General features: G+C 41.7%; 166 protein-coding genes, 2 tRNA genes and 6 pseudogenes (2 of these 174 running past the window's edge). 80 read left to right on the top strand and 94 right to left on the bottom strand.

Annotated elements, in window-relative coordinates:
- Positions 1-102, top strand: partial view of a choice-of-anchor J domain-containing protein gene (locus tag IPM47_06770; protein QQS30627.1) — the final stretch only. The gene continues 3996 nt to the left of window position 1, outside the view; only the last 102 of its 4098 coding nucleotides appear in the window; its start codon lies beyond the left edge, outside the window; its stop codon occupies positions 100-102.
- A gap of 20 nt (positions 103-122) precedes the next feature.
- Here the strand turns inward: IPM47_06770 and galE are convergent, their stop codons facing one another.
- The 5 genes from galE to IPM47_06745 form a co-directional block, all read right to left on the bottom strand.
- A complete protein-coding gene (galE, locus tag IPM47_06765; GenBank protein ID QQS30626.1) occupies positions 123-1139 on the bottom strand; it encodes a UDP-glucose 4-epimerase GalE in 1017 nt (338 codons plus the stop codon).
- A gap of 99 nt (positions 1140-1238) precedes the next feature.
- Positions 1239-2207, bottom strand: a complete 969-nt coding sequence (locus tag IPM47_06760; protein QQS30625.1) for an NAD-dependent epimerase/dehydratase family protein — start codon at positions 2205-2207, stop codon at positions 1239-1241.
- 321 nt (positions 2208-2528) lie between these two features.
- Complete coding sequence (locus IPM47_06755; GenBank protein ID QQS31408.1) at positions 2529-3944, bottom strand: sugar transferase; 1416 nt, start codon at positions 3942-3944, stop codon at positions 2529-2531.
- A gap of 90 nt (positions 3945-4034) precedes the next feature.
- Positions 4035-4820, bottom strand: a complete 786-nt coding sequence (locus IPM47_06750; GenBank protein ID QQS30624.1) for a hypothetical protein — start codon at positions 4818-4820, stop codon at positions 4035-4037.
- 224 nt (positions 4821-5044) lie between these two features.
- Positions 5045-6010, bottom strand: coding sequence for a Gfo/Idh/MocA family oxidoreductase (locus tag IPM47_06745; protein ID QQS30623.1), 966 nt, complete (start codon positions 6008-6010; stop codon positions 5045-5047).
- A gap of 163 nt (positions 6011-6173) precedes the next feature.
- Between IPM47_06745 and mtaB the strand changes: the two genes are divergently transcribed.
- The 6 genes from mtaB (at position 6174) to IPM47_06715 (ending at position 12928) form a co-directional block, all read left to right on the top strand.
- Positions 6174-7493: a tRNA (N(6)-L-threonylcarbamoyladenosine(37)-C(2))-methylthiotransferase MtaB gene (mtaB, locus tag IPM47_06740; GenBank protein ID QQS30622.1), complete on the top strand. Its 1320-nt coding sequence runs from the start codon at positions 6174-6176 to the stop codon at positions 7491-7493.
- A 466-nt stretch (positions 7494-7959) separates the two neighbouring features.
- The gene (locus IPM47_06735; protein ID QQS30621.1) at positions 7960-8766 is read left to right on the top strand and encodes an ABC transporter substrate-binding protein; all 807 of its coding nucleotides are present in this window, start codon (positions 7960-7962) and stop codon (positions 8764-8766) included.
- Between the two features lie 133 nt (positions 8767-8899).
- On the top strand, positions 8900-10558 hold the full coding sequence (locus tag IPM47_06730) for a L,D-transpeptidase family protein (protein QQS30620.1): 1659 nt from the start codon (positions 8900-8902) through the stop codon (positions 10556-10558).
- 278 nt (positions 10559-10836) lie between these two features.
- Positions 10837-12060 (top strand): IscS subfamily cysteine desulfurase, encoded by a 1224-nt coding sequence (locus tag IPM47_06725; protein ID QQS30619.1) that lies wholly within the window; start codon positions 10837-10839, stop codon positions 12058-12060.
- Between the two features lie 46 nt (positions 12061-12106).
- The gene (gene iscU, locus IPM47_06720) at positions 12107-12526 is read left to right on the top strand and encodes a Fe-S cluster assembly scaffold IscU (protein ID QQS30618.1); all 420 of its coding nucleotides are present in this window, start codon (positions 12107-12109) and stop codon (positions 12524-12526) included.
- Positions 12527-12601: 75 nt separating this feature from the next.
- Positions 12602-12928 carry an iron-sulfur cluster assembly accessory protein gene (locus IPM47_06715; protein ID QQS30617.1) on the top strand — a complete coding sequence of 109 codons (327 nt, stop codon included), beginning with the start codon at positions 12602-12604 and terminating at the stop codon, positions 12926-12928.
- 176 nt (positions 12929-13104) lie between these two features.
- Here the strand turns inward: IPM47_06715 and IPM47_06710 are convergent, their stop codons facing one another.
- Positions 13105-14433: a hypothetical protein gene (locus tag IPM47_06710; GenBank protein QQS30616.1), complete on the bottom strand. Its 1329-nt coding sequence runs from the start codon at positions 14431-14433 to the stop codon at positions 13105-13107.
- A gap of 262 nt (positions 14434-14695) precedes the next feature.
- A tRNA-Ile gene (locus tag IPM47_06705) sits at positions 14696-14769 on the bottom strand.
- A 708-nt stretch (positions 14770-15477) separates the two neighbouring features.
- On the opposite strand from IPM47_06705, the gene frr reads away from it, so the two are divergent.
- Positions 15478-16041, top strand: coding sequence for a ribosome recycling factor (gene frr / locus IPM47_06700; protein ID QQS30615.1), 564 nt, complete (start codon positions 15478-15480; stop codon positions 16039-16041).
- Positions 16042-16160: 119 nt separating this feature from the next.
- On the opposite strand, the gene IPM47_06695 is transcribed toward frr, so the two are convergent.
- Complete coding sequence (locus IPM47_06695) at positions 16161-17156, bottom strand: aspartate-semialdehyde dehydrogenase (GenBank protein QQS30614.1); 996 nt, start codon at positions 17154-17156, stop codon at positions 16161-16163.
- A gap of 209 nt (positions 17157-17365) precedes the next feature.
- On the bottom strand, positions 17366-19375 hold the full coding sequence (locus IPM47_06690) for a WD40 repeat domain-containing protein (protein ID QQS30613.1): 2010 nt from the start codon (positions 19373-19375) through the stop codon (positions 17366-17368).
- 632 nt (positions 19376-20007) lie between these two features.
- On the opposite strand from IPM47_06690, the gene IPM47_06685 reads away from it, so the two are divergent.
- On the top strand, positions 20008-20871 hold the full coding sequence (locus tag IPM47_06685) for a DUF3108 domain-containing protein (GenBank protein QQS30612.1): 864 nt from the start codon (positions 20008-20010) through the stop codon (positions 20869-20871).
- A gap of 159 nt (positions 20872-21030) precedes the next feature.
- Positions 21031-21477 (top strand): ribose 5-phosphate isomerase B, encoded by a 447-nt coding sequence (gene rpiB / locus IPM47_06680; protein QQS30611.1) that lies wholly within the window; start codon positions 21031-21033, stop codon positions 21475-21477.
- A 129-nt stretch (positions 21478-21606) separates the two neighbouring features.
- On the opposite strand, the gene IPM47_06675 is transcribed toward rpiB, so the two are convergent.
- The 4 genes from IPM47_06675 to IPM47_06660 form a co-directional block, all read right to left on the bottom strand.
- The gene (locus tag IPM47_06675; GenBank protein QQS30610.1) at positions 21607-23403 is read right to left on the bottom strand and encodes a T9SS type A sorting domain-containing protein; all 1797 of its coding nucleotides are present in this window, start codon (positions 23401-23403) and stop codon (positions 21607-21609) included.
- A gap of 125 nt (positions 23404-23528) precedes the next feature.
- Positions 23529-24152: a rhomboid family intramembrane serine protease gene (locus tag IPM47_06670; GenBank protein ID QQS31407.1), complete on the bottom strand. Its 624-nt coding sequence runs from the start codon at positions 24150-24152 to the stop codon at positions 23529-23531.
- Positions 24153-24455: 303 nt separating this feature from the next.
- Positions 24456-26348, bottom strand: a complete 1893-nt coding sequence (gene mutL, locus IPM47_06665; protein QQS30609.1) for a DNA mismatch repair endonuclease MutL — start codon at positions 26346-26348, stop codon at positions 24456-24458.
- 88 nt (positions 26349-26436) lie between these two features.
- Positions 26437-26817: a hypothetical protein gene (locus IPM47_06660; GenBank protein QQS30608.1), complete on the bottom strand. Its 381-nt coding sequence runs from the start codon at positions 26815-26817 to the stop codon at positions 26437-26439.
- Between the two features lie 324 nt (positions 26818-27141).
- On the opposite strand from IPM47_06660, the gene IPM47_06655 reads away from it, so the two are divergent.
- Positions 27142-29271, top strand: coding sequence for a PP2C family protein-serine/threonine phosphatase (locus IPM47_06655; protein QQS30607.1), 2130 nt, complete (start codon positions 27142-27144; stop codon positions 29269-29271).
- A gap of 299 nt (positions 29272-29570) precedes the next feature.
- Here the strand turns inward: IPM47_06655 and IPM47_06650 are convergent.
- From IPM47_06650 to IPM47_06625, 6 genes and pseudogenes are all read right to left on the bottom strand, one after another.
- Positions 29571-29831 (bottom strand): annotated as a pseudogene (locus IPM47_06650) (T9SS type A sorting domain-containing protein).
- A gap of 1606 nt (positions 29832-31437) precedes the next feature.
- Positions 31438-33105, bottom strand: coding sequence for a T9SS type A sorting domain-containing protein (locus IPM47_06645; protein ID QQS30606.1), 1668 nt, complete (start codon positions 33103-33105; stop codon positions 31438-31440).
- 110 nt (positions 33106-33215) lie between these two features.
- The gene (locus tag IPM47_06640; protein ID QQS30605.1) at positions 33216-33731 is read right to left on the bottom strand and encodes a hypothetical protein; all 516 of its coding nucleotides are present in this window, start codon (positions 33729-33731) and stop codon (positions 33216-33218) included.
- Between the two features lie 291 nt (positions 33732-34022).
- Positions 34023-34529: a hypothetical protein gene (locus tag IPM47_06635; protein QQS30604.1), complete on the bottom strand. Its 507-nt coding sequence runs from the start codon at positions 34527-34529 to the stop codon at positions 34023-34025.
- 563 nt (positions 34530-35092) lie between these two features.
- Complete coding sequence (locus IPM47_06630) at positions 35093-36937, bottom strand: T9SS type A sorting domain-containing protein (protein QQS30603.1); 1845 nt, start codon at positions 36935-36937, stop codon at positions 35093-35095.
- An 89-nt stretch (positions 36938-37026) separates the two neighbouring features.
- Positions 37027-40353 carry a T9SS type A sorting domain-containing protein gene (locus IPM47_06625; GenBank protein ID QQS30602.1) on the bottom strand — a complete coding sequence of 1109 codons (3327 nt, stop codon included), beginning with the start codon at positions 40351-40353 and terminating at the stop codon, positions 37027-37029.
- Positions 40354-41547: 1194 nt separating this feature from the next.
- On the opposite strand from IPM47_06625, the gene IPM47_06620 reads away from it, so the two are divergent.
- The 3 genes from IPM47_06620 to serS all read left to right on the top strand — a co-directional run bounded on the left by IPM47_06620 (position 41548) and on the right by serS (position 44787).
- A complete protein-coding gene (locus IPM47_06620) occupies positions 41548-43059 on the top strand; it encodes a F0F1 ATP synthase subunit beta (protein ID QQS30601.1) in 1512 nt (503 codons plus the stop codon).
- A 41-nt stretch (positions 43060-43100) separates the two neighbouring features.
- The gene (gene atpC / locus IPM47_06615; GenBank protein ID QQS30600.1) at positions 43101-43349 is read left to right on the top strand and encodes an ATP synthase F1 subunit epsilon; all 249 of its coding nucleotides are present in this window, start codon (positions 43101-43103) and stop codon (positions 43347-43349) included.
- A gap of 160 nt (positions 43350-43509) precedes the next feature.
- Complete coding sequence (gene serS / locus IPM47_06610; GenBank protein ID QQS30599.1) at positions 43510-44787, top strand: serine--tRNA ligase; 1278 nt, start codon at positions 43510-43512, stop codon at positions 44785-44787.
- Between the two features lie 94 nt (positions 44788-44881).
- On the opposite strand, the gene paaC is transcribed toward serS, so the two are convergent.
- The 5 genes from paaC to IPM47_06585 form a co-directional block, all read right to left on the bottom strand.
- A complete protein-coding gene (paaC, locus tag IPM47_06605; protein ID QQS30598.1) occupies positions 44882-45640 on the bottom strand; it encodes a phenylacetate-CoA oxygenase subunit PaaC in 759 nt (252 codons plus the stop codon).
- Between the two features lie 24 nt (positions 45641-45664).
- Positions 45665-46054, bottom strand: a complete 390-nt coding sequence (gene paaH, locus IPM47_06600; protein ID QQS30597.1) for a 1,2-phenylacetyl-CoA epoxidase subunit B — start codon at positions 46052-46054, stop codon at positions 45665-45667.
- A 160-nt stretch (positions 46055-46214) separates the two neighbouring features.
- On the bottom strand, positions 46215-47204 hold the full coding sequence (paaA, locus tag IPM47_06595) for a 1,2-phenylacetyl-CoA epoxidase subunit A (protein ID QQS30596.1): 990 nt from the start codon (positions 47202-47204) through the stop codon (positions 46215-46217).
- A 30-nt stretch (positions 47205-47234) separates the two neighbouring features.
- A complete protein-coding gene (locus tag IPM47_06590; GenBank protein ID QQS30595.1) occupies positions 47235-48698 on the bottom strand; it encodes a Fic family protein in 1464 nt (487 codons plus the stop codon).
- Positions 48699-48711: 13 nt separating this feature from the next.
- Entirely contained in the window at positions 48712-49275 is a 564-nt protein-coding gene (locus IPM47_06585; GenBank protein QQS30594.1) for a TetR family transcriptional regulator, read from the bottom strand.
- A 248-nt stretch (positions 49276-49523) separates the two neighbouring features.
- Here IPM47_06585 and IPM47_06580 point away from each other — a divergent pair, with 248 nt between their 5' ends.
- Positions 49524-51110 carry an FAD-dependent oxidoreductase gene (locus tag IPM47_06580; GenBank protein ID QQS30593.1) on the top strand — a complete coding sequence of 529 codons (1587 nt, stop codon included), beginning with the start codon at positions 49524-49526 and terminating at the stop codon, positions 51108-51110.
- A 20-nt stretch (positions 51111-51130) separates the two neighbouring features.
- Here IPM47_06580 and recN read toward each other — a convergent pair whose 3' ends face one another.
- A complete protein-coding gene (gene recN, locus IPM47_06575) occupies positions 51131-52786 on the bottom strand; it encodes a DNA repair protein RecN (GenBank protein ID QQS30592.1) in 1656 nt (551 codons plus the stop codon).
- A gap of 231 nt (positions 52787-53017) precedes the next feature.
- On the opposite strand from recN, the gene IPM47_06570 reads away from it, so the two are divergent.
- Complete coding sequence (locus tag IPM47_06570; GenBank protein ID QQS30591.1) at positions 53018-53356, top strand: MGMT family protein; 339 nt, start codon at positions 53018-53020, stop codon at positions 53354-53356.
- A 132-nt stretch (positions 53357-53488) separates the two neighbouring features.
- Positions 53489-59413 carry a hypothetical protein gene (locus tag IPM47_06565; GenBank protein ID QQS30590.1) on the top strand — a complete coding sequence of 1975 codons (5925 nt, stop codon included), beginning with the start codon at positions 53489-53491 and terminating at the stop codon, positions 59411-59413.
- A gap of 259 nt (positions 59414-59672) precedes the next feature.
- Here the strand turns inward: IPM47_06565 and IPM47_06560 are convergent, their stop codons facing one another.
- The 13 genes and pseudogenes from IPM47_06560 to IPM47_06500 form a co-directional block, all read right to left on the bottom strand.
- A complete protein-coding gene (locus IPM47_06560) occupies positions 59673-59867 on the bottom strand; it encodes a T9SS type A sorting domain-containing protein (protein QQS30589.1) in 195 nt (64 codons plus the stop codon).
- Positions 59868-60042: 175 nt separating this feature from the next.
- Positions 60043-61518, bottom strand: a pseudogene (locus tag IPM47_06555) (IS1182 family transposase).
- A 6-nt stretch (positions 61519-61524) separates the two neighbouring features.
- Positions 61525-61752, bottom strand: a complete 228-nt coding sequence (locus tag IPM47_06550; protein QQS31406.1) for a transposase — start codon at positions 61750-61752, stop codon at positions 61525-61527.
- Between the two features lie 36 nt (positions 61753-61788).
- Positions 61789-62592 carry a helix-turn-helix domain containing protein gene (locus IPM47_06545; GenBank protein ID QQS30588.1) on the bottom strand — a complete coding sequence of 268 codons (804 nt, stop codon included), beginning with the start codon at positions 62590-62592 and terminating at the stop codon, positions 61789-61791.
- Between the two features lie 223 nt (positions 62593-62815).
- The gene (locus IPM47_06540) at positions 62816-64393 is read right to left on the bottom strand and encodes a PKD domain-containing protein (GenBank protein QQS30587.1); all 1578 of its coding nucleotides are present in this window, start codon (positions 64391-64393) and stop codon (positions 62816-62818) included.
- Positions 64394-64570: 177 nt separating this feature from the next.
- Positions 64571-66085 (bottom strand): T9SS type A sorting domain-containing protein, encoded by a 1515-nt coding sequence (locus IPM47_06535; GenBank protein ID QQS30586.1) that lies wholly within the window; start codon positions 66083-66085, stop codon positions 64571-64573.
- Positions 66086-66091: 6 nt separating this feature from the next.
- Complete coding sequence (locus IPM47_06530; GenBank protein ID QQS30585.1) at positions 66092-66682, bottom strand: T9SS type A sorting domain-containing protein; 591 nt, start codon at positions 66680-66682, stop codon at positions 66092-66094.
- A gap of 75 nt (positions 66683-66757) precedes the next feature.
- Entirely contained in the window at positions 66758-68545 is a 1788-nt protein-coding gene (locus IPM47_06525) for a PKD domain-containing protein (protein ID QQS30584.1), read from the bottom strand.
- Between the two features lie 78 nt (positions 68546-68623).
- Positions 68624-72202: a T9SS type A sorting domain-containing protein gene (locus IPM47_06520; protein ID QQS30583.1), complete on the bottom strand. Its 3579-nt coding sequence runs from the start codon at positions 72200-72202 to the stop codon at positions 68624-68626.
- 415 nt (positions 72203-72617) lie between these two features.
- Complete coding sequence (locus IPM47_06515; protein QQS30582.1) at positions 72618-74186, bottom strand: T9SS type A sorting domain-containing protein; 1569 nt, start codon at positions 74184-74186, stop codon at positions 72618-72620.
- A gap of 77 nt (positions 74187-74263) precedes the next feature.
- On the bottom strand, positions 74264-77905 hold the full coding sequence (locus IPM47_06510; GenBank protein QQS30581.1) for a T9SS type A sorting domain-containing protein: 3642 nt from the start codon (positions 77903-77905) through the stop codon (positions 74264-74266).
- Between the two features lie 917 nt (positions 77906-78822).
- Complete coding sequence (uvrB, locus tag IPM47_06505) at positions 78823-80850, bottom strand: excinuclease ABC subunit UvrB (GenBank protein ID QQS30580.1); 2028 nt, start codon at positions 80848-80850, stop codon at positions 78823-78825.
- A 449-nt stretch (positions 80851-81299) separates the two neighbouring features.
- Positions 81300-83645, bottom strand: coding sequence for a UvrD-helicase domain-containing protein (locus IPM47_06500; GenBank protein ID QQS30579.1), 2346 nt, complete (start codon positions 83643-83645; stop codon positions 81300-81302).
- A gap of 169 nt (positions 83646-83814) precedes the next feature.
- Between IPM47_06500 and IPM47_06495 the strand changes: the two genes are divergently transcribed.
- The 6 genes from IPM47_06495 to IPM47_06470 all read left to right on the top strand — a co-directional run bounded on the left by IPM47_06495 (position 83815) and on the right by IPM47_06470 (position 88077).
- Positions 83815-84945: a glycosyltransferase family 4 protein gene (locus IPM47_06495; protein QQS30578.1), complete on the top strand. Its 1131-nt coding sequence runs from the start codon at positions 83815-83817 to the stop codon at positions 84943-84945.
- Positions 84946-85134: 189 nt separating this feature from the next.
- Positions 85135-85587 carry a GatB/YqeY domain-containing protein gene (locus IPM47_06490; GenBank protein ID QQS30577.1) on the top strand — a complete coding sequence of 151 codons (453 nt, stop codon included), beginning with the start codon at positions 85135-85137 and terminating at the stop codon, positions 85585-85587.
- A 48-nt stretch (positions 85588-85635) separates the two neighbouring features.
- Positions 85636-86247, top strand: coding sequence for a CvpA family protein (locus IPM47_06485; protein QQS30576.1), 612 nt, complete (start codon positions 85636-85638; stop codon positions 86245-86247).
- A 178-nt stretch (positions 86248-86425) separates the two neighbouring features.
- Positions 86426-86728 (top strand): hypothetical protein, encoded by a 303-nt coding sequence (locus IPM47_06480; GenBank protein ID QQS30575.1) that lies wholly within the window; start codon positions 86426-86428, stop codon positions 86726-86728.
- Positions 86729-86846: 118 nt separating this feature from the next.
- Positions 86847-87029: a hypothetical protein gene (locus IPM47_06475; GenBank protein QQS30574.1), complete on the top strand. Its 183-nt coding sequence runs from the start codon at positions 86847-86849 to the stop codon at positions 87027-87029.
- A 214-nt stretch (positions 87030-87243) separates the two neighbouring features.
- Positions 87244-88077, top strand: a complete 834-nt coding sequence (locus IPM47_06470; protein QQS30573.1) for a CoA transferase — start codon at positions 87244-87246, stop codon at positions 88075-88077.
- A gap of 439 nt (positions 88078-88516) precedes the next feature.
- Here IPM47_06470 and IPM47_06465 read toward each other — a convergent pair whose 3' ends face one another.
- From IPM47_06465 to IPM47_06450, 4 genes are all read right to left on the bottom strand, one after another.
- Positions 88517-89578 (bottom strand): hypothetical protein, encoded by a 1062-nt coding sequence (locus IPM47_06465; GenBank protein QQS30572.1) that lies wholly within the window; start codon positions 89576-89578, stop codon positions 88517-88519.
- 238 nt (positions 89579-89816) lie between these two features.
- Positions 89817-102431, bottom strand: a complete 12615-nt coding sequence (locus tag IPM47_06460) for a right-handed parallel beta-helix repeat-containing protein (protein QQS30571.1) — start codon at positions 102429-102431, stop codon at positions 89817-89819.
- Positions 102432-102694: 263 nt separating this feature from the next.
- A complete protein-coding gene (locus tag IPM47_06455; GenBank protein QQS30570.1) occupies positions 102695-104269 on the bottom strand; it encodes a hypothetical protein in 1575 nt (524 codons plus the stop codon).
- 396 nt (positions 104270-104665) lie between these two features.
- Positions 104666-106333, bottom strand: coding sequence for a hypothetical protein (locus tag IPM47_06450; GenBank protein ID QQS30569.1), 1668 nt, complete (start codon positions 106331-106333; stop codon positions 104666-104668).
- 258 nt (positions 106334-106591) lie between these two features.
- Here IPM47_06450 and IPM47_06445 point away from each other — a divergent pair, with 258 nt between their 5' ends.
- The 6 genes from IPM47_06445 to IPM47_06420 all read left to right on the top strand — a co-directional run bounded on the left by IPM47_06445 (position 106592) and on the right by IPM47_06420 (position 113185).
- On the top strand, positions 106592-107659 hold the full coding sequence (locus tag IPM47_06445) for a CoA transferase (GenBank protein ID QQS30568.1): 1068 nt from the start codon (positions 106592-106594) through the stop codon (positions 107657-107659).
- A gap of 151 nt (positions 107660-107810) precedes the next feature.
- On the top strand, positions 107811-109175 hold the full coding sequence (locus IPM47_06440) for a POT family MFS transporter (GenBank protein ID QQS30567.1): 1365 nt from the start codon (positions 107811-107813) through the stop codon (positions 109173-109175).
- A 433-nt stretch (positions 109176-109608) separates the two neighbouring features.
- Positions 109609-111651: a hypothetical protein gene (locus IPM47_06435; protein ID QQS30566.1), complete on the top strand. Its 2043-nt coding sequence runs from the start codon at positions 109609-109611 to the stop codon at positions 111649-111651.
- Between the two features lie 600 nt (positions 111652-112251).
- Positions 112252-112327: transfer RNA gene (locus IPM47_06430), tRNA-Pro, on the top strand.
- Positions 112328-112577: 250 nt separating this feature from the next.
- Positions 112578-112775, top strand: coding sequence for a type II toxin-antitoxin system HicA family toxin (locus IPM47_06425; GenBank protein ID QQS30565.1), 198 nt, complete (start codon positions 112578-112580; stop codon positions 112773-112775).
- A 5-nt stretch (positions 112776-112780) separates the two neighbouring features.
- Positions 112781-113185 (top strand): helix-turn-helix transcriptional regulator, encoded by a 405-nt coding sequence (locus IPM47_06420; protein ID QQS30564.1) that lies wholly within the window; start codon positions 112781-112783, stop codon positions 113183-113185.
- A gap of 63 nt (positions 113186-113248) precedes the next feature.
- Here IPM47_06420 and IPM47_06415 read toward each other — a convergent pair whose 3' ends face one another.
- Entirely contained in the window at positions 113249-113518 is a 270-nt protein-coding gene (locus tag IPM47_06415) for a hypothetical protein (protein QQS30563.1), read from the bottom strand.
- Between the two features lie 77 nt (positions 113519-113595).
- Here IPM47_06415 and IPM47_06410 point away from each other — a divergent pair, with 77 nt between their 5' ends.
- The 4 genes from IPM47_06410 to IPM47_06395 all read left to right on the top strand — a co-directional run bounded on the left by IPM47_06410 (position 113596) and on the right by IPM47_06395 (position 116153).
- Complete coding sequence (locus tag IPM47_06410) at positions 113596-114072, top strand: hypothetical protein (GenBank protein QQS30562.1); 477 nt, start codon at positions 113596-113598, stop codon at positions 114070-114072.
- 93 nt (positions 114073-114165) lie between these two features.
- Positions 114166-115281, top strand: a complete 1116-nt coding sequence (locus IPM47_06405) for an IS1634 family transposase (GenBank protein QQS30561.1) — start codon at positions 114166-114168, stop codon at positions 115279-115281.
- Positions 115282-115545: 264 nt separating this feature from the next.
- Positions 115546-115743, top strand: a complete 198-nt coding sequence (locus IPM47_06400; protein QQS30560.1) for a type II toxin-antitoxin system HicA family toxin — start codon at positions 115546-115548, stop codon at positions 115741-115743.
- Positions 115744-115748: 5 nt separating this feature from the next.
- The gene (locus IPM47_06395; protein ID QQS30559.1) at positions 115749-116153 is read left to right on the top strand and encodes a helix-turn-helix transcriptional regulator; all 405 of its coding nucleotides are present in this window, start codon (positions 115749-115751) and stop codon (positions 116151-116153) included.
- A gap of 63 nt (positions 116154-116216) precedes the next feature.
- Here IPM47_06395 and IPM47_06390 read toward each other — a convergent pair whose 3' ends face one another.
- Together IPM47_06390 and IPM47_06385 are read right to left on the bottom strand one after the other, a co-directional pair.
- Positions 116217-117587 (bottom strand): histidine--tRNA ligase, encoded by a 1371-nt coding sequence (locus tag IPM47_06390; GenBank protein QQS30558.1) that lies wholly within the window; start codon positions 117585-117587, stop codon positions 116217-116219.
- A gap of 68 nt (positions 117588-117655) precedes the next feature.
- Entirely contained in the window at positions 117656-118132 is a 477-nt protein-coding gene (locus tag IPM47_06385; GenBank protein ID QQS30557.1) for a low molecular weight phosphotyrosine protein phosphatase, read from the bottom strand.
- 138 nt (positions 118133-118270) lie between these two features.
- Between IPM47_06385 and IPM47_06380 the strand changes: the two genes are divergently transcribed.
- Both IPM47_06380 and smpB read left to right on the top strand, forming a co-directional pair.
- Positions 118271-119128, top strand: a complete 858-nt coding sequence (locus IPM47_06380; protein QQS30556.1) for a dienelactone hydrolase family protein — start codon at positions 118271-118273, stop codon at positions 119126-119128.
- Positions 119129-119517: 389 nt separating this feature from the next.
- On the top strand, positions 119518-119985 hold the full coding sequence (smpB, locus tag IPM47_06375; protein QQS30555.1) for an SsrA-binding protein SmpB: 468 nt from the start codon (positions 119518-119520) through the stop codon (positions 119983-119985).
- 2 nt (positions 119986-119987) lie between these two features.
- On the opposite strand, the gene IPM47_06370 is transcribed toward smpB, so the two are convergent.
- Positions 119988-120458, bottom strand: coding sequence for a hypothetical protein (locus IPM47_06370; protein ID QQS30554.1), 471 nt, complete (start codon positions 120456-120458; stop codon positions 119988-119990).
- A gap of 455 nt (positions 120459-120913) precedes the next feature.
- On the opposite strand from IPM47_06370, the gene IPM47_06365 reads away from it, so the two are divergent.
- From IPM47_06365 to IPM47_06350, 4 genes are all read left to right on the top strand, one after another.
- Complete coding sequence (locus IPM47_06365; protein ID QQS30553.1) at positions 120914-121969, top strand: sensor histidine kinase; 1056 nt, start codon at positions 120914-120916, stop codon at positions 121967-121969.
- Positions 121970-122326: 357 nt separating this feature from the next.
- The gene (locus IPM47_06360) at positions 122327-127201 is read left to right on the top strand and encodes a DUF4347 domain-containing protein (GenBank protein ID QQS30552.1); all 4875 of its coding nucleotides are present in this window, start codon (positions 122327-122329) and stop codon (positions 127199-127201) included.
- A gap of 376 nt (positions 127202-127577) precedes the next feature.
- Positions 127578-129332 carry a T9SS type A sorting domain-containing protein gene (locus tag IPM47_06355; GenBank protein QQS30551.1) on the top strand — a complete coding sequence of 585 codons (1755 nt, stop codon included), beginning with the start codon at positions 127578-127580 and terminating at the stop codon, positions 129330-129332.
- A 106-nt stretch (positions 129333-129438) separates the two neighbouring features.
- Complete coding sequence (locus tag IPM47_06350; GenBank protein ID QQS30550.1) at positions 129439-132486, top strand: CotH kinase family protein; 3048 nt, start codon at positions 129439-129441, stop codon at positions 132484-132486.
- A 484-nt stretch (positions 132487-132970) separates the two neighbouring features.
- On the opposite strand, the gene IPM47_06345 is transcribed toward IPM47_06350, so the two are convergent.
- The 5 genes from IPM47_06345 to IPM47_06325 all read right to left on the bottom strand — a co-directional run bounded on the left by IPM47_06345 (position 132971) and on the right by IPM47_06325 (position 134620).
- On the bottom strand, positions 132971-133171 hold the full coding sequence (locus IPM47_06345) for a hypothetical protein (protein ID QQS30549.1): 201 nt from the start codon (positions 133169-133171) through the stop codon (positions 132971-132973).
- 12 nt (positions 133172-133183) lie between these two features.
- Entirely contained in the window at positions 133184-133360 is a 177-nt protein-coding gene (locus tag IPM47_06340) for a hypothetical protein (GenBank protein QQS30548.1), read from the bottom strand.
- 371 nt (positions 133361-133731) lie between these two features.
- Positions 133732-134091 (bottom strand): putative toxin-antitoxin system toxin component, PIN family, encoded by a 360-nt coding sequence (locus IPM47_06335; protein ID QQS30547.1) that lies wholly within the window; start codon positions 134089-134091, stop codon positions 133732-133734.
- Positions 134066-134302 (bottom strand): hypothetical protein, encoded by a 237-nt coding sequence (locus IPM47_06330; GenBank protein ID QQS30546.1) that lies wholly within the window; start codon positions 134300-134302, stop codon positions 134066-134068. Before IPM47_06330 ends, IPM47_06335 begins: the two co-directional genes overlap by 26 nt.
- A gap of 51 nt (positions 134303-134353) precedes the next feature.
- Positions 134354-134620, bottom strand: coding sequence for a hypothetical protein (locus IPM47_06325; GenBank protein QQS30545.1), 267 nt, complete (start codon positions 134618-134620; stop codon positions 134354-134356).
- Between the two features lie 178 nt (positions 134621-134798).
- Between IPM47_06325 and IPM47_06320 the strand changes: the two genes are divergently transcribed.
- The 3 genes from IPM47_06320 (at position 134799) to IPM47_06310 (ending at position 137329) form a co-directional block, all read left to right on the top strand.
- Positions 134799-135344, top strand: coding sequence for a hypothetical protein (locus tag IPM47_06320; protein ID QQS30544.1), 546 nt, complete (start codon positions 134799-134801; stop codon positions 135342-135344).
- 288 nt (positions 135345-135632) lie between these two features.
- Complete coding sequence (locus IPM47_06315) at positions 135633-136262, top strand: hypothetical protein (protein QQS30543.1); 630 nt, start codon at positions 135633-135635, stop codon at positions 136260-136262.
- A gap of 584 nt (positions 136263-136846) precedes the next feature.
- Positions 136847-137329, top strand: a complete 483-nt coding sequence (locus IPM47_06310) for a GyrI-like domain-containing protein (GenBank protein ID QQS30542.1) — start codon at positions 136847-136849, stop codon at positions 137327-137329.
- Between the two features lie 668 nt (positions 137330-137997).
- On the opposite strand, the gene IPM47_06305 is transcribed toward IPM47_06310, so the two are convergent.
- From IPM47_06305 to IPM47_06295, 3 genes and pseudogenes are all read right to left on the bottom strand, one after another.
- Entirely contained in the window at positions 137998-138591 is a 594-nt protein-coding gene (locus tag IPM47_06305; protein ID QQS30541.1) for an IS1634 family transposase, read from the bottom strand.
- Positions 138519-139097 (bottom strand): annotated as a pseudogene (locus IPM47_06300) (IS1634 family transposase). Before IPM47_06300 ends, IPM47_06305 begins: the two are co-directional and overlap by 73 nt.
- A gap of 105 nt (positions 139098-139202) precedes the next feature.
- Positions 139203-139679, bottom strand: coding sequence for a hypothetical protein (locus IPM47_06295; GenBank protein ID QQS30540.1), 477 nt, complete (start codon positions 139677-139679; stop codon positions 139203-139205).
- A gap of 116 nt (positions 139680-139795) precedes the next feature.
- On the opposite strand from IPM47_06295, the gene IPM47_06290 reads away from it, so the two are divergent.
- From IPM47_06290 to IPM47_06260, 7 genes are all read left to right on the top strand, one after another.
- Positions 139796-140203: a hypothetical protein gene (locus IPM47_06290; protein QQS30539.1), complete on the top strand. Its 408-nt coding sequence runs from the start codon at positions 139796-139798 to the stop codon at positions 140201-140203.
- Between the two features lie 398 nt (positions 140204-140601).
- Positions 140602-145344: an AAA family ATPase gene (locus IPM47_06285; protein ID QQS30538.1), complete on the top strand. Its 4743-nt coding sequence runs from the start codon at positions 140602-140604 to the stop codon at positions 145342-145344.
- A 126-nt stretch (positions 145345-145470) separates the two neighbouring features.
- Complete coding sequence (locus tag IPM47_06280; protein QQS31405.1) at positions 145471-145791, top strand: type II toxin-antitoxin system RelE/ParE family toxin; 321 nt, start codon at positions 145471-145473, stop codon at positions 145789-145791.
- Positions 145788-146114, top strand: a complete 327-nt coding sequence (locus IPM47_06275) for a helix-turn-helix transcriptional regulator (GenBank protein ID QQS30537.1) — start codon at positions 145788-145790, stop codon at positions 146112-146114. Before IPM47_06280 ends, IPM47_06275 begins: the two co-directional genes overlap by 4 nt.
- 492 nt (positions 146115-146606) lie before the next feature.
- A complete protein-coding gene (locus IPM47_06270; GenBank protein QQS30536.1) occupies positions 146607-147140 on the top strand; it encodes a hypothetical protein in 534 nt (177 codons plus the stop codon).
- 51 nt (positions 147141-147191) lie between these two features.
- Positions 147192-147440, top strand: a complete 249-nt coding sequence (locus IPM47_06265; GenBank protein QQS30535.1) for a cytochrome b5 — start codon at positions 147192-147194, stop codon at positions 147438-147440.
- A gap of 44 nt (positions 147441-147484) precedes the next feature.
- Positions 147485-148450 carry an endonuclease/exonuclease/phosphatase family protein gene (locus IPM47_06260; GenBank protein ID QQS30534.1) on the top strand — a complete coding sequence of 322 codons (966 nt, stop codon included), beginning with the start codon at positions 147485-147487 and terminating at the stop codon, positions 148448-148450.
- A 16-nt stretch (positions 148451-148466) separates the two neighbouring features.
- Here IPM47_06260 and IPM47_06255 read toward each other — a convergent pair whose 3' ends face one another.
- From IPM47_06255 to IPM47_06240, 4 genes are all read right to left on the bottom strand, one after another.
- On the bottom strand, positions 148467-148883 hold the full coding sequence (locus tag IPM47_06255; protein QQS30533.1) for a hypothetical protein: 417 nt from the start codon (positions 148881-148883) through the stop codon (positions 148467-148469).
- Between the two features lie 10 nt (positions 148884-148893).
- Positions 148894-150381, bottom strand: coding sequence for a L,D-transpeptidase family protein (locus IPM47_06250; protein ID QQS30532.1), 1488 nt, complete (start codon positions 150379-150381; stop codon positions 148894-148896).
- A gap of 119 nt (positions 150382-150500) precedes the next feature.
- Entirely contained in the window at positions 150501-151178 is a 678-nt protein-coding gene (locus IPM47_06245; protein ID QQS30531.1) for an HAD-IA family hydrolase, read from the bottom strand.
- Positions 151171-152328, bottom strand: coding sequence for a TIGR03364 family FAD-dependent oxidoreductase (locus IPM47_06240; GenBank protein QQS30530.1), 1158 nt, complete (start codon positions 152326-152328; stop codon positions 151171-151173). Before IPM47_06240 ends, IPM47_06245 begins: the two co-directional genes overlap by 8 nt.
- Positions 152329-152682: 354 nt before the next feature.
- Here IPM47_06240 and IPM47_06235 point away from each other — a divergent pair, with 354 nt between their 5' ends.
- From IPM47_06235 to IPM47_06225, 3 genes and pseudogenes are all read left to right on the top strand, one after another.
- Positions 152683-154104: a GHKL domain-containing protein gene (locus IPM47_06235; GenBank protein QQS30529.1), complete on the top strand. Its 1422-nt coding sequence runs from the start codon at positions 152683-152685 to the stop codon at positions 154102-154104.
- Positions 154105-154128: 24 nt separating this feature from the next.
- Positions 154129-155788, top strand: a pseudogene (locus tag IPM47_06230) (FAD-dependent oxidoreductase).
- 196 nt (positions 155789-155984) lie between these two features.
- A complete protein-coding gene (locus IPM47_06225) occupies positions 155985-156425 on the top strand; it encodes a ribonuclease P protein component (GenBank protein QQS30528.1) in 441 nt (146 codons plus the stop codon).
- A gap of 41 nt (positions 156426-156466) precedes the next feature.
- Here the strand turns inward: IPM47_06225 and IPM47_06220 are convergent, their stop codons facing one another.
- Positions 156467-156976: a DinB family protein gene (locus IPM47_06220; GenBank protein ID QQS30527.1), complete on the bottom strand. Its 510-nt coding sequence runs from the start codon at positions 156974-156976 to the stop codon at positions 156467-156469.
- A gap of 347 nt (positions 156977-157323) precedes the next feature.
- On the opposite strand from IPM47_06220, the gene IPM47_06215 reads away from it, so the two are divergent.
- The 3 genes from IPM47_06215 to IPM47_06205 all read left to right on the top strand — a co-directional run bounded on the left by IPM47_06215 (position 157324) and on the right by IPM47_06205 (position 160230).
- Entirely contained in the window at positions 157324-158463 is a 1140-nt protein-coding gene (locus tag IPM47_06215) for a Smr/MutS family protein (GenBank protein QQS30526.1), read from the top strand.
- Between the two features lie 42 nt (positions 158464-158505).
- Positions 158506-159417 carry an SDR family oxidoreductase gene (locus IPM47_06210; protein QQS30525.1) on the top strand — a complete coding sequence of 304 codons (912 nt, stop codon included), beginning with the start codon at positions 158506-158508 and terminating at the stop codon, positions 159415-159417.
- Positions 159418-159480: 63 nt separating this feature from the next.
- Positions 159481-160230 carry a 1-acyl-sn-glycerol-3-phosphate acyltransferase gene (locus tag IPM47_06205; GenBank protein ID QQS30524.1) on the top strand — a complete coding sequence of 250 codons (750 nt, stop codon included), beginning with the start codon at positions 159481-159483 and terminating at the stop codon, positions 160228-160230.
- A 232-nt stretch (positions 160231-160462) separates the two neighbouring features.
- On the opposite strand, the gene IPM47_06200 is transcribed toward IPM47_06205, so the two are convergent.
- Together IPM47_06200 and IPM47_06195 are read right to left on the bottom strand one after the other, a co-directional pair.
- Entirely contained in the window at positions 160463-161800 is a 1338-nt protein-coding gene (locus IPM47_06200) for an amidohydrolase family protein (protein QQS30523.1), read from the bottom strand.
- Positions 161801-161822: 22 nt separating this feature from the next.
- Positions 161823-164990: an amidohydrolase family protein gene (locus IPM47_06195; GenBank protein QQS30522.1), complete on the bottom strand. Its 3168-nt coding sequence runs from the start codon at positions 164988-164990 to the stop codon at positions 161823-161825.
- Between the two features lie 552 nt (positions 164991-165542).
- Here IPM47_06195 and IPM47_06190 point away from each other — a divergent pair.
- Complete coding sequence (locus IPM47_06190) at positions 165543-166439, top strand: flavin reductase (GenBank protein QQS30521.1); 897 nt, start codon at positions 165543-165545, stop codon at positions 166437-166439.
- A gap of 56 nt (positions 166440-166495) precedes the next feature.
- Here IPM47_06190 and mreD read toward each other — a convergent pair whose 3' ends face one another.
- The 3 genes from mreD to IPM47_06175 all read right to left on the bottom strand — a co-directional run bounded on the left by mreD (position 166496) and on the right by IPM47_06175 (position 169116).
- Positions 166496-167011 carry a rod shape-determining protein MreD gene (gene mreD, locus IPM47_06185; GenBank protein QQS30520.1) on the bottom strand — a complete coding sequence of 172 codons (516 nt, stop codon included), beginning with the start codon at positions 167009-167011 and terminating at the stop codon, positions 166496-166498.
- 119 nt (positions 167012-167130) lie between these two features.
- On the bottom strand, positions 167131-167994 hold the full coding sequence (mreC, locus tag IPM47_06180) for a rod shape-determining protein MreC (GenBank protein ID QQS30519.1): 864 nt from the start codon (positions 167992-167994) through the stop codon (positions 167131-167133).
- Between the two features lie 90 nt (positions 167995-168084).
- Positions 168085-169116 (bottom strand): rod shape-determining protein, encoded by a 1032-nt coding sequence (locus IPM47_06175; protein ID QQS31404.1) that lies wholly within the window; start codon positions 169114-169116, stop codon positions 168085-168087.
- Between the two features lie 279 nt (positions 169117-169395).
- On the opposite strand from IPM47_06175, the gene IPM47_06170 reads away from it, so the two are divergent.
- From IPM47_06170 to IPM47_06160, 3 genes are all read left to right on the top strand, one after another.
- Positions 169396-170649 (top strand): glycosyltransferase, encoded by a 1254-nt coding sequence (locus IPM47_06170; protein QQS30518.1) that lies wholly within the window; start codon positions 169396-169398, stop codon positions 170647-170649.
- Positions 170646-171761 (top strand): glycosyltransferase, encoded by a 1116-nt coding sequence (locus tag IPM47_06165; protein QQS30517.1) that lies wholly within the window; start codon positions 170646-170648, stop codon positions 171759-171761. The genes IPM47_06170 and IPM47_06165 overlap by 4 nt, the downstream gene beginning before the upstream one ends.
- Positions 171762-171866: 105 nt before the next feature.
- Entirely contained in the window at positions 171867-172418 is a 552-nt protein-coding gene (locus IPM47_06160) for a CoA pyrophosphatase (GenBank protein QQS31403.1), read from the top strand.
- Between the two features lie 182 nt (positions 172419-172600).
- Here the strand turns inward: IPM47_06160 and IPM47_06155 are convergent.
- The 5 genes and pseudogenes from IPM47_06155 to IPM47_06135 all read right to left on the bottom strand — a co-directional run bounded on the left by IPM47_06155 (position 172601) and on the right by IPM47_06135 (position 175787).
- Positions 172601-172825, bottom strand: a pseudogene (locus IPM47_06155) (transposase).
- A 138-nt stretch (positions 172826-172963) separates the two neighbouring features.
- Positions 172964-173266: pseudogene (locus IPM47_06150) on the bottom strand (transposase).
- A 59-nt stretch (positions 173267-173325) separates the two neighbouring features.
- A complete protein-coding gene (locus IPM47_06145; protein ID QQS30516.1) occupies positions 173326-173934 on the bottom strand; it encodes a transposase in 609 nt (202 codons plus the stop codon).
- Between the two features lie 147 nt (positions 173935-174081).
- A complete protein-coding gene (locus IPM47_06140; GenBank protein ID QQS30515.1) occupies positions 174082-175116 on the bottom strand; it encodes a formylglycine-generating enzyme family protein in 1035 nt (344 codons plus the stop codon).
- A gap of 62 nt (positions 175117-175178) precedes the next feature.
- On the bottom strand, positions 175179-175787 hold the full coding sequence (locus IPM47_06135; protein QQS30514.1) for a serine/threonine protein kinase: 609 nt from the start codon (positions 175785-175787) through the stop codon (positions 175179-175181).
- Positions 175788-176111: 324 nt separating this feature from the next.
- On the opposite strand from IPM47_06135, the gene IPM47_06130 reads away from it, so the two are divergent.
- Entirely contained in the window at positions 176112-176768 is a 657-nt protein-coding gene (locus IPM47_06130) for a transglutaminase domain-containing protein (GenBank protein QQS30513.1), read from the top strand.
- Positions 176769-176941: 173 nt separating this feature from the next.
- Here IPM47_06130 and IPM47_06125 read toward each other — a convergent pair whose 3' ends face one another.
- On the bottom strand, positions 176942-177487 hold the full coding sequence (locus IPM47_06125; protein QQS30512.1) for a hypothetical protein: 546 nt from the start codon (positions 177485-177487) through the stop codon (positions 176942-176944).
- Between the two features lie 135 nt (positions 177488-177622).
- On the opposite strand from IPM47_06125, the gene IPM47_06120 reads away from it, so the two are divergent.
- Positions 177623-179071: a hypothetical protein gene (locus tag IPM47_06120; protein ID QQS30511.1), complete on the top strand. Its 1449-nt coding sequence runs from the start codon at positions 177623-177625 to the stop codon at positions 179069-179071.
- 165 nt (positions 179072-179236) lie between these two features.
- On the opposite strand, the gene IPM47_06115 is transcribed toward IPM47_06120, so the two are convergent.
- From IPM47_06115 to IPM47_06100, 4 genes are all read right to left on the bottom strand, one after another.
- The gene (locus tag IPM47_06115) at positions 179237-179461 is read right to left on the bottom strand and encodes a hypothetical protein (GenBank protein QQS30510.1); all 225 of its coding nucleotides are present in this window, start codon (positions 179459-179461) and stop codon (positions 179237-179239) included.
- A gap of 263 nt (positions 179462-179724) precedes the next feature.
- Positions 179725-180552 (bottom strand): polysaccharide deacetylase family protein, encoded by an 828-nt coding sequence (locus IPM47_06110; protein QQS30509.1) that lies wholly within the window; start codon positions 180550-180552, stop codon positions 179725-179727.
- A complete protein-coding gene (locus IPM47_06105; protein QQS30508.1) occupies positions 180539-181060 on the bottom strand; it encodes a hypothetical protein in 522 nt (173 codons plus the stop codon). Before IPM47_06105 ends, IPM47_06110 begins: the two co-directional genes overlap by 14 nt.
- 9 nt (positions 181061-181069) lie before the next feature.
- Complete coding sequence (locus tag IPM47_06100) at positions 181070-181534, bottom strand: hypothetical protein (protein ID QQS31402.1); 465 nt, start codon at positions 181532-181534, stop codon at positions 181070-181072.
- Positions 181535-181946: 412 nt separating this feature from the next.
- Between IPM47_06100 and IPM47_06095 the strand changes: the two genes are divergently transcribed.
- From IPM47_06095 to IPM47_06065, 7 genes are all read left to right on the top strand, one after another.
- Positions 181947-182336, top strand: a complete 390-nt coding sequence (locus tag IPM47_06095) for a RidA family protein (protein ID QQS30507.1) — start codon at positions 181947-181949, stop codon at positions 182334-182336.
- Positions 182337-182812: 476 nt separating this feature from the next.
- A complete protein-coding gene (locus IPM47_06090; GenBank protein QQS30506.1) occupies positions 182813-185977 on the top strand; it encodes a hypothetical protein in 3165 nt (1054 codons plus the stop codon).
- 80 nt (positions 185978-186057) lie between these two features.
- Positions 186058-186753, top strand: coding sequence for a hypothetical protein (locus tag IPM47_06085; GenBank protein QQS30505.1), 696 nt, complete (start codon positions 186058-186060; stop codon positions 186751-186753).
- A 158-nt stretch (positions 186754-186911) separates the two neighbouring features.
- Positions 186912-187562: a hypothetical protein gene (locus IPM47_06080; protein ID QQS30504.1), complete on the top strand. Its 651-nt coding sequence runs from the start codon at positions 186912-186914 to the stop codon at positions 187560-187562.
- A 105-nt stretch (positions 187563-187667) separates the two neighbouring features.
- Complete coding sequence (gene lysS, locus IPM47_06075; protein ID QQS30503.1) at positions 187668-189188, top strand: lysine--tRNA ligase; 1521 nt, start codon at positions 187668-187670, stop codon at positions 189186-189188.
- 37 nt (positions 189189-189225) lie between these two features.
- The gene (apaG, locus tag IPM47_06070) at positions 189226-189612 is read left to right on the top strand and encodes a Co2+/Mg2+ efflux protein ApaG (protein ID QQS31401.1); all 387 of its coding nucleotides are present in this window, start codon (positions 189226-189228) and stop codon (positions 189610-189612) included.
- Between the two features lie 134 nt (positions 189613-189746).
- Positions 189747-190307 (top strand): DUF255 domain-containing protein, encoded by a 561-nt coding sequence (locus tag IPM47_06065; protein QQS30502.1) that lies wholly within the window; start codon positions 189747-189749, stop codon positions 190305-190307.
- A gap of 92 nt (positions 190308-190399) precedes the next feature.
- On the opposite strand, the gene IPM47_06060 is transcribed toward IPM47_06065, so the two are convergent.
- Positions 190400-192169: an alkaline phosphatase family protein gene (locus IPM47_06060; GenBank protein QQS30501.1), complete on the bottom strand. Its 1770-nt coding sequence runs from the start codon at positions 192167-192169 to the stop codon at positions 190400-190402.
- A 257-nt stretch (positions 192170-192426) separates the two neighbouring features.
- A complete protein-coding gene (gene trxA, locus IPM47_06055; GenBank protein QQS31400.1) occupies positions 192427-192732 on the bottom strand; it encodes a thioredoxin in 306 nt (101 codons plus the stop codon).
- A gap of 346 nt (positions 192733-193078) precedes the next feature.
- Here trxA and IPM47_06050 point away from each other — a divergent pair, with 346 nt between their 5' ends.
- The 4 genes from IPM47_06050 to IPM47_06035 all read left to right on the top strand — a co-directional run bounded on the left by IPM47_06050 (position 193079) and on the right by IPM47_06035 (position 196302).
- Positions 193079-195232, top strand: coding sequence for a helix-hairpin-helix domain-containing protein (locus IPM47_06050; GenBank protein QQS30500.1), 2154 nt, complete (start codon positions 193079-193081; stop codon positions 195230-195232).
- Between the two features lie 100 nt (positions 195233-195332).
- A complete protein-coding gene (locus tag IPM47_06045; GenBank protein ID QQS30499.1) occupies positions 195333-195560 on the top strand; it encodes a hypothetical protein in 228 nt (75 codons plus the stop codon).
- A 91-nt stretch (positions 195561-195651) separates the two neighbouring features.
- Positions 195652-196011 (top strand): hypothetical protein, encoded by a 360-nt coding sequence (locus IPM47_06040; protein QQS30498.1) that lies wholly within the window; start codon positions 195652-195654, stop codon positions 196009-196011.
- A gap of 123 nt (positions 196012-196134) precedes the next feature.
- On the top strand, positions 196135-196302 hold the full coding sequence (locus IPM47_06035; GenBank protein QQS30497.1) for a hypothetical protein: 168 nt from the start codon (positions 196135-196137) through the stop codon (positions 196300-196302).
- Positions 196303-196635: 333 nt separating this feature from the next.
- Here the strand turns inward: IPM47_06035 and IPM47_06030 are convergent, their stop codons facing one another.
- The 4 genes from IPM47_06030 to IPM47_06015 all read right to left on the bottom strand — a co-directional run bounded on the left by IPM47_06030 (position 196636) and on the right by IPM47_06015 (position 201006).
- Positions 196636-198432, bottom strand: coding sequence for an alkaline phosphatase D family protein (locus tag IPM47_06030; protein QQS30496.1), 1797 nt, complete (start codon positions 198430-198432; stop codon positions 196636-196638).
- Positions 198433-198627: 195 nt separating this feature from the next.
- On the bottom strand, positions 198628-199233 hold the full coding sequence (locus IPM47_06025) for an IS630 family transposase (protein ID QQS31399.1): 606 nt from the start codon (positions 199231-199233) through the stop codon (positions 198628-198630).
- Positions 199230-199649, bottom strand: a complete 420-nt coding sequence (locus IPM47_06020) for a helix-turn-helix domain containing protein (GenBank protein ID QQS30495.1) — start codon at positions 199647-199649, stop codon at positions 199230-199232. The genes IPM47_06025 and IPM47_06020 overlap by 4 nt, the downstream gene beginning before the upstream one ends.
- 367 nt (positions 199650-200016) lie before the next feature.
- A complete protein-coding gene (locus IPM47_06015; GenBank protein ID QQS30494.1) occupies positions 200017-201006 on the bottom strand; it encodes an acyl transferase in 990 nt (329 codons plus the stop codon).
- A gap of 220 nt (positions 201007-201226) precedes the next feature.
- Here IPM47_06015 and IPM47_06010 point away from each other — a divergent pair, with 220 nt between their 5' ends.
- Positions 201227-201745, top strand: coding sequence for a hypothetical protein (locus IPM47_06010; protein QQS30493.1), 519 nt, complete (start codon positions 201227-201229; stop codon positions 201743-201745).
- Positions 201746-201811: 66 nt separating this feature from the next.
- On the opposite strand, the gene IPM47_06005 is transcribed toward IPM47_06010, so the two are convergent.
- Both IPM47_06005 and IPM47_06000 read right to left on the bottom strand, forming a co-directional pair.
- Positions 201812-202651 carry a hypothetical protein gene (locus tag IPM47_06005; GenBank protein QQS30492.1) on the bottom strand — a complete coding sequence of 280 codons (840 nt, stop codon included), beginning with the start codon at positions 202649-202651 and terminating at the stop codon, positions 201812-201814.
- Positions 202652-202741: 90 nt separating this feature from the next.
- Positions 202742-203221, bottom strand: coding sequence for an acetyl-CoA carboxylase biotin carboxyl carrier protein subunit (locus IPM47_06000; GenBank protein QQS30491.1), 480 nt, complete (start codon positions 203219-203221; stop codon positions 202742-202744).
- Positions 203222-203683: 462 nt separating this feature from the next.
- Here IPM47_06000 and uvrA point away from each other — a divergent pair, with 462 nt between their 5' ends.
- The gene (gene uvrA / locus IPM47_05995; GenBank protein QQS30490.1) at positions 203684-206572 is read left to right on the top strand and encodes an excinuclease ABC subunit UvrA; all 2889 of its coding nucleotides are present in this window, start codon (positions 203684-203686) and stop codon (positions 206570-206572) included.
- Between the two features lie 77 nt (positions 206573-206649).
- Here the strand turns inward: uvrA and IPM47_05990 are convergent, their stop codons facing one another.
- From IPM47_05990 to IPM47_05935, 12 genes are all read right to left on the bottom strand, one after another.
- Positions 206650-208026, bottom strand: a complete 1377-nt coding sequence (locus IPM47_05990; GenBank protein QQS30489.1) for an SPOR domain-containing protein — start codon at positions 208024-208026, stop codon at positions 206650-206652.
- Between the two features lie 61 nt (positions 208027-208087).
- Positions 208088-208768, bottom strand: coding sequence for an SPOR domain-containing protein (locus tag IPM47_05985; GenBank protein QQS30488.1), 681 nt, complete (start codon positions 208766-208768; stop codon positions 208088-208090).
- Positions 208769-209029: 261 nt separating this feature from the next.
- Entirely contained in the window at positions 209030-210079 is a 1050-nt protein-coding gene (gene ruvB, locus IPM47_05980; protein QQS30487.1) for a Holliday junction branch migration DNA helicase RuvB, read from the bottom strand.
- Between the two features lie 130 nt (positions 210080-210209).
- Positions 210210-211265: a 23S rRNA (adenine(2503)-C(2))-methyltransferase RlmN gene (rlmN, locus tag IPM47_05975; protein ID QQS31398.1), complete on the bottom strand. Its 1056-nt coding sequence runs from the start codon at positions 211263-211265 to the stop codon at positions 210210-210212.
- A 52-nt stretch (positions 211266-211317) separates the two neighbouring features.
- Complete coding sequence (locus tag IPM47_05970; GenBank protein QQS30486.1) at positions 211318-212181, bottom strand: UbiA family prenyltransferase; 864 nt, start codon at positions 212179-212181, stop codon at positions 211318-211320.
- Positions 212182-212773: 592 nt separating this feature from the next.
- Positions 212774-213970, bottom strand: coding sequence for an ADP-forming succinate--CoA ligase subunit beta (gene sucC, locus IPM47_05965; protein QQS30485.1), 1197 nt, complete (start codon positions 213968-213970; stop codon positions 212774-212776).
- Between the two features lie 231 nt (positions 213971-214201).
- Entirely contained in the window at positions 214202-214570 is a 369-nt protein-coding gene (locus IPM47_05960; GenBank protein ID QQS30484.1) for a hypothetical protein, read from the bottom strand.
- A gap of 101 nt (positions 214571-214671) precedes the next feature.
- Positions 214672-215676 carry a hypothetical protein gene (locus IPM47_05955; GenBank protein QQS30483.1) on the bottom strand — a complete coding sequence of 335 codons (1005 nt, stop codon included), beginning with the start codon at positions 215674-215676 and terminating at the stop codon, positions 214672-214674.
- 108 nt (positions 215677-215784) lie between these two features.
- Positions 215785-216525 carry a hypothetical protein gene (locus IPM47_05950; GenBank protein QQS30482.1) on the bottom strand — a complete coding sequence of 247 codons (741 nt, stop codon included), beginning with the start codon at positions 216523-216525 and terminating at the stop codon, positions 215785-215787.
- Between the two features lie 201 nt (positions 216526-216726).
- A complete protein-coding gene (locus tag IPM47_05945) occupies positions 216727-217329 on the bottom strand; it encodes a hypothetical protein (protein QQS30481.1) in 603 nt (200 codons plus the stop codon).
- A 123-nt stretch (positions 217330-217452) separates the two neighbouring features.
- A complete protein-coding gene (locus IPM47_05940) occupies positions 217453-217959 on the bottom strand; it encodes a protease complex subunit PrcB family protein (protein QQS30480.1) in 507 nt (168 codons plus the stop codon).
- A gap of 124 nt (positions 217960-218083) precedes the next feature.
- Positions 218084-219304, bottom strand: a complete 1221-nt coding sequence (locus IPM47_05935; GenBank protein QQS30479.1) for a S8 family serine peptidase — start codon at positions 219302-219304, stop codon at positions 218084-218086.
- 258 nt (positions 219305-219562) lie between these two features.
- Here IPM47_05935 and IPM47_05930 point away from each other — a divergent pair, with 258 nt between their 5' ends.
- The 6 genes from IPM47_05930 to IPM47_05905 all read left to right on the top strand — a co-directional run.
- A complete protein-coding gene (locus IPM47_05930; GenBank protein QQS30478.1) occupies positions 219563-222859 on the top strand; it encodes a CHAT domain-containing protein in 3297 nt (1098 codons plus the stop codon).
- Between the two features lie 565 nt (positions 222860-223424).
- A complete protein-coding gene (locus tag IPM47_05925; protein ID QQS30477.1) occupies positions 223425-223586 on the top strand; it encodes a hypothetical protein in 162 nt (53 codons plus the stop codon).
- A 237-nt stretch (positions 223587-223823) separates the two neighbouring features.
- Entirely contained in the window at positions 223824-225284 is a 1461-nt protein-coding gene (locus tag IPM47_05920) for a serine hydrolase (GenBank protein ID QQS30476.1), read from the top strand.
- Between the two features lie 76 nt (positions 225285-225360).
- The gene (locus IPM47_05915) at positions 225361-225879 is read left to right on the top strand and encodes a GNAT family N-acetyltransferase (GenBank protein ID QQS30475.1); all 519 of its coding nucleotides are present in this window, start codon (positions 225361-225363) and stop codon (positions 225877-225879) included.
- 528 nt (positions 225880-226407) lie between these two features.
- The gene (locus IPM47_05910) at positions 226408-229188 is read left to right on the top strand and encodes a hypothetical protein (protein QQS30474.1); all 2781 of its coding nucleotides are present in this window, start codon (positions 226408-226410) and stop codon (positions 229186-229188) included.
- Between the two features lie 21 nt (positions 229189-229209).
- On the top strand, positions 229210-230686 hold the 5' portion of the coding sequence (locus IPM47_05905) for a T9SS type A sorting domain-containing protein (GenBank protein ID QQS30473.1). It continues 818 nt past the right edge of the window; only the first 1477 of its 2295 coding nucleotides appear in the window; it begins with the start codon at positions 229210-229212; the stop codon falls past the right edge of the window.

The following is a 230686-nucleotide window of genomic DNA, read 5'->3' as shown; positions in this document are numbered from 1 at the left end:
TATGACGGCGACTTCAATTTAGATGGTCAGGTAAACATAACAGACTTCAACCTCTATCGCCAAAATGCAGGAGCAATAGGAGTTTGGCAGGTTCGTTATTAGGTAAACAGCCTCGTTTTGTCCTATTTTTGATTCATCACCTGTTGCCATTTCCAGGCTGAAAGCATCATTTCGGCAAGCGAGTAGCGAGGTTGCCATCCAAGCAGACGGGTTGCTTTTTGGTTGTCGGAATATATGCTTACCACATCGCCGTCACGCCGCGGACCTATCTGATAGGGAAGTGATTGTCCGCTCACTTGCTCAAATGCTTTAATGGCTTCGAGAACAGTTACCCCGTTTCCGCTGCCGAGGTTAAAGACTTCATAGTTCTGCTCGTTTTTTTGTGCAATCAGGTATTGCAGGGCTTTGGTATGGGCATTGGCTATGTCTGAAACATGAACATAATCGCGCACACAGCTCCCATCTCTGGTTGGATAATCGTTTCCAAAAACTGTCATCGTTTTGCGAATACCCATGGCGGTTTGTGTGATGATGGGCACCAGATTTTCCGCCGATTCCTGCAATTCACCGATAAAGGCCGAAGGATGTGCCCCCACGGGATTAAAGTAACGCAAAGAAATAAAACTGCTCATTGGATTTACTTTGGCCACATCGGCCATAATTTGTTCCCCGATTTGTTTGGTATTTCCGTAAGGAGATTCAGCTTTTTGCAACGGCGATTCTTCAGTTACCGGTAGTTGCTCGGTGTTGCCATAAACCGAACAGGAAGAAGAAAAAATAAAATGAGGGATCTTGAATTTTTCAACAGCCCGAAGAATGTTAACCAATGAAGCAAGGTTGTTGTGATAATACAACAATGGGTTTGCAACCGATTCCGGCACAGATTTATAGGCAGCAAAATGAATAATACCGGTCAAATCGGGATGTTGATTGAACAATGAATCCGTTTCAACAGCATCGCACAGGTCAATGGGGTAATTCTGCAATCTTTGTCCGGTAATTTTAAAAACACCCTCCAGTAACCGCGTATCGGACCGGGAAAGGTTGTCAACAGTTATGACCTCAAATCCATTTTCTATCAGGTCAACTAAGGTATGAGCACCTATATAGCCACATCCGCCGGTTACTAAAATTTTCATTTAAATGCAGGAAAGTATTGTTATATGAGTTTAAAGTTCCGTCTTTAAACCAAAGACCTGAAGAATTAAAAATTTATGGCATCGCTGCTTTTTACCACCTTATACTTTTACCTTTTCGGGGGTAAGATTGTTGAGCAGATGGAAAACATCCGATTCTACAATTTTTCGCAACCCTTCAGTCAGAGTAGTATGGGGGCGATGCAGCAATTGAATCATCCGGCTCAGGTTGGGTTGCCGCCGACTCATATCGCCTTCTTTCAGAGGGGACAGGTGTACGATTTCAGAAGTGGTATCACAAACCTCCAGAATGGTATGTGCCAGATCTAAAATGGTTGTTTCCACATCATTGCCGATATTGATGACATCATTGGTGAACCGGTTGTTGTAAAAAGTATCTAAAACCGAATCGACATTATCGTCTATATAACAAAAAGTGCGGCTTTGCAATCCGTCTCCGTAAATGGTGATTGGCTGATTTTGAAGGGCGGCTCTCAAAAATTTAGAAATAACAAAATCAGCGCTTTGTTTAGGCCCATAGGTGTTGAAAAAACGCAAAATGGTGTAGTCTAACCCATATTCGCGATGATATGAGGTGCAAAATGCTTCCCCCACATTTTTTACCACCGCATAAGGCAAGCGAGAGTTGAGCGGAGTACTGATTTCATCCTGTGGAAACCTTACCGACTCTCCATACACTTCAGAAGAGGATGCATAAAAAACACGCTTTACCCCGGTATTTTTTGACAAGTGCAGGATGTTTTTAATGCCCTGAATATCTTCCAACACCTGTGTGGGATTGTTGAGGGTTCGTTGTACACCTACTACTGCGGCATAATGAAACACATAATCAAAGCTATGTGAAAACATAAGTGCCGATATATCGGCATAGTCGTTGGCGTTGCATTTTACAAACTTCCAGTTGTCCAGCTTTGCAGAAGGAAGTTTATACAAAGATCCGGTGAGCAGATTGTCAACCAACACCACCTTATTCTCGGGGTTTTGCACCAATCTGTCTGCCAGTGAACTTCCGATGAACCCTGCTCCGCCGGTAATTAGTATTTTATTCATACAATTATATTATAGCTTGTATCATAGAGGGCGTAAATATAAACATTCGTCTAAAAAAGTGGGGGCAAATTCTAAACATTCCACCCCTGACCGTTCAACTTGATTGGTAATGATTGGGGTCAGTGTTTCGAAAGCGGATAATAAACCCCAAAAATCCGGCAATTTTTACCGGAAAGTCAAATGAATTTGGTGGATTGGGTTGGACATTTGCTCAATGAAAAGGGAGTTGCAGTTTGAAAATCTGCTTCGAACAGCAATGCCTGTATAAGAGCGTGGCAGTACGATTGTTGAAAAAAACCAAATCATGCTGAACAATTACAGTTACTTACCTCTGCCTTGAAGCAATACCAAAATTGTGTAAATCATTACCTTGAAATCCAATGCCAATGACATATTTTCGATATACAGCAGGTCATGTTGCATGCGTTCAATCATCTCTTCAACGTTTTCTGCATAGCCGAACTTTACCATCCCCAGTGAAGTAATACCGGGCTGCACTTTTAACAAATGCCGGTAGGCAGGGGATTCGACAACAATTTTGTCTATATAGTAGCGACGTTCCGGACGCGGGCCTACCAGCGACATATCGCCTCTCAACACGTTGTAAAACTGTGGAATTTCATCTAACCGCCATTTTCGCATAAACCTGCCAAAAGGAGTAATCCGGTAATCGTGCTTGCTTGACAATTGTGGTCCTGACTTTTCGGCATCTATATACATAGACCTGTACTTATAGATGGTGAATGGCTTCCCGCCCTTGCCAACACGTTGTTGGGAATAGAAAATGGGACCGGGTGACGACATTCTGACCCTGACAGCAAGCAAGAGGTAAAGCGGGCTTAACAACATCAGAACAACACCCGAAGCAAGAATATCAATACCTCTTTTGATGATGCGTTGCCATTCGGGCATTAAATCGGGATAAATTTCGATGAGCGCTGTATCCAGTACATTGTTCATTCTAACTGACCCTGCAAGGATATCGTACATATCAGGGATGATTTTGATTACAATTTTCTGTTCAGCCAACTGATTGATGATGTCGTTAATGCGGTGATGTTCAGAGGTTTCAATGGCAATGATAACTTCATCAATGTGGTATTTTTCGATGATTTGGGGCAGCCCTTCTACAGTTCCCAAACTGGGGATAAGTTTTTCAAGATTATTAGACCGTTTGCCGTTGGCCTCAATAAATCCTAAAAACCGGTAGCCCAACGATCTCTTGCGACTTGAAATTTCTTTAAAAAGTTTGACCGCTTTGCCGTTTCCGCCAACGATAATGGTGTTATAGCCTACGGCATTTATACGCAACCGGTGATTGGCAATTGTAAGAATAATCATCCGAACAGTCAGGGTCGAAAGCAATTGAAGTCCAAACAATACAGCAAACAGTTTTTGATACCCCACCTGATCAGTAACTACATCATCAATCAACACCAGAAAAAACAAAGCAACTGCACCTAAAAAGGTGGTAACAAGACTGCGATACAACTCTGTCATTCGCGATTTCCGGTAAATATCGGAGTAGCTGCCCGAAACAAAATGTAAAAACAACCAGCTTAACGGGATGATCAAAATTCCTGAGTAAAACCGAGGAGTATCCAAAATATCCCAACCAAAAGCATAGCCTTCAACGGCAACTTTGCGGTAGGTGAAAAAGAGCGTCCAGGTGATCACTGCAGCAAGATAGTCGAACAGGATGTATAAAGCAACGCCCACAACTTTAGCCCTCCGCATCACAGTTAGCCTGTCAAACGGCACTTCTGCAACTGTAGGAGGAATTTGGTCATTATAGATGGTGTAGCTGACAGACAAAATGGCTAAGTTTTAAAGTTGATACAAAATTTTTACATTATCCCAAAAAAATACCGCCTGTTCGAGGTCTTCTTCAAGCTCACTTTTAAAAATCAACTGAATTTGATTTAACCCCTGTAAATTAAAAGCCGAAACGGTTTCGGTCAGGTCTATATATATTTTGTTCCAGGTTTCCTTTTTGTTGACATATAGTTGTGGCAACACAGCTCCGTCGCCGGTTTCATTGGTGCCCTTCAATGCAACCAAAAAAGGTTGATCGCATTTGTAGTTCATTTCTAAATAAACGGCAACTTTGTTTCCGGGAAGCTGGAACTTATCGAGGGTGCCGATTTCAAATCCGGAATTAACCGCATTAAGCGTCAGCATTGCAGAGCGGGAACCTTCAAACACATTGTTGGGATGATTGGTCAAGGTCAGTAAGTTGGTTTCGGGGTTCAGGTCAGTAAAACTATTGCCAACTTCAAAGTCTGCATTCAAAGCAAAAGCAGTATTGCCGGTATATCTGATTAAACTCGACCGGTTTACGGTTTGTAGGGGAGTGAGTTGTACACTAAAAGTATCCGGAGCATAAAACGGGTAAATAGTTCGGGTACTCGAAATTCCGTTGTTCATCACTCCCGCCCTCAATACAATCTGAGTAAGCCCTTCTTCCAAAACAGGAACAGATGCCGGCAGTTCATAAACCCCCAAAGATTGAGAATTGGCAAAAACCCATACGTTTCTGATATTTGCCGAAGCGCTGCCTTGTTCACTAAGGGCCAATACTTGCATCCCGTTAATCTGAATATAAGCAGGCATGCTTTCAGATTTTGAACATCCATAAACCAGCATCATTGCCCAACAAGCACAGCACAGCATTGCAAAACCCGTTATGTTTCGGAAAATTGAATGATGTTGTTGGGTACTCAATGTGTTAGATCGTTTAGGTTTAAAATTGGAGGGCGTTGTCTGTAACCCGGTAACAGCAACCCCTTGTTATCTCATTTCACCGATAAAAAACGGCTTAATTATTCTTTTGCCTGCTATCGGTTCATTTCTTCCATTACCCGGTAAGCTAATTGCATAGACCGCAATCCATCTTCAATCGGCACTTCTTCCTGAGTATTGTTTAAAATGCTCTGTGCAAATAATGTCAATTCCATTTGAATAGCATTGACCGGCTCTATCGCAGGTTTATCAAAGAGCAAATATTTAGGTGTATCGGTTGCATTGGGATAAACTTCAAGTGAAAGAAATTTTTCTTCCGGTTGGTCGGCTAAACTGACAATCTCAGTTTGCTTTTCTAAAAAGTCTATACTGATATAGGCATTGGGTTGAAAGATGCGGGTTTTGCGCATATTTTTTACCGATAACCGGCTTGCGGTTAAATTGGCAACACATCCACCCGCAAATTCTATACGCGCATTGGCAATATCGGGTGTGTTGGAAACCACAGCTACCCCACTTGCGCGAACTTCAGCAACTTCATCCTTTACCATTGTGAGCAGTATATCAATATCGTGAATCATTAAATCCAGCACTACCGACACATCAGTTCCGCGTGGGTTGAATTGCGCCAGTCGGTGGGTTTCGATAAATTTGGGCTGAAGATCCATTTTGCTGATGGCTAAAAATGCCGGATTAAAGCGTTCCACATGTCCAACCTGTGCCTTCACTCCGGCTCTCCGTGCCAGACGCACCATTTCTTCTGCCTCGGCTACCGTACTTGTCAAAGGTTTTTCTATAAAAATGTGTTTGTTCAGTGAGAGCGCTAAACAGGCGGTAGGAAAATGTTCCGGAGTTGGAGTTACGATGTCGGCTACATCAATCGCCATCATCAGAGATGTAGCATCCGTGAACCTGTGAACTTCAAATTCAGCGGCTGTGCGGAGCGCATTGTCTTCATCCGGGTCATAAAATCCGACAACATGGAATTGCGGGATTGATTTAAGCAGTTTCAGGTGGATTTTTCCAAGGTGTCCGGCACCAAAAACGCCAACATTAAGCATTCCGTTCTACTTGATTGGTAAAAGAGGCGCAAAGTTAGCATTTTATGGGCTGATTTTAACAGGTTGACCTTTAAAAACAAGCGTAACTTGCCCGTATCCGTTGTTTATTTTCATATTATCAGAACAGTTTAGTAATTTTGCATCCGTTTTCAGAACCTGCTGCATGAAAAAAGTCGCTTTTTATACCTTAGGATGCAAATTAAACTACTCCGAAACATCGGCAATGGGAAGACTCATGCAGGAACATGGCTTTAATACTGTAGCCTTTCACGAACAGCCCGATGTATATGTTATCAATACCTGTTCAGTTACCGACAATGCTGACAAAAAATGCCGTAAGGTCATAAAAGAAGCACTAAAATACTCGCCCGATGCCCGAATCGTAGTGGTAGGTTGTTATGCACAGCTAAAACCGGCCGAAATTTCTGAAATACCGGGAGTAGATTTAGTGTTAGGTGCATCCGAGAAATTTAATATCCCGCAACATCTTCTGAAGCTAACCGGCGAACAAAAAGGCACATACATTGTCAGTGATATTAAATCGGTTGATTTTTTTGTCAATGCTTATTCTTCGGGAGAGCGTACCCGCTCGTTTTTAAAAGTACAGGACGGTTGTGATTATAAATGTGCTTTTTGCACTATTCCGCTTGCACGCGGCAGCAGCCGCAGCGATTCCATTGAAAACATAGTGCGCAGTGCTCATGAAATAGTTCAGTTTGGTGTAAAGGAAATCGTGCTGACCGGAGTAAACATCGGCGACTATGGCCGGCAATTGAACACCGAAAAGCCGGAAGAAAAAACATTTCTCGACCTCATCAAAGCATTAGACAAAACTCCGGTCCCCCGTATCCGGATTTCATCCATAGAACCCAATCTTTTAACAAATGAGATCATTGAATTTGTTTCAAAATCTGAGCGGTTCATGCCCCATTTTCATATCCCGCTTCAATCCGGCAACAACCGGGTCCTGCGGTTAATGCGCCGTAGATATGTGCGGGAATTATATGCCGAAAGAGTTGCTAAAATCAAACAGCTTATGCCACATTGCTGCATAGGGGCAGATGTGATTGTAGGATTCCCTTCTGAAACAAACGAAGAATTTTTAGACACCTATAATTTCCTCAATCAACTCGATGTCTCTTATTTACATGTGTTCACATATTCCGAGCGCCCCAACACCCATGCTTTGAATATTAATCCCCCTGTACCTCTTTCCGTTAGGCAGGAAAGAAGCAAAATGTTACACATCTTGTCGGATAAAAAGCGCCGGTTTTTTTATCAGCAACACCTGAAAACTACACGCCCTGTTTTGTTCGAAGCCGAAACCAACGGGCAATCTATGTATGGTTTTACCGACAACTATATAAAAGTTGTTACCCCTTACGACCCTTTGCTCGTCAACGAAACCTGCCCGGTTTCCCTTGAAAGCATCAACTCTGAAAACTTGATGGAAGTTGCTTTTATGTCTGTTGAGGCTTATTGAAGTCCCTATTAAAATCTCATACTTGGTTTCGACACGGTATCAATTCAGTTTTAGCCTGATATTTACTCAATTTACGTGAGGTTGGAAATAGAATCCTTATTTTATCGGGTTTTTGGTATTGTTAAGCGGCAAATCTGACGGCGTAAAAGATTGAACCCTTATTATCTTATTTCTGATTAAATTTTTAATATCACCCTTTCAGGGTTCTTTGTCGCCAGGCGTTTGTTTGTTACAATCATTTCACCTCTTCGAGGTTTTATATTTTAACGGGCTTTCCGACTATTCACCACTCCACAAGTGCACTCTTTTCTTATAGAACCCCCAATAATTACCCAAATTTAATTCCAACCTCACGTTCAATTTGTGAGTTTCCTGCCAACACTCAAAAACATTTTGCATAATTGCAATTTGTAGATTTTATCAAATTAGACGTAACTTTGACCGCCAATCAATATTTACCGGGTAAATGCAAACTTTTGTTGCCGATCAAATGGGCAGAGAGGTATTTTTCAACATCCCTCCCCGAAGAATAGTTTCTTTAGTGCCTTCACAGACAGAACTGCTCAATTACCTTGGCTTAGATGAAGAGGTTGTGGGAATTACCAAATTTTGCATTCACCCCGGCAGTTGGTTAAAAACCAAAACTAAAGTTGGAGGCACAAAAAATTTTTCTTTAGAAAAAATCATACAACTCAATCCCGATTTGGTAATCGGCAATAAAGAGGAAAATATCCTTGAGGGTATTTCGATTCTTGAAAAGAAAGTACCGGTTTGGATGAGTGATATTAGCAATTTGTCCGAAGCGTTATGGATGATTCGAACAATAGGCAATATCACTTGCCAATCTGAAAAAGCAAATGAGCTGGCCACTAAAATAGAAGCTGAAGCATCAGTTTTGTCAAAGTCTGAAAAAAAATTCAGGGTACTGTATCTGATTTGGCAAAACCCTTTTATGGCTGCCGGACATCAGACATTTATTAACGACCTCCTTACCAACGTTTGCGGATTTGAAAATGCTTTGCCTCCTGAACTAACCCGCTATCCTCAACTTTCAGAAAACGACATGAAAACATGCCGGCCGGATTTGGTGTTGTTATCATCTGAACCCTATCCTTTTAAACAAAAACATATTCCTGCAATTCAAATGATTTTACCTCATACCCGAATTTTACCGGTTAATGGAGAAATGTTTTCGTGGTATGGGAGTCGGTTGCTTTTAGCTATACCCTTTTTTCATCAACTGATTGCTGACATAAACTCAGATTATAACTAAATCTTCAACTTAGCATTGTCAGTATGGTTATTTTGATATTGATTTTTTTTGAATGCTTTTTTACTATCTGACCAACAATTATTGCTCGTTTAAATAGAAATTTCATTCTTCTTCAAGATTCTTTTAAAATAAAATGACCCTAAAACCAATCCTTGTTGCTCTAATTTTTGGTTTGTCCTTGTTTGTACAACCTAAAGCCAATTCACAAAATTTGCAGGATTATCAGGACTTACCGGGCATATTGGTCAAGACAATAGCTCAGTTTCAAGATTCAACCCGGAGAATTTTTAACAACGGAGAACAGGTATTTAAAGCCGAGCTCATCCGTAATTTTTATGTTCAACGGGGCTATTCGCCGATATGGATTGTGGGGCGTTATGTGCCTGAACGCACCCTTGATTTTACCGGCTGTTTTTTCAACATCTGCGAAGAAAATGGCTTAGCTCCCGTCAATTATCATCAAATTGCCATTAAAGATCAGTTGGCAAAATTGACCGCAAACAAAGAAAATAGTCCGGTAGAGACACTTATTACTCTGGAACTTTTACTGACAGACAGCTTTTTGCAACTCGGAACTCATTTGCAAAACGGTGCCGTTCGTCCTGATAGCATTGGGCTTGTATGGAAACCTATGAGAATTGAATTAGATATAGTAGCTCAACTTTTACAGGTTATTCAAACTCAAGGCTCCGTTTGCGAGATACTACATTCTTTTGAACCCCAGCAAAATGAATACAAACAGTTAAAACAGCTGCTAAAAGACTATCAGAATCAACCCGATTGGGGAAAACTGTCTGCAAAATGGAATCTATTGCTTCAAAAAGGAGACTATAGTCCGCTGGTGATTGACCTTCGCAAAAGATTGCAATTGAGCGGAGAACTGAGCCTAAATACATCAATAACCGACTATTTTGACAAAGAATTAGAAACAGCAGTGATGCTGTTTCAACGCAGACACGGTCTTTATTACGATGGATTGGTACGTATCAACGTAATCAACGAGTTGAATATCAGTCCTCAACACCGTATTATGCAAATTAAAGCGAACATGGAGCGTTGGCGTTGGGCACCTGAAACATGGGGCAATACCTATGTAATGGTCAATTTGCCCGATTATCGTCTGAACATGTTTGAAAACGGAGAAAAAACATATAGTGAACTCATAATCGTTGGGCGAGAAAACTATCCTACACCAATTTTTGCCGATACAATTACTTATTTAGTGTTCAATCCCTTTTGGTATATGCCGGCCAGTATCGCAAAAAACGAATTGATGAAAGAGGTTGACTATGATGCCAACTTTTTCATAAACAACGATATTAAGGTATTTAAGGGCAACAAACTCATCAATCCGACCTCCGTTAACTGGCAAAATGTTGACCTGAGTCAATACTATTTCAGGCAGGGTGCCAGCGCATTTAACCCGATGGGAGTGGTTAAGTTCATGTTTCCCAATGCGTTTGATATATATATTCACGACACCCCCTCCAAAGAATTGTTCAACAACAGCCGTCGCTCTTATAGTCATGGTTGCATCAGGGTAAACAACCCGCTTGAACTGGCAAAACATCTGCTCAAATCAGACCCTAAATGGAATGATAAGAAAATTGAGGAGGTCATCCATAGCCAAAAAGAGACTACTGTTAAGCTCAAATCCCATATCCCTATTTTTCTGGTCTATCAATCTGCTTTTATTGACCCCTATACCAATGAAGTAAATTTCAGAGAAGACCTATACAGCTGGGATAAGAAAATTTTTAACCTTTTAACCGGGCAGGCAGTAATTGAATAAACTCTTGCCTCTAACCGGAGTTTTCTATATAATTCCTCTGCTCATCCTATTTATAGGATATTCAATTGATTACTTAACAGGCTTAATGCAACTTTTTTAATTGATGTAGGACAAAAACATCTGTTGGCTGAAAACAAGGAACGAAAGTCAAATGATTTAAAAGTATCTTTTGATCAACAAATTACTCCTATTTTCGCATCTTTATTTAGAAAAAATCTAAACAACCTGAACTATATCAAAAAACATGCGTTATCTTTGTACTAAAATTTAACTTTTGTATGCAAACACTAAAATTGCCGATATATCTCGACAATAGCGCAACTACCCCGATGGATCCGCGTGTTCTGGAAGCCATGTTACCGTATTTTACCGAGCAGTTTGGCAATGCTGCAAGTAGAAATCATCCATTTGGTTGGTCTGCCGAAGAAGCAGTTGACTATGGGCGCGGGCAAATTGCTCAACTCATCAACGCCAATCCCAAAGAAATCATCTTTACTTCCGGTGCCACCGAAGCAATCAATTTAGCCATAAAAGGGGTTGCTGATATGTATTCGCGACAAGGCAACCATATCATTACCGTTAAGACTGAGCATAAAGCCGTTTTAGATACGTGTAAAAACCTTCAGAAAAAAGGAATAGATGTAACTTATCTGGATGTTCAGGAAGATGGATTAATCAGTCTCGAAGTTCTGGAAAAAGCTTTTACCCCAAAAACTATTTTAGTTTCGGTGATGTTTGCCAACAACGAAATTGGTGTTCTTCAACCTATCGAAGAAATCGCACGGATTACCCATAAACACGGCGCATTGTTTATGACAGATGCCACTCAGGCAGTTGGAAAAGTGCCGGTTGATGTTCAAAAGTTAGGAATTGACCTGATGAGTTTTACCGCACACAAAATGTATGGACCTAAAGGAGTAGGTGCGTTATTTGTTCGGCGTAAAAACCCAAGGGTCAAACTAACAGCCCAATTAGATGGAGGCGGGCACGAAAGGGGTATGCGTTCCGGTACGTTAAATGTGCCCGGAATTGTAGGCTTTGGCAAAGCTGCCGAACTTTGCCGTCTCGAAATGTCCACAGAATCTGAAAGGCTTTCTAACCTGAGAAACAAACTGGAATCCGGTCTCATAAAATTAGAAGAAAGCTATATTAATGGTAACACGCAACACCGTTTGCCCCATATCACCAATATCTCCTTTAAATATGTGGAAGGCGAAGGACTGATGATGGGTTTCAACAAAAACATCGGAGTTTCGTCAGGTTCTGCCTGTACTTCTGCATCGCTGGAGCCTTCTTATGTTTTAGTCGCTTTGGGGTTAGATGATGAGCTTGCTCATTCGTCAATCCGCTTCAGCCTTGGCCGATTCAACACCGAAGAACAAATTGATTACACCATTGAGCAGGTTACCAAAGCCGTAAACCGGATGAGGGAACTTAGTCCTTTATGGGAAATGTTTAAAGAAGGAATAGACCTTAAAACAATTCAATGGGCTGACCATTGATTTTAACTATTATACAATTCAATCCACCTTTAAAATCATACACACCATGGCATACTCAGATAAAGTGTTAGACCACTATAACAATCCCCGCAATGTGGGAACAATTGATAAAAGTAAAAAAAATGTTGGAACAGGTTTGGTAGGCGCTCCCGAATGTGGCGATGTTATGCGCTTACAAATTGAAGTTGAAGAAGAAACCGGTCTTATCACCGATGCTAAATTCAAAACCTTCGGTTGCGGTTCTGCTATTGCTTCTTCTTCCTTAGCTACAGAATGGCTCAAAGGTAAAACCATTGACGAAGCCCTCGAAATTGACAATATGGACATCGTGGAAGAGTTGAATTTACCTCCGGTTAAAATACACTGCTCTGTATTGGCTGAAGATGCAATCAAAGCAGCTATTAACGACTACCGCATTAAAAACGGATTAGAGCCGGTTAAATTTGAAGAAAGCATTGTTCACTAAGAACGACCGCTATAAAAAACACGGCAACCAAAAATAACACCAATCATAGCTATCGCCTTCTAAACAGAAATTGATATGATTTACATCAGTGAAGATGCAAAAAGCAAAATCTGCGAATTAAAAGAACAGGCACATCTGAATGAAGACTACTTCCTTCGGGTTGGCGTGGTAGGAGGAGGCTGTTCGGGACTGTCTTATAAAATGGATTTTGACAACCAAACCCATCCAAGTGATCAGATTTTTGAAGACAAAGGCATTAAGATAGTTACCGACCTAAAAAGTTTTCTCTATCTTTTTGATACTGAACTCAATTTTTCGCGCGGACTTGATGGTAAAGGGTTTTATTTCGTAAACCCTAATGCTGCCCGCACTTGTGGATGTGGGGAAAGTTTTGCGGTATAAGCTTCTATCGTTGAATACGAGGCGAAAGACATTATTCATTCACAACTAAAAGCCGCCCTTGTTTTTATAAACTGGGCGGCTTTTAGTTTTTGGTTCTCTATATTGAGGATTAACTGCACAGAAATGAATAAGACAAGTTATTGGGATATAATTTGTACTTCGACACAAACAGCAATTTAATGCTCGTTTGCCGGCAAAGGCCATCCCTTTGATTCATAAAATAGCTGCATAAATGTCCTCGCAACTTCTTCATGCTTAAACAGTGAAGTGGGATCTTCAGGATTAAAACAAATAGATAAAGAAGTGTCGAAAGGTGTAGATGCCGTAAAAACATTGGCATTAACCAAATTGCGCTCAATCAGTTTAAAAGTAGAAAGCGGTTCGAACGGGAGTTTGAACTGTCCGATTAACTTTAATAAGAAAGGGCGTGTTGCGGCTATTGGGTAACTTTCGACTAAACTATTCCATGCAAACATGGGATTTTCGATATAAGATAATTCAGACAGATAGTTTCTAAAGGAATTGATCAGCCTCGGATTCCCCGCTTCAATAAAATGGACCGCAAAAGCAATATGGCTCAGTGTATATGCATTTCGGGAGATATGGAAAGCAACTTCTGAGGTATGTGGAACTAATGTTTTAACCTGAAAACGGAAAACATTGAGGAAAAATCCGAGTAATGGAACATCTTCGGCTTGAGTGCGTGTCCGGCTGTTTTCGTAGCGGCGTTTAAACACATAATTAGCTAAAGCACGGGACAGATGAAAATCAACATGGTAAAAAACCCATAACAACCGGAATAGTGCGTCTTTGTTGACTTCTCGTTTGATTTTTTCTAACCAAACGGCAGATTCTACGCTATGAATCCAGTTTTTTAACCCATCGGGGTCAAGTTGCAGCAATTCCCATAACACCCGGTTGAGTTCAATATTATTGTACCGTTCTAAAAAATCAGCAACAGGAATTTGAAAAACCAAAGAGGTAATTTCGTTGGCAATGATGTCGAACTGCTCATTTTTTTGTTCTATGGCCAATCGCTTGATTTGTTTGATGAACGGCAGGAAACCACGACTGAGCGGAACCTGAATTTGTGCAGGCAAATCAACCTCAGCTATAATTTTATTGACCAACAATTTATGGGCTGCCGGTGCTAAAGTCGCCAAATTATGAGATAAAAGCGATAAATCAGTCAGTTTCTCTTTTTGAACAACCACAGACTCAGCCATATATTTGGCTATAGTTTGGAGCTGAAGTTTTTGTAGTTCGGTGGTAAATACTTTGCTAAAACCCGAAAGTAGTCTTCCAAATAACGATACAGCGGGTTTGTATTGGGCATACAACTCTTCGATTTTTGCTTTTGTTAAAAACTGAATAAAAGAAGCAACACCTTTTGCCGAATTCGGGTTTTTAAATCTGCAACTATATAAAAGATTTGGAAGTTGGTTGATGTCCTGATAATGGTTTAGGTCGGTTGAATTTGGGTCGTATTGTTGAATTGTTGACATAGGTTGAGTGGTGGTTGGTTAATTGGGTTAAATTAAATTAGATGCAACAATATGCTTTTAGATAACGATATAAAAACAAATTAAGTGTTTCTAAGTTAAAGAAATTTTGATTTTTTTACCGCAAGATAAAAACTTCACTTAAAATCTTCAAATAAACACAAAAAATAGTTTAGAACTGCCCGTTTATGCAATTATACAATCATATACAAAACAAAAACCTTGACTATTGAAAAGCCAATAATCAAGGTTTGTGTTGTTAAAGTGGGCCCTCAGGGGCTCGAACCCCGGACCTACGGATTATGAGTCCGCTGCTCTAACCGACTGAGCTAAGAGCCCTGCTTTTTAAAACTACCGCACAAAAATAAACATTTTTCCGGTTACAACTAACTAAAGGTTAAAATAATTCAACCGGTCAATATTTTTTCCCCTTTTCTATCTGTTTGAACAGATAGTAAGTTTAGCTCGATACATCCACACTGCATTGAAAAACGGTTATTCACAATGTTAACTATCACTAAATGCCTGCAAAGTTCTACAGTCCGGAAGTTACATTTATATCAGTTGGTCTTGGTAAATTCGCATTTATAAAAAGCAATTCATAATACCCCCCCTTTAGTAGATGTAGAAGTTTGGAAGATTGATTTAACTCTATGGTGTCTATAATTATTTGATTTGAAGCTATTTGTGGAAAATAAAATATTTGATTCTGTAGCGAATGGGTTTTGAAGGAATATTCTTCAAGGCTAAATCTGACATTGTTTCTGAAACAACCAAACAATTATTAATAATTTTAAAACCCGGATGAATATATATCGGGGCTTCGTTCAATAAGTGTTAAAAAAAGAACTTTTCCAAGTATTCCTGACTATCTATACATCAAACCCTTATAAATTGCTTTATACTCTTAACTGTTCATTTGAGAAGATTGTAAAAAGGACAAAAAACTAAGAATAATTGTTAGAATTTGATGGTTTGTGTAATTTTGCCTCATTATCCGGTAACAAAACCGATTTTAATAAGTCTAATGTACTAAATTGCCTGAATATGATAGAAGATTCAAAATTAGAAATTGAAGCTGCCGAAGAGTTAATGACGCATGCTTTGGAACATTTACAAAAAGAACTGCAGGGCGTGAGAGCAGGTAAAGCCACTCCCGCCATGCTGCAAAATGTTTTTGTAGATTACTACGGAGCACATACCCCCGTCAGTCAGGTTGCAAATATCAACTCATTAGATGCCCGAACTTTGAGCATACAACCTTATGAAAAAAATATGGTAGCCCCTATAGAAAAGGCAATTTTTGCAGCTAATCTGGGAGTTACACCACAAAATGATGGACAAATTATCAGAATTACAATTCCGCCTATGACCCAGGAACGCAGGCTTCTCTTAGTGAAGCAGGTAAAGGATATGGGTGAACATACGCGGGTCAGTATTCGCAATGCCCGACGCGAAGCCATCCATAATATTAAAAAATTGGTGAAGGATGGTTTGTCAGAGGATATGGGAAAAAATTCAGAACACGAAATTCAAGAATTAACCGATAAATTCATCGAGAAAACAGATAAGGTGGTTCATGCTAAAGAAACTGAAATTATGACCGTTTAAGTAAAAACGGTTTTAATTGACTTTCTTTTGAAGTAATTAGTAAAAAAGAGGGGGATAGTTTGACTGCTATCCCCCTCTTTTTTATTTAATATTTTAAAGTTGTCTTAACTTCGGCTGAATTACCCCAATAAGTTTTTAGCAATCAGATACTCGGCAATTTGGATGGCGTTGGTTGCTGCTCCCTTTCTAAGATTATCTGAAACAATCCACATATTTAAGGTATTGGGCTGTGATTCATCCCTGCGGATACGGCCGACAAAAACCTCATCTTTGTTTTGCTGATATAACGGCATAGGGTAGATATTCTGGCTGATATTGTCCATCACAACAACACCCGGCATTTCGTTCAACATTCGGCGGACTTCGTCAATGCTTCCATAATCGCGTTCAAACTCCACATTGACCGATTCGGAATGACCCCCTAAAACGGGCACACGAACTGCTGTTGCTGTTACCTGAATACTGTAATCATTCAGAATTTTGCGGGTTTCATTGACTAGTTTCATTTCTTCTTTTGTATAGCCGTTTTCGGTAAACACATCGCAATGCGGAAGACAATTTAGGTCAATATTGTAAGGGTAAACCTTTTCCTCCTCAATTCCGCTGCGCTCATTTTTCAGTTGAACAACTGCCTCTTTACCCGTTCCGGTTACTGCCTGATAAGTACTGACTACAATGCGTTTGATTTTAAATGCCTGATGGAGCGGGCTGAGCGCCATCACCATTTGAATAGTGGAACAATTGGGATTTGCAATTATTTTATCTTCACGGGTCAGCACTTCTCCATTTACTTCGGGCACCACCAACTTAATGTTCTCGTGCATTCGCCATGCTGATGAATTGTCAATCACCGTTGTTCCAATCTCTGCAAAACGCGGTGCCATATTAAGTGATACCCCTGCACCGGCAGAAAACAATGCTACTTCGGGTTTGTTAAACAATCCGTCTTCCATACTCACTACCGCAGCTTCTTTACCGTTAAACACCACTTTATTCCCTACAGAAGCCTCCGAAGCAATGGGAATAATTTGCGTTACCGGAAAATTGCGTTCCTGCAAAACCTTTAGCATCACTTTACCCACTAACCCCGTTGCACCAACAACTGCTACTTTCATTTTTAAAAATACTTGTTTGAAGTTTTAATAAAATTAAAAATTTTACCTTTTTGCAATCATTTATTTGACTGTTTCCGGATTTGAAGGCGCAAAGGTAACATAATTGACACTAAAAAAAGCATAGATGTTTCCAACATAATGCGCTGTTGAAAAACCGGCTTTGGCATTCTTTTATAGATTTGAAAGAAAGTAAAATTCATTGCTCGGGCTCAATCATTGTCCGATTCGTACCATTTAAGTTCAGATTCGGTAAAAGGTTCGATTCCCCTTTTTTCTGCCGATTCTAAAAGTGCCTCGGGATTTATAGGCCATCTTAAAGGAGCCATTTTTGGAGCAACCGTCGCAAGAAATCTGCCATCGGGTGAAAATCTAATCTGTTGTAGTTTTTGCGAAGGCAAGGCAGCTTTCAGGTTGACAATGGGTTGCCCTTTTTTGTTCCACAAAGAAGCGGTTCCGGATTGGGCTGCTATTGCCAAATACCCGCCATCGGGTGAAAATGCTGCGTCAAACAACTCTCCGCTAAAAGGGGCAAAAATAGTCTCAGGTGTAGCTTTGGCAGATTGATTCAAGTTCCAGAGAATTGCCTTTTCGTTTTTTGAAGTAGTGAGAAGCTGAAGCCCGTTTGGTGAAAAGCGAACAGAGTTCACTGTTTTACCATGACCGTCAAGCGTGGCAATATGTTCTCCGGCAAAGTTCCAGACTTTGGCAGTATGGTCAAATGATGCAGTAGCAAAATACTTGTTGTTTGCTGAAAATGTGGCATCGGTCAGCCAATCTGTATGTGCATTTACATTAGCCAAGCGCTTGCCATTTTGATCCCAGATTTGAACATTTCCGTTTTTATCGGCAGTAACAAAATGAGCTTCGTCCGGCGAAAACCACACGTTAAAACCTTTGGCAGAATTTCCGGATAATGTAACGAGTTGTTCGTTTTTAAGATTGTTGATGATGGTTTCGTAATCTTTTTGAGTTGCGGTAGCCAGTCTATTTGGTGGGTAAAAGGCATAGGCAATGGTATTCACGGGAACCTGAACATCTTCGGACAGGTTGCCTTGCCAGTTCCAAACTTTGACATTATAATTGGGTCCAACGGTAATGATATGTTCCCCATCGGGCGAGAAATAGGTGGTTAGTTCTTTATTTTGAGGTAGTGGTAGTATTTGACCCGATTTCCAATTCCATAACCGCGCTGTGCCATCTTCAGCAGTTGTTAAAATGTATAGACCGTCTTCAGAAAACGTTGCCCGATATAAGGGTGCAGAATGTCCCCGCAGAACTACTTTCGCTGTCCAGCTGGCATCCCAAATGATCGCAGTTTTGTCGGCAGATGCAGTAACCATGTATTTTCCGTCAGAAGAAAAAGCAACCTTTCTAACCGATGCAGAATGTCCGTAAAGCGTAGTCAGATATTTACCGGTTATTTCATAAATATCAATTGCACCATAGACCGTACTTGAGGCAAATATATTGCGCGATTTAGATAGTGCAATATCGGTATAAGTATCATTCTTTTGTGAAATAGTGTAGATTGGTTTAGCGGCATTGTTGAGGTCGAAAACTGCAATTTGAAAGCCGTCGGAAGTAATGAGATAGTTTCCTTCGGGAGAAAATCGTGCAATAGTCAAAAGTTCCATTTTGTTTCCCGGAACTAATGAATTGATTTCTTCTCCATTCCAGTTCCAAAGCTTAACAGTGCCATCCCAACCTGCTGTTGCAATCGTATTACCATCGGCAGAAACATCAAGATCATAAACAGGAGCACGGTGTCCTTTAAGTGAAACCAAAATATTGCCACTATGGTCATAAATAAGTGCACTAAAATCCTGTGATGTGGTAAAAGGATAACGGCCGGTAGGAGTAAAACCTACTGAATAAATTGTGGACTTGTGGGCAGACAACTCTGAAACCACTCTGTTTGTATTTTTGATAAGGATAGCTTTTTGGCCGGCATCAGCAATCAGGTATTGCCCATCCTGTGAGAAAGCCGCATTGTAAACTGTTTGAGAAAAGGAATGCACCGTTTGGTAAAAAGGGGTGGTGTAAAAAGCTCCTTCCAACTCAAACACATCTGAGAAATAGGCTTTGAGAAGTGCTTCGTGTGCATTGTGATTCGGATAAAGTTTCCATGATTGCGCTGCAATTCTAAAGCTTTCTGTTGGATTGTTCAGCCGGTAGAGGGTTTCCAGAGCATCAGAATTAAGATGTTCGGCCCTGTTCATTGTTCTTAGACGTAGTAACTCCGAATCCTCCTGAATTTTACTGCTGCTTGTACAGGCATTAACGAAAAGTATAAGCAACAAGAAAGATTGATGTTTTAAACAACGCCGGCATTGAAGAATAGCCAAAAAATTTAAGTGCGGGAAATGAACAGGGCAAATGATTTTGAACATATCAAACAACCGGATCAGTTGATTAAGGTTTTTAGATAGCATAAAGTACAACTTTTGTTGATGAAGACTGTTAGTTTAGCTATTCAAGGGGGTTTGTTGTATGCAAGGTACAACAGTTTGTACAATATTGACTAATTGGTGTAGAAGTTTCATAGATGAATGATTGGTATTTTTGTATTAAAATTAAAGCTAATCAACTTGAATTAAATCTCGTTAACTTGTAATTATTTCAGCAGTTTAGAGAGAGCAACAAGCGGAAAGCAGCTATACGGAATAATATTATTCAAGTTATTTTGTAGATTTGTAATTTACAAGAAATGAAGGAGGGGTATTATACCATAGGGCTATTCAAATACGTTTAAACTATGAATGGTTTTTATGGTCTATCATTACCAAAACACAATAAGAAATACTAATTTTATACCCCTAATGTTTTACATCAAAAAAAGAGAAAAGACACAATGAATTTTTATATTCTTCTAATCGCAGGATGGCTGTCCTTTTTAAACACTCCATCTGCTTCAAGGCTTAGTGATATTAATGAACAAAAAGATGAGCAAGATAGTCAATTAGTTTGCGATTTATCTAACGGCACTTTTCAAGCTGGCGAAAAAGCAACTTTCAACGTTTATTACAACTGGACTGCCGTTTGGATGAATGCCGGAAAGGCTACCTTTGAAATTAAGTCGGAAAATTTATATGGAAAACCGGTCTATCACATCATTAGCGAAGGTAAAACCCATCGCACTTTTGACTGGTTTTACAAAGTAAGGGACAGATATGAAACATATATGGACCCGGCTACTCTTAAACCGTTAAAGTTTGTTCGGGATGTAAATGAAGGGGGATTTACCATCAATCACCTCTATAGTTTTGACCACAAGAAAAAAGAGGCCTTTATTCATTATCACAAACGCAAAGGCAAAACCCAACTCGAAAACAAAACGGTTTCCATCACCAACTGCACCCAAGACCTGCTTTCAGCAGTTTATGCCGCCCGTTGTATTGATTACAGCAATATGAACAAAGGCGATGTGTTTAATGTGGAGTTGTTTTTAGACGGGGCCATCTATCCGGTTCATGCCCGCTATTTGGGTAAAGAAACGCTTAAAACCGAATTCGGTAAGTTTCGTTGCGTAAAATTTGCCCCTTTGTTGTTGGAAGGAGATGTGTTTAAAGGAGGTGAAATGATGACGGTTTGGGTAACAGACGATGCCAACAGGTTGCCTTTGTATGTTGAGTCACCTTTGAGTGTGGGCTATGTAAAGGTCTATCTTACCGATTTTAGCGGGCTTCGCAATCCGATGGATGCCAAGGTAAAATAACGCATACTAAGAAACTGGAAACCACGAATAATTTTGAAACCTTTAAAATACACCACTTATTTCCATTTATCTGAAAGACTCGTTCCAAAAGATTAATGGATGAGCGGTGAATTTTGTATTTTTACCCTCTCAAATATTGAGAGTTAAATACAAACCAATATGTTACAAGAGAAGCCAGCAATTGCAATAGGTGCCGATCATGCCGGATTTGAATACAAAGAAGCCATTCTCAACCACCTGAAACAACAAGGGTATTTGGTTGAAGATATGGGTACTTATAGTGCTGATTCAGTAGATTATCCTGATTTTTCACACCCTGTTGCCGAAGCGGTGGAAAAAGGAACCGCTGATTTGGGCATCTTGATTTGTGGCAGTGCGAATGGTGTTGCTATGGCTGCCAACAAACATGCCGGAGTTCGGGCGGCAATATGTTGGCAATTAGAGATTGCAAGGCTTGCCCGAACCCATAACGATGCCAACATTATCTGTCTTCCTGCCCGTTTTGTCGCTCTGCCTTATGCCATCCAAATGACCGAATTATTTTTACAAACCTCTTTTGAGGGAGGGCGGCATCAACAACGGGTGAACAAAATAGCTTGCCGGTGAAAATGAAAACTGATAGTAATTTCTTATTGTAAAAACAGACAATACACAAATATGCTTAAAAGCGGATGCCTCAAAAGAAGCATCCGCTTTTGTTTTAACTAAAACTTCTATGGTTGAAATTTCCGAAAACTATCTGACTATCAGCTTTTCAACAATTTGAGTATGTTCAGATTGCAATTGCAGGTAGTATAATCCAGCCGGGAAATCGGTCAGATGAAGCGGTAAATTTGTATTGCCTGAAGAATTAAAATGCCTGGTGAGTATCAACTGACCATTGGTGTTGAAAACAGATGCAGTCAACTCTGAATGAGCGAATGTTTCATTTAATAACAGGGTAAATTGACCATTGCTTGCCGGATTGGGATAGATATTAACGAATTCAGACTTGATAGTTGGGTCTATTCCTGTGCAGTCTTCAACAGTAATCAATACTTCTGCCGAAGAAGTACACCCACTTGCATTGGTAACCACAACAACATAATTGGTGGTTTCATTGGGACTTGCAAAAGGAGCGTTGGTGGTAGCACTGCTCAGCCCTGTTACCGGTATCCATGAAAATGAGCTTGCTCCGCCAGACACCATTGCAACCAACTGTGTGCTTTCTCCCTGACAAATTGTATTGTCCCAGGCATTGATGGTCAATTCCGGGGCACTATTTACATTTATGGTGAAAGCCGCAGTAGAAATACAACCGGCATCAGAGGTGATTTCTACCAGATAAGTAGTAGTTTGGTCAACTGTTGCTGTTGGAGACGGGCTATTGGGATTGTCCAATCCTGAAGAAGGAGACCAAACATAAGAACTTGCGCCAAAAGTGGTGGAAAGTTGTACAGATTGATTAGGGCAAACAGGGGCTGTGGGACCAATAATAGTTGCCGGCAGCATATTTTCAGCAATCGTGATAGTTTGGGAAAAGCCGCAACCATTGCCATCGGTCATACTAAATTCATAAGTTCCCGGAGCTAACCCTGTTAAAGAAACTCCGCCCGGGCTTCCGGTAATGGGCATATTGTTCCAGTAATAGGTCAGTGGGAAAGTGGCTGAGCCATCTACTAAGATATTAACTGACCCATTATCAGCACCAAAACATGCGTCCTGAATGGCAGTTTCAAGGGGAATTTCACTGAAATTTTCAACAGTGGCAGTTGTTTCGTATTCACAACCATTAGCATCGGTAACCCAAACGGTATAATCACCTGCGGGCAGATTTTCTGCTTGTTGATAAGGACATTCTGCTGAATCGTTCCATAAGTAGGTAAAGGGAGGGCTACCGCCGATTATCATTACCTCGGCAGAACCTGAATTGCTGCCGGCACATGATTTTTGAACGACCACATCCAACTGAGGAGCCAAAGGATCTTCTATGTTTATTTCTCTGACAATCCTGCACCCTATAAAATTGGTAACCGTAACCAGATATGTTCCGGCACCAACTCCGGAAATGAGGTCAGTTGTATCTCCGTTTGTCCATTCATAGGTAAGAGGGCCGGCTGTAGCGGTCGGTATGATTTGCGCGCTTCCATCCGAACCGCCCGGACAAAGCGGATTGACAGCTATTGCTTCACTGATAAATGATTCGGGTTGGTTAACCACTACAAAAGTATCCATGATGCAACCGTTGGGGTGTGTGATGGTAACCTCATAGACCCCTGCGGTGAGGTTGATTGCGGTATGGGTTTGCTGACCATCTTCCCATAAAAACAAACAGCCGCTGAACACACAATTGCAACCAGAACTTGCAACAGTTGCAGTTCCGTTATTAGCGCCATAGCAGGTAACATCGGTTGAGGTTGTGGATAAAAAATAACCTCCCGTAACACAAGGGTCTTCTGTTTGTGCCTGAATGGAAACAGATGAAACTAACAGTAAAAACAGGGTTATGATAAGACAACAAGCAGAGAAAAAGCAGGTGTATAAAGTTTTCATTGTTTAAGCGGATTGATTTAAACTATAAAGTTAGGCAAACATTTAAAAAGTGCAAAAAACAAGCCAATATTTATTGAGTTTGTGGTTTTGTTGCGAAAAATAACAGCTTTTTTTTTGAGATTAGGTTAATAAATTCTCCGTTGTTTCCAAAATCGAAGCAAGATAAATCCAAACAACATACCCCCTAAATGTGCATAATGCGCCACATTATCGCCCGGGCTGTTTCTCATGCCTAAAAACAGTTCTGCTAATCCAAGAATAATCACTAAATATTTGGCTTTGATGGGAATCAGGAAATAAACATAGAGCAATTGATTGGGGAACATGATGCCATAGGCCATCAACAATCCATAGACGGCTCCCGATGCCCCTACTGCCACGCGAAGATTAAGGAAATATTCTTTATAGTCGTGGATAAACCGAACCATATCATTGAGCAGGAGTTTGTTGTCGGGGGCATTGGCAAACTTTGAAAAGTTTTCTTCAAAACCAAGGTATTGTTTATAGATGTCATAATTAAAACCTTCGCTGACCACAAAGCGGTGGTTTTGGGTTAAATTGAGTAAGGAGTCGCTACCGGGATTATTGAGAAAAGCATTCATCAGGTTGATATCGGGGAGCAATTCAAAATATGAAGTAAGGGAGTAAAGAAAGGCTGCGCCGAGCCCGGTCAGGAGGTAAAAAGTCAAAAAACGTTTACCCCCCCAGATATTTTCCAATACCGAACCAAACATCCAAAGGGTGAACATATTAAACAGTAAATGTCCGAAATTACCATGGACAAACATGGTTGTAATAAACTGCCAGGGTCTGAACTCTGAGGCATTCCAAACATGAAGTCCGAGTAAGCGCGACACATCAATGCCTAAACCACTTTGAAGAGCAGGTACGGCCAACATGACCAAGACATTGATGATGAGCAGGTTTTTCACCACTTCGGGCATCACACTGAAGCCACCGGGTTGCTGGAATTGTTGCATAGGAAATTTAGGTATATAAGTTGAGATTTGTGCTTTTAAACCGGAATACTGCTTCCGGTGAACATTGTTACACTAACTCTTTTTTCGCTCAAATTGTTTTTCGACCTCTTCGAGTGAATACCTCACTAAGGTAGGTTTTCCGTTGGGAGTAAAATAGGGCATTTCGCAGGCAAATAACTGGTCAACTAACATTTGAAGTTGTTCGAAGGGCAATTTCTCCCCTTTTTTAATTGAATTGCTTCGCGCCATCGTAAAAGCCAGTACATCTCGGTTGCCGGTTTTCAGGTCTGACAAATGAAGTTTAAACTGTTCGAGCAGTTGTTCGATAATTTGTTGTTCTTTTCCTGCCTGTCGGGTATCGGAAGGGATGCCCCGCAACACAAAGTTATGAGGGCCAAAAGCCGCAATATCATAGCCAAGTGTGTTAATGTCGGGCAGAATTTGCTTTAACAATTCAGCATCAGGTCTTGAAAGGTCAATATTTTGAGGAAACAATAACTGTTGAGTATGGTTTGGTTTTTCTTTTGACAAGGCTTTTTGATAGCGTTCGTACAAGATACGTTCGGAGGCCGCTTGTTGGTCTATCAGGATAAACCCCGATTTTATGGAACTAAGCACGTAGGTATTGTGAAGTTGAACAGGCGCTACCTGTTCGTGCAATTCCTGGTTAGCATGGTCGGTTCCGGGTAAAATGATGCTTTGCTGAGAGTTCTGCTGCTGATTGCCGTTTTCGGGCAGCAGTGAAATATTTTCATTTTGTTCTGTGTCAATAGTATGGGTACGATATAGTTCTTCCCAATTGGCAGGGATGTTTTTTTTGTTATGCTGATAGCCGGGCACCTCTTTTTTTTCAGTGTTTTTATAGCCGTTATCTGTTCTTAAATTGTTTTTTAACGCTCTTTCGGGGTTTTCGTTTGTTTGCAGATTAAAAATAGCCGGATTGATTTCATTTTCAAAATCCAGCGTTGGGGAAATATTATTCATCCCCAAAGCTCGTGAAACTGTAGTTTTGACAAAAGTATAAACGACCTGTTCGTTGTCGAATTTAATTTCCTGTTTGGTAGGATGCACATTGACATCAATCCTGTTGGGCTCTATGTCAATAAAAATAAGGTAAAAAGGGTAAGTTTGATCGGGCAATAATTTTTCGTAGGCAGACATCACCGCATGGTTAAGGTAGCTGCTTTTAATAAACCTTTCATTCACAAAAAAGAATTGTTCACCCCGGGTTTTCCGCGCAAAATCGGGTTTGCCGATAAACCCGTAAATGCGGATAAAATCGGCTTCGAGTTCAAGGGCAACTAACCTTTCGTTAAAATTTGGTCCAAAAAGCGAAACTACCCGCTTGCGAAGATTCTCAGGAAGAAGATGGTAAATCTCGGTTCCGTTGTGAAACAAGGAAAATCCGATTTTTGGATTGGCAAGCGCTACCCGCTGAAATTCATCCAGGATATATTTATATTCTATGGAATCTGATTTTAGAAAATTGCGCCGTGCAGGTACATTAAAAAACAGGTTTTTCACCGCAATAGAAGTGCCTTCTGTAAATTGGCAAGGTTCGTGGATTTTAAGATCAGAAGCTTCGATATAAACCAAGGTTCCTAAATCGGCTCCGCGCTGTTTTGTCTTTAGCTCAACCTGTGCTACGGCAGCAATAGAAGCCATCGCCTCTCCTCTAAATCCCATGGTTCGGATGGCAAACAAATCGGAAGCGTTTTTAATTTTAGAGGTCGCATGTCGTTCAAAACAAAGGCGGGCATCTGTTTCTGACATGCCAATTCCATTATCTGTTACCTGAATGAGCTTTTTACCTGCCTCTTTTAAAATGAGCTGGATTTGGCTTGCTCCGGCATCAATGGCGTTTTCGAGCAACTCTTTAACCACTGACGCAGGACGTTGTACTACCTCGCCTGCAGCAATCTGATTGGCGACCGAATCAGGTAAAAGTCTGATAATATCTGACATAATTTTAAGTGAAAAGTGAAAAACTAAAAGCGAAAAACCTGAAGGGGTTGAATATGAATAACCGTAGGTGAAACCAATAAAAAAACGGTTACAAACTTCGGGATTTGGCAATGAATACCACCGCAAATAGCAGTAAAAAAGGAACGGCTACCGATAAGCTCAGCTTTTCAAACAGGGTGAGCAGCCCGATAGTAAGGAGTCCCACAAGCATCAGAATGCGTAAAAACTGCGCTTGACGATTGAATGCGAACCGCTCAAAGGTGTTGGATACATGGTTTCCGGTAAAAGCCCCTGCCAAACGGCTTTTGTTGCGTTGTTTAAAAAATGCACCTCGCTCCAATCTGATTTCATCTGCCGCCTCATCCGTAAGTTCTTTATCGGTTTTGGGGTCGTAGTATCGTGGAATGTAGTTGAACTGTTTGTGTTGGGGTAGTTTGAAAAAACTGGACCTCCAGATAGATTTGCTCATGTTTTAGGGTTTTAATAGGTTAAAAAAGGAAAAGGATTAAGTCGGCAAAGATTTAGATGTTTTATTCAATGAGCCGGATATGGTTTTATGAAGTTGATAGTTACCGATGAAAACTATCTGCAAAACTAATAAAATTTGATGGCTTAAAAGATAACAAGAGAAAGAAACAGACAGTTTAACGGCCACGCCTGTCAAAGAGGTTAAGAAATTGTTCAACTTGTTAAATGTCATTTATATATTGGCTACCTTTGCGAGGGTTGTTGTGGCTTTGAAACTTAAACGCACCACTTTTTCAACTCATAGAAACTATGCAGAAAGCCATACATGCAGTTTAAACGATACTATACCCTCCTGATTGTTGGCATAACCGCTTACATACTCGCTACCTTGTGTGTCATTTATGAGGTAACTCCATTTATTATTACAGAGTTGGAGTTGAATATCATGGTTGCGACGACGGCAATTACCCATCTTTTGTTTTACAACATCAATTCGTGGAACAAGTATTTGTTTAATGTTCATCGTTTGTTCACGCGCATTATCATATTTGGCGTTACCATTATTATAATTTCAGCCATAGTTGCCTGGGCGGAGTTGGAAATGTTATTGTCGCCTGCGGGTATGCGAGGGGTGAAGATGTTGATTTTGTATGGGGTGATGAGTTACTTTTTGTATGCCCTCACTATGATGCGCAAGCTGATGTTTGTGCGGCGCAGTATCAGGGCAGAACGCCAATGGCAGGCCTTTTTTATAATTTTGCTGATAAGTGCCATAGCCGGGCTGCCCTGGAGCTTTTTGACCGGTTTAATCAGAACAACCGTTTATTTCATAGCCTTTATAGCCGCTATCAGTTTGCTTAACCGCATTAAATGGGTAGCAGAACTTACCCGTCGCGATAAATGGGTGATTGTTTTTTACCTGCTTATTGCCAACCTGATTCATTTAGCCGCCTTTCAGATTGTCTATAACACAGAAGGGTTGGAATATGTCATCAAACTACCCATCTATCATAACCTGTTCGGAACCATATTGATTGGTGCGGTTTCGGCCTATTGTCTTTTTGCCTTATTATCTTTGCTGTTTACGCTGCCGGTATCCTCAGTAATCGAAGAGCAAATGGCCGAAATCAACAGGTTTCAGGAAATCGGACTTGCGCTTCAACGCCGCGAAAGCAGCATAGATATGTATCATCGCTTGTTTGAAGTCTGTTTGAAAAACACCTCGGCAAATGCGGGCTGGCTGTTGATGCGTCCCTTAAAAAGTGATGAAACCTGCCATTTTGTAGATATTTCGAGCGAGCAGATCTGGCGTATTAATCTTTGGATGAATTTTAAGGATATGGTCAAATCAGAACCTGCAAAAGGTTATCATTATTTTCCTGATTTAGACAAATATGACATTTTCTCTGAAAAAGAAACCCCCTACAAATCATTGCTGGTTTTGCCTGTATTTACCAAACCTAATTACTGCGAAGGAGTTATTTGTCTGACAAAAGGATTTGCCGAAGGATTTGATGAACATACCATTAAAGGTTGCCTGAGTTTTATCAATCAAGCCAAATTGGCTTTGGAAAATTCAGAACTGACCAAAGAAACCATCCGGTCGGCACGGTTTAAAGAAGAACTGGAAATTGCCACCAATGTACAACAGGCCTTATTGCCCAAAACATTTCCGGATTCGGAGTATTTGGATATCGCCGTTTTTAACGAACCTGCCAAAGAAATCGGAGGAGATTATTATGATTACGCGCAATCAAATGACCGGCATATCTCCGTCATTATGGCGGATGTTTCAGGAAAAGGGGCTTCTGCCGCTTTTCACATGGCACAAATGAAAGGCATCTTTCAATCCCTGATGCAACTCAATTTATCCGCCTCCGATTTTATGCTGATGTCCAATCGGTCTGTTTCCCGATGTCTTGAAAAAAACCAGTTTATAACAGCCGTATATGTCCTTTTTGACTTAGAGTCCAATCAGCTCACTTATGCCAGAGCAGGCCATAACCCTATGTTGTATTACCATGCCGGTGAAAAACAGGCAGATTATATTGAAGGTGAAGGATTGGGACTCGGCATTATCAGAAACCGAAGCTATTCGAGATTTATCGGAGTAACCAATATACAACTTCAGCAGGGTGATGTCCTCGTGCTTTATACTGACGGGCTGGTTGAGGGTAGAAAAACAGAAAGTGCCGAAGAACAATACGGATACGAAAATCTTAAAAACTGTGTCATCAGCAATGCTCATCTCCCTGCAAAAGACATTACCGAGGCCATCTATAAAGACTATGCTGCATTTACAATCAACAGCGACTACCGCGATGACACCTCTATTATGGTCATCAAAATAAACCGGCTGAACGATTCCTGGGAGTCTGATGAAAACACAGAAATTGAAGACAATTTGAGCACGTCCAGATTTTTGCCGGAAATGGATGATTACCGTCATTTCTGATTTCTGTTTTCAAAAAAAAGGTGGTTAGTTGTCGGAGTTCTATTCCCTTCTGTCTTTCTGTTTTATGCTAATATACCAACTGTATAACCAAAATATGTGTGTGAAACATGAAATAGTAAGGGACATTCCCTCCATCTTCCCCCATGCCAACACACAGCCACCACTCATCATATAAATTTACAACGTCTCAGGCAGATGGGCAATTGGCAATTGCCAATTGGCAATTAACAATTAACAATGGCTATTCATATTAACTCTTTCAGGTTTTTCACTTTTCACTTTTAGTTTTTCACTTTTCACTACCTAACCACCGCCACCTTCCCCCGCGCCAACACACTGCCCGATTGCTCGGCCTCATAGAGATACATCCCAACCGGAAGATGGGCCACCGAAATGGTTTTGTTTGTTTCGCCTGCGGCAAGGGTGGTTTGCAAGGCGGTTTGTCCGGTGAGGGTGTGTAGTTTTATTTCCAAATCTCCTGCCCCGTTCACCCCTAAATCCCCTGAAGGGGACTTTGAAACCTGTTGAAAGGTGAGGGTGTTTGTGGCGGGGTTGGGAGTAAACCTGTAAGGATTTTTCGCCCTTTGGGGGTAATCCTACCGTGCCGCCCCCGCCTTCGGTATCTATCTGTGCCTGTACTAAGGAAGTGTCTGAACAGACGATAGCGGTGAGGGTGGTGGTATAAGTGCCGGAAGCCGGGTATTGATGGGTCAGGATATTGCCGGAGCAAGGGTCGTAGCCTTGCCCACAGAGGTAAGGCGGGCTGCCGTCGCCCCAATCCCAACGGTAGTAGCCTCCGTCTATGCTGTCGGGATAGACGTAGAGGGTTTGGTTGGTAAACTGTATTTCGTTGCTGCCCAAAGGCTCGTAGGCAAAAGCCGCTTCCGGCTCGGTGATTAACCCCATGCAGTTGAGTTTGAGTAACCAAGCCGAGGCATGACCAACCGGAGCACCGGGTATGATGGTATCCTGCCTCCCGGCTACCAAAAAACCGCCATCAGGTGTAAGGGCAAGGTCGTAGGCATAGTCGTGCCAACTGCCGCCGTAGGTGCGCCGCCATTTTAAGCCCCCATCTACGCCCGATAATTTGATGATCTGCATTTGAGCATACTCACCCAAGGGGTCGTTACAACCACTTGTAATAATATCGCCATTTTCTAATTCGTTGACTGTTGCTGGTCCGCAATTGTAAAGAATATGGTCAATATACCAAACTATGTCAAAGCTATCGTTGAATTTGATGATAGTGCCTTTGTAATAGGCATCGACAAACCCGTTAGTGAGTGCACCTGCTATATAGCCTCCGTTTATACTCCTAATCATTCTACCGCTCACATCTTTGCCGTCTTCGTCCCAATAAGTAGGTCCAAAGTTGTAGACAGTATCCCAAAGCATTTCACCGGTAGCATCGCTTATCTTGGCAACTAACATATCGCTGTTAAATGCATTGTAGCCAACGGTACCATATACATAATAGGCTGCCTCATTAGGTACGGGTACAATATCGGTTAGCCAGTTGAGCAACGGGTAGTTGTCGTAAACCTGCTCCCATATCACATTGCCTAGACTGTCTATTTTTATGGCGTAAGGTTGCCAAGCAGCAGTTGTAGTGTCAACGGCTATACCCACTATAATAAAATCGCTATTATTATTCATAGTGATTGCTCGTCCACTTGGTTTAAGCGTTTCAGTGCCCACCATGACTAAACTCTCTGTTTCAGTTAAAGTATTGTACTGAAGTAATATAGGCTGCTGTATTTCAACAGGTGTGGGGGTATATTGATAACCTGTGCAATAATAGCCCCATTCTGATTGCTTTATGCTTTGAAATACAAAATTACCATTCAAATTTTGATAGTCCTTATTATCTATCACATTGCCTTGAAAGTCAAACTTTGTGATATACCCTTGCCACAAAAAATCAGGATAGTTACCATGACTTCCAATTAAAATATAGTGATCTGGCTCAACTATTATGCCTTTGCCTTCTTGAACATCACTGTATTTTATGAGTTGAACCCAATATTTGTTTTGTGCCGAAGCTAAGGTAAAAAATATGATGGTTGAAATAAGCAATAAAAAGTATTTCATTGTTTTTGTTTTAGTATTTATAACAATAACATAGATGGCTACTAAAAACAGCCATCTATGTTGAAAAACAAAGGATTACTTAATAATTACAATTTTACCATATATTATTTCGTTATTCGGGAGCATAACACGGTAGAAATACATACCTTTGCTCCATTTATCGGTAGCAAATTGCAAGGTTCCGTTACCGCTAATGTGTTGAGTACTTATTTCTACTCCCTGAACGTTGAAAAAACTAATGGAAGCTTTTTCTTGTTCGGGTAACCGGTAGTCAATACTTATCTGGTTACTTACTGGATTAGGATAGGGGTTACCCACCTTGGTCTGCCCTATGGCATTGGCGGCAGCACCACCTTTAAAATTGATTAGCACATTTTGGAACAGACTGGAGTCGATTAGGTCGGCAATAGGGGGCAGGTCTATAGGATACTCCTCGCCTCGCAGCAGATACAAAAGGGTGCGAGCTTCGGTGGCGGTTTGGGTGGTGGTGGCAGCTATTTGGCGTATAGTATCTTCTTCGGCTGTTGTTATTTGGAACAGGTCGCGATCGCTAAGTCGCCATTTTGTGTATATTTGGTAGAGTTGAATAAACCGTTGTTCTTCTTCTCTTGCGTCGGGCAGGTTGACAAGTATGTTGTTTGCGGCTTCAAAATTGCCTTTTATGAGGTAGTGATTTAGTAACAGCCTGTCGCCAAAATAGGTATCTAGGTCTTCCAATAGTCCTTCGGCAGCTAAGGTATCGTTTTGGTCATATACGTAGTAATATACCTTTTTCATTGCCTCGTAGTTTTTGATACCCTCATCGCTAAGGTTGCGAATTTCTTCGTCTTCCATTATCATTTCGCTGCCTATGATGCCGCATAAAATATCGCGAGGAGGTAATGGTACAAAAGGAGGTATACATTCTACCGGTGTTACCTCACCTACAGTTACAGTAGGTACAAAACCAGGGGCATTTCGGTACCAGTAAATAAAGTTATTGGGTACCGGATATGGCGTAGCTACAATATGCCAACCTAATGTGCCTAAAAACTGCCCAAAGAAATTGTCGGCAGGTTGAGGAGCTATTGGGTTGCAATTACCTTGGTCGCTCAAAATACCATTTTCATTGGGATAAAGGAAAAACGAAGAGGTGTAGTTGAGGGCATACATTGCAACGGCGTAAATGTTGAAATCGTTACATACCACTTGCACATGTCTGTTATTGCCATAGGCAAACACGCCCACAATATTGGCGTTAAAACTGTTGTTGCTCACCAGCATGGGGTCGGTATCGTTGCTCAATAAAACAACGCCGGCCTGCACAAAATTGATGGTGTTGCTAAGCACTTGCGCGTTAGAACCCTGAATAAATATACCGATATTATTTGCGTCTGTTAAGCCGCCGGAGGGTGGTATATAGGTACTATTAATTGTATTTTGCACAATACGAGCTTGGGTTCGGGAGAGCTGCATGTTTATATTGCAGTTGTTCAACTCGTTGTGGGTGATGTTGATGTCTTGAATCATGTACTGGCTGGTATAGGTGTAGTTCAAGATAGAGATACCCACAGAGCAATTGTCAAATTGGTTGTGGTCAATATCTGTTCTTTCCGTACCGGCAATTCTGATGCCATAGTTGAGGTTGTCAAACCGGTTGCCGGATATATTCAGCCGCTCGTTTATAGGTGGAAAGTAGGATAATATATGAATACCGGCTTCGGTACGTTGAATAAGATCGGGGTCATTAAAGGGGTAAGCCAAACTGCCGGTAGAGGTAAATTGAGATGATTGAATGAATCCTTCACAGAATTCAGAGGGTATTACATTGCAGGTTCCTTTAAACCCAAGGCATCAATACGCCTTCCAGGCAGTTAATAAACTGTGCATCGCTGATTTGGAGCATACCGCCCGAAAAGTCCATTGCCTCTGGATCTGATATGATGCCGACGTAAAGGAGGGATGTTTACCATAGAAGGTACAAACAACATATCCGCCGGCACGATGGGATTGGCAGTGAGTGAGGTAATTTGGTTGGCTAATTCATTTACGTCCATGAATGGCAGTTTGGTATTGGTTACGCCGAATATGGCATCATAAATATGCACATTTCGGGTATTGAGTATGCCATAGTTGTAGGGAAAGCTGCCTGGTAGAAATATCCGGTGTGTTTGAGTGCCTTCTACTTGTATGCCTTGCCACATACTGCCGCAGGAGCCAAATAAGCGCGTAGGGTTTTCGACAGTTCCTATTAAATTTAAGATAGCTCCTCTTTGCACCAGTATTCTTCGGTCGGGCGCGAAATGAATGTTCATTTGGCTAATTGTCAGAGCTACACCCGCAGGAATGATGAGGTCAACATTCAGGTATAAATCGTCTCCGGAAGGCAACCCATAACCGGTAATAAAAGGGTTGCTGGTAGCTGTCCATACACCTGATGTAGCTATATAAGCCGGGCGGTAGTCGGTATCTTCGTTATTTTGAATACCGGGGCTATCGGGGTTTACTAAAAACTCCTGCGGCGATATACAAATGCAGGGGTCGTCTGTTACTTCTACCAGGATACTAATTTGAACAGAATCAGGACATTCTGTTCCATCGTAATAAACATATAGTGTTACGATATAAGTGCCATCTTCTGTGAGAATTAGTTCAAACTGCTCGCAGTCTTCAATGGGGTCCTAGTTAAAAATATCTTCTATGGTAGCGCCGGGTTCTAAAACTCCCCAAATTATATCATCGGCAACATTGACAATGTACTCGGGTATAGTAAAAATAATTGTGTCATTGATACAATAAGGAGCTTCAGAGTTTATGAAAATAGAAAAATCTTCCAATTCCTCACTAAATTGAACATTGATACAAACGGTATCGCTTTCTCCACCAAAAGTATCAGGTGTGCCGTCTAATGGAAAATCGGTCCATGCTCTAACCAACATAACATAATCTCCGGAAAGCGAAAAATAGCAATCTAAATTAACGGGAACTGGGTATGGGGGTTGAGGTGGAGTAACACCGCCACCCCAAAAATGCCAGCAGCCGTCAATGCCAAGATTAGAGAAATCACAAGCGGTATTTGGAACAATAAACTGTGGACATATAAGAAACTCTAGAAGATGGTCGTTTCCTATTGTAGCAGTTTCTGCCAGGGAATTAGTTGTAAAAAACCCATCTCCATGTAAATCCAAGTTAAAGGACAATCTTCATTTATGAGTATGTCCTCATTATCGATCAGTTAAAATAACTGTTAATTCCGGAATTTCATCCGGAAGACAACTATTAGCAGAAAGGCTATTCACCCCCCCCATTAAAAATTAAACTAATGCAAACAATCGCTAAAAAGCGAAAAAACGGAGTTTTGTTTTTGTTCATAAAAAATAATGTTTTGGTTTAAAATTCTTCATCATCTTAAGTTTATCTTTCTCTCAGGAAAGAGTTTATCTGGTGCCTTACTTATATTATTCCTTTTCACAGAAAAAAATCAGCTTAAAATCGCACTTTTTTTCATTTTTTTTGAAAAAAAGTTTTTTTAGCATCAAATGCCTGCTTTTCTTAACGAAAAATAGTTTAAATGGGTTGCCTGAAACTGTTTAAACATAAAATGTTTCCGAAACATCCTATGTTTTTGCTAATTGTCTGAATTTGTCAATCCTTATAGGTTTGCCAAACCTATAAGGATTTTAAACACTACCACCTTTCAGGTTTTTCACTTTTAGTTTTTCACTTTTCACTTTTAGTTTTTCACTTTTCACTACCTAACCACCGCCACCTTCCCCCGCGCCAACACACTGCCCGATTGCTCGGCCTCATAGAGATACATCCCAACCGGAAGATGGGCCACCGAAATGGTTTTGTTTGTTTCGCCTGCGGCAAGGGTGGTTTGCAAGGCGGTTTGTCCGGTGAGGGTGTGTAGTTTTATTTCCAAATCTCCTGCCCCGTTCACCCCTAAATCCCCTGAAGGGGACTTTGAAACCTGTTGAAAGGTGAGGGTGTTTGTGGCGGGGTTGGGGTAAACCTGTAAGGATTTTTCGCCCTTTAGTGGGTCGGGGGGTGGCATGTCAGGGGGTAATCCTACCGTGCCGCCCCCGCCTTCGGTATCTATCTGTGCCTGTACTAAGGAAGTGTCTGAACAGACGATAGCGGTGAGGGTGGTGGTATAAGTGCCGGAAGCCGGGTATTGATGGGTCAGGATATTGCCGGAGCAGAGGTCGTAGCCTTGCCCGCAGAGGTAAGGCGGGCTGCCGTCGCCCCAATCCCAACGATAGTAGCCGCCGTCTATGCTGTCGGGGTAAGCGTAGAGGGTTTGGTTGGTAAACTGTATTTCGTTGCTGCCCAAAGGCTCGTAGGCAAAAGCTGCCTCCGGCTCGGTGAGCAGACCCATGCAGTTGGTTTTAACGATATACAGATTGGCTTGGCCAATACCCGCCGGAAAATCGTAGTACTCTGTACGCCCACAGGCAATAAAATCTCCGTCGGGGGTGCCTATCAAATCATAAAAGTAGTTGTCAAAGCCTGCGTAGTCATATAATCTTTTCCATAAAAGATTGCCGTTGGCATCGGTTCTGGCCAATATTGCTTTTACATTATTACTCGCAGAAGTTGGAAATTGCAAGCCTGCAAATACAAAACCTTCATCAGTAGCTTGGATGACGCGAGCAGCCTGAAACCCATCAAAGTCGGTATTATAAAAAGTATCCCATTCTATATTTCGGCTTGTATCGAGTTTTATTAGTATTGTTTTTCGAGGTTTTATAGGAAATGCTAAATAGTTTTGGTGAACAGAACTTACTAATAGCCCTTCTCCTGAACAAACCAAAATACTGCCTCCCCATTCGGCAACTGCTTCTTCTCCAAAAAGATTGTAGTCATAAATTTCATGCCAGAGTTCATTGCCCTGCTCGTCAATTTTCATTAATAGTATGTCGCCTATAAAGCCCGTAGCAGTGGTACTGCCAATAAGATAGTAGCCACCATCGGGGTCGGGTTGTATATCCCTTATCCAACTGTTATAGGGATTTCCATAGTTGTAGTAAATAGTATCCCATTGTTTATGGCCTGTGCTGTCTGTTTTAATTAAATATGGGTGAGAATAATCGGTCGGTGCTGTGAATCCATATTGACCTCCTAACAAATATCCATTATCAGATGTTTTACACACAGATTGACAATTATTCTGAAACTCATAACTCCCTATTTCGCTAACTTTTAATAGATTAAAGTTTAAATCAAGTAGCATATAATACACATTTGGATTGGGGCTAGCTATCCATCCCCCCAAAAAATATTCGCTGCCATTATAATCAAAATCTAAAATGGAACTGGGGTAGTTACTCGGATGAATATATTCGTGTACACTCAAAATTTGTCCTTCTTTATTCATCTCTAATAAAAAAGGACGGAAATCCTCTGCGAACAGGCTGTCGTCTTTTGTATTGCCGCCAATTACGTAGTTTCCGGCATTGTTTATTAGAATAGACCAACCGTTTGAGTTGTTATTGTCGTCCCAGTTGTATGATATTTCAAAATATTTACTTTGAGCGATGCCAATACAGCTCATAAATAGCAGCAAAACACAAAGCAAGTTTATATTTTTCATGACCGATAGATTTTAGTGTATCATGATAACCACAGATAAAGCGGATGCAGTTACCGCTACATCTATGGTTACAAATGTGAGTTTAGAATTTATTTTACAATTACTAATTTTTGGTGCGACAGTATTTTACCGCTACCGGCTATAATCTGGCAAAAATAAATGCCGGCTTGAAAAGCATTAACAGATATGCTTTCTGTGCCTGCCCCTTGTAATGTGGTTTGATATACCAGTTTGCCCGATACATTATAAAAATACAATTGCACTTGTGCTTGAGGGCTTTGCGCTTGGTTGTCTAAATTGTAGGTAACCGTTACTTGGTTTTGGGCAGGGTTGGGTTGTAGCAGCACTGTCCTGTTATTGTCGGGCTTACCGTTTTTAAAAGCAGTCTGCCAGTTCAGTTCGGGCAGCGTTACTTCAAATTCTAGCCCTCGTGCTAAATACAACATCGTTTGGGCTTTAAAAGCCGTTTGGCTGCGGCTGTCGGCTATTTGTAGCAAGGCACTTTCTTCTTCGGGTGTAATTTCAAAAAAAGTCCGCTGTTCTTGCTCTAAACGGTAAAGCAAATCATAAAAATAGTGGTAGCTGATGTCTTCCTCCCGATCTAAGGGTAATAACTGGAGCAATTGGTTTACAATGGGCAGGTTTTTTTGTTGCAATTCATATTGCAGCAAATAGCGTTGGGCAACAGGCGTATTCAGTTCCTGCAAAAATGCCAATAAATTAGCCGTATCTTTTGCCATGCCGTATTCTTTAGCCCATGCGCAGGTCATCAAATCGCGCAAATGTATATCAGTCAGGTTTTTAACATCGCCGGAGGGTATCATAGGGCTGATACTTCCGCAATATGTAGAGTTTAAAAAGGGAGAAACGGCTCCACAAGACTGATACACCCCCGGCGACATGCTAAAGTTAGGGTCGGTCCATGGGAGTTGATCGTCGAAATCGCGGTAGAAAAACTGGCTGGTATTTATGGGAAATAAATAAACATCGTCTAATATGGCCCCTGTGGCGGGCGGTGTAAAAACATTGGCTGCGGGTTGTACAAAAGGTGTAGGCACACAATTTCCCTGGTCTGCCAAATCGCCAATTTGGGCAGCAACAGCCCAAGGCACGGAAGCAATAGCATAATAGTTGTAGTTTACTAAGTTGTTGCATTGTATTTGAGTAATCAGATTGCTGCCTACGCTCATAATGGCTCCGTTTGTATTTTGTATGTTATTGCCAAACACCCGCCCGCCGGCTAAATCGTCGTCCGTAACGGCAACGCCAATAGTTGTATTGCTGATATTATTGTTGGCAATGGTAAAGGTAGAACCTAAAGAAAACACACCCATACTTACTGTTCCCTGCCCATTACTGATATTGTTTCGCCTGATTGTTGCATTGCTGCCTTGTGTTTGTATCGCGGTGCCACAGTTTATAAAAGTATTATCGGTTATGGTGCAGTTAGGAAATGCAGTGTTGGTAAAATTTCGTGAAGATATGCCTACCAAACAGTTATTGAATATACAAGGTGTTGTGGTTACAGTTTCGGGTATCATGGTTAAATTTTGTGTGCCGTTGGTTCGGGTGCCAAATTTCATATTCTGAAAACTGCAGCCTTCAATTAACATCGTTTGGTTAAAAACGGCAAAAATACCTGCTTCGCCGCGCGAAAAACCAGTAAAGGGAAATCTCAATCCCGTGCCCGTGGTGGTAAATAAGCAGTTTTCATACACATCATTATTGCTGGGTGTCCAACTGTTGTTTATTCCCATAAAACAATCAACAAAGCGTACATTGTGCAATTGCAATTGGGCATTTGCGGTGTTTATAACACCCGGTGTCCATAAGTTAGTAAAAACAAGATTTACTATGCCTGTAAGCGCATTAAAATCGGGTATCGAAGCAAGGCTGTTGTTAATAGTGGTAAAGTTTAAAATGGGGTATTGAAAAGTACAAATACCCGTTACAGCGTGTTCAATAATATTTGTTGAACCATCATTGGGAGTAGTAATTCTGCCGAAATTTCCACTGCTGTTTCCATAAGCTTGTATTCCTTGCCACATTTGGTTGCAGGTGCCGGTTAAATGGCAGTTTTGAAGCGAAAGCGTTGCACCCGGTTGTACCACAATTCGGGCAGAAGGCCCGAATTCAATATTCATGCCACTTATAACTATGTTTACCCCGGTAGGTATAGTAAGCGTACCGCCAAATAACAGTGGTGTAGTAGCTGTATTGGAGTTGTTTAGCTGATTGCTGCCGTTTGTCCACAATGTGGGTGCGCTGTTTGTTGCCGTATAATCCAAACTGCCACCGAAGCCCTGATAATAAGGTATTACAGTTATAATGGCGTTTTTAACTACAGTTCCGGTAATTCCGTTAATTGTGGAGATGGGCACTTGAGTTCCATCAGGTGCGATAAAAAAATCAGGAAAATATCTGGTTAATTTATATTGTGTGGGGACATCCGGCGCAACAGCAATCGAAGTTTGATTATCGAAACTAAATAAGGCCGTCCAGGTATTACCGCCGTCTGTTGATTCAGACCAACGATAGCGCATGTTCAACAAATCTGTATTCGCACAGAGCGAAGGGTCGCCAATAGTAACAGATGTTTCGTTGCAGGTCATATTAACGGTTTGGTTGCTGATAAAAATATCGGGTATCATCTCGAAGTGGTCTATTTGAATGTAATAGCCCCCTTCGGGTGAGATGTCTCTTCTTATGTAACAGTATAAGGCATTGTGGGTAGGAGTATTGCCGGTTGTTACAGCTGCAATTATCTGTTTCCAAGCAAATTCAGGGTTCGCACCGCCAAAATGATTATCTGATAGTAATGATACGCTTCCAGTAAGAGGCAATTGTGATAATACTTGACTACTGGAAACACAGGGTAAATTCTCCCAATTATAGGTGGCTATTTCTAAGTGAGTAGGTTCTAAATCATATTCAGCTATTAAAGGTAGAGGGGCGGCACCAGTAGTTATGTTTATGTTGTTAACACTACGCCGAACATAACTCAATAAATAATTTGTATTGGGTTGAATATTTGCTACTAAAAATGGTACTTCAGATCTTGGATACACCCAAATTGTTAAAAAAGGAATTATAGGGTCTGGATAAGAAAACGAATCATTGCCGCCAAAAACACCAATAGAACCTGTCATATCGTCGTCTGGGTTAAGAGGGCTGTTTTCGAAGTAGTCGCATGTGCCGGCAGACTGTCCCCATCCAAAAATGGGGAAATCGCAGGCATAAAATATACCCGCAATTCCGGTTGGCAAAGGTGTCGAAGAGTAGATGCATGGCTGCCTCTGAATTGTATTGTTGCAAATAACATTACAGCCAAGAAAATCTATACAAATTCCGGCAGGCTCACAAGGAGGCATTATCAAAGAGCCGACGGCAAACTCTTGTGCAAAAAGGTTATTCACCCCCCCCCATTAAAAATTAAACTAATGCAAACAATCGCTAAAAAGCGAAAAAACGAGTTTTGGTTTTTGTTCATAAAAAATAAATGTTTTGGTTAAAAATCTGCATCATCTTAAGTTTATCTTTCTCTCAGGAAAGAGTTTATCTGGTGCATTACTTATATTATTCCTTTTCACAGAAAAAAATCAGTTTAAAATCGCACTTTTTTTCATTTTTTTTGAAAAAAAGTTTTTTTTAGCATCAAATGCCTGCTTTTCTTAACGAAAAATAATTTATCTGGGTTGCCTCACTTTGTTTAAACATAAAATGTTTCCGAAACATCCTATGTTTTTGCTGATTGTCTGAATTTGTCAATCCATATAGGTTTGGCAAAACTTTGAGGTTTTTAAAAAAGCTACCTTACAGGGTTTTCTTGCAACTGACAATTGACAATTGGCAATTAACCATTGACAATTAACATACGGTTATTCACATTCAACCCTTTCAGGTTTTTCACTTTTAGCTTTTCACTTTTCACTTTTAGTTTTTCACTTTTCACTTTTAGTTTTTCACTTTTCACTACCTAACCACCGTCACCTCCCCAGTAACTATTGCAAAAAAAAAAGATTTAGAGTAGCAAAAAGGGTTGACAATAACTTATTGCAGGGGGGCTTTAAGTCAATGCAGGGTTGCATTAACCTGTTGCAGGGGTGATTTGATTTATTGCAGGGGTGATTTAAAGCAAAGCGGAGGCACAATAACCCAATGCAGGGGTGCATGAAGTCTTTGCAGAGGTGATTTAAGGCAATGCACAGGTACATTCACCCAATGCAGGGGTGCAATAAGCCTATGCAGAGGTGATTTAAAGTATTGCAGGGATACTTAGTAGCATTGCGGAGGCACAATAACCCAATGCAGAGGCGCAATAAGATTTTGCAGACCCTAAAATTTGCGTGCACCAAACTATCACCAAGAATGTAAAGGGCAGTTCTGAATCGCCAAATTGCAGGGTGTGATTATTCAAAAGGCTCACAGGAATTATGATTACACAAGTTGGGAGACTGACTTTTAAAAAAGATAAGGTATGACTGATGAATATCAGGTTCAAAATAAAGCCGTTTTTTTGTCCTTAATTTAGAGGTCAAGTTGCTTTATTGAGGCAAAAGTTCTATCTTTGCGGCAAATTTTAAAAAAGATTATAATCAGAACCAATAAACATGGCTAAAGCAGGTAAAATTAAGCAAATTGTAGGTGCGGTCATAGATGTATCGTTTCCAAGCGGTCATTTGCCGGAGATTTTGAGTGCCTTAGAGGTAATCCGGGAAGATGGAACGAAGTTAGTATTAGAATGTCAGCAGCATTTAGGAGAAGACAGCGTTCGTACCATTGCGATGGATTCTACCGACGGTTTGATGCGGGGTTTGGAAGTAGTAGATACCGGCCAGACCATCCGAATGCCGGTAGGCAATAATATCAGAGGTCGTCTTTTCAATGTAATCGGCAATACAATTGACGGAATTGGAGCGCTCAAATCTGAGAAGCATTACCCCATTCACCGTCAGCCGCCCGCCTACGAAGACCTTTCAACCGAAGCTGAACCACTTTTTACGGGTATCAAGGTAATTGACCTGTTAGAGCCTTACCTGCGGGGAGGAAAAATCGGGTTGTTCGGTGGTGCCGGGGTAGGTAAAACGGTATTAATCATGGAGTTGATTAACAACATCGCATTAGGTTATTCCGGATTGTCTGTGTTTGCAGGTGTTGGTGAGCGTACCCGCGAAGGAAATGACCTGCTTCGCGAAATGGTCGAAGCAAATGTGGTAAAATATGGTAAAGACTTTATTCACAACCTTGAAGAAACCGGCGCATGGGATTTAAGCAAAGTTGACAACCAACTGCTCGAAGAATCCTTTATCACCATGGTTTTCGGACAAATGAACGAACCTCCCGGAGCGCGTGCCCGTGTGGCCTTGTCCGGGTTGACCGTTGCCGAATATTTCCGCGACGGAGACGAGGGCGACAGCAGCGGACGCGACATCCTTTTCTTTATTGACAATATCTTCCGCTTTACACAGGCAGGTTCCGAAGTTTCTGCACTTCTTGGACGTATGCCCTCGGCAGTAGGTTATCAGCCTACTTTGGCTACAGAAATGGGGTTGATGCAGGAGCGTATCACCTCCACCAAACGCGGTTCAATCACCTCAGTTCAGGCTGTATATGTACCTGCTGATGACTTGACCGACCCCGCACCGGCTACTACCTTTGCACACCTTGACGCTACTACGGTATTGAGCCGTAAATTAGCCGCTCTTGGTATTTATCCCGCCGTTGACCCGTTAGAGTCAACTTCACGAATTCTGACCCCCAACATTGTCGGTGAAGAACATTATCAGACTGCTCAAAGGGTAAAAGCCATTTTGCAACGCTACAAAGAACTTCAGGATATCATTGCCATCTTAGGTATGGATGAATTGAGCGAAGATGATAAATTGGTCGTACTTCGTGCCCGTCGCGTTCAGCGTTTTCTCTCTCAGCCATTCCACGTAGCCGAACAGTTTACCGGATTAAAGGGAGTGTTTGTGCCGATTGAAGAAACGATCCGCGGATTTAACATGATCATGGATGGTGAGTTAGACCAATATCCCGAAGCAGCCTTCAACTTAGTCGGTACTATTGATGATGCCATTGAAAAAGGCAAGAAATTACTTGCTGAGGCAGAAAACAATTAATCCCCTACCCGATTTTTAAAAAGATTTAACCGGCTCAAAACATGAACCTCGAATTAATAACCCCCGACCAAAAGGTATTTTCAGGCCAAGCCGACCGCGTTCAGCTTCCCGGTATTGATGGCATGTTTGAAGTGCTTGACCGGCATGCCCCCCTGATTTCAGCCCTAAAAAGCGGACGCATTAAAATTACAACCGGTAAAACCGTGAAACTCATTGACATCAGCAGCGGATTTGCCGAAGTGTTGAATAACAATGTCATTGTTTTGGCCGAATCCGCCACTGAACTATAATTTCAGCGCATATTTCGCGCGATATAATAACGGAAACCCCCGATTTGACTGCCCTTGGCAACATCGGGGGTTTTTCTGTTTCTATTAAAACAAACACGTTCTATTTTTTCTGGCAGCATTTTAAGAATTACCTATCTTTGCGCACTTAAAAAAATCCTTTATGCTGGAACTGACCGCGATACGAACCAACCCGGATGAGATTAAAAAACGACTTTCGGTAAAAAATTTCGCCCATCTGAATTTGATTGATACCGTTGTTGCTTTAGACGAAAAGCGCAAAACCATCCAACATGCTTTAGATGCCGCTTTAGGTCAAATCAATTCTTTATCAAAAGAAGTGGGAGACGCATTTAAATCCGGCAGGAAAGAAGAAGCCGAACAACTTAAAGCACAATCCACAGCCATCAAAGAAACAGTCAATCAATTAGAGCAGGAAGCCAAACAAAACGAAATTGATTTGCACGAAGCTTTGGTTCAACTCCCCAATTTGCCACACCAATCAGTGCCTGTTGGCAAAACGCCCGAAGACAACGAAGTGGTATATTCGCATGGCAACCTGCCCGATTTGCCTGAACATGCAGTTCCTCATTGGGATCTCGCCCATAAATACCGGCTCATAGATTTTGAACTCGGTGTAAAAATAACCGGTGCGGGATTTCCGGTCTATATTGGAAAGGGCGCTCAACTGCAACGGGCGCTGATCAATTTTTTCTTAAAGGAAGCCACTGCGGCCGGGTATCTGGAAATGCAGGTACCGCATGTGGTCAACGAAGACAGCGCTTATGCAACAGGACAACTGCCCGATAAAGAAGGGCAAATGTACCATGTCGGGGCAGACGGGTTTTACCTCATCCCCACTGCTGAAGTACCCCTGACCAATATTTTCAGAGACGAGATTATCAAAGAAGAAGACCTGCCGGTTAAGGTTTGCGGCTATACGCCCTGCTTCCGGCGCGAAGCCGGTTCTTATGGAAAAGACGTGCGCGGACTGAACCGCCTGCATCAGTTCGATAAAGTCGAAATCGTACAGATTCAACACCCGGACAAATCTTATGATACTTTGGAGACAATGGTGCAACATGTTTCAGGCTTGTTAAAACAACTGCAACTGCCCTTCAGAATTTTGCGGTTATGTGGAGGGGATATGTCGTTTGCCTCTGCGCTGACCTATGATTTTGAGGTGTATTCAGCCGCACAAAAACGATGGCTTGAAGTCAGTTCTGTATCTAACTTTGAAACTTTTCAGACAAACCGGTTAAAACTGCGATTTAAGGACAGTGAGACTAAAAAAAACAAACTGCTCCACAGTTTAAACGGCAGTGCACTTGCCTTGCCCCGTATTGTTGCAGCCCTGTTAGAAAACAACCAAACCCAAACCGGAATCGCCATTCCCGAAGTGCTTCGGGCTTATACCGGGTTTGACAAGATTGGAGATTAAAAAATTAGCAACTGCCTTTAAAAGACAAACAGAACATCCTGATTTTTTACTGTTCAGGTGTCTGTACTGCAAATATCGTTTGTTGCAGGAATCCCTACCATTCAGCCGATTCGTCAATTCTAAATACCTCTGTCATCTCGTCCAACAACGGGTTCAGGTATTCTGTATGATAGCCATATCGCCCGCCAAATACAGGGGTAAGTGTTTTAATGTCGGGCATTTGCAGGGCTGTCTGACCAATAACTGCCTCAATAGAAACGAGCCATTGCGTTTGAAGCGCAGCTTCGCCTATGAAAACTCCTTCCTGTTCAAGAGTTTGCTCAAACGGGCCGGGTTCAAACATCCCTAAAGCATAAGGCATCAAAACATTGAGCGAACTTTGCAGGCGCGCTTTAGCTTCTTCAGTCGAGTTGCCCAACTGCCGCACCCAGGTATTTGCATGAAGTATATGGTATTTAAGCTCCCCTATAATCTTCCCGGCCAACTGAGCAAGGGGTTTATAGGAAGATTCGGCTAAAGCGCGGTAACGCAGCATTTCAGCGTGATCAAACAAAAAATGGCGAATCAGGCTGAAATCATACTCACCGCCGGGAAGTTCCGCCAAATGACTGCATTTAAACGCTGCTTCTTTCCGGGCAAACCCGATCATGTCCGGATTCGGTTCGCCTAATGATTCGTGCAATATCGTGTATAATGCCAGGGCATGTCCTATCTGATCTTGTGCAATTGACGAAAAAGAAATGTCCTCTTCTAAAGTCGGGGCAATACCGGTCCACTCTGAGTTGCGATGTCCCAGAATTAACGCATCATCACCCATTTTATAAATCAGTTCTTTAATAGCATCTGTATTCATGAGGATATTCGGGGTTTAAGTAAGTTAATCGTTATTATCTGTTTGATCCTGTTTCCGGCTTTTTTTGTAAGCGGTGATTTTATCACTTACTTTAAATCCTCCCGGGTTGCGATATTTTTTTTCATTGTTTTCAGCAAACATATCTGCATCCTCTGTATCAAGGGCAAAAACATCGCTGGTCTTAACCACCCATAAATTATGACATTGACCGCGGCGGGCAAATTGTTCTTTGGCAAAAATCAGTGCCATATCGTGATCGGCAGCATGAAGTGAACCAACATGGGTATGGTGCCCACCTCGTTTTGCCTGAACAAACACTTCGTAAGTTTCCCAATGCTGATGTTGAGAGATGGTTTCTGCGTTTGCAGTTTTTACCAAATCTAAGCGGTTAATTCGGGGGTCTAAAGATGACATGGTAATGAAAATGGTTGTTGATTTAGTAAAAAAGGCTCAGGTCTGATATTTTTACACAAGGCTGTTTAGTCTCAAATACGTTTCAGGGAATTTCAGAAAGCCTGAAATTTGTTTTTTGTCCCTAAGGGCAACTATACCTGAACCATACCGAATGGTGTTGTTATGCCAACGGCATTTTATACATTTCGTTGGTTTTAAACAATGCTTGTCTTACCCAACGCCCGCTTTCTTCAACCCATTTGCGCACATCGAGCCGTTCTTTGTTGCAGGGACCATGTCCGTTAATGACTCTGAAAAACTCCTCCCAATCAGGTTCGGTATATTCCCACCGTCCGGTTTCGGAGTTTTTCCGCAGGTTAGGGTCGGGTACGGTAATTCCGAGCTCCCATATTTTGGGGACATATTGCTCTAAAAATTCGTTCCTCATATTGTCGTTGGTATCCATTTTAACCTGCCAGCGCATCAGTTTCTCGGTATGAACCGAAACCTTGTCGGCCGGCCCGAAAAAGTGCATAATAGGTGGCCACCAACGGTTAACCGCATCCTGCAACATGGCGCGTTGGGTCGGAGTACCGGTTGCCAGATACACAAAACCTTCATAACCCTGTTTCAGATGGAAAGATTCTTCGGCACAAATTCGCTTCAAAGCACGGCAATAAGGTGCATAAGAGCCTTTAGAGTTGGCCAGTTGGTTGATGATAGCACCCGCATCAATCAAAAATCCAATCACCGTAACATCAGCCCACGTTTTAGCGGGGTAATTAAACACATTGGAATATTTGGATTTGCCGCTCATCAGGTCGTTCAGCATCTGTTCGCGCGGTTTGCCCAAAGTTTCGGCAGCAGCATACAGCAACTGTCCATGCCCTATTTCGTCCTGTACTTTTGCAATTAACGCCATTTTGCGCTTAAATCCGGGAGCGCGGGTAATCCAGGTGCCTTCCGGCAAGGCTCCAATAATTTCGGAATGAGCATGTTGCTCAATCATTCGAATCAGTTGGCGACGATACTCAAAGGGCATCCAATCGCTCGGCTCTATTTTTTCACCGCTGTCAATCTTGGCCTCAAATTGCGCCAATTTTTCAGGGTCTTCCACAATGTTAGCCTGATCTTTCTTTTCAGGGTCATAAATATATCCTCCTCCGTACATAATAAACGTATTTTGAGGTGATGAAATTGATTAGGGTATTTGTTTTAACTGTTGTTTGATGAAACTTAGTGTTTCTTTGCCGATTGTTTGAGCAAAGGTACTGATTTCTTCGGTACTGATGTTTTGGTCGTAGTATCGGGTAAAGTAGGGTTGTAGTCCACCATATTGAATACTGCCGATTTCTCTGCTCAATCCAAAATAAATGTCGTACTGCATTGCTCCCAAACGCACAAAAAATTGGGCATTGATGTTGAATGGTTGATAGTCTTTTTTGTTAAAGCCTTGATAAAAAACTCCAAAAGAGAGACATTCTTCATCGTCTTTATTTGTGACGAGCTTCCATTGCAGCCAATTCTGACAGCCATCTGCAAGAATTCGTGCTTTTTCATCCTTAAATTGCCACTTTCCATCTTTAAGCGGTTTATAAAAATTGACTGTAACTGCTTGGTTTTGAATTGAGTCATTATCTATTGCGTAGTGGAAAGTAGTTACAAAAGTGTCTGAAAGTTGGTTTAGCTTTTCAAAACAAGCTGTAACTAAAGGAGCAAGTGTTTTTTCATAGACCATTACCTGTATTGCAAGGGTGCGAGTGGGTTTCACGGATTCCAATCCATCCATTTCTTTTTTAAAAAGTGCTACATCCTTTTCAAAATCATCAGGTTCTTCAATACTTTCGCCTTTAGCGGCTTTAATATAAATTTGTAAGGAGTGAATTAGTTGTTCTTTTAAGAGCACAATTAAAGGCGATAAATCTCCTGCATCGGCTTGGCTGAGTGCAAAGTAGTATTGATTTCTGGAGGCTTTGTCTTGTTTAATCACTATGGGTGGATAGTGATGTTGCATCAGAATTAAATTCATCAACAGTCTCGCCATTCGGCCGTTTCCGTCATCGAAGGGGTGAATTGCGGTAAACTCGTGATGAAACTTTGCCGCTATGACAATTGGATGCAACGTTTGTTTTTCGTTTTCTGCACGATACCAACTGATTAAACTAAACATTCGGGGAGCTACTTCATCAGGAGCGGCGTAGTAATGAATTTCACCGGTTGTAGTGCGCACATGGTTGGGTTGCTTTTTATACTCTCCGATGGTGATGGTTTTTAGAGTTTTTTGTCCATTATGGGTTTCCGCCTCCGATTGATAGGGTTCGACTAAGACCATGCAATGCAAGTTTCTAATATCGGTTTCAGTCAGGGTTTCTTTATTCCTGACAAACTGCATGAGCCATTCAATGGCTTGGTTATGTCCCTTAATATCCAAATGGTCTTTTAGCGGTTTGCCTTTTGCGGTGAGTCCGTATCGCAGGAAAGTTAAGGTTTCGCCATAAGTCAGCGTGTTTCCCTCTATTGCGTTGGAGTGGTAATTCCAATCTAAGCGCAACTTTTGCATGACCCGTGCTTCGGCATCGGGTGAAAAAGGGCGCAATGACTCTATTACGGCTTGAATCTTTGCTATCTCATCAAATTGTACTTGTATATTATCATCTAATTGCATTGTGATCCATGTTTTACCTGTTCAGTCCTTCCAATATTAGGTAGCTGAACTGTGCGGCCAAAGTTTCGGGGGTCAGTTCCCCATCGGGTTTGTACCAGTCGTAAATCCAGTTCAGGGCAGATAGGATGGAGAGGCTGTATAATTTTGCATCTACCGGTTTAAAAACACCTGTTGCGATGCCTTGTTCAATGAGCTGTTGAAACTCAAGGCGGTAGTACTTCCGTTTGGCTTTAAATTCCGAAAGGTAGGGTTCGGTCAAAAACCGCCACTCGTGCAGAAAAACCGCCGATCCGTCTAAGTTATTGGTCACTACTTTAACGTGTTCCTGAATGGCGAAGGTCAAGCGCAAATCAGCGCTTGCTGTTGAGTGGGTTACTTTGTTGATGGCAGTAAAAAACTCTTCGGCGCTATCATAACATATCTCCTTCAGCAGTTCTTCCTTCGATTTAATATGGTTGTATAAACTGGCTGCTTCAATTCCCACCGCAGCCGCCAAATCGCGCATAGAGGTAGCAGCATACCCCTTTTCTCTGAACATAGCCTGAGCAATCTCTCTGATTTGGTCTTTCCGACTCACCCGTTTTGAATTTTCACACAAAACTAACGATTGTTAGTGAAATAAAATAAAGTTTTACTAAAAAATTAGCTGTCTTTGCAGATTAAACCGGCAAAAATCCTTTTTGATGATTTAAAGGGGGCTTTAGTAGCTGCTAAATTGAGTATTTTTAACAAGTTTGATAGAATATTGATACAACTATTGAGCAGGAGTGCTTAAATTAACCCCGAATAAATTTGCTATTCCATCACTTTGCAAACCATGTACCTATGAAAAAGCCAACTGCACCTCGTACCCCTTTGCTGCGCATGATTCAAAAAGCGTTTAGCATTGCTATCAAATCTAATAAAGAACCGGACTTAAGCGTTTCCGAAATAGTAGAAAAAGAGCGGGAACATGCCATCACCCGCCGCAGGTTTTTAAGTACCACCGCAAAAGGTGCATTGGTTACCAGCGTTTTAGGATTGTCGTCTCTTCAAAGTACTTGTAAGAAAGATAAACAGCCTGCACGAATCGTCATTGTTGGAGCAGGTATGGCCGGGTTGCGGGCAGCCAACAGGTTTGTAAAAGCAGGGCATGTTGTTGAAATTTACGAGGCTTCCGACAGAACCGGTGGTCGAATGTTTTCGGCTAAAAATATTATGGGAAACGGGCTAACAACCGAATTGGGTGGTGAATTTATTGACACCAACCACGATGATATGCTTGAGTTAGCAAAAGAACACGATCTGACCTTGCTCGATATGCAGTTGGATAACCAACTGACCAAGGATGCTTTCTTCTTCAATGGTATTCACTATACGGTAACTCAGGTAATTGAGGCGTTCAAAGATATTGCTGTTCCGATGCAAAAAGACATTGATGCTCTGTACGCTGATTTTGACAAGGCTGCCGCAACACTCGATTATATTTCGATTGAGGAGTATTTAGATAAAATCGGAGCAAAAGGTTGGCTAAAATCCCTGTTGGTAGAGGCCTATGTAACCGAGTTCGGTCTGAATGCCGATGTTCAGTCATGTGTTAGCCTGCTCTATCTTATTTCTACCGATACTTCAAAAGGGCATTTTAATATTTTTGGTGAAAGTGATGAGCGGTTCAAAATTTTAGGAGGCAACCAAACTTTGGTTGACATTTTGGCCCAAAAAGTAAGCGGTGCCATTCAGGTAGGACATAAATTAGAAGCCGTCTATAAAACCGGGAATACCTACAAACTTAATTTTCAAAAAGGCGGTATCTCGACTAAAGAAGTTACTGCCGATTTTGTTTTAATGACTCTTCCATTTACCATGCTTCGTGAAGTAAAATTGGATGCAAGCCTCAATTTCCCTGCAGAAAAAACAAGGGCCATCAACGAGTTGGGGTATGGGGCAAATGCCAAACTGATGATGGGCTTTAACGGCCGCCCCTGGCGGGACAACGGCTATACCGGCTACCTGTTTACCGACAACGGCATTCAAACCGGTTGGGACAATAGTCAGCTTCAGCAATCAACCGATGGATCGGGCGGATATACTACCTATTCGGGCGGAACAAATGCATGGGAAGTCGGCAAAGGCACACCCGAAGAACAAGCGGCTATTTATCTGCCTAAATTAGAGCAGATTTTCCCGGGCGCACAAAAAATGCACAATGGCAAGGTAAAACGTTTTCATTGGCCAACATATCCATATACCAAAGGCAGTTACGCCTGCTATACAGTCGGACAATGGGTAAATATTGCCGGACAAGAGTTTCCACCGGTCGGCAACTTCTATTTTGCAGGAGAACATTGCAGTGAAGATTTTCAAGGTTATATGAATGGTTCTGCTGAAACCGGCCGGATCGCAGCGGATGAAATCATGACGAAACTGAAATAACCTGTTCTGTAAACCTGTCGTTACTGTTCAAGCAGTTCCCGTGCATTGGCCATTGCCATTTGGCCGGGTTGGTCGCCGCTGAGCATTTTGGCAATTTCTAAAACACGCTCTTCGGGTTTCAATAATTTGATTCCTGTATAGGTACGGTCGTTTTCCGTTTGTTTATAGACAAAATAATGGGCATTTCCCTTGCTCGCAATTTGTGGCAGGTGCGTGATGCAAATTACCTGATGACCCTTGGCGAGTTTTTGCATCACCTTGCCGACTTTTAGTGCCACCTCGCCAGAAATACCGGAATCTATTTCATCAAAAATAAGGGTAGGCAGGGCGGTGTTATCGGCCATAAGCGACTGGATACACAACATTAACCGCGACAATTCACCTCCCGAAGCTACTTTTCTCAGTTCTGAAGGAGGCAACCCTTTGTTGGCTGCAAACAGCACTTCCACATTATCAGTACCATTTAAGGTTAACCCTGTCTGACTATGCTTCATTTTCACCAATGCGTTTGGCATCCCCACTTCGGCAAGCAAACTGTTGATTTGTTGCTCAAACACCGGGAGCTGTTGTTTGCGTTGTTGCGAAATCTGCCCCGACAGATGTAAAAGTTGAGCATGTTCTTTCGCTATTTCGGATTTCAGGGTTTTTATTTCTTCATCCGACTGTTCGACCGTCCTGACCTGCCGGGATAGTTCTTCCTGTAATTCGATTAACTCGGCGATAGTATTGAGCCGGTGTTTTTTCTGAAGTTTGTAAATCACATTGAGCCGGTCATTTATCTCTGCCGCTCTTTCGGGGTCCATCACAATATCCCCTTCCAAAATCCCGAGTTCATTGCAAATATCCTGAAGTTCTATGCTTACACTCTCCATCCGTTCAAGCAATGTTTCAACTGAAGATGTAAAACGGGCGACCTCGGCGAGGAATGATTTTACTGAACGCAGTTGCTGCATGACTGATAACTCTTGTTCGTCAAGGGCAAACAAACTTTGAAGTAAGGCTTGACGGATGGATTCAGCGTGATTGAGCCGGCTGAGTTCTTTTTCCAACGCCTCTTGTTCGTTCAGGTTGTGCAATTTTGCATCTTCAAGTTCATTCAACTGAAACAGGGTAAAGTCCAGATCTTTTTGAAAGCGCTCATACTCACTTTCCAACTTTTGCAGGCTATTTAGGTTACTGCGATAGTTTTTAAACAATCCGGCATACTGGCTTAGCAACGTTGTATGATTGGCCAGGGTGTCTATAATGTGAAGATGATAACCGGTATCGTAAAGTTGCAGGGTTTGATGTTGTGCATGAAGGCTCACCAATTGTTCGCACAAAGACTGCAGAATGTCTAAGGTAACCGGCATGTCATTTACAAAAGCTCTTGATTTACCCGAAGGCAAAATCTCGCGTCGAATTATGGTTTCGTCTTCATAGTCCAACTCGTTTTCTTCAAAAAAAGCCTGTAACCTGTATGGCCCAATCAGGAAAGAGCCTTCTACGATACATTTTTCTTTGTTGTTGTTAATAGCTGCTGTGTTAACCCTTTGTCCTAAAATGAGGGATAATGCTCCTAAAATGATAGACTTTCCGGCACCTGTTTCACCGGTAATGATATTCAGGTTATCAGTCAGCGATAGTTCCAGCTCGTCAATCAGCGCATAGTTTTTAACATACAGTTTTTGAAGCATGATAATGATTAGCCCTGAAAATAGTATTCGTGTAAAAAATTTAGCAAAGATGCAAAAAATAGGGTTAACACCCCTTAATCATACAGAATATTTGTCGCCTTTAACATCAAAGGGGTTTGTCAATTGGGAAAACTTATACTTGTTCCGATCAGATGATGGTGTTCCGCAAAAAAAACGTGTATCTTGGTTTGATTTTTTATAATCGTTTTAAACCTTCAACACAAAGGCTATATGAGCCATGAACAATCATTTTTCGAACAAGTCTATGAGGTCGTAAAAGTCATTCCCTATGGAAGGATTACCACTTATGGAGCAATAGCACGATGTTTGGGGGCAGGCGGATCTTCGCGAATGGTGGGATGGGCAATGAACAATTCACACACACTTTCAACACCTATTCCGGCACATAGGGTGGTGAACAGAAAAGGTGTTTTGACCGGAAAACTTCACTTTGGTAGTCCCGATGCCATGCAACAGCTACTGGAAAGCGAAGGAATTATGGTAAAAGATGACTGTGTGCAAGATTTTGACCGTTTTTTTTGGGATCCCGCAAAAGAACTGCATCTATAAACATTGAAATGTTCTTAGCTTTACCTTCATATAACGCTTTACAATTGTAAAAACCTTACAAGTCAGAATTAAAGTTGCTACTGACCTTTTTTCAGAAATTATTGAAACACCTTCTAAACATATAGTTGCGATATGAAACAAAAGCTACTCCAGCCTGCTGCCTTTATATTGTATTTACACTTTACCACATCCTTGTTGTTTGCTGCCGATATCACATGGCAAGGGAATGTCAGCAATAACTGGGACACTCCGGGCAACTGGATAGGGGGAGTTGTGCCCGGAGCTTCAGACCGTGCTTTTATACCTGTTGTTTCGGGATCTCAGTCCTATCCGGTCATCAGCAGTGCAGCAGCAACAGTCCGTTATATAGAAATTCTAAACAACGCGCAACTTACAGTTGCTGCCGGAGGAAGCATCACCATTAATGGAACCGGATGTGGCGGAGGGTCTTGCTATGGCTTATATATTCGCAACAACTCCACTTTTACTGTGGCAATCGGTGGGGCATTCATCGTGCAAAACACCGGAAGCTACGGGATTTACAGCAACAAAGGTCATTTTGTCAATAATGGATCTGTAACTGTCAGCACTACCACCGACCGGGGTATTTTTACCACTACCAACGGAGGAACGAATACCTATAATCCGTCTTTTACCAATACCGGCATCTTGTCTCTATCTAATATCAACAGTACCGGCATCTATAACCATGTGGAAAGCGATACCCTGTTGTTCAACAATTCGGGCAGTATCAACCTCACCAATATCAACGCATCGGCTATGTACAACTACACCTACCGGAGTAATAGCCGAATGGTTTTGACCAATAACGGCAATATCAATATTTATTTATGTGCCAACAGAGGGATAGTCAATGAATGTCGCCCTGATGTGAATTCCGTTACCTCTTACTTCGTTTTTGACAATTACGGCAATATCACGGTGGACAGTACCGGTCAGCATGGCATTTACAATTACAACAACAAGGGCACATTTTACCTCTACAACCGGACAGGTGCTACTATAACCGTTAAAAAAACGGGAAACAATGCCAACCTGTATCAGCGCGGGCTTTACAACCACAACCGTCAGGACGACCTGAGTTATAACCCCTATTTTGAAGCTCATAACTGGGGAACTATTACCATCCGGCAGACCAATTCTCAGGGGCTTCGCAACGAGAGCATGAAGCATGAGCTTAACTTTACCAATCACCATATCATAAGAACCTCACGCACAGTTGATGGCGGAGTAACCAACTACTGCAACAACACTTTTTCCAAAATCAACTTTTTCAATGTCGGCAGCATCTATATAGATACCGTTGCCGTTTACGGGCTTTACAATACGGTAGCGCTCAACCAAACAGCCGATACCACTGCCATCCTCAATTTCATCAATGACGGGTTAATCCGTATTGACAGCACCACCTCTTATGGGGCATACAACAATACCGATAACGGGCAACTTTCGTTTATCAACAACGGCAATTTTGTGGTCAGACGTGCCGGAAACAGAGGCATATTCAACCGTCAAAACAAAAGCTCCGGTAATTATGCCTGTGCCTTTCAGTTCAGCAATTTTGGCACTATTGACATTGACTATGCTCAACAGCAGGGTTTTTACAGCTATAGCAACCGTCATTATATGGAGTGCAATAATTTTAACCATCTGCTTATCAACCACGTCAATCAAAGCGATGGGTTCCGATTAACCGCTGAAAACGGGGGACAGGTTTCATTTACCAACTATGGAGATGTTAATATCGCCAATATCAACCGGCAGGGCATTTATGTCAGCACCCTCACCGGAGGTTCGGTTACTTTCAATAATCAAACCCCTCTGAACATTTCAAATTGCATGATTAACGGTATTTATCTTTACGGGCTGAACGGAACCATCAATTTCACCAACAGCAGTGCCATCAATATCAGCAATATCACGGCAGACGGCATCTATAACGAGTGTATTTCCAACAGCGCCTCCTATCCCGCAATACTTAACTTTACCCATTCAAATACCGGAACCCTGAACATTTCAAATTGCAGCGATGAGGGTTGGTATGTGTATAGTCAAAACGGAACACATACTATTAACCTTTCCGGCCCGGTCAGTATTTCGAATGTAACAGATAACGGAATGTATCAAAATGCCACCACCAATGGCATTTTAACCATGAATGTCAACAATACAATAGACCTGAATAACTGCGGCACCCGCGGTATTTATAACCTGACCGACAACGGAGCCGTCATCACTTTTAACAACAATGCCCTGATTGATATTGAAAATACCGGAACTGCTGGGCTATACAACTTCAGCCGGGACGGAACCATCAACTTTAACAACTATCAGGTCATCAACCAAACCAACTCAACCGGTGAAGCGGGTTTTTACAACCTCAACCGTCAGGAAGAAGCACCTTATCCTACTACCCTGAATTTTAACAACACCGGGCAAATCAATATTAACGGAACGCTCAACCACGGATTGATTTTTAACAACGCCAACGGAACCATCAACGCCCAAAGTGCCGGCAGTATCAATATTGCCAACACCACACAGCAAGGTTTGTATTGCTATAACCGTGCAACTATCGAAGCCTTTCCCGTACTGCTCAATTTTACCAATACAGGATTTATACGTGTGGAAAATTCTAATGAACGGGGAATTTATAACTACACCTACCGGGGGCAACCGCTTACTTTTACCAATAACGGTACAATTGACATCAGCAAAACCAGATTCAGGGGAATCAATAATTTTGCTGAAAACAACAACGCTGTGCTGAACTTTGTCAATAACGGCAGCATCGCCGTTGATACCATCCGCGAAGAAGGGATTTACAATCAGGTTACCCAAACGAGTCCTTCATTATTGGCTCAACTCCATTTTACCAACAACGGTCAAATCAGCATTGACAGCACCAAACTCGACGGGTTGCAAAACTACGGCAACCGGGGCAATCTGACTTTTACCAACAGCAACACCGCTTCGCTGACCATTTCACGAACAAACGAGTATGGAATCCTCAACCAAAACCGCGAAGATCAGGCAGGGTATTCCACCGTAATGAATTTTGTCAATCAGGGGAATATTCACCTGAGCCAAACCCTTTTTGCTGCATTCTACAACTATAACGAGCGTGGAAATGCCCTGAATGTAAACAATAACGGGGTTATCAATATCCTTCAAAGTCAGCAATACGGACTGTATAACCGAAGCTATAACAGCACCCCTACTCCGCCTGATTACAGCTACGAAATCACCAATCTGAACTTTACCAACAACGGAACAATCAATATTGACGGTACAAATTTTGCCGGACTTTACAACTATGCAGATGCCGGAGACAACGTCAATTTTACCAATCTCGGCACCCTTAATATTCTCAACTCTATCGAACAAGGTATTTACAACCGGAGCCGTAAATCGGGCAGTTTTACCCCCGTCGCCACTTTCCGCAACAACGGTGGCATTGTCAATATTTCACAAACGGGGTTGTCATCTGTTTATAATTATGCCAACAACGACTCTTTGTTTTTTTTCAACAATGCTCCGCTTAATTTGCAATCCTCTGCAGCCTACGGAATTTACAATTTTGTAGAAAACAACACCAGTGTTATTCATTTCAACAATCAGACAAACGGAAACATCCATGTTCAAAATACCGCTTTAAGCGGCATCTATAACTTTACCACCCGGAGCGCTTCCACACAAAACAATGCTTTCCAGTTTATCAACAGCGGTCAACTGACAATCAGTAATATAAGCGGCCGGGGTATTCACAACTACGACTACCGCTGCAACAACTTTGCCTTTACCAACACAGCAAGCGGCAATATCCACCTGCATACACTTGGACAGGATGCGGTTTATAACGAAACGATGACTAACAGTTCTACATACCCCATGTCGCAATTGGTGTTTAACAATCAGGGAAGTTTGCTCATTGAAAACCTGACCGAAAACGCACAGGCACTATTTAACAACAACACGAACAGTCTGTTCCAGTTTACCAACAGCGGATTAATTGAAGTGTTGCAAGTTCCCAAAAACGGAATTTTGAACCAATCTATTTACACCTCAGCCGCCAGCTATTCGGCTACTGCTTTTGCTTTTACCAACCCGGGAAATATCCGCATTGAACAAACGGGCGAAGAAGGACTTCGAAACACCAATTATGGCGGTACTTTTAATTTTGGTACTACCGGAAATATTAAAGTCTTTAATACGCAGCGGGAAGGTATAGAAAATGCCGGATATGCCGATATTTTTGTGTTTACCAACAACGGAGCCATACAACTCCGGCAAAATACTTTTGACTCTTTTTACAATACCAATGGCAGTGCTACCCCACTGCAATGCACCAATCAGACCTGTGGATTCATCAGTACGGATGGAAGGTTTAAAAACAATGCCACCTGTGTTTTTACCAATAACGGTTTGATTGAAACCACATTTGGGTTTAATCATAGCAATCAGGGTAGTTTTATCAATAACGGACTTATCGAAGCCTCTTCCGGTTTCAATGCAACTCCCACTGCACTTCAAAACAACGCTCTCATTTTGCCCTACCTCGTGTTGCAGCCCCTTAGTATATGCAACTACCAACCGGTTAGTCCGGCACTCAACAATCCGGGCAATGTTTATACTATTTCGGGGTGGTTTACCTCTCCTGCGGCCACACAAAGTGCCGGAAATTTTAACGCCGCTACCAACACCTTTACCCCGGCAGCCAACCTGCCTTTCGGACAACAAACCCTCTATGTTCAGATGTCGGACAATATTACCGGATGCAACCGCCTGCGACCGATAGAAATTGACCTGATGGAATGGCCGGCAGTGAATAACCCGCTTTCGGCCGAAATCTGCTCGCACGACCTACCCGTTGAGCTGAGTGTTCTAAACGAAGGCATCAATTATGAATACAACTGGTTCAATCAGCCCTCCGGAGGCATACCGGTATATACCGGAACTGAATTTACCCCGGAGGTGGCTACCAATTTCCCAAATATCTACACTTTTTATGTCGAGGCCACTCATCTTGCAGGAGGATGCACCAATCCCGTCCGCACTCCTGTTTCGCTGACAGTTTTAGAAAGACCTGCCATTGCTGTGGCTGTTGCCGACACCATCAGCATTGACGAAGGGCAACCCATTCCGGAACTTGCAGTTCAAAATGCAGGGCCGGACATTGAATATATTTGGTATGCACAACCTGTTGATGGCACTCCGCTTGCTACCGGTCTTTCTTATACCCCCAACCCGGGTGCAGCTTTTGGCACTTTTACCTATTATGTAGAAACCTTTAGCAACCTGACCGGATGTCCTTCAAGAAGCCGAACCCCAATAACTCTCATCATTATTGATTTGCCTTACACGTTGTTCAGAGCAAAAGTAAGACTTCAAGGCCCTTACAATGCCATTACCGGCCTCATGGACACTCATCTGAAAAACGGAAACTTAGTTCCACCTTTCCAACCTTTTTATACCCTGCCCTGGGAATATCCCGGGTCTATTGAGGATGTTACTTTTCCCGAAAACGTGCCCCCTGATGCAGTGGATTGGGTGATGGTCGAAGCCCGAAGTGCCGCCAATATGAACCTGATCATTGAACAAAGGGCTGTTTTTCTTCGAAACGATGGAATATTGACCGATATTTACGGAACAGAAGGGGTTCAGTTTTTCTACCTAAACCCGAATACCGCTTATTATTTCATTGTCCGAAGCCGCAATCATTTAGACGTAATGAGCAGCTCACCTATTAATGTGCCCAATTATACGGCTTATGACTTTACGCAGCCCTCAAATGTTATGGGAGGTATCGGACAGTTAGCCGTTTTGGACGGCGGGCTGTTTGCGCTTGCCTCCGGCGATATCAACGCAGACGGGGTTATTTCGGTTGCCGATTTTAACCGTTATCAGCAACAATCCGGTATGATCAACCAATATATCGAAGCAGACTTGAATATGGATAAAAATGTAACCATTACCGACTTTAACTACCTGCAACCTAATATCAGTAAAATTGGCATCCCCCAAGTCAGGTATTAGTGTCTTTCTTGGGTTATTCAAATTGTTTTGTTTCTTAGCGAAATATATCAACAGTTAAAGGTGTGCCGGTTGTCATCCCTGATTGCCCATGCGAATGTCAAACCTCATAGTTTTGGCAAGATTATGAGGTTTTTAAAAAAGCTACCTTACAGGTTTTTTTGCCATTGACAATTGGCAATTGACAATGGCTATTCATATTCAGTACTTTCAGGTTTTTCACTTTCAGGTTTTTCACTTTTAGTTTTTAGTTTTTCACTTTTCACTTCCTAACCACCGCCACCTTACCCCGTGCCAAAACGCTGCCCGCCTGCTCAACGGAATACAAATACATCCCCTCTTGCAAATGGGCTACCGAAATGGTTTTGTCGGTTTCGCCTGCAGGCAGGGTGGTTTGCAGCACGGTCTGACCGGTGAGGGAGAGGAGTTTTATTTCCAAATCTCCTGCCCCGTTCACCCCTAAAGAGGCTGTCTAAAAAGCATCCACATTGTGGGTTAATTTAAGCTGAAAATTAAGCGGCTATGTCCCATGCACTATCAAAAATGATAAAGTGGAGTACTATTGCTTGATTTTGGTCGGTATTTGAGGGATTTTGACCGTTTTTTTGTGCATTTCCCTTCTTCTTTGCCAATTTTCTCAAGTTATGCCCTATTGCCATTAACCCAAATTCAATAGCAACCTTATCAAGCCCCCTTAATGTGAACCTTGTGAACTTGTTGTTGCTTTTCATTTGTCCGAATGCTGCTTCTACTTCTACCGGTCGTTTGCTCCGGTAGTATAACCCTTTTGGGGAAGTAAGCAGTTCTCTTGCTCTGTCTCTGTGCCGGTTCAAATTATGGCTGACTTCCATCCTTCTATTTCCGGGTGAGTTGTGGCACATTTCCCGCATCGGACACCCTTCACAATGTTTGGCTTCATAATAATGCAATTCTGATTCATAACCATTGGAACTTATCCGTTTGCCTTTTCCGGCGAACTCTATCCTTTTATCCATCGGACATACATAATAATCTTCCTGTTTGTTGTAGTATAAGTTCTGAACCAGAAATGGATTATTCTTTTGAGCCTTTTTTGCTCATGGTGGAAATAATTGTATTTCACATAAGCGGCTATTTGTTTGTTTTCCAGCATTTCGTAATTCTCTTCGCTTCCATAACCTGCATCGGCTGATATTTCTTTGCTTTGGGTTTCGTATTGTTGTTCAAAACCGTCGAGGTGCTTTTCTAAAGTCGTGGTGTCGCCAGGCGTTTGGTGGATGCTGTAATGGGTAATGAACTGATCTTCGGTACTGATTTGTGCATTGTAAGCCGGTTTCAGCTGACCGTTTTGCATGTGGTCATCTTTCAAGCGCATAAAGGTAGCATCCTCATCTGTCTTGCTGTAGCTGTTCCTCCCGCCAAGCGTTTCCAGCTGTTGCTCATATTGCTCCAATTTGGGCAGGTGTTCTTCTGCCAACTTTTTTAACTGCTTTTGGATGGTTTTGTCTTTGTCTTTTATTTCGCTGTTCAACTTTGACAGCATTTCTTTTAGCTCTTTGCTGTCAATGGCTTTGGAGGTATCCTCCCCATCCGGTTCCGATTGGTCTTCTTTAATCTGTGATTCTATTACCGACAAGATTGCCTGTATTTTCTTTTCCAATTTCGCTTTGTTTTTCTCTACACTCCCTTTCCACACAAAACGATAACGATTGGATGCCGATTCTATCTTCGTACCGTCTATGTATTGGACTTCAAGGCTGACATATTTCAACTTCTGTAACATGCGAACCACATCCCCGAACAACTGCTGAATACTCCCTTCAGCCTTTTGCCCCGAAAATAATTGATGGTTCTGTAATCGGGCAGGCTATTCCCCGAAAGCCACATAAAATGAATGTTTTCATGTAACGCTTTTTCGATTTTACGACACGAATAAATATTGTTTAAATAGGCGTAGAACAATACTTTTAACATCATGCGGGATGATAACTCGTCGTACCTCCGCCTTTATATTGCTTGATTATGTGGTCTATATCCAAACCATCCACCAATTCATTTACTAACATAACGGGATGGTTTGCCGGTATCTTGTCAAAAATGTTTTCAGGAAACAGGCTTAATACGGAAATGACATTTTAAACAGCCCAAAAGGTATTTAAGCAGATATATTGGTAACTACAGATAGATTTTACCATATCCGGTGTAATGTTATTTATTGTTTCAGTAAAGAAGTTGCTGATTAGTTCAAGGCTTGTGAAGTGTTTGTTGGTGAACTTTCTTTTGATGTGGTGCCATATTTTTTCAGCTGGATTGAGTTCGGGACTGTAAGGAGGCAGAAAGACAAGAAAAATATTTTCGGGTATTTTGAGCTTTTTTTGCCTTGTGGAAAGCCCCGTTGTCTAAAACAATGATTTTGTATTCAGCAGGAGTTTGAAGGGAAAATTCATGGAGAAACACCTGAAAGGTATTTGCACTGCAACAAGGCATTTCCAACTGAAACTGATCCCCGTTACGGGAGAAAATGCTCCGAAAAGATAAGTGTATTGAAACACCTGCTGGAAATTGCAAACCGGCTGTATGCCTTTGGCGGTCAATCCCCTCCCGTGCCTGGTATGCAGACCAAAGCGGCTCTCGTCCTGAAAGTATAAATTTATGCTGTCATAGCATGGCGGAACAGACAACGCTATTTCCGCTATTTTTGAACTAAAGTTTTTAAAAAAAACTACAGCCTCCGCATCCTTTTTCACATGACTTTTGCGTGCTGCCTTCACTTTGCTGCCAAATTTCCTGCCCGCATATTTTAGTAGCGTGTTATACTTAACTTCCTTTTTAAATTCCTGCTCTACCCATTGCTGCAACTCTATATACCCCGCCAAACCATTATTGGGATCCTTTAACTTCTCTTCTATTCTATCTTGTTCTTCTTGCGTAAACACCGAGTGTCTGCCTGTTTTTCCTTTTCTGCCATTGTGAAGCAAGGCTTCTATTCCCCCTGTTCTATAATTTTTACGCCATGTGTTAATACTTTGACCCCATACCCCTACTCGTTCCATTAACTGCTGCTTCGTAATACCTTTTTCTCCGACCTTCTTCATCTCTATCAACATCAACAGCCGTAAACGAATCATCGCAGGTGACTGACGAAGTAGTTTCCTTATTTCCTCAAAACTCTCTTTTACAGGTATATATAGTGCCTTTGACATAACTATGACTCGGTTTTAAAATGACAAAGATAAAATTAATAACACAATTACTAAATCAAGGCTAAATTGTTTTTCATTTCCGTATAACTTATTGGCGGGTATGGCTTTAAATTGTGGTTTCATTTCGCTTGTTTTTATTCCTAAAGTTACAGTTTCTTTCCCTCATAAAAAAATATTTAAATCACTTTTTTTGATTTATGAGAACTGCTTTTTGAGGGGCTTTTTAGACAGCCTCCTTTGAAGCCCGTTGAAAGGTGAGGGTGTTTTGGGTGGGGTTGGGGTAAACCTGTAAGGATTTTTCGCCCTTTAGTGGGTCGGGGGGCAATCCTACCGTGCCGCCTGCGCCGGATAGTGTTTCTATAGTGGCTTGCACTATTGAAGTGTCCTGGCATACTATTGCCGTGAGCGTAACGGTATAGTTGCCGGGAGCAGGGTAATTGTGGAACACTTCCTGAAATGATTCTGAGGGGAAGGTAACAGGAGGGCTGCCATCTCCCCAATCCCAGATATACTTGCCTCCGTCTATACTGTCGGCATATACAAAATGGCTGAGGTTGGTAAATTGAAGTGAGAAGGGGTTGATTGCATCCGCCTGCCATGAGAAAGAGGCTTGTGGCATAGGTGTAACCAAGCCCATACAGTTGGTTCGCACGACCCAAACCTTGGCACTTCCTGACGTATCTTGTCTGCCAGCTACCACAAAACCGCCATCTTGGGTAACGTCGATTCCATACCCGTAATCATGAAACCCCGGATTACCATAGCGTCGCCACCAACGTAAGTTGCCGGTAGGGGTCAGCTTAAATATGCCCATATCTGTTCGAAAATCATCCGGTGGATAATAACAGTTAGTAAATACCAACTCGCCGTTAGACAACTCTATTGCTGCACTGATACCGCAGCCATAGCTGAAATAGGTTGTTTGCCACAAAATAACGCCATCGGGCGAAAATTTGATGATGCGTTGTGTATCTCCGCCTTCGCCCGATGCCGCTATGGCTATAAAATTGCCGTCAGATAAGGGAGTTAAGACACCGGCACCATGTATGGGTGGCTCAAGAATATATATTGAGTCCCACTCCATAAATCCGTTTACATCTACTTTCGCCAGTAATAAATCGCTTGTTTGACTGCCGGCTAAAAATATATTTGCTGACCCCCAAAGCAAATACCCTCCACCGTTGGAAATGGGTGCAATGCCGCTAAATATGTTACTGTAAGTGTAATTGTCATACACCTGTTCCCATTCTGTTTGGAGGTTAGCGTTTAGTTTTACAAGGTAAAATTTCCTGTAATACGGAAATATCCATTCGTTTATTTTATGCCCTGCCATCAGATAACCGCCATCCGGTGTGCGTACCATATCCCAGATGTAGGAGGGCATAGTATCGGCAGGCTCGCCGGTATAAGTAAATTGAAGCGGGTTGCCGTTTTCGTCTGTTTTTAACAAAAAACCACGGTAGGAAAATTCATTTGAAGTAGCATGAATTACCCCAGTAAGTGCATATCCGCCTTCAATAGATATTAAATGACTAAAGTAGGTCTGCTCCCCTAAATACGGATAGGTTTTATGCCAAATACTATCACCTGTTTCACTTATCTTTAGCAAGTAACCATGTACATTTCCTCCTTGAATATTTGTGTAATTTCCACACACTATAATGCTTTTGTCAACATTTTCAATAGACCTTCTGCCATCATGTGTTCTGCCCCACCAATACGTTTTATTGAAATGTTTTCCCTGTGCCTGTGCAGCAAAAGTAAAAAAAATGGCGAACAGAATCGGAATGATTCGCCGCAAGCAATTCTCGACAGGTATGGGGTAGCAGCAACTTTTTAATAAGCAAGCATTTTGATGTTTTCGAAAATATAAACTAATTATATGGATGAAATTACCTGTTTTCATATTGTGGCATTTTATAACGGCGGTATATGGAAACAAACTGTTCCATATACCGCCGGCTAAAGGGTGAGAGATTTATTTAACTATAACAAACTTACCTTGCGCATAAGCAGTGCCATTGAGCAGTGCCTTGTAAAAATACATGCCGGACTCAAAGGTGTCGGTACGTATCTGAAAGGTTTCACCGGCTTTGGCAGAAAAAACATATATCTGTTTGCCCGTGTAGTGATACAACACCCATTCAAACTTTCCGTTTTCAAGCGATGGAAAAGTTATATTCACTTCCTCCTTTGCGGGGTTGGGATAGGTGAGGATGGTATTTCCCCCTTTAGGAGGTAAGGGGGTTACGGGGGCAGGTGGCAAACCCACCACCCAACAACCATTGTCGGGAGGACAGGGATTACCGAGGCTATCAATACGTAGTATCCAGGCATCTAGGGTGGCGGGATAAGGTGGTATGAAGGCATAACCGCACATCAAAAAACCGCCATTGGGAGTAGGTTGAAAATCCTGAAAATACTCTACGGCATTAATGGTATTTTGGTGGGAATAGGTTCTTCCCCACGTTATTTCGCCTTCGCCATTGATTTTAACCAGCCATCCATCATATTCTCCTTCGTCCAATTTCATGTTACCCATACAAATAAAAATCTCGTCTGATAGTTGCATCACCCGCTCAATACTACAGGAAAAAAACCAGTCTATGATAGTACGTTCCCATAGAATGTTACCTTCCGTATCTATTCTGAGTAAGTAAACGCCTTTGCTCATCCACCAAAATTCAATATCCGATTGTTCGCCCGCTATCAAATACCCGTCTGCTAAGGGTATAATATGGTTGCCAAGTGAAGAATAGCCGTTGCCATAAGTGCGCTCCCAAACCGGTATGCCCTGTGAATCGGTGCGCATAAGCAATATGTACTCAGTTTCTATATCGGTTTGTTGACCCATAAGCAGGTATCCGCCATCCGGGAATTGAATAACCTGTTTTGCTTTTTCGTTGATACTGTTTGTGTTGAAATGATTATCCCACTCCATATTACCTTCGTTATCGGTTTTTATAAACCAAATCTTGTTATAATTGTCCACCAGGTTTCGAGTATAACCCACTAAGGCAAAGCCTCCATCAGTTGTTTGGATTACGTCTTGAGGCGTTGCATTATTAGGACCCGCAGGATATTTGCGCACCCATAAAGTATCGCCCGACAAATTTAACTTGACAAGTCCGAAAGAATACAGCCCCGAATCGTCATGATAGTACTGAACAGCCGCTACAAAAAAATTGCTTCCCGATTGGTAATGTATTTTGGTTACGGCAAATGACTCGTTGTTCTGACCGTAAGCCGCAGTCCATACGCTGCCGCCACAAACATCCGCTCGGGCAAAATACATTTTTTTCCTGACGGGAACGATGCCGACTGTAGTTACGCTCCCTCCGAATAAATATTCGCCGTTATCGAGAGATGCCATTGAGGTGAACTCATCATTCGTTCCTATATGGTCGTACAAAACACCCTGCGTGCAGTCGTTTTGGGCAGCAATCCTAAAGAATAGGCAAAACATTATGGCAGCAAAAATTATAAGTTTCATGGCACTTTATTTAGAAACGAGCAATTTAACGGTTTGGATAGTTCCTTCAGTAAAAGTAAGTTTTGCTAAGTACAGCCCGTTACTAATGTTATCGGGCAGTAACAAGTGGGGTAATTCACTTGGGTGGTAAGCGACCACTGTTTGCCCGTACAGGTTGTAGAGGATAAGGCTTTGCCAAGGCAGAGTTGTGTGGACTGTGAAGGTTTTGGTGGCGGGGTTGGGGTATAACCATGAACCATTTCGGACTATGGAAGTATTGAACGGTTTTTTTCCGCTGATTTGAATAGGTTGAGTCTGGCGTATATACGTACTAAGAGTAGGCATAGCCAACAGCGACTGTGCATAAACAGCGGCGGGCGAGGTGCCTCGTGCTATATCTTCAAGGGCTTCGGTTTCGGCGATTTGAAGTTCATGGAGATTCCGCCCGTCTGCTATGATCTCTTCCAGAATTTTAAAAAAGTCAATGAGATAGGGGTCGGTATCGGGTTCGGCTTCCAACAGATCATAGTAGTGTCGTATTTGGGCGGTGTCGGAAAAGTCGGAAGTGCCTATAAAATTAGGTTTGATACGGAGGTCGGTTATGGTTGCAGGTTCCATATTATCGTTGTTATGGCAGGGTAAATATAACCTTTTTTAAACCCAGTCGGCATTAAAAGCACTGACAGCGTTAAACTACCGCACCACCGCCACCTTCCCCCGCGCCAACACACTGCCCGCCTGCTCGGCCACATAGAGATACATCCCAACCGGAAGGTGTGCTACCGAAATGGTTTTGACAGTTTCGCCCGCCGCAAGGGTGGTTTGCAAGGCGGTTTGTCCGGTGAGGGTGTGTAGTTTTATTTCCAAATCTCCTGCCCCGTTCACCCCTAAATCCCCTGAAGGGGACTTTGAAACCTGTTGAAAGGTGAGGGTGTTTGTGGCGGGGTTGGGGTAAACAAGCATGGTTTTTTCCCCCTTTAGGGGGTCAGTGGGTGGGATGTCGGGGGGCAATCCTACCGTGCCGCCCGCGCCGGATAGTGTTTCGATGGTGGCTTGAATGCTGCTGGTATCTTGGCAAACAATGGCGGTGAGGGTGACGGTATATGTGCCCGGAGAAGGGTAATAGTGAAATACTTCGGAAAAGGATTCTGAAGTGAAGGTAGTGCTTGGGCTGCCGTCGCCCCATTCCCAAATATATTTGCCGCCGTCTATGCTGTCGGCATATACATATTGGCTGAAGTTGTTAAATTGTACGGCTAAGGGGTTAGGTTCATTGGCTTGCCAGCTAAACGACGCCTGTGGCAAGGGAGTTACCAAACCCATACAGTTGGTTTTGACAACATACACTTCTGCCGAGCTGCTCATATCGTTGCGACCGCCTATGAGTATGCTCCCATCGGGCAGTATGAGGTGGGTGTAAAAATAATCGTGCCCTGCATCGCCATAAATGCGCTTCCACAATATATTTCCGTTTGGGCTTACTTTACTTACATATCCATTAGTGCCTCCCACAAACGAAACACCGGATATTAGTATATTCCCATCAAGAGTAGGCGTAATATAGGATGGCTGCCCTACATCTTCTCCTGCAAATGAAGACCAAACGATATTGAAAGAAGTATCTAACTTCATAATCAACTCATTATACAAATTTCTTGCTCCGGCAAGAAAAATTTGTCCGTCTTCAAATTGACAGAATGAAATAGGCGCTTCAAATTCTTCATCTACAAAATAAATTTCCTCCCATTCTACATTTCCAAGATCATCAATTTTGTAAATGAGTATATCCCCCAAGTATTCCCAACCGCCAAATGGAAGAGCAATTTGCCATCGCCCTATTGTACCAAGTACATAGTAACCGCCATCGGTAGCAGGCAAAATATCCATAAACATGTTGTGGTACGCAAAATAGTCGTAGATTTTTTCCCAATCCATGCTGCCGTCCACATTTAGTTTTACAATGTAGAGTTTGTTATGTGAGCTGGTATCCGGAATAATTAAACCGGCCATTATATATCCATTATCGAGAGTATGTAAAATCGATCTGCCCCATGATTGATATATAGTGTCACTCCCTGCAAGGCTCAAATTTAACAATTCTCCTGTATATGAAAGACGCATAAGATGAGCATTGCAACCAACTGAAGTATCGGTTTGGGGCTGACATATTGCAAGAGCATAACCATTTTGGGTTTCAACCGCATCCCATATAGTAGTGTTTCTATTTGTGTACATATATTTTTTTAGTGACAAAGTGTCACCAAATTCGTTTAAACGCATATAGAAAGGGGCACCAATAAGATTAGGAACGGACATTGAATTCCCAATAACCGTATAGGAGCCATCTTGATTTAAAAAAAAATTCCGAGCATCGCTTATGTCCTGCACTAAATAGGTTCGCTCAAAATACTTCTGCTGCGCTTCTAATATGTAATATCCCTGCAACAGTAGTGCGGTAAATAAGAATATAATTTTTTGCATGGTATTGTTTGGGAATGATACAATAATAATAACTGCCCACTATACATAAGGCATAGCAGGCAGTTAGAATGTACGGGCTTATTTCAGAAGTACCAATTTGTCTTTGATTACTATCTGCCCATTGTGTGAAATTTGATAAAAGTACATTCCTACAGGCAATTTATCAGCGCTAATGTTTAAAATATCGCCTCCCTTAGCGGTATAATTGATGATATTTTGACCCTGAAAATTGTAAATAAGGATATTGACTACGGTGCTTGATGGCAAAACGTTTGCATCATAATGAATGGCATCCTTAGCAGGATTCGGGTATAACCCATTTAATTCTAAAGGAAGTGGCTGTGTTTTAAACGATATGGCTACATTTGCCAAAGAATCCAAAGACGGGAGCGTAAGGGCATATTCTTCACCATAAAGCGATAGCAACAGGTTGCGGGCAGCAAAGGAGGATTTGGTATAACCCTGTGCTATTTGCCTTACAGTTGCTTCATCTTCCGAGTTCAGTTCCAAAAGGTGTTGCCCATTTTGCGCCATATTTTTATATATTTGGCTAATTTGCTTATAGTTACTCTCTTCAGGTTGAGTTTCGGGCAACTCATCAATTAAGGTTTGTGCATCTTCATAGCGTTCGTCATTGATGTATTGTGGTATCAGCAACCGCCGCCCCATATCTGTATTGATGCCTTCGAGCAGATTGAGTGCTGCTTCTATATCGTTTTGAAGATGCAAATAATCATCTGCTGTAATTTTAGCTTCGCGGTTGCGCAATCTTTCATCGGGTTCTGCCATAATTTCTTCATCGCTCCGCTCGCTCCGCCCTTGCATACAAAGTGGATTCTCCCCAATTGAAACCGGACTTGAACAAGATTGAGTAGTTACAGTTACTCCTTGATTAAACCTATCTTGGGGTATATAAGGTGCTGTGTTGCGGTAGTAATAGAAAAAGTTTGCGGCATTAAGGGAATAGATTTCATAAAGTGCTGAATTTACATTAAATGTGTTGTCGGCAGGAAACGGAGCTAAAGCTGTACAACTACCTTGGTCACCAAGTAATCCTGTTTCGGAGGGATAATTGGGGTCGAAGCTGACGAAATTGCCAGAGTACATAGCCATTATCGAATATTGGAAGAAGTCGTTACAAACCACGTCCGTTCCGGTATTATCGCCATACAGCCCTACACAAAGGCTATTGTTGGTAAAGGTATTGAGCCGGACGAGATTATGATCATTATTAGACAACAAGGCAGCACCGACACGCACATCAGACACCTGATTGCTTTCGACCAGAAAACTGCTGCCATATAAAAATATACCCAGATTGTTAGCTGCGGGTGGTGCAGTAGGATTGATATTGTTTTCTGTAATGCGTATATGCGTAAAGCCGCACTGAATGCCAATGGTACAGTTTTGGAAATTATTGTGTGACACATCATTGCCCAAAGCGACTGGGTTCAGAATGCCGTTGCTGATAGACACTCCAGATGTACAATCTTCGAAATCGTTGCCGCCAATCTGTAGCCCATCGGATTCTATGGCTCTTATGGCAAACTTGTTATTGTCAAAATGGTTGTGATTGGCACTGTAGGAATCATCGCCGATAACAAGATTTTTATAGCGCAAGAGTTCCACACCTGCTTCAGTAGTAACGGTTGTGCTAAGGATGTTGAACGGGAATACCAAATTAGTACTGAAAAAATCTGCGGTATAAATATAACTTTCCTCGCAAGGGAGGGTGGGGTTGAAGGGGTCAGATGACGGGTAGTCGCATTTAACATTATTGAACCAACTCAAGTTAATGCCTACCAAACAATCGTCGAACAGGGGGCGTTTTTGGATGGCCACTACCCCGCCTGCGGTTGAATGAGATAAAGTGGAGTTGGTAAAAGTATTGAGCAAGACCATTTTAATGGTAGGAGTCCAACCGCTTCCGTTGGGTATAAATATGCTATTCAGTGTAAGCAACGCACTTGCCAACGTGGGAACATCCATCAACGGTATCTCCATTCCCGAAATGCCAATAATTGCGTGTTGAATAACGGGTTGTTGTCCCGACACTTCACAATATCCATAATTTGTTATTCCCCCCACTGTTTTTTGACGCACGCCATCTATTCCGGGTCCTTGAACTTGTATGCCCTGCCAAACGGTATTGCATAGCCCTGTAAGCAGTAAGTTATCTCCGACAAGTTTGAGGCTTCCGTTCGTTTGTATAATTATTCGTCTGCTATGGGCGAATCTGATAACGAGGTCGTTGGTTAAAATCAGCGTAACTCCTGAAGGAACTACTATATCTACATCCAATAATACATCATCGCCTGAGTTGATTAAACCAAGTGTTACAAAAGGATTGCTACTTTCAGTCCATGTACCGGAAGCCGCGACATAACCAATCCTATTAGGTTGAGCAGGTTCGTAAGCAGTGGCTAATGGGCTGTCGGGGGTAAGGGTGAAGTCTGTGTCGAGCAGGCAGCAGTACATTTCGTCAACGGTGTCTATGTCAGGTAAAGGCGGCACACCGTCAATTTCACAGCAGAATGGTCGGGTTACAGTTATGATGACTTCTTTCCCAATACAATCGCCATTATCAATGATAGGATACAGTGGATTTTCCATTATATATCTTGTCAATTTATATTGAGTTGTTTGAGAAGGATTGACTGTTATTACCGTTTCTGTTTCCGGAAGTGCGATCCACAACTGCAAGCTCTCCTCCCAATAAGCCCATTCATAACCAACATCAGTAATGGCATGACAAACATCTATCCCAATATCTATGCCTATATTGGCCAATTCACATGGCAACCATACTTCTGTCGGCACGTTGCTGAAATCATCAGGCACCAACTCAATCCGATCGAGATACAAGGCTACTTTTCCATTGCAAGGTAGTTGTTCGGGATAAATATATAGGGTATTCCAATTTTGAGTAGCATTAAAACAATGAATTACTTTTGTCCAAGGTTCAGAACTGTTAATATTTTGTTCTAAACCTACTTCCTGATATTGACTGGGTGTGTTGATGTTAATCGAAGAAGTCGGCCAAGAAATGAGGGCATCGTCAGTAAATCTTGTGTGTATTAAATCAAGAATATTTGAGGTGCTTGAGCCAAATGAATTACAGGAACTACCACCTAACGGGCCGACTTCATCAGGATATTTATTATAAGATTCACGCAAGTAGGTCAAAATATAATCGTTACCTGCGGTAAGTAATGTTTCTGCTCTTACACCTTCAGTACGTTGACAACAGCCTTCACCCGTTACATTTTGAGCACTGCTAAACATACGTACTAATGTCCAATCAGTAGGCGTGTAACCTCCCGCGCCGATTAGACCCGGATAGTTATAATCAGGAGTACCGAAGATGTTCGACCATCCTTCAAAACCGGGACATTCCGTTGGATTGGCAAACACATTCAGAGCATAATCATACCCATCAAATAAATCTACATATTGATCATCACCAACATCAATTGAGCTTGCGCAGGGATCTGGTGGGCTAAAATCTGGATTGCAAATCAACATGCATGCATCTGGTGGTGGAATAGTACAAGGTATAATTTGGGCAAAGAGGCTATTCACCCCCCCCCCATTAAAAATTAAACTAATGCAAACAATCGCAACTAAGCGAAAAAACGGGTTTTGGTTTTTGTTCATAAAAAATAAATGTTTTGGTTGTTGAAGCAAATGTATCATAATCGGTTTATCATTCCGCTAAAATAGGGTTTTGGGGTGCCTTACTTATATTATTCCTTTTCACAGAAAAAAATCAGCTTAAAATCGCACTTTTTTTCATTTTTTTTGAAAAAAAGTTTTTTTAGCATCAAATGCCTGCTTTTGTTAACGAAAAATAATTTACCTGGGTTGCCTGAAACTCTTTAAACATTATGATGTTTCCGAAACATCCTATGTTTTTTCTGATTGCCTGTATTTGCCAATCCTTATAGGTTTGGCAAACCTATAAGGATTTAAAAAAAGCTATCTTACAGGGTTTTTCACTTTTCACTTTTAGTTTTTCACTTTTAGTTTTTCACTTTTCACTTTTAGTTTTTCACTTTTAGTTTTTCACTTTTCACTTTCTAACCACCGCCACCTTCCCCCGTGCCAACACACCCTCTCCCGCAGTAACCACATAAACATACACCCCCTCCGGCAGATGCGCCACCGAAACGGTTTTGTGGGTTTCGCCTGCAGGTATTTGGGTTTGCAACACCAACTGACCGGTCAGGTTGTATAGGGTAAAGCTCGTTTCGGCTCCGCTCAACGAGCCGGCGGAATGATCGGGGAGCGTGATTTGGAGCGTGTTTTGTGCGGGGTTGGGGTAAACTTGGATGAAGTTCTCCCGCTTTAGGGGGGCGGGGGGTAAAAAAGAGTCTATACCCACCGCCCACTCACAACCCTCCGGAATATAGCAGGAATTGCCGAGGCTATCGGTGCGAACTACCCATGCCGTTTGGGTAAGGGTAGTGGAATCGGCATTGAAAACAGAGGTGAAGCCTGCCATCATAAATCCTCCCTCTTCCGTTTCGCTTAAACCCCAAACATAATCATCAATAGGGATTGTGCCATTGTAGGCATAAGTATTACTCCAGATACTATCTCCCTCTGCATTTAGCTTCATCATCCATGCATCAAAATGGATTGATCCGCTTGAGTTAAATCTGTTTGAACCTATTGCAATCAAATCGTCATCAGGCAATTTAATGATGTTTGAAAATTCGGCTACGATGCCGTTTCCATAATATCTCATCCATTCCTGGCTGCCTAAAGTGTCTATTTTTAATACAAACGCATTTCCAATATTCCAAATATACGGCTGCTCTATACCCACAATCATGTAACCATCTTGATAGGGTATCATTTGTGAAGCTACCGTCCAATAACCATTTCCTAATATACGGTTCCAAAGTATATTCCCTTCGCTATCAGTTTTAAAAATCCACAAACTACTTGAACTGTTATGAACTCGTTGCGCAGCTATTGTATAAGTGCCATCTCCATTTTGAACAATTGACCTAATCGTTTCGCTTGCAGTTGCAAACCCGTAGGTCTTGCTCCACTCTGTATTTCCCTCGGAGTCGACTTTTATTAACCATGCTTGAGAATATGCGTCATTATCAGGGAAGTTGTAAGAAAATCCGCCTATCATAACACCACCATCATCAAGTGCAGTAATGCATGTTGGAGCATCTGTATAAAATCCATTGCTAAAAATTTTACTCCAAATTACATCCCCTGAATTATCAAATTTCAATGAAAGAATATCGTAGTATGGGTTTTCATATAAATTTGATGTATAGGCACAGGCTACAACAAAAGAATTTTCATCAACATAAACAATATGATAATCAGAAAAACCTGAATTAGCATAAAATATCTGTTTACGCCAAAGGATATTGCCACAAATGTTGAAATTCACAATTGTTAATTTATCTTGTATAGAGTTAGGAAGTATTCTTACTTCGCCAACAGCTACATAAGTATTGTTTGAAAGACGAATAATATCTCGAAAAATAGAACTGGAATCTATTGTTTGAATCACTAACCCTTTACAAAAATCAACGGGGTTTTGAGCAGATAATAATATGCAATACCATAAAATACAAAAACAAATAGTAATATATATCCAAAATTGCTTCATAGAATTAGTAATTTTTAGCACCTCACCTGCCCATAACATAGTTATATGCAGGTGAGGTACTTGAATAAAAATTTAGATTACCGATGGATTAGCAGCTTTTGGCGTAGAGCTTTGCCATTTTTATATTTGGCTTCAGCTATATACAACCCTGTTGATAGTTTAGAAATATCTATTTCTAAACTATTTAGCTGAGAGATGCTATGTACAACTTTACCCGATATACTGTATAAATTAAAGGCAGTTATGTTTTGAGAGTCTTTAATATATAGTATATACTGGGCAGGGTTGGGATAGCAAATTGATTGTGGTTCACTTACAGCTGGATTGGTTTTGCCCGATGAGGGAGGCTCGTGGTTACGAAACCAGGTTGTTGATTGCATATATGCCTGAACCGATTGAGCATAAATACCGGCAGTGCTGTTGGTTTGAGCTATAAAATTCAGAGTATCTGTTTCCTGTTCAGTTAAATCTGACAGGGTGCGGCTATCGGCTTTCACGTTTTGCAATAGGTTAAACAGACATGTATAATCGCTGTCAAGAGTTTGAGTTGATGACAAAGCACTTAACCGGCTTTGTGCCTTGGCAATGCTGTCTGTACCGGCAGTATAGGTTTGAATAAGCAATTTTTGGGCATATACCGTGTTTAGGTCTTCTAAAAAAACAAGTACTAAGCTGTCGGGCTGTTCGGATTTAAAATAGCTGTGCAAAACATGGTTGGTATAAACAACCTGCAAGGCAGTATCTGCTGTTCTTGCCAAAACTTGTGCTGCCAGATAACTTGGAGTTTTCCCTTCGTTTATCATACCTATAAAATCGTCATCTTCTATTTTAGGACATGAATTTGCATTGAAATCACTTTCACATGATGTTACCTGTAGTGACGTAGAATTTACAATGGGAATTGTGAGCGGGTCGGGGGCATTGGCGTAGTATATTGATGAAGAACTAACTAAAGGGTGTTTCCAAATATGGTATTGTTCCAAAGCAGGGTTGGCAGAATCATAGAACAAATTGCCAGCTGTTTGTCCAAAAGCACACCCTATACCCTGATTACCCAAATCTCCCAGAATTATCCAAGGAGCGCGAACTGTTAGACCGGAAGGGTTATTGTTAAAGTTTTGGAAGCTATTGCACAATACTGAAAGGGCTGTATTGTTTTGATTAAATTCTATACCCCAATTCATTAATAAGGAACTGTTAAGAGGCGAAAAATCATTTTGGAATATTTGTCCTCCTCCTGTTCCGCTATTATTGGTCGTTAAAACAGGACTAACGGAACCTGAAATTGCTTGTGATAAACGATTATTGGCAATAATAAAAGCCTGTGAACTCATAATTTCAATATCGGCACCGACACAATTAAATGTATTGTTTACAATATAATCGCCGAAATTACCGTCTGAACTGATTCCCACCGAACAATTTTCAAAATTGGTATTTTGTACATTCAGTTTATGGAAAAAACTGCCGGTACCATGAGCACCAATTCCTTTTCTTAAGTTTTCAAACCTGCTTTCAGAATTAGCACAAGGTATATAGGGTAGTACATAATCGGGTTGACAATTTCGCACATTCACACGAGATAAGTAGGATAAAATGCCATAAGAAGCCTCTATATCATCATTTAATGCCTGTGGCAACCCCTTGAATATACAATCTTCAAAAACAGTATTTTGCGAGTTATATAAAATGATATGTGATTTATGATAACCTAAAGGACTGAGTTCTGTATCTTTCAAAAGCTTAGTCTGTTCAAAGGTGCAACCTCTGAATATGTTGGTTTCTCCACCTGCAGCTACAAATTCTATATGCCCGAAAGAAACATGATTGTTTCTGAAAACTGTATTGACTGCAATAATTTTCCCGCCTATGCTTGCAACTGGCAGTCCGACCGAAGGATTTAACATATTGAACGAACCGGCAGCATTACGGGCAAATTCAATCACACTGTTTTCGGTATAGATATAGGCTCTTAAAGCATTAGGAGCTTGACTTAGGTGGTCGCCTTGTGAACGTATTCCGTCCCACATATCATGGCAGTTGAGTACGGTAAGTTTGGCATCAATAATGTTAAGCCGACCACCGGGGAGTACTGTTATACCGGTAGGCACACCCGTAATTTTTGTATCGGCAAATTGCAGCTCGCTGTTTTTTATACTAAGTGTAACCCCGGGTAGCACTTTAATTTGTCCGTGTACTACTTTAAACTGGTTTTCCCATGTGGTGTTTTCGTCTATGTTTTGTCCGTTAAAAATATCATATTGCTGTTCGCAACGGCAATCGTTACAACGCCCCACATAAGGAATTATACTTACAGTCGTACTTGGATTAGCATTATCAAAAACAATATCGTTTGCAGGATCAAAATTGCCATACAATAAATTAGGGTAGTATATAAGCCTGGCACCCGGTTTGACAATTAAAGTCATATCGTAAAGATGAACACAGGGTTGTATTGTTAGCCTGCTGCCGGGCTCTAAAATATAAACCGATGGCTTTACCGATATGGTTGTACCCGTGCTTAAAGTATAGGTATTATTTGGCTGATCGCTTACAACAGGCATATACCGTTGGTCAATATTATTTTTTTGGTCGCATGGAGTAGCTGCTATATCGTCTAATGTAGGAGGCAGGCCCCGTGCGGAAACAAAACTGTATCCAGATGGAAATATAAGATTATGAGCTTCTATATGTACTTCTGAGGGGTTGTAAAAAATGCGTTCACGAGGGTTTATTTGGGTAATGTCAAAGTCTCTGTCCACTATATAGGTATGTTTAATGCCCTCTTGTGGTTGCAGGTTGGTTCCATCTGGATTTGGAGAGACATATCCTAATGGTAAATTGGGGCTTGCACCATTACGCAGGTGCGCTCCAATCAGCGAATACGGAGGAGGATGCATATAAGTACAAAGCGGAGGTGTACTGGAAGTTCCATCCCAAGACAGACAGGAGAAGGCTGCACATTCAGGCGCTTCTCCAATCGGAAAATAGTTTAAATAGTTAAAACCACCGGCAGGAGGATTACCATCTGTTGTATTTATATCAATAAAAGGAACGATAGAAATATCATGTTCGGCTTCAGTTGAACTACAACTAGGATCGTTAAATTCATTGCAGTTCTTGAAAGGATAAAAACGTGCTCTCCCGCGAGTGTTATCAATCACAACATCTATGAAACTTACCGGTTCATTATTGCATAATACATATTTCCTGTGTTTTATGACGGAGTGTGGCACTATTGTTCTTCTTGATGTAGGTTCATCATTTGGTGTGCTGGTTATATTATCTTCTTCTTCTTCGGAATAAGATAGTGGATAACTTTTTGTAAACCAACTGCTTGAAAGAGCATAAAAACGTCTTTTAACAATAGGGTTTAAACTTTCGTTTATTGTCAATACCCTTTGATTGATTCCTGTTGCGGATGTTGCTGTTATTGAACGTTGAGTATTTTTGCCGAAAGGAAAAGACATTAGTTCTAACTCATTATTCCATACATTGGTTATATTGCTATAACCCGATACTAAACAGGTTGATTCGTCATCTCCTAAAGGAGGCATCCATGCGTAAAGTGTTTGATATTCTCCTACGAAGGTGCAGGGACCAAATCCTCCTCCAAAAATATCGGTTATTGCAAATTTTCTATTACGGCAAGGTTCAATGTCTATAAGATTTTCTCCTGTAAGATCGGCATAAATATCAAATACTTGCCTGCAATTCAAATTAGGGTCACAAGAATTAACAACAGGGCACGGTGGTTGAGATGAGCCACCTTGTGCAAAGAGGCTATTCACCCCCCCCCATTAAAAATTAAACTAATGCAAACAATCGCAACAAAGCGGAAAAACGGAGTTTGGTTTGTTTTCATACAAAAATAAAAGTTTTGGTTTAAAATTCTGCATCATCTTAAGTTATCTTTCTCTCAGGAAAGGGTTTATTTGGTGCATTACTATGTATATTCCTTTTCACACAAAAAAATCAACCCAAAATCGCATTTTTTTTAATTTTTTTTGAAAAAAAGTTTTTTTTAACCTCGGATACCTGCTTTCTGAAACGAAAATTTTTTAATCAGGGTTGCTTGTTTAGGTCAAACCTCATAGTTTTGGTAAAACTATGAGGTTTTTAAATACTCTACCGCTATCTTCCCTCGCACCACCACAACCCCTCCGGCAAATGGGCTATTTCACTCATTTCCGTAGTTTTTACATACTATTCATATTTAAACCTTTCAGGGTTTTCACTTTCTCATCTCCGTTTATTATTGCATAAAAACAAGATTTGGGGAAGAAAACAGGGTTGACATAAACCCAATTCAGAAGTGCAATAAGTCTTTGCAGGGGTGAATTAACCCATTGCACAGGTGAATTGATGTATTGCAGAGGTGATTTAAACCAATGCAGGGGTGCATTAACCTAATGAAGGGGCACTTTAAGCCATTGCAAGGGTGCAATAAGTATTTGCAGAGGTGAATTGAGTTATTGCAGCGGCGATTTAAAGCAATGCAGGGGTGAAATGAGTCTTTGCAGGGGTACAATAACCCATTGCAGGGGTGCATAGAGTTATTGCAGGTGGTATTCTTCGTTTTTCGGAGGTGAAAAATGGTTGATTTTGGGAATTGTCTGACGTGTGCCTTCTATTATTACCCGTTCTGAGTTTTCAACAAATCCTGAAGGGCAAACATTTCATCGCGAAGTCTTGCAGCTTCCATAAAATCGAGGTCTTTGGCAGCCTGCTGCATTTTTTTGCGGGTTTGGTCAATCAGTTTTTCAATCTGTGATTGGTTCATCAACTTCACCACCGGATCGGCGGCGATGTTTGCGGTTTCTTCGGGTTCTTTATAAGCCTTGTTTTCAGTACGGCTGTTCAGCACCGAAGATTGCTCTAAAATCTTTTCTTTGCTTTTAAATACGGTAGTAGGAACTATGCCGTGGGTTTCGTTGTAGGCAATTTGTTTGCTGCGTTTGCGGTATGTTTCATCAATCGCGCGTTGCATGGATTTGGTGATGTTGTCGGCATACATAATGACCAGTCCGTTTGCATTTCTTGCTGCTCTTCCCGAAGTTTGAATTAACGAGCGTTCATTTCTCAAAAAGCCCTCTTTATCGGCATCGAGGATTGCCACCAAAGAAACTTCGGGCAAATCCAAGCCTTCCCGCAGGAGATTGACACCGATGAGCACATCAAATTCTCCCAAACGCAGGTCGCGGATAATTTCTACTCGGTCTAAAGTATCAACTTCCGAGTGAATATAACGGCATTTAATGCTGAACCTCGTGAGGTATTTGGTGAGTTCTTCCGCCATTCGTTTAGTGAGCGTGGTTACAAGTACCCGCTCTTTTACAGCTATTCTTTGGTTGATTTCGCCGAGCAGATCGTCAATCTGGTTGAGGCTTGGCCGCACTTCGACCGGAGGGTCCAACAAACCGGTAGGCCTGACGATTTGCTCAACGACGATGCCTTCCGATTGTTCCAGTTCAAAATCGGCAGGGGTTGCCGACACATAGATGACCTGGTTAATCAGGCTTTGAAATTCCTGAAAATTAAGGGGGCGGTTGTCAATGGCCGATGGTAGCCGGAATCCATATTCTATCAAACTGAGTTTTCGGGAGCGGTCGCCGCCATACATTCCTGAAATCTGCGGAATGGTTACATGGCTTTCATCAACAATGAGCAGATAGTCGGAGGGGAAATAGTCTAACAGGCAAAACGGTCGTTGTCCGGGTTTGCGCCGGTCAAAAAAACGGGAGTAATTTTCGATACCCGAACAATATCCGAGTTCGCGTATCATTTCGAGGTCAAAATTTACCCGCTCGTTAATTCTTGCTGCTTCGAGGGGTTTGCCTACGGCATTAAAATATGCTTCATGTTCCCGTAGTTCGTCCTGAATTTCGTTGAGAATGGTAACATATTGTTCTTTGGGCATCAGGTAGAGGTTGGCCGGGTAAATGATGACCTCGTCCTGAGCACCTATCCTTTTGCCGTTATCGGGTTTGATATTGTCAATTGTCTCAATGGTATCTCCCAAAAAAGTGATTCTGAAAGCTGTTTCGGAATAAGGGGGGTAAATTTCAATCAAATCGCCGCGAACCCTGAACGTTCCCCGTTCAAAATCAGCTTCTGTCCGGCTGTACAGAATGTCCACTAATTTAAACAAAAACTGATTGCGGCTGATGGTTTGGCCAACGGTTAGATGGATAATGCTTCGTTTATATTCTTCGGGGTTTCCCATACCATAGATACAGGAAACAGAAGCCACGACTATGACATCGCGCCGCCCCGACATGAGGGAGGAGGTTGTCCTCAACCGGAGTTTTTCAATTTCATCGTTAATGGCCAGGTCTTTTTCAATATAAGTGTCAGTTACGGCAACGTAGGCTTCGGGTTGGTAATAGTCGTAATAGGATACAAAGAATTCCACCTTGTTTTCGGGGAAAAACTGCTTAAACTCGCCATACAATTGAGCAACTAAGGTTTTGTTGTGGCTGAGAATGAGGGTGGGTTTCTGAACCTGAGCAATGACATTGGCCATGGTATAGGTCTTACCCGAACCGGTAACCCCCAACAGGGTTTGGGCGCGCTCGCCGTTATTAATTCCGGCAACCAACTGACGGATGGCTTCCGGTTGGTCGCCGGTAGGCTGAAATTCTGAAATGAGGTGAAAATGCATGAATTGCGAAACAGGTTTTTGGGTTAAGTGGTTGGTTAGGCGTAAGTCATAAGATTTCCGCAAACCTTATTACCTTAGTAACAACAGGGGAACAGGCCGTTCCGCAAACCTTATTACCTTATAATCAATCATGAATCGTCCGGTTAATGAGATAATAAGGTTTCAGTGCTTCGCGATTGCCTTGTTTTTAAAACCAATGATTCCGGCGCACGCCGGAACGTAAAATCCCTGCAAATATACTTGTTTTTTTACCGGATGTACATTGCGAAACTTTACAGACTCCTTACTTTTACTAATGCAGGCAGGTGTCGGTAACATGGAAAACCATCCAATATTCGAAAATTCCTGCTTTTGAGTAAGGTAATAAAGTTCCAAACTCTTATGCCTCACCACTTACGTCTTATGCCTGAATTGAACGTGCAATTAACACGCCTCCGTCATTTCCCTTTCTATTTTTTTACAATCATCAGTTGGGCAAATTTCAGGACAATTTTCTTTTCTCCTTCGGCTTCAAAACGGATAGCCGCCATTCTTTTTTCGCCGTAGCCTTCCACATTCAGCACCTTGCCCATCCCAAACCGCTGATGAATTACTTCATCTCCGGCTTTGAGTTTAGCAGTATCGTCGGCTTTAAAGTTGTCGGGTATGTTCAGTTTTGAAGCCGGTTGTTTGTTTTGCTGTTGTTTTGCCAGCCGGATATTATCGCTGACCGAGGAATTGCTTTCTTTAAAACTTCCGTAAGCATCTGATTTTGCAAAAACTGAGGTTTTGGGTTTAACCCCAACCTGCTCGACATTGATAGATGCAATTTCATCTATAAAACGGCTGGGGTTGGTATATTGTAATTCGCCATAGCGGTAACGGCAGGCTGCCAAAGACAAATGGAGTTTGTGTTTGGCCCGTGTGATGGCCACGTAAAACAACCTTCGTTCTTCTTCCAGTTCGGTTACGCTTTTTAAAGCCGGCAAAGATGGGAACAACCCTTCTTCCATGCCGACAATATACACGCAAGGAAACTCAAGCCCCTTGGCAGTGTGTATGGTCATCAGTTTGACTTTCCCGTTTTCATCTTCATCTTTGTCCAAATCGGTAAACAGCGCAACGCCCTGAAGGTATGACCCCAAAGAGGCATCGTGAACTATGTCGGGTTCCTGCCCTTGTTTTGCTTTTTGTTCATCTACAAACTCTTTAATACTGTTTAGGAGTTCCTGCAGGTTTTCATACCGGCTGATGCCTTCAATAGTTTTGTCTTCGCTGAGTTGTTTGATGAGTCCGGTTTGAGCGCCAATGAATTTGGCCAATTCGTGCGCATCCTTTTTTGCCTGTTGATTAGAGAAAATCTGCATCATTTTGACGAAATTAGTCAGCGAATCTTTGGCATTTTTAGGCAACTCGTAGCGGTGGATTTCTTCTAAAACAGCCCAAATAGAAACCTGATGCTGATTTGCCAAAGCACTCACCTTGGTCAATGTGGTATTGCCAATCCCCCGGGTAGGGTAATTGATAATCCTGCGAAGCGCTTCTTCGTCTTGTGGATTTACAGTCAGACGAAGATAGGCAATGAGGTCTTTTACCTCTTTTCTCTGGTAAAAAGACACCCCCCCATATACCCGGCTGGGAATCCCTTTCCGGCGGAGTTCTTCTTCAAAAACCCGCGATTGCACATTGGTGCGGTATAGAATAGCGAAATCTTCGTTTTTGAAATGGAGGCGCAGTCTGTCCATATAGATATTGTCCACCACAAGTCTGGCCTCTTCCGTATCATTTGCAGCCCTCAGCAACTGAATATTATGTCCTTCGTCGTTGGTTGTCCAGATATTTTTGGTAATCTGACGGTTATTGCCTGCTATGACGCGGTTGGCTATTGCCACTATTTTTCCGGTCGAGCGGTAGTTTTGCTCCAGTTTAAAGGTTTGCGCTTCGGGGTAGTCCCGTTCAAAATTCAGAATATTGTCAATGGTAGCACCTCTGAAGGCATAAATACTTTGGGCATCATCGCCCACGACACAGACCGACCGGTGCAGTTCGGCAATTTTTTTTATGATGGCATATTGGGCGGAATTGGTATCCTGAAATTCATCTACCAACAAAAATTTAAACCGCGATTGATATTTATGTGCTATTTCCGGATGCTGGTACAGCAGTTGGTACATTTTAATCAAAAGGTCATCAAAATCCATGGCACCCGCCTGCTGACATCGCAACACATAGCGAGCATATAATTCGGGCATACGGGGAAGGTTGGAAGCCCCGTCTGCAAGGCGGATTTCTTCGCTTTGAGCATAGCTCACCGGGCTGATTAAATTGTTTTTGGCATTTGAAATTCGGTTATAGACCACATTGGGCTTGTAATTGTCCGGATTCAGGTTAAGTTCTGAAACAATGGTTTTAATCAGGTTTTTGCTGTCTTCTGTGTCATAAACCGAAAAGTTGACCGGATAACCGATAGCGGCAGATTCGATTCGAAGTATCCGCGCAAAAATTGAGTGAAAAGTCCCCATCCAAAGTTTGTCAGCCGCCGTTTCGCCGGCAATCTGTCTGATGCGCTCCTGCATTTCGCGGGCTGCTTTGTTGGTAAATGTAAGTGCAAGAATGTTTCGGGGATGAATGCCCAAACGAATGAGGTGGGCTATGCGGTAGGTAAGCACGCGGGTTTTGCCCGATCCGGGGCCGGCAATAATCATCACCGGTCCGTTAATACATTCCACAGCTTCGCGCTGTATTTGGTTTAATTCTGTTAAGTAGCTGAAATCTCCGGAACCAGAGGTGTCGCGGTTAAATATATTGGGTTGCATACTTGCAAAGTTACGCAATTACATAGATAAACCAATATATTGCAACTATCTGCGTATCTTTGCCCTCCTTTTAACACGCTGCTGTCAATAAAAGCAGGTGTGCAAACCGGCAGGTTCATTGCCTGTCTGGTTTTTTTAATTTTTGGAGCATAACGCCGCAAACAAATACATGTCCTCAAAAACGATAGCCGTCAATACCCGTTTCCTATTGAGCAAACGCCTCGAAGGCATAGGGAGGTTTACTTGTGAAACTTTGCAGCGGATTGCCATAAAACATCCTGAACACCGGTTTGTGTTTTTGTTTGACCGTCCCTACAGCAAAGAATTTATTTTTTCGGACAATGTCCTGCCAATAGTGGTTTATCCACCCGCACGGCATCCCCTGTTGTGGTATATGTGGTTTGAATGGGCTGTTCCAAGGGTATTAAAGCAGGTAAAAGCCGATGTCTTTCTGTCCACAGACGGGTATTGTTCACTTCGTTCAGAGATAAAAACAGCGATGGTGATACACGATATTGCCTTTGAACATTATCCCGACCAGATACCCCTGTTTGCCCGGAAATTCTATCAGCATTTTTCACCCCGCTATGCCCGGCGTGCTGACAGCATCGCTGCGGTTTCAGAATATACCAAACAAGATTTAGTCAACACCTACCAGCTTCCGGCATCCAAAATTGAAGTGGTTTACAATGGGGTAAACCGCATCTACCGGCCCCTGAGCGAGCCGGCTAAAGAAGCGGTAAAAGAACAATATACGCAAGGAAAAGAATATTTTCTGTTTGTTGGGGCCATTCACCCCCGAAAAAACCTCGCCAGAATACTGAGCGCATTTGACCGGCTAAAAAGTCAAGGAAATTGCGGAGCTAAGTTTTTAGTAGCCGGCCGTCAGGCATGGCAATGCAAGGAAGCTTTGGATACCTACGAAGCCATGCAACATAAAGACTCAGTGATCTTTTTGGGACATCTTCAGATAGACGAACTTTCAAAAATCATGGGGGCTGCTATAGCTTTGGTCTATGCTTCTGTTTTTGAAGGGTTTGGCATCCCGATAGTCGAAGCATTTTGTGCAGAAACTCCTGTAATAACCGGCAACACCTCTTCGATGCCCGAAGTAGCGGGAAACGCAGCCTTATTGGTCAACCCTTTTTCGGTAGAAAGTATTTATTTGGCCTTAGCCCAACTATATTACAACGTTCCGCTTCGAAGTGAAATGATTGAAAAAGGACGTTTCCAAAAAACCAAATTTGATTGGGATATATCTGCCGAAAATCTATGGAATTGCGTGGAGAAATTGTTTTAAAGGCATCTAAATATATACTTTTTTAAACAAAACTGCTTTTTGTGGAACAAAAAATTTGTTAATTGAGTTATTTATTTCTAACTTTGTTAACAAAATTTGAATCTCAATTCTGTACTGATAGCTTCATTAATCCGAATCATTCATAAACCGTACTTTTTGTCGCTATCTTCTATTTTTTATTAACCTGACATGAGTTTAGAACAACAAATCAACAACGATATCAAAGCCGCCATGCTTGCCAAAGATCAGGCAACCTTGCGCGGATTGAGAGGTATTAAAGCCGCCATTTTATTGGCCAAAACCGAAAAAGGGGCACCTGTCGAAATGACCGCCGAAACGGAAATGGCCGTACTAAATAAATTAGTCAAACAACGCCGCGATTCACTGACCATCTATCAGCAACAAAACCGCGACGATCTGGCTCAAATTGAAGCTGAAGAAATAGCTGTTATAGAACGCTACCTGCCCAAACAACTCAGCGCAGAAGAATTAAAAGCTGCCCTTCAAACCATCATCGAACAGATTGGCGCTAAATCGCCTGCCGACATGGGTAAAGTTATGGGATTAGCAACCAAACAACTTGCCGGCAAAGCCGATGGACGGGCAATTTCTGCTATGGTAAAAGAATTGCTGCAAAACTAAACACTCTGCACCTTTTGAACTTCAATTATATTTTTTAAACTTCCATTTATGAACCCCATAGACCTTGCTTTCCTTGCTGTTTTGGGTTACGGCATTTACAAAGGTGTTAAAGAAGGCTTTGTAGGTGCTGTTTGGTCCATGATTCAAATTATCCTTGCCGTAATAGTTGCACTCAGATTTAGCTATATTGCCGGAAGTATTTTTGAGCGTATTCTGAATATGAACGAAGTGTTCACCCCTATCCTCGCCTTTACTTTTGTGTTTTTATTGGCCCTGGCATTCTTTTTTGTAATCGGGCAAGGATTTACCATGTTTTTGAAAGCTACCCATATCAGCACCCTAAGCCAATCCATAGGCATCCTGATTTGGGCTGCTTTGCTCACCATCGGATTCAGTGTCGCCCTTAGTTTCAGCGACTATGCCAATATCCTTTCCAATCAGGCAAAAAGCGATTCTAAAGTATATGCTTCGGTACAACCTATATCGGGTATTCTGTTCTGCAAATTAGATTTTGTCGGACCCTCGGCCAGTAAAATTTTTCAATCCGTTGAGCAAATCGCAAAATTGGCTGCCGAAAAAGCGATTGGTGAGTGTAGCACTACCACTACGGTTACCACCGTCAAAAATGACCAACAGGAACAGGATGATTCTTCGCAGTAGTTTTACCTTCTAACTTCTGCTTTTATACCTACTTGTTGCCCGTCTTTTTTTTCAGTCAGTTTCTGACCTAAATGTCTGTCATCAGGATAACTATACAATCTGAAAAGGGGGTTATCCTCCACGCCTGGCCTAAAAAAAAACAAACATTCAACAACTTCTAAACTGCCAACTGATTGCAATGGAATTTTTAGCAAAAACTACCTTCTTTCTACTTTTTGGCATCAGTAGCCTTGCAATGTTATTTTTGCTCACCACTTCCGTAAAAATTTTGATCGCCCCTAATGGGAAAACATCGGAAGCCATTATCTCGGCATTGAGCGGTCTGATTTTTGGAACCGGTCTCTATTTTACTTATCACCTGCTTCAAAACAGCGAGCGTTATATAAAAGGTTGCACCATGTTGGGGATGACCTGGTTGGTTGCCATCTTCGTTATTTTAATCGGTTTTTTGTTTTTCAGCGGTCCTTTACGCTGGCAATAATATGAATTTTTTCATGCAGTTGTTATACTATTGCTTGTTAGCCGGAACGGCCGCAATGTCCTGCTTTTACATATTTTCCGCATTTGTTAAGCGGGCATCCGGTCAAAACCCATATTATTTGAAACAATGGTTCGGACTGGCTTCTGTTTTCGTTTTAGCAGTACTCTACAAGGCTTATGAGTCTGGGGAGATACATCAGCAATATATCACCGGTTTGTTTTTAATTACCGTTTCCTGGCTTTTCTGGGGCATCGTGCTGATGGGATTTCTTATTTTGGCAAAAATACAGGGGAGAATATAGATTCCCCAATTTCACTTCTCATCAAAATAGCATGACCACAGGTTGAGGTTCGAAGGTTTACAACACCGTAACAATGACAATGTCATATCCGGTGTCATCTCATTGTACCTTCATTAAAGTCACGCCTTGCCCGCTGACGATTTCCCCGCCTAATACAGTCCGGTTCCGGCTTTTAGTTGGAATTTGGAAGTATCTTGTCGTCAAATTAAGCGCAATGTTTGATAAATTAACAGTGATTGAATTAGCCGGGGTATTAGCCGGACCTGCTGTCGGTAAGTTTTTTACCGAATTGGGAGCAAAGGTGGTGAAAATCGAAAACAAAAACGGAACAGGTGATATTACCCGTACCAGGAGACTGCCTCAAGAGCCGACCGACAACCTGTCCGCCTATTATTGCAGTGTAAATTGGAACAAAGAAATACAATTTGTTGACTATAATATGCCTGAAGATCGCAACAGAGTGTATGATCTCCTGAAAAAGGCCGATGTGGTGATTACCAACTTTAAATCGGGCGATGATTTAAAATTCGGAATGGATTATCGAACACTACAACAACTAAACCCTCAACTCATTTATGGACAACTCACTGCTTTTGGTCCAATGTCTGACCGGGTGGGTTTTGACGTTGTGCTTCAGGCAGAATCGGGTTTTATGTTTATGAACGGAACTCCGCAGAGCGGACCCTTAAAAATGCCGGTTGCCCTGATTGATGTGTTGGCAGCTCACCAACTCAAACAGGGTATTTTGGCAGCACTATGGCAGCGCCAACAAACAAATAAGGGTTGTCTGGTTCAGGTTTCGTTGTTTGATGCCGCCGTTTCTGCATTGGCCAATCAGGCCACCAACTGGCTGATGTGCGGACATATTCCCCAACCCATGGGAACGCTTCACCCCAACATCGCTCCTTATGGCGAAGTGTTTTCCTGTGCAGACGGAAAAAGCATTGTTTTGGCAGTTGGAAGCGACAGGCAGTTTACCACATTGTGCCACGTTCTCAAAATACCGAAAATACCTGCCGATGAGCGGTTTAAACATGTTTTGCAGTAACGCCGGTGATACCGTATCAATGGCTTGACGTAAAGCAGTATCGCCTGGTAATACTTCTACCCCGTAAACCGTTTTTAAGTTCTCTGACCGAACACTGAATTGCTCCCGAAAACTACTTAACGAACTGTCTTTTAAGTGGAACATCGCAAACGATAACCCTAACATGTTGCTAAGAGAATAGCTCTGGTTGAATCTGCGAACATCTTTTATCCTCTCAAAACCAGCTCTTACTAACCTTATTAACTCGTCTATCATTGTTTAACCATTTTGAAGGCAAACTAAAGACTTTATTGCCTATATTTACAGGTAGCTTATTGTATATTATTTTTGCTAAACCGAGAATCGCTGGGTAATTGACTAATCAATAGCCATATTTTTTAGTAACAGAAGATATTGTCTGTGTAATCGGGCAAATAAGTTACTTTAATGATACAGAAGTTTATTTAACCTTGGTAAAACCCAACCTTAGTGTACCAAAATCTGATGAAATGCTGTATTCAAATTCGGGGCCTTTTAGAGCCAAATGTTTTTTATCGCTCAGCAGCCCGATGTCAAACGTGCGACCGGGCAAATTGGATTTATCTTCCTCTGTGCGTTTGCCATATACCACAAAATCGCCTGAATAACGGGTGCGTTTTAGTATGAGTTGGTTATTTTGTATGGTGAATGTGCCGTTTTCCACCATTTGGCAAGTGTTTTCGGTGCCATAAGCCACATTTTTGTAGTAATAAGTCAGTTTATAAGTGCCATTATGATTAAGGTCTAACAGATGAGCATGTCCGTTTTCCCCATATTTAATATTGCCGGAAACCACCGCCTGATAGTCGTTTCCGGTGCTGTAAGAAACGGCTTGCATCCACTGCCCCACCAAATCTTGTTGAGTAACGGGTTTTGAGTTTTGAAGGATATAATCCTGCAACTGAAAACTCTGCATATTGTATTGCCCGTTTATCATATCGGATTGAGGGTCATAGACATTGTAAAAACTATTGTTTGCCATAGAGCCATAATCGTGGGGGTTTTGTTGCTGCATACAATCGTACAATAATCCGCCTCTTCCCAATTGGTCAAACAAGGTGGGTGTGGCAGCAAAGAAGTTAATAAACAAAAATTTACCCGGGTCGCGTACAATAAATGCGGCAATTTGGTTTACCTGACCTGCTCTTATGCCCGATAACAAAACATGAAAATCGTTGTCATTGGTTGTAGTGGATGAATATGCTTGGAGGTCGGAAAATGTTTCGGCAAGGGTGGCTGTGAGCAGGTTGTTGAGTTGTCCGTTTTGGATAGGAAGGATAATAGATGCTATTACCGGCGACTGAGCCGTATTGTTTTGAACAGCCATCCAAATATAATTAGCACCGTTTTGTTGTGCGTCAATTGCCCAGCCTTTGGGGGCAAGGTAATTGGTTTTACCGGTATAGTCGGGCACTAACTCCGGTGTTTGTGCGTTGGCAAGATGTGTTAGTACAAACATAACAAGGAAGGTTAACTGTTTCATATAATATTGGGTTTGTTTTTTGGTGAATGATTTTATATGATGATTGGGGTATTTGATAGTGTAAAATTACCCCAAAAACAAAGCCGGCACAAACCAAAAAACACACAATTTGAAAGGTTAGCAGAGCAAATCAAAGATCGCAAACTCATTTTTTTAAAGGCTTTGCGCTCTTTGATTGCTAAATGCCCCAATCATTGCATAGTAAAGAATATTAGGTGACAAGAGACGGTTACTCACGTTATTGTACGATTAAACGCAGCGTTAAACTACTTCCGGCACTTCGGAGCAGCATCACGAGATAGGTGCCGGCAGGCAAGTGACTAACATCGGTGGTAACATGATGTGTAATGCCTGCATCTACCTTTCCGTTGAATATATGTATAACTTCTTGTCCGTTCAAATCATGTAAAGATAACCGTACCTCCTCTGCCATATTTGTTTGGAAGGTAATGGTGGTTGCTCCTTTTGCCGGATTTGGATAAGCAAAAAGTGTAGCATTTGACATCAAAACAGCTTCTTCTTCATCTATCGTTTTGCCGGAGCTACAAGTTACCGTAATGCTTGCCGATGCCGTACAACCACCACTTCCGGTAACTGTTACGGTGTAAGTGCCAAACATGGCAGACGTAGCCGGATTGCGGTTTACGGTAGTTCCGGTAAAGGAGTAACTATTAGGTCCGCTCCATTGATAGCTGTTTCCGCCCGAGGCAATAAGCCAAATTCGGTTGCAATTGCTATTGTTCATGATGCTTGGAACAGGTGCGGGGTTAATTGTAACATTTCTGCTTGCGGTACTGATGCAGCCTGCTGCATTGGTAACAGTCACTATATAAGTACCTGCCACAGCAGGGTTTCGGGTCATAGCAGCACCAGTAAAGGTAAAACCGCCGGGTCCGCTCCATTGATAATTAACGCCCGATGTGGTGCAGGTAAGAGCAAGCGTATTGTTGGCACAAACGCCGGTAGCACCGGTAATGCTTGCCGTAGTAGGCGCATTGACCGAGACAGACCTGCTTGCAGTAGCCGTGCAGCCGCCGGAATTGGTGACGGTCACTTTGTACAGACCGGCCATTGCAGTGTTTGCCGGTGTTCGGGTTAGGCTGTTACTGCTGCCGGTGTTAGAAGTAAAACCATTGGGGCCACTCCACAAGTAACTGATTCCGCCTGCCGGCGCATTTATGGTCATCGTTCCTCCCGAGCAAACCGATGAAGTACCGCTTAAAGTAGCCGATGGTTGCGGGTGAACCGTTACCTGAACACTTGCCGTGCCGGTACAACTTGCTGCACCGCTCACCGTGACGGTATAAGTACCCGACATGGCAACCGTAGCATTATAGCGTACAATACTGCTGCCCGCAGCACTAAAGCCCGGTCCACTCCAGGCATAACTGTTTCCGCCAAAAGCTGTTAATGAAATAGTATTTCCGGTGCAAATTTGGGTATTTCCGCTAAGGGTGGGTGTAGTAGCACTCACCGTGACCAACCGGCTTGCGGTTTGGGTACAACCGTCTGCATTGGTAGCCGTAACCGTGTAAATACCCGACATTGCCGCAGTAGCAATAGTGATGGTAAAATATGGGCCGTTAAATGAAAAGCCATTAGGTCCCGACCATTCATAAGTTGCTGACATATTAGCACTTGCTTGCAAATTGATGTTACTGCCCACACAGGCACTTGAAGTACCGTTTATGTTCACCACCAACTGAGGCAACTGACTCACAATAACCTGAATGTTTTCCGAAGCAGTACAGCCATTGGCGCTAGTTACGGTTACGCTATAGCTACCCGAAGCACTCACTGTGCGTGGGTTGACGGTTGAGCCGTTTTCCCACAGGTACGAAACGCCACCAGTGGCGGTAATCTCCATGCTTGTAGCGGTACAGTTGCTGTTGGCATTGGTTTGTATGCCGGCAAATACAAGGCATACCACTGTATTTTCCTTTTCGTATGCACCCATATCAACCGAAGCCATAGACACTCTGGGATTACCGGTTATATCGGTGGTCATGCCTGCAGGGAGGTAGGCATCGTTGCCGGCATCAATAGCGGGGCTGCCCGCTTGTAAACGCAAGCCATCATCGGTAGTCCGGTGAGTGTTGTCGGGTCCTGTAATATTGGCTAAATCAACAAACATCGGGTTTTGCCCAAAAATATTACCGATGCCAAAATCAAAAGGATTATATGCGCCGATGCTGAATTGTAACAGGCTATGGTTAAACAATAGGATAGCCGTATTATTATTGTGGTAGTCGGCACCGGGTAAGTTGGGATTATTTCCTATTTGATTGTTCCAAAAAATGTTGTTGTCAAATTGGTGTTCACCTGCTTGGGCATTCACACCTCCACCTTCTTGTTGGGCTTTATTGTCGAAAAGGGTATTACTTACCAAACTTGATATTCCATTAACAAGATACAACCCGCCGCCTTGCATATTGGCTATATTGTTGGCAATAACATTGTTGATACAATTCAAAACATCGGCGTTGGAATAGACGGCTGCTCCAAAGTTGGCGGTATTGTTAACCATAGTATTGGCGGTAAATGTATGATTACCCGATTGCAGGTAAATTGCACCTCCGTTGTTTTGTGTTTCGTTTACCTCAAAGGTGTTGTCAACAGCTACTGTTGTTCCTCCGGTGGCAAAGTAAGCACCGCCTATGCCCAATGCGGTGTTAGTGGCTAATCTATTGCCGTTTAAAGAGTTGGAGCTTTGTTGACTGTAAATACCCCCGCCCGAATTGCCGGCATCGTTTCGCAAAAAGCTGTTATTGACAATGCTGTTTGTGCAGCCGGTGGAGTAAATACCGGCACCCCTAATTGCATCGTTGTCGGTTATCTCGTTGTTGTCAATATTGGCATTGCTTTCGTGCAGATAAATGCCTGCGCCTCGGTTGGCTTGATGAAAGTTAAAACGGTTGTTGCTTATATGCACATTGCCTCCATTTACATATACTCCACCTCCGAAGTTTTGGTGCAAGTCAAAGCCATTTAACGGAAGTATTTCGTTGCCATCGGCAATAGCACCACTTATATTAAAGCCATCTAGCGTTGTAACTGAATTAGCCGGAGTCCAATATGCGTTAGCATCTATATACACCACATGGTAAGCAGTTACCCCCGCATCCACATCGGGTTCTAAACGGGTAAGATTGTTTTGTGCATTTCGAACCCCGCCGCCGCTTGGGTATCCACCCAAAACAGTAAGGGCGGTTCTGATGTGGAAAGTAACATCTCGGGCATCTGCGGTGGAAATTTGCACTCCGGTTTTATCGGGTTGCATTTCGTAAGGCTTTCTGTTGGGTTTGTATGTGCCGGCAGCCACCAAAATACTGTCCACATCAGGGCAGTTCCACGCTACATAAAGGGCATCATTTAAGTTGTTGAAAGCCAAAACCCATGAAGCACCATTCCCACCGGTTGGTACATTGGCATCTACGTATAATACGTTTCCGCCACAAACCACCGGCGAAAATGCGCCTTCATAAGCACCCATATCCACAATACCGTCTGAAATGCGTACAGCACCGGTAATATCGGTAAGGGTACCTGCAAGAACGAGGGCATTATTGCCGCTATTCACCGCCGGACTACCTATTTGTAGTCTTAATCCGTCATCGTTGGTGCTGTGTATGCCATCGAGGCCGGCGGGGTTATTGGGGTTCACGAACATCGGGTTGACATTGACAGCACCTGAAAAGCCGCCTTGCACGATGGAGTGGGCTACAGTGGTTGTGCCTGCAATTTCTGTTCCGTTGCCCCATAATATGCTATTGTTAATGGTTGGCGTTGAGGTAGTACTATACATGGCTCCACCGCTATTTGAAGCATAGTTGCCCGAGAATGTACAGTTACCCAGTATCGGCGCACTGAAAAAGCTGTTAACCATACCGCCGCCATTCATAGCCAAATTGCCTATAAAAACAAGGTTGTTAAGTTCGGGCGAGGACATGTGGTTAAAAATCCCTCCACCTTCGTTATCACCTAAGTTTTGAACAAAGGTGTTGTTGCTCAAAATGAGGCTAGATTTGTTGTTATAGAGGCCGGCACCGTTATACGCTGCGTTGCCTGTAAAAGTACAATCGTTTACTTTGATTTCTGACCACATACAGTATAGTGCGCCGCCGCTGTTCCGGTATATGGTTTTCGTTTCAACGGCAATAGCACTCAATAAGGGTCCATCGGCATTGCCGCCGGTTATGGTAAAGCCGTCTAACAGAGTAGCCTCATCATCTTCTACCGATAGAACTACGTGATAGGCATTTTCTACATTTCCGTTAATAGTAAGGTTAAACCCGCTGCCGCTTATCAAATCGTTTCCGAGCAGGTCGCCGCTGAGTATAGTGGGGTTCAAAGCAGTGTTTCGGGTACCGCCTCCGTTGGGGAAGCCGCCGTAAATGTCTACACCGTTGGGCAGGTGGAAGGTAATATCGCGAGCATCGGGGGTGGTAGTTTCTTGTCCGTTAAGATAGGGTTTGCGGGTAGGTTTATAGATGCCTTGTGCCACGTTTATGGTGGTAACATCGGGGCAGTTGTGTGCTAAATACAAGGCTTCGTCAAGGGTTTTCAGGGCTGTTGCCCAGCTCAATCCATCGCCGCTCGCACCAATGCTTTGGTCCACATAAAGGGTGTCAATACAAGTATTTACCGTAATGTTGACAGTTGCCGAATTGGTGCAGCCGTTGCTTCCGGTTACGGTTACGGTGTAGTTGCCCGATGTGGTAAAGATGTTTATGGCATTATTGGGTGAATTTCCGCCGTTCCATAAGTACTGTATTCCACCGGTAGCGGTAAGTGTAGTTTGTCCGCTAAAGCTAAGCGTGTTTCCTGTAATGCCGGCAGTAACGGGCGTACAAACGCCGGGTATTGTGGTGACACTACCCATAAAACTATAGGTACTTGGGTCGGCATCGCAAATGCATCGGGTAAGAATGGTGATGGGGGTAGATTGGTTGTAAACGGGCAGGGTGCTTGTCCAGGTTGTGCCGTTATCTGTAGAATAATGTAAGGTGCTACCAGGCAGGCATGGATTAACCGAAGGTGCGCTAATGTTTCCGCCCGAAAGAGCGCAGTCCGTACAAGTGCTGTTGGTAATGATGGCCATACCGGCAACCGCACTTAAATCTGGGCAAACATTGGCAGTTTCATAAGCACCCATATCTACTGTGCCATACTGTATGCGGGAAGCACCGGTAATATCTGTAGTAATACCGGCCGAAATTAGGGTATTATTGCCCGAATTAATGGCAGGGCTGCTAGATTGGAGGGTTATTCCGTCATCGGCAGTGCGGTGTATGCCATCGGGTCCGGCAAGGTTAGCGGGGTTGGTAAACAAGGGGTTGGAATCGGTAGCACCTGCATAGCCACCCTGTACAATTGAGTGAGAAACAGTAGCCGGAGTCCCGCTGATTTGGGTGTTGTTGTTCCACAAGATACTATTGTAAATCGAAAGTGAGCCTGAAGTATTATACACAGCACCTCCGTTGGTAGTGGCAGTATTACCGGTTATGGTACAATTGCCAACTGTAGTATTGCCTGCATTACTGTTATAAATAGCACCGCCGTAGGTACCGGCAGTGTTGTTGCCAAAGGTACTGTTGTTGATTTTGAGTAAAACGGAAGCGTTGTTATGCAATGCGCCACCCTCAGATTGGGCATTGTTTTGCATAAAAGCACTATTGGTTATTATTGTAGGAATATCTACCGTGCCAAAAAAGGAAGATGTGGTAAACATAGCCCCACCCTTTTGCGCTCTGTTGCCCGATAAGGTGCAATTGATGATTACCGGTGCCGATAATTCTGTGCTGAATATAGCACCGCCGCTGTTGCCGCAGATATTGCCCATAAGGTTACACTGACTCAAATCGGGAGAAGAGAAGTAATTAAAAATTGCCCCGCCGTGATTGGTGGCAGCATTTCCCGATAGGGTGCTGTTTTTTAGTGAAGGATAAGCATAGAAATTGTTGTACAATGCGCCGCCATCGGTAGCACTGTTGCCCGAAAGAGTACAGTTTTGCAGTATAACCCAAGATGAGCAAGCCTGCATAGCACCACCGCCGTGTTGGTAAATATCTTTACCTTCCACGGTAATGCTGCCAGCAAATATGCCATTGGCATTCCCGCCGGTAATGGTAAATCCGTTCAAAAGAGTAGCATCAGAATCGGAAACCGATAATACCACGTGAAATACATTTTCGGCATTGCCGGTAATGCTTAGGGTACTGCCACTACCGGAAATTATATCATCGCCGTTCAGGTCGCCGCTGAGAATGGTAGGGTTAGCAACAATATTGCGAACGCCTCCGCCGGAGGGAAAACCGCCGTAAATGGCTACGTCATTGGGCAGGTGGAAAGTAAAATCGCGGTCATTGGGAGTGGTAATTTCCAGACCGTTTTGGTAGGGTTTCCGGGTGGGTTTGTAGGTGCCTTGGGCTACGTTTATGGTGTTTATTTCGGGGCAGTTGTGTGCAGCATACAATGCTTCGTCTAAGGTAGCAAAAGCCGTTGCCCAACTTGTGCCGTCTCCGCTTGTGCCTATGCTTTGATCCACAAAAACTACTGCGCCCGGGCAAATATAGTGTTCATAAGCACCCATATCCACTATACCGTTTTGTATGCGGGCAGCACCGGTAATATCAGTGGTTATGCCGGTGGGAATATGAGCGTTGTCGCCTGTGTTAATGGCCGGGCTGCCTGCTTGTAAGCGCAAACCATCATCGGCAGTGCGGCAGATGCCATCCGGCCCGGCGGGGTTGGCGGAGTTTACAAACATGGGGTTTACATCTATTGCACCCGCATAACCGCCTTGAACTATGGAGTTGGAAACATTTGCGGTAAAAGTACCAGCACTCACGATTTCAGTACCATTATTCCAAAATATGCAATTATTAAGCGTAGCGTTACTGTAATTATTTTTAAAAGCTGCCCCGCCACTATTGCTTTTATTATCTGAAAAAGTGCAATTGGTTATGGTAAATATGCTGCTATTACCTTCAGCAAAAATAGCACTACCATCCAAATCAGCTTCGTTATCGGAAAACACACTATTATTGACTATTATGTTTTTAAAAACACCACTATTAAGATATAAGGAACCGCCAAGTTTGGGTGTGTAATTCTGCTTAAAAATACAGTTGTTTAAGGTTAAATTTTCACTTGTATGGCAAATTGCCCCTCCTAGTGTTGTGGTATAGTTATCTGAAAAAATGCAGTTTTTTATTTCAGCATTAGTAACATCATTTCGAATTGATCCTCCATAAGATATATTGGGTGTTTGAATACCTGTCCATGAGCCAAGCGTACCGTTATTTATGAATTTGCTGTTATTTATTTGCTGTGAAGACTTTAAGCAGAAGATGCTACCGCCACCATAATAAGCCGAATTGCCTGAAAAAGTACAGCTATTTATTATTAAGGCTGAGTTAGAGCTTTGTAAAGCACCGCCGTATGAGGTTGTGCTTAAACATTCATTTTCCAAAAAAATACAACTATTAAGTGTTAAAGTAGATTGATTTGTGCTAATCGCTCCACCATTCTTTTGTGCAGTATTAGTTGAGAAACTACTGTTCATTATAGTAGGTGACGAGTTATTGTCATTCGAAAAAGCCCCTCCACTTACTCCAGCCGAGTTGCTGCCAAAAGTACAGTTGTTTAACTGGGGCGAAGAGTCATCGTTGCAAATAGCGCCGCCTTTTTCGGTAGCTTCATTGCTTGAAAAGAGCGTATTATTAATGATGGGCGAGGATTGCCGGTTTTGAAATGCACCGCCTTCTTTAGCTTTATTGTATGAAAAAGAACAGAAAACAAAGTTTGGCGAAGCAGATACGTTGCGGATTGCACCGCCTACATAACCGGCTTCATTCCCGTTGAAAGTGCAACTGTTGATGTTGGGAGTGGAACTGGAATTAAACATAGCACCGCCGTGGTTTACTGCTTTATTGGCTACAAATACGCAGTGCAGCAGTGAAGGGTCAGCGGTATGCTCGTTCATGATAGCACCGCCGTTGGTTGCTTCGTTTCGGTTAAATTTGCAAAGTTCTATTAAGGGGCTGGAAGTTATATTGCGCATGGCACCACCGCCATTGGCACTGTTGTTCTCAAAGGCACAATCGTTAATGTGAGGCGATGAGTGAATAAGGTAGATGCCGCCGCCGCCGGTTCTTGAAACCATTTCACCCTCTACGGTGATGTGACTTATGCCGTTTGCATTGCCGCCGGAAGTGGTAAATCCGTCTAATACAGTAGTAGTGGTATCAGATACGGAAAGGAGAATGTGGTAAGCATTTTCGGTATTACCGGTCATGCTGATGAGGGTACTTCCATTTACAGTAACCACATCGTTTCCGAGAATATCACCGCTGAGTATAGTGGGGTAACTTGCCACATCGCGGGCAGAACCGCCCATTTGAAAACCGCCGTAAATGCCTACGTTGTTAGGCAGGTGGAAGGTAATATCGCGGGCATCGGGGGTCATCATTTCCTGCCCGTTTTGATAGGGTTTCCGGGTGGGTTTGTAGGTGCCTTGGGCAACGTTTATGGTGGTTATACCGGGACAATTGTGGGCTGCAAAAAGGGCTTCGTCAAACGTTTTATAGGCGGTTGCCCAGCTTGTACCGTTGCCACTTGTGCCTACGCTTTGGTCCACATACAAGGTGGTACCGGCGGGGCATACAAAAGGAGGGCAGTTTTGAGTGATAGTGATACTGCCTTGTGCCGTACAGCCATTACCGCCGGTTACGGTAACGGTGTAAAGCCCTGCTGTATTGACCACAATACTTTGGACGGTGGCATTACCACCCATTACATTCCACTGATAAGCGGTATAACCCGAACCGGCGTTTAAGGTTACAAATTCGCCATCGGTACAGATATTCGTATTGCCCGATGTTGAAATAACCACAGGCGTACACGGCGATATGGTTTCGCAGTTATTGCCCTCATACCCGGGCGGACATTCACAGCCGCAAGTACTATCGGGATTTGATACAATTAGTCCACCGTTTTGACAACTGTGTGTATAACAGGGTATAGGCGTTTCGCAATTATTGCCGGTAAATCCGGGAGGACATTGGCAAGCACAGTTTTCGCCTGTTGCAAGTGGTATTCCCCCGTTTTGGCAGGTAACCCCTACACAAACTTCTATTTCACAATTATCGCCAATAAAGCCAGTGGGGCATTGGCAGCCACACTCTTCCCCTTCAGGAATGGGAATGCCTCCGTTTTGACAGGTATGACTGAAACAGGGAATTGGGGTTTCGCAGTTTGCACCCTCAAAACCGGGCGGGCATGTGCAGCCGCAGTTGCCACTTCCATCAGCCAAGGGTACACCACCATTTTGACAGGGGTGGTTGTAGCAGGGGTTGTAGTTCTCGCAATTTGCGCCGGAGTAACCGGGCGGGCAAACACAACCACAGTTTCCGCTACCATCAGCCAAGGGCACACCACCATTTTGACAGGGATGGTTGTAGCAGGGGTTGTAGTTCTCGCAGTTTGCGCCGGAGTAACCGGGCGGGCAAACACAACCACAGTTTCCGCTACCATCAGCAGTAGGTACACCACCATTTTGACAGGGATGGTTGTAGCAGGGGTTATAGTTCTCGCAGTTTGCACCGGAATAACCGGGCGGACAAACACAGCCACAGTTGCCGCTACCATCAGCAGTAGGTACGCCTCCGTTTTGGCAGGGGTGGTTGTAACAGGGGTTGTAGTTCTCACAATTTGCGCCGGAATAACCGGGCGGACAAACACAGCCACAGTTACCGCTACCATCGGCAGTAGGTACGCCTCCGTTTTGACAGGGGTGGTTGTAGCAGGGGTTGTAGTTCTCACAATTTGCGCTGGAGTAACCCGGTGGGCATTCGCATCCACAGTTACCGCTACCATCGGCAGTGGGTACGCCTCCGTTTTGGCAAATAAGGTTGTAGCAGGGGTTGTAGTTCTCGCAATTTGCTCCTGAGTAACCGGGCGGACATTCGCAACTGCAGTTATCGTTTTCGTCATAGGTGGCAGTACCTCCGTTAGAACAAATGAGGATGCAAGGAGGAGGACTTGTTTCATAAGCACCCAAATCAACTGTGGATTGCCGAATGCGGTTTGCCCCGATGATATCGGTAGTAATGCCGGCAGGAATAAGGCTGTTATCGCCGGCATTTAACGCAGGGCTGCCGGTTTGCAGGCGCAATCCATCATCGTTGGTGCGGTGAATGACATCGAGTCCGATTACGTTGTTGATGTCCTCAAACAAGGGGTTTTGGGCAAAGATATTGCCGGTAGCGGTTGCACCCAAATCGGCAGGATTGTAATCGGTAACGGTAAGTTGCAACAAATTGTGTTTAAAGGTATTGAAAGCAAAGTTGTTGAAGTAATCTGCACCGGGTGTGTTGGGGTTGGAATTAGTTTGGTTGTTCCAAAAAATGTTGTTATTTAAGGTATGGTTGCCGTCTTCGGTGTAAATACCGCTTCCCAAAAGTGCTGAGGTATTGCCGATTAGGGTATTATTCGCAAAAGTTGCAAAACCATTCACAAGGTACAGCCCCCCGCCTTGTATAGCGGCATTATTATTAGCAATAACATTGTTGATACAATCCAAGATATCGGCATTTGAGTAAATGGCTGCACCATTATCGGATAAATTACTGAGAAGGGAATTGGCGGTAAATGTGTGATTGCCCGATTCTAGGTAAGCTGCTCCGCCGTTGTTGAGTGCTTCATTTACCTCAAAAGTATTGTTAATAGCGATGGTAATGCCTTCGGTAGTAAAATAAGCTCCGCCTACGCCCAATGCCTTATTATGGGTAAATTTGTTGTTGGTTAAGGAATTAGTACTTTGGTGGCTGTAAATACCTCCACCGGAATGGTTGGCTTCGTTTCGCTGAATTTGATTGTTTACAATGCCGTTCAAACTGCCGGTTGTGTAAATGCCTGCCCCCCGTATTGCATCATTGTCAGTAACATCATTGTTGCATATAGTTGCATTACAATCATACAGGTATATAGCAGCACCACGATTGGCTTGGTTAAAGTTTAAGCGGTTGTTTCCGATAGATACGTTACCACCGTTTACATACACCCCGCCGCCGTAGTTTTGGTGTAGATCAAAGCCATTTATCGGATAGATATTGGGGCTTTGTGCCTCGGCACCGGTAATCACAAAGCCGTTGAGAGTGGTTACGTCAAAGGTAGGTGTCCAGTAGGAACTTGCATCTAAATATACGGCGTGGTAAACAGGAACACCATCTATATCGGGGGCAAGATAAGTCGGAAAAATAGCAGGGTCTCTGGGTCCGCCACCATTTGGGAAACCACCCAAAACGGATAGTCCGGTTCTGATGTGGAAGGTAGCATCGCGGGCATCGGATGTATTGATTTCTGAACCGGTTTTATTGGGCAGCATTTCGTATGGCTTTTTGGTAGGTTTATATACTCCGGATGCAACCAAAATGCTGTCCACATTGGGGCATTGCCAAGCTATTTCGAGGGCTTCGACAAGGGTTTTAAAGGCTGTGCCCCAAGTTTGTCCGTTACCACTTGTGGGAACAGATGCATCAACGTATAAGGTTACATAAGAAGGACAGTTTTGAGAAAGGGTACAGCCATCTGTAATTTCAATGCTTTGCGATGCAGTACAGCCGTTGCTGCCGGTAACTGTTACGGCGTATGTACCGGGAATAGATGCCATAATATAGGGGTCAGCTACGCCATTGTTCCACTCGTACATAATGCCACCCCACTCGGCAGTTAGTTCAATTTCGATTATGTCGCATGTGAGTTCGGTAGTGTTTGGGGAAGTGGTAATAGATGCGTCAGGTGACGTATTATTTAGGGAGATAGTGATGCCTGCATCTGCGGTACAGCCGTTGATATCGGTAACGGTTACGAAGTAATCGCCGGGAGTATTTACCTCTCTTATCGGGTTGTTAGAATCATCATCCCAAAGGTAACTAATGCCACCACTTGCTGTGAGATTGATACTAGTTATTGAGCAGTTAAGTTCGGCAGGATTAGGGAAGGTACTGATGTATGCAAATCCTGAGTAATTGCAATCGGGACCGTTTTCGTCAATACATGGATTTGGTAATACTACGGTATCAAGCGGTATATTTCCATCATTTAAACTATTGTGCAATTCATTGCCCGAACCGTTTGATCCGTCAAATACGATGTAGAAGTTATCTTGGGAGTTGGCGACACCCGGGCTATAGGTTACAACCACTTCGGTTCCGGCTTGAACCCAAAAATCGAAACAGGTCATTTCTGTTCCCGGTAAACGGGTAATATTTTCCAGGATATAAGTATCGTTTAACAAAATACTTATAGCGGCATCGTCCCAACCGTCATTGGTAAAATCGTAGAGGCAAATGGAATATAGACAGAAATTTCCTTCATCCTCTACCTCACCACATAGTTGAGTAATTGTTTCCCAATAGGGAGGCTCTTCGCCGAAGTTAGTTTGGAATATTGGGTCTGAATCTATGACCGGGGTTATGAAATAACCGTTTTCTGCGCCATCGGAGCCTGCTATGTATTCAACATGTACTATATCGCCGGGGTTAAGGATAAATGAGAAACAAGCCAAGCCGGTATCTTCAGTCAAAGTTAGATTAGACAACGCTAAATCATCATTTACCCAAACAAATAAGTACCCTCCATCCCAACCGTCGTTGGCATCATCGGTAAGGCAGATGTAGAATAAACAGGTATCTTCCTCAACAATGCCTACCTTTCCAATTGTTTCATCGGGCTTCAATAATCCTGTGATAGCCCACAAAAAACATAGTAACCAAATGTTTTTGACCAATCCGGTGATTGATTGTTTTGTATGATTAGTTTGAACAAAAAGACGAGGATAGGTTTTCATAATAGAACATTTTAGCGATATAACCAATGAATTGATTAGGCAAAAGTATCGCTACTCAAGAATGTGAGCAAACCAAAAAACTTCCATTTTGAAAGGTTAGCAGAGAAAATAAAGAAGCGCAAACCCTTTATTTAAAAGGATTTGCGCTCTTAGTTTTCTAACTGCCAGAATGACGTAAAGGAAAAGGAGAAAGGGTAGAAAAAAGCTGGTGATTGAAACAAAAAGGTTGTTTTGCAGTGTTGGTTTATTACAACTGCAACGGGTTAATTGGACGTTGCTTGGTGTTGTTCCTGCTCGTATCTTTCTCTGTAAACCTTCACCAAATCCCGCATAGGCACATTTTTCATCTTACTTTCTAGCCAAAATTGTAGGTTGAGTATTCGCAAGGCAACTTGCTCTTGTGGGTTGGCTTTTACGGTAATGGTAATTGCTTCGTGCAATTCGCGATACAGTTCAATGGTTTGTTTATGGTTGGGGGCATTCAGTACTTTTTTTGAAAAGTGCAAAAACAAACGTTCTACATCAAACAAGCGCTGCCGGTCGTACAAAAACCGATAGGTAGAGCGCAGGGCATATTCCAGCAGTTGCTCGTTACCTAGTTCTATATGAACGAGCAGGTTTAATATGCGTAGCGCTACGTAGTAATCGGCATAGTGGTTAGATTCTTTGATATTCAAGGCTTCATCAATTGTGGTAAGTGCTTCGTCAAACATGCTCAACATAAAATAAACCTTAGCAATGACAAATAAATCCGATGCTTGTCTAGGTAAAGCAATGTCTGTTCTTGCTTTCACTTGTGGTATGATGTTTAAGCATTTTTCGAGGTTCCATGTTCGGTAATAAGTGGTTAGTCTAAAGTATAGTACGTTGTTCCTATAAGCGTTTGCCTCCGCTTTGGTCAATTTTCCTTCTTCTTTGTCTAACACACCGCTCATTTTTTCTATGGATAATGCTAACGCTTTCCAATCGTGCAATAGCCCTAAAATGTTGATTTCAAAGTCTAAAAAAAGAATATAATCTTCGGTACGCTCTTGTAATACAAATGGTTGCGTTTCACAAAAATTGACGGCTTCTTGAACCATCATTAAGAGTTGTGCTTGATTATTATGAAAAATATTGTAGAATACATTTATATAGTAGTGAATGAGTTTGGTATTTGTGGTTAGTGCCATTTCTTTATTTTGTAGCATAGGATGTTGCATTAATGTTTCCCATGCTTCGGCTTGTTCTTGGCTTCTACCGCCCATACTCATTTTGTTTTGCAGTTTTTCTTTCACCACTTTCAGCAGTTCCAAACCTTCCCAAGTATGTTGCAGAAGGGCATGGCTTTGTTCGGCTTGTTCTGTTATATTGCCAAAATCTGTATTTCCGGTATCATATTGTCCATGAATGCAGGTAAATTGGAGGTATAAAAGGAAATATTGAATATCCCAAAGCTCTAAATAGGTTGCTTTTTTTTGGGCTGCCTCAATTTTTTTAAGGCAAATTTGCGGCAATCCTTTTTGGTAGAGCAGGTTAATTTCGCGCAATTGCTGCAACAGTTGGTCTATGTTGTTTTTACCCTCATTGCAAGCCAAAACACTATCCAAGACCATATTAAACAGGTAGTTTTTGGTAGCCGAAAAGTTTTTGACAAACTTTTCCTTAGCGAATTGTCTGAGCAGTTTATCTTCATCATATAAGGACTGTTTGTCTATGGCATCAAACAGTTTCATGTACGGATTGCTTTTGCTGTCTTTTTCGACGCTTTGTTGTTTGTAGCCGTATCGTTTAAAGTATGCCTTTTCGGAGGTGGTCATGCTTTTGATGAGTTCAAACAAGTCAGTGTTTTGCGCCATGCTTTAGATAGTTTAAATGTTGCAGCGTTCTTTATAGCCAATAGACTTTGGTGAAAATTATAACTGAAACAAGCTAAAATTGAACAGAATAAACCCTTACACCTTTTATAGGGTATTGTGCAAAGGTCTTGCAAAATAAGCGAAATTAACCTCCAATACCAAACAAAACTGGCACAACCTTACATTATTGGGCAAGATTGCCCGTTCAATTTGCCTATGTTTACCCTTTCGACTGAGACTTCCAAAGACTAGACAAATAATTCATTTCTGATTCACTCTAAACACAACAAAACAACCTATCAACCATAAGCTCCTCAGTCATTTATTTTGAAAAATTTTTCGTATTTGTCCAAGGTCTAAATGAGGATACTGTTGCAAATTATCCATCAAGATTTCTTACAACACCATTACACTGATATTCCCCGTACCCGATGCACTCCATTGCACCTGTATAGTCGGAGTGCCTTGCCCGCTGATGATTACCCCGCTGCTCACCGTCCATAGATAAGTTGCGCCGGCAATGGGTGGGGTGGAGTAGGTAAAATATCCGTTGATACAAGCCGTTGCTGTGCCGCTGATTACGGGAGCAGTGCCCGATATGGCATTGGACAATTGATTGAGGTAGCACTCCAAATTAGTATAGCCCGCCATTCCCGTAAGGGCAACCGACAGATTTGTGCCGTTGTGGTCGGGAACACTTAGGTTGAGACCGTTTGCGGTTTCCCATACATCGGGCATTCCGTCGTTGTCTGTATCTAACGGGGCGATGGGTGGTGAGGTAAAATCGAGGAGAAAGGCATCGTTGTAATAGTCAATGCCATTCACTGAGTTTGTCGCGATGATGCCGTTGACGAGTGGTTGCAACAATCGCCTGTCCATCTGATTTCGGCGGTCGGAACTAAAATTGTTGAATGCCCCCACATTACAAGCGAGGTAGTTGAGCAGTTCAGAAGTGGGCGTATAGCTGATACCGGGATAGTTCATCCGAGTGAGCAACAAGGTGGCAATGCCCAAATCGGTATTGGGGTGATAGAGATTAAAGTCGTTGCAACAATAAAACAACCCATAATCCGACAGGGTGGGATAGAGGTTGAAGGTATTGCCGCTGCTGAATAGTTGGTTTCCGGCTACGGATAAAAAGTTGTGGTTAAACATCGGGCCACCGTAACTGTTTCGGGCGACAGTATGGTTATTGATAAAGTTGATGCGCACTTGATGATCCGGAGCATCGGGATTAGACGGCGACATGCCCGGGTTGTACCATATTTGAATAGGCATATCCCAAAACACATTGTTCGAGAGTTCTGTGTGTTGGGGGTTCAGCAAGCAGTCTTGGTCGGCAGGTGCTTCGGCACTGATTTCACAACTCATTTCGGGCATTCGTCCTCCTATGCGATTCCAAAGGCAGTGATGAATGGTAATGCTGTCTAACCGATGATTGCTGACCGAATAATTCATCAGCATCCCGCCGAGGGGATAGTGATCACCAAGGGTTTCGGCAAGCATACTGTTTTGGATGGTAATGTTGGAAGAGCGCGAAATCTGTACTGCCTCGTCGGTCGCATTAGCCAATGAGCAATGATCAATCACCACCCTGTGGGCAGCATCCAACCGCAAAGCATCGTCCAAAATCCAACCTGTTCCGGGTCTGACGGTTGCGGTATTTGGGCGCGAGGTCAGGTGACGGATAATGATGTTTCGGGCGCTTCCTTCCGGTTCGTACCAGTCGTCTGCCACAATGCCCCGAACAATGATGCCTCCGGGCGAGGTTTGCCCTGCTAAGTAGCAATCTCCATACAAGATTTCTGCTGCACAATCTATAATGCCGCTTACTTTAAAAAGGATGTACTTAGGGCCGGGAACAGACAATGCCGCATTGAGCGAACCCGCCCCCGAACAATTCAGGTTGGTTACATAGATTACTTGTCCACCGCGTCCGCCGGAGGTCTGTAATGCGCCAAACCCCTGTGCTTCGGGAAACGCAGGTATTTGTGCCATGGCAGTTGCTATTCCAAAGATGTCAAAAGCGAGGAGTATCAACAAAGCGAAGGTGCATTTTTTCATTGTGGTTTCGGGTTTGTTTATTAGGGCTAATGCTTTATGCGAGCAATATTAGTGGTTAATATTGACATTACAGCAAGATGGCGTGCGAAACCGTTTAACAAACCCCCTATCCGTATTCCTGCTAAACGCCCCCGTTTTTTTTCAAAGACTATTATATCCGTCAGAGCAGGTGAAGCATTGATTTGACTGCAAATTGACTATCGGGCAATTCTATCAAATATTGAGCGAAGGAGTTATCTTGTTGGCAAATTAAGCGCAATGTTTGATAAATTAACAGTGATTGAATTAGCCGGAGTTTTGGCCGGACCTGCTGTCGGTATGTTTTTTGCCGAATTGGGAGCAAAGGTGGTGAAAATCGAAAACAAAAACGGAACAGGTGATATTACCCGTACATGGAGACTGCCTCAGGAGCCAACCGACAACCTGTCGGCCTATTATTGCAGCGTAAACTGGAACAAAGAAATACAATTTGTTGACTATAATATCCCTGATGATCGCAACAAAGTGTATGAACTCCTGAAAAAGGCCGATTTGGTCATTACCAACTTCAAATCGGGCGATGATCTAAAATTCGGAATGGATTATCGAACACTGCAACAACTAAACCCCCAACTCATTTATGGACAACTCACTGCATTTGGTCCAATGTCTGACCGGGTGGGTTTTGATGTCGTGCTTCAGGCAGAATCGGGTTTTATGTTTATGAACGGAACCCCGCAGAGCGGACCCTTAAAAATGCCGGTAGCCTTGATTGATGTGTTGGCAGCTCACCAACTCAAACAGGGTATTTTGGCAGCACTATGGCAGCGCCAACAAACAAATAAGGGCTGTCTGGTTCAGGTTTCATTGTTTGATGCTGCTGTTTCGGCATTGGCCAATCAGGCCACCAACTGGCTGATGTGCGGACATATTCCCCAGCCCATGGGAACGCTTCACCCCAACATTGCACCTTATGGCGAAGTGTTTTCCTGTGCAGACGGAAAAAGCATTGTTTTGGCAGTTGGAAGCGACAAGCAGTTTACCGCATTGTGCCACATACTCCAACTACCGAAAATACCTGCCGATGAGCGGTATAGCACCAACGAACAACGGGTAAAAAACAGGCAGTCACTGCAAACAGTACTGGAAAATGAAATCGGGCAGTTTCCCAACCGCGATAGTTTGCTGGATGAACTCATCCGGCAACAAGTGCCGGCTGGCGCAATTCGGAATCTGGCCGAAGTCTTTGCCTTACCTGAAGCTCAGGCACTTGTTCTTACTGAGCAAATGCCCACAGGTCAAAACACAAAACGGGTGAAAACGGCGGTGTTTGAGATGAAGACTTAACAAAACCCGTAAACCCAAAATTGTCATCTCCCCTTTGTTATTAGGGTTGTTGTAAGTAGTTAATCCTGCTAAATTGAGGACATATTCCTCATTGTTTTGTGTAAAACAAAAAACAGTTTACATTTGACCCAAACTATCAAATACGGTAAACATGGCAACATCAGGATCCCGAATGCCCGGCGGCATACCTTATATAATAGGCAATGAGTTTGCTGAGCGCTTCAGCTATTATGGAATGAAAGCCATATTGGTGGTATTTATGACTCAATATTTAACCAACTCAAGCGGTCAGGCAGATTATATGAACGAAACAGATGCTAAATACTATTACCATCTGTTTGGCGCTGCCAACTATGCCTTTCCGTTGCTTGGGGCTATTCTGGCCGATGTTTTCTGGGGAAAATACCGCACCATCATATTGTTGTCATTGGTCTATTGCTTAGGGCATTTGTTTTTAGCTGTTGACGATACCCGTATTGGTCTGTTTTTCGGATTGATGTTTATTGCTATCGGTTCGGGTGGGATTAAACCTTGTGTATCTGCCAATGTGGGCGATCAGTTTTCCGAAAAAAATAAAGACCTGCTCGATAAAATATTCGGCTACTTCTATATTTCCATCAACCTCGGAGCATTTCTGTCCATGATGCTGACCCCTCTTTTGCTCTATAAATTCGGACCAAGTATTGCATTTGGTGTGCCGGGAGTATTGATGTTTATTGCAACCCTTGTGTTTTGGTTAGGTCGAAATCGTTTTATCAGAGTGCCTCCGGTTGGAGTAAAAAAATATTTGGAAGCTCTCCGAAGCCCGCAAGGGATAAAAGCGATGGTTAATTTGATTCCTATTTACGCTTTTGTTGCCGTTTTCTGGTCTTTATTTGAACAAACCGGTTCATCGTGGCTGCTTCAGGCTCAAAAAATGAACCTCAATGTCAATCTCGGATTTGCCGAATTTAAATTGTTGGCTTCCCAAATTCAATCAGTCAACTCCCTGTTTATTTTATTTTTTGTGCCGCTGTTTGCTTTTGTGATTTATCCTTTTCTGGGTCGTTTTTTCAAACTGTCCGGTTTGCGCAAAGTAACGATCGGTATCGTATTATCTGCACTTTCATTTGTGATTTGCGCTTATGTCCAAACATTGATAGATGCCGGACATTCTCCTTCTATTTTATATCAACTGTTCGCATTTGTTCTGCTCACCGCAGCCGAGGTAATGGTGTCTGTTACTACACTGGAGTTTGCTTATACACAAGCTCCCAATCAACTCAAATCGTTTGTGATGAGTTTTTACCTGCTCTCTGTTTCAGCCGGCAATTTGATTGCCGCTTTCGTCAACGGATATATCCAAAATCCTGACGGCTCCCACAAATTTGATGATGTTACCTACTTCCTGTTTTTTGTTGGGCTTGCACTACTTTCGGCTATCGCAATTTTTATCTACTCCATGATTTATAAAGAAGAAATCTATCTGCAAAAAGTCGAAGACGTAAAGGGAGAAGAAGCAGCTCTTGGAGGGTAAACTATAATCCACGCATTTGGATTAGCAAAAACGTTCAGCATTACAAACAACAACAAAATCAAAGTTTTTCAACCGTTATACATTCGGTTGGCGACTCACTTTTTTTCGGTTCCTTTCCGAACCGTAGGTTTTTGAGTTTGTTGAAATACCAGTTATAAATGTATTTTACTCCATCAATGAATAGAGAACATCTCGGAACTCTCCTCCTCAGATGGGTTTGATGAGGGTTATTATTGAATGTATAGGGGTGTATCGGTTTAAAACGGTAAACTTACTGCATAGTGGAAGAATATAACCGCCTTTTATTGTAATTTTGACTGATAATCTTTCAGTCAAACTGCATTGTTTCAGAACTTGTTTTATTTTGACCTCTTTTTAAAAATTCAATGCGTGCATACATTATTTGTACACTCTAATCTATAATACAGTTGCTATGAAATCATCCACAGTACTCTTGTTTTTACTGAGTTTGCTTTTTTGCCGGACATTAAATGCTCAGCCTTACTCTGTTGGCACAACTACCATAACATTTTTTGATGCCTCCCGAAACCGGAATGTTCCGGCCGATATAAAATATCCTGCAAACAGTGCCGGTGCTGATGTGGCTGTCGCCGCGGGGCAGTTTCCAACTGTTGTTTTCGGACATGGTTTTCAGATTGAGGTGGGCGGGTACCCCCATATTTGGAATACCTTAGTGCCTTTAGGGTATATCGTGGTGATGTGCAATACCGAAACCTCTTTATCACCGAATCATCCTACATTCGCTGCCGATTTATCTTTTTTGGTAAATGCTATGCTGACGGAAAACACAACAGGAACATCTCTGTTTTTCAGTAAAGTAGCTCCAAAAGCTGCTGTGATGGGACACTCAATGGGAGGTGGGGCAGCTCATATTGCCGCATCGTTAGGCAACCCCAATATAACTACATTGGTCAGTCTTGCAGCAGCAGAAACGTCCGGAGTTTCGGCAATCGGAGTATCAAGTTCTATAACCATCCCTTCTCTCGTCATTGCCGGCACACAGGATTGCGTTACACCTCCCGGCACAAATCAGATACCGATGTACCAAAATCTGGCCTCTTCCTGCAAAGTGTATTACGAAATTACGGGCGGTTCACATTGTCAGTTTACCAACGGAATTGGCGTTGCATTCCTATGCTATTTCGGCGAAATTATCAGTTGCAGTGGAAGCTCTACTGTTTCTCTTTCCATTCAGCATCAAAAAATGTTCGATGCCATGATACCCTGGCTCAATACTTATTTGAAAGGCAACTGCTCATCCTGGACATCCGACTTCCAGACATTGCTCAATACAGGAACCGGCTTTACCTATCAGATAGCAGATGCCGGTTGCAGTGCTAATCTTCTGCAAGCCTACGCCGGCGAAGACCAAACTGTTTGTGCGGGAACTACTGTTACGCTTTCAGCATCCGGAGGAACTTCGTATGCCTGGAACACCGGACAAAACGGCCAAACGATACAGGTATCCCCTTTACAAACCACACTGTACAAAGTTACTGTGTCAAATGCTTTAGGGTGCAGTGCAAGCGATCAGATTCAGGTTTTTATTACTCCCGGACCTTCCGCCAATGCAGGCAATGACCAAACTATCTGCGCCGGACAACCGGCCAATCTGGTAGCAACCGGCGGCACAAGCTATTCGTGGAGTAACGGCGCTTCCGGTTCTTCAATAGTCGTCAATCCTTCGACTACTACAACCTATACCGTAACTGTATCAGATGCTTCCGGTTGTACAGCTACAGATACAGTTACAATCACTGTCAATACCTGTAGTTCCGGCGTGGTAGTATCGGTGCAGTTGATGCTACAAGGGCCTTTTAACTCTGCAACCCAATTGATGAATACCACGTTGCGAAGTTTAGGAGCAATACCGGCTTCCCAACCCTATAACGTTCTGCCCTGGTTATATACAGGAACCGAAAATGTAGGCAGTCCCCAAAATTTTCCTTCTGATATAGTGGATTGGGTGCTTTTGGAAGCCCGAAATCCGGCTACAGGTTTGATTATAGAGCGAAGAGCCGGGCTTTTAAGGGCTAACGGGCAGGTTATAGATGCCGATTTGATTACCTCTAACGGGGTGAGATTTAGTACTTTGGCTGAAAACGGGGAATATTTCTTTATAGTCAGGCACAGAAACCACCTGGCTGTCATGAACCGGCAACCCACATTAGTACCTAATACCGCATCACCTTTAGACTTCAGAGTATCGGGAAATGAGATGGGCAGCAATCAGATGGTCTTGCTCAGCGGGGCGATTTTTGGTTTGTTTGCAGGAGATGCCAATGCCAACGGAGTAATCAATATCCATGACTTTAACTATTTTTTCCTTTACAATGGCAATCCCGGTCAATATCTTCCGGGCGATTTTAATTTAGACGGAACTGTCAATTCGGGCGATTATCAGATTTACCGACCGAATGCCAAAGTTATCGGAATTAACGATATCAGGCAATAAGCCACCATTCTTCCTCACTATTCTGCCATTCGCAAATAATCAGGCGAGTGGGTGCTCCGACATTGCCGGTTTATTGGGCGAAGCAACCCCGTATTTGTGCAGTTATGGCTAAACAGTTGGTCATGTCGGCACTAATTCACGTCCGGATTGAATAATTCTATGAAAAAAAAAGACATGGTTTGAAACCATTTTACCCCCTGTTCGTAAAAGAGGATGTAACCACTTGTTTACCGCTCAACTACTTGGGGTTCAGGACTTTAATTCAAAACAGGTTTTGAACTTATTATTACCATCAAAAATTTTTCTCTTAATAGAGGGATTAGTAAGGGTGTAGCCTCCTTGAAACACAGGGAGGCTTTTTTGTTTTAGATAGTTTTAAAAACTGTTTGCTCTATGCGGTAAAAAGTTTAGCTATTTTTGAATACTGTAGCGCTAACGATTAAAGAGCGATTGATGGTAAGAACATGAATATCCGGATAAGATATTGAATGAAGTTAAACGGGTTAGAAATGAAACATGAATGAAACAAATCTTCAAAGAAGTTGGTTAAATGATTAACTGTTGCTAACTTTGCACCGCCTTAGCAAAAAGCTATAAATTCGGGATGTAGCTCAGTTGGTAGAGTACACGTCTGGGGGGCGTGTGGTCGCTGGTTCAAGTCCAGTCATCCCGACCAATAAACAAAGGGTTTCAGAAATTTTAAACTGAAACCCTTTTTCTATTTGCATACGATTTACCTAACTACTCCTTCACAAAAAAATATTTACTAGCTAATTGCATCCATTCTTTTTAGTGGTATGGTATGCATTCACAACGGTAACGGGCATCCATTAGCTTGCATGATTCAAATTTTAATGTGTTTTATATCCATCTGAAATTTTATTGAGCCGGTTTGTTAAAGTAATATATTTATTACCTTTGCATTAATGAAAAGCAGCGAACTTTTGCGGTTAATGAAAAAAGACGGGTGGTACGAAATAAGGCAAAAAGGCAGCCATGCTATAATGAAACACCCCACTAAGCTTAACATTATACCCGTTCCGTTCCATGCTTCCAAAGAAATGAAAAAAGGAACTTTGCAAGCCATTTTGAAACTTGCAGAAATAGAAACCAATAAAAGGTAGAAGAAATGGAAACTGTAAAAAAGAAACCAAAAATTAAACTTAAAATAATCAAAGAAGATTTGGGTTATACTGCTTTGGGTCAATGGAGAAACCGAAGCCTTGTAACTTGTGGGGATAATTGGGATGAGCTCCGGCAAATGATAATTGAAATGCTTAACCTTGCTTTTGAAGATTTGGGCTACACCTACATTATTGACGAAATCCAATTTGAATTTGACTTGGAAAGTTTCTTTGATTTTTATAAGGTAATCAATGCAAAGGCACTTTCTGAACGTATTGGAATGAGTCAAAGCCTTTTAGCTCAATACATCAATGGGAACAAAAAACCCTCCGCACTCCAAACCAAACGCATTTTGCTGGGCGTTCAGCAATTAGGACGTGAACTGGCTGAAGTCAGGTTTTTGCTTTAGCGTATATTTAATTGCGTTCTTTTTAACATTTCGTCTGTTTTTTATACCCAGATTCTTTTGCGGTTACTTCGCTGCAATCATCTCTACTGCTTCGGCAACAGTTACATCGTGTTGTTCGCCGGTGATCATGTTTTTTACTGCCACCCTTCCTGAAGTTATTTCGGTTTCTCCGCAAAAGACCACGAACGGAATTTGTTTGTTGTTGGCATAGTCCATCTGTTTTTTAATTTTTGCCGGCTCGGGATAAATCTCTGCCGGAATGTTTTGGCTTCTGAATCTTTGAAGGGTCTTGAATGCATATTGTTCCAGCAATTCTCCAAAGTTGACAAACATAGCTCCTGACTTTGACAGTTAAATGAGATAACCCGTTAATAATCAATGATAATAAGAAATAAGAAACCGCAATTGTAGTGGCAACTTTTTTTCTTAGGCTATTGTTTTTAAGACAATATGCTTACATTTGCGGTATGTTTGTAAAAGCCACTAAATCTAAAAACCATACGTATATTCAGTTAGTGGAATCTTTTCGTGAAGGAAAGACTACCAAGCACAAGGTAATTGCCAACTTTGGTCGCCTTGACCAGTTGCGTGATTCAGGATTCCTACTATCAGTTGGGCAGAAATTGCTGTCATTGAATAACACGCCTTGCATTGGGGCAGAGAATTTGCAGGAAACTGCACGCTTCTGTTATGGTCATTTGGTCTATAAAAAAGTATGGGAGCAACTTGGCATCGGAGAAATTATCAAAAAATGTGCTAAGGGAACAAGGATAAAGTTCGATATAGAAGAGGTGATTTTCTATTGTGTGATTCATCGTCTGTTGAAAAGCAAATCAAAACATCAAGCATTTAAAGATCAGAAATTGTTTTATGGGCAGGAAACATAATTGGGTTGCAAGAAATTTACCGAAGTTTAGATTTTTTGTGTGATAAAAAGCAGGCAATTGAGACACAACTGTTTTACCATAAAAAAGGCGTTTATGCTAAGCCCATCAGAAGTTGCTTTTTATGATGTAACGAATTATCACTTTGAGACAAACAGAGCAGATGCTTTACGCGAATTTGGGTTTAGCAAAGCTGGAAAGTTTAATGAAGTACAAGTGGTGATGGGCTTATTTATAGATAGCACAGGCAGACCGATAGGCTACGATCTTTTTCCGGGTAATACTTTTGATGGTCAGACGATGGTAGATGCGCTGAAAATGTTAGAAAAGCAGTTTAATATAAGAAAAGTCATTGTAGTAGCCGACAAAGGTCTCAACTCGAAAGAAAATTTTAATTTAATACGTCAAGCGGGCTATGACTACATTGTTAGTGCCCGCTTAAAATCGATGCCCCAAAAGTTGGTACAAAAGATTTTGGCAACCAATGATATGGAGACAAAGACTGTGTGCGAGGATACGGGTGAAGTAACATTTAGCTGGAAAGTGTTGGATTACGAAACAACCTACAGCGATGCCAATACAAAGAAACAAAAATTGCAAGATAAACTCCTAATTACTTGGAGTGCCAAAAGGGCAGCCAAAGACGCAAGAGACAGGGAAAGACAAATACAAAAAGCAAAAGTCAAATTAGACAACGGAGCGGACTTGCAAAACAAAAAGGGGGCTAACCGATTCCTGAAAATGGCGGAGAGTACCAATACAAAAGCTGCTGAAATAGACCAAGAACGAATAGATGAAGATGCAAAATGGGATGGTTACTACGGCATACAGTATAGTAAAACGGATATGACGAACGAAGAAGTCTTGGCAAACTACCATCAATTATGGAAAATAGAAGAAAGTTTCCGGGTATTGAAGACCACCCTATCCACTCGACCAATTTTTCATTGGACACCCAAAAGGATAAAAGGACATTTCATGACCTGTTTTTTAGCATTCATGCTCGAACGGACGGTGGAACTAACCCTAAAGTTTGCAAACATCAACTTAAGTCCATGCAGTATTAAAGAAGAACTCAATCAAATGCAATTGTCTGAACTAACAATTGATGATAAAAAGTACTTGCTGAAAGGTGCTGACACAGCATTAACCAACAAAATCCTTTCGGCATTTCGTATCCCTCCGTTCAAAGACTTAGCTCCAGCGAACTAAATAACCCGTTTTGTAGTGGCAACTATGCCATTTTGAGGAAACTTAACTCGCTGATTATCAATGGTTTGTGAAATTTAACTGTCAAAGTCAGGAAAAAATATTTACTAGCTAATTGCATCCATTCTTTTTAGTGGTATGGTATGCATTCACAACGGTAACGGGCATCCATTAGCTTGCATGATTCAAATTTTAATGTGTTTTATATCCATCTGAAATTTTATTGAGCCGGTTTGTTAAAGTAATATATTTATTACCTTTGCATTAATGAAAAGCAGCGAACTTTTGCGGTTAATGAAAAAAGACGGGTGGTACGAAATAAGGCAAAAAGGCAGCCATGCTATAATGAAACACCCCACTAAGCTTAACATTATACCCGTTCCGTTCCATGCTTCCAAAGAAATGAAAAAAGGAACTTTGCAAGCCATTTTGAAACTTGCAGAAATAGAAACCAATAAAAGGTAGAAGAAATGGAAACTGTAAAAAAGAAACCAAAAATTAAACTTAAAATAATCAAAGAAGATTTGGGTTATACTGCTTTGGGTCAATGGAGAAACCGAAGCCTTGTAACTTGTGGGGATAATTGGGATGAGCTCCGGCAAATGATAATTGAAATGCTTAACCTTGCTTTTGAAGATTTGGGCTACACCTACATTATTGACGAAATCCAATTTGAATTTGACTTGGAAAGTTTCTTTGATTTTTATAAGGTAATCAATGCAAAGGCACTTTCTGAACGTATTGGAATGAGTCAAAGCCTTTTAGCTCAATACATCAATGGGAACAAAAAACCCTCCGCACTCCAAACCAAACGCATTTTGCTGGGCGTTCAGCAATTAGGACGTGAACTGGCTGAAGTCAGGTTTTTGCTTTAGCGTATATTTAATTGCGTTCTTTTTAACATTTCGTCTGTTTTTTATACCCAGATTCTTTTGCGGTTACTTCGCTGCAATCATCTCTACTGCTTCGGCAACAGTTACATCGTGTTGTTCGCCGGTGATCATGTTTTTTACTGCCACCCTTCCTGAAGTTATTTCGGTTTCTCCGCAAAAGACCACGAACGGAATTTGTTTGTTGTTGGCATAGTCCATCTGTTTTTTAATTTTTGCCGGCTCGGGATAAATCTCTGCCGGAATGTTTTGGCTTCTGAATCTTTGAAGGGTCTTGAATGCATATTGTTCCAGCAATTCTCCAAAGTTGACAAACATAGCTCTTACAACAAAGTCAGCCCCTTTGGGAAATCGTTGCAGTTCTTCCAAAACATCGTAAATCCGGTCTAACCCGAATGAAATTCCAACTCCCGACAGGCCTTTCAATCCAAAAGTTCCGGTCAGGTCATCATACCGGCCGCCTCCGCCCAGACTGCCTATATTTACCTCCTCGGTTTTTACCTCAAAAATGCAGCCGGTATAATAGTTCAGCCCTCGTGCAAGGGTAATGTCTAATTGAACGGGGTTGTTCAGGGCGATGCTGTTCAGGTAGTTAAACAGGGCTTGTATTTCGGCTATCCCCTTTTGACCGGTTTCGGAATCGGCAAGTTTTTCATTCAGTAGTGCCAATACGCTCAGGTTATCTCCTTCAAATTCCAAAAATGCCTGTACGGTTTTCAGGGCTTGTTCACCAATTCCTTTGGCGGTCAGTTCGGCACTTACACCTTCCAAACCGATTTTGTCGAGCTTGTCAATGGCCACGGTAAAGTCGGTAAACCTATCCGACATGCCACAAACTTTGGCAATGCCTGCCAGAATTTTCCGGTTATTGACCAAAATCCGCACTTTGACCCCCAACTGAGAATAAACGCGATCGTAAATTTGTACCAGTTCGGCTTCATTGAGCAACGAAGTAGTTCCTATGGCATCGGCATCACATTGGTAAAACTCACGGTATCGCCCTTTTTGAGGACGGTCTGCCCTCCAAACGGGTTGAATTTGATAGCGTTTAAACGGAAAAGTCAGTTTTCCCTGATTCATCACCACATACCGTGCAAAGGGAATAGTGAGGTCATATCTGAGGGCGCGCTCGGTAATTCCTTTGGTGTTTTTACCCGAAAGCACCTGATCAAAAGCCTCTAATGCTTTGGTGCGTTTATCGGGATGGTCCAATCCGTTGTTCAGGATTTTAAAAATGAGTTTGTCGCCTTCATCCCCGTATTTACCTAACAGGGTGTCGAGATTTTCCATTGAAGGCGTTTCAAGCGGCTCGTAGCCAAATTGTTCAAACGTTTGACGGATGGTTTGGATAATGTATTGGCGGCGGCGAACTTCAAAAGGGCTGAAATCGCGGGTGCCGCTTGGTAAGGATGGTTTCATAGTTCCGTTAAATGGGGTTGTAAAAAACGCTGATTACCTGTTTGAAATCCGTGTTTTTTTTTGCGGGTTTAATCTAAGTAAGCGTAGGAGTTGTATTTGTCAAGTATAGCATCGCAGGCAGGATTGAGCAGATGGTAAACTAATTCAAAGCTCTCAAGATTGCCATAATATGGGTCGGGTACCGAGCGGTTATGGTTCGGGTTCACTTCGTTCAGGATAAATTTAACCTTTTTCATCAGGTCATTCCGGTTATTTGCCAACCGTTTTACTTCTTTGTAGTTGTCTTCGTCCATCACATAGATTAACTCAAAATCAACCAAATCCTGAAATTGAATTTTGCGGGCACGAAGTGCACTGATGTCAATATTATATTCCTTCAACTTGAAAATGGCGCGATGGTCGGGTGCTTCCCCGCTATGCCATCCGCCTGTACCTGCCGAGTCTATTACCCAGTTTAGTCCGGCAGCTTTAACCTTATGTTGTAAAATGCCTTCTGCCATCGGCGAGCGGCAGATATTGCCCATGCAAACCATTAGTATTTTCATAGACACAAAGGTAATTCCTAATTTGGCATTTTTAAACTCTTACAACAGCAAACTATTTCATCTGTTCAGGCAGAACGGTAAATTTCCGGCATTAAGCCCTATCTTGCGACTTGTTAATAATCACCCATTCCGAAACAGATGGTTTACCTGAAAAATATACCCTTGGCTGGAAAACACGGCCGTCCGATTCTCTCTGATGTTTATTATCACAAGACCGGCATTGCCAAACCGGTTGTTATTTTTTCACACGGGTTCAAAGGGTTTAAAGATTGGGGAGCATGGCATATCGTAGCCCAAAGGTTTGCAGATGCCGGATTTGTTTTTGTGCTGTTTAATTTTTCATACAACGGAACAACACCGGAAAAGCCCGAAGAATTTGCAGACCTTGAAGCTTTTGGCAACAACAACTACAGCATAGAGTTGGACGATTTAGGCGTGGTCTTAGATTGGATTACGGGCAGCAGCAGCCCGGTTCCTGAACAGGAAAAAGACAACCGCAACTTGTTTTTGACCGGACATAGCAGGGGCGGCGGCATCACCATCTTAAAAGCCAACGAAGACCCACGCATTAAAGGAATTGCAACCTGGGCAGGGGTTTGCTCCTATCACCGGCATATCAGTCAGGGAAACACCATTGACCTGTGGCGCGAAAAGGGGGTTATTTATATCTCCAATGCCCGAACAAAACAGGAAATGCCCCTTTATTTCCAGTTGTACGAAAATACCGTTCAAAACATGGGAAGGTTGAATATCGAACAAGCCGCCAAAAACCTGAATTGTCCCTTGCTTATCATCCACGGCACAACCGACCCTGTTGTCTTGTTCGAAGAAGCTCAATTGTTGCATCAATGGCATACCAACAGCAGGCTGCTGCCCATTCCCAATGCCAACCACGTTTTTGGTATGAGACACCCCTGGGAAAGCACGGAACTGCCCGCCGATGCCCAAACTATGGCTGACGAAACCATCCGTTTCTTTAAAGGACTTTTAGAGTAACCCTGCTAAAAGCCAAACATGTAGCATCTGCGAAGTCTTTTCCGTTTAATACTATTTTCTGCCCTCCAATATTTCAACTTTACCCCCAAAACCGGGTATTTCGCATCTTCGCAATAACTCATTGCGCCCTTGCATTAAGTCAAAGTAACTATGCAATAAGTTAGAGTCAACCTTATTTTTTGACCCGATTTTCGTTTTTTTGCAAAAAAATGGGGAGGTTTTATTGGCGCGGGGCAAGGTGGCGGTGGGGAAGTGAAAAGTGAAAAACTAAAAGTGAAAAGCAAGAAAACCCTGAAAGGGTTGAATATGAATAGCCGTATTAGTTTAATTGAAACTTATTTAACCATGATTGCGTTATCTTTGCTTGTTGTATAAAAACAAGCAAAGCCATGACGACCAAAACAAACGAACCAAAAATTGCGGCCAATAACAAACGCGCCAACTTTGAGTACTTTCTCATTGAAAAGTACACTGCCGGAATTGTGCTGACGGGAACGGAGGTAAAATCCTGTAAGACGGGTAAAGTCAGTATGAGCGATGCCTATTGTTATTTCAGCAAAGGAGAACTTTGGTTAAAACACCTGCATATTTCAGAATACAAACAAGGGGGGGTGTATAACCACGACCCCAAGCGGGAGCGCAAACTGTTGCTTAAAAGGCGGGAGCTCAAAAAGTTAGAAGCCAAAATGAAAGAACGGGGCTATACCATTGTCCCCACTCAGGTGTTTATCAACACAGAGGGATTGATTAAGGTAGAGATCGCCTTGGCAAAAGGCAAGAAAGAGTTTAACAAAAAAGAAAGTATTAAGGAGAAAGACCAGCGCCGCGAATTAGACCGAAGTCTGAGCGGAGAATAACTCTATTGTCTGATGACATACCGCAGTGCAAATGCACCACCGGGCAGAAACCCAAATCCGTTGTCTAACCATCCGTATGCAGGTTTTGCGGTAAAAGCAAAGCTGATAGGGGCATTGCTAAAGCTGTATTCCAACCCGAAGACACCATCAGCCCCTAAACTCAATCCTCCGTCATAGCTGCCGATATGCCCACCAACACCGTATATAAAACTAAGCTCTTGGGTAAACAATTCTGCATGCCACTCTGCAAGCAAAATAGCATCAAATCCTTTTGCATAAGCGCCCCCTAAATCACCGTAATATCCCACTATGCCTTCAAAAGCAAACCGGTCGCTTAAAAATTGTTTATAGGTCAATCCGATAGGGACTCCCAAATTTACCCCTATTGCGCTTTGATATTGTTGGGCATGTATCTTATTGTCGGAAAAAACCAGGGCAATCAGGAAAAGAAGGAACAGTGAAAGTTTTTTCATAGCACAGTATTGAAGGTAAAAATTTAGAATAGGTGAACCAAAAAGTAATTAAAGAATTTTGGGGGCAAAAAGTTGAGAAAAAGGTAAAATAAAAAATAATTTACCCGCATTTCAATCCTAATTTAGCATACAGGGAAAAACTTTGTTTAATTTTTTCATTATACTAAACTGTTAATTCCAACTTTATATTTTACTATTCGTAAAAAAAATTGAATAGCCAAGAAAATAAATTTAAAACGATAGATTTGAAATGCTTATAAACAGTCAAGGAGTATTTTCAAAAACTATGCGACTATGTCGAAATCTGTTCCTGATATTTAAAATGCAATAGCCATCAGTCTTCAACCCTTATACCTGCCATTTTCCTGATAGAACTTAGGCAAAGATGGTAGGGATGTCTTACATTTGTGCTAAACATGGATGGTGAATCATTTATGGGCAATGAACATTAAAAAATGCCGGAAAGCAACAAAAACATTACCCCTAATCGCCTGGCTTTAGCCACTGCATTTATTTGCAGTGTCATTACTGTTGTGCTATCCCTCATAACCGGACTGTTGTTCGGGTTATCATTGACATGGGGGTTACTGCTTAGCGGTGTTTTTAATCTGATTATTTGCTATTGGTTGTTTTATGGTGCTTTAGAGCGATTCATTTACCGGAAGGTGAAGGTAATCTATAAAAATATACACCGATTGAAACAACCGCAGGGAACGTTGATGGACAAGCCCGATATGAACCGCAACATCATTGACGATGTGGAAACGGAAGTGATGCAGTGGGCCGGCGAGCAAACTTCTGAAATTGAGCAACTCAAAAAGATGGAAACCTATCGTCGCGAATTTTTGGGTAATGTCTCTCATGAACTGAAAACACCCCTGTTCAACATGCAGGGTTACCTCGATACCTTGTTGGACGGGGGTATTGACGACCCGAAAATCAACCGTGAATATCTGCATAAAGCCTCCAAAAATGTCGAACGATTAATCAATATCGTAAACGATTTAGACATTATCAGCCAACACGAAAGCGGGGAATTACAACTGAAATGGGAGCGGTTTAAAATTTACGACCTTGCCAAAGAGGTAATGGACTCTTTTGATATGATTGCAGATGCCAACGATGTTACCCTTACTTTTAAAGAAGGTTGTGATACCTCCATGTTGGTTTATGCCGACAAAGAAAGGATAAGGCAGGTTTTGAACAATCTCATATCCAACTCTATCAAATATGGCAAGGAAAACGGTAAAACCTCCGTCGGGATTTATGATATGGATAAAAACGCATTGATAGAAATTACCGATAACGGCATCGGAATTGAAGCCAAACATCTTCCCCGTCTGTTTGAACGGTTTTACCGCGTTGACCCCAGCCGTTCCCGAATATTGGGCGGTTCTGGTTTGGGTTTGGCAATTGTGAAACACATTATAGAGGCTTTGAATCAAACCATACATGTCAGAAGTGCTCCCGGAGTAGGTACAACTTTCGGCTTTACGTTAAAAAAAGCGTGATTTTTAAACTATTACTTGGTTTTTTCAAAAATTCTTTTTTAACTTTATTGAAATTTTATGAGGCCTCCCGGCTTCATCGTGATAGGCAAAGTAATAGTTCATCTGATAGCGCCCCACAAACTACATCAAAAGGTATTTTTCTTAGTATTTAAGACTCTATAGCAACCGTTTTCAAAGTAAGAAAATCGCTCACAGAAGTTTTCTCCTGTTTTACTTGTAACATTAGCGCCCACCGAACTTACGTTTTTTTAAAAAACTGTGTATCAACAATATTCACCTTTTACTCAGGTGAGTACTTTGTGTATATAAGCCTTTCAGACAGGCTTGGTTTATCTTAACAATTCTAAATAGTTGACTATGAAAACATGTAACCCAATCTTACAGATGTTGGCAGGGATTATCTTTGCATTTATTTTTGGACAAACTCCTCTTTTGGCAACAACTAACGTACCCAAAGGAGGTGCGGTGATAGATGTCGGAGCAGGTGGCAACAATATTCAGATTGAAATAAAAAACAATACCGGTAAAGAAGCCACCGACGTAACCGTTACGATTTATAAAGACGACAATTCGGCAGTTCCCAATATTGTTACCCTCGACATTGCCGGAAAAACAGATAATGTGGATGATAACGGCGACGGGATAAACAACCCCGGTGAAACCGACAATACCGATTCTTCGCCCGGCACCACCGGCCGCTCCATGATGTCGGGCACCGGGAACAATAAGGTTAAAAACGGGGAAACGGCTACTGTAAATATCGGTTTAAGCGGAAGCACACCCGCCGGCACTAAAATAAGAGTTCGTTTTTCGACCAAAGACAATGCCAACAGGCATTTTGATATGTGTGCCTCTTTACAAATGCGCGGATTAGGCAATTCTCATAATGTCGGTATTCCGATAGGCACTTCTTTAGCACAAATTGATGCCTGGAATGTAACGGTAAACGATGTAACAAGTTTTTCCTTACAGGTTCCTATGACAAGTGGTTTGGTGTTTAACAGCATCAATATTGCTCCACCTTATACAGGCATTGTCAATATTGTAAGCAACACTGCTACAGTTACGGTAAATCCCCCTATCATGCCTTTTGAGGCCATGAGCATGTTCATAGTGTTTAATATGCCTTATCCATTAGCTGTGAGCACGTTTGTTTCGACTACGGTAACAGGTCAGTTGCCGCACCCAAGTTGTATGAGTCCGGTGATTAATAGCGTAAACAGTTTTGCTATAGGCTCATTTTTTGATATCTTTACCACAGTCAGTTTCGATGACTCTCCCCGGCATTGTCAGGACTTTACCGTTACCAACGCCACCGGACAAGCCGCCTCCGATTTGCATATTACCTTTACCGGTACCGGCGGCTCATTAGAAACAGCCGTTATTGCCGCACCGGGATGCGGACAGGCACAAATTCCCTCAAACGGAAAAGTAACCAATACTGCCGAAATAATCTGGCCGACAGCCTGTGTTCCGGCGGGCGGAACGGTTACCATCAGGGTTTGTACAATGAACGGCCCGCTTGCTTTTGCGGGAGGTCACTGGACCAATAACAATAACAATATCGGAGCAATAGGTCCGGCAGACATTGCCGATACCGGAAACAATCAGGGTGTGCCGGGCAATAGCTATTCCCTTTTAGCAGGAGATAATTTTACCACTTTCTTTCCCGATGGCAGCGGACTTCAAACCGTCGCCTTAACCAATGCCTTTCTTCCTCCGATTCCTTACGATGTAATGATCGCCAATTCCGGAGACCCTACGTGTAACAACACCATGCCGGGCTTATTGCCTCCCGCATCCGTGCCCTGTAGTTCAATGGTAGGTACAGCCTGGCCGATGGGAGATTACCCTCGAATTGTTACAGGAATTAATAATCCGGTATCGTTTATAGACGGAGGTAACCCCGTAACAGGAATCAAGGTAACTCCTCCGGCTATGATAGACCCCATTAATAACTTTATTTGCGGAACAGATTACCGTGCCTCCTTCGTCCCGAACGGAATTAGCGTTGTCTTTTCAGGGCAGGCCCCGTTTGCGGTCGAAGTCAGCCACATGAATGGTACGATTGTGAATTATATAATTGAAGTAGGGGTTAACAGCACCGATGCCGGAGATACCGGCGGCGAGTGCAACGGAGGTAACGCCACAGAAATAGATTGCGGCATACCCGATGTAGCCGTTGTGAGCGGAACGCTTGGATTTCCTCATGCCTGGGGCGATATTGGCGAAGAAGTAGGAAACATCAACGAAGCCATAGAAGCCATCAATGCTGCATACGCTGCCAATGGAAATCAACCGGTCGAAGTAACCATAGATGCACACGGTTCTTCCGGCAGTATTGAAATAGGAGGAGAAACTTTTACCATTGATAATATAGCTGATTTTGCTGCTGCGGTTGCCGGAAAAATCAGCGCATTAAATATTTTTGGATGCAGCGTGGCCGAAGGCCCCGAAGGACTTGCCTTTATTTGTGCGCTGGAGATCGCTTTAGGTTGTAATGTGGTCGCTTCTACAGGAGTAATGTCAGACACCGGAGATGACCCTAACCGATGGTTTACCGAAGGTGAAATGATCAGTTGGGAACCTCCGACTATACCAATAATTGACTTTATTTATCCTTTTATGGCTTACCCGGGCGAGACTATACAAATTCATGGGTCGGGTTTTGGTGTATTAGACCCGGTCAATCAACTCTATATCGGCAGCTTCTTCGATATCTTTGTTGGCGATGAGTACTACTCCTTATGGACAGACAACCTCATTATCTTTACAATGCCTTGTTCGCCTGCCCCTCCCAATCCAGATTTGCTTCCTGCTCCAATACAAGTGATATTGGAAAATGGTGTAACGAGCAATTTTATGGATGTACTATACCATTCTCCGCAAAGGGCTTTCATCACCAATCCTAAAGCTGAAAGAGAGACTGTAATTCAACAAATTTTCTGGATTTATGCCACTCCACAGGGCAGCGGTCAAAACTATGAAAAAGCCGAATTTTTCTACCGGGATACCCCAAGTTCTCCCTGGAACTTTATCGGAACAGACTTAGACGGCTCATCTCCCGGCATCGGTACTTTACTGCCAATGGGCACTGGAGATGGTTGGAGTTTCCCATGGGAGCCACCGGTGTTACCCACTCAGGGAACATGGAAAGAAATAAAAGTGGTGTTTACCGACTTTTGTGGCAATGAAATAGAAGACATTAAACCCGTTTTCTGCGACCCAACACCTCTTAAACCTCTTATAGATTACAATTTTTCTAAACTATACGGAAACAGAGGGCTGGCAGAAGATAATATTAACCTGAATTTCGAAATTTTGGATGAAAACGCCAATTTGTTAACCATTACCTGGTGGCCGCTTTTGTTTGAATGGCTCAGAGTGTTGGAACCAATGGGACAGTTGGATTCGGGGATAGAAGACAAAGAAGGGGATGATGCGACCAGTATGGCCTGCGGCCCGGTAGCTGCGGCCTCCTGCCTCCGGTATTTCAAAGACCGCTTTCCGGCAATTAATGATGCCACCATAGATTCTCTGGCCAAACTCATTGCCTGCCACAGCGATTTGGACGACGAAACAGGAACCACTGTTGATGGAGTGATTGACGGAATAGGTGAAACCCTTAAAGGCTTGGGCATTGACATAGACGGATGGACAGCAGAATGGCATGATTCGGAAGGAAACGAAAAAAATATCATGGCCGATATGATTAAATGTATGACCGTTGACTCTGCCGATGTCATCCCGTTATTCTATCAAAAAGTAAACTGCGATATGAACGAAGATGGGGTTGTTGATGAAAAAGATTACGCCGGTCATTACGTTACCCTAAGTTCAAAGCACAGCGGTGTTCGAGATGAAATACTTCCTCCTATCCCTCCCGGACAACATATTATGGTTCCTACCCTCCATATTGATTTTATGGATCCGTGGACCGGAAATACTCAAATTTTTGAAGTGGACAACACCACCACACCGCCGGAATTGAAAGGAAAATTATCTTGTTATACCGGAGATACCTGTTACATTGGTAATTCCTATTTGAGAGGATACATAAAAATCAAACCACCTGCAGCAGGAGGTGGAGGCGGAGGAAATATTGTCCAACGTACTTCGGGCAATAACACCCTAAACAATGCTGCTGCTATGATGACCACGCAAACCGTTCCTTTAAGCGGACCCGGCACCTACAATATCAACCTGCCCAGCACTATGTTTGAAGTAGGAGGAAGTTTGATGACCCTTACCACCTCAGATTCAGACGGAAACGAACAAAGTTCCAATCTGTTGGTCTATGTGGGCGGTTGCAACAGTGCCGATTTCTACCACTATCAAACCTCTTCGCCGCTGACGGTTCAGTTTAACGACATTACCCAATACGACCCCAATCATCCGCCTACTGAATGGGAATGGGATTTTAACGACGACGAAGTCATTGATGCTACAACTCAAAGCCCGCAATTTACCTTCCCCGCACCGGGTAACTATATCGTAAGGATGATGGTAACAGCCGGAGGTTGCACCGATGCCGTTGCCTATACGGTGGCTGTTTCTTCTACGGTCCCACAACGGGTACATGCAAGAGCATTGTTGGAAGGGCCTTATAACGGAGGAGGAATGATGACCACTACTCTGTTGGCTGAAAATCTTATTCCTGAAACCCATCCCTTTAAAGGCGCACCCTGGTTCTATAACGGCAACGAAGGAGTTACCAACCTGCCTGCAAACATTACCGATTGGGTATTGATTGAACTCAGAAACAATGCTACGCCCGGTATTGTTGCTGCAAGCAGAGCCGGATTCTTGAGAAACGACGGTGTAATCCTCGAACTTGACGGAACACCCGGCCTGTATTTCCCCGGAGTTTCCAATGTACAAAACTTCCATATCGTTGTGCGACACCGCAACCACCTTGCCGTAATCAGTTCGGGCACGGTAATGACCAACAACAGTGTATCGCCTTACAACTTTACCTCATCGGCTGCTCAGGTGCAGGGAACCAATCAAATGAACCCGGTTAGCGGTGGTTTCTTTGCCCTTAGCGCCGGAGACTTCAACAGCGACGGTGTCGTTACCGTGTTCGACTTTAACTTCTATCAGTCCGAAGCATCTTTGATTAATCAATACCTGACTTCCGATTGCAATCTGGACAAAACCGTTTCGGTAGCAGACTTTAACCTCTATATGCCCAACTCGAGTAAAATTGGGGTCAGCTTGATCAGGTACTAACTATCTGACACTTATGTCTTTTTTTATGACCTAAGTATTTAGGATAATAAAATAATCAGCCGGCAGAGTTAAACAGCTCTGCCGGTTTTTTTTTAATCGAGGAGTCTGCTTAGTTTTATAGTAGCAACCTCTGAAAAAAACCTGCCGTAACTTAACTTGCACGGAAAAATATGCCATTTTCTCTTTTTTACCTGACAAGATGCGTTTCTTGTTGCAAGTTTCAATCTTAGCATATAGTTTTGTGTTGGTTCCATGCTAAGTTGGATTTCCTGTAAACAAATAACCTTTAAAAATTCTGCAACTAAAAAGCCGAATGGGTGTTTTAAACTGACTTTTACCAATTGCCTTTAGAAACTCCTCAAAAAGTAATTTCAATATGAAAGACATTTCCAAATGCGTGTTTTCTTGCTTTAAACTTATTTATTCTTTTGTATTAGGAGCCGGTTTAATGGTTTTTAATCCTTTTCATGGAACTGCTCAAAACATGGAACTGGAATTGATTGTGCCCTCGACCGGATGGAAGAAACCAATAGCAAACGGTGAAGAATTTTATTTCCCTGCTGCTGCCATGCAACCGCCGACGTTAAACTTTTTCATCAAAAACACCGGAACCGAAACCTTAAACATCGGCAGCTTTTACTTAGACGGAGACAATATTACCCAATTTACCATTCTGGGGTTGGTGGAATTGTCAATCAATCCGGGACAGCAAACCTCTTTTGGCATCAGCTATAACCCGCCACCCAGTTTTACCCAGCAAAGTTCTGCCTCATTTATCATAAACAACAATAGCCTGGACAACCCCATCTTTACCCTTGAAATGAGAGGCGCAGGAAGCGAATTGTACGGACCTTATTCGCCGCTTTATGGTGAGCTACAGTCCGTTTACATTGAAACTTGTCCGCAAATCAATAACTGTATCGGGCGGGAATCGGGAATAATTCAAGCCTTTTCGTTAGCTGAACAAGCGGATTTTACCGATACCTACAGAGGTACTATTGTCAATGGTGAAGGCGATTTATGGATCAGGGTTTCGTTAGATGGCGGTGAGTTTACCGAATCTGAAAATTTAAGTTTCTCGCCTTCTGAAAGCAACCTGTCGCAGGGCATATTGGTACACCGTGGAAATTCGTTTGTAAATACCACAGACGGAGATATCCCTGTATTTTTAAAATATGTCGAAACCTATACAAGACCCGATGGCTCGCCCTTAGTACTCATCGCACCCGAAACGCTCGGATTGCCCGCAGATATAGGCGGATTGGCTAAATTTGAATTTAGTACCGATTCGATAAGCTCACATAATATTATCCTTGCATCAGATTCCTATAACGGTACTTTTACCCCATTCTTAGACTACTTTGAAGCCATTCCTAACAGAACCTGTTTTAACTGCGGGCATTACAGCATATATAAACGGTTTTACTGGTTAAATATGCCGCCTGTTGTTACTGCTAATTCCCCCTTGGGGCTGAAACCCAATGAAACGGCCATCATCACCACCGATTTGTTAAATGTTCACGATTACGAAGAACTTCCTCCTCCGGCAGGAGATTTACCTTATCTGCCCAACCCCGCCAACGTGATGTTCGACTTTAACAGCACCACCCCGCTGCCCGAAGGTTCGGGTATTCTTTACCTGAACGGAACACCCGTTACCGCTACTACCACGTTTACCCTTGCCGACCTTCAGGCAGGATTGCTGACTTATGAAAACACCAATCCGGACGCAACCAACGACTCCTTTGTGTTCAGGGTTCATGACACCCGGGGGGCATTTGCCAATGATAGCGGAAATACCGTTTATACTTTTTCTATCATCATTGATGAGTTTATCGGTATCGGAGAAACAGCCCCCAATTCCGACAAAAACAACTTACAGGTTTTTACTGACCCCATCAAACAGGAAGCCCTTGCGAGGTTTGTTACCCCAAAAACAGAGAAGGTAAAATTAGCCCTCTATAATTTGTCGGGCTCCCATGTTGCAGACCTGTTTAACGGCAACACATCAGCCAATACCACCGTTGAAGTTCCTATTAATATCATGCTTTTCCCTTCGGGTATTTACCTTCTCTTGCTTCAAACAGAGCAAGGTGTTGCCGAACGGGTGAAATTTAGCATCATCAAATAAAAATCTTCAGCAAGTATTACTTAAGCACTAAGTTCCCGCAGTTTTTTGACCTTAAAAATAGGAGCAGGCTATTCTGTTGCCGAAAATTGAAAGCAAGATTACATTCATGGAAAGACATACATACAATATGCAAGTCGTAAAATGGTGTTTCACCTGTTTCCTTATTGTTGCATTAAGTTTGAGCCTGCAAGCACAATTGTACCTCAATGAGGGGAGCAACAAAAATTACCTTCGTATTGCCGATGAAAACGGAGATTATCCCGATTGGATTGAATTATACAATGCCGGCTCCGATACAGTCAGCTTGTATAACTATTCTTTGACTGATGATGAAAACCATCCTGCAAAATGGGTTTTCCCCAATGTAAGCATTCCACCTAATTCTTACAAAATCGTCTTTTGCAGTGGAAAAGACCGGAAGCCCGTTTCCGGCTTTGTCAATGTGCTCAATACAGGAACCTATAACCCCTATTTAGGCTGGAATACGCATGAGTTTACCACCCCTTTTTACTGGGATGGGGTTTCCAATATTTTGATTAGTACCTGCTCATACAGTTCAACAGGTTACACAAGCAATTCTGTCTTTAACCAATCTTTGACCCCGTTTGCATCCAGTGCATTTTCTTTTCAGGACGGAAGTGAAGCTGCCTGTTATGCTCCTTATGGCTCTCTGGCAACCATACGTCCAAATATGCGGCTAAACGGTATTGCCGTAGGAACCGGTGCAATTCAAAACTCACCCACCGATTATCCCGCACCTTATGGAAACTGGTGGTGGGGCGCAAAAAATCAAATGCTGATTTTAGCTTCCGAATTGAACGATGCCGGGCTAAATGAAGGATGGATAGAAAATCTGGCTTTTGATGTAGCCGGAACTGATCCCAATACGATCTATGACTACATAGACTTTAGTTTTAAATTGGTTTCTAAAAACAGCCTGTCTTCAGAATTTGAAACCGTTGACTTTAACAACAATCTGCACACTAACTTTAAAATAGGAAACAACGGTGAAATGGTTAGCCTGTATTCGCCTGAACAAACATTGATTAGCAGTTTGTTTGTGAACTGCAATGATTTGGACATCAGTAACGGACTTCTTCCCGACGGGTCTGACAATGTTGTTCTTTTTCAAAACACCACACCTGCAGCCACCAACAATCTCTCGGCCGGATTTTCCAGCTATTTAGTCGCTCCTGTCTTTTCGGAAACTTCCGGCATCTACAATTCTACATTTAGTGTCAGCATCACCAACCCCAATAGCGGGGATACTGAAATTTTTTTCACAACAGACGGAAGCGAACCCACTCCCTCATCCACGCTTTACACCGGACCGATACCGGTTTTTTATTCCATTGTGTTAAAAGCGCGGGCTTTCTCTGCGTCAGTTTTACCAAGCCCGGTTGCTGTATCTTCATACCTTTTGGGTGTCAGCCATACGACTCCTGTTCTTTCAGTAGTTACAGATTATTCAAACCTGTACGGACCATCCGGAATTTTTGAAAACTGGCAGTTTGATTGGCAAAGAGCAGCTTATGCTGAATATTTTGATACTACCCAACAGCTCATTTTTTCACAAAGGGCAGGTATTCAGGTTGACGGGGGTTGGGGCGGAAGCCGTTATCATGCTCAACATTCTTTCAGGGTAGAACTGGATAATGCCGTTTTAGGCGATGGCCCTATTGATTACCCTTTAATCCCGAATCGCCCTCAAAGAACAAAATACAGCAAATTCTATCTGCGCAACGGCAGCAATCAATTCCTAACACTTCCCTATAAAGATGCCTGTCAGGTAGAACTCATGGCGGGGCAAACCAATACGTATTATTCAGCGTGGAGACCGGTTACCGTTTATATCAACGGGGCTTACTTCGGGCTTTATGAAATGCGGGAAAAATTTGATTTGGAATATTTTGAAACCCTGGAAAATGCCGACCCCGATTCGACCGATATCTTATCGTTGAGTGCCTGGTATAACGGTGTTTTGCGCGCAGTCGAAGGATCGGTAGATTCTTTTTTTACCGATTACTCAGCCTTTAATCAACTCAATCCATCCGATACCACCTATTGGAATCAAGCAGACCAATACTTCGACCTCGTCTGGTACACCGATTATATCATCGGAACATCCTGGATGGGAAATGCCGATTGGCCGGGAAACAATATCAAAATTTACCGTTCAAACAGCACCGGTTTTAAATGGAGATACTGCCTGATTGACCTCGAACTTGCCCTTGCACCCAATGGTTGGACAGATTTCTATTTTGACCATATCGAATACATGCTTTCTCAAAGTTCCGGAAATCCGTTTATCAATGTGTGGTTGAAAAGTATGCAAAACGAGCGTTATAGAAACTATTTCATCAACCGGTTTGCCGATGTTATGAATACCGCCTACCTTCCCGAGCGGCTCATCAGCATCGAAAACAGCTTTTTCGACCAAACGGTCATTGAAATGCAAAACGAATATGCCCGATGGGGAAACCCGAACAATATTGTGGGACAAATGAATAATTTCTTTCAAAACCATCTGATTTTTCAAGACCAACTCCTGCAAAGAACCCCGTATGTCAGAAGCCATATCGAAACAAGATTTGATCTGCCCAATCAGGTTTTGGTCAGTTTAAACTGTTTTCCCGAAGGATCGGGAACCATTCAAATCAGCACCATAACACCCGATACCTACCCCTGGCAGGGAGTTTATTTTAACGGAGTGCCCGTCAAGATTGAAGCAAAACCGGCAGAGGGATTTCAGTTCCAACATTGGGAAAACAACGGACTGATTACCGACACCCTGATTGCCGTTTTCAGAGGAGAACTCGATGCAGCATCCATCAGTTTTAATGCTTTCTTTGAGCCGTTTATCATCACCCAAACTCAAACTCCCGAACCAAAAATTTCAGAGTTTCAGCTTTATCCAAACCCCACAGCCGACTACCTGTTTGTCAAACACCTCCACCAAACAAACAACACCGGCAACCTGACCTGCCAAATCGTTGATATGACCGGTCGTGTGCTACAACAGCAAAAACTGTCCTTAATGACCGGAACCACCCAAATCAACCTTCAACATCTACCGGCTTCTGTCTATATAGCTCAGATTTCTGATAATAACGGACAAATAGCCCAAATTCGCTTTGCTAAAATAAGCCGGTAGCCCTTTCCCGGGTTTTTAAAAAAATTTGGATAAATTAGCATCTAAGGAAAGCAGTATCCGGCTTTACGCAATGCCCGATCCTGTTTTTACATACTATTTGTCTTTATACAAACCGCCTTCTATACCCGCCTTTTGCAGGATGCCTTTGGCGTTTTGCAAGTAACGCAGGGCTTCCCGGTAAGGGGTGGGCTTCATGGCAGCTATGTATTTGGAATCAGATTTTAAGGAAATAATCTGTATATATCTTTGCGATGAACAATCCGGGCAAAGGTAGCTGTATCTTTTTCTATAAATATACCTATTCTGTAATCATCAATTTTAATCCTGTAGGCATTCTTAAAACCCTTTAGTTTTTTTAGATTTTTAATATTTGACGGTTTTTATGCTTGTTCTATTTCATCTATAATGGTAACAACCCCATTTTTAATATCTTGGATTGTTAACCTGTCTATATCTTTGGTAAATTGTTTAAGATAAACCGTTTTCATTTTTCTTTCAGCTTTTTCATTACTGTTTCTTTCTTAACTGTTTTTGTCCTGTCTGCTTTTTTCATTAACCATACCATGCCAATATCTTCTTTCTGTTCATCGGTTAATATAGTATTAGCTATATTCATCTTTTTAAATAGTACAGTAAGCATTTTAAACTCGGTTTGGTTTTTGGGAGTAATGAGTATTGTTTTCATTGCATATTGTTTTTACAAAGTTACTTCCTTTTTACCAAATAAAGCAAACAGCTTTTGATAGGTTTCATTGGGTATATAGTCGCACAAATAATCGGTATTGTGCGGGGAGAGAGGAGTTTTGATAAACACTGCCGACACCTTAGAAGAATTAAAATTGTTTAAATGCTTGAGGTGTCCGTAATTTGGCATCCTATTTTATAGTGCTGAAAATGAGCCGTTTATGTGCAGTGTTGTATAAGCACTGTTTAACAATGATTTTAGGGGTTTGTTTTGTTTTGCATAGCGGAGTTGGTAATCTTCAATATATTTCAGTTTTATACTAATTGCCTTCATTTCGCTTCAGAATCTCATCTAATGCAAGCAAAATGGCAAACTATATGCTGTAACGGATGCGGTTTTTACATAAATTATTTCGGCTTAGTCTTTACCCGCCTTTTGCAGGATGCCTTTGGCGTTTTGCAAGTAACGCAGGGCTTCCCGGTAGGAAGTATGTGTTTATGGGAACATTAACTATGGGTTAAAAGTATTTTAAACTGTGTTAATGAAATAATCTTTATGTTTTAAACAGTACCAAGTGCTGATAAAATTTTATCGCCGGTTACTATATGTGTTGCTTTCGCAGCAATTGCTAATTCAAACAAAAAATTGTCGTTTGGGTCAGGAGAATTGCCGTAAACAATTTTAGGCTTAATGTTTTTTGTTAAACTTTTGTAAAACGAGATATAGTTTATTATTGGAAGTGAAAGATACCCTGAAAATTTTTTTCTGCTTATTACTTCAGTTAGTTCCTGGGTAAGTTTTTCGGAGCGGTAAATGGTTAAATCATTATCAAGTATGAGGCGGGTTAAATCTGTAAGTCTTGCTTTAATTATGTAACTAACCCATATATTAGTGTCAAATACTACTTTCTGTATCTTCATTGTTAACACTATTTTTGCTTTTTCTCACATTTCTTGTTTCTTTCACTATGTCTTGCATCGTTACCTTGTTGGGCTTTACCGATTGATTTAGCAGTTTTGCTTTGTTTAGCAATATCTGTCTTTTCAGCCTATTAATAAGTGCCGTTTGTTGTTCGGCAGGCAGCTTTATTGCTAAATATGTAATTTGTTCTATTCGCTCTTGTTTGTTCATGGCACGAATGTGTTTTCTTCAAAATCAGTTAATATCTACCAATCAGTTGTTCTACAAAGTTACTTCCTTTTTACTAAATAACGCAAACAGCTTTTGATAGGTTTCATTGGGTATGTAGTCGCACATATAATCGGTATTTTGCGGGGAGAGAGGGGTTTTGATAAACACTGCCGACACCTTAGAAGAACTAAAATTGCCTATATGCTTGAGGTGTCGGTAATATTGTATTCTTTTTATGATGTATAACCTTTGCGAAGATTTAAGTACATACAATTTATCTTTATCGTAGGTCGGACTTGCTAAAAAGTCTTCAACCAAATTTCAGGCTTGAGAAGGGTTTACCAAATTCCCGGTTGTTTCTAAATTCCTTCCGTTTTTGGCCTCCTGATATTAGTTTTAGGGTGACTGGAAATTTTCCGCATTTAGGTTGTTGCCTTCATAAACTATAAATCCCATCCTCTTCTAAACGGCTGTAAATTTTGAATACTTGCTTCCGGTGTCAAAACAAGCTTTTTATCTTTCCAATCATTTCAGTGCATATTTTTCAGTTGATAATGCTCCGTTTTCGGTTGATAATGAGCCGTTTTCAGTTGATAATGCTCCATTTCCGGTTGATAATGCTCCGTTTCCGGTTGATAATGAACCGTTTCCGGTTGATAATGAACCGTTTCCAGTTGATAATGAACCGTTTCCAGTTGATAATGAACCATTTCCAGTTGATAATGAACCATTTCCAGTTGATAATGAACCATTTCCAGTTGATAATGAACCATTTCCAGTTGATAATGAACCATTTCCAGTTGATAATGAACCATTTCCGGTTGATAATGAACCATTTCCAGTTGATAATGAACCATTTCCAGTTGATAATGAACCATTTCCAGTTGATAATGAACCATTTCCAGTTGATAATGAACCATTTCCGGTTGATAATGAACCATTTCCAGTTGATAATGAACCATTTCCAGTTGATAATGAACCATTTCCAGTTGATAATGAACCATTTCCGGTTGATAATGAACCATTTCCGGTTGAAAACTGACTAATTCAGTTTGGAAAATTGCCTTTTTTAAGGGAGAATGCCCGGTGATTGTTCTTAAATGTGTGTTTTGACCCAAGATCAGTATTTGGTAAACAGATGTAACCTTCAAACCTATAAGGTTTTCGAAAACCTTATAGGTTTTTTAATGCGATTTACTATATTTTTTAGCTTTTTATTAAATTTGCTGTCTTTTTTTGAAACTATTTAGCAACCGTTTTTGTTTTAATGACGTTATTATACTTAAAACCACAAAAATTGATTTCATTCACCCACTAAAAACAAAATTCCATGACCGCATTTAAAATTAAACTCAGATTTGAGAAGAAAAGCGACAATAACCTGTTGGTGTTTTCTATTTTGGTGATATCGAAACTGACCGGAAATGCAGATTTTCCGACTACCTCGCCAACCCTGGCTGCTATTACCACATTGAAAGATGATTTTGAAACGGCAATAAACGCCGCCGCTAATCGGGATAAAACTGCGACTATCGCAAAAAGAGAAGCCCGCACAGCGTTAATAACCGGCTTGAAACTGCTTGCCTTAAATGTTGAACACACCTCGGCAGGTGACGAAGGAAAATTATCAACGACCGGATTTGACTATTACAGAGGTTCAAAAAGCGAAAATCCAACTCCCGGAATTCCCGTTATTTTAGATTTAGATTATGGCGTTATTTCAGGAACTGCTATTTGCCGTTGGAATAGTGCTGAGTTTGTTTCTGTTTATGAGATTCGCTATACCGAAGACCCCTTCAACCCCACAGCAAGATGGATCATGACATTGCCGGTTAAAAAGAGAAGTATGGTGTTAGAAAATCTTACTTTAGGCAGCAATATCTGGGTTCAGGTAAGGGCTGTAAACGCCGCCGGAGCAAGCAACTGGAGCGACCCTGCGCAGTTGATTTATATCCACTAAGCGTTTATCCGGCAATTTTTCGCCAAGTTTTCTGCTCAACAAAAGAGGCTGTCTGTCAAAAACAGGCAGCCTTTTAATTGAAGTGTTTCTTTTCCCGGTTTCAGCAAACCCGTAACAGTAAAGCCTTTAGGTAATTTGGTAACATTCGATTAAACCCGTAACTCTTATAGCCCAGCAAGACTTACAAAAACGGATTGTATATTCATATTCGTCCTATAGGTAGTAGAAAAGTACCTTATATTGCTTTATCAATACAATTCGAAACAAGTGCTGGAATTTTTGCAGAAAATGAAGACTTTTACCCGGTCTGAACCTGCGTTGAACAAACTTAAACTTTTGAGCATCCTAAAAAGCATTTAAACAAGAAACAGGGCATTACTTAAGAACACACTTTGGCGGGGGGTACTATTTGATTTGTGAAAGTGTATGCTCTTAAGTAACTTTATCCCCTGAAAAAAAACATTCAGGCTTCGGATTCCGCACAACTTTTAGCTGAAAAACGCAAGAGGTATGTGTAACAAAGCAATATTTTCTATCCCGCTCGCTTCGGGGAATTCAGACAAATACGAGATTGGCAAAGAAAAATGATACCAAGAATTGAAACAACAAATGAAAAGAAATTAGTCGGAAACCGGCTAACAATGAGTTTTGTAAACCACAAAGCGGGTGAACTTTGGAAGAAGTTTATGCCAAGGCGAAAAGACATAAAAAACAACTTGTCTAACGACCTGATTTCAATGGCAGTTTACAAGCCGGCACATTTTACAAACTTCAAACCGGCTAACGAATTTGAAAGGTGGGCAACAGTTGAAGTTTCCGACTTTGACCATGTGCCTTTCGGTATGGAAACTTTTGTTTTGCCAAGTGGACTCTACGCTGTTTTTGACTACAAAGGGTTAAGCACAGACCATTCGATTTTTCAATACATTTTGGGAACCTGGTTACCGGGTTCCGGCTTCGAATTGGATGACAGACCTCATTTTGAGGTATTAGGTGAGAAATACAAAAACAACGACCCAACATCCGAAGAAGAAATTTGGATACCTATAAAACGAAATAGAAAGTAACGCTATTACAACACTGCAACGAAAATCCGGCACTTATACCAAAATCAAAAACGCCAAATTTAATCGGCATATCAACGACATTCAAAAAAACGCAAAGGAGAAAAACTTTTGTAAGAGTTGACATACAAGCCGACCCAAAAGCGGTTTTAGAGTTGCTGATCAGTTCAGAAAAATATCTGAAACGGAATTCAACAATATTTAACTTTGATTGTAAAATTTTACATGGAGAATAGATATCTCTCTAATCATTACTTAACTCAAAAAGGGGGTTCAAACTATTTGTTAAGGAAGCGGAGTCAGAGTGAAGAAACGTTCCGGGTGTTGAAATGTAACAGGTGAAAGGGAGTACAAATTGATACCAACTTTCAACGTCTAAACCAACTGCACTAATACAAATAAAATTGGTGGACATTTATTTCCTTTGTTTGCTAAAAAGATGCCTTCTTTGGATAAATCATTTGTATAATTGCAAACGACTAAAAAATTAAGCTGAAAAGAAATAACCAACTAAATCAGAATATTATGGCTTACGAAATCGGTACAAAAGAAAAACCAATGGCACTAAAAACACCGCCTCCTGACTTTGACAGTTAAATTTCACAAACCATTGATAATCAGCGAGTTAAGTTTCCTCAAAATGGCATAGTTGCCACTACAAAACGGGTTATTTAGTTCGCTGGAGCTAAGTCTTTGAACGGAGGGATACGAAATGCCGAAAGGATTTTGTTGGTTAATGCTGTGTCAGCACCTTTCAGCAAGTACTTTTTATCATCAATTGTTAGTTCAGACAATTGCATTTGATTGAGTTCTTCTTTAATACTGCATGGACTTAAGTTGATGTTTGCAAACTTTAGGGTTAGTTCCACCGTCCGTTCGAGCATGAATGCTAAAAAACAGGTCATGAAATGTCCTTTTATCCTTTTGGGTGTCCAATGAAAAATTGGTCGAGTGGATAGGGTGGTCTTCAATACCTGGAAACTTTCTTCTATTTTCCATAATTGATGGTAGTTTGCCAAGACTTCTTCGTTCGTCATATCCGTTTTACTATACTGTATGCCGTAGTAACCATCCCATTTTGCATCTTCATCTATTCGTTCTTGGTCTATTTCAGCAGCTTTTGTATTGGTACTCTCCGCCATTTTCAGGAATCGGTTAGCCCCCTTTTTGTTTTGCAAGTCCGCTCCGTTGTCTAATTTGACTTTTGCTTTTTGTATTTGTCTTTCCCTGTCTCTTGCGTCTTTGGCTGCCCTTTGGCACTCCAAGTAATTAGGAGTTTATCTTGCAATTTTTGTTTCTTTGTATTGGCATCGCTGTAGGTTGTTTCGTAATCCAACACTTTCCAGCTAAATGTTACTTCACCCGTATCCTCGCACACAGTCTTTGTCTCCATATCATTGGTTGCCAAAATCTTTTGTACCAACTTTTGGGGCATCGATTTTAAGCGGGCACTAACAATGTAGTCATAGCCCGCTTGACGTATTAAATTAAAATTTTCTTTCGAGTTGAGACCTTTGTCGGCTACTACAATGACTTTTCTTATATTAAACTGCTTTTCTAACATTTTCAGCGCATCTACCATCGTCTGACCATCAAAAGTATTACCAGGAAAAAGATCGTAGCCTATCGGTCTGCCTGTGCTATCTATAAATAAGCCCATCACCACTTGTACTTCATTAAACTTTCCAGCTTTGCTAAACCCAAATTCGCGTAAAGCATCTGCTCTGTTTGTCTCAAAGTGATAATTCGTTACATCATAAAAAGCAACTTGATGGGCTTAGCATAAACGCCTTTTTATGGTAAAACAGTTGTGTCTCAATTGCCTGCTTTTTATCACACAAAAAATCTAAACTTCGGTAAATTTCTTGCAACCCAATTATGTTTCCTGCCCATAAAACAATTTCTGATCTTTAAATGCTTGATGTTTTGATTTGCTTTTCAACAGACGATGAATCACACAATAGAAAATCACCTCTTCTATATCGAACTTTATCCTTGTTCCCTTAGCACATTTTTTGATAATTTCTCCGATGCCAAGTTGCTCCCATACTTTTTTATAGACCAAATGACCATAACAGAAGCGTGCAGTTTCCTGCAAATTCTCTGCCCCAATGCAAGGCGTGTTATTCAATGACAGCAATTTCTGCCCAACTGATAGTAGGAATCCTGAATCACGCAACTGGTCAAGGCGACCAAAGTTGGCAATTACCTTGTGCTTGGTAGTCTTTCCTTCACGAAAAGATTCCACTAACTGAATATACGTATGGTTTTTAGATTTAGTGGCTTTTACAAACATACCGCAAATGTAAGCATATTGTCTTAAAAACAATAGCCTAAGAAAAAAAGTTGCCACTACAATTGCGGTTTCTTATTTCTTATTATCATTGATTATTAACGGGTTATCTCATTTAACTGTCAAAGTCAGGAAAAATTAAGCTGAAAAGAAATAACCAACTAAATCAGAATATTATGGCTTACGAAATCGGTACAAAAGAAAAACCAATGGCACTAAAAACACCGCCTTTATCAAGTGAGTTTACAATGCATGTTGACGAAAAAGATGGTAAAAAAGTGTTAGTCTGCACGGTTGGGAAAACCGTTCTGCTGTACGACATCCGATGTTTAGATGACCTTCATGCAATGCTTAAAAAACATGGCGACTGGATGGAACTTGGAAGTGCTGACGAACAAAAACCTGCAAAAGACGGAACTGTTGAAGCATGGGGTCGTTCAGAAAATAATCCGGTTGGCGGTTGGTATGGACTGAAAAAAGGACTTCGTGGTCGCTTCGGAATGTATATTCCACCACTAATGGAAGCTCTTGGACTTGCAGAAGTAACACACGAAGCAAAAGGGAATAAAATGAGGGCAAAGTAATATCAGTATAAAAACAATACCGCCAACAAGGGTAACTGTTGCACAATCACTCAAAAACCACTAAATACCCGATTTTTAAGAAATCTGCCTTCAAATCAAAGGCATTTTGCTGATTTGCAATCTATCCAATACTGAAAAATCGGGATGCTCAACTTACGTATCTATAAATTGCACATCAGTTTATCAGCACTCATACCGCTATCAGGACAGACAAGTTACCTCCGATAGGAGGGATATCCTGGTAAGTATAGGATAGTCTAAAACTGTGTACTTTTAGTCACTATTTAAAATATTATTGTATTTTTGTTACCGATTTTTTCACAGACCGGCGTTACCGGTCAGTTTTCAGTGACACCAACTATACAGAGAGTAAAAACAAAAATTACAGACGAAAAGAAATGGCGGAACAACACCAAATTTGGTTTGACAAACTCGCAAAAGACAGAGAGGACAGTGCAAAAACACTTGAAAAACCCTCTATGCGTGGAATAAAAAACAGTGTTGTTGAAAAATACAGCGACCAGGCTCATTTTATTTACGAACTTCTGCAAAATGCAAATGACGCAAAAGCGACTAAATCTTTGTTTAAATTAACATCTGACGGTTTATATTTCATACACAACGGAAAAATACTTTTTAGTGTTTCCAATCCTGAAACTGAAGATGAAGACAAAAAAAACAATACACTTGGACATATAAACTCAATTACAGCCATTGCCAACAGCAACAAGACAGAATCATCAATCGGAAAATTTGGAGTAGGTTTTAAAGCAGTTTTTCAATACACCGAAACACCATATATATACGACCCAAATTTTCAATTTAAAATAGACCGATTTATTATTCCTGTAAAATTGGAAAGCGATTTATCTGACCGACAAAAGGAGGAAACCGTTTTTTACTTTCCGTTCAACAAAGCCGAAATGTCCGAAGAAAAAGCACATTCAGACATTTTAGAGAAGTTGAAAAAATTAGTTTTTCCTACTTTGTTTTTATCCAACTTACAAGAAGTAAAATGGAACGCTGATAATGAAACAGGCGAATACACCAAAAAAGCTAACAAACAAAAACAAACTGACGACATCACTTACGAAAAAATCGAACTCTATCGGCAAATAAAATCAGAACAAACCAAAGAGAAATTATATCTATTTACTCGTTCCACAAAAGAAAATCATTCATATTCTATTGGCTTTTTTCTTGACGAAAAAGAGAGGCTAACCCCAAAACAACTTCCTGCGTTTTGTTTCTTTCCAACAAAAGAAACTACAAACCTGAATTTTATTATTCACGCCCCGTTCCTATTAACTGACAGCCGAGAAAGTATTAAACAATCTGAAAATCACAATTCTGAGATGTGCGAGTTGCTTTCGCAACTTGCTGCCGACAGCTTACTAATTCTAAAAGAATTAAAATTGATTGATGATGAAATTCTTGAGATTATTCCATACAAAAATATAAAATACGGACACGATGGATTTTTTAATGGGTTTTATGATAAAGCAAAGCAAACATTCAAAACAGAAGAAATACTACCTGCAAAAGACAATACTTTTGCCTATAAGAAAAACGCTTATTGGGCAGATTCACCCGATTTGGCAAACTTGTTTTCTAACGAACAGCTTGCAGAATTGGTCATAAATCAAAATGCTAAGTGGGTTTTCTCAACAATAGGAAGAACAAAAGACAAAGAAATCACGGATTACATAGACGGTGGTTCTGAAAGGCCTAGCAGAAAAGAACCTAATTTGATAAAATCAAGTATGGACTTTGAAAATAAAATTGCTGATTTGATAACAATTAATTTTATTAAAAACCAATCAATTGAATGGCTACATACGTTTTACGAATATTTGTCTGAAAGAAAATCTTACCAAGACAAATTCAAAACAAAACCAATTTTTAAGGATACACAAGGAAATGCGGTTGCTGCATTTGAGAGAAAAAACGGAGAATTACACAGTATTTTATTTTTGCCATTTGAGGAAGTAAATTCACATTACAAAACTATTGACCCCGAATTACTAAAAAACGAAAAGACGAAAGAATTTATTGAAATCTTTGGAATCAAGAAACCGAGTTTGAAAGATGAAATCTACAATCATATATTGCCATTATATGACACAATGGAAGGAATTGACACATTACCTCATTTTAGGAAATTTTTCAAATATTGGAAAGATGAAGGAAGACCTGAAGATTTTATTAGCTTGATAAAAGACAAATATTTTGTTCGAAATAAGACAAATGAAAGCGAAAAAATATTCAGAGGAAAACCGCAAGATTTATATTTTCCTTCTGAAGACTTACTAAAATATTTTGAAACAAAGCCTGACTCAAAATTTGTACATATAGACGATTACTACACATTTGTAACAGAAGAAAAAGAGAAACTAATTTTGAAAGAGTTCCTTTTGAAATTGGGTGTGATGGAGTTACCAAGAATTTTCACTTCAGAAATTACTGATTCGAACGAAAAAAGCAATATCAAATCAAAAAGAGGTGAGAATCTAAATTATGGAACTTCGGGTTATAATGGACAAGGAACGTTTGATAAAGTTATTGACGGTTGCAAAGAAATACTAAAAAGCATTGATAATTATAAATCATACTTGTTATGGAATATTTTGGGTAAGCTTAAGTTGACTAGCCTAGATGGAGTTCATAAGTATTTTTATTACTCTCAACAATATCAATCTTTTGAATCTACAACACTAGCTCTACTAAAAAAAAGAAAATGGCTTTTGTCTAATAGAGGTGAATTTGTAGCACCAAGCGAAATTACCGTAAATGAATTAGCTGACGGCTACGAAAAAAATGTAGAATTAGAACGTTTACTTGGGTTTAAGCCAACTGTTATTTTAACCGAAACCGAAAGAATTGCCCAAAAATTTGAAAGCGAAGAAGAAGCGGAAGAAGCAAGAAAAGCATTAGAAGAAAAAAGAGAAAAGGAAAAACGCAAGGCAGAACGTAAAACATCGAGAACAAATACAGAGGTTGATACAGACGATTTAGAAGGTGCGATTGAAAGTTTAGAAAATCTTTCAGAATCTGTATTAAAACCAAAAACTGAAATAGAAAAAACAAATACATTACCTGACTTTGACGAAGTTGAAGAACTTGCAAAAGGAATTGAAGATTTAAAAAAGCAACTTGAAATCAAAAAAAGCAGAGTTGGTTTAGCAAATAAAATCAACAACAGCGTAAAATATTCATACGATTGGTTTAAAGCGTATTTGCAGTTGCTTACTACTTACGGAGAAAAGCAAGACACACAGAAACAAAAATCAATTTCATTTCAAGAAATTAAGCCCTACAAAGCAGACAATAAATACTTTTTGCTTTGTGGTGCGAGTAGCTACATATCGCCTGAAATTGAAAATGCAGATGATTTAAAAGTTTCGCTTGTTTTTGGAAACGGCAAAAGAGAAAATTTAACCGTTGAAGGCGTTTCTAAAAAAGGACAAGATTTGTTGATTTATTGCCGTGAACCATTGTCGAGCAATACGCTTTCCCGTCTTTCAAACATTTTTAAAGTTGAAATCATCTTTACACCAATTATTGACCTGCTTGAAAGATTATACAAATCGTTCACAAATAACAAATACATTGATGAGTGGCAAGACATTCAAGAAGCAATGCCTTCTTTGAATTTCATCTATGGACCACCGGGAACAGGTAAAACAACAACACTTTGCAATAATATAAACGACATTTTAGCTGAAAACTCAAATGCAAAATTTTTGGTGCTTACACCAACCAACAAAGCAGCAGACGTAGTTTGTAAGAAATTGCAAGACATTAATCCTGATATTTACACTGTTCGTTTAAGTCGCCCAACCGACCCTGAATTAGAAGAAAGTGGTATTTATGTTGACACATTAGACAACAAATCACTACTCAACATAAACGTCGTTACTTCAACAATTCATCGTTTACCCTACTTTGAAATCAATGGCGAAAAAGACGGAGAAAATTTTGAATACAAACTTTTTAAACACAGAAGCTTTGATTATGTAATTTTTGATGAAGCCTCAATGACAGGATTGCATTACATCACATTTGCAATAATGGCTTTATTCAAAACAAATCCAAACACAAATTTCATCATTGCTGGCGACCCGAAACAAATTCCACCTGTTATTGAAATTGACGAAAAAGAATTGGAAAATTTTGATTTTCAAGACGAAAACATTTACAAAATGATGAACCTTGAAAGTTTTGATCCCGAAGAACAGACAATTAGAAAAAATGATACAATTCAAAATTTGGATACGCAATTCCGCAGTATTCCACAAATCGGACAACTTTTTAGCGAACTTTCCTATTCAAGCCTATTAAAACACGACAGAAAAACGAACAGAAAAGAAAGCAAACAATTACCAGAAAAATTTAAAAGCTTGATTTCGGAAAACGTAACATTTGTTGATATTCCGCTAAATCAAGACAATTCTATTTACAAATTAAACAAGTTATTTTACAGTTCATATCATACTTATTGTGCAATTTTAGTTTCTGAAATTGTCAGATATTTTGACGCAATCAATGAATACGAACAATGGACAATCGGATTAATTGCACCATACAAAGCACAAGCAATTTTGCTCAATAAATTGATAACATCTTACGGTATTTCTGAAAATGTAAAAGTGCTTTCCGACACGGTTCACGGTTTTCAAGGCGATGAATGTGATATTGTGTTTTTTGTTTGTAACCCGAACAACTATTTTTATTCAGGACACGAAAAAGCACTTTTGTCAAAAGAATACATTTACAATGTTGCTATCAGCAGAGCAAAGGACTATTTGATTGTTTTGCACCCATATACGACTATTCAAAACAACAATTTCATCAACAAAATTGGACTTTCGTATAAAAACAACTTTGGCAACGCAAAAATTTTAAACGCAAAAGACATTGAAAAGACGTTATTTAATGACGAAAACTACATAGAAAACAACAGCTATGTTTCAGGACACGACAACGTAAACGTTTTTGGGCTTTCTGAAATGAAATATTTTATCAAATCCAACGACACAGCAATAGACATACAGTTAAGAGAATTAAAAGAACACAAAACAAACGGATTGACAGTTGAAAGCGATTTTAAACAAACGGAACTTGTCAAACAAAACGATTGACTAAAAATTGTAGGACAAATAGATTTGAGTAAACTTGAAAAGTAATAAGAAGAAATAAACCTACCGCTATTATCGGTAACTGTTGCACAACTACCCAAAAACCACTAAATACCCAACCTTTAAAAAATCTGCCTTCAAATCAAAGGCATTTTGCTGATTTGCAATTTACCCAATACTGAAAATTCGGGAAGCTCTGCAAAAGCAAGGTTTTCAAATGACAAAGAGCTTTTCAGAAAACTGTCCGATGAAATTTGGGAGTTTAGAACACTGTTTAATAAAACCCATTATAGACTATTTGCTTTTTGGGACAAATCAGAAAAGACCGACACTGTTGTAATATCAACACACGGACTGATAAAGAAAATAGATAAAACGCCTCAAAGTGATTTGGACAAAGCAGAACGTTTAAGAAAAAAGTATTTTAAACTTAAAGACAAGAAAAAATGAAAAAGCAAGGATTAAAAACTTACAGTTTAGATGAGATTACAGAAAAACACATCGGAAAACGCGGGACACTAAAGAGAGAATCTTTTGAAAACGAGTTAAGACTTGACTTGCTTGGTGAAGCAATAAGACAAGCACGTTTAGAACGTAACTTGACACAAGAAGAACTTGGACGACTTGTAGGTGTTCAAAAAGCCCAAATTTCAAAACTTGAAAACAGTCTGACCGACGCAAGATTTGAAACAATCATAAAAGTATTTAAAGCACTTAACGCAAAGATAAGTTTCAATGTGGAGTTGCATAACCAAACAGTAAAGCTCGCTTGACGACAAGATGAAAACCTACCGCTATCATCTGTAACTGTTGCACAACTACTCAAAAACAGTAATCCCCGATTTTAAAAAATCTGCCTTCAAATCAAAGGCATTTTGCTGATTTGCAATTTACCCAATATTGATGAGCAAAAAAGTCCTAAAACCGCTGCTTATTGTAAAGCAATGAACAAAAATCAGAGAACATTGAACCGCCTTCCTCTATAACCGCCACTTTCCTTTTCACAATAACGCTTCTGAAAGTGGCATCAGAAACCTGAAAGTTAAACAGAAAATCTCCGGTCAGATCAAGTCCGCAAAAGTTGCTTATGCGATGTTGCGCTCCATTTTTGATACCACCATCAAGCAGGGTAACTGTATCTTGAAAGCTTTTCAGGCATTCGCTTTTTTGCCTAATCCTGAATTAACTGTTTATACTCAACCCGAGTAGTTGCTTTTTTATATTATATTTGACCCCATTCCATAACTTGTAAAATAATTTCATTTATGACTCCGGTTTCGCTTGGTATCGGTTCTCGGGTAAAACACACACAGTTTGGTATTGGAGTGATTACTCGAGTTTCTCCGACAACTTATCAGGTTACATTTATTCAACACGGCAATATTGAACTGCCCAATTCAACTGAGTTTGACATCATAGAAGCCGTCGAACCGCCCAAAGACATGGTTTCTTTGCGCGATATGGAACGGTTGATCGGCAATATGCTGGAAAAATGGGGAGGTTTACAGGAAGTTGTCGAATTGGGCGACAGATGGAAAGGGGGTAAAGTCATTATACAGCCTGCTGATAACTCTTTGCAGTCGAAAGAAGTGCCGATTGAGGTGTTTTTTCATAAAATTGTGATGGCTCGCGACAGGCTTCGGGTAATGGAACAGCAGATTAACGGTAATTCTAAACTCAGCGATGAGGAAAAGGTTAGCTTACAACAATATATTACCCGGATTTATGGTTCTTTCACCACGTTTAACCTTTTGTTTAAAAACAAAAATCATCAGTTTAAAGGAGAATCGTCCAACTGATGCCCTTCCCAAAACATACGGACTAAACCTTAAAAAATTAGATTAATATATATGGAACATCTGCCCGAATTTTCAAAATTTCAACTTGCCCTCAGAAACGGACATGACAGAGATGAAATTTGGGTGGCTTACAAGGGCATTATTTACGACCTTACCGGTAGCAGTTTGTGGAGGTATGGGATGCATTACGAACATTTTGCAGGACAAGATCTGACCGAAGAAATTGAACGTGCCCCTCACACCGAATGGGTTTTTGAAAGGTTTAAACAAGTCGGAAGGCTTAAAATTGTTTCTACCTGATTGTGTTGTTGTTTTTCCAATCCGGATTTCTTCAGATTTTCAATATGAACAAATTTGTCTTGACTAATTCCGGCAACAAAAAAGCAGGGTTATTTGCTCGTTGGGCGTTTTATTTTCGGGTTTGGCTTTTTACATTGGCTTTGCTCCTGCCGGCTATTGAGTTGCAGATTTTGGGTTTGTCGCCTTCTTACGAACTGCCAAATGCCTCCCCGTCAGTTTCCGGTTCGGCAGCGTTCAACTCTCAGGAACTGAAAAGCCTGAAAATCATTTCCTGGAATTTGTACAATTTCGGAAGCAGCAAAAACGAAGCACATCTGAAGTTTGTCGCCAACGTGGTTAAAAGCTATGACCTTGTGGCTTTACAGGAAATTTCTACTTCTTTTAGCGGGCCGCAAGCAGTTGCAAGACTAAGCGAAGAACTCAACAGACTTGGTGAAAAATGGGATTACCTGATTAGCAACCCTACTTCCGGTGAGGGTTCAGAAAGGTATGCCTTTTTGTTCAAAACCAAATCCATTCGTTTGTTGGGCAGAGGTTGGCTGTTGAATGACCTTAAGATGGACGAAAAAATTGCCCGCGAACCCTACCTTGCAAGGTTCAAAATAAATGAGAAAAGCCTGCTGATTGCCAATTTTCATGCTATACCTGTAACGAAACGACCGGCTGCCGAAATTTTATTGTTAGAAGTTTTGCCCGATTTATATCCCAATGACAACTTGTTATTGTTGGGCGATTTTAACCTGAGTGAAAAAAACGAAGTTTTTGACGGGCTGAAATGCAAAGGAATTCATCCTGTTTTGAAAAACCAAAAAACAAGTTTAAAAAGGAAACCGGATGCGAAAGGGAGATATTTGTATTCAGAATATGACAATATTTTCTATAAATCAACAACGTTGGGTTTGATAAAAAGCGGAGTGGTTGATTTTGTGCCGGATTTTGAGAACCTTGAATCGGCCAGAAAAATTTCAGACCACCTTCCGGTTTGGTGCGAGATTTTTTGGAAAAAATAAAACTCATAACTCCACTCTATCCCGGGATTTCAATAAAAACATAGGGCAGGTTTAATGCCTGACAAGATATTTGGATGGCAAGATAATAGGGTTCCCAACTTTGGTGGAGGTGGTGGTTTTTGGCAAAATACAACACTTCGGATGCCTGAAACTGTTTCAGTTGTTTTTTGATGGTTGCTGTTAGTGGTCGCCATGTTTCTAAGGTCAACACTTCATCGTACCAGGGAATTGGTTCTTCTGCAAAAATCAACCCGTATTTACCGGATAAAATGCCGAAACTTGCAGGTTTTGAAAGACTAAGCGAATAGATTTCGCTGATCCTTGGGTCAGTATAGCGCAAGATTGCCGGAATCAACCCCAAATCTGTGGTTTTTTCTTTGCAACACGGGGTAATAAAAAGCGGCAGGTTACCCTGAAATTGAAATTGTTCCAAAACCTGGTTGTTAAAGCAGATTCATTTGTCGGCGGTCGTGTCCGTAAACATCAGGAGCAAGACGAAGTTTTCCGTTTTCGTCTGTCAAAGTGGTGATATAAAAAATGGTTACACTGACGGGTTGAGGCAGTTTTGCATATTGCTCTTTTCCGCTGTACATGGCTTTGGTTATACCCCCTTCGTTCCAGTTGCTGCCTTCAAGCATCTTTAAAGCCAACTTTTTAGGTTCCTGTACCCTGACGCAGCCATGACTTTGAGCGCGGTTAACTCCACCAAAATCCACTTTGTTAGGGGTGTCATGGATATAGATTCCATAGTTGTTAGAAAACGGAAATTTGACCAGCCCCATGCTGTTGGTCAGTTTAGGTCGCTGTCGCATCTTCACCCGTTTTTTAGAAATCGTTGACCAGTCCACCTCTCTCGGGTCAGTCAGTTTGCCGTCAATAAAAACATCCACATCTGCAACAATCAGAACCGCCGGGTTTTGTATAATATATTCCATTTCTTCCCATCCTATACTGCTCGGAATTGTCCAGGTCGGACTAAACACCACATTGCTCATGGGTTTATCTACCAAAACCGGAGTGGCATGTTTCAACTCACCAACCACCACCACAATTTGGTCTGTTTCTTTGTGATTGTCAAAAACCCGCATTTTATATTCGGGAATATTGACCCAAACACGGCGGGCGCTCATTGAATCCGGATGAGGCAACCAACGATAGCGTTCCATATTGAGTGCTATTTTCTTTGCCATTTCTTCATAAGTCAGGTTAAAGCCGGGAACTTTTGAAGCCGGCGTTTTTTCTGCTTCTTTACTAAATTCAGCCAATAGTTGTTGTAAGCTTTTGTATTCCTTGTATGCCGGGGCCGACTGTTCAATAAGTTGATCTATGCTGTTGTTTTGAACGGTTTGTAAGAGTTGTTGAGCTAAGGGTGGCTTTTTTTCGGGAATATCCCAGTTGCCTTTTGGCGTTACATAACCCAATGATAAATCGGACGTATAAGCCAGGGCAGATACACTGAGTAAAGCATCTAAATGGGCTTTTTCATCTAATAAAGTATCATAAGGAGCTGTTTCAGAAAGCCTTAAATGGTCGAATGCATTCGAAAGAAGGGAATATTGGTATTTTTCGGGATTAAGTGCGTGTTGGCCGGCATTCTTCAAAGCCTGAATATATTGTGCAGCAGCAGGCAAAGGATGCCCGTTTTCCGGATTCAGCCAAACAGGTTTATGTTGGGTCTTGGCATATAGTACCTCCAGCTCCTGCCCCAAAAAAGCTGCATTTTTGGGTTTATACAATTTGGCTATGCTATCGGCAGGATAATTTTTTTTCAACAATTGCCCGATGTTAACCTGCATCAGCGAGTCGGCAACTACTTTGCGTCTTGCCAGCTTATCTTCTTCCGAAGTAAGCAAACCCTGACATCCTGAAAGGAATAAAGCGAAAAGTAAAGCCCCAAAAAAGGCGGTAGTCTGAAACATTCGTCGAATCATAGAGGCAGGAAGTTTTACCTGTTCAAAAACCAATAATTCCACAAACATAAGAAAAAAGGCATCGGCAAACAATTGGAACCTGCTGTTTCGTTCGAGAGAATGATTTATACAAGAGGATTTCAGAAAATAGATTGTAATTCCGACAAGTTATTGACAACAAAATCGGGAGATGCACTTAGTAGTTGTTTGTAGGTATGAGCGCCTGTGGTAATGCCGATTGTCAGTCCGCAACCTGCTTGTTTCCCTTCTTCAATGTCAACAATCGAATCTCCAATTTTCGCAATCTGCCGCGTATCTGTAAGGTGAAATCTTTTTTTAGCCAACAAAATCATATCGGGATACGGTCGGCCGTTCTTCACCTGACTTGCGGTGATTAAATCGTCAAAATCTTCTCCAGGCTTCCAACCTAATTTGTTAATTAACCCCTCTGCGGTTTCCTGATTATAGCCGGTGTTGAGTAATACCAGAATGCCTTTGCTTTTTAGATACCTGAATATATCTTCAGCCCCCGGTTGAGGACGAACTTCCAGATTGCGGTAAGCTGCCTCTAAACCATGCAAAAAGTTTTGAAACAGCCGGTTAATTACCGTTTCATCTGAATCGGTCTGCATTTGTTTTAACACATCAACAATAGCTTGTCGTTTTTCTTTGCCCGCACCTTGTTCCAAAACCAGCTCTAAGCTACACGGATATCCTCCTTCGTTAATAATACGATGCAAGGTTTTATAGACTACATTGTCTTCGTCAATCGTAGTTCCGGCCATGTCAAACACGACCATTTTAATTATGTTATTCATAAATTCTATTGATATTTGACTGTGAATAACCGGGTGAAGCAGTCATTCCTTTTCCACCAATGCCCGTTATGATATGTACTTTGTTGTTGATGGTCTTTTCAAAAACATCGGACTGCTTGCATTGCGGGTAAAAACCGGCCCATTGAGTATCTATATGCCAGTGTTCCAAATCAAATATCTTGCTTCCTTCGCTGATAAAATACGCATTTATATCTTGACGGATATAAAAATCAATTCGGTCTTTGTTGCAAGCATCGGCATATTCGTGCGAGTCTCCCAAAATAATGCTGCCGTCCGCCTCCTGTTTGAACAAGATATGCACCCCCCATTTTTTCCAAAAAGCCGTTTGGTCTTCCCGGGCTTTTATCCTTGCATACGAAGGACATTCGCGAAAACTTTCGTACCGGCGGATGGACAAGCCTGTTAAAATATTACCGGGCATTTTTATTGATGTCTGAGGCTGAAGGCGCAACATTTGGAGTTTTACGATTTCCAGTTCACTCTGATCAAACAGCTCGGGATACAAAATCTCAAACTCACTGCCACAACATAAAATAACCTTTTCGGCAGTATAAACCAGGTCTTTGTGGTCGGTTACCTTACACCGGCTTCCTTCAGAATCTATTTCTTTAATCAACGTTTGAGGCCGGTAGTTAAAATTGGGTTGATGTTGTAAAAATGAAATCAAACGATGAATGATAAACCGGGGGTCTGCCGAAATTTCGTCCGGATAAAACAATCCTGCTTTGCAGTAATCTTTCCGCAGGTTGGGGTATTTTTTGCGACAATCAGCAGCACTCAACAACTGCGAAGGGTAGTTATTGTCAACATTAATTTGATGCAACTCTTCAATCAGTTGAAGTTCTTCTTCGTCTGAAGCGAGGTAAATGCTGCCATTTTGCGAAATTTTAAGGTCAACCTGCTGCTGAATGGTTTGGTAAATTTTGAGACTTTCACGTCCAAAGGCTTGCCACTTCAGGTTCATTCCTGACGGCACAATTTGTCCGAAATTGCGCACAGTTGCCCCTTGCGGCTGCCTGTGCCTTTCAAACAAAGTTACTTTTAGCCCTTTTTGAAGAGCATGATAGGCATGAAAAACGCCCAAAATTCCTCCGCCAATTACAATCAGGTCGCTATGGTTTGTTTTCATTAAAAGAGGATATCAATCAGGGTTTTTAAATTGTTGAGTTAACGGACTTGTTTTAAACTGCAAAACAACTGAAATTGAAAGGGTTATACATTTTCGCAATGAGTTTGCCTGAAACTTACTGCATTCTAACCTAAATCAAACCGAAGCATATCATTGCACAAAATTAGTCTTCAACACTAAATGGAGTATCATTTTTAAAGCGGCTTTTGTTTTGCCACTTACCCGGATCATAGTTTTAAAAAAATGGCTCAATCTTTTTTAGTTTATTCCAATAGAATAATTTTGATGAGAAAAAGGGGTAATTTTACCAATTCTATAAGCCGTTTATAAAAATAAGTTTTCCACTCTTTTACTATGTCTGCACTTACAATTGAAGACTTAAAAAAGGTAATTGCGCTAAAAGATTTGCCGGACGAACATCTGCAATGGATATTGGAACGCTCTGAATATTTCGAAAATGAAGATGGAACGATAATATCAAAACACGGAGATCCTGCAGATTATTTGTGGATTACTTTAGAAGGCAAATATGCTTTTTACATGGTGGTAAACGGCAAACAGGTTTACTATCATACGTTTGAAAATAATGAACAGAATGGAGGAATAAGCGGCATGTTGCCTTACTCAAGGATGAAGTTTATGCCCGGTAATGCTTATGCGGTAGGAACTATAAAGTATCTCCGGTTACACAAAAAGTATTTTACTGAACTCGAACAGCTCAATCCCGATTTTATCCAAAAGCTCATCGGTTATATGACCGAAAGAGCAAGATCTTTTGCCACCACTCAATTACAACTCGAAAAGGTAAATGCCTTAGGCAATCTTGCCGCAGGAATTGCCCATGAACTCAACAATCCGGCAGCCGCTATCAACAGAATTTCTACTGAATTGAACAAAAGGCTAACTCTGAATTACGAACTGACCGAAAAAATGCTGCACGGCAAAATCAGTGCTCATCATATTGAGCAAATCAAAGCAATGGTGAGAGAAAAGGAAACTGAAACAGAGCAGAAATCAAAAATTTCCACCCTTCAACGCCTGCAAAATCAGGACGACCTGGAAGAATGGCTGGAAAACATTGGAATATTCGACCGGCAAGCAGCAGAAACATTTTCAGAGTACGGTTTTTCAACAGCCGGATTTGAAAAAATCTTGAATGAATTAGGAAAAGAAGTTTTCATTGAAATAGTCCCCTGGCTTGAAAACTTAATCAGCTCACAAAAAATAATAAAAGATCTGGCCGAGGCATCAAGCCGGATTTCCAAATTAGTAGGGGCCATCAAAAGCCATGTACAGATGGATCGCACCAACGACCTGCACGACACCAATATTCATGAAGACATTGAAAACACGCTAACTCTGTTAGGTTTTAAACTTCGCGAAAAAAGCATTACCGTTACCAGAAAATATTGTAGTGACTTGTCTGTTGTTCCGGCTTATGTTGGTGAGTTAAATCAGGTTTGGACCAATTTAATTGACAATGCCATCTATGCACTTCCAAAAAACGGAGAACTTATCATTGAAACTTCCTGCGATGTCAGACATGTAAAGGTATGTGTAATAGATAATGGACCGGGCATCCCTAAAGAAATAATATCCCGTATTTTTGATCCGTTCTTTACCACCAAAAAAGTAGGTGAAGGAACAGGAATCGGGTTGGATTTAGTAACCCGGATTGTAAAACATCATCATGGAGAAATAAAAGTAAACTCCGTACCCGGAAGAACTCAATTTTCAGTTTACATTCCAAAAACACATAATCGGGAACCCGGCTAATAAACTCCAAAAATACACCTCCAAATGAAACTGCCTTACATCATTATTGTTGACGATGACCCGCAAGTGTTGCGGGCCATCCAACGCGACATTCGCAGTAAATATCGCGACGAATACAAAGTTGCTGCTACCGAATCGGCTATTGAAGCCATTGATTTGATTAAAGAGTTGAAATTGAAAAATGAAGCCGTGGCTTTGTTTATTTCCGACCAACGAATGCCGGAAATGGAAGGCATTGTTTTTTTGGAAAAAGCCAACGAAATCTTCCCGGATACAAAGAAAATTCTACTCACTGCATATTCTGATATTGATGCTGCGATAAAAGCAATCAATCAGGTTAAACTGGATTACTATTTGCTGAAACCCTGGCATCCGCCCGAAGAAAAATTATTTCCTATTGTAGATGATTTGCTTGACGACTGGCATGCTTTTTTCAAACCCGACTTCAGCCATTCGAATTATTGGTTTTCAATGGTCGCCAAAATCACATGTTCTTAAACAGTTTCTATCCGGAAATCTTATTCCATACATTTGGATGGATAGTGAAGACAACGAGGAAGCAGAAAAATTTTTAACGAGTGCTAATGTAAGCAAAGCTGTTTTGCCGTTGGTGATACTGAAAGATGGCACTTTGATGATTGATCCCTCCCTGCCTGATTTAGCATCTAAAATAGGACTTCAGCAAACGGCAACCATGGAAATGTATGATGTGCTCATTATAGGGGCCGGACCTGCCGGACTTGCAGCATCCGTTTATGGTTCCTGTGAAGGGCTTAAAACGGTAATGATTGAAAAAAATAGTCCCGGTGGGCAAGCCGGAAACAGTTCGCGAATAGAAAATTATCTCGGTTTCCCGACCGGCCTTTCGGGTGGTGAATTAACCCGAAGGGCACTTTCCCAGACGCTTCGTTTTGGAACAGAAATTCTCACTCCAAAACAAGTAAAAAGCATTATCGTTAAGGATGGTTACAAAATTACATTAATGACAGACGGCACAGAGGTTCATAGCAAATCCATTGTGATTGCAACAGGTGCCGACTATGCAAAACTTGAACTACCCGGCTTGGGAGACTTTACAGGTGCCGGAGTTTATTATGGTTCTGCTTCTGTTGAAGCACATGCCTGCCGTAACGAAACGGTTTATATTATTGGCGGTGGCAATTCCGCCTGTCAGGCAGCCATGTATTTAAGCAAGTTCGCCAGGGAAGTAAACATCGTCATAAGGCGCGATAAGCTTTCACAAACTGCCGCTAATTATCTGGTGGAAAACATCGGCAATACTCCAAACATCAAAGTGCTGACCAACACAGATGTAGTTTCCGGTTCAGGTACCAATGTTTTAGAAAATATTACCCTTCGCAACGCTAAGACCGGTGAAGAAAAAACAGTACCCGCAAAAGCATTATTTATTTATATTGGAACTAAACCGGGAACAGATTGGCTGAATGATATTATTCTTAAAAACGAAAAAGGATTTATACTTACCGGAAGTGATTTAATGAAAGAAAAATCCTTTCATACTTTTTGGAAACTGAATAGAGAACCCTTTCTAAACGAAACCAGTGTTCCCGGAATTTTTGCTGCCGGTGATGTCAGAGCCGGAGCACTTGCCGGTATTTCTGCTGCTGTGGGGGAAGGCGCTTTAGCAATCCGGTTTGTGCGAAAATATTTGCAGGAAGTTTAACGGAACCGGATATGCTCGATTATATTATTTGCAGAAGATGTAGAATCCATAAGAATTTTATTATGCAGCAAACAGGATAAAACCAAAGGCATTCTAAACAGCTCTTTCTGACCATTGAAAACATATTTTCATTAAGTCCCCTCAAAACTGTATGAGTTTATAGCTAATTTTGCCCTTGTTGCAGATCCTATTTTAATTGAAACAGCACACATTAAAAAGAGAGGAGCGGTTAAAAAGCCGGAAAACTATCGCGCGGCTATTTGCCAATGAAGGGAAATCTTTTGTCAGTTTTCCTTTTAAAGTGGTATGGTTGGCTGTTCAGGTGGATGAACCTCCGGTTTATCCGGCACAAATGTCCGTAAGTGTTCCTTCAAGAAATTTCCCCAAAGCAACCGACCGCAATTTGGTGAAAAGGCGAATAAAAGAAGCTTACCGGTTACAAAAATCAATACTGTACTACCCTCTTTGCCAAACCTCCGAAAAACCGGATGAGCCTGCTTTTGTTATTGCGTTAATGTTTGTCTATCTCGGCAAAGAAATTCTGCCCTATAAACTGATTGAACAAAAAGTACAGATTTGCCTCAAACAATTAATCAGGCAAATAAAGCCGGCCAATTCTGTTTTGCCGGATAAGTAGTTGCAATAACTCTGATACACCTAAACTTAAATACAAAGGCATTACCATTCTCCGGCATAAATCAAAGGACGGTCAGACCAAAGTCCGAGCAAGTCATATTTTAACTTGGTAATTTGCCGGATATGCAAAAAGTCATGTGCCACCCAATTGGTCAGAAACAATCCGGCAGAAAGCGGGCCAAACTGCAGATGCAAATAAGCATTGTTCCAAAGTGGGTTTTGTAAAGAATTGAGCCACTTTACCGAATTTTCCCTTTCTGTTAAAAAGTTTTGTAACACTTCCCCATAATTCTGATTGTAATAATCCCTTTTTTTGACCCAACCCTCCGGATCAATTGGTGGAAGGGGTAAGTCCGGGGTTTCCAAAACGTGCTTGGTTCTAGCTCTGAAATCTTCGGTTTCTTCGTCATACAAATGGCAAACGATTTCCAGCAAGCACCATTTTTTGGGAGTAGGCTTCCAACGATATACTTCCTCGGGCAGACCGGAAAGTAAAATCTCAAAAACGGGAAGGTTCTGCTGTAATTGATTGATTAGTTTTTTGTCTTGCATTGGTTGAAGTTAAGCTGATAGTCTTAGGTTCATTTTTTCAAATTAAAGTACAATAGGGTAAAGTTACCTTTTAAAGTATAAAAAAACAACCCCTTTTTCATGATTAAAACTAGATAGTGTGATTATTCAATCGGTCAGATTTGGTAAATATACCCTTTTACCGATACAAAAAAGAGTTGAGTCAGCTACCATCTAAATAGTTATGAATTTGTTCATTAAACAAAGACTATTGAGTACATTTGTCAACTTTTAACGTTTTTAAAAGTTTCCGCCGGTTAATCCGGTAACTGAGCGAAAGCGTGAATTGCTATTTCATATAACGCATAAAAAAACAACAAAGTCGAACTATGTCCAAAAAAAAGCCAATGCGTTTCAATCTGGGCGATAAAGTCAAGCTCATTTTTTCGGATGAGACCGGTAAGGTTGCTAAAATCATTGACTCAGAATCGGTAATGGTTCGACTGATGGATGGAGATGTAATCCCTGTTTTTAACGAACATTTAGAGTTGTTGGAATCTATGGAATCTCAGTTAAAATCCGGTAACCCTCAAAACAAACAATCTGGACATGATAAACTTCAACTCCCACTTTCTGCCGAAAAACAGAATAAACAAAAAGAAGAGGCTGCCAAAAAAATGCGGCAGATGGGTTTACATTTATATGAAGACACCGGCCCTGACTTAGGAATTCACCTTGCCTTACAACCCTTTTATCAGACTTCGGGCATCATTGATTACTTTCTGGTGCATCTTATCAACAATACTCCTCGTGCTATTTCTTTTTCCTATACCACCTTTTTGAACGATGAAGAGCGATTTTCTATTTCCAAAACCCTTCCAAGCCGGGAACCCATTATTCTGAATGATTTGCAGTTTGACTGGCTCAATGAAAACCTCTGTCTCGAAATTTGGGGAGAAATCAAAAAACATCCTGAAGACGAAGGTCCGCCACAGCTTTTTGATAGAGTAATCTCACCAAAAGCCAAAATGTTGCGCAATCCGCCTCAGTCCGTTCAGTTGTTGCCGCCCAATACAGTTGCCTATAATTTTGTGGTTTTGAATAAAATCAGTCTAAAGTCCGAAACTGTGAACCCGCCAAAGGAAGCAGTAGTGGTAGATCCTGCCGAGTTAAAAATAAATATGCTGATTTCCAACAAAGAAAGTACAAACACCAACTACAATCAGGTAACGCTTAACGCAGAAGAAAGGGTAATAGACCTTCATATCGAAAAATTACAACCCTCTTATAAGCATCTAACCAATTCCGAAATTATCAATATACAGTTAAGGGCATTTGAAAGAAGCCTGTTGGATGCCATCAAAAACAAAGAAAAAACAATGGTAGTCATTCACGGCAAAGGGAAAGGAAAACTGAAAACCGAAGTGTTTAATCTTTTGCGCAGTTACCCTCAGGCAGTAAATTATACCAACGATTATCACCACAAATACGAGTTTGGAGCTACAATCATTACCTTTGAATATGACTAAAACATCTATACCCTCTGCTTCGTCTAAATTTGAGTCAACAATATGATGAAAGCCGAACTACCTAACTCAATGCAGGGCAAAACAGTAGTGATAACAGGTGCCAATTCCGGAATAGGAAAAGCTGCTTGTATGGCTTTAGCAAAACAAGGCGCACAAATTGTAATGGTATGCCGAAATCAAGAAAAAGGAGAACTTGCCCGTAAGGACATAATAGCCTGTAGCAGTAACCAACAAATAGACTTGTTTATCTGCGATCTGGCTTCACAACAGCAAATACGAAGGCTTGCAGTGGAATTGACCACAAAATTCGACCGGATTGATGTTTTAATCAATAATGCCGGTATTCTGATGCCTGACAGACAACTAAGTGAAGACGTGATTGAACTGACTTTTGCCACCAACCATTTAGCTTATTTCCTGTTGACCAGACTGTTGTTGAAAACACTAAACAACACTCCCTTTTCAAGGATAATAAATATGGCATCCGGAGCACATCAAATCATTCGTCAGGTGGATTTTGACAATTTGCAGGGAGAAAAATCTTACAATCAGTGGCAAGCTTATGGACTTTCTAAATTGGCCAATATCTTATTTACCTACGAATTGTCGCGCAGGCAGCCCCAATATGGGGCTACTGTAAATTGTATGCACCCCGGAGTAGTCAGTACGAATTTCGGTCAAAAGAAATTTAACGCCGGATGGATAAAGCTGGGATTTAAAATTCTGAAACCCTTTATCAGAACAGCCGAACAGGGTGCCGAAACTTGTGTTTTTCTTGCTTCTTCGTCCGAGGTCAAGGGCATTAGTGGTAAATATTTCGATACCTGTAAAGCTGTACGGTCATCTGCCATTTCTTATGAACCTCATATTGCAACCCGTTTTTGGGAAATCAGCGAACAACTTACCGGGCTAAATCAACCCGAACCTTTATTCACCCGTAAATTACAACAATAAATAACGGATATAGCCTTTTATCATTATCACTAAATCATTCATTTTACCCCATTAACTACGCTCATGATTGTTCTAAGGTATTTGTATTCTTTTTGGTCTGGACTTATCTTTTTTATATTGCTGTTAGTTGCTGTTGTGGTCTATACATTCGCCTCTATGCTTGGCAGAAAGGGGTTTAAATATATGTTGGGCTATAACAAAGTGTGGGTAAACACCTGGGCTGTTCTGTCAGGCGTTAAGTTTGTAATTCACGACAATCCCAAAGTTTTGAAAACGCAGCCCTATGTGTTTGTTGTCAATCACACCTCAATGGGTGATGCGGTTTTGGTCAATGCAGCCATTAAACACAATAACTTTACCCCTTTAGCCAAAGCAGAGTTAAAAAAGATGCCCTTGATGGGGTATGTTTTTAGCAAGGTATCCGTTTTTGTGGAACGGGACAATCCCGAAAGTCGGCGTAAAAGCATGGACCAAATGTTGGAACATGCCAAACATGGGATTTCGGTGATGATTTTTCCGGAGGGAACCCGCAACAAAAAAATGGAAAAACCTCTGTTGCCCTTTCATGCCGGAGCTTTCCGGATAGCTATTGAAATGCAGATACCGGTTGCCCCTTTTGTCATAATCGGAGCAAATGATTTGTTGCCCAACGAAAAATTGCCCATGCACCCCTGTACTATGCACGCATATTTTGCCGACCCGGTCGAAACGAAAGGCATGACCGAAGCAGATGTACCGGCATTACAACAAAAAGTGTATGGCATTATGGAAAACCTTTTGCAGACCTATCATCCAAAGTTTAAAATATCCTGAGCCTTCCGGTAAATCAGGCGTTTTGTTAATGGATTTCCGGAAAAACAAGGAGGCTGTCTAAAAAGTCTTTATTTTGCACACATATAATTCAGAAGCAAGTGTATAATAGCTTTATTTAGACACATACACATATTGAAGGTCTATATGTGAGTAGATTCTCGACTTTTTAGACAGCCTCCTAAAAAGTTATCTAATCAGTATTATTCTGCCGTACTGCTATAAAGTCGAACCTCTATTCCTGAATAGGACGAAGCCCGAATTTTCCCATATATTTTCGATAGAGTGCTTTCTGTTTGTTGTCCAAATCAATCTGTCGTCCCTGTACAAAAGCAAGCTCCACCAAATTAGTACGCATATCTAAAATATCGCCTTTTGAAACAAAAAGGGTGGCATCTTTACCGGTTTCAAGTGAGCCGGTTGTTTTATCTATTCCCAGAATTTTAGCAGCATTTAAAGTAATCGCACTCAGCGCCTGTTCTTTGGTAAGTCCGAATGTCGCTGCAGTTCCTGCTTGAAAAGGCAGGTTGCGTTGTTGCCAGTAACCATCGAATCCGGCTCCAACGGTAATGCAATATTGTATGCCTGCATTGTGCATCAGTTTTGGAAGTTTATAAGGCATATCAAAATCTTCGTCTTCGCGATTAGGAAGGTTATGTGTTTGGTTAATGATAACCGCTACTTTATTTTCTTTAAGCAGGTCGGCAACTTTCCACGCATCAGAACCTCCTGACAACACCAACTGAACGCCAAAACTTTTTGCGAAATTAACCACATCCACAATCTCCTTCACATAGTTCACATTGACATACAGTTTTTTTTCGCCGGAAAACAACCCGCACATCGCTTCCATCTTCAGGTTAGCTTCCTGATGTTTTTTGGCTTGACAATAGGCTTTAGCTTCTTCAAAAAAAGATTTGATTTGCTGAGTCTGTTCTCCGTATTTTTCATTGGGTTTGATTCCTCCCTGCTCTGCCCACCAGCCTTCGAAGGTAAACATTTGAGACCAGTTCAGCCAAATGCCGTCGTCTGCCTTTAAAGTTGCATCTTCCCAGTTCCATGCATCGAGATGAACAATAGAAGATTGCCCACTGATGATGCCTCCTTGTGGAGCAATTTGCGCCATTAACAAACCATTGGTACGCAAAGTAGGTATGATTTCCGAGTCAGTATTATAGGCGATGATGGAGCGTATGTTGGGGTTAAATTCTCCGGTTTCGTTCCGGTCTTGTGTAGCACGTACAGCCGCGATTTCACTCAACCCCAGGGCAGTTGAAGCTGCAATCAAACCGGGATAAACATGTTTGCCGCTGATATCAAAAATGGTGGCATTAGCTGCATCGGCCTTAACTGTTCGTCCGTCTCCGATAGCAGTTATCTTACCTCCTTCCAACACAATGACACTGTTGTCAATTACCTGTCCATTGCCAACATGTGCAACCCCACCGGTCAGAACTATTTTTTGCCCCTGTGCAGGTGCAGGAACAGGAACAGCAGGAGCTTGTGCAAATGCATATCCTGTAAAAATAAAAAACAAGAAAAAGCAAGCAATGAAATTTTGAATATGATTCATGTCTGTTTTTTTTAAGTGCATGTTAATGTGTGTTTACTTCCTGATGATAAAAATCAACATGTTCGTGGTCGTCCAGATCATCACAGTGGTAAAGTCTTTTTTTGGCAGGCATAGGTTTTTGGGTGTCACCACCTTTGGCTTTTTCGGCCAACATTTTCTGTATAAGCCGGTTTCGCTCTTCTCCAATTTTGGTTCGGAGCTGGCTGTCTTGTTCAAGATCAAAATACTTAACTCCATCTACATAGGTCTGAACAGGCTGGGCATAAATAGATAGCGGATGGTCGTTCCACAACACCACATCGGCATCTTTACCTTTTTTAATGCTGCCCACACGGTTGTCAATACGAAGCATTTTGGCAGGGTTGAGGGTAACAAATTTCCAGGCCTCCTCTTCGCTGATTCCTCCGTATTTTACAGCCTTGGCTGCTTCCTGATTTAGGCGGCGCGCCATTTCTGCATCATCTGAATTAAAACCTGTAACTACGCCCATACTGCTCAAGATAGCGCCATTGTGTGGTATGGCATCTTTGACTTCAAATTTATATGCCCACCAATCGGAAAAACTTGAGGCTGCAACTCCATGTTGCTTCATTTTATCAGCTACTTTATAGCCTTCCAGAATATGGGTGAAGGTATTTATTTTAAACCCGAAATGTTCAGCTACTCGCATAAGCATGGTGATTTCAGACTGCACATAAGAATGACAAGTGATAAATCTTTTGCTTTCCAAGATTTCAAGCAGCGTTTCCAGTTCCAGATCACGTCTGATAGGTTTCGCACCCGGGTCTTTTTTGGAAGTTGAAGCAGCTTTAAGGGCAATGCCATATTCTTTGGCGCGGGTAAAAGCATCCATATAGACTTGTTCAACGCCCATGCGCGATTGAGGGAAGCGGGTGGTATTAAAATCGCCCCAGTTGCTTTGCTTCACATTTTCTCCCAATGCAAACTTGATAAACCCGGGGCTACCTTCAAACTTCAGACTTTCGGGGTTTAGCCCCCAACGAAGTTTGATTAAAGAAGATTGACCACCAATTGGATTGGCAGAGCCGTGAAGTTGTTGAATTGTCGTAACTCCTCCGGCGAGGTGTCGGTAAATATTGATATCCTCTGAATTTACAACCGTTGCAATGCTTACCTCGGCGCTGCTTGCCTGTGTGCCCTCGTTTACTCCCCGGCTGATGGCAATATGCGAATGTTCGTCAATAATACCACAAGTCAGGTGTTTACCGGTAGCATCCACAACATTCCCATCAGAAGGAACAGACAAATTTTTCCCAATTCCTGCGATTTTTCCATTTTGAACCAACACGTCTGTATTTTGCAAAATACCCTCGTTTTCGTTCGTCCATACCGTAGCATTCTTAAATAATACTGTTTGGGCTTTCGGACGTTCGGTCCAACCATAAGCGGTAAAAGGATAGGTAACAAGTCCTAATTCTTCGGGCTTTTCAGGTTTTTTGGGGTCTTTTCCGTCTGCTGTTTTATCCTTTTGAACAGCAGTGGAATCATTAGGTGTTTTGTCTTTGTTTGCTTCTTCTTTTTTAGGTGCATCCCCGGTTCGGGTAGCTTTCCATTCTACCCAGTTACCGTTGGCATCGGTTCCACTTCCTTTCCATGATTTGTCTTCGGGAATGACCCAGCCGCTAAGACGTACTACCCCTTTCCCGAGTTTACTTTGATTGATGCTGTCGTTGTCTGTACTAAAATAGAAAGAAATGCCCAAATCCTGAAGCGTATGTTTAGGTTCAATTTTTTTAGTAGTATCCGACAGTTCAAAACTCATTTTTGGAGATTCGGGAGTGCCGCTAACTAAGAGCTTGTATGTTATATTTGCAATATTTAACTGGTAAGTTCCGGTTATATCGGTCAAGTCTGAAGACTTCACTACATATCTTTTCCCGTAAATCCAGTTTTCGTGAAGGATGGTTTTTTCATCAAAAACAGGCTTGCCACAAATGATGAAATTTGCCAACTTGCCTTTTTCAAGACTTCCAACAGTATTGTAAACACCCAACATATTGGCAGGATTATAGGTGAGCGCTTTAAGCGCTTCTTCTTCACTCAACCCTCTTTTGATGGCTTTTCGCAGGTTTTTACTAAATTGCCCTAAATCTTTAAGACCATTCGTGGTAAATGAAATCGAAATTCCTGCCTTGACCAACATCAAAGGGTTAGAAGGCGCGAGTTCCCAATGTTTCATTTTTGAAAGTTCCACATTCATGGCATCAAAAGGGTTTTCCACATCATAAGGATCCGGGAAATTTAACGGAAGAATAAACCCTGCACCGGTTGCTTTTAATTCTTCGATTCGCTGATATTCATTGCCGGAGCCTGCAAACAAGTATTGTTTGCCAAATTCATCGCCGATTTTATCGGCTCTTAGTGCTTCAAGTTTATCACCGACATCAAAAATCTGAGGAAGAGATTGCAATTTGTTCCAAGCTTCGAGTGACAGATTGAGTTCTGTTTGTCCTGGTTGTGCCTTGGCATACCATATCGCATCATAATAGGTCTGTCGAAGCAAGGCAATTACTCCCATTTGCGAACTTGGGTAGTCCTGTCGGGAACTTCCTTTTGAAAACGAATAATGCGCCGAAGTTTTATCTTTTATGAACAGTTCTTGTGGTTTTCCATCTCCCAAAATTACCATTGCTCCGCTTCCTCTGGCGATACCATCAGCTTGATGGGTCAGTACGGCTCCAAAACCGGCATCTCTCAACTCTTTTGCCCGTTTGGCATCAGGGTTAAAATTGTCGCAAGCGTTAAATTCAGGTTTGATGGACTGATTCCAGTTAAAAGCACCTTTGGTTTCGCTGTCAGGTTGTGGGCCAAACTCCCTTCTTCCACCGCCACCTTCGCGTTTTGGAGCTTCGGGCATCCCGTAGCTGGTGTAGGGGTCAATAAAAGACGGGTATATAAATTTACCCTTGGCATCAACAACCACAGCCCCTTCGGGTATGTTCAGATTTGCCCCCACTGCTTCCACCAATCCTTTCCGGATAATCAGAGTTGCATTTTCAATTTTCTGATTATAGTGGGTAAACACTGTTGCGCCGGTAATGGCATACAAACCTTCGCGCTCGTCACGAACGCCATTGAAATTTTGAGTAAAAGTCGGCTGAGCTGTAGCCATCATAAACTTGGCAAGCAACAAAGCAAACATGAATAAAAATGTAAAGAGTGATTTCATATATAGTATTTTGTGTAAGATGCGTCAAGTTTAAAACAACTTTTATCATCCGGAATTCAAAAAATCCGGACGGTATAAATTTAATCGCTCATCTAAAAAAATGATGATTTAGCAGCCAAACCGCAAAAATAAAGACTGGCAGAAATATTTGAAGATAAAATACACCATATTTAGGTCAGTAACAGACTATTTTAGTCTTTTTTAACTAAACCGGTTGATTGTATGTAGCAGGACTAATGTTAAGTGCATTCATAAATAGTTCAATTCTTATAAAACCGGTATCCCCAATTCCGAGAAATGAAATTTAAACAAAAAGAAGCGTTACCCTATAATCTTAACAAACGTAAAATCATTATTAAGAACTCTCAGAGTAAAAATCAACGACAGAAAGGGACTTCTTTAAGATTCCAAAAACCCTCTTAACTTTGGTTTATATGACTTTTAACCACTGAATTACATAATCTGAAGCTAATGCGCTAATAACTATTTATATCTTGGTGCGTTTTAATGACTATCATTTCCTTTTTTTTAGGATTCATATTTTTTCATATTATGCTTACTATTACACCCGGAACAATTCCGACCTCAGAATTACATCAATATTTATTAGGGGCAGTAGCTCCCCGCCCTATATGTTTTGCGAGCACGATGGACCTTGAAGGCAACCCCAATCTTGCGCCATATAGTTTTTTCAATGTGTTTAGTTCTAATCCGCCAATTGCTGTATTTTCATCCAACAGGAGAGTGGGTAACAATACTACCAAAGACACTTTGTCCAATGTTATAGCCACGCGTGAAGTGGTCATCAATGTTGTTACTTATTCGATAGTGCGTCAGATGGCATTATGCAGTATTGACTATCCTCACGAGGTAAGTGAGTTCGACAAAGCCGGGTTTACCCCGCTTGATTCAGAGTTAATACGGCCATTTCGGGTCAAAGAATCTCCTGTACAAATGGAATGTAAGGTAAATGATATCATTTCGCTTGGTGAGAGCGGTGGTGCCGGCAATTTGATTGTCTGTGAGGTGTTGCGGATGCATATAGATGAAGCCGTATTAGACGACCAACAACGCATTGACCCAAACAAAATAGACCTGATGGCGCGAATGGGAAGAGCCTTCTACTGCCGCGCATCAGGCAATGCTATTCATCAAATTTATCAGCCTTTTGACAAAATAGGCATTGGATTTGACCGTCTTCCGCCCCAAATCCGTCATAGCAGGATACTAACCGGCAATCACTTGGCACAGTTGGCTGCTTTAACCCAACTGCCAACCAATGAAGAAATCGTTGCAGCAGCAGCATTGCCCGAAGTTCAGGATTTACTCATCCGACATGCTCAATATCCTGCCGGACTTTTAGATGCCTTGCATGAGTATGCCATGTTGCTGATAGACAACAAACAGGCTGAACTCGCTTTTGCCATTTTAATGACCCAAAATGTCTGATTATTCACGCTAAAATATGCGGTTACACTATTGCACAATGAACTGAGAGAAGACAATCAGGAGTTTTGTTTCGAATAAAAGAGGTATTGAAATAAAAACATTAACATCAGAGAAACCAATGCACTGATTCCGATTTTAGCTATTGTGGTCAGCAACATAGAAAAGGTATAGGCTTCTATAAAGAAAAAAACAGTATGATGGATCAGCACTAATAGTCCGGCATATCCCAAAAACCATTGAGAACCAAGACTGCTTATTGTGGGGCGATGTCCGGGTTCATAATCTCCTACCGGACGATTGATATTGACTACATATTCTCTGACAAACGCCATCAGAACCAATGCAGAAGCATGAAGGCCGGGAGTATCGGTAAACATATCTACAAACAAACCTGAAAAAAAGGCAATCAACAAGAGCAACCACCTCGCTGTTTCAAATGGAAACATGAGGATTCCCAACGGATAAATATACGGGTTAACAAACCCATGCAGTTTAATCTGATTGAGCAACAATACCTGAAAAAGCAGGAATGCAATCAGTCGGAAAATGCTGTTGTAAATAGTACCTCTCATTACTTGTTTTGGTGAAATGCCCCATCAGACTACCTCTCACCTGCTTTTAACCAAAAGGAACCACCATTCGGGAAAACAGAAAACTGGAAGAATAGTAAAGGCAGGCACTTCTATTTCATTTATTTTGCAGAATTGGTTTCAAGTGTGTTTTTTTCAAATTTATTGAGATAATCAATAACATACACATACTTCAGGTTGTAAAAATCGGTGCTAAGACGGACATGTATGGTGTAAAAATTGCTTCCCTCCGACAAAGTCCATTTTTCAACAATGCCGATTAAAATATCGGGCGGAAAAAAATCAGAATATCCGGTAGTTATAATGGTATCCCCCACATGCACGCTTGCATGTTTGGGCACTTCATATAAGATTGTTCTTAATGGGTCTAATTCCGCCCACTGAAGAGAGCCTTTAAAATTATTGCGTTTTATTTTGGCACTGACTCTCAGGCTTTTGTTAATGACCGGAACGACTATGGAAAAATTGGGGGAAACCTGTGAAACAACACCTACAATTCCTGCACCACTAACTACACCCATTTCAGGACGGATATCGTTGTTTGTTCCTTTGTTAATGGTAATCAGGTTGGTCGCTTTGTTGACCGAACTGTTGATGACCATAGCGGGGCGGCAATTGTACAGCAATTTGCCAGACACGGTATCTTTGGCAAGCATAACGACCGAATCGGGAAGGCAATTGTTTCCAATGGACTGAAGTCCTAATTGTTCCTGCATAGAGGTAACCTCTGCAAACAACCGGGCATTGATATTGACTAAACTGTCATTGATTTCTTTAAGATGGAGGTAGTTTTGTGTTTCGGTAGCTTTAAGGAGTAAAGTTCCAGACACATAGTTGGCAGAGTTGACAATGGCTGCACGTTGGTAATTGTTATATCTGATAATCAATACCCAACTTGCAATCTGCAAAATGATAAAGGTCAGGATGGCATTGTATCGAAGCAGGAAATAAAGCAGATTTCGCATACAGCATTGCCGGAATTAGGAGATAAATAGCTTTACAACCGGAATAGAAGCAAAACAAAAATGGTTTTACCCTAAATTGCCTTGTTGTAATTATTTGCTCATCAAAAACGGATATTTTGAGATATTTTTGAGTGCAAGAGCAGTACCTCTCACAACTGCACGAAGGGGGTCTTCGGCAACATGCACTATGAGGTTAGTTTTTTTAGAAATTCGTTTGTCTAACCCTCTCAGCAAAGCGCCCCCACCGGTCAGGTAAATACCGGTTTTGTATATATCGGCAGCCAATTCGGGAGGAGTGATTTCAAGCGTTTTCATCACTGCCTCTTCAATTTTGGCTATAGATTTATCCAGACATCCGGCAATTTCGGCATAATTTACGGTTACTTGCTTCGGAATACCAGTAATCAGGTCTCTCCCATTTACGGGGTAATCCTCAGGTGGATTGTCAATATCGGTCAGTGCCGCACCAACGTTGATTTTGATGTTTTCGGCGGTTCTTTCCCCTATAAGCATATTGTGTTCGCGCCGCAAATAATCCACTATATTATTGGTAAATTCATCACCTGCTACCCGGATAGACTGGTCGCAAACAATCCCCATCAAAGCAATAACTGCAATTTCGGTAGTACCCCCTCCAATGTCTATAATCATATTCCCAACCGGCTCACTCACATCAATACCAATACCCAATGCAGCGGCCATAGGTTCGTGAATCAGATAGCGTTCTTTTGCACCGGCCGCTTCGGCAGAATTAAAAACCGCCTTTTTCTCTACTTCCGTAATGCCGGAAGGAATACAAATTACCATCCGGTATTGAGGGGTAAACCATCTTTTGTTGGGGTATAACATTTTAATCATTTCGCGAATCATAGCTTCGGCAGCTTCAAAATTGGCAATGACTCCATCTTTCAGCGGACGGATGGTTTTGATATTGTCGTGCGTTTTCTCATGCATCTGCATGGCCCGTTTACCAACGGCAATAACTTTCGAATTGGTTTTATCTCTTGCAACAATTGAGGGTTCATCTACCACCACCCTATCTTTATATGCGATTAGTGTATTGGCGGTGCCTAAGTCTATGGCGATATCGTGAGTAAGGTCAAAAAAGCTGAAAAGTCCCATGAGTAGAATATTGTCCGGTTGTATCAGGTAGTCAGTTAAAATTAAATGATAAGGCACACAAAGAAGCCGCAAAGAAGCTAAAAATTGCAAAAAAGCAATTTCCGACAATAATTCGGTTAACAAGCAAAACTGAAAACCGGCGGTTTTGTTACAAAGATATGACTTAGGGCGGCAAAGATACGCAGTTTAACATTGCCGGATAGTCCTATTTTCTAAAAAAATTTAGCGGCGTTCGTATAAAAGACGGTAAATTTGTCCGTCTGAATATAATCCAACTCTATGTCTGCTTCTTATGTTTCAAAACACATCCTCTATTTGTCGTATGATGGTATGACCGATGCGTTGGGACAATCACAGGTGCTTCCTTATTTATGCGGGCTTAGCCAATTGGGTTATCAGTTCACCATCATCAGCTTTGAAAAAACCGATAAGTTTGAGCAGTTTAGTCAACATATCGCCGGTTTATGCCGGAAATACGGCATTAAGTGGATACCTATGACCTATACCAAACGTCCCCCCGTATTTTCTTCTATTTACGATTTGGTAAAAGGCTATTTTATGGCCGTTAAACTTCACCGGCTAACCCCTTTTTCTATTGTTCATTGCCGCAGTTATATGGTGTCGTTAATTGGACTTCGCCTGAAACGCCGTTTTGGATTGAAGTTTATTTTTGACATGCGGGGCTTTTGGGCAGACGAAAGGGTCGAAGGAAAGTTGTGGAATCTTAAAAATCCACTGTACCGCCTGATTTACCGCTTTTTTAAACAACGTGAATCCGTTTTTTTGAACGAAGCCGATGCGACTCTCTGTCTTACTCACAGAGCAGTCAATGAGATGAAAACCCGGGAAAATTTAAATCCAAGTAAAATCAGTTTTACCGTCATTCCTTGTTGTACCGACATGGAATTGTTTAATCCAGAAAAAATTGAAGAAACACACAAAAAGGAATTAAGGTCAGCTTTAGGGATTGACGCAGATGATTTTGTACTGACCTATACCGGTAGTTTAGGCACCTGGTACCTGTTGCCCGAAATGCTCGATTTCTTTTTGGTGTTGAAAACCCGTCACCCAAAATCAAAAATGTTGTTTGTCAACGGCAACCTACCGGAGCAGGCACTTATCAGAATTGAAGCAGAAAAGCGAGGCTTAACATCAAGTGTGATTGTAACACAATCGCCCTACACACGAATGCCGTTATACATTTCAATCAGCAACTGGGCAATTTTTTTTATTCTCCCTTCCTTTTCAAAAATCGCCTCTTCACCTGTAAAACAAGGAGAACTCATGTCCATGGGAATCCCCGTTTTTTGTAATCAGGGAATCGGCGATTCGGACCATATTGTTCTACAATCCAAAGCCGGTATTGTGGTTCAAGGGTTTACCACAGAACACTACCTGACAGCAATTAATGAGGCATTGAACATGAACCCACCCCCTGACCACAAAGAGATCTGCTTGAAAGCAGAACTGTATTTTTCCTTAGAGGAGGGCATTCGTCAATATGCTTCTGTTTACCAATCTGTCCTGTCATGAAAACTGTCAAAATCCTGTTTCTGTCCATTCACCGCCCTGACCGCTCCCCTTCGCAGCGATACCGTGTGGAATGTTATGCCGACTACTGGCAACAGGAAGGCTATGAGTTGCATCAGCGTTATCTGATTGACCCGAAAGACGACCGCATAATGTATTCACAAGGCAATTTGTTTTTCAAATCCATTGTGTTGTTAAAAAGCCTGAGCCGCCGGATATTTCACCTGCTTGCCGCCCAACGGTATGAGCTTATCATCATCCAAAGAGAGGCTTTTTACCTCGGATTCACCTTTTTTGAAACCTGTATCCGATATTGTACTTCTGCTAAAATCATTTTTGATTTTGACGATGCTATCTGGCTGCCCAATGTGTCAGAAGGCAACAAACAATGGGCTTTTTTGAAAAACCCGAACAAGACTTCCACACTTATCCGACAGGCCGATGCTGTGGTGGCCGGCAACAGTTATCTGGCAGATTATGCCCTGCAATTCAACTCCAAAACCTTCATTATTCCTTCCGCAATTGATCTGCGCATGTATCACCCCGCTCTTCAAAAGCCAAAAAAAGATTCAAATACAATAAATATTGGCTGGAGCGGCAGCCCGACTACAGTTCCTCATTTTGAAACTGCACTCGAAGCCTTGCAAATCATCTCTCATAAATATGGGGCAAAGGTGCGATTTACACTTATAGGCGATTCGACTTATCAAAATCAAGGGCTTCCTGTAACGGCAAAAGCATGGAACCCCCAAACAGAGGCGGAAGATATTGCGGAGTTTGATATAGGCATCATGCCGCTCCCGCACAATGAATGGGTAAAAGGCAAATGCGCCATGAAAGGGCTACAATATATGGCAGCAGGCGTTCCGGCTATATTGGAACGAATAGGGGCAAACGCAGAGGTAGTTCAGGATGGCGAAAATGGATTATTAGCTGAAACCCCCCAAGAATGGGTCGAGAAAATTTCGCTCCTCATTGAGCATCCCGATTTGCGCTTTCGTTTAGGCAACGCAGGAAGACAAACCGTAGAACAATTTTATTCGGTACAGGGGTTATATAAAAAATGGATTCATCTTTTTGACGAGTTACTCCATACCACCGTCCGATCTACTTAATCACCCTTTTAATAAATGTTGTTGTTTATGGATTTTGTGCAGATTGTACAGCATCTGAAAATCAGATTGCAGGAACCGCTGCCGGGTGATGAAGTTCGGCATATCATGTCGCCAAGCCTGCGATTTTCAGGCAACTGGAAACTGCCGGATCCGGAAAAAGCCAATTATGCAGGCGTGCTGCTTATGTTATACCCTCATCAGGATACTGTCTATACTTCGCTCATGCAACGCAACACAGACGGACATGCACATAGCGGGCAAATCAGTCTGCCGGGGGGAAAGCAAGAACCTGACGACAATCACCTCATTGCCACCGCCCTTCGGGAAACCCGCGAAGAATTTGGTATCAACGACTCCGAAATTCAGATTTTGGGCAGCCTTAGCCGTCTGTATATTCCGGCAAGCAATTTTTGGGTGCTTCCTTCTGTCGGATACCTAAATAGCCGACCTCAATTTAACCCGGACCGGCGCGAAGTAGCAGCCGTTATAGAAGTCCCCCTCCAATTGCTACAGGATGAACGAATTATCAAAACAACCACCATTAAAAATTCGAGGGGGGTTGTCATTGAAGCGCCCTACTACGACATCGAAGGGCATATTGTATGGGGAGCAACCGCCATGATTATCAGTGAGTTTTTGTATTTGTTGAAGGGGTGAATTTGCAGCAAATTCGTATTTTTTGACAACTGTTCGATTGGATTAGATATGACAATCAATCATTGTTGTTTTTGCGATGGTATTGGTGGTAGATTGTAGAGACAAGGCATGCCTTGTCTCTACAGTCAAAATCACAACTCAAAACCCTACCATCACAATAATTCTCCAAGGCAGCTCTAAAATTACGGGGTATAAAATTTGTCCTTTTCCCAATTCTGTGGATTGGACTCTATGTAATCATTGATGCGTTGGTATTCATCATCGTTTCTGATGATATGGTCGTGAAATCTTTCTTGCCAACCGTTTGTTAAACCCATCCTGTTGGCATGTTTGGTAACTGCCGATTTGTAGGATCCTAAAATGGCAGAAACCGTGTTCTTACCCTGATTTTGAAATCGTTTTTCACCAGGTGTTTGGGGCGGTATATGGTTTTGTTTTTTCTGTTGTGGTGATGGATTGTAGAGACAAGGCATGCCTTGTCTCTACAGTCAAAATCACAACAATAAACCCAACCATCACAATAATTCCCCAAGGCACCTCTGAAATTACGGGGTATAAAATTTATCCTTTTCCCAATTCTGTGGATTAGACTCTATGTAATCATTAATGCGTTGATATTCATCATCGTTTCTGATGATATGGTCGTGAAATCTTTCTTGCCAACCGTTTGATAAACCCATCCTGTTGGCATGTTTGGTATCTGCCGATTTGTAGGATCCTAAAATGGCAGAAACCGTGTTTTTACCCTGATTTTGAAATCGTTTTTCACCAGGTGTTTGGGGTGGTATTTGGTTTTGTTTTTTCTGTTGTGGTGATAGATTCAGAGACAAGGCATGCCTTGTCTCTACAGTCAAAATCACAACAATAAACCCAACCATCACAATAATTCTCCAAGGCACCTCTGAAATTACGGGGTATAAAATTTGTCCTTTTCCCAATTCTGTGGATTGGACTCTATGTAATCATTGATGCGTTGGTATTCATCATCGTTTCTGATGATATGGTCGTGAAATCTTTCTTGCCAACCGTTTGATAAACCCATCCTGTTGGCATGTTTGGTAACTGCCGATTTGTAGGACCCTAAAATGGCAGAAACCGTATTTTTACCCTGATTTTGAAATCGTTTTTCACCAGGTGTTTGGGGTGGTATTTGGTTTTGTTTTTTCTGTTGTGGTGATAGATTTAGTGACAAGGCATGCCTTGTCTCTACGCTTTCATTACCATCATTATTTTTAATTGCATCGCAGGTTAATATTAAAATACCGTGAATGTGATTGGGCATGACTACAAACGCCCCCAATTCCACATTAACTGCATGATTAAGAATTTCATGCCAAAACACATCAGCCAACACACCTACATGAGACAACTGCATTATACCTTTTTCAATCTCCCCAAAATAATGGTTTTTTTTAGCAGTACAAATCGTTATAAAATAAGCCCCCGCCCAACCATAATCCCACCATCCGGCACGGGCTGTAGCTATCCGGTATTTGTTTTTGAATTTGTCGGACATTTAGCTTTGCTGATTATGTGTTTCAAATATTGGCTTTCCTTTTTGTTTTCTAACAGGTTTTTATGTTGAATGGAAACTGTGTGTTTATTGGGGTTGTTGCTGTATATTGGGTTGCTGATAGTAGAGACAAGGCACGCCTTGTCTCTACTATGGCACTAACAAGAGGCGGAAACCAAGATCGTTGCTACGATCCTCAGGGGTATTGTAGCGATGCACAACCCGGCATCCCTGCGAAGAGGTGTGCCATCCGCCGCCACGGAGAACACTCCTCGAACCGGTATAATCATTAACCCCACTGCTTCCCGGATATCCCTTGAACCAGTCCTGACACCATTCCCAGACATTGCCGCTCATATCATACAATCCCAACTCGTTAGGGGCTTTAGTGCCTACCGGGTGAGTGGTATTCTCCGTGCCATAGCTATTGGGTTTATTGTTATCCTTGTACCAGGCAACTTTATCTATATCATTACTGCCGGAGTATTTAAACCCGTTACTTTTATTGCCTCCACCGGCAGCAAATTCCCATTCGGCTTCGGTAGGCAGGCGGTACTTTTTGTCTGTTTTATGGTTCAGTTTGGATAAAAACTCGGGTATTTCGTTCCAACTTACCCTTTCAACCGGACATTGGTCACAGCCGCGATTATACAGTTCCGGTGAGTCGCTGCCCATCACCGCACGCCATTGGGCTTGGGTTACCTCATATTTACTGATATAAAAACTGTTTACCGTTTTTGAATGTGGAGGGAATTCTGCTGCCTGACAATTGATATCAAATAAACTACTGCAACCCATCGTAAATGTTCCGCCTTCTACAAAAATCATATCGCCGGCAAAGGGGTCTTTGGGGGGGCTCAATCTTTGATAAACCAAAAAGATAATTATCAAAGTTGCTGCAACAGCCATCAGCTTAATCATATTTTTCCATTCCGGAGGAACTTTTGGAGGCTTTGGCGGATCAATTGTAGTTTTGTCTTCTGATGCTTTGATGTATTGCAGGAGATTTGCTGCACTTTGCACGCGGTCTGAAGCTTTTCGTACCAAACAACTCAAAATAATACCATTAAAAGGAGCCGGCAATAATTTTATCTCTTTATCGGGAATAGGCTTGTCTAATATATTTCCAATAATTTGTCCCTGTGTGCTTCCCTCGCTACGTTTGCCAAACAGCGATTTTTGCATAAAATAATCGCATAAAATAACCCCCAACGCCCAAAGGTCGGTGTTGGCGTGTATATGGTTATCTATCCCGTACTTTGTGATAGATTTAACTGCTCAGGAGCCATGTATTCATAGGTGCCGACCATACTCACACTGCTCTCTAAATTGTTGCTCACTTCTTTGGCTACATTAAAATCGGCTATCTTTGGGATATGTTGTCCTGCACTGTTTTTAAACATCAGTATATTTCCCGGTTTGATATCGCGGTGAATGATGATGCCTTTGTCGGTGGTGGGGTCGGCGGTATGCAGATATTTCAATCCTTCTAAAATACCTGTAACTACATTGAGCAAATCTTCATTTTTGGGTTTTGTTTTCAGATAATCTGCCAAGTCACCTCCTTCCACCAATTCCATCACCCCGTATTGGGTTTCGTGAGTACCGCCGTCTTCAAATTTCCTTTCAACCGTAAAAAAATCGTAAGCCCTGACTATATTGCCATGAGCAAAGTGGATAGATTTTTGAAATTCCTGTTGAATACTATATTTCACACTTTCGGTAGTGGGGTGAAACACTTTGAGGGCTACAAAGCATTTCCTTTGCCGGTCAAAAGCTTTATAGACTTCAGCAAGTCCTCCCCTTCCAATCAAGTCTGCAACAGGGTCAAATTCGTAGCGATGATTTAACAGCATAAGACAAAAACATAAAAATTTCAACTTACAAAAATAGAAATTTGTTTCTGTTTGGCAAGCAACTATTTTAGTAATTCATTAAATCAAAATGAATGTGGTTTGCTATTTGTGAAGAGTTGCTATTAATTTTATGCTGTTAAATACCTGTTGAATTGCAGGCATCAACAAAGCTTTAACCTGATGTGTTTGTTGAAATTACAGCCAGCCCTGTTCATTATTTTTCGAAAACCAATCATTATCGCTTTGATTTAGTAAATGAACTCAAAGGATTCAACAAAGAACACAGGTTCTTTAATTTTAAGTTTATAATTTACCGCAAAAAAAATGTCATTACCCAGCCTGCAGCCTACCGGATTTATTGACAGCGACCATCCGCTAATCATAGAATTTGCTCAACGCACCACCCTACACTGTTCGGACGAAACAGAAAAAGCCGTTGCCGTTTACCTCGCAGTTCGGGACGGTATCCTGTACGACCCCTACCATATTGACCTTCGCCCGGAAGCCATCCGAGCCTCAGTTACCTTGCAACGAGGCAGCGGGTATTGTATTGAAAAAGCCCTGGTGATGGCAGCAGCACTTAGGGCTTTGGGCATCCCCAACCGGCTTGGTTTTGCGAATGTGCGCAATCATCTGGCAACCGAAAAATTTATCCGCGCCCTGCGCACCGATGTTTTTGTGTTTCATGGTTATGTGTCGGTATTGTTAAACGGTGTTTGGGTCAAGGCAACACCTGCTTTTAACAAAACCCTTTGCGACAAATTCGGCGTAGCTCCCCTTGAATTTGACGGGAAATCTGATTCTATTTTTCAGGAATACGACCAAAACGGCCACCAATACATGGAGTATTTACAATATCACGGCGAGTTTGACGATTTCCCGTTTGCGTTGTTTGTTCAGGAACTCCGGGCACACTATCCCCATTTTTTTGAGCAGGGAAATGAACACAACCCTCATTTGCTCGCTCAGGAGTTGAAATAGTTGCTTTTACGGCAATTAGTTAAAGAGTTGAACTTTTACTTTGAACACATAAAAATACTAAAACCCCCATCCTATGCTAAGGACAGGGGCTTTTAAGAAAAGTCTAACCAGAATTAAGAGGTCAGGATAAGTTTAAGGGCAAACTTGATTGTTAAATTTGATTTTTAGTACCCTTACTGCACATTCATCACACTAAACTCACCGTTGGTTACCGACACCGTTTGACTGTCCTGTTGTCTGCCTCCGGTAAATGAAAAACGCCCTTTCACCTTTGTGCCATCCCAATAGTCAATATGGAGGGTTCCTGTTGCACTTGCGTTGTTGCTTGGGGCACTGAAGCTATTATCGTTGGCATCTTCATAAGTTAACCCCACAATATTGGAACTACCGGTAACAGACGTTGCAAAAGAGCCGGTTTGTTGGTTCCAAAGGTTGACCGAAAGGGTAAAAGTTGAATTGTCGGCACTTGTGCCCGATATTGCGAGCGAATTTACCCCAATGGTTTGGACATAAAGTCCGAGTATGGTGGTTTGGTCGGCAGACCAGGCAACTCCGCCAACGGAAGCAGTAATAGCGGTTGTTGTCGGTGCCTGATTATTGTTGTTGTTATTGTTATTATCGTCATCGTCATCCTCTTTTTTACAGGCTGAAACACCGGCAACTAAGGACAAAATGAGCAACAAATTCAGGACAGAAAAAAGGAACTTTAGTCGTTTCATGGAAAAAGGTTTTGTAATTAATTGATTTTATATTTACTTTAAGCGCAAAAGTAGGCACAGACTAAGTTTGAAAAAAGGAAACTTTTTGAGGTTTGTGATAAAATGTACCGGGTAGGGAGTTAACAAAAAGTCTGTATGAAAAACAATACCATCAGGTTGGTTCAACTGATGTCGGACAAAGAACTGGCGGGCTTTCGGCAGCATCTTGCCTTACTGAAAAGAAGCAGTATGTTGAAGTTGTTTGACGAAATTCAACAACCATCCAATTTGGAATATGACAAAGAAAAAGTTTTTGAAACTGTGTTTTTATCAAAATACAGCGAAAAGAAAGATTACCTGTTGCGCAATGAGTTCCGGTTGTTATCTGCCGAGTTAAAAAAATTTGTCGCTATTGAAAAAATGAAAGAACGGGCTGAAGAAGATTCTGTTTTTCAAAATTCTTTTTTTATTGAATGGTTATCACAAAAAAATGAATTTGATACGGAAGAAAAAGAAATTGAAAAGTTGATAGCCGAAGCAAACCAAGCCGGAGATTATTATATGGCCTCCGAAGTTCAAAAGCAATACATTGACCGTTATGTCAATCAAAAAGAAATTACCGAATCCAACTACCTGTTTTTAATAAAAAACATAAAAGAATTTTACCAAACTGCCAACAAATACTACCGGTACCGCATAGCCGATATACAGATTAAACAGGCATTTGCAGAGCGCACTTTAAAGGGGTTAAATCCAATGTTTGAGGCGCAGAACATTATTCCATACCGGCAGGCTGAAAAAGAAAAAGACACTTATCTGATTTTTGCAGATTTGCTTGTTCAGGCTTATTGTTTAGACGGCAAACCGAAAATTGAACTACTGAATCAGGCTCTGATGCTTTGCGACAGCATTGTAAAAAAAGGATTTAAAGCTTCTGCTTCAAAAAGGAGTCTTTGCGCTATGATTGCCTTAGAATATTTTCTTTCCGGCGACTATACCAATTCCATTTCTTATCACAAAAAAGCACTTCAGGAAAAGGAAGATACTACTGTTCAGGAAATCATTTCATATATTTACAACTATATCAGCACGTTGCTCAGAATAGAAAAATATGAAGAATCTATCCGGGTTATTAACGATAATGAAGCAGTCTGGAACAAAATACCGAGAGTAAACGACCATTTTCTTTGCCTTAAAGCGATGAGTTATATTTTTTTAGGCAATCCCGATGAAGCCTGGAAATGTATTCCGCATAACCGAAAACGTTCCGGCATAGAACTTTACTATTACTATCGTTTCATTCAAATCATCATTTACCTGATTAGAAACGATTACCTGCCTGCAATTTCCGAAGCCGAAACGTTTATACATACTATCCGAAACAACGACAAAAATGTAAATTACCTGCAATTGGCCATCCTGCTGAAAAAGTACATCGTCCTGTTGTCTGAAAAAAATACATTGTCCCGAAAAACATTCACCGGCAAATCAAACACTATTTTGCAAACCTTGAAAAAAAGACAAAAAGAAAATGAAACAGCCAATCACGCCTTGTTATATCGTTGGCTGCTTCGGTTAATAGCAAAAAATTTAACAAGCGTTTAGGGTAATTTGTATTTCAACAAATTCTGCCGCACCTCTGCAATACATCTGCTTTAACAGATATGTTCTTTTTAACTGACCTGAATTGAATTGTTTTTTTAACGCAAAGTGCACAAAGTAGGACGTAGAGTTTCACTGAGTTTTTAGAACATACCCCTTTGATTTAACCTAAAAACAGGGATTGCCAAGGTCTTTTTGCAGAGGAGCATGATTATCCCCGCAGATTAGGCAGATTTTTGCAGAATTTTTAACGGCGCAAAGTCTTGTTGCAGGGGCGCATAAAGTCAATGCAGGGGTGCAATAAGTCATTGCAGAGGCGATTAAATCCGTTGCAGAGGCGCAATGACCTTTTGTAAAGGCATAAGAAGTTATTGCAGGGGTGCGATAAGTCATTGCAGGGGCGATTTAATCCGTTGCAGAGGCGCAATGACCTTTTGCAGGGGTACATGAAGTCAATGCAGGGGTGCAATGACCTTTTGCAGGGGCACATTGAAACAATGCAGAGGTGCAACAAAGCTTTGCAGGGGTGCAATGCTCGAATGTAAACCCCGGAATCGCTCCGAAGTATTTGTGGCAAAAAGTGCAGACCCTAAAAAATGCGGCCTTGCAGATTTGATTTAAAAAGTTCCCGGGTTCTCTTGAAATTGGTTTGCCGTTTACCGGATATTAGCGGCTTGAATATTTTTAGCGGGGAGCGCATATTTTATCATTTCCTCATACACATCCCGCCATCCTTCCCAACCGTGGGTGTTGCTCAATGAGTGGTTGTGCCAAATAGGGATAAATACCCCGTCCACCTCCCTGACGGTGTCAATGATTTGTTTCAGTTTTACCAAACCTTCGGCTGGGGCGAGTTTATGGTAATGTTGCAGTGTTACATCCATCACGGCAAAGGGGAAAACGCGCAAGGTGGTTTTGATTTCCAGGCTCAGATCGTAAAAGTAAAATGACGAAGTGGTGCCTGCTCTGAACCCTGCCTGAGAAGCATAGCCCATCGTATAATCGTCCTGAATATCGCTCTCTATCAGATTTTGGTAGGTTTCCGGCATTTGCAACTTGATAAAATGCTGCCTGTTTTTGCGGATCTCTTTTTTGAGCAGTCTTGACAGAATGGTCAATTCCATGGTAAACTTAATGGGTTCGGAATTGGACGCAAAAGAGGGATGAATGCCGACTTCGTACCAATCGCCCAAAGATTGGATCAACTCCTGATAGGCAATGGAGGTGATGGAAATGTTTTTGTCATAAGGTCCGTACTCTCCCAATAAAAAAAAATAAATGGGTTTGAGGTCATACCGGGAATGAAGGGCAAACTGCCAGTCGAAGGTGTCGTAAGGGTCGGGCTGCAATCCCAATAATACTTTAATGCGCTCTATGGCTAATTCTTTGTTGAGTTTGAACAAGGCTGCGGCAAATCCACCCAGATTGCGCAAAATTCCCTTGTTTTTATAGGCATAGGCCAGGTCAATATCATAGGTCGGCACAAAACGGTATTTCCTTTTGCTGAACTGCAGGTCGGGGAAAAGTTGCAGAAGCGTGTTGTGCAAACAGGTTCACCCACATATCAATAACCGGCAGGTGTAAAAAATCATTTTTAAAGGCCACACTGTTTTCGGGTTTAAAGCGTCCATATTTGTCTTTTTCAGAAGGCAGATATTCTTCATACCGGCTGATGAGGAAAAAGGAGGCTGCAAACGGGTCGAAAGGCAGATGCGAATTGTTTTTGCCTATAAAAAAGATTTTAGTGCCTTCGTAGTCTTCGATTTTCAGTCGCTGTTGTTTGATGCCGCGTTCAAATAGCAAAGGTGAGGCATAAAAAAACAATTCTTCGTCAAACCGGCGGCTGCTATAGTTCAGTTTTGCTCCTTCAAAAGCCAAAAACTCTTCTTTATCGGTGGTTATGCTCATGTTAATACCGAGCAGGTTTTTGAAAATATGCTCAAAAATATACCTGACCCGATTGGTAATTTTGTTTGTATAAACAAGGAGCATGGTATTTTTTTAGTGTTTTTTTGACAGGTGGTAACGCGATTTCAGCAGCGGACATGCCTTATAACGTTCATCGTGTGTATCTGCATACAAATCGGTCAGTAATCGGTAAACATGTTCAATACCTATTTTTTTGAGCCATTCAAAAGGGCCATAGGGGTAATTGACCCCTAATTTCATTGACAAATCAATGTCTTCTTCGCTTGCAGTTCCTTCCTGAAGGGTATAGAATGCTTCGTTGATAATCATACAAACAATTCTTGGGGTAACCAAACCAATACGGTCATTCACCACCCTGCATTCAATACCCAAAGGTTTTAATCTTTGGGTCAGCAGCTCTTTGGTTTCCTCTTTCAGAACCGATACTTCCCAAAGGGGACGGTTGATAAAGGTCGGTAAAGAGTTGAAGGCCGCAAAATGACAGGCAGGCGGGGATGTCCAATACCAGTGTAAGGCAGACAATTGACCTCTGACCATGCCTAACAGAACTAATTTGTTTTCTAAATGTGAATAATTGTTTGAAATTTCCCAATAGCTGAATGGCTCGGTCAGGCTCTCAAAACGGGTGTCAATAATGACATCAAAATGGCTGAAATCAAAAATCTCTTCTTCGGGTTTCAGGTATTGAATGGGAAGGTTATTGCCTAATTTCTGTTGTATTTCTTCGGTTGCCGGTCTATCGCCAATAAATAATGCGCTCATCGTTGAATTTGATGGTAGGAAGATGGGGTAAAAAGGATGCTAAAGTAGGAGAAATTAAATATTTTGCACAAAATAAATGAAAAACAGGTCAAAAACAAAACCTGATGGTGTGCCAATTATAGAAAACTGCTACATTTGCTCCATCACAAACCGCTGCTAAACCGGCAGCTTTTTTTTCGTCAAAGATATGGCAAAACAAGTTATTTTTACCGAAAACGCACCCTCTCCCATCGGGCCTTACAGTCAGGCTGTATGGGGTGGTAATTTGCTGTTTATTTCCGGGCAGATTGCCATTAACCCTGAAACCGGTGAATTGCTGACCGAAGAAGGTATTGAAGAAGAAACCCGTCAGGTAATGGAAAACCTGAAAGCCATTTTGGCCGCCGCCGGGCTTACTTTTGAAAATGTGGTGAAAACTTCTATTTTTTTGGAAGACATGGGCAATTTCAACCGCGTCAATGAGCTTTACAGTCAGTATTTTGACAACGATACCGCTCCGGCGCGCGAAACTGTAGAGGTATCTGGTTTGCCCAAAGATGTCAATGTCGAAATTTCGATGATCGCTGTAAAGCCCTGACGGGTTTAGCAAACGATTGAACAGTCTTCCGGTATTTCATCCTCACATTCAGGCGGTAGTCCTGCTCCAATCAACTCATTTTTAACCAACAACAAATTTGTTCCCGGGTTCGGGAATTGCCTTTTTATCGGCATTGTTAATTCTAACCTTTATACAGATTTTACCGAAATACAAGAAAGGGCGAACCAATTTTGTCATGGAAGGCAGGCAATCTCATCTGCCCTCCGCAACATCTACCCTGATACAAACCAAAATTTCAACTGTTTACTTCAAAAGCATAACCTCTCAAAAGTCTAACTTACACAAACATATTTTAATTATATTTGTGGCCATTGCTATTAAATGGTCTTTGTGAAACGAATCACCGGTGCAACCGGCAGGTAAACATTTACCAACATAGCTTGTTAAGCAAAGATATTTTTCGAAAATTTTCAAGACCATACCGACCAATAACCAATTTTTAAAAAGACCGCACTATGCGCCACCTCTTACTAATCGTACTCTTACTCCGGGCTTGTCTGCCACTTGTTGCCCAGGATTTTATGATGCAAGGTTGGTATTGGGATTACCCAAAAACTGCCAACGGCTTTAACTGGGCTGACACGCTTAAAAATAAAGCTGCCGGATTAGGCAATGCAGGGTTTACCCAACTTTGGCTCCCACCCTTGTCTAACAGCAGTTTTGGCAACAACAGCAATGGGTACGACCCCAGAGATTTGTATGACCTCGGTGAATTTGGAGGGCCTACCGGATTTGGCACCCGAACCGGTTTGGACAATTGTATTGCCGAACTCAGTGCCAACGGGATTGAAGCGGTTGCAGATGTGGTCTATAATCACCGGGACGGAGGCTTATCAGAAGAAAACACCGCCGTGGAGGGTTGGATTGAAAACTACAACTGTACCAAAAGAAACAGTGGCGACAACCCATACCCTTCCGACCGGTTTCAATGTATTTTGCCGCTTGGAGGCGCTTCGTTAAACGGCGCAGGTATTTATTATTTTAAAATTGCTTCTGCTTCCAAACATCCCGATTTTTATGGCAATAAATACAAAATCTACGCATGGACAAATGCCACAGGTTATCAGGGACTTCCCCCGCAAACCGAACAGGAGCCGAATGGCGGCAGCGATTGCAGTGAATCTTCAAACCCTTCCTTTCTTCAATTAGGACGGGATATGGAAGCCTATATTGACAATGTGGGCAATTGTGCCGGCAGTTGCGGTGTGGATGAATTCGGGTTAATCATCAATCCGGGAAATTTTAATGCCTCCGGCGATACCCTTCGGATTGTTTTGAGCAATGTGCAAAGCGGTTATTCCGACCATTTTATTTACGGGCTTTGGAGTGTAGCCCGAAGTCAGGACATTCAGTCCGAACTGAAATATAATACTTATACCAATTTTAACAACCTTCCAAGTGGTCGGGGCGGGATGGACTGGAGTTATTTTAAACCCAACGGCAACCCAACCCAACTCAGTGGCGATCTCGATTTTATGTGGTTCTTTTATGACTACGACCAGGGGCAACAAAAATTGCGCGATACCCTGAAAACATGGACAGGCTGGCTATGGGATGAAGTGGGTATTCGCGGACTGCGAATGGATGCTGTCAAACATTTTCCGCCCTCTTTTACCGGCGACATGATGAACTATCTCCATGCCACCAACCGAATACCCAAAATGGTTGTCGGAGAGTTTTTTGACGGCAACCCCGGGCTGCTCAACAACTGGATCAATGAGGTTTATGCCTCTATGAATCCCGGTGCGCAAAGTGCCATAAAACTGCGTCTGTTTGATTTTAATCTGCGGCAATCGCTCAAAGATGCCTGCGATTCATTTGGTTACGATGTGCGCAATGTGTTCAATTCGGGCATGGTGCGCGCTGCCGGCAGCAGCCCTTACAATGTAGTAACCTTTGTCAATAATCACGACTTCCGGGATGCCGGACAGCCCGTTCAAAACGACCCGATACTAACCTATGCCTATATTTTAACCAACAATCAGATTGGGCAGCCCTGCGTTTTTTACCCCGATTATTTCGGCACCTCCATTCCAAATGCTCCAAATTTCGCCCTGAAACCTCAGATTGACAAATTGATGGACATTCACAAAAAAAACATTTTCGGAGCTACCTCCATTGACTACCTCAGCCGCTTTTCTACCCCTTATATTCAGTCCTTTTTTGGCGGTTTTGCCAACACCACCTTAGTTTATCAGTTGGGCGGAACGCCTTCCGGTAACAATGTGATTGTCGCCATTAACTTCGCCGGTGGCTCGGATGTTTTGCGGGTGGACCACGGTGTTAATACTTCGGGCGGCTCATTCAACCTCACTCAGGGCTCAATTCTGATGGATGTGTTAAAACGCTCCGCCTATCCTTATGCCGTGGTAGATTTTCTGGGACGTATTTATATCGAATTGCAGCCCCGCGACTATTCAGTCTGGGTAGCCTGTAACATACCCGAACAACCCGCCAATGCGGTCAGTCAAAGTATCTGTCAGGGCGATGTACTTTCTGCGCCGCTTTCTGTAGAACCTGTTGCCGGTTACACCTATCGCTGGTACGAAACAGCTACGGGCGAAGCGAGCCTCATTTTTGAAGGGGTAAATACCTATTCACCTCCCATTCCACCTGCGCCCGGTGTTTATGAATACTGGGTTGAAGCAGTAAATCCTCAAGCCTGTTACAGCCTCACCCGGACTCTGGTTACCCTGACCATCCACCCTAACCCGGGCTTAACGGTCAGCAGCTTTCAAAACGCTTCATGTCTGGGCAGCGATGACGGACAAGCCACCCTGTCGGCAACTTCAGGCACACCCCCCTATTCCTATTTTTGGTCCGATGGGTTTAATACCGGCAGTGCTACCCGCTTAAATATTCCCGCCGGAAATTACAATATCACGGTATCAGACAACTATGGATGTACCGGCACAACAGCCCTTACAATCAATCAACCTCCTTTTATCAACAATCCGGTTTTTGTCAGGATAAAGGTTTTTCTCCAAGCCCCTTACAATACCGGAGGTGGATTGATGAGCACACAACTACTGACCAATGGCTATTTGCCTGTAGCACAACCCTACCATGTTGCTCCCTGGAACTACAACGGAACGGAATGTGTGCAAAGCCTGCCTCCCAACACAGTTGACTGGGTTTTGGTAGAAGTACGTCAAAGCCCCAACAGTTCAGTTATTGTAGAGCGCCGGGCTGCTTTATTGCGCAATGACGGAATCATAACCGACCTGAACGGAACAGAAGGGGTGGCATTTGGAAACCTTACCGGAGGGATGTCATATTATGTATCGGTAAAACACCGGAACCATATCGGGCTGATGAGCGCCAATCCTTTAATTTTGCCCAATCCAACTACATTAAATCTGTCTGAATTCGTTTCTATTGAACAGGCGGCAACTCAGGCAGCCCTGCTAAATGGCGCTGTTTATGGCATGTTTGCAGGCGATTTGAACGGAAACGGGGTGATTACTTATGCCGACTTTAACCTGTTTATCATTACTCCACCCGGTTTAAGCACTTATACACAAGCAGATGCCAATTTAGACGGAACTTTAGACCTCAATGATTTTTTCTGGTATCAAACCAACGCCGGTAAAACAGGGATTAATTTAGTCAGATACTGACATTACTCCCTAAGACCGTAATTTCAGTTTTAACGGGAGTGCAGATTCCTTAATTGATGATCCTCCATACAAACATTATTATGCCATTAAACTCCCCTCAGCTCAAACAATTGTATATCAACGGATATATCCTTTCCTATTCCGGATGGTATTTCAACCACGTTGTAATTGCCGGACAATTGAGCAATTCTGTTCACGAACAGGTGCTGGAGGAATGTGAAAAACTGATTGAATGGATTAAAGGCCAAAGCGAATGGTTTATGCAAAACATCCCCCATGTAAACCATACTGCCGAAATTTGCGGATTACAAGTACCTCAGGTGCCGGTTCAACCGGACGATTATTTCAAATGGGCTGAAATTTCTTACAACGCATTTTACAACTTGTTTCCAACTGCATCGGCCGAACAGTTAGCCTTCAATCTGGGCTTCAATCTCGGCAATATCAGTTGCACGCTGGAGTTACTCAAAACCTTCCTGTTCCTCAACCTCAAGCTATCCGGGTTTTTAAACTATAACATACAGTTGGACCATTTGATTGCCGACATTCATAATTCACGGGAACGCCTCAACCTGATTGGTACTTTGTTCGGTTCTTTACCCGATACCGAATTTGTACAGCAGACCTGGCAGACACTTGAAAAAGATGTTGGGCAAATTCTTAGTCTGTATCCCGAACAGCCTGATGCACAACAACATTTAGAACTGTACCAATTATTGATCGAGCTATTACCCAATTTTCACCACACCTGGACATCCCTGTTAAACAACTTTTAGCCCCTTACAGAACTTTTTAGAACCCGGGAACGCTTATGTTGACAATTAACAACCATTCTTTCAATCAGATGGACAATATCAGGTGATAATAAATACCACAGTTTGGTTATTTTCCGTTTATGCTTTTACTTTGTTCCCCAATATAAAACCCTACTCCTATGAAAAAGCAACACCTTGTTTACATCCTGATGCTCGCATTGACAGGTCTCGGTTTCTTCAACATCACCGATTGTTTTGCACAAAGAACCCCCGTTCCTTCGAAAAATTCTGCACCATCCGACAGCGAAAATGACGATGGCAATAAAACTACAGTAGGCAAATTTGACCGAAGCCGGTTTTTTGTAGAAGGAAATATCGGCTTCAATTTTGGCAATGGATTTGGATTTATTTCTGCTTCCCCAACTTTAGGTTATTGGTTTACCAACCGGTTTTCGGCCGGTGCCGGCCCTATCTTTGAATATTACCGGTGGAGTTCTTACAAAGGCCGGGTACTTGGCGGTCGCACTTTTGCCCGCTATCAGGTGTTTAACAATCTGTTTAACTCAGGGGGCAATCTTTTTGTACACGGACAATACGATTTTTTGACTTACAAAGACAATTATCTGTACGAAAACAAAAGGGCAATTGCCCACCGCCTTCCGATAGGTGCAGGATTTAGCCAGCCTATGGGGCGGGTGGCGCGGTTTAACCTGATGGTGTTGTATGATGTTTTGTACAATAAAAATAAAAACCGCGATATCCCTATTTATAACAACGGATATATTTACAATGGATTTATAATTCAGGGAGGAATAAATTTTGGCTTTTAACAAGACTAAATTGCCCTTGACCGTTTTTTCGCATCTAACACCCTTAACCGGCAATTCCGGCGGGGATTTTTCATTCATTCAACAACCAACACACGCTTTTTTAAAATGGCACAGCATTTAAGTGAGCAGGAAATTGAAAGGCGCAAAGCGCTGGAAGAACTGCAATCTTTGGGAATAGAAGCCTATCCGGCTGCCGAATTTGAAGTAAATACTACCGCTGCCGACATACAGAAACATTATCACCCGGAATCCGGAAATTTTCAGAACGTGCAAATTGCCGGCCGCCTGATGACCAAACGCATCATGGGAAAGGCTTCCTTTGCCGTGTTGCAGGATGCATCCGGTAAAATCCAACTCTATATCAGCCGCGATGATATTTGCCCCACCGAAGACAAAACCCAATACAATACGGTGTTTAAACGTCTGTTGGACATCGGCGATTTTGTGGGTGTACATGGCTATGTGTTTATTACTCAAACCGGGGAAATTACCATTCATGTAACCCAACTTCAACTGTTAAGCAAATCGCTAAAACCACTTCCGGTTGTAAAAACCGAGAAAGACGGAACCGTTCACGATGCGGTCATTGACCCCGAATTCAGATACCGTCAACGTTATGTGGATTTAACCATCAATCCTGCAACAAAAGAGGTCTTCATCAAACGCTCGCAACTGATCAACAGTATGCGCCGTTTTATGGCCGAATCCGGATATCTCGAAGTCGAAACCCCCATCCTTCAGTCTATTTACGGAGGTGCTGCTGCCCGCCCGTTCAAAACCCATCACAATGCGCTCGATATCCCGTTTTACCTGCGCATTGCAAACGAATTGTACCTGAAACGATTAATTGCAGGGGGATTTGAAGGTGTGTTTGAATTTGCCAAAGACTTCAGAAATGAAGGGATGAGCCGCTTTCATAACCCGGAGTTTACCATGCTCGAAGTCTATGTAGCCTACAAAGACTACCTGTGGATGATGAATTTTACGGAAGCCATGATTGAACGGGCTGCTATGGACCTGCACGGTACCACAGAGTTGATGGTCGGTGAAAATCTAATTAGTTTTAAACGGCCATGGAAACGCTATACCATGTATGAGGCAATTGAGCAATTTACCGGCGTGGACATCAGCACAATGGATGAACATCAACTGCGTGAGGTCTGTAACCGGTTCAACATCGAAACCGACAGCTCGATGGGAAGAGCAAAACTAATTGATGAAATATTTGGTGAAAAATGTGAACCGCTACTCATACAACCTACCTTTATCACCGACTATCCGGTTGAAATGTCGCCCTTGGCTAAAAAACACCGGACTAAACCCGGGTTGGTCGAAAGGTTTGAAGCCATCTGTAACAGCAAAGAAATATGCAACGCTTTTTCAGAACTGAACGACCCTTTAGACCAGCGACAACGATTTGAAGAGCAGTTGGAACTCGGAAAACGGGGTGATTTTGAAGCCATGATGCTCGACGACGATTACCTCCGTGCCCTCGAATATGGAATGCCTCCAACTGCCGGACTCGGTATCGGGATAGACCGCCTCACTATGATTATGACCAATCAGGCATCCATTCAGGATGTTTTATTATTCCCACAGATGAAACCCGAAAAATTTGACCTGTAACCCCCTGAATTTTTTATTCCAGACTCTGACCAATATGATTGTAAGCGCTCAAACAGATGGCATACAGGTAAGTGTAGAAACTAATTACTATCCCGAAGGCTCCAACCCGCAGTACAGTTTTTATTTGTTCGCTTACCATATTACCATTCACAACTTGACCCGTTTTACGGTACAATTGCTTCGCCGGCATTGGTATATCTGGGATGGAGACGGCTCAAAAAGAGAAGTTGAAGGGGAGGGAGTTGTCGGAGTTCAGCCCGTTTTAGAACCGGGTACCTCCTACCAATATACTTCGGCCTGCAACCTCCAAACCGAGTTTGGGCACATGTACGGCTCATTCCTGATGGTGAGATTACAAGACAATCATCAGTTTTGGGTGCAAATACCCGATTTTAAGATGGCAGTACCTTACCGGTTGAATTAGTACGAGCGATGTCCAATTTTTTTTACTGCAATTTCGTTAAACCATTAACAGAAAATTCTGTCCGAATAGATTTTAGCAATACCCATTTTTCTAATCTTTCTGTCCTTTCACAAAAATCAAGAACTTTTTAAAAAATGAAACAAATTCTCCTCTCATTTGCCCTTGTGTTCTCGCTCTTGTCTTTAAATTCCTTTACTTTACCGAACAGTGCCGGCAAACCGAAAGGCGAAAAGGTAAATTGGGTATCTATTATCGAAGCCATTGAACTCGCTAAAACAGACCCCAAAAAAATCATCATAGATGTATATGCAGACTGGTGCGGTTGGTGTAAAAAAATGGATAAAACCACGTTCCAACATCCCGAAATTGCAGAATATATCAATGATAAATACTACGCTGTAAAATTTGACTCAGAATCCAAAGAAACCATCACCGTTGGCAATGATGTTTTCCGATTTCGTTCAGACTCTCGGGGCGGAGTACACGAATTGGCACTCACCCTGCTCGATGGCCAAATAAACCTGCCCTCTGTTGTGGTTTTAGACCACCAACTCAGCAAACTGACCATCATCCCCGGATATATGGAACCCCGCGATATGGATAAAGCCCTGCGTTATTTTGGAGACGGCTACTACGATAAAAACATCAAATGGGGCGTGTTTGAAAAAAACTTTCGCTCCGGAATAGGCCGGTAATAAATTGCAGGTGATTAAAATTAAAAAACGAAGGCTGAACTCAAATTAGCCTTCGTTTTTTTTTGAACTGGTTATAAATTCGGTTATTCCGGCTATTCCAGTTCGAGTATAACTTGTCCCGGAGCAGGATTCGCCCATTGAACAGTGATGGCATTTGTGCCCTGCCCGCTCAGGATAACTCCACCATTGACTGACCAGTTATAGCTGCAATTGCCCTGAGGTGGAACCTGATAGTATTGTACATTACCTGTGCAGTTAACTTGTGGTCCCGAAATCGGAATAATCAGACTTCTGCCGTCTAAATCCCATTCAGGTAAAAAGCCGATACCAAGATGGGTCAACGCCGTACAGGCAATATCTACAATGCGGGGAGTGTTCGAAAAATCAAAGCAGGTTTGCGCACCGGTTGCCAAAACCCATTGTATAGTCCCCCCTGTCTGCGCAGCATGAATTCCGTTAGGAGATGAATCTATCAAGGACGAGCCGCTTCCTTCATCCATTTTCCAGTATGCCAGCAAGTTGGCATAGTTACTATGTGTATTGTTGACCGATTCGCAGGTCCAGGCTGAAACTGTTTCCGCCGTCAATACTGTATTCCAAATCCTCACTTCCGAAATTTTGCCGTTAAACCAATGAGGATAAGTTCTGGTGCCGTCTTGTCCGATGGTCAGTGGCAGAGAACTGTTGATGTCGCTTATATTTGCCATACTGGTGATACCGGCCAACTCTCCATCCTGATACAAAGTCAGCAGCCCATCGCGGTCAAAAGTTGCGGTAAGCAGATGCCATTGCCCGTCAGAAACCACCCCTCCATTCACATCCACACGGTTTACCCCATCTCCGACATTCACTTTCCACCGGTTTAGATTGGAAGTTGGCGTAGAAATTACAAATCCTTTGTTGACCCCGCTGTTCCAGTTTTTGTCCGAAATAAAGGCGGCATCGCCTGTCAGTGTAGTATATTGAACCCGCATTTCTATTGAAAAATCCTGAGTAGTTCCAAACTGAAAAGCAGTACCCGGACTCACAGGCGCAGCATATTGGTTGGTCCCGTTAAAATTTAAAGCTGTGGGAATGTCCTGCAGAATGGTTTGGCGAACAATTTGTTGAGGAGGCAGATTATCCCGATGAGCGATGACAAAAATATTTCGCTCTTCAAACGAGGGTCCTCCATGTCCATTGGTATTTCCGCCATGGTCGGTTGATACAAGTATCAGCCAGTTTTCACTGTTATAAGTAGGCCGGTTATACAGAGCAGTTAAAATTTCACCGCAATAACCGTCAGTTATCTGAATGGCATTCAGGTAAGCAGCTACACCCGGGTCAAATCCATGTACATGCCCATTCAAATCTACATCGTCAAAGTCAACAAACAACACGTCCGGGTTACCGGTGTTGAGAATTTCAACCGATTTGTTTTTTACCTCTAAATCTGTACTGTAATTGTACTCTTCATCGCAAAGTGTGTTGATGATGGTGTTGATGGGCGACCAATGACAAACCGAAGCGGTATTCAATTCTGGATGTATCGTTTCAACCCGTTGAATAAAATGAGGATACTGCGCATAGTTGGGGCTGGTAAAAGCATTGTTATACACATTGTGTTTGGTTTCCCATACCCCTGTGAGCATACTGCTCCATCCGGCACCGCTCCAGGTAGGTGAGTGTGTAAAAGCATCATAAGAATAAACCCCATGCTCCAGCAATTGGTCGAGATTTGGCGTATTGGCTGCTTGCAAGGCATCTCCCCGGCAACCGTCTATGCCCAGAATTAACACCTTATTTTGGTTTTGAGAATACGCTGTTTGAAAGGCAAATAAAAATAACAACAACTTTACTGCAAATACACTCCGGTTTTTCATCTTCTTAATTTTAATGCGCTGTACTATGAACGCAAATTTAAGAATAGCGAGCAATTGGAAGTATTTCTAAAGTTGGTTTTTTAGACCTAAACAACTCGTTGAACCAACATATCAGTTATAGAAGAATGGAAACCCCATAAATCAGAATGATTTTGTTTTCTTCGTTTTTCAGGAATCCAAACGGGGCGAACCGTCTTTCAGAACGCCCCGCTTTCACTTCCTGCCAAACGAATAATTTTAATAATTGAACATCAAATCTAAGCCAGTTGACTCATCATATGCCTTAGCTGACTGAGTTGAACCAATCCGCTGTGCCGCCATTTGTTCTCGCCGTTTTTAAATAATATCAGCGTTGGGATGCTCGAAATGTTTAAAGCTTGAGAAATGCCCTGATTGTGGTCAACGTTAATTTTGATAACTTTGACTTTTTCGCCCATCTCAGTTTTGAATTCTTCCAAAACAGGAGCCATCATGCGGCACGGGGCACACCAATCTGCGTAAAAATCTACTAAAACAGGCACCTCGCCTTCAATTAATTCTCTGAATGTTTGTTTTGCCACGATTAAATTGAGTTATTATGGTTTTTAAAAATGGTTGAAGATGACATCCACCTTCCTGCATCAAAAACATCAGACTCAGGGGAAGAGTTGAGTAACTTTTGTCACATAAGCAATGACAAAAATCAAACAGCTTGTTTGTAGATTGCCCGTGGATTTAATTAGTTTCTCAACTCACGGTGATTTGTGTTTCTTAAATAGAAACGGAAGCAACACTGTCTGATAACAAATATTCCCTTACCTTTGGCAAGGTAATTTGGGATGGGTAAAGACTGGTAAACGTCATTCTTTCACCCTTACAAATGACACAAGTTGATGTAAAACGACAGATTCTTTTTTTGGTTTCAAAAGTATGCGTAATCCATTTATTAAATATCTCTTTTGGTTTATAGGGTTGGCTTGTATTTACGCCGTTCCCTTGCAGGCGCAGCCTTTACCCGAAGGTAAGGAAGATAACCTGCCCTCAGTAGATGAAATGATAGAAAACCTGACCGAAGATTTGGAAGATGCCGAAATTGATTACGATACCTATCAGGAAAAACTGTATGATTATTTGCAAAAGCCATTAAAACTCAACAAAGTAGATTACGATGATATTTCGGAACTGGGTCTGCTATCTGATATTCAGATTAACGGTATTCTGAACTACCGGAATATGATTGGCAACTTTATTTCAATTTACGAGTTGCAATCAGTACCTGAGTTGGATATGGAAACCTGCCGGCGCATAGCTCCTTTTTTTACTGCCGGAGATTTGGACGATTTTCATATTCCCGTTAAACATCTGTTTTACAAAGGCCAGCATCAGATTTTCATTCGTTATACGCGTTTACTCGAAAATCAGGCAGGATTTATTCCTTCTACACAATCTGACGGCACGGAAGCCCCTCGATACAAAGGCAGCCCCGAACGGATATATACCCGCTACCGTTACAATTACGGCACCCGCCTCAGTTATGGTTTTACGGCAGAAAAGGATCCGGGTGAGGAGTTTTTCCGTGGCTCCCAAAAACGAGGGTTTGATTTTTATTCTGCACATCTATACCTGCGCAATATTGGGGTGTTTAAACATGTTGCACTTGGAGATTACGAAATCAGACTGGGACAAGGACTAATAGCCTGGACGGGTTTAGCATTCCGAAAAAGCAGTTTTGTGATGAACATTGCCCGAAACAGCCAACCGGTTAAAGCCTACACCTCAGTCAATGAGGCGTTGTTTTACCGCGGTGGGGCTGCTACTGTTGGGCATAAAAACTGGGAAGCTACGCTGTTTGCTTCCTACAAGCCAATTGATGCCAATTTAACAACTCAGGTATCAGATACCACCATAGTTGATGTTGAAACCGAAGAAGGGGATGTGGTGATTGAAGATGCCGCCGAATTACAGGAAGCATCATCTCTCTTGATTTCAGGCTTACATCGTACTGATGCCGAACTTGCCGATCGAAATGCTATTCGTCAGTTTGTTACCGGTGGCAGTATGGGTTACAAAAGCCGTAAGTTACAACTATGCTTCAACTCCATCTACACCCGTTTAGATGCCAACCTTGTTCCACAAACATCTGCGTACAATCAATACCGGTTTACAGGAAATGAACTGCTCAATATCAGTATGGACTACCGGTTTTTATGGCGCAATTTTCATTTTTTTGGAGAAACTGCAATAAGCGATAACGGCGGGCTTGCCACCTTAAATGGCTTGCTGGTGGCACTTGACTCAAAAGTATCCTTGTCTGTTTTGCACCGTTATTATCAGCGCAATTTTCAAACCCTTTATGCTGCACCCTTTGCCGAAAGCACGCTGCCTAACAATGAAACCGGAACTTTTATCGGGCTGTTTCTGAAACCAATCTACAAAATTGAAATCAGCGCTTATGCAGATATTTACAAACACCCCTGGTTAAAATTTTTGACCGATGCCCCGTCACACGGAGCAGATTTTTTGCTGCAAGCAACTTTCAAACCTGTTCGCGACTATGAAATGTATCTCAGGTTCAGAACCGAAACAAAAGGCAGAAACACACCCGATAACATAACAGTTACTGACTACCTGAGCGACCAATTGAGAGGCAACCTGCGCTATCATCTGCAATGCAGAATCAGCAAAACCATCACCCTTAAAACCAGGCTCGAAACAACTTGGTACAAACATGGCGAACCCCCTGCCGAGTTTGGATATATGATTATGCAAGACTTTATTTTTAAACCCCTTTCTTTTCCGCTTTCTTTCTCAACAAGGTTTGCACTGTTCGACACCCCTTCTTACAATACCCGGATTTATGCTTATGAAAACGATGTGCTGTTTGTGTTCAGCGTTCCGCCATACTACAACCGCGGCAGCCGTTTTTACCTCACCCTTCGATACAAAGTGTTTAAAAATTTAGATGTATGGCTGCGGTTTGCTCAAACCTATTGGGCAAATCAGGATAGTATTGGTACTGGAAATGACCAAATTGAAGGCAACACCAGATCAGAGGTTAAAGCCATGATGCGGGTCAAATTTTAGGAAACAGGCGATGTACCTAACAGTAGTTTCCGTGTTGTTTTAGAATATGACTAACCTTGTTCAATCAAGCCACAGGCTGTCTGTTGGAGATAGACAAATTATGTTTTGTAGAGACAAGGCATGCCTTGTCTCTACCCTATACCCACCATCCACCACCAACCAGTTTCCCGCTTCCCACATCCTGGCACTTATAGGTCCTGCCATAGACAGAAACTATCCGGCAAATCCGGCAGCAACTGCAAAAATTTCTTGCATGATAATCAGGGTTTTAGTCAGCAATTTTAGCCTTACACCCTTTAAAATTTTGAAAACTTTAGAAATTAAATAACATTTCTGAAAAATTCCATAATTGCTGAATTGTGTTTTCTAATTTTGCCACATTCCATTATTTATCTTAGAATTAAAAAACACAACAAACTATGATTTACAGAAAGAATACTACTAAAGAAGAAATTGTGAAGATGGTAAAGAACGGGGAATTGACCTTGGCAGGGTGTAATGCAAGTGCTAAAGCAAGTAAAACTTATGGTAAAATTGGCACTTACAACCCCACAACAGACACTTTTTGGGTTGATTGCAAAGGTGGCCGTTCTTTAGTAGTGAATACAAAAAAGAACGAAGCCACTTCAACTCAGGTTTTTTTTAAAGATGAGTTGGAAGCTTTGGATATGGGTTTTAGGCCATGCAGTATTTGTTTCAAAGAGTTATATGATGAATGGAATATCGATAGGCTTGGATGGGCAAAAAAAAGGATAGAAGCATTGAAAAAGAAAACTTAGCCAATCATTATACTAATACCATCCAATCTAATATTGCATCTGCGACATACCAATAACCTACAAATAGGGGTAAAGCTGGGTTGTGCCCCTTAACCGGCAATTATTCCACCACCACTTTCCCGCATGCAACTGACTGCACCGATGCGGGCAACCACACCCGATAGTATTAAATACCCGTCGGCAATTGGGCTACCGATATTTGTGTTACTCCTGCGCTACCCGGCAACACTGACTTGCTATCTGACTGCCAAACGCATAGTACAAACTCCGGATTGTGCAACCGGAAGGTAACCCACCGGCGGCGGGTATTTAGTGGCGGATGTAGAAGTGGGCAGATGCCGGAACAGGATAAACCAATACCTCTGTTGCTTATATCGAGTTAGCTGGGATGCCGGGAAACACTTCTACCACCACCCTACTGTCGCAACCTATGTAGCTGTATTTTTTGGCGAGGCTGTTTAATTTAAGTACCTGTGCTGTTGGAGGGCTGCTGTATTAGTAGCCGGTCAACACGAAGCCCACATCGCGGTGTGGGTTGAAGGTATTTGAGATAGCAAGATTTATCAGGGTATGAGGCATTATTTTTTTGCCAATCTATAGTGCCAACAAAATTTAATTTGAGAATTAAGGCAAATATATTTTTTGGCTTTCGCATTGGTTGTTACCGCTTTGATATACCACTATATAGTTTCCATGTGGCAAGTGGCTTACATCAATAATTGCAGTATTGTAAGTAAAACTTTCGAGCGGAATTTGTGCTACTGTTTTACCTGCCATATCGGTTATATAGCAGCGGTCGGCAGGGTTTATGGTGTAATCGGGCTGTAATTGAACAATTAACTGACCGCTTTGGGGCGGGACCGGATATACCTTGCTGAGTATGTTATTGGCAGTATTAGCAGTTGGGGTATTAGTTTTACCTGAGTGAGCAATGGTAATATGACTAACCACTTCATTATCTTCATCTATCACATAAAGTTTTACCGAATCTGCATTAAACACTTCTATTTTACCAAATGCGTTTTTAAAATTGGTATTCCCCAAGCCGTTTCCACCTCCATTCCAAACCGAGTCGCTTATGGAGGGCGCATTAGGAATTAACTGCCCGAATAAATTGAGAAAATAGGCCAGGTTGGTTCCGGTTACACTTAGCCCACTTGCGTTTAGTTCGGGCATACCGGCATTGGTTCCGTCGTCTATTACATTGTGGTGCGTATCGCCGCTAATGTATATCAAATCTTTTAATTGGTTATCGGCAATAAATTGGAGCAGTTCATTTTGTTCTTCGGGGTAGCCTGCCCAATAACCTGCAAAGCTGGCAGAAAGGCGAAATCCGGTGCCGTTTACCCCCGCTATACTTAAAGCTGTTTGCTGAAAATTGAGCGCAAAATTGATAATCAATCTTATGTTTTTATTAAACGGTACACCGCCAACCAAAAACTTCCAATCGGCGTTAGAATTCATTAGTCCGTTTTTAAGCCATTGCATTTGTTTGGTGCCTATAATTTTATGGCCGGGCGGCGGGTTAAAAGACCATAGGTTGGTGGCTACATCGTATTGGTAGGCTAAGGTTGGTAAATCGGAATTCGAACGGGTATCGAGGAAAAAAAATTCGCAATTACCCATTTTAAAACTGTGGTACAGGCCAATGCTTGTATCGGGCAGGGCATAAGCAGGAAAAAACTCGGTATAAGCCTTAAACACATTGGAGCGCATTTGCTGTGTAATGGTATCAAAAGTAAAGCCGTTATAGATTTCGCCGCTTAAGGAGTCTTGCGTATAGGTAGTACTGTACCAAGCCTCCCTGTGTGGGCCAAACCCATCATCATCATCGTGTACATAATCTATAGGTACGGTGAGCAACATATCTTTCATCCGGTTTTCGTTGTAATGCCTGCGCCATGCTAATTGAACGGTGTTATAATTGGTAGGATAGGTATTATCTAACTGATAACTTGGATATGTCCAATCGCCGGTATGTAAAAACAGATTGGGTTGATGCAAAGGTATGACATCAAAAACTTTCATGTTTTCGGTTTCCTGACAAGAGCCTGTTGTAAAAACGTAATGCCCCTTTTGCCCTTCGGGCGGAAAGGTAGTAAAACTGCCTTTTCTCTCATCGGGTTGGCCGTCAAACAAGAGTCGGTAATAATAAAAGGTATAGGGTTGCAGACCTGTCAGATTTAAAATAGTGGTGAAATCTTTATCTGCAACGGTATGTCCCGCAAACTGTATAGTTTTACCAAACAAGGTATCCTGAGAAAGTTGTAAGATAAAATTGCGCTCAAAAGAAGTGCGCACATACATACGGGCACTGTGAGGACCCAAAGCACCCACTACAGGGCCATGGGTAACAAATTGAGCAAAAACAAGCGGTAATGAACAAAAATAAAAGAGTAAAAAGGAAATGGAACGCTTCATTGAAATCAAATTACTTATTTAAGCAATTACCCGATGCTCCAATCTTTTGTTGTGCAGACCGGAAAGTTTGTCAAAAATAGTAAAAACAAATAAAGCAAGTAAGAGAAGCAGCCAAATTGTCAAAAGCTCAATAATTAATACTGACTATATTTAAAAAATAGTGCTATTCATTTCCATGTAAGTACTTGACCATATTTAGTTTGCATTAAAAGGGCTAAAATTGATTTTGAGATGATTGCCTATATTAGCCATACAACGATTGACAGCATAAAGGAGGCTATCTTTTTCGAGGTAATCTTCTGGAACAAGCCACTCACACTTTAACTTTCTCCACATCGTTTCGGCGATGTTCAAATGCGGCGAGTAAGTGGGCAGAAAAAAGACAAACAAGCCTCTGTTTTGCCAAATAGGCAGTAAGAGGTTCAATAATTTAGATTGGTGGACACTGGAATTATCCAAGACAACAACGGTATGTTTTCTGATGTTAAGCGATAATTTATCCAAATGATTGACAATAAACTTGGCATCTATATTCTGTTGGGTGGTTTCCCAATAGCATTGATTTGTTCTGCTAATCAAGCCAAATATATTGACTTTGTACCCTTTTTCTGTATATACAGCCACTTTCTCATCGGGGAATTGCCAGCCGTAGGGGACATATCCCTCGCTACTAACCCTGCTTTCATCGCCATAAAATAGGTCTATCTGCCCTTTTTGTGACAACTTCTCCAATTCTTGCAAGTCCGATTTCTTCGACTGATAAATTTGCTCATCAGGCTTTCCTTTGCAACGCTTTCTTATACGTCTATATCGTCCCCCAAGCTTTTTAAAAAACGTTTAAAAGTGCTCTTGCTTACTTCTTTTCCACTTGAAGCCTCCCATTCTGCCTTGGCGGTAGCTACTTTTTGGCGATGCTGACTGACGGCTTCCAAGATAGCATGCTCATCCGATTTTTTATCAATAAGAGGCTTTTTGCCACGCCCCGGTTTGATGTATAAGCCTGCTATCCCATCTGATTTATACCGTTTTAACCAACTGTTCACACTCACATGACACATGCCTACTATGCTTCCTACATCTTTTGAATGCCGACCCTCAGCTTTTAACAAAATTGTCTGGCAGCGTTTTCGCAAACTATGGTTATCTGATTTTTTAAACAGTGTCTCTAACTCTTTTCGACCTGTTTCACTTAGTATCGGTGTGTTTACTCGTCCCATAGGCGCAAAAATACAAAATAATACAAACTATTTATTCAGTAATACTTAGGTGAAAAAAGTTCGGAATAATAGTAGCAAATTCAAAGAAAACCGACAAGAGGAAGATTAAAAATTACTTGTACCAATCCATATAAAAATGCAAGATATTAGTTGAAACAAATTTTAACAATCAGGTAACTATTAGAGTCTGTTTAAAACTTTTTCTGCTGATTAGAAATAGATTGGAAAATTATGAAATAGTAGGGTTTTATATAATCGTTATTCAATCCTCCTGAAAAAGTCTTGTCTAACCAAGTTACAATATAGCCATACACATATCCGGGTAGTTACAATTATGTTTAAAGTATCTCCCCGATTGATTTTATAATTAAACCAACAGGTTACACCCTCTTACATCACTATAGTCGAAGCGGCCAAGCACTTCAAATGTGCCGTTTTTATACAAACGGCCGATGTCTTGTGTTGCTAAAAATGCGCAGGAATGAACATTGGCAAGGTCAACAACGCTCAAAGCTCCGGTTTCACTATAGCCGGCCAAGGCAAAAGGATCGTTTACCTCGTGTGTTACTACCTTCATCCAAGGGGGGCATTGAAATCTCCCACTGCCTAACGAATATGCTTGTGAAAGCAACTCCGTCATTCCATACTCGGAGCAAACTGCGGTTAAGTCCCATGCCTCGCAAAAAATCCGGTGCAATGCTTCCCTGACAATTTCAGGTCGCCTGCCTTTCATTCCTCCGGTTTCGATGACCGTTACATTGTTCAAAGGCTGAGGAAACTGTTCGGCAAAATCCCATAATGCAAACGAAACTCCAATCAAAAGGGTTTTTTGATTCCATTTACTAATTTGTTGCAGGGTGTTGTTTAATTGTTCGTAATTGTGTAGATAAAACCCACTGAGCGGATGTTGGCTAAGTTCGATTAAATGCCGGACCATGTAAATTAACGAAGACCCATCCCGCTCTAAATATGATGGCAGAAGTGCCAGAATACAATATTCGTCAGGATTTCCAAAGAATTGCCGGAAGCTTCGTGTGAAACTCTGCTCATATATATCAATATCATGAATAAAATGTGAGGATGTGGATGTTCCGGTGGTGCCGCTACTGGTAAAAACTTTTTGAACTGTTGCACCTACGGGACAAACTAATTGATGAGTTTTGAAAAATTCTACCGGAAGAAACGGAATATTGACTACTTTTTCAATCGTTTTATAGTTGATATTGAGCAGTTGAAGGTATTGGGTATATATTTCATTATGAACCGCCTGATACCGAAACAACTCCAATGCAGTTTGGTCAAACTGCCCGTTTGTTATGTTGAACAACTTTTTTTTAAATGTAGTCAGGTCAAACATCGAAAAAATAATCCTTTTTGGCTTGATTAACCCACCAAAAACACCAAATTTGCGTTATGTTGGAGAGTACTCAATTATTGTATCAAAACTATAGCGAACAAAAGCAGAAAAACCTGCCTCAATAGACAAAAGTTTACCAACCCTGAAAGGAGTATTTTTTAAATTGTAAATCAACCTTTTGTGGATTGAAAGCCATTCTCCCTCTATCAAACAATTAAACATGAAAAACGCTGTATCCGGTTTCAAATTATTTGCTCCAAAACCGCTCATTCTGCTGTTGACTGTAATAATCCTAATGAGCCAAAATTCCTGTATTCAACCCGACAAGTTTCCGGACGAACCTCAGATAACCGGAGTTTCAATCAATAAAAGCACGATTCAAAACCTGTTGGAAGACTTCGTGGTTTCGGTAGAGTTTCAGGACGGAGACGGGGATATCGGAATTACCAATGAATATCCGGAAGCAAACGCTTTTTTGGTTGACGACCGGACAGGCTATGTAGATTCTCTGAAAATACCTTATGTTTCACCACAAGGTAATATAAAAGCTATATCAGGCACCCTGAACTTTACTATTCTAAGCGAGTGTTGTATTGCAATCAGCGGTATCAGTTGCACACCCAATGCCATCTATCCTCCTGCGGACACCGTATCCTATACCGTCATCATTAAAGACCGTTCCGGAAATGTGAGTAATGCTGTTGAAGCCCCTCCTTTGGTAATTTTATGCCCGTTCTGATTTGATGGAACAAACCATATTTCAGTTACGACAGTGTTTCCAGGTAACCGGACATTGGTGGTGAATTTATTCTTCGTCTTTAACAATATTGTTTAAGTATGCTTTTTTGATTGATCCGTCAGACGAAAACCATTTTGGAAGGCAATAATAGTATCCCCTCATTTTACTGTCTCCTTTATATTTTTTTATTTCATTTAATTTGGAGGACAAATTAAACAACGTTTTAGCGATTACTCTTTCTAATGCGGCCATTTCGTTGTCTTTGTAATTAAACTCTTCCTTTGCTGCTGCGACAATTTGTTTGGTCATGGAAGGACGTTTGCTGTTGGCAAGGTAGTTTGTTACATAAGCGTTCCAATCGGCAAAAGAAATCGGACGTAGATTTCCATCTTCCATGCCTTTTTGTTTTGCCTTTTCAACATCGGATATTTTTTTCCTGCCCCGTTTAACCTGAATCTGTTCAGCACCTATATCTGTACTGTCTGAAGAGGATGATTTGTCTTTACCTGCAACTTTTTTAACCTCTTTATTTTTACCGTCAGCAGATTTTTCTTTTTGAGCCTTAAGCTTTCGTCCACTTCTTCGGGCGGTTGTATCTGAACTTTTGTCAGACTTTGATTCATCCTGATCCGATTGTTTAGCTATTGAGGGTGTATCGGTTTCTTTGCTGTTTAACTCAGTATTAAGTACCTCTGAAGAAGATTCCAATACAAAGCCGTCGAATATTTCCATCATATTTTCATCGTCCTTGACTTGTTTTAAAAACAAAGCCTTCCCGACTTTCTTTCTAAGCTTTTCTACCCTTTTTTCTGCGGCTATCAGATTCTTTTCAGCTTTTTTCAATTTTTTCTGATAGTGTTCCAACAATAATTGTATGTCCGAAGCAGATAGTTTATCCTTTGCCATAAAACAGTATTTTATAAATTTTTACTGACTTGGTTTTCTTTCATAAAGGAAAAGAAAAGTTTTATTAACTACTAATTTAGAAGATTATTTTTATTGGAAATTGATTAAATTTTCATTCTTTTCTACTGCTTGCCCTTTTTTTACCTCAATACTTTTTATGACTCCATCTCCTGTAGCTTTTAAAACATTTTCCATTTTCATGGCCTCTAAAACCAATATCGGGTCTCCTTTTTTGACTTCCTGTCCAACCTCTACCTTTATATCCAACACCAACCCGGGCATTGGTGCTTTCAAATTGCTTAATTTGCTGTGTTGTTCTTTTTGAATTCCCATTTTTTCAAGCAGCAAATCCATTTTATCTTTGAGAACAACCGTGTAATTGGTTCCATTTATACTAATAGTCAGTGTCTTGGATTCCAAATCTGTTTTCACTAACCATATATTATAACTGCAATTGTCTTTTATAAGATGATAAACCCCTCCCCTGATTTCAATCAGGTCGAGATCTTTTAGTGCTTCTTTCAAATCTATTTCAAAATGGAATTGTTGATTTACGACAGCCTGATACATAGTTTATGTTTAAATGAAATAAAAGATGCATTCTCTACTTTGGAGTGGAAAAAGAAAATGAGAATATCCCAAACTTAACTTATCAAAATATTGTTGGCAAAGTTAATCATCCATCTGACAATCTTTCGTTTTCCTGAAATTAAATAGAGCAAATAAAGTGGTAAGTAAATAATTGATATTTAGCAGGTTTAGTAAACAAACTATTCATCAGTTTTTTATTCCTTCGGTTTTCTTTCAGTCACTTTAAACTCAAATCAAAAAAATCAACTCTTTTCTCATCTTACGCTCAACTGTTATTTACTAATTTTCCAATCTTTACTTACACCACCAAAAGAAATTTCGGCGATTTACATTGATTGCTTATCAATACCAACCGGTTAAACAACAAGAACAGATTTTACTATAAAAGCCCTAAAACCATTAACGGATCAAACTTGTTTAACCCCAATACCCTTTTTATTCATGCTTCAGGAACAGACACCCTCTGCCTATCCGGCCATTAGCGAGTTTGAGATTGAATTTTTAGAAGTCTATGGTGCCCGGGTTCATAACCTTCAAAATATAAATATTCGTATTCCGCGAAACCGGATGGTAGTGATTACCGGAATTAGCGGAAGCGGCAAATCATCTTTGGCATTCGACACTATCTATGCCGAAGGGCAGCGCCGCTATATGGAAAGCCTGTCTGCCTATGCCAGACAATTTATTGGCAGCATGGAGCGGCCGGATGTGGAACAAATCAACGGGCTGAGTCCTGTTATATCTATTGAGCAGAAAACAACTAATAAAAATCCCCGTTCCACAGTTGGAACTGTAACCGAAGTTTACGATTTTCTTCGATTGCTTTTTGCAAAAATCGGCGAAGCTTATTCTTACAATACCGGCAAACGCATGGTTCGTTTTACCGAGTCCCAGATAGTTGAACATGTTCTTAAAAATTTTAACCAAAAAAAAGTGGGTTTACTGGCTCCAGTGGTCAAAGGCAGGAAAGGACATTACCGCGAACTGTTTGAACAAATAAGGCGGCAGGGTTACGTAAAAGTGCGAGTTGATGGAGAGATTCAGGATATTACCGCCAAGATGCAATTAGACCGTTATAAGGTTCACGATATTGAAGTGGTCATTGACCGTTTAAACATCTCTCAAGAGGTGCGGCCCCGGTTGGCTGCATCAGTCGGCACAGCGCTTAAAATGGGCAACGGGTTAATGATGCTTGCCGAACACGAAACCGGACAAATTCACTATTTCAGCCGTTTGCTGATGTGTCCAGATACCGGAATTGCCTACGATGAGCCATCACCCAACACATTTTCTTTCAACTCGCCCTATGGTGCATGTCCCGAATGTAAAGGGCTTGGCTATACACATGATGTTGACATGGAATTAGTGTTACCAGATACTGAAAAAAGCATCAACGAATTGGGTTTCCCACCTTTAGGCGAAGTGCGTGAAAACCAAACCTATATCAAACTAAGAGCGTTATCTCAGTTATTTGGTTTTACATTTGCCACCCCCATTAAAAACATTCCCCCCGAAGCAATTGAGGCTATTTTATATGGCACAACACCGGAGACTTATGAAAAATCAAGACAGTACGGCATATCCAAAACTGCTCCTGTAGAATTTGAAGGAATTGTGAAGATAATTCGCCGATGTTATGAAGACCGGAATATAGGGGAAGAAATTCGCCGATGGGCTGAGGGGTTTATAGTCAGTAAAACTTGTGCCACCTGCAAAGGTCAGCGTTTGAAAGTAGAGGCATTGCATTTTAAACTCAACGACCTGAATATTGCTGAAGTGAGTGATATGTATATTTCTCAACTTAATCAATGGCTATACCAATTGGATGAGCATTTAGACGAAAGACAATTAACTATTGCCAAAGATATTTTAAAGGAATTGCGAATCCGCACCGGCTTTTTACTCAATGTGGGGTTAGATTATCTCAGCCTTAACCGTCCTTCCCGTACACTTTCGGGCGGTGAAAGTCAGCGCATTCGGCTTGCCACTCAAATTGGATCTCAGTTGGTGGGCATTACCTATATATTGGATGAACCCAGTATCGGACTTCATCAGCGGGATAATCACCGACTGATTTCTGCCTTAAAAGAACTGACTACTATTGGTAATACCGTTTTAGTGGTAGAACACGATAAAGATATTATGATGGAGGCTGATTATGTGATTGATATAGGTCCCGGTGCCGGAACTCACGGAGGGCATATTGTTGGGCAGGGAACTCCAGAAGATTTCAGCAAATCGGATACTTTGACGGCACAGTATCTTCGAAATGAAAGGTTTATCGCCCTACCCGGAAAGCGCAGATCCGGAAATGGTAAGGAACTGGTTTTGCACAATGCCTCCGGTCATAACCTCAAAAATCTAACCGTTGCCTTTCCTTTAGGCTGTCTGATTTGTGTGACGGGTGTGTCGGGAAGCGGTAAGTCCTCCCTCATCAATGAAACACTATACCCAATCCTAAACCGGCATATTTATAATGCAGTTAAAAAACCACTGCCTTATTCCGAAATCGAAGGCTTAGCGCATATTGACAAAATTATAGAAATTGACCAATCTCCAATTGGTCGAACCCCACGATCCAATCCTGCAACTTATATTGATGTGTTTACCCATATTCGTCAATTGTTCAGCGATACGCCAGAAGCAAAAATCAGAGGTTATAAAACAGGACGCTTTTCTTTTAATGTGAAGGGCGGGCGATGTGAAGTCTGCGAAGGGGGAGGAATGAAAGTAATTGAAATGAATTTCCTGCCCGATGTTCATGTCTTATGCGAACGTTGTCTGGGGAAGCGATATAACCGCGAAACGCTCGAAATCCGTTACAGAGGAAAATCAATCAGTGATGTGCTAAACATGACGGTTGAAGAGGCTGTTATTTTTTTCGAACCAATACCAAAAATTTATCACATGCTCAAGGCCCTTCAGGATGTAGGGTTAAATTATATCACGCTCGGACAACCGGCCACCACATTGAGTGGAGGTGAGGCTCAAAGGGTTAAACTTGCCTCAGAACTTCGCAAACGAGATACCGGAAAAACATTTTATATTTTAGATGAACCCACTACCGGACTACATTTTGAAGACATCAATATACTGCTTCAGGTGATTCAAAAATTGGTAGATAAAGGCAATACCGTTGTAATTATAGAACACAATATGGATGTGGTAAAAGTTGCCGATTATATTATTGACATAGGTCCGGAAGGAGGCGCAGGTGGTGGTGAAATTGTATGTAAGGGTACACCTGAAACAGTGTCGCAACACCCTTTCAGCCACACCGGCAAGTTTCTGAAACAGGAATTAGAAACAACCAATGTTAAACCTTCTTAGCACCTGCCGTTACTAAACTGCTTAAATAATACTGCTTAAACAATGAAGCAATCACCACCGTCAAGTGCTTGCAAGTGTCATTCTTTGATGTTGATTTGTTTGCGCAGTGCTTCTTCATTGACAATCTGAGCATCTACAAACTTGTTATCTATCCAAAGCCGTGCTTTGAACGAACTGCTTTTATGATAGCCTTTGGTCTTTGAATTGGTTTCTTCTATGGTATAGGAGAGCAAATCGGGAACATGATCGGCATTCAAATCCATCAGCCAACTTTCGGTAGAGCTAAAAAATCCCTCTTTGCCTTGCACGGCACTTATCAGTTCTTTTCCGATAAACTTCATCTTAGTTTTGTCGAAAATATACAAAGTAGTTTCATTAGCCTCTTCATATTTATCAATACCGCTTCGGATAACGAAGCCGTCAAAATCTGTATTGATGGAATACCGGTAAACTGCAAAATATCCCAAATCTGTGGCCAGATTTTGTAGGAACAGGTAATGCAAACGATCGGGTAATCGGTTGCCTTTCAGTTCGCGGTTTTTAACATCTGCAGACGAGTTGGATGAGGGTAATGTGTTTTTATCTTCCACCACAATAGGGTTATATGGCGGGACATGCAACACTTTAAAATTAGGAGTGGTAAAAAAACTAAAAAACTGGCCTGTATCATACAACTGATTGGGAGCAACGTTTTCTCCTTGAGGTTTATTGATAGGAGTACCCGGTCGGGAAGGTGTATCGCTTGGTGAAGGTAATTTGGCAGCAACTGTTTCCTTTTTACTGTCGTTGGCTTTGCTTAAAGTTGAGGATTCAGATTTTTTTTCCGTTGATGTAGCTTTAGCCGATACGGGGGTTTTTGTTGAAGTGGAAGGAGGGATAACAATGGGTTCAAGAATTGCGTCATTAAAACCATTTTCAAGAACTTGTGCAAGTGTTGCTTCGGCATCTTGCTTATCTGAAAAAGGTCCCATCACAATTTTTTTCTTTCCATTGTCTTCTTCCACATACATATCGGAGAGTCTGGAAATAGTGCCTAATTTAACATCTTTCAAATCGTCAAACCTGCCTAAAACAACGAGATATTGTGTATTTAAAGCATCCTGCGATTCTGCACTGATGCGACTGATATGTTCTGATTTGATAGATGGATTATGGCTACAAACGAAAGCATTAGAAAAACCTGCTTTGTGAACTTTTGGCAAAATATTTTCTGCGGTTGCTCTGTCTGGAAAATACCCCACGACTACCCGACTCATGCCATTTCCGGCATCTTCGGCATAAACATCCCCTAACGGAAACAGGCTGTCTAACTTAGCAGTTTTAAGGCTTTTAAACGCTCCGACTTGTATTTTGTATAAATTTGAATTTTGACCGGTTCCCTGACCTGATACCGGTGATAATCCTGTAAACAGAAATAAGGTTACACAGATTAAAATAGCAATCATTCTTTTCATGCGCCTGTTTTTTAGGTAGTGAAAATAAATCCGGCTGTTTGGGTCAGTAAGGGAATGATTATTATTTGTCTTCACGGATAAAGGCTTCTGTATATCCTCGTTGTTTTGTCACAGAAAGAGCTTTTTCTGCCGCAAGTCTGCCAACAAACTTTGAGATATAAACTTTAATCAGTCCATTATCATTTTCTACCATTAAATCACCTAAATCTACAATGTTTCCAAAACTCTTTAAATCGAGTGTTTTATATGCACCTAACTGTACAAAAAATATTGGTTCCGAATCTGCAGTAACCAGTGCATTTGTTGGCACATTCATAACCTCCATTTTTTCGACAGGTTCCGTTTTTTTGGATGAGGTTGTAGGAGTATTACTTACATTTTTTGAAACCTCAGTTTTAGGAACATCTACTTTTTGAGTTAGAATAAAAGCACCGGCATGCCCCATCTCAATTAGCTTCTCGAGTACTTTTTCAGCCTTTTCCCTGCTGGGATAATCTCCCACTATAATACGCTTTAAACCTTTGCCACTATCTTCTAAATAAGTGGGAAAAACACCGGAGAGATTGTCAAATTTTTCGGTTGGAATTTCCTTATATGCTCCTAACTGAATTTTGTAAATGGTAGTTGTTTCTTTTGTGGAATCGGTAGTTTGTGCCTGTACCGTAAACAGGTTTAAAATCACAGACATCCCCATTAAAATGGCAGTCATGAATAAAAAGGGTAAAGTAGCTGGCTTTCTCATGTACTTATTGTTTTAGTTTGGGTAGATATTTGCTGAATATATTTAGGTAAAGATAAGCAAAGATAGTTTATTTGATTTCAAATATCAATGCTTTATGTATAAAGTATAAACGATAAACTTAAAAAAAACTTTTAGGCAGGAGTGAGATTGATTAACCGGAGAGCTAAAACGGGTCAGAATCTGGTCAAAAATTGTTTGGAAAAATTATTTGGGGCAGAAAGGAAAACTACTAACAACCTGCAATTACATAGAAGTAAAAATTTATTGGTTACTGTCCGAAAACAAATCGGGCATTATTCGGGAAGGGGGTATTTTGTTCAGGTGGCGAAAAGCTTTTTCGGTTGCTTCTCTGCCTCTTGCTGTGCGTTTTAAAAATCCCTCCTGCACCAAAAACGGTTCATATACTTCTTCCAAAGTACCGGGTTCTTCCCCCACGGCCATTGCAATTGTCGTAATTCCAACCGGCCCACCGTTAAACTTTTCGATAATAGCCGACAATATCCGGTTGTCCATTTCATCCAAACCTGCCGCATCAACACTGAGGGCGTTGAGGGCATGACGGGTTATTTCGAGATCTATAGACCCATTACCAAGTATCTGAGCAAAATCACGTACCCTTCGCAGCAGGGCATTGGCAATACGTGGAGTTCCCCTGCTTCGGGAGGCTATTTCGCAAGCACCTTCGGGAGTGATAGAAGTATTTAAAATTGAAGCCGAGCGGTTTATAATGTTGGTTAGTGTGGCAATATCGTAATAATCCATCCGGAAGGTTATACCAAACCTCGAACGCATGGGCGAAGAGAGCAAACCCGAGCGGGTAGTTGCCCCTACCAAAGTAAAAGGATTGAGCGAAATTTGAATGCTTCGGGCACTTGGGCCGCTGTCAATCATAATGTCTATGGTAAAATCTTCCATTGCCGCATACAGGTATTCTTCAACCGTTATGCTAAGGCGGTGAATCTCATCAATAAACAATACATCGCGTTCTTCGAGGTTGGTGAGCAATCCTGCTAAATCTGCAGGCTTTTCCAACACCGGGCCTGATGTTACTTTTACATTTACTCCCAATTCGTTGGCAACAATATGCGATAGGGTAGTTTTACCCAATCCCGGTGGGCCGTGTAACAAAACATGGTCTAAGGCTTCACCACGCAGCTTGGCGGCTTCAATAAAAATTTTAAGGTTATCTATTATATGCGGCTGCCCCTTAAAGTCGGAAAGTATTCTTGGGCGAAGCACTTTTTCTACTTCTTGTTCTTTTCCGGACAAGGCATCTTTATTGGCCTGAAGATTAGGGTTGCGTTTGTTCATGGGAAGGCTTGGGGTAAAATGGGCAATAAAAGTGCAAACTAATGATTTTTATGCAATTTGTCAGTTTGTAGGATACTGAGTTCAGCAATGCTCAAAACAAGGGAAGATTTATGGTATCTTGTGATAGATTCTAATCTTTATTCGCTAATTGTCCGCACGCAGCGTCAATATCTTTCCCTCTGCTTCTTCGCAGGGTGGTAGTAATTCCTTTTTTTTCCAAATATTGCTGAAAAATTTCTAAGCGGTCTTCGGTTGTTTTCAAAAAATCAACTCCTTCGATAGTATTATATTCTATCAGGTTCACCTTGCAAGGCACAATTTTGCAAAACTCGGCTAACTGCCGGGCATCTTCTAAGGAATCGTTAAACAAATGAAAAACGATATATTCATAAGTAACAGGCCGTTTGGTTTGTGTATAGTAATAACGAAGTGCCTCTGACAAAACTTCTAATGAATTACTTTCGTTAATGGCCATAATTTGATTGCGTTTTTCGTCGTTTGCTGCATGGAGCGACAAAGCGAGATTAAAACGGGTTTGACCATCGGCAAGTTGTTTAATCATTTTTGCAATACCGGCAGTTGAAACAGTGATGCGCTGAGGTGACATACCTAATCCGTCCGGTTGGGTAATGCGGTCAATACTATTAAGGACGTTTTTGTAATTGAGGAGCGGTTCCCCCATCCCCATATAGACAATATTGCTCAAGGGCTGATGGTAATATTGTTGAGCAAGTCGGGCAATATGAACGACCTGATCGTAAATTTCAGCACCACTTAAGTTGCGCAACCGAGGTAAAAAACCGGTAGCACAAAACTTACACGCTAAACTACACCCCACTTGTGAAGACACGCAAGCCGTCATACGTCCGTCGGCAGGGATGAGAACGCCTTCTATGATATGACCATCAAACAAACGGAATCCTAACTTTACCGTTCCATCAATACTGCGCTGCTCTTTATCAATGACAACTGCATTGATGACAAAATTATCCGACAATTTATGACGAAGTTCTTTAGAGAGATTGGTCATTTCATCAAAAGAAGAAGCGGACTTTTGCCAAAGCCATTCATACACCTGATTTGCCCTGAAAGGCTTTTCGCCCATTTCAGAAATCAAAACCCTAAGCTCAGGCAGTGATAATTCCCGAATATCCTTTTTCTTGACCATAATTGTTTTGGCATCCATCATATTGCAAAGATACGGCAAAAAGCTTTAGTATGTGCAGAGGTAAAATCTGTCATAAGAACAACTCTGCCAAAACCAACAAAGCAAAGGCAACACTTGCAAACCCGTTGGTTGTAAAAAAGGCTAAATTGACCCTGCTTAAATCTGAAACGGAAACAAGTGTATGTTGATAAAACAACAATCCTAAAAATATAGCTGTTGCCACCCAATACCAAAAACCAAATCCGGCCAATATACCTGCACCCGTAACAAACATTGCGCTAATAAAATGCAGCATATCAGACAAATAAAGTGCTTTTTGCTTTCCCAACCAGGCAGGTATAGAGTTCAGCCCTTGAGTTTTGTCAAACTCTTCATCTTGCAAAGCATAAATAATGTCGAAACCACTTACCCAAAACAACACCACAAATCCAAATAAAACCGGCAGCAACTCAAACTTGCTGCTGACAGCCAAAAAAGCCCCTATGGGAGCTAAACCCAAACCAACGCCGAGAACAAAATGGCAAAGGGCGGTAAATCGCTTGGTATAACTATACCCCAACACCACCAACAAGGCCACCGGAGAAAGGTAAAAACAAAGTGGGTTGATAAACCAGGTTGTCGCTATAAATAACAAGCAATTGACCACCACAAACACTAAGGCACTTTGGGGACGAATAACCCCGCCCGGAATTTCCCGGATTACTGTTCTCGGGTTTTCTGCATCGTAGCGATAATCGGCATAACGGTTAAAAGCCATGGCCGCACTGCGCGCAAATATCATACACAACACCACCAACAATAGCTTATACCACTCAAAGGGATATTGAAAATGCCGCGTAGCCAGAAAAAAACCAATCACCGCAAACGGAAGCGCAAAAATGGTATGACTGAACTTGATTAAAGAGAGATAATTGTTAATTGTACGGGTAGCCATATTGGTGTTAAATCATTTTTTTTGATAACAAATATTTGATGGCGATTGTTGGGGGGATAAAATAGTAATTCGGCAAAACAAACTCCATATTGTATAAATTAAACCGCCGGAAATTAAGGAACTGTTTATGAATTAGTCGAAATATGGATGCTTCTGATGTCAAATTGATGTGTTTACCGTAATATATGGAAATTGTATTTTAAACGGCCTAAAAAGATATTTAAGCAGATATATTGGTAACTATAGATAGATTTTACTATTTCCGGTGTAATATTTGAAATACTCATCGGTTAAATTCTACACCGATGATTTTCAAATGCTTAAGCAAGGTAGCGTATAATGGGAGAGAATAACTGGAGTTACAAACAATGGCAGAATTGTTGGCGCATAACAAATCACCCAAGCCAAAGAAAATAAAACTAAGTTTCACAGTTTGGTGATTGGACAAAGTGGCAACCAACAAGTCATGAACAGTTTCGACAATAATTGGGTGTATAATACCCAAAAACCCGATAGCATCATTACCCTCGTCAAAAACCTACAAACAATAGGCTAATCTTATACCAATCAACTGCATATATGCAACAAATCCCTATCCCGCCAATATAGCCTGCACTTTTTCGGCGGCTTCTTTGAGCAGGATGGCGGATACTACTTTTAAGCCCGATTGGTCTATGATTTCTTTGGCGAGTTCGGCGTTGGTGCCTTGCAGCCTTACGATGATGGGGATGTTTACATTGCCAAGGTTGGTATATGCCTGAACAATGCCGTTGGCGACACGGTCGCACCGGACGATGCCTCCGAAAATATTGACTAAAATAGCTTTTACGTTCGGGTCTTTGAGGATGATCCTAAAACCTGCTTCCACAGTTTCAGGATTTGCTGTTCCCCCTACATCTAAGAAGTTGGCTGGCGCGCCACCTGCCAGTTTGATGATGTCCATAGTTGCCATTGCCAAACCTGCGCCGTTTACCATGCAGCCCACATTGCCATCGAGTTTTACAAAGTTCAGGTTATATTTTCCAGCTTCTACTTCGGTGGGGTCTTCTTCCAGTAAATCGCGCATTTCGGCTAAATGGGGCTGCCGGAACAGCGCGTTGTCGTCAATACTGACTTTTCCGTCAACGGCAATGATGCGGTCGTCGGAAGTTTTGAGCATCGGATTGATTTCTATAAGAGAGGCATCCGATTGGGTAAAAGCGGTATATAGTTTTGGCAAAAAGTGTAATAATTCTTTGTAGGCTTTGCCCGAAGTCAACCCCAGATTAAAGGCAATTCTTCGCGCCTGATAGGGCATGAGCGGCAGTCCGGCTTCTACCCATTCCTTGTGGACCAGGTCTGGTGTTTGCTCTGCTACTTCTTCAATATCCATCCCCCCTTCTGTTGAATAGATGATGACATTACGCCCGGAATCTCTGTCCACCAAAATACTCAGGTAGTATTCTTTGGTTTTTGATTCGCCCGGATAATAAACATCTTCCGCAATAAGCACTTTACGCACCAGTTTACCCTCTTCGCCGGTTTGTTTGGTTACCAATAACATGCCCAAAATTGCGCCTGCTTTTTCGCGCACTTCGTCTAAGTTTTTGGCCAATTTAACTCCGCCAGCTTTTCCACGTCCTCCGGCGTGAACCTGTGCTTTTACCACCACCCAACCGGTGCCGGTTTCCTCCTGCAACTGACGGGTAACAGCAACTGCTTCTTCCGGAGTATAGGCGATCATCCCCCGTTGAATGGGTACACCAAACCGGTGCATCAATTCTTTTGCCTGATATTCGTGTAAATTCATAATAGTGGATTTGTGATTGGCTTACTTTCTGAAAAACAAGCGCAAAAATAGGGTTTTATTATCCAAATAAAAATGAATAGCGCTTTTGGATGTAGAACATTGGTAATTTTTTTGTCAGAAATAAAGATGTTTCCATACAAATTATGGCGAAAAAACTAAAACCGCCCTGTTAGTTTTGTCACTAACAGGGCGGTTTTTTGGGGTAATTTTAAACTGCAATCTAGGAACCGCTTACCGGTCGGGACATTTGCCTTCGGTCCATTTTTTTACCCCTTTTTTGCGAGCCTGACATTCGTTTTCGTAAGTAATGCCATCACAGCCGCAAACGGGTTTCCATAAAAAGGTACAGTCTTCGTTGGGGTCTTTGACGGAAGACAGATCAACACAATCTTTTCCGACATTGGGTAGCGGAGTTTGAGGTTTGGGCGGTATATAGTCTGCAGGAGGAGTTGGGTCTTGTGTAGGTTTAGGTAAATCCTGGCTATTAACTGTCCGTTTTGTTGAGTTGTTTTCGCCACTGTTTTTAGAAGTATTGCAAGCCGAAACAAAAATTATCAGGCAAAACATGAATAGCGGGATGGAAATCAATAGTTTGCGCATAATGTTTGATTTATAGGTAATGAAAAGCAGCCACCGGCAGAAAAACAATTATGTTTTACTGCCGGTAGCTGCTTGTGTTAATTTATGCTAATCTATTTTGTTTATTGGCCTTTTCGCTCATTCGGATCGTTTTGTTTGTTGGGATCTTTATCAGCTTGGCCGGTTCGTGCTTGTTTGGAAATGCTTTTCACTTGTGATGGGTCGGGGTTGATGGCTTCGGGTGCTTTTTTGAGCATCGGAACAACACCTAAGAACGGTTGCTGTTCTTTTTTGCCATCTGCGCCGGTAACGGTTACAATAGTTTCAAAAAAGTAGGCCGGTTGAATATAGCTGTCGCCGCCATCGTAATACATTTTCTGAATGCTTTTGATTTGGGGCGAAACACCGGCACCAAAGTTGAAGTTAACCAACTGTCCGAACTCTTTTTGTGCATCTGCCTGAGATTTAATTTCAGAAGTATTTACTTTTCTGGCAGTAGTGGTTGGGCTTAATTCTTTCCATGATTTGGAAACGCCAAGAACTTCACCTTTATCACCAACATTAACAACAATTCTCGACCCGTTACCGGAAACCGGTACACCGTCAATTACACGGCCGTAGGTAAATGTTTGCATTTTGTCAATGATTTGTCCATCGTCTGCTGATGATGCGCGCAACCCACCTGCATGGATTAGCTTCAATTCACTCAGATTTTTCGGGTTTAGATCGTTATCTGCCAAAAACTTTTCGGCATTTTTTTGAGCTGTTGCCACATCTGCTAATCTGGGTTTGAAGTCATCTTCATAGCTTTTAGTGCTTTTGCTGAAGGAAAGGCGACCTTTTGCAGAATTGGTAAGGAGATATTCTGTAGCATCATTTTTGTTTTGAAAGTTCACATCGGTGCCATTATTGGAAATTTTTTGACCTGCGGTATTCAAACGACCCGATAATTTGCCAACTGCGGATAGTTTAGCTACCGGTGCTTTATCTAATGTGAGAACCGAAAGGTTATCGTCCTGAAAATAGTCAATCACCGGAGGTGGCGGTGCCAATTGTAAACTCATAAAGCCAAAATACGCTCCTATGGTAATAAAAACGGTTATAGTTAAGAAAAGATGTTTTTTCATGATTTTGTAAAAATTAAATTTGAAAAGATACTAATTGATTCTTCTTGTGCTTAAGTGAAATGGAATTCTACTGTGTGCTTTAAATTTTTCCGATTCCAGGAAATGTTTTTAATACTGCCAGTAATTCCACATACCACCACAACCGGCAGCCGGTTTTGAAGGATAGTTACCCAACCTGGCAGAATAGGAACCTGAGGCTACTACACAAGAAGCCCATCCGGGATATGGAGAGCCGTCACTCATATTGGGATTAAATATCCAATAGCGCTCGTCGTCAATACTGCTAAACCAGGCATCTTTAACCGTCCAGTTGGCTTTCAGGCGGGCTGAAAAGTCAAAGGGTATGTCAGTGTGTGCAGCAGAAGCTAAACTGCGGAATCCCAAAAGCATACGTAACCCTTTGAACATGCTGCAATAGGGTGTCCACCAAGACGAATTTTCCGGGGCTGAAACCACAGTTTGACAGGAGAAGAAAATCATAAAGTCGCACCAGGAATCGCCCAAAGGCATATTTTGAACGTGGGCACCGCTGCCGGCAGCCATCCAATAGCTTGAGCCATGTCCGCAGTAAAACGATACATCTTCATAGTCCACATACGAATTGTTGCTGGTTGTGAACATGTAAGGTGCAGCGTAGTAGTATTGGTCTTTGCGATACTTGTGGCTGCCGATGGTCGGATTTGACGAAAAGGCGTTTACAAAGTGCCAGCAGTTGTAAATCATGACATCCTGATAAGAGCCATCACCTACATAAGAACCTACGTAGTGTTGTGCACTGTTGGCCGGTTTGCTGTTAAATAGCGCAACAAATAACGCCAGAACCAGTGTGAGTCTGAAAATTGTTTTCATGGTAAAAAATTGTTTGTTGTGAAAATGAAACCAAATATTCGGTTGTATTTTTTTATCAGTTAGAGTGTCAGAAAGGATGGTAATAAACGAAAGAATCACCGTTATTACTTACTAATACTTTTGAAGCGGTTACTTTGTTACTGAATTGCTGTAATAAGATTGATTTTTCCTTGTTATTGGACAATTATTTAACAAACTGCTTTAAAGTTTTATGGTCAGCTCGTCGGAGTAGTTGTTGTTTTCGTATTGCTCGAGAACTTTGTTATAAGCCGGCAAGGTTTGTTTGGGGCAATCCGCATCTATATATAACCTTACTTTGACTTGTTTTTGCGATACAGGAACGGTTATCTGCATTGTTCCATTGACCGTTCGCGAATTTCCGGCAGATAACGGATCAAATTTATCGCAGTTGGAATAGGTGTAAGCATAGGCACCTGTTTTTTCGGCCATAAAAAATTCAGACATCAAATCACATTCCGTGCTTTTGGAATTGCCTGTATTTTGGACCACTGCCTGATAGGTAGCCTTATAGACGTTGTAACTGCTGCCGCCTATTGTGGTTGTTTTGACAAAAGTGCTACTTTTAACAGAAAATGAACTGATTTGCAAATCGGGCAAACTTGTGTTGACCTCCATTGATGCACTTTTCAGAAATCGTCCGTCATTGGGAAGATATCTGGTTTTTCCCGACATTGAACCGGTGGAAGAGGTATCTGAATAATTGATGCCGTCCTGAGCTTTCAGGCTTCCGCAAAACAAAACAAAAAGAGTTGTCAATAATAATAGTAATATCCGGTTTTTCATACTTGAAGATTGATTTTTAATAAAGGTATAAAATATTGCTTGCAAAGTATCAACTTATTCGTGCTTTTTTTACGAAAATTTTCTAATTCAAAAATTTAGAAGTTAAAAACTCAACTCAAAGCGTTAGTTACAGGGAACTTCTTCGGTAGCTGAATTGAATACTGCATTTTCCGGTTTAAATTGAAGCACGCTTTCAAATTGGTAAGGATATTCGATAGCGGCTGAGGTGATACAGTTTGAACCTGGTTTCAGGTGTTTGACCGTGATATTAGTTGCATCATTTTGTGGTTCTACGGGGCCGATTTTAAGGGTATGGCCTCCGGTGCTAACTTCCCCTGCAAAAGCAGCAATTACCCAATATTTACCAAAATCTATTTCGGGTTTTTCGGGGAGCGGTATCCTGCCGTTAAAGGCTTCATTCCATACAGTTTCCCATTCTTCCTTATTTTTTATCAGTTTTTGTGAGGCAGATTTTATGGCACATTGATTTCCGGCTGTGATGGTTGATGTTTCTATGGGTCCGGAATTTTTAGTCCGGTTTTCTGTTGGTGGAGGGTTGTTTCCGGTTTGGTTGCAGGAAAACAAGGTGGTAAGTATTGCCAGCATGAATAAGGAGAATAACTTTTGCATCGTATCTGGTTTTTTAAGAATGGTGAATGGTAGTTGTTTTGGCGAAAAATAGCTGGGAAGTAAATCCTTAAGGGCAATTGCCTGAACAATTGCCCTTGAAGGATGCCTGATAAACTTTCAGGAATTAGCGACGCGCTATCGGATAGTTAGCTCCGCCACAGTTTACATTGCCTGCACTGATTGGGGGAGCATTTCTTGCATGAATAACACCGGCAACTACCGGAGAGGCCATTGAAGTACCGTTCATGGTGGTATAACCGCCGTTTTTGTGAGTTGAATAGACACTGGATCCAACGGCTACCCAGTCCACAGAATTACCCCAGTTGGAGAACCCAGAACAAGCATTGGCACAGGTAATAGAACCTACGGTGTAAACTCTGTTGCCATTGATACAACCGGGAAGGTTGAGGTTTGCATTAGCCGATTCATTACCGGCAGCCATCACCACATAAGTACCGGCGTTTCCAAGATTGAAAATGGCATCGCGCAAGGCAGGGTTAGAGTTTTGGCAATTTGCATATCCATACGCCTCAATACTCATATTGACCACATCGCCCGGTATGTCATACATTGCCACATGGTTCAGCCCGGAAATGATGCCACTGAATGAACCTGAACCTGAATTGGACAACACTTTAACAGGAACTACTCTTGCACCTGAAGATACGCCTACAACACCGATACTGTTGTTTTTGGCGGCGGCAATACCTGCAACATGCGTACCGTGTCCGTGCCCGTCTTCAACGGTTTGACCGGCTATGAAAGATTTTGCATAAGTAGCGCTGGTTTGCACGTTCAAATCAGGATGGTCTAAATCAATTCCGGTATCCAAGATCCAAATCCAGGTTGCTTTTGAAGAACCGTCAACCGGTCCACCGGCTTTGGTTACGGCACAAGTGGTGGTTTGTGCATAAAATGAGGCTTCTTCTTCACACTCGTCATAGCTTGTATAATTGGAAACAATCTGTACTTCATAATCCTGATAAACTCCTTCTACATTGGGATTGGCGCGCAAAGATTTGACTTCGTTGTCATTGAGTTTTGCAGTGAAACCCGACAAAATGTCGGCATACTCAAATACAATAACGCCTTGTTTCAGATTGCTTTTTGAGGCAACTTCTCTTACTTTGGTCAGGTTGGCAGTACGTGCAGTTTTAGATTGAAGTTCTTTGCTTTCTCTGTCGGTAGTGGCAGCTCGTTTTTGGTTGATTACCGGTTTGGCAACGTCTTCTTTAAGAACAACGATAAATTGTCCGGGAATGGGTTTGGGTTCGGATCCTTTTTGGGCGAACACAGAATTAACTACAAAAATCAACAGCATGAAAGTTAAAAATGCTTTTTTCATAAGGCTTCTAAAAAATTGGGGGTTAATGAATGGATTAAAGATTATTTTACGGATAAAAAATTGTGCAAACCTGATTTGTGTGAACCTGTCAATCTGTTTCAGTTTGTTGCACGTTCTTAATACTTCCGTTTTTTTCAGTTTGTTACCTGATTTGTTAAATTTTTTTAAAAATAAAAATTGACCTGTCTGACCCAAGCTCTTGATTTTTAAAAATTAAAGCAATACTTTTGTAATATCAGGTTATCAAGCAGCACTCCTATGTCCCTAACCCCTCAAAACAATGAGGCACATATTGCCCGATATGAGGCAGAACAATTAAGCCTTGCGCAAAAATTGTTTGAGGAAGGGGCGTTTTCAGAAAGCATTGATATTTGCAAAAAAACCATCCAGTTACTGAGGTCATCAGAAAATTGGGAACAGTATGTAGCAGGGCTACTCCTTTTGGGCAAAAATCTGTCAGGGCTTGCCAAGTGGCAGGAAAGTTTTGAAACGGGAATGAAAGCGCTGAAAATTTCTGCCGAACATCTTGGGGAAGAACATCCTTTAACAGGAGATATTTACAACCTAACCGGCAAAGCTTCTTTAAAGATGTACAAGCAAAAAGAAGCTATCGGATATTTTCAAAAATACCTGACGATCAGGGAAGCTCAATCGGGAAAAGAAAATCCCGATGTATTGGCTATAATTGATACAATAGGGCTTGTTTATTGCGAAATTCGGGATTTTGAAAAGGCTATTGAAGCGTTTACTTTTTGTATGAATACCCGCATTCAGACCCATGGCCAAATTCATCCTGATATAGCCATTAGTCATAAAAATTTCGGTATCGCCTATTATTATAAAGGAGATTTAGAAAAGAGCCTGTACCATTGTCAGCAATGTCTCGACATCAGTTTGCAAACAAATGGCGAACTCCATATAATAACTGCCGTCAGCTATAACAACCTCGGCAATATTTACTGGAACAAAGGCAATTACAACAAAGCCATTTCACATTGCAAAAAGTCTTTGGCAATTCAATTGCAAATTGCCGGAGAATCAGATAGCGGAACTGCCGACAGCTACCACAATATCGGGAACGCCTATTATTCAAAAGGTGACTTTGACCGCGCCATCAGTTATTGTGAAAAAGGGCTACAAATACGGTTAAAGGTACTCGGAAATTTTCACCGTTCCACCGCGGTGAGTTATCACAACCTCGGCGCGGCATACTGGAGCAAAAAACAGTTTAAACAGGCAATTACCTACTACGAAAAGAGTTTGCAAATCCGTTTACACCTATTTGGCGAGTTGCATCCTGACACAGCGAGCAGCTATCAAAATTTAGGAGCGCTTTATGAAGCACAAGGCGATTTTTCTCAGGCCATTTATTACGGCAACAAAAGCCTCGAAATCAGGTTAGCCACCATCGGGGAGATCCATGCCGATACAGGAAGCAGCTACCTGAACATCGGAACTTCGCAACAAGGTATCGGCAATTTGGACGAAGCCATCGAAAATTATCAGAAAAGCCTGAATATCTGGCTGCAAACATTTGGGAAAATTCACCCCGCAACTGCCAAAAATTATCTGAGTTTGGGTAAAGCCTATAAGGAAAAGGGCAACTATGAACAGGCGGTTTATTATTATCAACAAGCGCTCCAAAGTATAGTCCGAAACTATACCGAAGAATCCCCTTACCGGCAAATTGTTCTTCAGCAATATAACTCACCGGGTTGGCTGCTGGCAGTCTTACAGGAAAAAACCGATTTGCTGTATCATATTTACCAAACCCAGACCCGGCAGCCTATAGACCTATTGGCAGCATGGCATACCAGTTCGGTGTCCTCGCAACTTTTAGACCAAATGCGACAAAGCTATCGCGCCGAAGGCAGTAAACTAACGCTGGCTCAAAGTGCCCAAAAAGTACATACCCAAGCCATTGACCTCTGCTGGAAAATCGCCGAACTTCAACACCTTTCACTGCAAGAAGATTTTAACCGCCTTCAACAGTTGAATCCCGAACATACATTGCCGGTTCCTGAAATGGCTTTTCAATACGCTTTCAGATGTTCCGAAAAAAGCAAAGCTGTGGTTTTGCTCGGCAACCTGATTGACAAAGAAGCGCGGTTTGCCGCCGGCATCCCCGCCTATCTTTTAGAACAGGAGTATCACCTTCGCGTAGAAACCACTTATTTAGAAAAGCAAATCGCAGAAGAAGAAAGCAAATTTAAGCACAATCAAAATGAGGAATTGCTGACCAACTGGAAAACCCGCTATTTCGAATGTAAACATCAGTATGATGCATTGGTCGAGCAATTTGAACATCAATATCCCGACTATTATGTGCTGAAATACCAAACCGATACTGCCGCTATATCTGATTTGCAACAAACCCTTTCCTCCGATACCTTCCTGCTCGAGTATTTTATCACGCAACAATATATCTATCTGTTTGCCATAAGCAGCAAGGGGTTTAAGGTGATGAAAATAAACAAACCTGCCGAGTTTGAAGAAGATGTAAAAGACTACCTCTATTTTGGGATTGGTACAAGCGGCGGACCTTCTCAGACTACCATTAAAGAGTTTCGCGAGTTTTCATACCTGCTCTATCAAACGCTGCTTCAGCCTTTGTTTGAAACTTTCCAAATCCCTAAAAACAGCCACTTAATCATAATTCCGGATGGCATTTTACATAGTCTGCCTTTCGAAACCCTGCTTACCCAAGCCGCAAACCCGGGTTCAGACTATCATCAACTCCCCTATTTATTGCTGGATTACGGCATTAGCTATCATTTTTCTGCCACACTTTGGCTGCATCAGGAGCGCAAAAAACAGCATCGAACCCCTGTTAAACAAGGAGGGTTTTTAGGGTTAGCTCCTGTATATAAAGCAGAAAACAAAACCAAACGCCATAGAACGGTCAGCGAAGTGCTTACCGGTTTGGAACAATCCCTGAAGACAACAGACAATGCCAACACCATTTCTAACCCTGATGCGGATGGCTTTTTGGGATGGAAAACCCTGCCATTTTCGGAAATAGAAATTCAAACCATCGAAAAATTGTTTACCGGACAAGGGTTAGCAGCAAAAACCTTATTACATCAGGCTGCCACCGCAACCAATTTTAAAACCTCTGCAAAGCATTACCAATACCTGCACATTGCGGCACATGGCGATTTTGACGAAGCACACCCCGAACTAACTGCCCTGATTTTAGCGCCGGATGAATCAGCACAATCTGACCCGATGTTTTATATGTCGGATGCCTATAACCTGCAACTCAATGCCGAATTAGTCGTTTTGAGCTGTTGCGACACCGGAGTTGGCAAAGATGTTACGGGCGAAGGAGTCATGGCCATGAACAGGGCGTTTCTGTATGCCGGAGCAAAAAACGTAGTGTTTACCCTGTTTAAAGTTGCAGACGAGGAAAGCAGCCTGCTCACTCAATACCTTTTTTCCAATATCCTGAAACAAACCCCTCCGCTTCATGCCCTCCGTCAGGCAAAACTCGAGATGATTCGTTCGGGCTTTCTGCCCATTTACTGGAGTGGTTATGTGTTAGTCGGAAACTGATAAAAGCTGCAAGTCCGGTTTTACCGGTTTTTGAACAGTTGCAAAGCCCCAATTCGCCCCTGCAATGACTTAATTCACCCCTGTAAAAGTTTATTTCACCCCTGCATCAGGTTAATGCACCTTAGCAATAACTTAAAGTTCCCCTGAATTACATTAAATCGCCTCTGCTTTGCTTTAAATCACCCCTGCATTAAGTCAATGTCAACCTGCAAAACTTTAATTCACCCCTGCATTGCTTTAAATCGCCCCTGCATTAAGTCAATGTCAACCTGCAAAGACTTAACTCACCCCTGCAATAACTTAAAGTTCCCCTGCAATAAGTCATTGCGCCGTTAAAATTCTGCGAAAATCTGCGTTATCTGCGGGAAAAATAATGCTCCTCTGTAAAATGACCTTGACAATTCCTGTTTTTAGGCTAAATCTTTTCTTACAATGGTTAGTCTTGTGGTTTAGCTGATCTTTTGATTCTTGGGCGGGTGTTTTTTGTATTTTTGTCGTTGTTTACTTTTTACCGAGCGGAAATTTTTTAATTGAAAAATAGACTTACAGTATAAAGCCGCTTGAAATGAGTGAAACAAGCAGCACCTATTTTTTCGGCACATCTCCGGCAGGATTTTACCGTTTTATCGCACGATATGTCGTCTTTCAACACGCTGATCATGGCAACGATACGATAAGCGGGAATGCCGGTATCTTTAGCGGTATCCTCCAATTTTGCCCAACTTGAAACTAACAAATTCTTGATCGCCTAAATCAACTCTCTTTGCATGTATTCGGGTCTGCAAAGCGAAAGGGCTGAAGATACCGGTACAACCGGTGTTTAAAACGCTTTTTGAACAGAATCAAGAAACAATTATCTTTCCGGCTAAAATAGCCTTAGCGTTTGAAAAATCAGACCCGTTGGTAACCCGGCAAAGTACTGCATGATTTTTTTACTGTACTTTCAGCAAATTTGCAAACATAAATGAAACGAATATTTTTCTCCATTTTCCTGTTTCTTACCTGCATTTCTATATTATACGGTCAAACAAGAAATGACAAAAAGCAGTGGAAACGCATCAAAACCTATCTTTCAAAAATTGAAAAAGCCGGGTTTAATGGTGCTGTCCTGATAGCCCTGAATAACGGGCAAATGCTGTCAGAAGGATATGGGTTCAGCAACATGGAAACAAAAACTCCGAACAAACCCAATACGGTTTTTGACATCGGTTCTTTGACCAAGCAATTTACGGCAGCAGCAATTTTGAAATTGGAAATGCAGGGCAAACTTTCAACAGAAGATGCGATTACCGCCTATTTTAACAATATTCCTGCCGATAAGGAGGGCATCACCATTCACGATTTGTTGCGGCATCAATCGGGGTTGGTCAGCAATGTGGGTAAAGACTACGAAAAAATTACCGACGACGAGTTTCTGCAAAAAGTATGGTCTTCAGAACTAAGATTTCAAGCCGGCACCAACTTTTCCTATTCAAACATCGGGTATAGTTTGTTGGCGATGATTATTGAGAAAGTATCCGGTCAATCCTACGAAACCTGTTTGTACGAGAACCTCTGGAAGCCCGCAAACATGGAAATGACAGGCTATATAAGACCAAAATTCGACCCCAACCAAATTGCAAGAGGCTATGACCGGAATGATGCAGACTGGGGAAAACCAACTGACAAGGCATGGGGAGATACCGCCCCTTACCGGCATTTGACAGGCAACGGCGGAATCCTCTCCACCACTGAAGACCTCTATAAATGGCATCAGGCTTTGATGAGTTCCAAAATTTTGTCTGCCGAAGCAAAACAAAAACTCTATCACCCGAAACTACGGAACTCCGAATCGGAAACATCCTATTATGCTTATGGATGGGATGTGTTTAAAACCTGCAAAAACACCCTGCGCGTTTGGCACAATGGCACCAACCGCATTTTTTATGCCGATTTTATGAGATTTATTGACGAACAAATCACCCTGATCTCCCTGTCAAACAAATCTCATCCGGTTTTCGACCAATTGAATTTTGAAATTTCAAAAATGATATCAAATCCAAACTATGACCCCGAAATTCCGGCAGCCGACAACCCCATAAACCGGAAATTTACCGCCCAAATCATGGAAACCATTGAACATCATGGCTTGCAAAAAGCAAAAACAGCCTATCTAAACAAAAAAAAGTCAGAACAACTATTGGAATACCAAATGCGAAACGAAGGGTTTAACCATATTGACAACGGTCAACCCGGTATTGCCATTCAGATTTTTGAACTGAATGTGTTTGCATTTCCCAATTCTGCCAAAGCCCTGCAAGGACTGGGAGAAGGGTTTGTTGAAACCGGAAACAAAACTGAAGGACTGCAATACCTCAAAAAAAGCCTGCAACTAAATCCTGATAATCCCTTTGTAGCAACATTGATAAAAGACCTTGAAAATTAACTGCACTGTTTCGGGTATTTGTTGAGGAAACTTCCAAAACAAAGCAGACATTTAAAATACCAAATCCAATAAAAAAATGGAACATGTTGACATCCTAAAAGCAACATCAGGCGATATTGCCTCACTGTTGCAAATAAGCAGACAAACCTTCCTCGAAACCTTTGCGGAACATAACACAACAGAAAATATACAAAAATATCTGGAAGACAGCCTTTCAGAGAAAAGTCTGACCGAAGAACTCAACAATATACATTCTGAATTTCATTTCGCTGTGTCTAACCAACGCATCATTGGTTATCTGAAACTGAATTATGGCCCGGCACAAACTGATTTGAAGGACGAAAAATCCCTCGAAATAGAAAGAATCTATGTTCTGAAAGAATACCACGGTCAACAAGTCGGACGGTTATTATTTCAACATTCATTAGAGCGGGCAAAAAAGGCAAATGCTCAATATATATGGTTGGGTGTTTGGGAAAAAAACCTGAAAGCCATTGCCTTTTATAAAAAAATCGGATTTGTAGCGTTCGACACTCATGTTTTCATGTTAGGAGACGACAAACAAAAAGATATTTTGATGAAATTGATGTTATAATCTTTGCCGCCTTTCAGGATTTGTAAGAATTGAGTGAAAAGTGAAAAATTAAAAACTAAAAGCAAGAAAACCCTGAAAGGGTTGAATATGAATAGCCGTAGGTGAAACCTACGGAAATGAGTGAAATAGCCCCCATCTGCCGGAGGCGTTGTCTTGGCACGCGGTAAGGTGGCGGTGGTGTGGCAGGATGGTTAAAACCTCATAGTTTTGGCAAAACTATGAGGTTTGACCTAAACAAGCAACCCGAATTAAAAAATCTTCGTTTCGTTAATGAAAGCAGGTATCTGAGGTTAAAAAAACTTTTTTCAAAAAAAAATGAAAAAAAGTGCGATTCTAAGCTGATTTTTTTCTGTGAAAAGGAATAATATAAGTAATGCACCCCAAAAACCCTATCTTAGCTGAATGATAAACCGATTATGATATATTTGTTCCACCAACCAAACTTTATTTATTATAAAAACAAACCAAAACCCGCTTTTTCGCTTTGTAGCGATTGTTTGCATTAGTTTAATTTTTAATGGGGGGGGGGTGAATAGCCTCTATGCTCAAGACGAGACACTGTTTAATATGCTCAAAGTTTATGACCGACATGGAACTGTATATGATTTAGAAGTTATAGTCCACCCTGTTGACCGGCAAATTGCTGAATGTAACAACACAGGTGGCACATTCAATTTTCAATTGGCCTATGAAGATTATGGTACAGGAACTGGATTTTATGACCCTGTAAATGGACAGGCAGCACGACAGGTAGTTTGTCAGGTTATGACAGATTTGTCGCATTATATTGTGGCAAAAACAGGAAAATGTTCAGACCAAATACCAACCCTTCGCATTTTAATAAAAACTTCATCTTTTTCTCCACTAACTTCTCCGCCCGAACTCAACTTTTTGGGAGAGGGTTCGCCCTATTACTACAATCATGCAAGTGCCGACCAAAGTACGCCCTCTTGGGCGCACGACAATGTGTGGCGCACACTGAACGGAGGTGAGGACAATACTGTTTTGCCCCCTTATGCGTTTTCGGGAGAAGATTCATACCATGGTTTCATGCAATTTAACTTAGACCCAAGCCTGAATTGGAATTTTAACCTCAATACCCCGCTTACACAAAATAATGACGACATAAACTTTGGACCAATTCGTTTAGAGTTTTACCAATGTGTACTCCGCGCTGCCCTGCAAATGTTGGGTATTCACTCGTTTATGCAATCTGACGGCAGTAGCAACATTACAAATAATGCAACCAACCAGCCCGGCTTATATACCCGATTTGACAGTTACCTTACAGATGCCAACGGCCTATACCTGCTTACCTATGATGCTTGCTTTCAGGCACAGCCGGACCCAACTGCAATTTTTAACATGCAAACCCCCTGCACCGGTGTTTTTTTTAATGCTAACAGCAATACGACACCAATTTATACACCTTCAACTTGGCAGCCGGAAATTAGTCTTAATTACTTGGGCGATGCAGACCCTACTAACTGTGGCGCTTATGTGTTAAGTAAAAGAATGACAGGACCTGTAATTAGAGTTCCCACCGATGCCGAGGCGCGAATTCTTTGCCAATTAGGCTACGAAATAGACGGTACTTATGGAGTAATGCCTACCACACCCGCTATCACATATAGCTGTTCGGAAAATAATGCCGGTGCAGGGGTGGACGACGGCGGTGCGCTTTGTGCTACTTTCATCTTTTCGTGCCTGTCCGATGCGTCTATTTCAGTTTCTGAATTATTGGAAAACGATTGGAATGTGACTGGCATTTCCTGTGTACAAGGGATTAGCGAAAATGTAACTGTGAATTTATCGTGTTCAAATGTAGTTATAAGCTCTGCAAACCCGGGGTGGAATGTGTTTAGCTACCTGCCGCATAATACAAGCGCTATACCCGGCAACCCCACGTTTGTCTATTTTCAATTAGGTTACTGCGGCAATTGTACGGCAGAATACCTCGAACCCTGCAATCTTGTATGCAACCCCGCTCTTTCTCAACCCGTTCCGGCCTGCGAGCCATTTGCACAACCAAGCGGTAGTTTTACTCCCTTTCTCAACTTATGCACACAGTTTCCGGGCTGGGCATCCATAGGAAGTGCTTTTTGGTTTGCCGACTGGACAGGAGGAACTTTTATACCCACACCGGGCGGTCTAAACCCAATCGGGTCAGACCCGACCCTATCCATGTTGGGATTTCGGAGTGCTTTTACTCAACCGGCATGTAATCCCAACAGTTTTTCGGGAACTGCATTGCAGACAGAAATTAGCTTAGCACCCGGAAACTACCTCTTTTCCTTTCACTATGCATCAGATAAAAATATTGATATAACTCAGATTCCTGAATGCGAACAGTTGGCTGAAATCCAAGTAGCACTCACTACCGATGCATGGATTAATGGAATGTCAACAATTCTTTCCCCTGCTACTTGGTGGGCTAATTGCAGGCAACTGTCGAACGATCCGGCTGAAATGTCCGAAATTTTCTCTGATGCCAATGTGGAAACAGAATGGCGGCAGGGAGTTGCTTGTTTTAGCACAGAAAATACCTACAATCGCCTCCTTATTTACGGAATAACGCCAAATATTGATAACTGCGGCATACAAGCACTCATAGATAGGGTGGACATTATCCCAGATATTTTCCCTCTCGAAAACAACCAAATTACAGCCGAATGCAACTTGCCCACTCTTATTGGCGACCCAAATATATGTACCGAACAAGTACCCTATCTTGCCTATCAATGGTATCGGTCGTTTAACTGCAATAATGTGTGGACGCTAATACCCGGGGCAACTGCAACCACCTATACCGCACCCGCCAATGAGCATACCGGCTGTCATTGTTACAGATTAGACCGCTTTTTTATTGATAATTTTCTGCCCTCGCCACCAACCTCACAAAGTGGCTGTTTTAATCGAACTGCCAACTATACGGTTTGCACCGATTGCTGTTTGCAACCACCGTCTTCTGATTTTTCTGTGCCCGCCGCCTTATGCCTCTTCGACCAGCCCTGGAACCTAAACCCTGATGATCCAAACGGCAGTTGGACGGGCACAGGAACTGTGCAAAACGACCAGTTCGATCCCGCCCAAGGCCCGGGTGATTTTGAACTTATCTATACTGTAAATAATAACCCCGAATGTCCCGAAAGTACAACCACAGCTACTATCACAATTGACCCCGAATGTTGTTTGGATAACCTCAACTATACCGTTACCCCCAATTCCAATGTGCCTCAAATAACCCAAGTTGACGGACGAACTGCTTATGTGGTCAGTTCTCCATTAGGTACGCCCATAGTAAACTAGAATGACAACAACAACCCGTTTATGTTGCCACCATTTAATCTCAACGGCTCAGACCCTATTCTGTTTACGGTAGATGTTGTGGTACCGGCCGGCATAACCCTAAACATAACCGATATGCAACTCTTTTTTATCGGTAAAAACCGGATACTGGTACAACGAGGTGCTATTTTAAACATTACAGACGACTATGACGGTACGCCCACCCTTCTCAAAGGATTGTGCAACACCGTTTGGCAAGGCATACAAGTAGAAGGTCCGGGCATGGGCATTGAACGTAATACAAGCCCGTTAGATCCCGTAATCGTCAGTTCTAACTTTGGTGAAGTTAGAGTGAGCGGCAATGTGCGCATTGAAGATGCTATTTTCGGAATTGTAGCTATGTCACTTCCATTTATGGATACCGATAATGTTATAGCAGACTTGAGTGTGTTTCCGAATCCGCTTATTCCTCAGAACTCGGGAATTCCTAATGTCACCTTCTTCTATGCGGCGTTATATAATTATTTTTTAGCGACATCTGCCATATCAACTACAGGTGGGGCAGTAAAAATAAATACCGGCACCACCTTTTTCAATTGCTTCGAAGGTATAAATATGAGTTTATATAAAGGGAATCCCTGTAATTTCGGAAGCGGTTGTTACAGCTACATTATTGGCGCAGAATTTTATTCCAATGTTTTACCCTTTCCATTCAATACGCATTTGCAAACACAAAATACCGAAGCAGGCATACATCTTGTCAATTATGAACACCTGAATATTTTAAACAACAATTTTCACCATCTTAAGTACGGAACAAGAGGTGTTCATGTTACCAACATTAACTTTTTTAACAACAATATACAAAACATAAAGGCAGGTGTTTCTATTGGTAACTCCGCACTTAGCCCAATAGGGCAGAACATCAGAATTGTTCAAAACAATTTTGACTGGTGTGAAATACCTATTCAATGCGGTGCAGCACATGTGCTAATTCAAAACAATGCCATCAACCAAAATACACCCGTTTCATTGCCTGTCTTGCAATGGAGCAGAGTGGGTATATTTTTAATGGGCGGCACGGCATTGGTAACCGACAATCAGGTTTATAGGGCATACAGAGGGGCAGCGCTTTTATCTTGTGACTTACCCAACAATTTTATACGCAAAAACCGATTTGAAAGCGTGCTTACAGGAGTAATGCTTTATGGCAATAATATAGGAGTGCAATTAGAATGTAACGATTTTTACAGATACGGTTTAAGCATTGCAGCCGGCGATTATACCATAAATAGCATCCTTCAGGAAGCAGGGGTCGTTTTCGACCAAGGAGATTGTGATCCTTCAACTCCAATCGGTATGCCTTCCGATAACCGCTTCTACCCTACTTCGATATATGCTAATTCCTTGTTCTCGTCTATTAATAGCCCAACCTCTGTTTTTAATTACTACTACCGGAATGAAACTGCCCATATACCCCAAAACTACCCGCTCGGTAATTATGGAACGGCTACAGTGG

Source organism: Sphingobacteriales bacterium (assembly GCA_016700115.1).
GTDB lineage: Bacteria > Bacteroidota > Bacteroidia > Chitinophagales > UBA2359 > UBA2359.
The sequence above is the reverse complement of the archived record's forward strand: the minus strand, read 5'-3'. Positions and strand labels throughout refer to the sequence as shown.

What these genes read in the sequence shown, in the direction of transcription:
- IPM47_06120 (QQS30511.1), top strand. Translation starts at nt 177,623, where the DNA reads ATGAAAAACAATACCATCAGGTTGGTTCAACTGATGTCGGACAAAGAA.
- recN (QQS30592.1), bottom strand. Translation starts at nt 52,786, where the DNA reads ATGCTTCAAAAACTGTATGTTAAAAACTATGCGCTGATTGACGAGCTG.
- IPM47_05950 (QQS30482.1), bottom strand. Translation starts at nt 216,525, where the DNA reads ATGAAAACAATTTTCAGACTCACACTGGTTCTGGCGTTATTTGTTGCG.
- IPM47_06435 (QQS30566.1), top strand. Translation starts at nt 109,609, where the DNA reads ATGAAATCATCCACAGTACTCTTGTTTTTACTGAGTTTGCTTTTTTGC.
- IPM47_06675 (QQS30610.1), bottom strand. Translation starts at nt 23,403, where the DNA reads ATGAAAACTTTATACACCTGCTTTTTCTCTGCTTGTTGTCTTATCATA.
- atpC (QQS30600.1), top strand. Translation starts at nt 43,101, where the DNA reads ATGAACCTCGAATTAATAACCCCCGACCAAAAGGTATTTTCAGGCCAA.
- IPM47_05935 (QQS30479.1), bottom strand. Translation starts at nt 219,304, where the DNA reads ATGAAAAAAGCATTTTTAACTTTCATGCTGTTGATTTTTGTAGTTAAT.
- IPM47_06760 (QQS30625.1), bottom strand. Translation starts at nt 2,207, where the DNA reads ATGAATAAAATACTAATTACCGGCGGAGCAGGGTTCATCGGAAGTTCA.
- IPM47_06090 (QQS30506.1), top strand. Translation starts at nt 182,813, where the DNA reads ATGCGCCACCTCTTACTAATCGTACTCTTACTCCGGGCTTGTCTGCCA.
- IPM47_05955 (QQS30483.1), bottom strand. Translation starts at nt 215,676, where the DNA reads ATGAAAAAACATCTTTTCTTAACTATAACCGTTTTTATTACCATAGGA.
- IPM47_06365 (QQS30553.1), top strand. Translation starts at nt 120,914, where the DNA reads ATGCCGGAAAGCAACAAAAACATTACCCCTAATCGCCTGGCTTTAGCC.
- IPM47_06050 (QQS30500.1), top strand. Translation starts at nt 193,079, where the DNA reads ATGCGTAATCCATTTATTAAATATCTCTTTTGGTTTATAGGGTTGGCT.
- IPM47_06395 (QQS30559.1), top strand. Translation starts at nt 115,749, where the DNA reads ATGGAAACTGTAAAAAAGAAACCAAAAATTAAACTTAAAATAATCAAA.
- IPM47_06245 (QQS30531.1), bottom strand. Translation starts at nt 151,178, where the DNA reads ATGAATAACATAATTAAAATGGTCGTGTTTGACATGGCCGGAACTACG.
- IPM47_06715 (QQS30617.1), top strand. Translation starts at nt 12,602, where the DNA reads ATGATTTACATCAGTGAAGATGCAAAAAGCAAAATCTGCGAATTAAAA.
- IPM47_06465 (QQS30572.1), bottom strand. Translation starts at nt 89,578, where the DNA reads ATGAAACAGTTAACCTTCCTTGTTATGTTTGTACTAACACATCTTGCC.
- serS (QQS30599.1), top strand. Translation starts at nt 43,510, where the DNA reads ATGCTGGAACTGACCGCGATACGAACCAACCCGGATGAGATTAAAAAA.
- IPM47_05960 (QQS30484.1), bottom strand. Translation starts at nt 214,570, where the DNA reads ATGCGCAAACTATTGATTTCCATCCCGCTATTCATGTTTTGCCTGATA.
- IPM47_06570 (QQS30591.1), top strand. Translation starts at nt 53,018, where the DNA reads ATGAGCCATGAACAATCATTTTTCGAACAAGTCTATGAGGTCGTAAAA.
- IPM47_06400 (QQS30560.1), top strand. Translation starts at nt 115,546, where the DNA reads ATGAAAAGCAGCGAACTTTTGCGGTTAATGAAAAAAGACGGGTGGTAC.
- IPM47_06335 (QQS30547.1), bottom strand. Translation starts at nt 134,091, where the DNA reads ATGAAGATACAGAAAGTAGTATTTGACACTAATATATGGGTTAGTTAC.
- IPM47_06735 (QQS30621.1), top strand. Translation starts at nt 7,960, where the DNA reads ATGCAAACTTTTGTTGCCGATCAAATGGGCAGAGAGGTATTTTTCAAC.
- ruvB (QQS30487.1), bottom strand. Translation starts at nt 210,079, where the DNA reads ATGAACAAACGCAACCCTAATCTTCAGGCCAATAAAGATGCCTTGTCC.
- uvrB (QQS30580.1), bottom strand. Translation starts at nt 80,850, where the DNA reads ATGCATTTTCACCTCATTTCAGAATTTCAGCCTACCGGCGACCAACCG.
- mutL (QQS30609.1), bottom strand. Translation starts at nt 26,348, where the DNA reads ATGTCAGATATTATCAGACTTTTACCTGATTCGGTCGCCAATCAGATT.
- IPM47_06045 (QQS30499.1), top strand. Translation starts at nt 195,333, where the DNA reads ATGTTTTGTAGAGACAAGGCATGCCTTGTCTCTACCCTATACCCACCA.
- IPM47_06220 (QQS30527.1), bottom strand. Translation starts at nt 156,976, where the DNA reads ATGCAAGACAAAAAACTAATCAATCAATTACAGCAGAACCTTCCCGTT.
- IPM47_06460 (QQS30571.1), bottom strand. Translation starts at nt 102,431, where the DNA reads ATGAAAACCTATCCTCGTCTTTTTGTTCAAACTAATCATACAAAACAA.
- IPM47_06250 (QQS30532.1), bottom strand. Translation starts at nt 150,381, where the DNA reads ATGATTCGACGAATGTTTCAGACTACCGCCTTTTTTGGGGCTTTACTT.
- smpB (QQS30555.1), top strand. Translation starts at nt 119,518, where the DNA reads ATGACGACCAAAACAAACGAACCAAAAATTGCGGCCAATAACAAACGC.
- IPM47_05915 (QQS30475.1), top strand. Translation starts at nt 225,361, where the DNA reads ATGGAACATGTTGACATCCTAAAAGCAACATCAGGCGATATTGCCTCA.
- IPM47_06660 (QQS30608.1), bottom strand. Translation starts at nt 26,817, where the DNA reads ATGAGCAAATCTATCTGGAGGTCCAGTTTTTTCAAACTACCCCAACAC.
- IPM47_06725 (QQS30619.1), top strand. Translation starts at nt 10,837, where the DNA reads ATGCAAACACTAAAATTGCCGATATATCTCGACAATAGCGCAACTACC.
- IPM47_06360 (QQS30552.1), top strand. Translation starts at nt 122,327, where the DNA reads ATGAAAACATGTAACCCAATCTTACAGATGTTGGCAGGGATTATCTTT.
- IPM47_06710 (QQS30616.1), bottom strand. Translation starts at nt 14,433, where the DNA reads ATGTCAACAATTCAACAATACGACCCAAATTCAACCGACCTAAACCAT.
- IPM47_06690 (QQS30613.1), bottom strand. Translation starts at nt 19,375, where the DNA reads ATGAACAGGGCCGAACATCTTAATTCTGATGCTCTGGAAACCCTCTAC.
- IPM47_06355 (QQS30551.1), top strand. Translation starts at nt 127,578, where the DNA reads ATGAAAGACATTTCCAAATGCGTGTTTTCTTGCTTTAAACTTATTTAT.
- uvrA (QQS30490.1), top strand. Translation starts at nt 203,684, where the DNA reads ATGCTTCAGGAACAGACACCCTCTGCCTATCCGGCCATTAGCGAGTTT.
- IPM47_06620 (QQS30601.1), top strand. Translation starts at nt 41,548, where the DNA reads ATGGCTAAAGCAGGTAAAATTAAGCAAATTGTAGGTGCGGTCATAGAT.
- IPM47_06165 (QQS30517.1), top strand. Translation starts at nt 170,646, where the DNA reads ATGAAAACTGTCAAAATCCTGTTTCTGTCCATTCACCGCCCTGACCGC.
- IPM47_06145 (QQS30516.1), bottom strand. Translation starts at nt 173,934, where the DNA reads ATGTCCGACAAATTCAAAAACAAATACCGGATAGCTACAGCCCGTGCC.
- IPM47_06085 (QQS30505.1), top strand. Translation starts at nt 186,058, where the DNA reads ATGCCATTAAACTCCCCTCAGCTCAAACAATTGTATATCAACGGATAT.
- IPM47_06380 (QQS30556.1), top strand. Translation starts at nt 118,271, where the DNA reads ATGGTTTACCTGAAAAATATACCCTTGGCTGGAAAACACGGCCGTCCG.
- IPM47_06290 (QQS30539.1), top strand. Translation starts at nt 139,796, where the DNA reads ATGGCTTACGAAATCGGTACAAAAGAAAAACCAATGGCACTAAAAACA.
- rpiB (QQS30611.1), top strand. Translation starts at nt 21,031, where the DNA reads ATGTTACAAGAGAAGCCAGCAATTGCAATAGGTGCCGATCATGCCGGA.
- IPM47_06030 (QQS30496.1), bottom strand. Translation starts at nt 198,432, where the DNA reads ATGAAGCGTTCCATTTCCTTTTTACTCTTTTATTTTTGTTCATTACCG.
- paaH (QQS30597.1), bottom strand. Translation starts at nt 46,054, where the DNA reads ATGTCATCTTTAGACCCCCGAATTAACCGCTTAGATTTGGTAAAAACT.
- IPM47_05985 (QQS30488.1), bottom strand. Translation starts at nt 208,768, where the DNA reads ATGAGAAAGCCAGCTACTTTACCCTTTTTATTCATGACTGCCATTTTA.
- IPM47_05990 (QQS30489.1), bottom strand. Translation starts at nt 208,026, where the DNA reads ATGAAAAGAATGATTGCTATTTTAATCTGTGTAACCTTATTTCTGTTT.
- IPM47_06515 (QQS30582.1), bottom strand. Translation starts at nt 74,186, where the DNA reads ATGAAGCAATTTTGGATATATATTACTATTTGTTTTTGTATTTTATGG.
- IPM47_05970 (QQS30486.1), bottom strand. Translation starts at nt 212,181, where the DNA reads ATGGCTACCCGTACAATTAACAATTATCTCTCTTTAATCAAGTTCAGT.
- IPM47_06685 (QQS30612.1), top strand. Translation starts at nt 20,008, where the DNA reads ATGAATTTTTATATTCTTCTAATCGCAGGATGGCTGTCCTTTTTAAAC.
- IPM47_06455 (QQS30570.1), bottom strand. Translation starts at nt 104,269, where the DNA reads ATGGCGCAAAACACTGACTTGTTTGAACTCATCAAAAGCATGACCACC.
- IPM47_06630 (QQS30603.1), bottom strand. Translation starts at nt 36,937, where the DNA reads ATGAAAAATATAAACTTGCTTTGTGTTTTGCTGCTATTTATGAGCTGT.
- IPM47_06200 (QQS30523.1), bottom strand. Translation starts at nt 161,800, where the DNA reads ATGAATCATATTCAAAATTTCATTGCTTGCTTTTTCTTGTTTTTTATT.
- mtaB (QQS30622.1), top strand. Translation starts at nt 6,174, where the DNA reads ATGAAAAAAGTCGCTTTTTATACCTTAGGATGCAAATTAAACTACTCC.
- IPM47_06190 (QQS30521.1), top strand. Translation starts at nt 165,543, where the DNA reads ATGCTTACTATTACACCCGGAACAATTCCGACCTCAGAATTACATCAA.
- IPM47_06285 (QQS30538.1), top strand. Translation starts at nt 140,602, where the DNA reads ATGGCGGAACAACACCAAATTTGGTTTGACAAACTCGCAAAAGACAGA.
- IPM47_06500 (QQS30579.1), bottom strand. Translation starts at nt 83,645, where the DNA reads ATGCAACCCAATATATTTAACCGCGACACCTCTGGTTCCGGAGATTTC.
- IPM47_06490 (QQS30577.1), top strand. Translation starts at nt 85,135, where the DNA reads ATGAGTTTAGAACAACAAATCAACAACGATATCAAAGCCGCCATGCTT.
- IPM47_06340 (QQS30548.1), bottom strand. Translation starts at nt 133,360, where the DNA reads ATGCCAAATTACGGACACCTCAAGCATTTAAACAATTTTAATTCTTCT.
- IPM47_06140 (QQS30515.1), bottom strand. Translation starts at nt 175,116, where the DNA reads ATGCAAAAATCGCTGTTTGGCAAACGTAGCGAGGGAAGCACACAGGGA.
- IPM47_06590 (QQS30595.1), bottom strand. Translation starts at nt 48,698, where the DNA reads ATGCAATTAGATGATAATATACAAGTACAATTTGATGAGATAGCAAAG.
- IPM47_06195 (QQS30522.1), bottom strand. Translation starts at nt 164,990, where the DNA reads ATGAAATCACTCTTTACATTTTTATTCATGTTTGCTTTGTTGCTTGCC.
- IPM47_06445 (QQS30568.1), top strand. Translation starts at nt 106,592, where the DNA reads ATGTTTGATAAATTAACAGTGATTGAATTAGCCGGAGTTTTGGCCGGA.
- IPM47_06035 (QQS30497.1), top strand. Translation starts at nt 196,135, where the DNA reads ATGCAACTGACTGCACCGATGCGGGCAACCACACCCGATAGTATTAAA.
- IPM47_06010 (QQS30493.1), top strand. Translation starts at nt 201,227, where the DNA reads ATGAAAAACGCTGTATCCGGTTTCAAATTATTTGCTCCAAAACCGCTC.
- IPM47_06040 (QQS30498.1), top strand. Translation starts at nt 195,652, where the DNA reads ATGATTTACAGAAAGAATACTACTAAAGAAGAAATTGTGAAGATGGTA.
- IPM47_06020 (QQS30495.1), bottom strand. Translation starts at nt 199,649, where the DNA reads ATGGGACGAGTAAACACACCGATACTAAGTGAAACAGGTCGAAAAGAG.
- IPM47_06345 (QQS30549.1), bottom strand. Translation starts at nt 133,171, where the DNA reads ATGAAAACAATACTCATTACTCCCAAAAACCAAACCGAGTTTAAAATG.
- IPM47_05930 (QQS30478.1), top strand. Translation starts at nt 219,563, where the DNA reads ATGTCCCTAACCCCTCAAAACAATGAGGCACATATTGCCCGATATGAG.
- IPM47_06390 (QQS30558.1), bottom strand. Translation starts at nt 117,587, where the DNA reads ATGAAACCATCCTTACCAAGCGGCACCCGCGATTTCAGCCCTTTTGAA.
- IPM47_06755 (QQS31408.1), bottom strand. Translation starts at nt 3,944, where the DNA reads ATGCGGAGGGCTAAAGTTGTGGGCGTTGCTTTATACATCCTGTTCGAC.
- iscU (QQS30618.1), top strand. Translation starts at nt 12,107, where the DNA reads ATGGCATACTCAGATAAAGTGTTAGACCACTATAACAATCCCCGCAAT.
- IPM47_06745 (QQS30623.1), bottom strand. Translation starts at nt 6,010, where the DNA reads ATGCTTAATGTTGGCGTTTTTGGTGCCGGACACCTTGGAAAAATCCAC.
- IPM47_06655 (QQS30607.1), top strand. Translation starts at nt 27,142, where the DNA reads ATGCAGTTTAAACGATACTATACCCTCCTGATTGTTGGCATAACCGCT.
- sucC (QQS30485.1), bottom strand. Translation starts at nt 213,970, where the DNA reads ATGAATTTACACGAATATCAGGCAAAAGAATTGATGCACCGGTTTGGT.
- IPM47_06730 (QQS30620.1), top strand. Translation starts at nt 8,900, where the DNA reads ATGACCCTAAAACCAATCCTTGTTGCTCTAATTTTTGGTTTGTCCTTG.
- IPM47_06370 (QQS30554.1), bottom strand. Translation starts at nt 120,458, where the DNA reads ATGAAAAAACTTTCACTGTTCCTTCTTTTCCTGATTGCCCTGGTTTTT.
- IPM47_06535 (QQS30586.1), bottom strand. Translation starts at nt 66,085, where the DNA reads ATGAAACTTATAATTTTTGCTGCCATAATGTTTTGCCTATTCTTTAGG.
- IPM47_06480 (QQS30575.1), top strand. Translation starts at nt 86,426, where the DNA reads ATGGAATTTTTAGCAAAAACTACCTTCTTTCTACTTTTTGGCATCAGT.
- IPM47_06520 (QQS30583.1), bottom strand. Translation starts at nt 72,202, where the DNA reads ATGAACAAAAACCAAAACCCGTTTTTTCGCTTAGTTGCGATTGTTTGC.
- IPM47_06525 (QQS30584.1), bottom strand. Translation starts at nt 68,545, where the DNA reads ATGCAAAAAATTATATTCTTATTTACCGCACTACTGTTGCAGGGATAT.
- IPM47_06470 (QQS30573.1), top strand. Translation starts at nt 87,244, where the DNA reads ATGTTTGATAAATTAACAGTGATTGAATTAGCCGGGGTATTAGCCGGA.
- IPM47_06270 (QQS30536.1), top strand. Translation starts at nt 146,607, where the DNA reads ATGACTCCGGTTTCGCTTGGTATCGGTTCTCGGGTAAAACACACACAG.
- IPM47_06130 (QQS30513.1), top strand. Translation starts at nt 176,112, where the DNA reads ATGTCATTACCCAGCCTGCAGCCTACCGGATTTATTGACAGCGACCAT.
- IPM47_06350 (QQS30550.1), top strand. Translation starts at nt 129,439, where the DNA reads ATGGAAAGACATACATACAATATGCAAGTCGTAAAATGGTGTTTCACC.
- mreD (QQS30520.1), bottom strand. Translation starts at nt 167,011, where the DNA reads ATGAGAGGTACTATTTACAACAGCATTTTCCGACTGATTGCATTCCTG.
- IPM47_06000 (QQS30491.1), bottom strand. Translation starts at nt 203,221, where the DNA reads ATGTATCAGGCTGTCGTAAATCAACAATTCCATTTTGAAATAGATTTG.
- IPM47_06095 (QQS30507.1), top strand. Translation starts at nt 181,947, where the DNA reads ATGGCAAAACAAGTTATTTTTACCGAAAACGCACCCTCTCCCATCGGG.
- IPM47_06565 (QQS30590.1), top strand. Translation starts at nt 53,489, where the DNA reads ATGAAACAAAAGCTACTCCAGCCTGCTGCCTTTATATTGTATTTACAC.
- IPM47_06080 (QQS30504.1), top strand. Translation starts at nt 186,912, where the DNA reads ATGAAAAAGCAACACCTTGTTTACATCCTGATGCTCGCATTGACAGGT.
- paaA (QQS30596.1), bottom strand. Translation starts at nt 47,204, where the DNA reads ATGTACGGAGGAGGATATATTTATGACCCTGAAAAGAAAGATCAGGCT.
- IPM47_06170 (QQS30518.1), top strand. Translation starts at nt 169,396, where the DNA reads ATGTCTGCTTCTTATGTTTCAAAACACATCCTCTATTTGTCGTATGAT.
- paaC (QQS30598.1), bottom strand. Translation starts at nt 45,640, where the DNA reads ATGAATACAGATGCTATTAAAGAACTGATTTATAAAATGGGTGATGAT.
- IPM47_06440 (QQS30567.1), top strand. Translation starts at nt 107,811, where the DNA reads ATGGCAACATCAGGATCCCGAATGCCCGGCGGCATACCTTATATAATA.
- IPM47_06210 (QQS30525.1), top strand. Translation starts at nt 158,506, where the DNA reads ATGATGAAAGCCGAACTACCTAACTCAATGCAGGGCAAAACAGTAGTG.
- IPM47_06425 (QQS30565.1), top strand. Translation starts at nt 112,578, where the DNA reads ATGAAAAGCAGCGAACTTTTGCGGTTAATGAAAAAAGACGGGTGGTAC.
- IPM47_06135 (QQS30514.1), bottom strand. Translation starts at nt 175,787, where the DNA reads ATGCTGTTAAATCATCGCTACGAATTTGACCCTGTTGCAGACTTGATT.
- IPM47_05945 (QQS30481.1), bottom strand. Translation starts at nt 217,329, where the DNA reads ATGAAAAACCGGATATTACTATTATTATTGACAACTCTTTTTGTTTTG.
- IPM47_06205 (QQS30524.1), top strand. Translation starts at nt 159,481, where the DNA reads ATGATTGTTCTAAGGTATTTGTATTCTTTTTGGTCTGGACTTATCTTT.
- rlmN (QQS31398.1), bottom strand. Translation starts at nt 211,265, where the DNA reads ATGGATGCCAAAACAATTATGGTCAAGAAAAAGGATATTCGGGAATTA.
- IPM47_06420 (QQS30564.1), top strand. Translation starts at nt 112,781, where the DNA reads ATGGAAACTGTAAAAAAGAAACCAAAAATTAAACTTAAAATAATCAAA.
- IPM47_06450 (QQS30569.1), bottom strand. Translation starts at nt 106,333, where the DNA reads ATGAAAAAATGCACCTTCGCTTTGTTGATACTCCTCGCTTTTGACATC.
- lysS (QQS30503.1), top strand. Translation starts at nt 187,668, where the DNA reads ATGGCACAGCATTTAAGTGAGCAGGAAATTGAAAGGCGCAAAGCGCTG.
- IPM47_06750 (QQS30624.1), bottom strand. Translation starts at nt 4,820, where the DNA reads ATGCCTGCTTATATTCAGATTAACGGGATGCAAGTATTGGCCCTTAGT.
- IPM47_06100 (QQS31402.1), bottom strand. Translation starts at nt 181,534, where the DNA reads ATGGTCAGAGGTCAATTGTCTGCCTTACACTGGTATTGGACATCCCCG.
- IPM47_06275 (QQS30537.1), top strand. Translation starts at nt 145,788, where the DNA reads ATGAAAAAGCAAGGATTAAAAACTTACAGTTTAGATGAGATTACAGAA.
- IPM47_06580 (QQS30593.1), top strand. Translation starts at nt 49,524, where the DNA reads ATGAAAAAGCCAACTGCACCTCGTACCCCTTTGCTGCGCATGATTCAA.
- IPM47_06235 (QQS30529.1), top strand. Translation starts at nt 152,683, where the DNA reads ATGTCTGCACTTACAATTGAAGACTTAAAAAAGGTAATTGCGCTAAAA.
- IPM47_06530 (QQS30585.1), bottom strand. Translation starts at nt 66,682, where the DNA reads ATGGAACCTGCAACCATAACCGACCTCCGTATCAAACCTAATTTTATA.
- IPM47_06105 (QQS30508.1), bottom strand. Translation starts at nt 181,060, where the DNA reads ATGCTCCTTGTTTATACAAACAAAATTACCAATCGGGTCAGGTATATT.
- IPM47_06060 (QQS30501.1), bottom strand. Translation starts at nt 192,169, where the DNA reads ATGAAAAACCGGAGTGTATTTGCAGTAAAGTTGTTGTTATTTTTATTT.
- mreC (QQS30519.1), bottom strand. Translation starts at nt 167,994, where the DNA reads ATGCGAAATCTGCTTTATTTCCTGCTTCGATACAATGCCATCCTGACC.
- IPM47_06260 (QQS30534.1), top strand. Translation starts at nt 147,485, where the DNA reads ATGAACAAATTTGTCTTGACTAATTCCGGCAACAAAAAAGCAGGGTTA.
- IPM47_05920 (QQS30476.1), top strand. Translation starts at nt 223,824, where the DNA reads ATGAAACGAATATTTTTCTCCATTTTCCTGTTTCTTACCTGCATTTCT.
- IPM47_06215 (QQS30526.1), top strand. Translation starts at nt 157,324, where the DNA reads ATGTCCAAAAAAAAGCCAATGCGTTTCAATCTGGGCGATAAAGTCAAG.
- IPM47_06670 (QQS31407.1), bottom strand. Translation starts at nt 24,152, where the DNA reads ATGTTCACCCTTTGGATGTTTGGTTCGGTATTGGAAAATATCTGGGGG.
- IPM47_06315 (QQS30543.1), top strand. Translation starts at nt 135,633, where the DNA reads ATGACCGCATTTAAAATTAAACTCAGATTTGAGAAGAAAAGCGACAAT.
- IPM47_06695 (QQS30614.1), bottom strand. Translation starts at nt 17,156, where the DNA reads ATGAAAGTAGCAGTTGTTGGTGCAACGGGGTTAGTGGGTAAAGTGATG.
- IPM47_06495 (QQS30578.1), top strand. Translation starts at nt 83,815, where the DNA reads ATGTCCTCAAAAACGATAGCCGTCAATACCCGTTTCCTATTGAGCAAA.
- IPM47_06385 (QQS30557.1), bottom strand. Translation starts at nt 118,132, where the DNA reads ATGAAAATACTAATGGTTTGCATGGGCAATATCTGCCGCTCGCCGATG.
- IPM47_06485 (QQS30576.1), top strand. Translation starts at nt 85,636, where the DNA reads ATGAACCCCATAGACCTTGCTTTCCTTGCTGTTTTGGGTTACGGCATT.
- galE (QQS30626.1), bottom strand. Translation starts at nt 1,139, where the DNA reads ATGAAAATTTTAGTAACCGGCGGATGTGGCTATATAGGTGCTCATACC.
- IPM47_06240 (QQS30530.1), bottom strand. Translation starts at nt 152,328, where the DNA reads ATGAAAACAAACCATAGCGACCTGATTGTAATTGGCGGAGGAATTTTG.
- IPM47_06115 (QQS30510.1), bottom strand. Translation starts at nt 179,461, where the DNA reads ATGACTTATCGCACCCCTGCAATAACTTCTTATGCCTTTACAAAAGGT.
- IPM47_06160 (QQS31403.1), top strand. Translation starts at nt 171,867, where the DNA reads ATGTCGCCAAGCCTGCGATTTTCAGGCAACTGGAAACTGCCGGATCCG.
- IPM47_05925 (QQS30477.1), top strand. Translation starts at nt 223,425, where the DNA reads ATGAGTGAAACAAGCAGCACCTATTTTTTCGGCACATCTCCGGCAGGA.
- IPM47_05940 (QQS30480.1), bottom strand. Translation starts at nt 217,959, where the DNA reads ATGCAAAAGTTATTCTCCTTATTCATGCTGGCAATACTTACCACCTTG.
- IPM47_06065 (QQS30502.1), top strand. Translation starts at nt 189,747, where the DNA reads ATGAAACAAATTCTCCTCTCATTTGCCCTTGTGTTCTCGCTCTTGTCT.
- IPM47_06125 (QQS30512.1), bottom strand. Translation starts at nt 177,487, where the DNA reads ATGAAACGACTAAAGTTCCTTTTTTCTGTCCTGAATTTGTTGCTCATT.
- frr (QQS30615.1), top strand. Translation starts at nt 15,478, where the DNA reads ATGATAGAAGATTCAAAATTAGAAATTGAAGCTGCCGAAGAGTTAATG.
- IPM47_06330 (QQS30546.1), bottom strand. Translation starts at nt 134,302, where the DNA reads ATGAACAAACAAGAGCGAATAGAACAAATTACATATTTAGCAATAAAG.
- IPM47_06310 (QQS30542.1), top strand. Translation starts at nt 136,847, where the DNA reads ATGATACCAAGAATTGAAACAACAAATGAAAAGAAATTAGTCGGAAAC.
- IPM47_06405 (QQS30561.1), top strand. Translation starts at nt 114,166, where the DNA reads ATGCTAAGCCCATCAGAAGTTGCTTTTTATGATGTAACGAATTATCAC.
- IPM47_06415 (QQS30563.1), bottom strand. Translation starts at nt 113,518, where the DNA reads ATGTTTGTCAACTTTGGAGAATTGCTGGAACAATATGCATTCAAGACC.
- IPM47_06005 (QQS30492.1), bottom strand. Translation starts at nt 202,651, where the DNA reads ATGGCAAAGGATAAACTATCTGCTTCGGACATACAATTATTGTTGGAA.
- IPM47_06545 (QQS30588.1), bottom strand. Translation starts at nt 62,592, where the DNA reads ATGTCAAAGGCACTATATATACCTGTAAAAGAGAGTTTTGAGGAAATA.
- IPM47_06015 (QQS30494.1), bottom strand. Translation starts at nt 201,006, where the DNA reads ATGTTTGACCTGACTACATTTAAAAAAAAGTTGTTCAACATAACAAAC.
- IPM47_06265 (QQS30535.1), top strand. Translation starts at nt 147,192, where the DNA reads ATGGAACATCTGCCCGAATTTTCAAAATTTCAACTTGCCCTCAGAAAC.
- IPM47_06175 (QQS31404.1), bottom strand. Translation starts at nt 169,116, where the DNA reads ATGGGACTTTTCAGCTTTTTTGACCTTACTCACGATATCGCCATAGAC.